General features: G+C 64.3%; 200 protein-coding genes, 1 tRNA gene and 1 pseudogene (1 of these 202 cut by a window edge). 132 read left to right on the top strand and 70 right to left on the bottom strand.

Features of this window, described 5'->3' with window-relative positions:
- On the top strand, positions 1-846 hold an 846-nt coding region (locus tag AABA86_RS13785), incomplete at its 5' end, for a biotin/lipoyl-containing protein (protein ID WP_338307181.1).
- Between the two features lie 62 nt (positions 847-908).
- Positions 909-3047 carry a methylmalonyl-CoA mutase gene (gene scpA / locus AABA86_RS13780; protein WP_338307180.1) on the top strand — a complete coding sequence of 713 codons (2139 nt, stop codon included), beginning with the start codon at positions 909-911 and terminating at the stop codon, positions 3045-3047.
- A gap of 128 nt (positions 3048-3175) precedes the next feature.
- Here the strand turns inward: scpA and AABA86_RS13775 are convergent, their stop codons facing one another.
- On the bottom strand, positions 3176-3565 hold the full coding sequence (locus AABA86_RS13775) for a hypothetical protein (protein ID WP_338307179.1): 390 nt from the start codon (positions 3563-3565) through the stop codon (positions 3176-3178).
- A gap of 148 nt (positions 3566-3713) precedes the next feature.
- Here AABA86_RS13775 and dusA point away from each other — a divergent pair, with 148 nt between their 5' ends.
- Positions 3714-4712, top strand: coding sequence for a tRNA dihydrouridine(20/20a) synthase DusA (dusA, locus tag AABA86_RS13770; protein WP_338307178.1), 999 nt, complete (start codon positions 3714-3716; stop codon positions 4710-4712).
- 314 nt (positions 4713-5026) lie between these two features.
- Here dusA and AABA86_RS13765 read toward each other — a convergent pair whose 3' ends face one another.
- From AABA86_RS13765 to AABA86_RS13745, 5 genes are all read right to left on the bottom strand, one after another.
- Positions 5027-5581, bottom strand: a complete 555-nt coding sequence (locus tag AABA86_RS13765; RefSeq protein ID WP_038946259.1) for a TIGR02281 family clan AA aspartic protease — start codon at positions 5579-5581, stop codon at positions 5027-5029.
- A gap of 28 nt (positions 5582-5609) precedes the next feature.
- Positions 5610-5813, bottom strand: coding sequence for a DUF1289 domain-containing protein (locus AABA86_RS13760; protein WP_026202286.1), 204 nt, complete (start codon positions 5811-5813; stop codon positions 5610-5612).
- A 44-nt stretch (positions 5814-5857) separates the two neighbouring features.
- A complete protein-coding gene (locus AABA86_RS13755) occupies positions 5858-7453 on the bottom strand; it encodes a sensor histidine kinase (protein ID WP_212246775.1) in 1596 nt (531 codons plus the stop codon).
- A gap of 137 nt (positions 7454-7590) precedes the next feature.
- The gene (gene nhaD / locus AABA86_RS13750; protein WP_212246773.1) at positions 7591-8871 is read right to left on the bottom strand and encodes a sodium:proton antiporter NhaD; all 1281 of its coding nucleotides are present in this window, start codon (positions 8869-8871) and stop codon (positions 7591-7593) included.
- Between the two features lie 115 nt (positions 8872-8986).
- Entirely contained in the window at positions 8987-9859 is an 873-nt protein-coding gene (locus AABA86_RS13745; RefSeq protein ID WP_212246771.1) for an NAD(P)-dependent oxidoreductase, read from the bottom strand.
- Between the two features lie 197 nt (positions 9860-10056).
- Here AABA86_RS13745 and AABA86_RS13740 point away from each other — a divergent pair, with 197 nt between their 5' ends.
- From AABA86_RS13740 to AABA86_RS13710, 7 genes are all read left to right on the top strand, one after another.
- A complete protein-coding gene (locus AABA86_RS13740) occupies positions 10057-10494 on the top strand; it encodes a VOC family protein (RefSeq protein WP_212246770.1) in 438 nt (145 codons plus the stop codon).
- Positions 10495-10623: 129 nt separating this feature from the next.
- Complete coding sequence (locus AABA86_RS13735) at positions 10624-11760, top strand: Mrp/NBP35 family ATP-binding protein (RefSeq protein ID WP_338307177.1); 1137 nt, start codon at positions 10624-10626, stop codon at positions 11758-11760.
- 220 nt (positions 11761-11980) lie between these two features.
- A complete protein-coding gene (locus tag AABA86_RS13730; protein ID WP_038971001.1) occupies positions 11981-13069 on the top strand; it encodes a TRAP transporter substrate-binding protein in 1089 nt (362 codons plus the stop codon).
- Between the two features lie 169 nt (positions 13070-13238).
- Positions 13239-14327, top strand: a complete 1089-nt coding sequence (locus tag AABA86_RS13725) for a TRAP transporter substrate-binding protein (RefSeq protein WP_028145308.1) — start codon at positions 13239-13241, stop codon at positions 14325-14327.
- A gap of 406 nt (positions 14328-14733) precedes the next feature.
- The gene (locus AABA86_RS13720; RefSeq protein ID WP_212246766.1) at positions 14734-15297 is read left to right on the top strand and encodes a MarR family winged helix-turn-helix transcriptional regulator; all 564 of its coding nucleotides are present in this window, start codon (positions 14734-14736) and stop codon (positions 15295-15297) included.
- A gap of 187 nt (positions 15298-15484) precedes the next feature.
- The gene (locus AABA86_RS13715; protein ID WP_097659014.1) at positions 15485-16159 is read left to right on the top strand and encodes a response regulator; all 675 of its coding nucleotides are present in this window, start codon (positions 15485-15487) and stop codon (positions 16157-16159) included.
- 1 nt (position 16160) lies between these two features.
- Complete coding sequence (locus AABA86_RS13710) at positions 16161-17561, top strand: sensor histidine kinase (protein ID WP_338307176.1); 1401 nt, start codon at positions 16161-16163, stop codon at positions 17559-17561.
- Positions 17562-17662: 101 nt separating this feature from the next.
- Here the strand turns inward: AABA86_RS13710 and AABA86_RS13705 are convergent, their stop codons facing one another.
- The 5 genes from AABA86_RS13705 to AABA86_RS13685 all read right to left on the bottom strand — a co-directional run bounded on the left by AABA86_RS13705 (position 17663) and on the right by AABA86_RS13685 (position 22543).
- Positions 17663-19318, bottom strand: coding sequence for a TRAP transporter large permease (locus tag AABA86_RS13705; RefSeq protein ID WP_338307175.1), 1656 nt, complete (start codon positions 19316-19318; stop codon positions 17663-17665).
- Between the two features lie 26 nt (positions 19319-19344).
- The gene (locus tag AABA86_RS13700) at positions 19345-19926 is read right to left on the bottom strand and encodes a TRAP transporter small permease subunit (RefSeq protein WP_338307174.1); all 582 of its coding nucleotides are present in this window, start codon (positions 19924-19926) and stop codon (positions 19345-19347) included.
- Positions 19927-20089: 163 nt separating this feature from the next.
- Positions 20090-21109, bottom strand: coding sequence for a GTP 3',8-cyclase MoaA (gene moaA / locus AABA86_RS13695; RefSeq protein ID WP_212246759.1), 1020 nt, complete (start codon positions 21107-21109; stop codon positions 20090-20092).
- Between the two features lie 108 nt (positions 21110-21217).
- Complete coding sequence (locus AABA86_RS13690; protein ID WP_212246756.1) at positions 21218-21712, bottom strand: hypothetical protein; 495 nt, start codon at positions 21710-21712, stop codon at positions 21218-21220.
- 156 nt (positions 21713-21868) lie between these two features.
- On the bottom strand, positions 21869-22543 hold the full coding sequence (locus AABA86_RS13685; protein ID WP_212246749.1) for an HAD family hydrolase: 675 nt from the start codon (positions 22541-22543) through the stop codon (positions 21869-21871).
- A 169-nt stretch (positions 22544-22712) separates the two neighbouring features.
- Between AABA86_RS13685 and rpiA the strand changes: the two genes are divergently transcribed.
- Genes rpiA through gor form a run of 3 tightly spaced genes read left to right on the top strand, consistent with a single transcriptional unit; the run spans position 22713 to position 25418 of the window.
- Positions 22713-23438 carry a ribose-5-phosphate isomerase RpiA gene (rpiA, locus tag AABA86_RS13680; RefSeq protein WP_338307173.1) on the top strand — a complete coding sequence of 242 codons (726 nt, stop codon included), beginning with the start codon at positions 22713-22715 and terminating at the stop codon, positions 23436-23438.
- A gap of 2 nt (positions 23439-23440) precedes the next feature.
- Complete coding sequence (locus AABA86_RS13675) at positions 23441-23983, top strand: DUF2059 domain-containing protein (RefSeq protein WP_338307172.1); 543 nt, start codon at positions 23441-23443, stop codon at positions 23981-23983.
- A gap of 46 nt (positions 23984-24029) precedes the next feature.
- Entirely contained in the window at positions 24030-25418 is a 1389-nt protein-coding gene (gor, locus tag AABA86_RS13670) for a glutathione-disulfide reductase (protein ID WP_338307171.1), read from the top strand.
- Positions 25419-25439: 21 nt separating this feature from the next.
- Here gor and AABA86_RS13665 read toward each other — a convergent pair whose 3' ends face one another.
- Together AABA86_RS13665 and AABA86_RS13660 are read right to left on the bottom strand one after the other, a co-directional pair.
- Positions 25440-25589, bottom strand: a complete 150-nt coding sequence (locus AABA86_RS13665; RefSeq protein WP_338307170.1) for a hypothetical protein — start codon at positions 25587-25589, stop codon at positions 25440-25442.
- Positions 25590-25625: 36 nt separating this feature from the next.
- Positions 25626-26633 carry an alpha/beta fold hydrolase gene (locus tag AABA86_RS13660; protein WP_212246738.1) on the bottom strand — a complete coding sequence of 336 codons (1008 nt, stop codon included), beginning with the start codon at positions 26631-26633 and terminating at the stop codon, positions 25626-25628.
- A gap of 366 nt (positions 26634-26999) precedes the next feature.
- Between AABA86_RS13660 and AABA86_RS13655 the strand changes: the two genes are divergently transcribed.
- Both AABA86_RS13655 and AABA86_RS13650 read left to right on the top strand, forming a co-directional pair.
- Positions 27000-27443: a hypothetical protein gene (locus tag AABA86_RS13655; protein ID WP_246550095.1), complete on the top strand. Its 444-nt coding sequence runs from the start codon at positions 27000-27002 to the stop codon at positions 27441-27443.
- Positions 27444-27483: 40 nt separating this feature from the next.
- Complete coding sequence (locus AABA86_RS13650; RefSeq protein WP_338307169.1) at positions 27484-27687, top strand: hypothetical protein; 204 nt, start codon at positions 27484-27486, stop codon at positions 27685-27687.
- Between the two features lie 19 nt (positions 27688-27706).
- Here AABA86_RS13650 and AABA86_RS13645 read toward each other — a convergent pair whose 3' ends face one another.
- Positions 27707-28846 carry a hypothetical protein gene (locus AABA86_RS13645; protein ID WP_338307168.1) on the bottom strand — a complete coding sequence of 380 codons (1140 nt, stop codon included), beginning with the start codon at positions 28844-28846 and terminating at the stop codon, positions 27707-27709.
- Between the two features lie 236 nt (positions 28847-29082).
- Here AABA86_RS13645 and AABA86_RS13640 point away from each other — a divergent pair, with 236 nt between their 5' ends.
- Positions 29083-29529, top strand: coding sequence for a hypothetical protein (locus AABA86_RS13640; protein WP_246550094.1), 447 nt, complete (start codon positions 29083-29085; stop codon positions 29527-29529).
- 13 nt (positions 29530-29542) lie between these two features.
- Here the strand turns inward: AABA86_RS13640 and AABA86_RS13635 are convergent, their stop codons facing one another.
- The 3 genes and pseudogenes from AABA86_RS13635 to AABA86_RS13625 all read right to left on the bottom strand — a co-directional run bounded on the left by AABA86_RS13635 (position 29543) and on the right by AABA86_RS13625 (position 31866).
- A complete protein-coding gene (locus AABA86_RS13635; protein WP_338307167.1) occupies positions 29543-29728 on the bottom strand; it encodes a hypothetical protein in 186 nt (61 codons plus the stop codon).
- Between the two features lie 63 nt (positions 29729-29791).
- Positions 29792-31021: pseudogene (locus AABA86_RS13630) on the bottom strand (carboxylate-amine ligase).
- Positions 31022-31038: 17 nt separating this feature from the next.
- Entirely contained in the window at positions 31039-31866 is an 828-nt protein-coding gene (locus tag AABA86_RS13625) for a class II glutamine amidotransferase (RefSeq protein ID WP_212246728.1), read from the bottom strand.
- A gap of 140 nt (positions 31867-32006) precedes the next feature.
- On the opposite strand from AABA86_RS13625, the gene AABA86_RS13620 reads away from it, so the two are divergent.
- From AABA86_RS13620 to AABA86_RS13590, 7 genes are all read left to right on the top strand, one after another.
- Positions 32007-32387 (top strand): nuclear transport factor 2 family protein, encoded by a 381-nt coding sequence (locus tag AABA86_RS13620; RefSeq protein ID WP_338307166.1) that lies wholly within the window; start codon positions 32007-32009, stop codon positions 32385-32387.
- Positions 32388-32744: 357 nt separating this feature from the next.
- The gene (locus AABA86_RS13615; RefSeq protein WP_212246724.1) at positions 32745-33218 is read left to right on the top strand and encodes a TerB family tellurite resistance protein; all 474 of its coding nucleotides are present in this window, start codon (positions 32745-32747) and stop codon (positions 33216-33218) included.
- Between the two features lie 2 nt (positions 33219-33220).
- Positions 33221-33580: a hypothetical protein gene (locus tag AABA86_RS13610; protein WP_338307165.1), complete on the top strand. Its 360-nt coding sequence runs from the start codon at positions 33221-33223 to the stop codon at positions 33578-33580.
- Positions 33577-34212: a TerC family protein gene (locus AABA86_RS13605; protein ID WP_212246716.1), complete on the top strand. Its 636-nt coding sequence runs from the start codon at positions 33577-33579 to the stop codon at positions 34210-34212. The genes AABA86_RS13610 and AABA86_RS13605 overlap by 4 nt, the downstream gene beginning before the upstream one ends.
- A 32-nt stretch (positions 34213-34244) precedes the next feature.
- Positions 34245-34826, top strand: coding sequence for a TIGR00645 family protein (locus tag AABA86_RS13600; protein WP_338307164.1), 582 nt, complete (start codon positions 34245-34247; stop codon positions 34824-34826).
- A 202-nt stretch (positions 34827-35028) separates the two neighbouring features.
- Positions 35029-35292, top strand: a complete 264-nt coding sequence (locus AABA86_RS13595) for a hypothetical protein (RefSeq protein ID WP_338307163.1) — start codon at positions 35029-35031, stop codon at positions 35290-35292.
- A gap of 333 nt (positions 35293-35625) precedes the next feature.
- Positions 35626-35862 carry a DUF6894 family protein gene (locus tag AABA86_RS13590; protein ID WP_060910328.1) on the top strand — a complete coding sequence of 79 codons (237 nt, stop codon included), beginning with the start codon at positions 35626-35628 and terminating at the stop codon, positions 35860-35862.
- A gap of 628 nt (positions 35863-36490) precedes the next feature.
- Here AABA86_RS13590 and AABA86_RS13585 read toward each other — a convergent pair.
- A complete protein-coding gene (locus tag AABA86_RS13585; protein WP_338307162.1) occupies positions 36491-36724 on the bottom strand; it encodes a hypothetical protein in 234 nt (77 codons plus the stop codon).
- A 210-nt stretch (positions 36725-36934) separates the two neighbouring features.
- On the opposite strand from AABA86_RS13585, the gene AABA86_RS13580 reads away from it, so the two are divergent.
- On the top strand, positions 36935-37627 hold the full coding sequence (locus tag AABA86_RS13580) for a Crp/Fnr family transcriptional regulator (RefSeq protein WP_038944727.1): 693 nt from the start codon (positions 36935-36937) through the stop codon (positions 37625-37627).
- Between the two features lie 185 nt (positions 37628-37812).
- Here the strand turns inward: AABA86_RS13580 and AABA86_RS13575 are convergent, their stop codons facing one another.
- The gene (locus tag AABA86_RS13575; protein WP_338307161.1) at positions 37813-38226 is read right to left on the bottom strand and encodes a hypothetical protein; all 414 of its coding nucleotides are present in this window, start codon (positions 38224-38226) and stop codon (positions 37813-37815) included.
- A 1207-nt stretch (positions 38227-39433) separates the two neighbouring features.
- The gene (locus AABA86_RS13570; protein WP_338307160.1) at positions 39434-40330 is read right to left on the bottom strand and encodes an alpha/beta hydrolase family protein; all 897 of its coding nucleotides are present in this window, start codon (positions 40328-40330) and stop codon (positions 39434-39436) included.
- 180 nt (positions 40331-40510) lie between these two features.
- On the opposite strand from AABA86_RS13570, the gene AABA86_RS13565 reads away from it, so the two are divergent.
- Genes AABA86_RS13565 through AABA86_RS13555 form a run of 3 tightly spaced genes read left to right on the top strand, consistent with a single transcriptional unit; the run spans position 40511 to position 44031 of the window.
- The gene (locus tag AABA86_RS13565; RefSeq protein WP_338307159.1) at positions 40511-41899 is read left to right on the top strand and encodes a class II 3-deoxy-7-phosphoheptulonate synthase; all 1389 of its coding nucleotides are present in this window, start codon (positions 40511-40513) and stop codon (positions 41897-41899) included.
- A gap of 4 nt (positions 41900-41903) precedes the next feature.
- On the top strand, positions 41904-42257 hold the full coding sequence (locus AABA86_RS13560; protein WP_212246704.1) for a diacylglycerol kinase: 354 nt from the start codon (positions 41904-41906) through the stop codon (positions 42255-42257).
- 16 nt (positions 42258-42273) lie between these two features.
- Positions 42274-44031 (top strand): NAD+ synthase, encoded by a 1758-nt coding sequence (locus tag AABA86_RS13555; RefSeq protein ID WP_338307158.1) that lies wholly within the window; start codon positions 42274-42276, stop codon positions 44029-44031.
- Positions 44032-44058: 27 nt separating this feature from the next.
- Here AABA86_RS13555 and AABA86_RS13550 read toward each other — a convergent pair whose 3' ends face one another.
- Both AABA86_RS13550 and AABA86_RS13545 read right to left on the bottom strand, forming a co-directional pair.
- Positions 44059-45240, bottom strand: a complete 1182-nt coding sequence (locus AABA86_RS13550; protein WP_338307157.1) for a DUF2865 domain-containing protein — start codon at positions 45238-45240, stop codon at positions 44059-44061.
- A gap of 143 nt (positions 45241-45383) precedes the next feature.
- Positions 45384-45689 carry a hypothetical protein gene (locus AABA86_RS13545; protein ID WP_212246699.1) on the bottom strand — a complete coding sequence of 102 codons (306 nt, stop codon included), beginning with the start codon at positions 45687-45689 and terminating at the stop codon, positions 45384-45386.
- A 294-nt stretch (positions 45690-45983) separates the two neighbouring features.
- Between AABA86_RS13545 and cysS the strand changes: the two genes are divergently transcribed.
- The 4 genes from cysS (at position 45984) to AABA86_RS13525 (ending at position 50030) form a co-directional block, all read left to right on the top strand.
- Complete coding sequence (gene cysS, locus AABA86_RS13540; protein WP_338307156.1) at positions 45984-47402, top strand: cysteine--tRNA ligase; 1419 nt, start codon at positions 45984-45986, stop codon at positions 47400-47402.
- Between the two features lie 115 nt (positions 47403-47517).
- Positions 47518-48009 carry a GNAT family N-acetyltransferase gene (locus AABA86_RS13535; RefSeq protein ID WP_338307155.1) on the top strand — a complete coding sequence of 164 codons (492 nt, stop codon included), beginning with the start codon at positions 47518-47520 and terminating at the stop codon, positions 48007-48009.
- Entirely contained in the window at positions 48006-49604 is a 1599-nt protein-coding gene (gene cimA / locus AABA86_RS13530) for a citramalate synthase (RefSeq protein WP_338307154.1), read from the top strand. Before AABA86_RS13535 ends, cimA begins: the two co-directional genes overlap by 4 nt.
- 54 nt (positions 49605-49658) lie before the next feature.
- On the top strand, positions 49659-50030 hold the full coding sequence (locus AABA86_RS13525; protein WP_338307153.1) for a VOC family protein: 372 nt from the start codon (positions 49659-49661) through the stop codon (positions 50028-50030).
- Positions 50031-50219: 189 nt separating this feature from the next.
- On the opposite strand, the gene AABA86_RS13520 is transcribed toward AABA86_RS13525, so the two are convergent.
- Positions 50220-50825, bottom strand: a complete 606-nt coding sequence (locus AABA86_RS13520; protein ID WP_212246692.1) for an LOG family protein — start codon at positions 50823-50825, stop codon at positions 50220-50222.
- 200 nt (positions 50826-51025) lie between these two features.
- Here AABA86_RS13520 and AABA86_RS13515 point away from each other — a divergent pair, with 200 nt between their 5' ends.
- The 4 genes from AABA86_RS13515 (at position 51026) to AABA86_RS13500 (ending at position 55578) form a co-directional block, all read left to right on the top strand.
- Positions 51026-52981, top strand: a complete 1956-nt coding sequence (locus tag AABA86_RS13515; RefSeq protein ID WP_338307152.1) for an ABCB family ABC transporter ATP-binding protein/permease — start codon at positions 51026-51028, stop codon at positions 52979-52981.
- A gap of 78 nt (positions 52982-53059) precedes the next feature.
- Positions 53060-53764 (top strand): phosphatidylserine decarboxylase, encoded by a 705-nt coding sequence (locus AABA86_RS13510; RefSeq protein ID WP_338307197.1) that lies wholly within the window; start codon positions 53060-53062, stop codon positions 53762-53764.
- Between the two features lie 87 nt (positions 53765-53851).
- Positions 53852-54736 carry a CDP-alcohol phosphatidyltransferase family protein gene (locus tag AABA86_RS13505; RefSeq protein ID WP_212246690.1) on the top strand — a complete coding sequence of 295 codons (885 nt, stop codon included), beginning with the start codon at positions 53852-53854 and terminating at the stop codon, positions 54734-54736.
- Positions 54737-54858: 122 nt separating this feature from the next.
- Positions 54859-55578: an RraA family protein gene (locus tag AABA86_RS13500; RefSeq protein WP_028145264.1), complete on the top strand. Its 720-nt coding sequence runs from the start codon at positions 54859-54861 to the stop codon at positions 55576-55578.
- Between the two features lie 14 nt (positions 55579-55592).
- On the opposite strand, the gene AABA86_RS13495 is transcribed toward AABA86_RS13500, so the two are convergent.
- Positions 55593-55886, bottom strand: a complete 294-nt coding sequence (locus tag AABA86_RS13495; protein WP_338307151.1) for a hypothetical protein — start codon at positions 55884-55886, stop codon at positions 55593-55595.
- 100 nt (positions 55887-55986) lie between these two features.
- Between AABA86_RS13495 and AABA86_RS13490 the strand changes: the two genes are divergently transcribed.
- The 8 genes from AABA86_RS13490 to AABA86_RS13455 all read left to right on the top strand — a co-directional run bounded on the left by AABA86_RS13490 (position 55987) and on the right by AABA86_RS13455 (position 65802).
- On the top strand, positions 55987-56811 hold the full coding sequence (locus AABA86_RS13490) for an SDR family NAD(P)-dependent oxidoreductase (protein ID WP_338307150.1): 825 nt from the start codon (positions 55987-55989) through the stop codon (positions 56809-56811).
- A gap of 213 nt (positions 56812-57024) precedes the next feature.
- Positions 57025-57798 (top strand): motility protein A, encoded by a 774-nt coding sequence (locus AABA86_RS13485; protein ID WP_063195489.1) that lies wholly within the window; start codon positions 57025-57027, stop codon positions 57796-57798.
- A gap of 24 nt (positions 57799-57822) precedes the next feature.
- The gene (locus tag AABA86_RS13480; RefSeq protein WP_028145261.1) at positions 57823-58653 is read left to right on the top strand and encodes an OmpA/MotB family protein; all 831 of its coding nucleotides are present in this window, start codon (positions 57823-57825) and stop codon (positions 58651-58653) included.
- Positions 58654-58883: 230 nt separating this feature from the next.
- Complete coding sequence (locus AABA86_RS13475; RefSeq protein WP_212246683.1) at positions 58884-60782, top strand: potassium transporter Kup; 1899 nt, start codon at positions 58884-58886, stop codon at positions 60780-60782.
- Positions 60783-60922: 140 nt separating this feature from the next.
- Positions 60923-62851: a potassium transporter Kup gene (locus AABA86_RS13470; RefSeq protein WP_212246682.1), complete on the top strand. Its 1929-nt coding sequence runs from the start codon at positions 60923-60925 to the stop codon at positions 62849-62851.
- Positions 62852-63155: 304 nt separating this feature from the next.
- Entirely contained in the window at positions 63156-63482 is a 327-nt protein-coding gene (locus tag AABA86_RS13465) for a rhodanese-like domain-containing protein (protein ID WP_026202463.1), read from the top strand.
- A 7-nt stretch (positions 63483-63489) separates the two neighbouring features.
- Positions 63490-64671, top strand: a complete 1182-nt coding sequence (locus AABA86_RS13460; protein ID WP_338307149.1) for an aminotransferase — start codon at positions 63490-63492, stop codon at positions 64669-64671.
- A 6-nt stretch (positions 64672-64677) separates the two neighbouring features.
- Positions 64678-65802, top strand: a complete 1125-nt coding sequence (locus AABA86_RS13455) for a polyamine ABC transporter substrate-binding protein (protein WP_338307148.1) — start codon at positions 64678-64680, stop codon at positions 65800-65802.
- A 102-nt stretch (positions 65803-65904) separates the two neighbouring features.
- Here AABA86_RS13455 and AABA86_RS13450 read toward each other — a convergent pair whose 3' ends face one another.
- The 6 genes from AABA86_RS13450 to AABA86_RS13425 all read right to left on the bottom strand — a co-directional run bounded on the left by AABA86_RS13450 (position 65905) and on the right by AABA86_RS13425 (position 70675).
- Positions 65905-66837: a lipid A biosynthesis lauroyl acyltransferase gene (locus AABA86_RS13450; protein WP_338307147.1), complete on the bottom strand. Its 933-nt coding sequence runs from the start codon at positions 66835-66837 to the stop codon at positions 65905-65907.
- Positions 66838-66845: 8 nt separating this feature from the next.
- Entirely contained in the window at positions 66846-68123 is a 1278-nt protein-coding gene (locus AABA86_RS13445) for a beta-ketoacyl-ACP synthase (RefSeq protein ID WP_028145255.1), read from the bottom strand.
- Between the two features lie 18 nt (positions 68124-68141).
- Positions 68142-69347: a beta-ketoacyl-ACP synthase gene (locus AABA86_RS13440; RefSeq protein ID WP_338307146.1), complete on the bottom strand. Its 1206-nt coding sequence runs from the start codon at positions 69345-69347 to the stop codon at positions 68142-68144.
- Positions 69344-69814 (bottom strand): 3-hydroxyacyl-ACP dehydratase FabZ family protein, encoded by a 471-nt coding sequence (locus AABA86_RS13435; protein WP_212246674.1) that lies wholly within the window; start codon positions 69812-69814, stop codon positions 69344-69346. Before AABA86_RS13435 ends, AABA86_RS13440 begins: the two co-directional genes overlap by 4 nt.
- Before the next feature lie 10 nt (positions 69815-69824).
- The gene (locus AABA86_RS13430) at positions 69825-70112 is read right to left on the bottom strand and encodes an acyl carrier protein (protein ID WP_007592476.1); all 288 of its coding nucleotides are present in this window, start codon (positions 70110-70112) and stop codon (positions 69825-69827) included.
- Between the two features lie 224 nt (positions 70113-70336).
- Positions 70337-70675 carry a hypothetical protein gene (locus tag AABA86_RS13425; protein WP_212246672.1) on the bottom strand — a complete coding sequence of 113 codons (339 nt, stop codon included), beginning with the start codon at positions 70673-70675 and terminating at the stop codon, positions 70337-70339.
- 337 nt (positions 70676-71012) lie between these two features.
- On the opposite strand from AABA86_RS13425, the gene AABA86_RS13420 reads away from it, so the two are divergent.
- On the top strand, positions 71013-71642 hold the full coding sequence (locus AABA86_RS13420) for a ParB-like protein (RefSeq protein WP_212246670.1): 630 nt from the start codon (positions 71013-71015) through the stop codon (positions 71640-71642).
- A 51-nt stretch (positions 71643-71693) separates the two neighbouring features.
- Here AABA86_RS13420 and AABA86_RS13415 read toward each other — a convergent pair whose 3' ends face one another.
- Positions 71694-71849: a hypothetical protein gene (locus tag AABA86_RS13415; RefSeq protein ID WP_162832237.1), complete on the bottom strand. Its 156-nt coding sequence runs from the start codon at positions 71847-71849 to the stop codon at positions 71694-71696.
- Between the two features lie 269 nt (positions 71850-72118).
- Here AABA86_RS13415 and AABA86_RS13410 point away from each other — a divergent pair, with 269 nt between their 5' ends.
- From AABA86_RS13410 to AABA86_RS13400, 3 genes are all read left to right on the top strand, one after another.
- Complete coding sequence (locus AABA86_RS13410; protein ID WP_167443344.1) at positions 72119-72262, top strand: hypothetical protein; 144 nt, start codon at positions 72119-72121, stop codon at positions 72260-72262.
- Between the two features lie 227 nt (positions 72263-72489).
- On the top strand, positions 72490-72657 hold the full coding sequence (locus tag AABA86_RS13405; protein WP_212246668.1) for a hypothetical protein: 168 nt from the start codon (positions 72490-72492) through the stop codon (positions 72655-72657).
- Positions 72654-75230, top strand: coding sequence for a cation-translocating P-type ATPase (locus AABA86_RS13400; RefSeq protein WP_338307145.1), 2577 nt, complete (start codon positions 72654-72656; stop codon positions 75228-75230). The genes AABA86_RS13405 and AABA86_RS13400 overlap by 4 nt, the downstream gene beginning before the upstream one ends.
- Here AABA86_RS13400 and AABA86_RS13395 read toward each other — a convergent pair.
- The 3 genes from AABA86_RS13395 to AABA86_RS13385 all read right to left on the bottom strand — a co-directional run bounded on the left by AABA86_RS13395 (position 75227) and on the right by AABA86_RS13385 (position 78279).
- A complete protein-coding gene (locus AABA86_RS13395; protein ID WP_338307144.1) occupies positions 75227-75730 on the bottom strand; it encodes an MgtC/SapB family protein in 504 nt (167 codons plus the stop codon). The two genes, AABA86_RS13400 and AABA86_RS13395, sit on opposite strands and share 4 nt — an antisense overlap.
- Positions 75731-75740: 10 nt before the next feature.
- Positions 75741-76319, bottom strand: a complete 579-nt coding sequence (locus AABA86_RS13390; protein ID WP_338307143.1) for a peroxidase-related enzyme — start codon at positions 76317-76319, stop codon at positions 75741-75743.
- Positions 76320-76539: 220 nt separating this feature from the next.
- The gene (locus AABA86_RS13385; protein ID WP_212246660.1) at positions 76540-78279 is read right to left on the bottom strand and encodes an ATP-binding protein; all 1740 of its coding nucleotides are present in this window, start codon (positions 78277-78279) and stop codon (positions 76540-76542) included.
- A 411-nt stretch (positions 78280-78690) separates the two neighbouring features.
- Between AABA86_RS13385 and AABA86_RS13380 the strand changes: the two genes are divergently transcribed.
- The gene (locus AABA86_RS13380) at positions 78691-79659 is read left to right on the top strand and encodes a catechol 2,3-dioxygenase (RefSeq protein ID WP_338307142.1); all 969 of its coding nucleotides are present in this window, start codon (positions 78691-78693) and stop codon (positions 79657-79659) included.
- Here the strand turns inward: AABA86_RS13380 and AABA86_RS13375 are convergent.
- Both AABA86_RS13375 and AABA86_RS13370 read right to left on the bottom strand, forming a co-directional pair.
- Positions 79656-83177: a molybdopterin cofactor-binding domain-containing protein gene (locus AABA86_RS13375; protein ID WP_338307141.1), complete on the bottom strand. Its 3522-nt coding sequence runs from the start codon at positions 83175-83177 to the stop codon at positions 79656-79658. The two genes, AABA86_RS13380 and AABA86_RS13375, sit on opposite strands and share 4 nt — an antisense overlap.
- A complete protein-coding gene (locus AABA86_RS13370) occupies positions 83177-83659 on the bottom strand; it encodes a (2Fe-2S)-binding protein (RefSeq protein WP_338307140.1) in 483 nt (160 codons plus the stop codon). The genes AABA86_RS13375 and AABA86_RS13370 overlap by 1 nt, the downstream gene beginning before the upstream one ends.
- Before the next feature lie 250 nt (positions 83660-83909).
- On the opposite strand from AABA86_RS13370, the gene AABA86_RS13365 reads away from it, so the two are divergent.
- From AABA86_RS13365 to AABA86_RS13325, 9 genes are all read left to right on the top strand, one after another.
- The gene (locus AABA86_RS13365) at positions 83910-85367 is read left to right on the top strand and encodes a 6-hydroxynicotinate reductase (RefSeq protein WP_212246642.1); all 1458 of its coding nucleotides are present in this window, start codon (positions 83910-83912) and stop codon (positions 85365-85367) included.
- Entirely contained in the window at positions 85364-86257 is an 894-nt protein-coding gene (locus tag AABA86_RS13360; RefSeq protein WP_338307139.1) for a UPF0280 family protein, read from the top strand. The genes AABA86_RS13365 and AABA86_RS13360 overlap by 4 nt, the downstream gene beginning before the upstream one ends.
- A gap of 15 nt (positions 86258-86272) precedes the next feature.
- Positions 86273-86857 carry an amino acid synthesis family protein gene (locus tag AABA86_RS13355; RefSeq protein WP_018320970.1) on the top strand — a complete coding sequence of 195 codons (585 nt, stop codon included), beginning with the start codon at positions 86273-86275 and terminating at the stop codon, positions 86855-86857.
- Between the two features lie 79 nt (positions 86858-86936).
- A complete protein-coding gene (locus tag AABA86_RS13350; protein WP_338307138.1) occupies positions 86937-88139 on the top strand; it encodes an ABC transporter substrate-binding protein in 1203 nt (400 codons plus the stop codon).
- Positions 88140-88286: 147 nt separating this feature from the next.
- Positions 88287-90176: an ABC transporter permease gene (locus AABA86_RS13345; protein WP_338307137.1), complete on the top strand. Its 1890-nt coding sequence runs from the start codon at positions 88287-88289 to the stop codon at positions 90174-90176.
- Entirely contained in the window at positions 90173-90964 is a 792-nt protein-coding gene (locus tag AABA86_RS13340) for an ABC transporter ATP-binding protein (protein ID WP_212246636.1), read from the top strand. The genes AABA86_RS13345 and AABA86_RS13340 overlap by 4 nt, the downstream gene beginning before the upstream one ends.
- Positions 90961-91665, top strand: coding sequence for an ABC transporter ATP-binding protein (locus tag AABA86_RS13335; RefSeq protein WP_212246634.1), 705 nt, complete (start codon positions 90961-90963; stop codon positions 91663-91665). The genes AABA86_RS13340 and AABA86_RS13335 overlap by 4 nt, the downstream gene beginning before the upstream one ends.
- A 24-nt stretch (positions 91666-91689) precedes the next feature.
- Positions 91690-92145, top strand: coding sequence for a MarR family winged helix-turn-helix transcriptional regulator (locus tag AABA86_RS13330; RefSeq protein ID WP_212246632.1), 456 nt, complete (start codon positions 91690-91692; stop codon positions 92143-92145).
- A 193-nt stretch (positions 92146-92338) separates the two neighbouring features.
- The gene (locus tag AABA86_RS13325; protein ID WP_338307136.1) at positions 92339-92725 is read left to right on the top strand and encodes a hypothetical protein; all 387 of its coding nucleotides are present in this window, start codon (positions 92339-92341) and stop codon (positions 92723-92725) included.
- 10 nt (positions 92726-92735) lie between these two features.
- On the opposite strand, the gene AABA86_RS13320 is transcribed toward AABA86_RS13325, so the two are convergent.
- Both AABA86_RS13320 and AABA86_RS13315 read right to left on the bottom strand, forming a co-directional pair.
- Entirely contained in the window at positions 92736-93425 is a 690-nt protein-coding gene (locus tag AABA86_RS13320) for a hypothetical protein (protein ID WP_338307135.1), read from the bottom strand.
- Between the two features lie 124 nt (positions 93426-93549).
- Complete coding sequence (locus AABA86_RS13315; protein WP_338307134.1) at positions 93550-94746, bottom strand: amidohydrolase family protein; 1197 nt, start codon at positions 94744-94746, stop codon at positions 93550-93552.
- A gap of 157 nt (positions 94747-94903) precedes the next feature.
- Here AABA86_RS13315 and AABA86_RS13310 point away from each other — a divergent pair, with 157 nt between their 5' ends.
- From AABA86_RS13310 to AABA86_RS13295, 4 genes are all read left to right on the top strand, one after another.
- On the top strand, positions 94904-95677 hold the full coding sequence (locus tag AABA86_RS13310) for a ferredoxin--NADP reductase (protein WP_338307133.1): 774 nt from the start codon (positions 94904-94906) through the stop codon (positions 95675-95677).
- A 105-nt stretch (positions 95678-95782) separates the two neighbouring features.
- Positions 95783-96109, top strand: coding sequence for a hypothetical protein (locus AABA86_RS13305; RefSeq protein WP_212246624.1), 327 nt, complete (start codon positions 95783-95785; stop codon positions 96107-96109).
- 98 nt (positions 96110-96207) lie between these two features.
- On the top strand, positions 96208-97464 hold the full coding sequence (locus AABA86_RS13300; protein ID WP_338307132.1) for a cytochrome P450: 1257 nt from the start codon (positions 96208-96210) through the stop codon (positions 97462-97464).
- A 93-nt stretch (positions 97465-97557) separates the two neighbouring features.
- Positions 97558-97791 carry a hypothetical protein gene (locus AABA86_RS13295; RefSeq protein WP_212246620.1) on the top strand — a complete coding sequence of 78 codons (234 nt, stop codon included), beginning with the start codon at positions 97558-97560 and terminating at the stop codon, positions 97789-97791.
- Positions 97792-97797: 6 nt separating this feature from the next.
- Here the strand turns inward: AABA86_RS13295 and AABA86_RS13290 are convergent, their stop codons facing one another.
- Positions 97798-99054 (bottom strand): DUF763 domain-containing protein, encoded by a 1257-nt coding sequence (locus AABA86_RS13290; RefSeq protein ID WP_338307131.1) that lies wholly within the window; start codon positions 99052-99054, stop codon positions 97798-97800.
- Between the two features lie 127 nt (positions 99055-99181).
- Here AABA86_RS13290 and AABA86_RS13285 point away from each other — a divergent pair, with 127 nt between their 5' ends.
- Positions 99182-100324 (top strand): mechanosensitive ion channel family protein, encoded by a 1143-nt coding sequence (locus AABA86_RS13285; RefSeq protein ID WP_338307130.1) that lies wholly within the window; start codon positions 99182-99184, stop codon positions 100322-100324.
- A gap of 12 nt (positions 100325-100336) precedes the next feature.
- On the opposite strand, the gene AABA86_RS13280 is transcribed toward AABA86_RS13285, so the two are convergent.
- Complete coding sequence (locus tag AABA86_RS13280) at positions 100337-101257, bottom strand: PepSY domain-containing protein (protein ID WP_338307129.1); 921 nt, start codon at positions 101255-101257, stop codon at positions 100337-100339.
- Between the two features lie 312 nt (positions 101258-101569).
- Positions 101570-102550 carry a tripartite tricarboxylate transporter substrate binding protein gene (locus AABA86_RS13275; protein ID WP_338307128.1) on the bottom strand — a complete coding sequence of 327 codons (981 nt, stop codon included), beginning with the start codon at positions 102548-102550 and terminating at the stop codon, positions 101570-101572.
- A 116-nt stretch (positions 102551-102666) separates the two neighbouring features.
- Here AABA86_RS13275 and AABA86_RS13270 point away from each other — a divergent pair, with 116 nt between their 5' ends.
- The 6 genes from AABA86_RS13270 to AABA86_RS13245 are packed head-to-tail and all read left to right on the top strand — an operon-like array spanning position 102667 to position 107540.
- Positions 102667-103377 (top strand): TetR/AcrR family transcriptional regulator, encoded by a 711-nt coding sequence (locus AABA86_RS13270; protein WP_338307127.1) that lies wholly within the window; start codon positions 102667-102669, stop codon positions 103375-103377.
- Positions 103378-103407: 30 nt separating this feature from the next.
- Positions 103408-104292, top strand: coding sequence for an amidohydrolase family protein (locus AABA86_RS13265; protein ID WP_338307126.1), 885 nt, complete (start codon positions 103408-103410; stop codon positions 104290-104292).
- A gap of 51 nt (positions 104293-104343) precedes the next feature.
- The gene (locus AABA86_RS13260) at positions 104344-105057 is read left to right on the top strand and encodes a PIG-L deacetylase family protein (RefSeq protein WP_338307125.1); all 714 of its coding nucleotides are present in this window, start codon (positions 104344-104346) and stop codon (positions 105055-105057) included.
- Entirely contained in the window at positions 105054-105737 is a 684-nt protein-coding gene (locus AABA86_RS13255; RefSeq protein ID WP_338307124.1) for a 4-carboxy-4-hydroxy-2-oxoadipate aldolase/oxaloacetate decarboxylase, read from the top strand. The genes AABA86_RS13260 and AABA86_RS13255 overlap by 4 nt, the downstream gene beginning before the upstream one ends.
- A 19-nt stretch (positions 105738-105756) precedes the next feature.
- On the top strand, positions 105757-106626 hold the full coding sequence (locus AABA86_RS13250; protein ID WP_338307123.1) for a hypothetical protein: 870 nt from the start codon (positions 105757-105759) through the stop codon (positions 106624-106626).
- Positions 106623-107540, top strand: a complete 918-nt coding sequence (locus tag AABA86_RS13245) for an NAD(P)-dependent oxidoreductase (protein ID WP_338307196.1) — start codon at positions 106623-106625, stop codon at positions 107538-107540. The genes AABA86_RS13250 and AABA86_RS13245 overlap by 4 nt, the downstream gene beginning before the upstream one ends.
- 16 nt (positions 107541-107556) lie before the next feature.
- On the opposite strand, the gene AABA86_RS13240 is transcribed toward AABA86_RS13245, so the two are convergent.
- Entirely contained in the window at positions 107557-107877 is a 321-nt protein-coding gene (locus tag AABA86_RS13240; protein ID WP_338307122.1) for a hypothetical protein, read from the bottom strand.
- Between the two features lie 210 nt (positions 107878-108087).
- The gene (locus tag AABA86_RS13235; protein ID WP_338307121.1) at positions 108088-109329 is read right to left on the bottom strand and encodes an amidohydrolase family protein; all 1242 of its coding nucleotides are present in this window, start codon (positions 109327-109329) and stop codon (positions 108088-108090) included.
- Positions 109330-109472: 143 nt separating this feature from the next.
- Between AABA86_RS13235 and AABA86_RS13230 the strand changes: the two genes are divergently transcribed.
- The gene (locus AABA86_RS13230; RefSeq protein WP_338307120.1) at positions 109473-109892 is read left to right on the top strand and encodes a nuclear transport factor 2 family protein; all 420 of its coding nucleotides are present in this window, start codon (positions 109473-109475) and stop codon (positions 109890-109892) included.
- Positions 109893-110051: 159 nt separating this feature from the next.
- Positions 110052-110960 carry an amino acid ABC transporter substrate-binding protein gene (locus tag AABA86_RS13225; protein WP_338307119.1) on the top strand — a complete coding sequence of 303 codons (909 nt, stop codon included), beginning with the start codon at positions 110052-110054 and terminating at the stop codon, positions 110958-110960.
- 57 nt (positions 110961-111017) lie between these two features.
- Here the strand turns inward: AABA86_RS13225 and AABA86_RS13220 are convergent, their stop codons facing one another.
- The gene (locus AABA86_RS13220; protein ID WP_212246596.1) at positions 111018-112229 is read right to left on the bottom strand and encodes an acyl-CoA dehydrogenase family protein; all 1212 of its coding nucleotides are present in this window, start codon (positions 112227-112229) and stop codon (positions 111018-111020) included.
- A 55-nt stretch (positions 112230-112284) separates the two neighbouring features.
- Positions 112285-113910 carry a long-chain fatty acid--CoA ligase gene (locus AABA86_RS13215; RefSeq protein ID WP_338307118.1) on the bottom strand — a complete coding sequence of 542 codons (1626 nt, stop codon included), beginning with the start codon at positions 113908-113910 and terminating at the stop codon, positions 112285-112287.
- Positions 113911-114086: 176 nt separating this feature from the next.
- Here AABA86_RS13215 and AABA86_RS13210 point away from each other — a divergent pair, with 176 nt between their 5' ends.
- From AABA86_RS13210 to AABA86_RS13140, 15 genes are all read left to right on the top strand, one after another.
- Positions 114087-115940, top strand: a complete 1854-nt coding sequence (locus tag AABA86_RS13210; protein ID WP_338307117.1) for a flavin-containing monooxygenase — start codon at positions 114087-114089, stop codon at positions 115938-115940.
- A 35-nt stretch (positions 115941-115975) separates the two neighbouring features.
- On the top strand, positions 115976-116794 hold the full coding sequence (locus AABA86_RS13205) for a lytic murein transglycosylase (protein WP_212246593.1): 819 nt from the start codon (positions 115976-115978) through the stop codon (positions 116792-116794).
- A gap of 143 nt (positions 116795-116937) precedes the next feature.
- On the top strand, positions 116938-117159 hold the full coding sequence (locus AABA86_RS13200; RefSeq protein ID WP_018319783.1) for a hypothetical protein: 222 nt from the start codon (positions 116938-116940) through the stop codon (positions 117157-117159).
- A gap of 12 nt (positions 117160-117171) precedes the next feature.
- The gene (locus AABA86_RS13195) at positions 117172-117594 is read left to right on the top strand and encodes a hypothetical protein (RefSeq protein ID WP_212246591.1); all 423 of its coding nucleotides are present in this window, start codon (positions 117172-117174) and stop codon (positions 117592-117594) included.
- Between the two features lie 434 nt (positions 117595-118028).
- The gene (locus AABA86_RS13190) at positions 118029-118475 is read left to right on the top strand and encodes a MaoC family dehydratase (RefSeq protein WP_212246589.1); all 447 of its coding nucleotides are present in this window, start codon (positions 118029-118031) and stop codon (positions 118473-118475) included.
- An 88-nt stretch (positions 118476-118563) separates the two neighbouring features.
- On the top strand, positions 118564-119061 hold the full coding sequence (locus AABA86_RS13185; protein WP_212246587.1) for a hypothetical protein: 498 nt from the start codon (positions 118564-118566) through the stop codon (positions 119059-119061).
- Positions 119062-119365: 304 nt separating this feature from the next.
- The gene (locus tag AABA86_RS13180; RefSeq protein WP_212246585.1) at positions 119366-120517 is read left to right on the top strand and encodes a helix-turn-helix transcriptional regulator; all 1152 of its coding nucleotides are present in this window, start codon (positions 119366-119368) and stop codon (positions 120515-120517) included.
- 238 nt (positions 120518-120755) lie between these two features.
- Positions 120756-121721 carry a helix-turn-helix transcriptional regulator gene (locus AABA86_RS13175; protein ID WP_212246583.1) on the top strand — a complete coding sequence of 322 codons (966 nt, stop codon included), beginning with the start codon at positions 120756-120758 and terminating at the stop codon, positions 121719-121721.
- 122 nt (positions 121722-121843) lie between these two features.
- A complete protein-coding gene (locus AABA86_RS13170; protein ID WP_212246576.1) occupies positions 121844-122092 on the top strand; it encodes a DUF6894 family protein in 249 nt (82 codons plus the stop codon).
- A gap of 221 nt (positions 122093-122313) precedes the next feature.
- Positions 122314-125502 carry an autotransporter family protein gene (locus tag AABA86_RS13165; protein ID WP_338307111.1) on the top strand — a complete coding sequence of 1063 codons (3189 nt, stop codon included), beginning with the start codon at positions 122314-122316 and terminating at the stop codon, positions 125500-125502.
- 146 nt (positions 125503-125648) lie between these two features.
- Positions 125649-126767 (top strand): helix-turn-helix transcriptional regulator, encoded by a 1119-nt coding sequence (locus AABA86_RS13160; protein ID WP_338307109.1) that lies wholly within the window; start codon positions 125649-125651, stop codon positions 126765-126767.
- Between the two features lie 107 nt (positions 126768-126874).
- A complete protein-coding gene (locus tag AABA86_RS13155; protein WP_338307107.1) occupies positions 126875-127993 on the top strand; it encodes a helix-turn-helix transcriptional regulator in 1119 nt (372 codons plus the stop codon).
- Between the two features lie 253 nt (positions 127994-128246).
- Positions 128247-128483, top strand: coding sequence for a hypothetical protein (locus tag AABA86_RS13150; protein WP_338307105.1), 237 nt, complete (start codon positions 128247-128249; stop codon positions 128481-128483).
- Positions 128422-128655: a hypothetical protein gene (locus tag AABA86_RS13145; protein ID WP_212246567.1), complete on the top strand. Its 234-nt coding sequence runs from the start codon at positions 128422-128424 to the stop codon at positions 128653-128655. Before AABA86_RS13150 ends, AABA86_RS13145 begins: the two co-directional genes overlap by 62 nt.
- Positions 128656-128669: 14 nt before the next feature.
- Positions 128670-129398: a sulfite exporter TauE/SafE family protein gene (locus tag AABA86_RS13140; RefSeq protein WP_338307102.1), complete on the top strand. Its 729-nt coding sequence runs from the start codon at positions 128670-128672 to the stop codon at positions 129396-129398.
- Here AABA86_RS13140 and AABA86_RS13135 read toward each other — a convergent pair.
- Together AABA86_RS13135 and AABA86_RS13130 are read right to left on the bottom strand one after the other, a co-directional pair.
- Positions 129395-132595: an efflux RND transporter permease subunit gene (locus tag AABA86_RS13135; protein ID WP_338307100.1), complete on the bottom strand. Its 3201-nt coding sequence runs from the start codon at positions 132593-132595 to the stop codon at positions 129395-129397. The genes AABA86_RS13140 and AABA86_RS13135 overlap by 4 nt on opposite strands.
- Before the next feature lie 164 nt (positions 132596-132759).
- Positions 132760-134001, bottom strand: a complete 1242-nt coding sequence (locus AABA86_RS13130) for an efflux RND transporter periplasmic adaptor subunit (RefSeq protein ID WP_212246551.1) — start codon at positions 133999-134001, stop codon at positions 132760-132762.
- Between the two features lie 199 nt (positions 134002-134200).
- On the opposite strand from AABA86_RS13130, the gene AABA86_RS13125 reads away from it, so the two are divergent.
- Positions 134201-134803, top strand: coding sequence for a TetR/AcrR family transcriptional regulator (locus AABA86_RS13125; RefSeq protein WP_212246550.1), 603 nt, complete (start codon positions 134201-134203; stop codon positions 134801-134803).
- Positions 134804-134864: 61 nt separating this feature from the next.
- Here the strand turns inward: AABA86_RS13125 and AABA86_RS13120 are convergent, their stop codons facing one another.
- Both AABA86_RS13120 and AABA86_RS13115 read right to left on the bottom strand, forming a co-directional pair.
- Positions 134865-136952 (bottom strand): phospholipase D-like domain-containing protein, encoded by a 2088-nt coding sequence (locus tag AABA86_RS13120; protein ID WP_338307097.1) that lies wholly within the window; start codon positions 136950-136952, stop codon positions 134865-134867.
- 164 nt (positions 136953-137116) lie between these two features.
- Positions 137117-138592: an amidase gene (locus AABA86_RS13115; RefSeq protein WP_338307095.1), complete on the bottom strand. Its 1476-nt coding sequence runs from the start codon at positions 138590-138592 to the stop codon at positions 137117-137119.
- A 523-nt stretch (positions 138593-139115) separates the two neighbouring features.
- Between AABA86_RS13115 and AABA86_RS13110 the strand changes: the two genes are divergently transcribed.
- From AABA86_RS13110 to AABA86_RS13100, 3 genes are read left to right on the top strand one after another with little or no spacing between them, the layout of a single operon-like run.
- Entirely contained in the window at positions 139116-140351 is a 1236-nt protein-coding gene (locus AABA86_RS13110) for a multidrug effflux MFS transporter (protein WP_338307093.1), read from the top strand.
- Positions 140348-141745 carry a guanine deaminase gene (guaD, locus tag AABA86_RS13105; RefSeq protein ID WP_338307092.1) on the top strand — a complete coding sequence of 466 codons (1398 nt, stop codon included), beginning with the start codon at positions 140348-140350 and terminating at the stop codon, positions 141743-141745. Before AABA86_RS13110 ends, guaD begins: the two co-directional genes overlap by 4 nt.
- Before the next feature lie 15 nt (positions 141746-141760).
- Positions 141761-142744 carry an antibiotic biosynthesis monooxygenase gene (locus AABA86_RS13100; protein WP_338307091.1) on the top strand — a complete coding sequence of 328 codons (984 nt, stop codon included), beginning with the start codon at positions 141761-141763 and terminating at the stop codon, positions 142742-142744.
- A 24-nt stretch (positions 142745-142768) separates the two neighbouring features.
- Here AABA86_RS13100 and AABA86_RS13095 read toward each other — a convergent pair whose 3' ends face one another.
- Positions 142769-143110 carry a MerR family transcriptional regulator gene (locus AABA86_RS13095; RefSeq protein WP_338307195.1) on the bottom strand — a complete coding sequence of 114 codons (342 nt, stop codon included), beginning with the start codon at positions 143108-143110 and terminating at the stop codon, positions 142769-142771.
- Positions 143111-143200: 90 nt separating this feature from the next.
- Between AABA86_RS13095 and AABA86_RS13090 the strand changes: the two genes are divergently transcribed.
- Together AABA86_RS13090 and rnz are read left to right on the top strand one after the other, a co-directional pair.
- Positions 143201-144211, top strand: coding sequence for a zinc-dependent alcohol dehydrogenase family protein (locus AABA86_RS13090; RefSeq protein ID WP_338307088.1), 1011 nt, complete (start codon positions 143201-143203; stop codon positions 144209-144211).
- 55 nt (positions 144212-144266) lie between these two features.
- Positions 144267-145169, top strand: a complete 903-nt coding sequence (gene rnz / locus AABA86_RS13085; protein WP_338307086.1) for a ribonuclease Z — start codon at positions 144267-144269, stop codon at positions 145167-145169.
- Between the two features lie 16 nt (positions 145170-145185).
- On the opposite strand, the gene AABA86_RS13080 is transcribed toward rnz, so the two are convergent.
- Positions 145186-146037, bottom strand: a complete 852-nt coding sequence (locus AABA86_RS13080; RefSeq protein ID WP_338307085.1) for an IclR family transcriptional regulator — start codon at positions 146035-146037, stop codon at positions 145186-145188.
- 104 nt (positions 146038-146141) lie between these two features.
- Between AABA86_RS13080 and AABA86_RS13075 the strand changes: the two genes are divergently transcribed.
- The 8 genes from AABA86_RS13075 to AABA86_RS13040 all read left to right on the top strand — a co-directional run bounded on the left by AABA86_RS13075 (position 146142) and on the right by AABA86_RS13040 (position 153673).
- A complete protein-coding gene (locus AABA86_RS13075) occupies positions 146142-147065 on the top strand; it encodes a dihydrodipicolinate synthase family protein (protein WP_338307084.1) in 924 nt (307 codons plus the stop codon).
- Positions 147066-147091: 26 nt separating this feature from the next.
- On the top strand, positions 147092-148531 hold the full coding sequence (locus AABA86_RS13070; RefSeq protein WP_338307082.1) for an FAD-binding oxidoreductase: 1440 nt from the start codon (positions 147092-147094) through the stop codon (positions 148529-148531).
- Positions 148532-148533: 2 nt separating this feature from the next.
- Positions 148534-149640, top strand: a complete 1107-nt coding sequence (locus tag AABA86_RS13065) for a four-carbon acid sugar kinase family protein (RefSeq protein ID WP_338307194.1) — start codon at positions 148534-148536, stop codon at positions 149638-149640.
- Positions 149637-150674 (top strand): 4-hydroxythreonine-4-phosphate dehydrogenase PdxA, encoded by a 1038-nt coding sequence (gene pdxA / locus AABA86_RS13060; RefSeq protein WP_212246518.1) that lies wholly within the window; start codon positions 149637-149639, stop codon positions 150672-150674. Before AABA86_RS13065 ends, pdxA begins: the two co-directional genes overlap by 4 nt.
- Positions 150631-151818 (top strand): iron-containing alcohol dehydrogenase, encoded by a 1188-nt coding sequence (locus tag AABA86_RS13055; protein ID WP_338307079.1) that lies wholly within the window; start codon positions 150631-150633, stop codon positions 151816-151818. Before pdxA ends, AABA86_RS13055 begins: the two co-directional genes overlap by 44 nt.
- Positions 151819-151878: 60 nt before the next feature.
- Positions 151879-152850: a Bug family tripartite tricarboxylate transporter substrate binding protein gene (locus AABA86_RS13050; RefSeq protein ID WP_338307078.1), complete on the top strand. Its 972-nt coding sequence runs from the start codon at positions 151879-151881 to the stop codon at positions 152848-152850.
- Between the two features lie 222 nt (positions 152851-153072).
- Positions 153073-153146, top strand: a tRNA-Gln gene (locus AABA86_RS13045).
- A 164-nt stretch (positions 153147-153310) separates the two neighbouring features.
- Positions 153311-153673, top strand: coding sequence for a DUF1428 domain-containing protein (locus AABA86_RS13040; protein ID WP_338307077.1), 363 nt, complete (start codon positions 153311-153313; stop codon positions 153671-153673).
- A 17-nt stretch (positions 153674-153690) separates the two neighbouring features.
- On the opposite strand, the gene AABA86_RS13035 is transcribed toward AABA86_RS13040, so the two are convergent.
- Complete coding sequence (locus tag AABA86_RS13035; protein WP_338307075.1) at positions 153691-154365, bottom strand: TetR/AcrR family transcriptional regulator; 675 nt, start codon at positions 154363-154365, stop codon at positions 153691-153693.
- A 122-nt stretch (positions 154366-154487) separates the two neighbouring features.
- On the opposite strand from AABA86_RS13035, the gene AABA86_RS13030 reads away from it, so the two are divergent.
- Positions 154488-156776 (top strand): arylsulfatase, encoded by a 2289-nt coding sequence (locus tag AABA86_RS13030; protein ID WP_338307073.1) that lies wholly within the window; start codon positions 154488-154490, stop codon positions 156774-156776.
- A gap of 12 nt (positions 156777-156788) precedes the next feature.
- Here AABA86_RS13030 and AABA86_RS13025 read toward each other — a convergent pair whose 3' ends face one another.
- From AABA86_RS13025 to AABA86_RS13015, 3 genes are all read right to left on the bottom strand, one after another.
- Entirely contained in the window at positions 156789-157352 is a 564-nt protein-coding gene (locus tag AABA86_RS13025; protein WP_212246506.1) for an invasion associated locus B family protein, read from the bottom strand.
- A 66-nt stretch (positions 157353-157418) separates the two neighbouring features.
- Positions 157419-160565: a multidrug efflux RND transporter permease subunit gene (locus tag AABA86_RS13020; RefSeq protein ID WP_338307071.1), complete on the bottom strand. Its 3147-nt coding sequence runs from the start codon at positions 160563-160565 to the stop codon at positions 157419-157421.
- The gene (locus tag AABA86_RS13015) at positions 160562-161734 is read right to left on the bottom strand and encodes an efflux RND transporter periplasmic adaptor subunit (RefSeq protein WP_338307069.1); all 1173 of its coding nucleotides are present in this window, start codon (positions 161732-161734) and stop codon (positions 160562-160564) included. Before AABA86_RS13015 ends, AABA86_RS13020 begins: the two co-directional genes overlap by 4 nt.
- 377 nt (positions 161735-162111) lie before the next feature.
- Here AABA86_RS13015 and AABA86_RS13010 point away from each other — a divergent pair, with 377 nt between their 5' ends.
- From AABA86_RS13010 to AABA86_RS12985, 6 genes are all read left to right on the top strand, one after another.
- Positions 162112-162351, top strand: coding sequence for a hypothetical protein (locus tag AABA86_RS13010; RefSeq protein ID WP_018319817.1), 240 nt, complete (start codon positions 162112-162114; stop codon positions 162349-162351).
- 224 nt (positions 162352-162575) lie between these two features.
- Positions 162576-164975, top strand: coding sequence for a TonB-dependent receptor (locus AABA86_RS13005; RefSeq protein WP_338307193.1), 2400 nt, complete (start codon positions 162576-162578; stop codon positions 164973-164975).
- Between the two features lie 2 nt (positions 164976-164977).
- Positions 164978-165667, top strand: a complete 690-nt coding sequence (locus AABA86_RS13000) for a Fe2+-dependent dioxygenase (RefSeq protein ID WP_338307067.1) — start codon at positions 164978-164980, stop codon at positions 165665-165667.
- Positions 165664-166638: a tonB-system energizer ExbB gene (gene exbB / locus AABA86_RS12995; protein ID WP_338307065.1), complete on the top strand. Its 975-nt coding sequence runs from the start codon at positions 165664-165666 to the stop codon at positions 166636-166638. Before AABA86_RS13000 ends, exbB begins: the two co-directional genes overlap by 4 nt.
- A 3-nt stretch (positions 166639-166641) precedes the next feature.
- Complete coding sequence (gene exbD / locus AABA86_RS12990) at positions 166642-167097, top strand: TonB system transport protein ExbD (protein WP_212246496.1); 456 nt, start codon at positions 166642-166644, stop codon at positions 167095-167097.
- Between the two features lie 9 nt (positions 167098-167106).
- Positions 167107-167919 (top strand): energy transducer TonB, encoded by an 813-nt coding sequence (locus AABA86_RS12985; protein ID WP_212246493.1) that lies wholly within the window; start codon positions 167107-167109, stop codon positions 167917-167919.
- Here AABA86_RS12985 and AABA86_RS12980 read toward each other — a convergent pair.
- The 7 genes from AABA86_RS12980 to AABA86_RS12950 all read right to left on the bottom strand — a co-directional run bounded on the left by AABA86_RS12980 (position 167907) and on the right by AABA86_RS12950 (position 174296).
- A complete protein-coding gene (locus AABA86_RS12980; protein ID WP_212246880.1) occupies positions 167907-168329 on the bottom strand; it encodes a hypothetical protein in 423 nt (140 codons plus the stop codon). The genes AABA86_RS12985 and AABA86_RS12980 overlap by 13 nt on opposite strands.
- 64 nt (positions 168330-168393) lie before the next feature.
- Positions 168394-169068: a site-2 protease family protein gene (locus AABA86_RS12975; protein WP_338307062.1), complete on the bottom strand. Its 675-nt coding sequence runs from the start codon at positions 169066-169068 to the stop codon at positions 168394-168396.
- 150 nt (positions 169069-169218) lie between these two features.
- The gene (locus AABA86_RS12970) at positions 169219-169611 is read right to left on the bottom strand and encodes a GFA family protein (protein WP_028145167.1); all 393 of its coding nucleotides are present in this window, start codon (positions 169609-169611) and stop codon (positions 169219-169221) included.
- A 7-nt stretch (positions 169612-169618) separates the two neighbouring features.
- Positions 169619-170365: an SDR family NAD(P)-dependent oxidoreductase gene (locus tag AABA86_RS12965; protein WP_338307060.1), complete on the bottom strand. Its 747-nt coding sequence runs from the start codon at positions 170363-170365 to the stop codon at positions 169619-169621.
- A 17-nt stretch (positions 170366-170382) separates the two neighbouring features.
- Positions 170383-171114 carry an SDR family oxidoreductase gene (locus AABA86_RS12960; RefSeq protein ID WP_212246490.1) on the bottom strand — a complete coding sequence of 244 codons (732 nt, stop codon included), beginning with the start codon at positions 171112-171114 and terminating at the stop codon, positions 170383-170385.
- 115 nt (positions 171115-171229) lie between these two features.
- Positions 171230-173059, bottom strand: a complete 1830-nt coding sequence (locus AABA86_RS12955) for an IlvD/Edd family dehydratase (RefSeq protein WP_338307058.1) — start codon at positions 173057-173059, stop codon at positions 171230-171232.
- 136 nt (positions 173060-173195) lie between these two features.
- Positions 173196-174296, bottom strand: coding sequence for a LacI family DNA-binding transcriptional regulator (locus AABA86_RS12950; protein WP_212246488.1), 1101 nt, complete (start codon positions 174294-174296; stop codon positions 173196-173198).
- Positions 174297-174498: 202 nt separating this feature from the next.
- Here AABA86_RS12950 and AABA86_RS12945 point away from each other — a divergent pair, with 202 nt between their 5' ends.
- The 14 genes from AABA86_RS12945 (at position 174499) to AABA86_RS12880 (ending at position 187454) form a co-directional block, all read left to right on the top strand.
- Positions 174499-175566: an ABC transporter ATP-binding protein gene (locus tag AABA86_RS12945; protein WP_212246487.1), complete on the top strand. Its 1068-nt coding sequence runs from the start codon at positions 174499-174501 to the stop codon at positions 175564-175566.
- Positions 175567-175613: 47 nt separating this feature from the next.
- Positions 175614-176933 carry an ABC transporter substrate-binding protein gene (locus AABA86_RS12940; protein ID WP_212246485.1) on the top strand — a complete coding sequence of 440 codons (1320 nt, stop codon included), beginning with the start codon at positions 175614-175616 and terminating at the stop codon, positions 176931-176933.
- 98 nt (positions 176934-177031) lie between these two features.
- The gene (locus tag AABA86_RS12935) at positions 177032-177949 is read left to right on the top strand and encodes a carbohydrate ABC transporter permease (protein ID WP_080670311.1); all 918 of its coding nucleotides are present in this window, start codon (positions 177032-177034) and stop codon (positions 177947-177949) included.
- Positions 177942-178865 carry a carbohydrate ABC transporter permease gene (locus AABA86_RS12930; protein WP_338307055.1) on the top strand — a complete coding sequence of 308 codons (924 nt, stop codon included), beginning with the start codon at positions 177942-177944 and terminating at the stop codon, positions 178863-178865. Before AABA86_RS12935 ends, AABA86_RS12930 begins: the two co-directional genes overlap by 8 nt.
- A gap of 66 nt (positions 178866-178931) precedes the next feature.
- A complete protein-coding gene (gene denD, locus AABA86_RS12925; protein ID WP_338307054.1) occupies positions 178932-179918 on the top strand; it encodes a D-erythronate dehydrogenase in 987 nt (328 codons plus the stop codon).
- 24 nt (positions 179919-179942) lie between these two features.
- Positions 179943-180911 (top strand): sugar kinase, encoded by a 969-nt coding sequence (locus AABA86_RS12920; RefSeq protein ID WP_338307052.1) that lies wholly within the window; start codon positions 179943-179945, stop codon positions 180909-180911.
- 26 nt (positions 180912-180937) lie between these two features.
- A complete protein-coding gene (gene eda, locus AABA86_RS12915) occupies positions 180938-181588 on the top strand; it encodes a bifunctional 4-hydroxy-2-oxoglutarate aldolase/2-dehydro-3-deoxy-phosphogluconate aldolase (protein WP_338307050.1) in 651 nt (216 codons plus the stop codon).
- A gap of 60 nt (positions 181589-181648) precedes the next feature.
- Positions 181649-182818 carry an acetyl-CoA acetyltransferase gene (locus AABA86_RS12910; RefSeq protein WP_212246475.1) on the top strand — a complete coding sequence of 390 codons (1170 nt, stop codon included), beginning with the start codon at positions 181649-181651 and terminating at the stop codon, positions 182816-182818.
- A 123-nt stretch (positions 182819-182941) separates the two neighbouring features.
- Complete coding sequence (locus AABA86_RS12905) at positions 182942-183148, top strand: hypothetical protein (protein ID WP_212246473.1); 207 nt, start codon at positions 182942-182944, stop codon at positions 183146-183148.
- Between the two features lie 130 nt (positions 183149-183278).
- Entirely contained in the window at positions 183279-184478 is a 1200-nt protein-coding gene (locus AABA86_RS12900) for a CaiB/BaiF CoA transferase family protein (RefSeq protein ID WP_338307192.1), read from the top strand.
- Positions 184479-184623: 145 nt separating this feature from the next.
- On the top strand, positions 184624-185760 hold the full coding sequence (locus AABA86_RS12895; RefSeq protein ID WP_338307046.1) for a thiolase family protein: 1137 nt from the start codon (positions 184624-184626) through the stop codon (positions 185758-185760).
- Positions 185757-186116 carry a Zn-ribbon domain-containing OB-fold protein gene (locus AABA86_RS12890; protein WP_212246468.1) on the top strand — a complete coding sequence of 120 codons (360 nt, stop codon included), beginning with the start codon at positions 185757-185759 and terminating at the stop codon, positions 186114-186116. Before AABA86_RS12895 ends, AABA86_RS12890 begins: the two co-directional genes overlap by 4 nt.
- A 482-nt stretch (positions 186117-186598) precedes the next feature.
- Entirely contained in the window at positions 186599-187126 is a 528-nt protein-coding gene (locus AABA86_RS12885) for a carboxymuconolactone decarboxylase family protein (RefSeq protein WP_028145150.1), read from the top strand.
- A gap of 25 nt (positions 187127-187151) precedes the next feature.
- Positions 187152-187454, top strand: a complete 303-nt coding sequence (locus AABA86_RS12880; RefSeq protein WP_212246457.1) for a nucleoside triphosphate pyrophosphohydrolase family protein — start codon at positions 187152-187154, stop codon at positions 187452-187454.
- A gap of 89 nt (positions 187455-187543) precedes the next feature.
- Here the strand turns inward: AABA86_RS12880 and glsA are convergent, their stop codons facing one another.
- From glsA to AABA86_RS12860, 4 genes are all read right to left on the bottom strand, one after another.
- Positions 187544-189391, bottom strand: a complete 1848-nt coding sequence (glsA, locus tag AABA86_RS12875) for a glutaminase A (RefSeq protein WP_212246456.1) — start codon at positions 189389-189391, stop codon at positions 187544-187546.
- 21 nt (positions 189392-189412) lie between these two features.
- The gene (locus AABA86_RS12870; protein WP_212246445.1) at positions 189413-191488 is read right to left on the bottom strand and encodes a TRAP transporter permease; all 2076 of its coding nucleotides are present in this window, start codon (positions 191486-191488) and stop codon (positions 189413-189415) included.
- Between the two features lie 144 nt (positions 191489-191632).
- Positions 191633-192799, bottom strand: coding sequence for a TAXI family TRAP transporter solute-binding subunit (locus tag AABA86_RS12865; protein ID WP_338307043.1), 1167 nt, complete (start codon positions 192797-192799; stop codon positions 191633-191635).
- Between the two features lie 317 nt (positions 192800-193116).
- Entirely contained in the window at positions 193117-193338 is a 222-nt protein-coding gene (locus AABA86_RS12860; RefSeq protein ID WP_212246878.1) for an acetyl-CoA carboxylase biotin carboxyl carrier protein subunit, read from the bottom strand.
- A gap of 94 nt (positions 193339-193432) precedes the next feature.
- Between AABA86_RS12860 and AABA86_RS12855 the strand changes: the two genes are divergently transcribed.
- The 3 genes from AABA86_RS12855 to AABA86_RS12845 all read left to right on the top strand — a co-directional run bounded on the left by AABA86_RS12855 (position 193433) and on the right by AABA86_RS12845 (position 197864).
- Positions 193433-194407 carry an IclR family transcriptional regulator gene (locus tag AABA86_RS12855; RefSeq protein WP_338307042.1) on the top strand — a complete coding sequence of 325 codons (975 nt, stop codon included), beginning with the start codon at positions 193433-193435 and terminating at the stop codon, positions 194405-194407.
- Positions 194337-195896, top strand: coding sequence for an acyl-CoA carboxylase subunit beta (locus tag AABA86_RS12850; RefSeq protein WP_212246440.1), 1560 nt, complete (start codon positions 194337-194339; stop codon positions 195894-195896). Before AABA86_RS12855 ends, AABA86_RS12850 begins: the two co-directional genes overlap by 71 nt.
- A gap of 270 nt (positions 195897-196166) precedes the next feature.
- Positions 196167-197864, top strand: a complete 1698-nt coding sequence (locus tag AABA86_RS12845) for a GMC family oxidoreductase (protein WP_338307040.1) — start codon at positions 196167-196169, stop codon at positions 197862-197864.
- A gap of 980 nt (positions 197865-198844) precedes the next feature.
- On the opposite strand, the gene AABA86_RS12840 is transcribed toward AABA86_RS12845, so the two are convergent.
- Positions 198845-200320, bottom strand: coding sequence for an FAD-binding oxidoreductase (locus AABA86_RS12840; protein WP_338307038.1), 1476 nt, complete (start codon positions 200318-200320; stop codon positions 198845-198847).
- 191 nt (positions 200321-200511) lie between these two features.
- On the opposite strand from AABA86_RS12840, the gene acuR reads away from it, so the two are divergent.
- The 5 genes from acuR to AABA86_RS12815 all read left to right on the top strand — a co-directional run bounded on the left by acuR (position 200512) and on the right by AABA86_RS12815 (position 204315).
- Complete coding sequence (gene acuR / locus AABA86_RS12835) at positions 200512-201186, top strand: acrylate utilization transcriptional regulator AcuR (protein WP_433960970.1); 675 nt, start codon at positions 200512-200514, stop codon at positions 201184-201186.
- A gap of 19 nt (positions 201187-201205) precedes the next feature.
- On the top strand, positions 201206-201781 hold the full coding sequence (locus AABA86_RS12830) for a peroxidase-related enzyme (RefSeq protein ID WP_212246429.1): 576 nt from the start codon (positions 201206-201208) through the stop codon (positions 201779-201781).
- An 85-nt stretch (positions 201782-201866) separates the two neighbouring features.
- Positions 201867-202673: a CoA transferase subunit A gene (locus tag AABA86_RS12825; RefSeq protein WP_212246427.1), complete on the top strand. Its 807-nt coding sequence runs from the start codon at positions 201867-201869 to the stop codon at positions 202671-202673.
- Positions 202670-203416 (top strand): CoA-transferase, encoded by a 747-nt coding sequence (locus AABA86_RS12820; protein WP_212246425.1) that lies wholly within the window; start codon positions 202670-202672, stop codon positions 203414-203416. The genes AABA86_RS12825 and AABA86_RS12820 overlap by 4 nt, the downstream gene beginning before the upstream one ends.
- Before the next feature lie 404 nt (positions 203417-203820).
- Positions 203821-204315, top strand: a complete 495-nt coding sequence (locus AABA86_RS12815; RefSeq protein ID WP_212246424.1) for a hypothetical protein — start codon at positions 203821-203823, stop codon at positions 204313-204315.
- Between the two features lie 186 nt (positions 204316-204501).
- Here the strand turns inward: AABA86_RS12815 and AABA86_RS12810 are convergent, their stop codons facing one another.
- On the bottom strand, positions 204502-204777 hold the full coding sequence (locus AABA86_RS12810) for a DUF3303 domain-containing protein (protein ID WP_018319867.1): 276 nt from the start codon (positions 204775-204777) through the stop codon (positions 204502-204504).
- A 157-nt stretch (positions 204778-204934) separates the two neighbouring features.
- Positions 204935-205360, bottom strand: coding sequence for a YybH family protein (locus AABA86_RS12805; RefSeq protein WP_246550088.1), 426 nt, complete (start codon positions 205358-205360; stop codon positions 204935-204937).
- Positions 205361-205794: 434 nt separating this feature from the next.
- Here AABA86_RS12805 and AABA86_RS12800 point away from each other — a divergent pair, with 434 nt between their 5' ends.
- Positions 205795-206337: a hypothetical protein gene (locus AABA86_RS12800; protein WP_212246422.1), complete on the top strand. Its 543-nt coding sequence runs from the start codon at positions 205795-205797 to the stop codon at positions 206335-206337.
- A 1413-nt stretch (positions 206338-207750) separates the two neighbouring features.
- Here the strand turns inward: AABA86_RS12800 and AABA86_RS12795 are convergent.
- Complete coding sequence (locus AABA86_RS12795; RefSeq protein WP_338307034.1) at positions 207751-208926, bottom strand: patatin-like phospholipase family protein; 1176 nt, start codon at positions 208924-208926, stop codon at positions 207751-207753.
- Between the two features lie 199 nt (positions 208927-209125).
- Here AABA86_RS12795 and AABA86_RS12790 point away from each other — a divergent pair, with 199 nt between their 5' ends.
- The 3 genes from AABA86_RS12790 to AABA86_RS12780 all read left to right on the top strand — a co-directional run.
- Entirely contained in the window at positions 209126-209905 is a 780-nt protein-coding gene (locus AABA86_RS12790; protein WP_212246420.1) for an acetoacetate decarboxylase, read from the top strand.
- Positions 209906-210015: 110 nt separating this feature from the next.
- Entirely contained in the window at positions 210016-211032 is a 1017-nt protein-coding gene (locus tag AABA86_RS12785; protein ID WP_212246419.1) for a transporter, read from the top strand.
- 23 nt (positions 211033-211055) lie between these two features.
- Positions 211056-211388: the 5' portion of a carbohydrate porin gene (locus tag AABA86_RS12780; protein WP_338307033.1), read on the top strand. The gene runs 1065 nt beyond the window's last position; only the first 333 of its 1398 coding nucleotides appear in the window; the start codon lies at positions 211056-211058; its stop codon lies off the right edge, out of view.

The raw sequence follows: 211388 nt of genomic DNA, 5'->3' as shown, positions 1-211388 counted from the left end.
ATCGCCAAGCTCGTCACCCACGCGCCGTCGCGCGCGGCCGCGATCGAGGCGCAGGCGACCGCGCTCGACTCGTTCTATGTCGACGGCATCAGGCACAACATCCCGTTCCTGTCGGCGCTGATGCATCATCCGCGCTGGCGCGAGGGCCGGCTGTCGACCGGCTTCATCGCCGAGGAATTCCCCAAGGGCTTTGCGGTGCGCGTGCCCGAAGGTGAGGTCGCCCGGCGGATCGCCGCGGTCGGCGCCGCCATCGATCACGTGCTGGGCGAGCGCAAGCGCCAGATCTCGGGGCAGATGGGCGGCCGCGTCGTGCAGCGCGAGCGCCGCCGCGCGGTCTGGCTCGACCGCCAGGAGATATTGCTCGAGGTCGCGCGCGAGGGCGAGGCGATCGCGATCCGTTTCGTCGATGCCGAAGGCAAGACTGGCAACGCACATCTGCTGGCCTCGCCGTGGAAGCCGGGCGATCCGGTCTGGCAAGGCAGCATCGACGGCCACTTCGTCGCGGTGCAGGCGCGGCCGATTCCCAACGGCATTCGTCTCGCGCACCAGGGCGTCGAGGTCCCGGTCTATGTCTGGACCGAAGCGGAAGCGACTTCGGCCCGGCTGATGCCGGTGACGACGGCCTCCGACACCGGCAAGAAGCTGCTGTGCCCGATGCCCGGCCTCGTGGTCTCGATCGCGGTGACCGAGGGGCAGGAGGTCAAGGCCGGCGAGACGCTCGCGGTGGTCGAAGCCATGAAGATGCAGAACGTGCTGCGCGCCGAGCAGGACGGCACCGTGAAGAAGGTTCACGCCAGCGCCGGTGCGACGCTGGCGGTGGACGCGCTGATCCTGGAGTTTGCGTAAGCGGGCATCTAGCCCGCGACGCGTAGTTGACAATTTGGCCGGCAACCCGTGCGAGATCAAGAATGTCGATGGCATTTCCAGATGAATGGAAGAGGATTGCCGAGAAGGAACTAAAAAGCGATCCCATCGCGCTCGTGCGGAAGGTTCCGGAGGGCATTGAAGTCAAGCCGATCTATACGGCGTCTGATTTGGATGGGATCGAGCATCTGGACACGTTACCTGGCATGTTGCCGTTCGTTCGTGGTCCTAAGGCGACGATGTATACTGGTAGACCTTGGACAATCCGCCAGTATGCGGGATTCTCGACTGCAGAGGCGTCAAACGCATTCTATCGTTCCGCCCTTTCCTCAGGACAGAAGGGCTTGTCGGTTGCATTCGATTTGGCGACCCACCGCGGCTATGATTCTGATCATCCTCGCGTCCTAGGTGATGTCGGGAAGGCGGGCGTTGCCATCGACTCAGTCGAAGACATGAAGATCCTCTTTGACGGCATTCCCCTCGGGGAAACGTCGGTGTCGATGACTATGAACGGAGCGATAATCCCCATTCTCGCAACCTTCATTGTCGCCGGTGAAGAGCAGGGAATTCCGCGCGAAGCTCTCTCGGGAACTGTCCAAAATGACATTCTGAAGGAGTTCATGGTCCGCAATACATACATTTATCCGCCGGAACCATCGATGCGCATTGTTGCTGACATTATAGCGTTCACCGCGCAGAACATGCCGCGCTTCAACTCCATCTCGATTTCAGGCTACCATATGCAAGAGGCGGGGGCGACGCTCGTCCAGGAGTTGGCCTTTACGCTCGCTGATGGACGTGAATACGTCCGGTCTGCTCTTGCCAAGGGCCTTAACATCGATGACTTCGCAGGGCGGCTTTCATTCTTCTTCGCTATCGGAATGAATTTCTTCATGGAAGCGGCGAAGTTGCGCGCTGCTCGACTTATCTGGTCGCGTGTTATGGCGGAATTCAACCCTGAAAAGCAGTCGTCCTTAGTGCTTCGTACGCACTGTCAGACGTCGGGAGTGTCGCTCCAGGAGCATGATCCTTATAACAATATCGTACGGACCGCTTATGAGGCCTTAGCCGCCGTTCTGGGCGGCACGCAATCGCTGCACACAAATTCGTTCGACGAAGCCATCGCATTGCCCACTGAGTTTTCGGCTCGGATTGCCCGGAACACCCAGCTAATCCTTCAGCATGAGACCGGCGTCGCCGACGTCGTCGATCCCCTCGCGGGATCCTACTATGTCGAGCGCCTGACGGACGATCTCGTCAAGGCTGCCTGGCAACTCATGGAGGAGGTCGAAGAGCGGGGAGGGATGGCGAACGCGATCGCGACAGGGTGGCCTAAGCGATTGATCGAAGAATCGGCGACACGGAAGCAGGCCGCGATTGATCGCGGTGATCAGGTCATCGTCGGAGTTAATCGGTTTCGGCTTGAACAAGAGGAGCCAATCGACATTCTGGAGATCGACAATTCGACTGTGCGCGCCTCGCAAATTCGTCGCCTGACCGATATCAAACGGTCGAGAGATTCTAAGAGCGCCTCCAGTGCGTTGGCTCGACTGACCCGGGTCGCGCAGTCAGGTGAGGGAAATCTGCTGGAAGCCGCGATTGAGGCCGCTAGGTCTCGAGCAACCGTCGGCGAAATGTCTGACGCAATGCGGCTGGCTTTTGGAGATCACCAGGCGATACCCGATGTTGTTTCGAGTGTGTACGGCCCTGCTTATGGAAACGATCCCGAGTTCACCAATCTTGTCTCGCGGCTCGACGAAGTGTCACAAGCGATCGGCGTGAGGCCAAAGATTATGATCGCCAAGCTAGGACAAGATGGTCATGATCGAGGTGCGAAGGTTATTGCGTCGGCATTCGGCGATATGGGGTTCGATGTTGTTGCCGGTCCTTTGTTTCAGACGCCAGCCGAAGCTGCCGCGATGGCCGTTCAGGCAAAAGTACATGTTCTGGGGGTCTCGTCGCTCGCGGCCGGTCACAGAACGCTCGTTCCTCAGGTTGTCAGGGAGTTGAAGCTGGTTGGCGCTGGCGGCATCATTGTTGTTTGCGGGGGCGTCGTCCCACGGCAGGACTACGAGGAATTGCTTCGGAACGGAGTGGCAGCCGTGTTTGGACCTGGTACCAACGTACTTGAGGCCGCTATGGCAGTTCTCGATCTTATCGAGGGACGGCGAAGAAATCGCTGATCGAGGCCCGGCCGCTTCGAAGTTGCACGGGCTTCGATCAGGATGCGTCCTATTCATCTAAGCACGAGCGGGCGCCGCGAGCTTACGAACCGCGGCCGGCTCGCGGCCGAGGGTGATGGCCACTTCGGTCAGGAATCGATCGCAAGGGTCGCCGGTCCAGCGCCTTGAGCAGCTCGCTTTCGCCCGAACTCAATCAATCTCTCCCTGGTCAGCTCTTTGAGGTTTGTTCGTCCAAGCGAGAGCTTGAGGGCCTTGAGCACCATCGACTTGGATCGTCGTACGGGCTTGCCGACCTGGGCAAGATCGTCGAGATGCAGGGTGATCAAATCGGAAAAAATTCGAGGCTGCTCAAAAGGCTGGGAACGTCGAATTGCGGTGCCGCGATCGATAGAGCGCTCCACATCAAGCGCCCATTCTTCAGCATCGCGCCGTCGCACGAACATGTTTGCGATGTACTCGTCTTTCCTCCTGACCTGAACGCGCCAGCTTCCCGATCTGAGTTTTGTAAACGTCGGCATTGCGTGTGCACTCCAGCCAGATTTCGTATGCGCTACGTGTGCACCGGGAGATCAAATGCGGTACAAACGTGTGCAATTTGGGCTAGTTTAAGTGCACACGTGTGCACCTGGTTCACGTTCCAGGCCATCGAAAGAATGGGACAACTTATTGAAATATCAAGATTATCGCTTTTCCGTGGCGCCCATGATGGATTGGACTGACCGGGGCTGCCGGGTGTTCCATCGTCACCTGACGCGACGGGCGCTGCTCTATACCGAGATGCTGACCACCGGCGCCGTCATTCATGGCGACCGGGAGCGGCTGCTTGGGTTCGATGCGATCGAGCATCCGGTGGCGCTTCAGCTTGGCGGCTCGGATCCGCACGAGCTGGCGCAGGCTGCGCGGATCGGCGAGGCGTTCGGCTATGACGAGATCAACCTCAATGTCGGCTGCCCGTCGGACCGCGTGAAGGATGGCCGCTTCGGCGCCTGCCTCATGGCGGAGCCGGAACTCGTGGCGAGGTGCGTCGATGCGATGAAGCGCGCTGTCGCGGTTCCCGTCACGGTGAAGTGCCGCATCGGCATCGACGACCAGGACCCGGAAGTGGCCCTTGATGCGCTTGCAAGCGCGGTGGTCGCCTCCGGCTGCGACGCACTGATCGTGCATGCCCGCAAGGCCTGGCTCAACGGGTTGTCTCCGAAGGAGAACCGCGACATCCCGCCGCTCGACTATGAGCGCGTCTATCGGCTCAAGCGCGCGATGCCTGACGTGCCTGTCATCATCAACGGCGGCATTCCGGGCCTCGACGAAGCGAGAGCGCATCTCGAGCATGTCGACGGCGTGATGCTCGGCCGCGCCGCCTATCAGGACCCGTGGCGGCTGCTCGGCGTCGATCGGGAGATCTTCGGCGAGGCGAGCCCGCACGCGACCATGCAGGACGCGCTGGAGGCGATGATGCCCTATATCGAGCAGCAGCTCGCCCGCGGCACGCGGCTGCACGCGATCACGCGGCATTTCGTCGGCGCATTCCATGCCGTGCCCGGGGCGCGGGCCTTCCGCCGCCATCTGGCCGAGCACGGGGTTAAGGCGGGCGCCGGCCTCGAGGTGTTGCGCGATGCGATCTCGCGCGTCGGTGCGCGCGCGCCGGCGGAAGAAGCGGCAGCCTAGCCCCGTTCCTGCGGGCCGATGCGATGTTTCAGAGGTCGATGAGTTGACGCGCCACCGCTCGAGAGACGCTGGCGGATTGTGCGATGTTGCCGTTGTGCCAGTGTTTTGTCCGACGTGTCAAATGACTCCGGGGAGGCGCAAATCGTTGTCCCGCGTAAGCCCTTGTTCTGACAAGCCTCGGCTACTGTGCATGGGGTTGTTTTCGCGTTTTCGGTTCGCCCCACCAACCGGCATGCACGCGTGGTGCAGGGATTGAGTCACGGCCCGTGTGAAGCGAAGCCGTCGGCACCTGCGCGACGGTTCTTGCGGATGATCTAGTCGAGCGCCGTGCGCGAGCGGCGATGGCTGCTCTGAAGCTCGGGATAGCCGGTCAGCATCAACTTGTCGGCGCGCACGCCCCAGCTCTCCAGGCGGTCGAGGAAGCTCATGCCGAGCAGGTTGGTCTTCATCTGCCCGCGCTGGACGACCAGGGCCGGCACCGATTTTTCGACGAGATGGCCGACGGAGAGACGGTCGAGCGTGAGGCGGGCTGCCTTGGTATGGCCGCCCGCGGTTTCGAGGTCGACATCGTATTCGAGCATCTCGAGCGGCAGCCCGATGGCTTTCGCGGTTTCCCAGGTCAGCACCACCGACGTCGCGCCGGTATCGATCACCATCGGCGCGGCGATGCCGTTGATCTTCGCGCGCAGCGCGAATTCGCCGCCCTGGCCGCGCGGGATCTGCACCGCAGGGGCGGGCGTTGCCGTCTGCGCGCGAAAGATGTGCGAGACCTTGTGGCTGGCGCGCGCGATCTGCTCGGGGTCGCCATAGGCGACGACCGCGCCTGCCGTGCCGGCAAGCATGACGAGAACGAGCAGGAAGCGGATCATCGCGCGCCTCCGCAGGCGCGCAGGCCGGTCAGGTACGTTTCGGCGATGCCGCGATCGGCGCCAGTCCAGCTTCCGTCATGCGTGCCGGCAACAGCGCCATGACCGCGAGCCGGTCGGCGCTTTCCATGGCGTGCCAGCGCGCGATCTCGGGCAAGGTCCGGCCGCAGCCGAAGCACAGCTTGGTCCTGGGATCGATCATGCAGACGGCGACGCACGGCGTTTCTTTGCTCATTCGGACATAGTGGGGGATTGTCGGGCATGTCTGCAAGCATCTGGTTAGGAGCCTGTGCCTGCGCTCATGATCGGCTTGTGGCGCGGCCGGCGCTTCTCCTCGGGCAGTACGGAACTCTCCGGCTGGAGCGGCGGCGAATCATCGGACAGCGGCGCCAGCGCGCTCATCACGCGCTCCGGCGGGAAGGTGACGATCACCTCGGTGCCGATGCGCAGCTTCGATTTCAGCGTGAACGTGCCGCCATGCAGGTCGATCAGATTCTTGGCGATCGGCAGGCCGAGGCCGGCGCCCTGTTCGGCGGACTTGATCGAGTTGGAGCCCTGGCCGAACGAGGCGAGCACGACCGGGATCTCGTCCTCGGGAATGCCGGAGCCGGAATCCCGCACCGAGAGATATTGCCCGCCCGAGGCGGTCCATCCGGCCTTGAGCCAGATCTCGCCGCCTTGCGGGGTGAACTTGATCGAGTTGGAGAGCAGGTTGAGCACGACCTGGCGGATCGCGCGCTCGTCGGCCCACAGCCGCGGCATGGCCTGCTCGAACACTTCGTGGATGGTGATGCCGCGGCTGGAGGCGCGCAGCTTCATCAGATGATGGCAGTCGGCGACAATGCCGACCAGCGACACCGCTTCCTCGTTGAGCTCGTAGCGGCCGGCCTCGATCCGCGACAGGTCGAGGATCTCGTTGATGAGGTTGAGCAGGTGCACGCCGGAATTATGGATGTCCGCCGAGTATTCCTTGTAGACCGGCACCGCATGCGCGCCAAAGATCTCGCTCTTCATCACCTCGGAGAAGCCGAGGATGGCGTTCAGCGGCGTGCGCAGTTCGTGGCTCATCTGCGCGAGGAAGCGCGACTTGGCGACGTTGGCGGATTCGGCGCGGTGGCGCGCCTCGTCCGAGATCGCCTTTGCCTGTTCGAGCTCGCCGATCAGCGCGTCCTTCTCTGCGCGCGCTTCCAGCGTGGCGAAGGTGGAGGAGTGCAGGCGGTGCGCCAGCAGCACGAAATAGCCTTCGGCGGCGAGCGCGAGCGCGGCCAGGATGTAATTGTCCAGCGAGCCGGTCATCACGAAGCTCAGCGCCATTGCGACCGCGACCGGCGCGGTGGCGGCGAGGGCTGCGATCGGCAGATTGGCGGCGAGCATGCTCGACACTGCGATCACCAGCAGCATCAGGAACATCATCAGCGTTTCCGTGACCATGTCGAGCACGGGATGGATCAGGATCGCCATCCAGCACAGGCCATAGAGCAGGTCGAGCACGACGAAGCGCGTGCGCCATGCGCGCGTCGCCGCGGGCGAGGCGGGCTCGATCAGGAAGCGCCGGCAACTGCGGGTCATGGCGCTGTGGAGGCAGAGCATGCCGGCGGTCCAGGCGGCGGCCGGGATCGGCTGCATCCACAGGCCGAACAGCACACCGGTCGCGACCACCAGCAGCATCACGACATAGGAAGCCGACAGCCGCGTCTGGGCGTATTGGCGCAGCATCTCGGCGTCGAAGGCCGGCCGGGTTCCACTGGTCGACGTTAACTTGTCCCGCGCCTCGCGCACCCGCTGCGCCGCAGCCCTTCGGCTGCTCGCCGATGGAGCGCTCACCGGCTCGGCCGGAAGCTGCACAACCTCAGGCTTTTCAGCGGGGTTACTCATCAAGCAACACGATTCCTGCCCACGCCGGACGCGGGCCTTCTGCATTGTCTATCTCTGGCAAGAAATCCTTAAGAGGTGACTTAAGGAGCTAAAGAATTACGTTAACCCGCCGTTAATTTTGAATCTCGCCTGCGCCGTCAATGCAGCGCCGCGTACTGCGCGATGTAGACCATCGCGCCCGCCAGATACCCCACCAGCGCGGGCCCTGCGATGCGGCGGGCGTACCAGAAGAACTCGATCTTCTCGAGTCCCATGGCGGCAACGCCCGCGGCCGAGCCGATGATCAGGATCGAGCCGCCGGTGCCGGCGCAATAGGCGATGAACTCCCAGATGAAGCTGTCGGGCGGATGTTGCACCAGATTGTACATGCCCATCGTGGCCGCGACGAGCGGCACGTTGTCGATGATGGCACTCAACAGGCCGAGCAGGATGACGATGACGTCGAGACGCCCGACCGTGGCGTCGAGCCATTTCGCCAACAGTTCCAGCACGCGAGCATGCTCCAGGCACGCGACGGCCATGAGGATGCCGACGAAGAACACGATGGAACTCATGTCGATGCGCGTCAGCGCATGGACGAGGGTGAGGGGACGGCGCGCATCCTCGTCCTTGTGGCGGTGAACGATCTCGCCGACCAGCCAGAGGATGCCCAGCCCGAAAAGAATACCCATGAAGGGCGCAAGGTGCGTCACGGCCTTGAAAACCGGAACGGCAATCAGGGTGCCGAGGCCGAGATAGAACATCAAGTTGCGCTCGAACACTTCGACCCTGAGGGCCTGTGCTTGGCCTTGCAGCGGAGGGACGATCTCCTTCCCCTTGAGCGAATAGCCGATGATGAGCAGCGGTATCAGCAGGTTGAGCAGTGAGGGCAGGAACACCGATTTCATGATGCTGAGGGGAGTGATCTGCCCACCGATCCAGAGCATCGTCGTCGTGACGTCGCCAATCACGGTCCAGGCACCGCCGGCATTGGCCGCGATGACGATGATCGAGGCGAACAGCAGGCGATCGCTTCTGTTGCCGATCAGCTTCTGGATCAGCGAGATCATCACGATGGTGGTGGTGAGATTGTCGAGGATCGCGCTCAGGAAGAACGTCACGAAGCCGATGATCCACATCAGCGTGGTTTGCTTCGTGGTGCGGATGATCGAGGTGATGACTTCGAAGCCGTTGTGGGCGTCGATCACCTCGACGATCGTCATGGCACCGATCAGGAAGAAGACGATCTGCGCGGTCGAGGCGACGGATTCGTCGAGCTGGTGGTTGACGAGCGAGGCGTCGCCGACGGACAGCGCGTAGATGGTCCAGAGCAGGCCCGCTCCCAGGAGAGCCGAAGCGCTCTTGTTGACGCCGAGCGGGTGTTCGAGCGCGATGGCCGCATATGCGACGATGAAGACGGCGGCTATCACGCTCAGCAAGTCGGTCCCCGCGGTGTTCGTTCTGCGGCTCGATGCGTTTGCCAGACCTCGACGCGACGCCGCGTCAAGGCCGGGGACGGTCGCAGCTGCCCGGCAGCGACCGTCGACACGCTCCTCAGCGCTGTAGGCGCGCCAGCAGGCTCGACGTATCCCAGCGCTTGCCGCCCATCTTCTCGACCTCGGAATAGAACTGATCGACCAGCGCGGTGACAGGCAGGTTGGCGCCGTTGCGGCGGGCTTCAGCCAGCGAGATCGAGAGGTCCTTGCGCATCCATTCGACCGCGAAGCCGAAATCGTACTTGTCCTCGTTCATGGTCTTGTAGCGATTTTCCATCTGCCAGGATTGCGCCGCGCCCTTGGAGATGGTCTCGATCACTGCGGCGACGTCGAGGCCGCTCTTCTTGGCGAAGTGGATACCTTCGGACAGACCCTGCACCAGGCCCGCGATGCAGATCTGGTTGACCATCTTCGTCAGCTGGCCGCTTCCGGCGGGCCCGAGCAGTTTGCACATCCGCGCATAGGCGCCTGTGATGATCGGCTCGGCGCCGGCATAGGCGTCCTGCGCGCCGCCGCACATCACCGTCAGAACGCCGTTCTCGGCGCCGGCCTGGCCGCCGGAGACCGGCGCGTCGATGAACTTGAAGCCGGCCTTGGTCGCGGCCGCGTCCAGCTCACGCGCGACTTCGGCGGAGGCGGTGGTATGGTCGACGAAGGTCGCACCCTTCTTCATGCCGGCAAACGCGCCGTCGGCGCCGATCGCGACCGCGCGCAGATCGTTGTCGTTGCCGACGCAGCACATCACGAAATCCTGACCTTCGGCGGCGGCCTTCGGGGTCGGTGCGGTCTTGCCGCCGAACTTGTCCGCCCATTCCTTCGCCTTGGCCGCGGTGCGGTTGTAGACGGTGACCTCATGGCCCCCTTTTTTCACGAGGTGTCCGGCCATGGGATAGCCCATGACGCCGAGACCGAGGAAAGCGACTTTAGCCATGTGTGGTACCTTGTCCGTAGCTTGAGTTTTACGGTTGCAGCCGGGCGAGGGCGCCAGGGCGGCGTCCTCCAAGTTCCGCCGCGAGGGCGGATCGGAGGCGCACCATAAACCGTTAAGGGCGGAGGGCAACGGCTTCGTTTGGCGGCCCCCTGTGCTAGGATGGCGGGACCAAGGACTTCAAAAAAGGGAGCAAAAGCATGGGCGGCGTGAGCGTTGGCGTCCTCGATCATTTCAACATCCGGACCCGGAATCTGGCCGAGACCGTCCGCTTCTACGAGGATGTGCTGGGCCTCGAAAAAGGCGCCCGGCCGAATTTCGCCTTCCCCGGCGCCTGGATGTACAGCGAGGGCAAGGCGGTGGTGCATCTCGTCGATATTTCTGCGACCGCCGAGCCACAAAAGCCGGATTCCGGCGTTGTCCATCATGTCGCTTTCGTCAGTCGCGGTTTTGACGGCATGAAGCGGCGGCTGGCGTCCAAGGAGATGAAGTTCGAGTCCCGCCAGGTGCCCGGCGGCGACCTCTGGCAGATCTTCGTCAACGATCCCAACGGGGTCATGATCGAGCTGAATTACGAGGCCGCCAGGGAGCAGGGGGCGGCGCCCGCCGAGAAGGCCGACGATATCGGCAGGCAGTAGCCTTTTGGGCGTTTCCGCTCTAATGGGGCATCCTAGAGTCTCGAGCATGACCTTGCCGGAAAGCCGCGCCACGCCTTGCGCTGGCGCCGTCCTCCGGCTCCGGATCATGCTCCGTTCAGGAGATGCGCTTTGAGCGTGACGCAGCAACAGGTTCTCGACAGCCTCGCCAGGATCAAATCTCCCCGCGGGGTCGCGCTCACCAATGCCAACGTGCTGAGCGCGATCAGCGCGTCCGACGGCAAGGTGTTCTTCTCGATCAATGTCGATGCCGCGGAGGCGAGGGCCTGGGAGTCCATCCGAGCCGAAGCGGAGGCCGCTGTGCGCACCATTCCCGGCGTCACCACCGTCATGGTGGCGCTGACCGCCGAGCGCAAGCCGGGCTCCGCGCCGCCGCCACCCCCGCAACCCAGCCGCGGCACGCCCGGCGTGCAGCCGGTCCATGCCCACAAGCCGCCGCAGGGCGGCGGGTCGCCGATGGCGCGGCAGTCGGAAATCCCGGGCGTTGCCGCCGTGATCGCGGTCGCCTCCGGCAAGGGCGGCGTCGGCAAGTCGACCACCGCGCTGAACCTGGCTCTGGGCCTGCGCGACCTCGGCCTCAAGGTCGGGCTGCTCGATGCCGACATCTACGGCCCCTCGGTGCCACGGCTGACCGGCCTGCACGACAAGCCGGAGCTGAACGACGAGCGAAAAATGATTCCGCTTCGGCGCTTCGGTCTCGCCATCATGTCGATCGGCTTCCTGGTCGAGGAAGAGACCGCGATGATCTGGCGCGGTCCCATGGTGATGTCGGCGGTGACGCAGATGCTGCGCGACGTCGAATGGGGCAAGCTCGACGTGCTGGTCGTCGACATGCCGCCGGGCACCGGCGATGCCCAGCTCACGCTGGCGCAGAACGTGCCGCTGAAGGGCGCGGTGATCGTCTCGACCCCGCAGGACCTGTCCTTGATCGATGCGCGGCGAGGGCTTGCCATGTTCAAGAAGGTCAACGTGCCCGTGCTCGGTATCGTCGAGAACATGAGCTACTTCCAGTGCCCCCATTGCGGCACGCGGTCGGACATTTTCGGTCATGGCGGCGCGCGGCACGAGGCCGAGAAGCTCGAGGTCCCCTTCCTCGGCGAGATCCCGCTGCACATGGCGATTCGCGCCACCTCGGATGCCGGCAATCCCGTCGTCGACAGCGAGCCGGACGGTCCCCATGCGGCGATCTACCGCGCCATTGCAGGGCAGGTCCGCGACCAGCTCAAGGGCGTCATCGCGGCGGCCTGAGCCGGCCGCCCGCGGCACGCCTCCCTCGTCCTTTTGGAGGACATGCGACTTTCGTAGAGCCCCGTCATGCCATTGTCGCGTTCCGCAAGCGGGGCTTCCGTGGTAAAGGCCCACGGCAGTCAAGCCCCTTCGGTTCGACGCGGCCCTAACGCGTCGCCGGAATGAGCGGCGGCAAGAAGAGAAGTTAAGGGGAAACGCCCCAGCAAGGAGAGACCTGAAGATGAAGCGTCGTGATTTTCTGAAAGTGTCGGCGGCAGGCGCGGCGGCAACCGCGGTGGCCTCGCCGGCGATCGCGCAGTCCTCGCCCGAGGTGAAGTGGCGCTTGACTTCGAGCTTCCCGAAGTCGCTCGATACCATCTATGGCGGTGCCGAGCAGTTGGCGAAGTACGTCGCCGAGATGACCGACAACAAATTCCAGATCCAGGTGTTCGCCGGCGGCGAGATCGTTCCGGCCCTCCAGGCGCTCGATGCGACCTCCAACGGCACCGTCGAGATGTGCCACACCGTCTCGTACTACTATGTCGGCAAGGATCCGACCTTCGCGATCTACGCCTCGGTGCCGTTCGGCCTCAACGCGCGCCAGCAGAACTCCTGGTGGTACCAGGGCGGCGGCATGGAGCTCGGCAACGAGTTCTTCAAGAAGTCGAACGTGATCGGCTTCCCCTGCGGCAACACCGGCACCCAGATGGGCGGCTGGTTCCGCAAGGAGATCAAGACCGTTGCCGACCTCTCCGGCCTCAAGATGCGCATCGGCGGCATCGCCGGCCAGGTGCTCCAGAAGGTCGGCGTGGTGCCGCAGCAGCTCGCCGGCGGCGACATCTATCCGGCGCTCGAAAAGGGCACCATCGACGCCGCCGAGTGGGTCGGCCCCTACGATGACGAGAAGCTCGGCTTCGCCAAGGTCGCCAAGTACTACTACTATCCGGGCTTCTGGGAAGGCGGTCCGACCGTCCACGCCTTCGCCAATCTGGATAAGTGGAATTCGCTGCCGAAGAACTACCAGGCGATCCTCACCAACGCGATGACCAATGCCAACACCTGGATGGCGGCGCGTTACGACATGCAGAACCCGGCGGCGCTGAAGCGACTGGTTGCCGGCGGCACCCAGCTTCGTCCCTTCACCAACGAGGTGCTGGAAGCCTGCCTCAAGGCGACCAACGAGCTCTGGGCGGAGATCTCGGCCAAGAACCCCGACTTCAAGAAGTCGATCGACGCCATGCAGGCCTACCGCTCCGACGAATATCTGTGGTGGCAGGTTGCCGAATATACCTACGACAGCTTCATGATCCGCTCGCGCACGCGCGGCTGATCGCCTAGACCTAAAGTCGCAAAGACCGGAAAGCCCGGCCTCCATTGGAGGCCGGGCTTTTTCTTTGCCGCAGTGCGATCGGGATGGAATTGGGCGGCGGCTTGCGTCATGGTGGCGCCAAGCCTCGGCAAGAAGGCCCACAATCACTGGTACATCAGGGCAGGAAATCATGAAGAGAAGAGACTTCATCAAGGTCACAGGACTTGGTGCGGCCGGCGCCGCCACGCTCGCGGCTCCCGCGATCGCGCAGTCGATGCCGGAAATCAAATGGCGCATGCCGACGAGCTGGCCGAAATCGCTCGACACGCTGTTTGGTGGCGCCGAGATGATGTGCAAGATGGTCGCCGAGGCGACCGACAACAAATTCCAGATCCAGATCTTCGCGGCCGGCGAGATCGTGCCGGGCCTCCAGGTGCTCGACGCCGTTCAGAACGGCACCTGCGAAATCGGCCACACCGCGTCCTACTATTATTTCGGCAAGGATCCGACCTTCACCTTCGGCTCGGCCGTGCCGTTCGGCCCCAACATGCGCATCAACCAGGCCTGGTACATGCAGGGCGGCGGGCGCGACGTGCTCAACGAATTCTACAAGAGCTACAACGTCGTCTCATTGCTCGCGGGCAACACCGGCTGCCAGATGGGCGGCTGGTTCAGGAAAGAGGTCAACGCACCCGACGATCTCAAGGGCATGAAATTCCGCATCGGCGGCTTTGCCGGCCGCGTGCTCCAGAAGCTCGGCGTGGTGCCGCAGCAGCTCGCCGGCGGCGACATCTATCCCGCGCTGGAGAAGGGCACCATCGATGCCGCCGAATGGGTCGGCCCCTATGACGACGAAAAGCTCGGCTTCTACAAGATCGCGCCGCACTACTACTATCCCGGCTGGTGGGAGGGTGGGCCGATGCTGCTGGCCTTCGTCAACCTCGACAAGTGGAACGCGCTGCCGAAATATTACCAGAGCGTGCTGGAGCAGGCCGGCCACTACGCCAACAACTACATGATGGCACGCTACGACACCGCCAATCCGCTGGCGCTGAAGAAGCTGCTCGCGGGCGGCGCCAAGCTGCACGCCTTCTCGCCGTCGATCATGGATGCCTGCCACAAGGCCGCCAAGGAGCTGCATGCCGAAGTCGGCGCGACCAACGCCAATTTCAAGAAGGTGCACGACTCCCTCGCCAAGTTCACGAGCGACGGCTACGCCTGGTTCCAGGTCGCCGAGGTCGGCTACGACATCTTCATGGCGCGGCGCTCGCAGAGCTGATCGCGTCACCAGTTGGATGCAGCGCCCCGGAGCGAAGGCCCCGGGGCGTTTTCTTGCGCGAGCGTCGAATAATCCGAAATTTGTTTCGTTGCCCGATTTGGAGAGGACGATGAGCCCGTCAGAGGCGGGCGAAGTTTGTTCTGCGCACCGCAGTTGGGCGCCCGTAACCTGGGCATGAACGCGATACGTAGTCTTGCGGTGTTCCTTTTGCGGAACGATCGGGCTATCGGGCTCTTGCAATCGGGCTGGAGTCGCGGCCTTAGGCGTCGTTCCGCGCCGTCCGGACTTCACGGTACGATATACCGGATCCAACCAGTCCCGACCCAAATTCAGCATTCACCAAATGCGGCGTCACCTCACTCTTTGATCGAGGTGCCGGACGGCCGTTTCCCGTGGGCATCTATCAATGAGCGTGGCAACTGAAATCGTACAACTCCTCGTGCAATCGGCGGGCAGTTGGCTCTTTGAAGGCAGTCGTTCGGGCCTGAGCGATCGCGAATGGATGGCCTTGCGCTTTCTCGCTCTTGCAAACAGACTTTCGAGGACGCCGACGGCTCTCGCCGGCTTTCTGGGGACGACCCGCGGCGGCGCATCTCAGATTACCGCCGCGCTCCTGGACAAAGGATTGCTGGTCCGTAAGCCGTCTGCGGACGACAAGCGCTCGATCACGCTCTGTCTCACAGCTGAGGGCGAGAAGTTCCTCAAGCAAGATCCGATCAATGCCCTGCGGGACCAGATCGTGGCACTCGAAGGCTCCGATCGATCTCGGCTGCGCGATACGCTTCGCCGCGTGCTGGTTGGGCTTGATGTTGCCGAGCGCCGTCATCACACCGACGTCTGCAATCAATGCGTGTTCCTGGTCGAGAGTGGAGAGAGCAAAGACCGCCATTCCAAGTGCCGGCTCTTTCGGAAATCGATAGCAGCAAAGGAGACGAGCCTGCTCTGCACCTATTTCGAGGGGCGGAGCTAGAAGCTCCGCTCTCTGCGCGGCACCGTCCAGCGGGAATGACGGGCGTGTCCGTCGGCTTACACCGAGCTGACAATGAGCCGCCCCGTTCTTCGCCTTACTTTTCGCTGGCCGAGCCGGCCGGAATGGTGGAAGAGAGCGAAGATGCCGCGCGAGCCGTGCGGTGACCTGAGTACCCGGCGGATATGCGATGCGCCTTCTGATCGTCGAGGACAATGCCGAGCTCTCGCGGCTGGTTGCCGCCGGCCTGGCGGCGGCCGGCTATCAAAGCGACATCGTCGGCAGCGCGGCCGAGGCGCGCGAGGCGGTGAGCAGCGTCAGCTACGCTGCGATGATCCTCGATCTCGGGCTGCCCGACGGCGACGGCCTGTCGGTGCTGCGCGAGCTGCGCCTCAAGATGGAGCCGCTCCCCGTGCTGGTGCTGACCGCACGCGGCGGCCTGCAGGACCGCGTCAGCGGCCTGCGCAGCGGCGCCGACGACTATCTCGCCAAGCCGTTCGCGATGGAGGAACTGGTGGCGCGGCTGGAGGCGATCCTGCGCCGGCCGGGCCAATTGCTCGGCCGCTCGCTCAGTCTCGCCAATCTCGTCTACGACACCGAGAGCCGCCAGATCTTCGTCGACGACCAGCCGCGGATCATCTCCGCGCGCGAGACCTCGGTGCTGGAGATTTTGCTGCGCCGGCAGGGGCGGGTGGTGCCGAAGAAGAACGTCGAGGATCACATCTTCGGGCTGGACGGCGAGGTCGCCTCCAACGCGGTCGAGGTCTATGTCTCGCGGCTGCGCAAGCAGCTCGCTGAACACGGCGCCAAGGTCGTGATCCATACCATCCGCGGGGTCGGCTATCTCATGGACGTGGAGAAATAGCGTGGCCCAGCTCGGATCCAGCGTCGGATCCTATGCCGGGTCCTATGGCAGGTCGCCGACGTTCAAATCGCTGATCTGGCGCATCGTGTTCCTGCACATCCTGGCGGTCGCGGTGGTCGCGATCTTCCTGCCGCTGGTGCTGTTCTGGCTGCTCAATTCCGAGATCGACCAGCTGCATCGCGATGCCATGCGCGCCCAGGCCGAGGTGCTGGCGGAGCGCATCGTCGCACGGCCGGACGGCCTGTTGACGTTCAATCTGCCCGACAGTCTCAAAGGCCTCTATTCGGAAGCGTATGGCCGCTATCAGTACGACATTCGCGACGCCGAGGGCCGGTTGCTGTTCTCCTCGCATCGGCGCTCCGCCGCCGCTGCTGCACCGCGCTCGTCCGAGACCATTTCCGGCGCCGCCGTCACCCGCGAGGTCGACGGCAAGACGGTGCGCATCCAGGTCGCCGAGGACCTTGCGCACCGCGACGTCATCATCGACGACATCGTCTCGAACTTCTTCCGGCGCGTGGGATGGATCACCATCCCTATCCTGCTGATCCTGCTCGCCACCGACATCATCATCTTCCGCCGCGCGATCGCGCCGCTGTGGAAGGCCTCCGAGGAGGCCAGCAATATCGGCCCGGCGCGCACCGACATCCGGCTGCCGACGGAGCAGATCCCGCGCGAGATCCTGCCGCTCGTCACCGCCGTCAACCAGGCGCTCGACCGCCTCGAAGGCGGCTTTCGGGTGCAGCGGCAGTTCACGGCGGATGCCGCGCATCAATTGCGCACGCCGCTCGCGATCCTGCGCACGCGGATCGAGACGCTCGACGATCGGGCGGCACGGCAGGCGCTGCATGCCGACATCGAAACCATGAGCCGCCTCGTCGCCCAGCTGCTGGAGATCGCCGAGCTCGACACCCTGGTGCTCGATCCCGGCGAGACCGCGGATTTGCGCGCCGTCTGCGCCGAAGTGGTTGCCTCGATCGCCCCGTTCGCGATCGCCCAGCACAAGGACATCGCGCTCCGGGGCACCGACGCGCCGGTTACGATCCACGGCAATGCGGAGATGCTCCAGCGCGCGATCCTCAACCTCGCCGAAAACGCCATCAAGTTCACGGCAAAGGATACCACCGTCGACGTCGAGGTGTGCGAGGACGGTTCGGTGCGCGTGCGCGATTGCGGTCCGGGGATCGCGGAGGCCGAGCGCGAGCTGATCTTCCAGCGCTTCTGGCGCGCCGACCGCCGGCGCAGCGACGGCGCGGGCCTCGGCCTGTCGATCGTGCGCGCCGTGGCGGACGATCACGCAGCTACAGTCGCGGTGGCGAACCTCACCGGCGGCGGCGCGGAGTTCACGCTGCGGTTTCGGCTGGCGGGGAGCGAGCTGACGCCTTCACCCTCCAAGGCCGAGTGATCGCATTCGAACGTTCACAAGAGCCCGGCCATGACGATGTGGACACGATCGTGCGCAAAAGCGCACTGCTCGGGGCAAGAGGCCGATCGCGCGCTCGTCCGCTACTTTTGCGGCGGCCCGAGATCCAGCGGCGGCAGCTCGATCTGCGGCACCTCGATCTTGATCGTGCTGGGGTCGATGGTCGACTGGACGCCCTTGTAGTGCATCACCATCGACGGGAACGCGATCACCAGAGCGACCATGATGATCTGGATGACGACGAATGGCACCGCGCCCCAATAGATCTGGCCGGTGGTGACGGGGTCCATCCGCTTGCCGGTGACGCGGTCGGTGTATCGGTCCTTCGGGGCGACCGACCGGAGATAGAACAGCGCGAAGCCGAACGGCGGATGCATGAACGAGGTCTGCATGTTGACGCCGAGAATGACGCCGAACCAGATCAGGTCGATGCCGAGATGCTCGGCGGCAGGTCCGAGCAGTGGGATCACGATGAAGGCCAGTTCGAAGAAGTCGAGGAAGAAGGCCAGCACGAACACGAACGCGTTGACGAAGATCAGGAAGCCGACCTGGCCGCCGGGCAGGGAGGTGAGCAGATGCTCGACCCAGACGTGCCCGTTGACGCCGTAAAAGGTCAGCGAGAACACGCGGGCGCCGACCAGGATGAACACGACGAAGGCCGACAGCTTGGCGGTCGATTCCGTGGCTTGCCGGATCAGGTCCCAGCTCAGCCGCCGCTTCGCGGCACCGAGGATGAGGGCGCCGGCGGCACCCATCGCGCCGCCTTCGGTCGGGGTCGCGATACCGATGAAGATCGTGCCGAGAACCAGGAAGATCAGGAACAGCGGCGGCACCATCACGAAGGTGGTCTGCTGGGCCATCTTCGAGAGGAAACGGAAGCCGGTGAGCTTGTCGACGATCCAGTTCAGCACGGCGACGGCGAACGCGAAGATGATGCCGTAGAACATGCTGAGCACGACGTAATCGGCGCCGTGCGTCTCCGAATGGCGCATCATGAACCAGCCGAACACGCAGCTCGCGATGAAGAGTACACCGAGCGAGCGGAGGCCGCGGTCGCCACTCTCCTCGCGGAAGCCGATGGCTTCCTTCGGCAGGCCGGGCGCGGCGTTCGGGAAGATCATGCTGACAAGGAAGGCGTAGACGGCGTAGAGGCCCGCGAGCACGAGGCCCGGGATGAAGGCGCCCTCGTACATGTCGCCGACGGACTTGCCGAGCTGGTCTGCCATCACGATCAGGACGAGCGAGGGCGGAATGATTTGCGCGAGCGTGCCCGAAGCGGCGATGATGCCCGTCGCCACGCGCCGGTCGTAGCCGTAGCGCAGCATGATGGGCAGCGAAATCAGTCCCATCGAGATCACGGACGCCGCGACCACGCCGGTCGTCGCGGCCAGAAGCGCGCCGACGAACACCACCGCGTAGGCGAGTCCGCCGCGGATGGTGCCGAACAATTGGCCGATGGTGTCGAGCAGGTCCTCGGCCATGCCCGACCGCTCCAGCACCAGTCCCATGAAGGTGAAGAACGGGATGGCGAGCAACGTGTCGTTGTTCATCACGCCGTAGACGCGCTCGGGAAGGGCCTGGAGGAAGTCGGGGTGGAATTGGCCGAGCTCGACGCCGATGATGGCGTAGAACAGGCCGACTGCGCCGAGCGAGAATGCCGCAGGATAGCCGAGCAGCAGCACGACGACCAGCGACGCGAACATGATTGGCGCCATATTGGCGATGATAAACGCGGTCATGAGTCCCCCTACACCGGCGCCAGCGGCTACTTTTTCTCGATCGCTTCGACGAGATGCTCGACTTCCGCCTCCAGCGCCGAGACCTGGGATTCATGCGGGTCCGGGATCAATCCGCGCATGACCGCGATCCGCTTGATCAGCTCGGAGATGCCTTGAACAAGCAGCAAAGCGAACCCGATCATGATCAGGGATTTGGCGGGCCATTGCGGCAGGCCGCCGGCATTGCCGGATTGCTCGTTGATCTGGACCGAACGCTGGAAGAACGGCACGCCGGTGACGATCATGACGATGCAGAGCGGAATGAGGAAGAACAGGTGACCGACCACGTCGATCACGTTGCGCACAGTCTTCGGCAACGCGTTGTTCACGATGTCGATGCGGATGTGCTCGTTGTCGAGCAGCGTCCAGGGCGAGCAGAACAGGAAAACGATGCTGAACAGCACCCATTGCAGCTCGAGCCATGAATTGGACGACGTGTCGAACGTCTTGCGGACGATCGCATTGACCGCCGAGATGATGACGGCGGCCACGATCAGCCACGCCAGGCGTTTGCCCGTCCAGCGTGTGAACGCGTCGATCCCTCGACTCAGCTTCAGGAGCGCTTGCATAGATCCTCCCCGATTGTGCCCCGGCCGGCTTGACTGCGCCGAATTGGCGCGTGGCTGGTCTTGCCGCGCAGGCATGAGGACGCCGCACCAGACCAGCGACCGTGGCGCCAGTCAATTGGAAGATTGTTGGTAGTTCAGGGGAACAAGGCCGCGGCCGATGGTGTCAGCCGCCGGTGACGCTCATGTGCCTGGAGACGCTGGGACGGTCGTGCCGACGGTCGATGATGAAATCGTGGCCCTTGGGCTTCAGCCCGATGGCGCGGTCGATCGCATCCGCAAGCAGCATGTCGTCGTCGGATGCACGCAGAGGTTTGCGCAAATCCGAGGCATCCTCGTGGCCGAGGCAGGTGTGCAGCGTTCCCGTGCAGGTAATGCGAACCCGGTTGCAGGATTCACAGAAATTATGCGTCATCGGCGTGATGAAGCCGAGCTTGCCGCCGGTCTCGGCGATGCTGACATAGCGCGCCGGGCCGCCGGTGCTCTCCGCCAGATCCGTCAGCGTGAATTGCTGGGCGAGGCGCGCGCGAACCAGCGACAGCGGCAGGTACTGGTCGATCCGTCCCGATCCGATCTCGCCCATCGGCATGACCTCGATCAGGGTCAGGTCCATGCCCTTGCTGTGAGCCCAGCGCATCAGCGAAGGCAGCTCGTCCTCGTTGAGGTTCTTCAGCGCCACCGCGTTGATCTTCACGGCAAGTCCCGCGGCGCGCGCGGCCTCGATGCCTTCCAGCACCTTGTCGATCTCACCCCAGCGGGTGATCTCGCGAAACTTCTTGGGATCGAGCGTATCGAGCGAGACGTTGATGCGGCGGACGCCGCAATCGGCGAGCTCGCTTGCGTGTTTCGCAAGCTGGGTGCCGTTGGTGGTCAGCGTCAGCTCGTTCAGGGCGCCGCTCGAAAGATGCCGCGACAGCGAGCGCACCAGCGTCATCACGTTGCGCCGGACCAGCGGCTCGCCGCCGGTGAGCCGCAGCTTCTTGACGCCCTTGGCGATGAAGGCCGAGCAGAGCCGGTCGAGTTCCTCCAGCGTCAACAGGTTCGCCTTGGGCAGGAACGTCATGTCTTCCGACATGCAGTAGAAGCAGCGCAGGTCGCAGCGATCGGTGACGGAGACGCGCAGGTACGAGATGGTCCGCCCGAACGGATCGGTCATCGGGGTCGACAGCGCAGTGGATCCGTTCATGGAAAAGGCCTTGTCACTTACGGCGACGGGCGCACCTTTGCTTCAGCGGTGCTCGGGACCCAATCTAAGCATCGGACGCGACGAGGACAATCGGGTGGTATACGTAGATCAGCGCCTGCCGGCGTTCGGATCGGGGAATGGCGAGCCCGCGGCCGGTGCGGCTTCAGCCGGTGCCGCAGCAGGCGCGGCTGCGGCGGGTTTGGGCTTCCTAGGCCGGTGCGGCTTGCGAACCGGTTTCGGCGGGGTGGCCGGCTGGAGTTCCGCAAACACCGGATTCGGGTCGGTGGTCACCGAGGCTGGGGTGGTGAAATCCCCGGGATTTCTGATCACGTTCACCGCGACGCTCGCCGGCTGGTACTTGGGCAGCGCGAAAGCGACCGTAAATGGGGCCTCCGGTGCGGGAACCGAGACGGAGCAGGGTGTCTTGCAGCCCGGCCCGAGCGAGGTGGTGGCGTCGGCACCGGGCGGGTTGGATTCGATTCGGACCTGGACGGCCGGTGGGGCCGATTTGAACCCGTCCCAGGACATCGAGGAGCAGCCACCAAGACTTGCCGCTCCCAATAGACTCGCTCCGGCTAACGCAGCCGCGATGACACGACGCATGACCCATCCACTTCAACTGCGACGAACCGCCACATAACCCCGCGCGGACCTTAGGAGTGTCGTCTGGGGCAGGCAACCGGCGCGCTGCGCATAGTCAATCAATGGTCAATGCGGGGTTTCTCGGAATACAGAAGCGATATCAGTGCCTTGGTGACGTCATACCGTCATCAGGCTGGTGACGGCAGCCGGCAGGTCGCGCATGTGATGGATCAGCCGGTCCGGCTTCAGCTCGGCGATCGGTACGTCCGTATAGCCGAAGCTGACCCCGATGACCGGCACCCCGGCCCGGCGAGCCACCCCGACATCGGTTCCGGCATCGCCGACCATGATGCTGGCTTTGACCGCTCCGCCGGCGCGCGCCACCGTTTCACGAAAGATGGTCGGGTCGGGCTTCTGGACGCCAAAGGTGTCCGCGCCGCAGATCGCCGCGAAGCGGCGACTGAGGTCGAGCTGGTCCAGAAGGCGCTTGGACAGCCATTCCAGCTTGTTGGTGCAGACGGCGAGGCGATGGCCTTGCGCCGAAAAATGGTCCAGCGCGGCCTCGAGCCCCTCGAAGGGGCGGGATTCGACCGCGATATGCTCGGCATAATAGGCGATGAAATCCGCAGTCATCCGGTCCATGTCGGCGGGGGTGACGCTGCGGCCCTCGGCCTCCAGCCCCCGCTCGAGCAGCTTGCGGGCGCCGGCGCCGATCATGTTGCGGGCCGAGGCCATCGGCACGGGCGGCAGCCCTTCGCGGTCGAGCACGTGGTTCAGCGCGGTGATCAGGTCGGGCGCCGTATCCACAAGCGTGCCGTCGAGATCGAAGACGATGGTGTGAGGGGAGGTCATGGGCCAAGCGCTACCGGCCCGGTCAGGTCAGTGCAAGGGGCGGCGCCATAAGATCAGCTTATAGCCTGGTTCCCCAGACCCTGTTCTCCGGCGGAAAACGAGGCTACATAGGCCGCCGAAAGCGGCCACGATCGGCGGCACGTTCGGGACTTCAAAGGCGGGCGCAAAGGTGAATATGGACCAGTTGAAGCGACAGGCCGCGGCGCGCGCGCTCGAGGAGGTGCGGGACGGCATGCAACTCGGGCTCGGCACCGGCTCGACGGCCAAGCATTTCGTCGAGCTGCTCGGCGAGCGCGTCGCCGCCGGGCTCAAGGTGATCGGCGTGCCGACCTCCGAGACGACTCGCCTCGATGCGACGCGGTGCGGCGTGCCGCTGACCACGCTCGACGAGATCGACCATCTCGACATCACCATCGACGGCGCCGACGAAATCGATCCCGCGCTCAACCTGATCAAGGGCGGCGGCGGCGCGCTGCTGCGCGAGAAGATCGTGGCAGCGGCCTCGGATCGCATGATCGTGATTGCCGATGACACCAAATGGGTGCCGACGCTCGGCAAATTTCCGCTGCCGATCGAGGTCATCCCGTTCGGACTTGGCGCGACGCGACGGGCGATCGAGAAGGCATTTGCCGAGTGCGGCGTTTCCGGGCAAATGGCGGTCCGCAAGGCCAAGGGCGGGGACAAGGACGGCCACGTTTTCGTCACCGACGGCGGCCACTGGATCGTCGATGCCCAGCTCGGACAGATCGGGGATCCTGCCGGCCTCGCCAGCGCGTTGAGCGCGATCCCCGGCGTGGTCGAGCACGGGTTGTTCATCGGCTTGGCCAGCTCGGCTGTTCTGGCGGGCGGCGAGGGAATTCGCGTGATTGAACGGCGTAAGCCGAAAGGAGACTAGGAATGAAGAGCGTTTTGAAGTTTTTGCCGGCTGCGACCCTCGCTGTGGGATTGGCCTTCTCGGTCGTCCCGGCCGCTGCGCAGCAGGCGGCGCCGAAGGCTGGCGCCGCACCCGCCCAGCCGAAGGCCACGCCGGCGGCGGTCGCGGCGGCCAAGGAGATTCTGCAGATCAAGAATGCCACCGCAATGTATCAAGGCGCGGTGCCGGGCCTGGTCGAGAAGACCAAGATCGCGCTGATCCAGCAGAATCTCAACTACCAGAAGGATCTCAACGAGGTTGCCGGCGTCGTCGCCCAGCAGCTCAACGGCCGTCAGAACGAGATTGGCGACGGCATGGCGCAGATCTACGCCAGCGAGTTCACCGAGCAGGAATTGAAGGATCTCGTCGCGTTCTACAAGTCGCCGCTGGGCAAGAAGCTGATCGATGCCGAGCCGCGCGCCATCGGCCTCAGCATGGCCTTCATGAACTCCTGGGCCCAGAACTTCTCCGAGACCGTGATGGGGGCCTTCCGCGCCGAGATGCGCAAGCGTGGCAAGGAGATCTGACAGACACTATCTGATCAGTAATTCCTGACAGGGGTCGGAGTGGACAATGGCTGAATTCGACGTCGACCTCTTCGTCATCGGTGGTGGTTCGGGCGGCGTGCGTGCCGCCCGCATCGCGGCCGGTTACGGCGCCCGGGTGACGATCGCGGAAGAGTACCGCATGGGCGGGACCTGCGTGATCCGCGGCTGCGTGCCGAAGAAGCTGTTCGTGATCGGCTCGCATTTTCGCCACGAGCTCGAGGACGCCGCAGGTTTCGGCTGGACCGTTCCGCCCGCCAGCTTCGACTGGCCGACGCTGATCGCCAATAAGGACAAGGAGATCGCGCGGCTGGAGGCGGCCTACACCGCCAATGTCGAGAAGTCAGGCGCGCAGATCGTCAAGAGCCGGGCGGTGATCGAGGACAAGCACACCGTCCGCCTGCTCGAAAACGACCGCAAGATCACCGCAAAATACATTCTGATCGCCACCGGCGGCGCGCCCAACCACGGTGCCTCGATTCCCGGCATCGAGCACGTGATCTCCTCCAACGAGGCGTTCCACCTGAAAAAGCTGCCGAAGCGGATCGTGATCCAGGGCGGTGGCTACATCGCGCTGGAATTCGCCGGAATCTTCGCCGGCTTCGGCTCCGACGTCACCGTGATCTATCGCGGCGACAACATCCTTCGCGGGTTTGACGAGGATGTTCGCACCCACGTTCGTGCCGAGATGGAGAAGCAGGGCATCACCATTCTCACCGGCTGCACGGTGAGCAAGGTCGACCGCCACGGCGAGGAGTTCACCACGCATCTGTCGAACGGATCGAGCATCGCCTCGGAGCAGGTGATGTTCGCGATCGGCCGCCATCCGGCGGTGGCCAATCTCGGCCTTGAGAATGCCGGCGTCGCCATCAACCCGAACAATGGCGGCATCGCGGTCGACCATTTCTCCAGGAGCTCGGTCGACAGCATCTATGCGATCGGCGACGTCACCCATCGCTTCAACCTGACGCCGGTCGCGATCCGCGAAGGCCACGCTTTCGCCGACACCGTGTTCGGCAAGCGCGAGGTGAAGGTCGACCACGCCAACATCCCGACCGCTGTGTTCTCGCAGCCGGAGGTCGGCACGGTTGGTCTGACGGAAACCGAGGCGCGCGCGCAGTTCAGTCACGTCGACATCTACAAGACCTCGTTCCGCCCGATCAAGGCGACGATGTCGGGCCGCGACACCCGCGTGCTGATGAAGCTCGTCGTCGATGGCTCGACCGACCGCGTGCTCGGCTGCCATATCGTCGGCGATGCCGCCGCCGAGATCACGCAAGCCGTCGCCATCGCGGTGAAGATGAAGGCGACCAAGGCCGATTTCGACGCGACCATCGCGCTGCATCCGACCGCGGCCGAAGAGCTCGTCACCATGCGCACCCCGACCGCGCGCCACGTGCGCCAGGCCGCGGAGTAGGCCTTACTCACGAAGGTCACTTCACTCGGTTTCGGTAATCTTTCCCTTGCCTTCGCAGACCTCGCATTTGACCGGGTAGACTTTGCGGCCCGGCGAAGCCGCCTTCATGGACAGAGGAAAGCCCGTTCCGCTGCACGCCGGGCAGGTCCGCTCGTTGATTTTCGGGGCCATGGTCGTTCCTTTCCGACAGCTTGATACACTCTCAAATCAATGCAGCGTTTCGGCCGCGGCTTCGTCGATTGCGGCCATCAAATCGGCCGTATCCGACTGTTGGATCATATGACCCGCTCTCGCGACGCGTCGCATCTTGCTGTGCCTGATTTCCTCATGGAGGCGACCGGACTGTTCGTCGATGTCGATGAGGCGATCCTGTTCGCCGGCGAGGATGGTGACCGGCATGGCCAGTTCGCCGTAGGTCTTCGCCGACAGCATCGCAGCAGGGACCATCAGCGCTGCCTCGGCGGCAGCGGCACGAAGCTGCGATGGACGCACGGCCAGTGATTTCGGAAAACCATCGAATTTTTGAGGGACGGATCGCGGCTCGAAGAGCTGACGGAGCATCGACGGCCACATCAGACGGCTGACGATCGGGGAAATCGTGTGGCTGAGGATATCGCCGAATCCAGGTATCGCCGGCCCGGCCATCGCCATCATCGCGTCGGTGCGGGCGGTCGGGAAATAGTACCCCGACGCCAGAATCAACGCCTCGACCATTGCGGGGTGCCTGCCTGCCAAGGCAATCGCGACCGACGCCCCCCAGGAATGCCCGAGCACGATCGCCTTTTCGACCCCAAGGTGCGCGAGCGCATCCCTGAAGAGGTCGGCCTGGGCCGCAGGGGTCCATACGACGTTTCTCGGCCTCAGGCTGTGGCCGAAGCCCGGACGATCGAACACGATGACGCGATAGTCCTTGGCGGCGAGATCGATCAGACCGCTCGATTCGAAATCCTGGATCATGCTGCCATTGCCGTGAAGCAAGACCAGCGGGCGGCCCGATCCGCGCTCCACATAGTGCAGGCGAACACCGTCGATGTCGATGAAGCGTCCCTGCGGCGGGTTCTCGCGTTGAGCCTTGTCGGCGAGCTTTCGATTGACGACCGCAGCCGTGGCCATCAAGGCGACAGTCGCGGCAATCGCGGACGCTACCGGATATTCTGCAAGAACGCGAAGGCTCATAGCCGCCAGAGATGGCGAACGTTTCCTCAGTATGCGCATCTGAAAACTTTCGATGAAGATATTGGAAGAGAAGAAAGGGAGCGTACGCCCATGGCCTGATCTCGGGGACGCATGCATCCATGGGTAGACGCAACAGGAGAGGCCGCGATATGTTCCAATTCCTACGGGATTGGTACGGCAGGAAGACTGTCGCTTAAACGGAAGCCCCGCACGAGCATCGTTCATCGGCGCGTGAAGTGTGGTCGGGGTATGGCCACGGGCCGGATGCCGGGAGCGTATTTTCGGCGCCGCGCTCTGGTGAATGGCGATCGAGACCCCACATTGAATGGATCGCTAGCACGATACACGACAGGCGCTAGTGGCCGAGAGACGTTACAGCGCTCCCGCCGAAACAGGAGGCGCGCATTGAACGTTTTGCAATATCCCCTGCATCTTTGCCGCAAGTTCGAACGCCGCTGGAGCGCGAAAGTGGTTCAGGACGACGGCGAAATGACCGCGGCGCAAGCGACGGTCGGCTGCGCCGTGTGCGGGCGGCTCGCTGCGGCCCCGGTGCACTCGACCTACTTGCCCACAGGCAAGTTCGTCTATCAATGGCGGTGTTCTGTGTGCCGAAACTCCTGGCAGACTTCTGCCGATCCCGCGAGCGGCACGGAGATCCGGGTGAGCCGGTCCGGGGATCTTCGGGAGAATGCCGGACGCTGTCTGACCCTGGAAGGCACCGCTCCCAGCGACGCGGCGCGCAAGCGGTACAGGCGAATGGGCGATGCTTGGCTCGCTCTCGCGGAAACTGAGGATTGGCTCGACGGCGCGGTCCCGCCGGTCCTGCGCCCTAAAAATGCACAGGCTTGATCGACCTCGACTCTCCCGACGCACCGCAAGGACATTTGTCATGACAGAGAATCGCAGCCGCATCCGTCAGGCGGGTTCACTTGCCGAGCGTCTTGCGGCCGATGCACTGAGATTGCGCGAACAGGCCGCGCGCCTTGAACCCGGTGCAGAGCGAGACGCGCTCTTGAACAAAGCGCACCGCAACACGATGGCTGTCGATATCAATGCCTGTCTAACCTTTCCCGGGCGCCGGGTCCCGGAATAGCCAACGCGACCTTCTACGCTCAGTCGTACAAATACCCGACCGACTTGCCTTCGGTCCGCAGGGGACGGATGTCCTTCCGCGTGATGATCTGGCCGGCCAGACCGTCGATCTCGTCGCGCTGCGTCGGTGTCCAGCTGCGAAGGTTGTCGATGCCCTTGAGTAGGCCGAGCCGGAGCACCTGCGTGTTCTCGCCGACCGCAATGAGGCTGATCGAGCTCTTGCCTGCGGTCACGACGTCGCCGGCGGCGAGTTCGAAGGCCTCACCTGCCTTGTTGCTGAATTCGGCCGTGCCGCGAACGACGCGATAGATCGCGACCTCGCCCTTGGCGAACGAGGCGGCGTCCGCGGATGCCGACGGACTCTTCGGCAGAAGCGACCGGCCGCGCGGATCGGTTGCGATGATGTGGCCGGTGACGAGCTGGCCGCTCGGTGCCTCGATGCCGAGATCGCGTACGTAAACCGGCCGCGCCGATTTGATCGAGCCGTCGCTGAGCGGCTTGAACAGTGCATCCAGCGCCAGCGGATCCTGAAGCCAGAAGCCGGCATGGGCCGGGCGATCGTGCAGCGGATGGCTCCAGGCCACGCGCGGCGTTTCGGCTTCGTTGATCTGATCGGGACCGACGATGGTGGGATTCGGAAAGCTGGTGGGATCGGTGATGAAGGCTTCGAGGAATTTGCCCGAATAGCCCATCGAGACCGGGTCCGGCACCACCGTCTGCGGCGTCTTCAAATTCTCTTCGGTTGGCAAGCCCGACCAGGTGTAGAACAGCTGGCGATGCACGATCGCGCTTTGCAGCATCACCGCGCCGGGGCCGACATGATAGAAGCGCCCGTCATAGTCGAAGGTGAAAGCACCCGAGGTGACCAGCACGAGCTGAAAGCCGCCGGGCGGAAGATGCAGATGGAAGTCGGTAGGACCGGTGTCGGGACGGTAGATCGGCAGATTGGTCGCGACTTCGTGCAGCAGGAACGTCTCGTTGTTGGCGTGAAAGCCTTCGTTGGCGCGATTGTAGAGCGCTTGGGGGCGATAGGTCGCCTCGAACTTCGCATTCCGGTCGCGATCGATTGCGACGAAGTCCTGGGTGTTGAGGCGGAGCGGCGCGCCATTCGGATGGGTGAGGCCGGTCGTCCTGAGATCGCCCGCAGCATGCACGTTCATGACGTTCTCCGCTCTGCGCCGTTGCTTCGCTTGCAATGTCATTGCGAATTTTGGGCCAGTTGGTTTGCGAAGCGGCAAGCGGGCCTCGCGCCGCGATACGCGTGCCCGTTCGGGAAAAAAATCCGATGGTTGCACGGGAGGTTAGATCGACGGCTTGTTCTGATGGGTCGGACGCCTACCAGGGACGCGCGCTTTCGGCGTAGCGAGGGCGCTGTCTAATTTGTCGGCAGGCGCGAGTGCGCGTGCAGCGGCGGCGGTGCCGGATCGGTCCGTTGGTGCCTTCGGGATTTAGCGAAAACGTCGCGACCGGGCAGGCGGTGATTGACAGATTGTTCATGTTTTGTTCTTATGCTGCCACCGAGATGGAGGCAGCCATGGACAACCGTATCAACGAAATTCGCAGAACCATCAGAGCGCTCCGCGTCAGCATGCGCGAAGCTGAAGCTATCATGCATGAGCAGATCAATCGCAATGAGGACTGCAGCTTTGTGGCGCAGGAAGTCATCAAGATGCGCTCGGTCATGAGCCTGCTCGTGAAGGAGAGGACCGCGCTCGGTGATCACGAGCCGATCCTCGTGAACAATTTCTTCATCCCGCGGCGCCGGCCGACGCGAAAGCCGGTCGCAGCTCTTTCCCCGACCGTCGATTCCGTGTTCCGGCCGCGCGTGGTGGCGCGGGCTTGACGCAGAGGGCGGCTCAATCAAGAGCGTGAGGCGCGGCCCGATCCGGCTTGCCGGCCGGGCTGTCTGCCCACTTTGCCATCTCCATGGTCCGCGCATCGACGCCCTCGCACCAGAGGCAGCTCGGCCGCGCGCGGCCGTTCTCGGACAGGATCGGGACCAGGCTGTGGCCGCAACCGGCGCACCAGGCGATGTCAGTCATGCATTCCCCTGCAGCGTATCAAATTCAGAGATGACGTTCTCGTCCGCGAAGCTTGCGCGGGCGCTATGACGGCGCTGGAGCACTGCGCCCGATGGGCGCGCTCGTCCCCGAGATCGTCGATGTCGCGATCCATCGTGACACGGCTGCGATGTCGTCGCCGTTTTCGCGATAGGCGCGAAGCTGGAATTCGGCCGAGCTGCCGCGGTCCACAATGGCGCGGCAATGCTCGATCTCGGCGGCGCAGCCCAGTGCGTCGGCGTCCTCGGCGGTGCCGTCGATGATCCGGGAGAGCATCTCCGAGATCGTGACCGGTCCGTCTCTGGAGGCGAAGATGCAATCGGTGCCGTAGCGCTGGGCACGCCATTTATTCTCCACCGCAATCGCGCGTTCGACCGCCGTGACCCCTTTGGACAGCTCCGGGCGCAGATAGAGGTGGCGCGTCAGGCAGCGATAGAGCGAGGCGATCGCGACGGCGTCGTCGACGAAGGTGCAGGTATCGGGCGCCCGAAGCTCGAGGGTCGGATGCCGCATCGAGGGCCGCATCGCCCACCAGATGTGGCTCTCGTCGGGAATGACGCCGGAGCGCTGCAACGCGCCGACATAATCGTCGTAATCCTGCCTGCTCTCGAACAGTTCGGGCAGGCCGGTGCGCGGCAGCTCGGAATAGGCGGCGAGCCGGTAGCCCTTCAGTCCGGTCTTGTGCGAATTCCAGAACGGGGAGGACGCGGACAGCGCGATGAACAGCGGCAGATGCGGCAGCATCGCCCGCATCACCGCCATGCGCTTCTCGGGATCGGGCAGCTGGACGTGCACATGCATGCCGCACATCATGTTGCGATGGCCAATGCTGCGCAGATCCTCGATCATCTCCTCATAGCGGGGTTTCGGGCTCGGCTGCGACATGCGCCAGACCGCGGTCGGGTGGGTGCCGCAGGCCATGATCACGAAACCATATTGCGCGGCGACGTTGGCGACTTCGCGCCGCAGGAAGCGAAGCTCTTCGCGGGCGTCGTTGACGTCCACGTGGACGTTGGTGGCGACCTCGAGCTGGGATTGCAGCATCTCGCGCATCGCCTGGCCGCCGGTCGACTAGTTCGCCGATTCGAACAGCTCGTTCGGAGTCTGGATCGCGACCTCGAAGCTGCGCCGATCGGCCAGGAAGTATTCCTCCTCGATGCCAAAGGAATATTCAGCCGCCTTGCCGCCGCCGCCAGCGGAGCGAATCACGAGATTCTGCTTGTCACCCGAGGAATCGAGGCGAAGCAGTTTCAAAACGTCTGAAGCAAATGTCATATCCCACCCGGCAAAGATCACCTGCGGGCACTAATCCTTCTGGTAGGGGCGGGTTCCCTGTCGGCGCTACTGCAAATTGTCGCGTCGAACGGAACAATCTTCACGTTTTCGGACCCGCGCGCGATCAGCGCGTGGTTTGGCGGCACTTCGGTCCAGTCCGATTCCTTGTCGAAAGGCTCGGACACGACGATGACCTGGCCGCCGTCCTCCCGGTAGTAGAGCGTGTTCGCGGCATCGTTGACCGCAACTCGAAACGCATAGAGATCCCGGCCGTTGGCGATCGCACTGGTGAAGCGCAGCCGTTCGCGCAGCTGGCCTTCATTGACGAGGCCGACGAGGGCTTGCAGCACGCGCCGCGTTGCTCCAAGCGGGTCGCTGTCGAGGCCGGCACCCATCATCGCCAGGAACACGGCTTCCGAGTCGGTCGTGCCCAGCCGCGACGGATAATGAGCATCGGGGATCAGCGCCTCGACCTTGCGCCGCAGCCGATTCCAGCTCCCGACGAATCCGTTGTGCATGAACATCCAGTGGCCGCAGGCAAAGGGATGGCAATTCTGCCGCGTCACCGCCGTGCCGGTGGCGGCGCGCACATGGGCGAAGAACAAATGCGAGCGCAGATGCCGGCAGAGGTAGCGCAGGTTTTCGTCCGACCAGGCCGGGCGCGTCTCGCGATAAAGGCCGGGCTCCGGATGCTCGCCGTACCAGCCGAGACCAAAGCCGTCACCGTTCGAGCCCGCCGTGGATTGCAGCGAGCGGATGCTTTGCGCGACCAGCGAATGTTCGGGCTCGGTGACATAGGGCTCGAAAGACGTCGTCTCGCCCCGGTAGGCGATCCAGCGGCACATGGGAGTTCCTGTGAGGCGGCGGATGGGTCGTGAGCTGCACTAACCGACGTGCCGGCCTCGTGGTTCCCGGCGCCAAGCAGCGATCACGACCAGAGCCGACTTCAGTGTTACGATGCGGCAAGTCGAAATTGGAGATCGCGATGAACGATCAGGCTGTATTGGCCGCGCTTCAGCGACATTGGGACGCCTCAGACGCCAATGATTTCGAGGTCGAGCACGATATCTATCGCGAGGACGCAGTGCTGGACTATCCGCAGTCAGGCGAGCGCATCCGCGGTCGCAGGAACATTCAGGAGAGCAGGTTCGTGCAGCCGAACCAGAAGCGCTTCACGGTTCGGCGGATCGTTGGCGGCGGCGATCTTTGGGTCAGTGAATTCGTGCTGAGCTATGACGGGGTGCCGTCTTATGTCGTGAGCATCATGGAATTCCACGACGGACTGGTGACGCACGAGACGCAATATTTCGGCGACCGGTTCGATCCCGCGCCATCCCGTGCGCATCTGGTCGAGCCGGTGGGCTGAGACGCGTTGATGCAGGTGCGCGACGAAATGGTGGCCTCTTGCCTCGGACGCAGCGCAGCGCCGACTTAGCGGTGTGCAGCGCGTCCGGAACACAATGCCAGACCACGGAACCGATGCGGCGGCTGGTCGCAGCCGTGCCGCCTTGATTCCGACAGGCCCACCTTTATCTCTGACACGAACAAGAATCCGGGCCCCTCTGGCGAGGACGCCGACGATGTCGGCAAACCTCGTGATGTCGGATGACCTGTCCCGCGCGAATGCGATGGATCGGCCGATTGTCGGGCCTCGTTCGTTCTCTCCGACCATTCGTCCCCATCGCAGCTCCGTGCGGTCATTTCGCAAGTTAAGGGAGCAACGATGTCTGACGCCAAATCCTCAAATACGATCGAGATCGAGATCACGGAACCGTCCAGCCTGAACGAGCAGGCCGCGGTCGCGCTGGTGATCGTGGGTGCGCTGGTTGCGGTTGCCGACCGGCGCGTTTCGCCGGTCGAGCGCGACGAGGTGGTCCGTTTCATCAGGGATCGCAAGCTGGCGCCGCACATTTCGGAGGAACGGCTCTATGCGATGTTCGACGAACTGGCCGAACGGCTCGAGGAGCCGGATTTTGCCAATGTCGTGATCGACACGCTGCGGCCGGTTTCGAACCTGCCGCTCTCGTCCCATCTGATGGAGCTGTCGGAGCGCGTGGCTGCGGCGGATGAGGACGTCCATCCCCATGAAGTGCAGGCGATCAAATTGTTGCGCTTGCTGACGCTGGTGCTGCCGCGCGCGAAACCGGTCGTGCCGAGTGCCGCGGGCGCCGAACGGCAGGCTGCCTTGAAGGAGTAAGCATGAGCACAGTTTCGGACGAGCGCACGGCGAAAACCGAGGGCGCCGGTCAGATGGCCGGCGGAGACCCGCGTCTCGACAAGCTCGTCCACCGTTTGCCGCCGCGCATGGGCGATACCTTCGCCTATCTGCTCAAACCGTCCAGCCGCTGGGTGCGAATCCCCTCGGGCACATTGCTGGTAGTCGGCGGTGTGCTCTCCATCCTGCCGGTGCTCGGCATCTGGATGCTGCCGCTCGGCCTCGCGCTGCTCGCCGAGGACGTGCCTGCGCTGCGTTCGTCGCGTTCGAAGGTCTTCGACTGGATCGAGCGCCGCAAGCCGCATTGGCTCGATCCGGCCGCCCCAAAAGATGATCACACATGACTGAATTCATCACACCCGAAGCGCTTACGGCCCTCCTTCAAGTCGTCCTGATCGACCTCGTTCTCGCCGGCGACAATGCCGTCGTCATCGGTCTCGCCGCAGCGGGACTGCCGGCCGAGCAGCGCCGCCGCGCCATCATCGTCGGTATCGCCGCCGCCACGGCATTGCGCATCGTCTTCGCCGGCGTCGCGACCCAGTTGCTGCAGGTCATCGGCCTGTTGCTTGCCGGCGGCGTGCTGCTGCTCTGGGTTTGCTGGAAGATGTGGCGCGAACTGCGCGAGCAGGCGCATGCGCGGCAGCTGGCGTTTGGCCATGGCGGCGGCGCGGATGGTGCGGCCGTGCAGCGAAAGACCTTCGGTCAGGCCGCAGTGCAGATCGTCGCCGCCGACGTCTCGATGTCGCTCGACAACGTGCTCGCGGTCGCGGGCGCCGCGCGCGAGCATCCCTATATCCTCGCCTTCGGCCTGTTGCTGTCGGTCGCGATGATGGGCGTCGCCGCGGATCTGCTCGGCCGCGTGCTTCAGAAGCAGCGCTGGATCGCCTATATCGGCCTCGCCATCATCATTTACGTCGCCTTCGAGATGATCTATCGGGGCTCGCTCGAGCTCGCGCCGGTCATCGCGAGTCTCTGAGGCGATAATCCTTCCGCAATCCGGAGTAATTCATGACGTCCGAACCCCAAGCACCTTCGGCGCAGGCCGTGCCGCCGCGCCTAGGCCCGTTCGCGCAGCTCATCTTCGGCTCGCGCTGGCTGCAAGTGCCGCTCTATGTCGGCCTGATCGTCGCGCAGGCCGTCTATGTGCTGCTGTTCCTGAAGGAGCTCTGGCATCTGGTCGTGCACTCGTTCGACGCCAGCGAGCAGCAGATCATGCTGGTCGTGCTCGGGCTGATCGACGTCGTCATGATCTCGAACCTTCTGATCATGGTGATCGTCGGCGGCTACGAGACCTTCGTGTCCCGGCTGAACCTGACCGGCCATCCCGACGAGCCGGAATGGCTCAGTCACGTCAATGCCAGCGTGCTCAAGATCAAGCTCGCGATGGCGATCATCGGCATCTCCTCGATCTCGTTGCTCAGGACCTTCATCGAGGCCGGCAATCTCGGTACCACGCGCAGCAATTTCACCGAGACCGGCGTGATGTGGCAGGTGCTGATCCATCTGACCTTCATCATCTCGGCGGTCGGCATCGCCTGGGTCGACCGCCTCAGCGAGAATGGCCATCGCAAGGGGACCGCCAACCACTGATGAACCCGGCCGTCTGGGACCTCCCGAGCGGCCAATCCTGGAGCCCGCCTGATCCGATCAGGCGGGCTCTCTTTTCGAGATCGATAAAATTGTCTGCAATCCGCTCAGCCGCGGCAAACCCTGCGGACAAGAACCGCGCGGTCTTAAACCAGGGCTTTGGAACCGGCGTGCATGCTCCCCGGCAAAAGGGTGGGGCATCAACATGTCAGTTCTCAAGGAGGTCGTCGCTGCGCTCGCGGGAGTCTACGCGCTCTTGTTCGCCTGCGACGCATTGTTCGGGGTCGGCGACGCCCGCTTCGACGACGCCTATTACCGCGCCAGCTTCTATGCGCCGCGGCCGAAGGAATTCCGCTTCGCAGACGGCACCACGCCGGCGGCCCGCGTCAGCGATGCGTTCGCGCAGTTCGCGCCGGGCGAGGCCAGGCCGAACAGGCGCTACTCGTCGCTGACGACGATTATCCGGTAGGGCCGCTGCTCATTGATCGGCTATCCGCCTGACGTCCGGTTTACCGCCGGCATCGGCCGAGGAGCGGATGGCTTCCGAGGTCGCTGATGGGCCAGAAGGCGACATGCGGTTCGCCGTCAAGTGAAAGAGGCTGCCAACTGAGGCGGCCTCAATGCAGCAGCCTCTGCCGGAGCTTCCTGATGATCTCCCTGAGGTCAGCAGCGTATTCTTCAATGGCCTGCCGCACCTCATCCAGGGCGGCCTCGCAGATTCCCATGGTCTGCTTGAGGCCCCTGGTCGGCAGCTATTCGGAACAATGGTGTCTGGAAGCACTTGGCGCACTAGAGGTTGCCAATGCCCCGGTACTTTTTTGATGTCGAGGACGGCCACAGGCTTTTTGATTCATCGGGGTTTGTTTGCGACGACGATATCGCTGCAATCATCAGGGCGACGGTGCTGGCCATTGGCGTTTCACTTGATAAGCCCGAAGATGATCCTGAGCGTCGCATCGCAATAATCAGCGATGACGGACGTGAGATTGGCACCGTGCCCGTGTATTCAAGGCCGTCATACGAAAACCCGGCCCCATAAGGTGCAGCCGCTACGTCGGCGCGTGCAGTTGACCGTGAAGCCAGCCGGTTGTCCGTGGGGATTTCATCGGATCAACCAGATCGGCCACAAGCTGGTGGACGTCCTTGCACGCGGGGCACTCAAACGTCCGGATATCGAAGCCAAAGGGGCCGGGCGTAATCCGAGCCAGCACCGCTTCTGCTCGACACATAGGACATAGCGTTCGGGGATGGCGGAACACGTTGCACGCCTTGATCAGGCGGGAGCGTTACAGGACTCTCAGTCACCGGTAGTTGCCGTGGTGGGCGGTGATGGAACCCACTGTGGAACTGCCACTGGGCTCGGCGCTGGTCAGTATTGCTCACATGCCAAAAGAAACTATTAACGTGTCGTTAGTGAGTTAGTCGCCGCCAGATTCAAATTAGGGCAATTGCTCGCAACCCCAGTGATCACGCGTCGAGGACGCTCGTCGCTATTGATCCTACGTGCTGCAGCACTCCCAGCTTGGTCGAATGTCCTCCTTGGGTCATTCGCGACGTTCGAGCGGCGCGCCTCGATCTACAGGCCGACTTCTTCAACACAAACGCCCAGAAGTGGACAGGCTTGAAATCATCATTAGGGGGCGTCCCTGAGACGACGCCAAACCCCATCAGCCATCGTCCGGGCCGGCGTTCATTCCCGCAAGCACCCGGTCGCGCAAGATAGTGGGGCGACGTTCGCCGCGCTGGGCTAGCTCGATGACTCTCGCGGCGATGGTCTCGCGAGCCCGCGCGTCGCCGTTGATATGAAGGTAATGGCAGACTTCCTCACAGGCCAGGGACATCGCCTCAATATCGTTGGGCTCGAATGCGCCGGCTGATACGAACGGAAGGATGACTCCCATAATTCAGCTCCTCTGTTACTGGGACGCCTTTTGGTTCGGCATCTCCATAACGAACGAGACTGCGCACATTTGGAGCCGAAGTCTGAGCTTTAGTGCTCACTTGGCCGCCGGCGAAACGTGCCACTACACTGCCACCGACATCCGGCCGGGTTTTCCTGACGTTCGGTTTACCCTAGAATGTAAGCCAGTTGATAATTAAAGGCGGGAAGCGTGGCCAAGGCAACGAAGAAGCAGCCCTTCGACGTCCAGGAGTTCCTCCACACCGTGGCCTCGGGGAGGACCGTTTCAAACTATCGGAAGAATCGGAAGGTCTTCTCTCAGGGAGACCCCGGTGATGCGGTCTTCTACATTCAGGAGGGCAAGGTCAAGGTCTGCGTCGTCTCCGAGCAGGGCAAGGAGGCGGTCGTCGCGCTCCACGGAAATGGGGACTTCTTCGGTGAGAGCTGCCTAAATGGGCATCCGCTGCGGGTGGCGACGGTCGTGACGGTGACGGAGTGCGTCATCATGCGGCTCGAAAAGGCAGCTATCGTGCGTGTGCTTCATGACGAGCCGAAGTTCTCTGAGATGTTCATGGCTCACCTGTTGTCTAGGAACGCCCGAGTCGAGGAGGACTTGGTCGACCAACTTTTTAATTCCAGTGAGAAGCGTCTGGCGAGGGTGCTCCTCTTGATGGCGAACTTCGGCAAGGAGAGTAAGCCAGAGCCGGTCATAGCGAAGATAAGCCAAGAGACACTCGCGGAGATGGTCGGGACCACCAGGTCGCGCGTCAGCATGTTCATGAACAAGTTCCGCAAGCTTGGGTTCATCAAATACAACGGATCACTGGAGGTCCATAATTCCCTGCTGAACGTGGTCTTGCACGACAGTCCTCACCTAAGAAAGCGTGCCGAAAAGGAAAAATGAATTGAACCTGCTCGGACGTTGCCCCTCTGGTCTAGCTGCCGCACCAGCGTGGGGTCATCTAGCCGGCTTGTGAACCTGACAGCCTCACGACCGCTACGGGTCACAAGCGGACAAATCGGCGGGTGTCGCGGAAGGTCGGCTCTGGGGCCAAAGACGGAAATCGGGCGAGGCGCCGCGTGCGAGAATCAGCGTACGGCAATTATCTTCACGAAGGAGCCTGCGCCGTGCAGCTCGTGGAATACCAAGCGACCGTCTTGAAGCCGATATGAACATCCCGCGTAGCTTTTGTGTTCGTGTCCGAACACGTCCTTATGCGTAGTTTGAGCGACCAAGGCAACGATGTTGTCTTTCGGAAGCAACTCCTCCAAATCGTTGAACCTTGCGGCGGCTTCGGGCGAGAGGGCGAACGAACTTACAACGGTTGCGGAAGGATATGCCTTGGCTACCTTATCTGCGCATCCCCTGATGAATTCAGGCGTGACCAAGTGCTGAGCGGCCTCAGCAGCTCCGACCTTCATTCGAACTCCCGGCAGATCGCGAGCACTCAGGCATCCTGACAGCAGCAAAGAGAAACCAACGAAAAGAAAATGGCTACGCATTTAGATGCCCCCCCATCGGTACTGCTTCCAGCACCTCTACAGTAACGGAAGGGCGAGTCAACTTAAGGTAGCTCGAAGGCAACACGACTCCTGACCTTCGCAATGGGCCACAAGCGGCAGATCATGCTCAAGGTGCCTGACTTCCGCTTTACGATAGCGACCCAACATTATGAGTCCACGCCCTGGTTCAAGGCGCACGCCGGCGGTCCCGAAGCCTTCAGCTTGGCGGCTTCCTCGTCGGTGAAGGCGCGGCTGTGCGTCGGGAATCGCACGGCTTCAGCGCTTCTACGGAATCGCCCGAGCCGCGGCCGGGCACGACATCTACAAGACCTTGTGTTGCCGGCGGGCGAAACACGCGAGCGCTGGGGCAATCCTGATCACCAAAAATATTCAGCTTTACCGAAATTCGGGAATGGCGTATTCATCGCGGCATCCCGGCCCAACGAAGAGGGGCGTATCGCGATCGTCACGAACGCGGGCCGGGTGGCGGTGGACGTGGGTCACATCGGCGCCAAGGATTTCGCAGGGCGGGCAACCGTGAGCGAAACACCTGGCGCACACGACCGGTGTGATCGGCGTACGGCGAAATCGTGTGGTCCTGGCGCCCGGGGTCTGTGCGCCAAGTCTTGCGGTGATGTGGCGGTCCAACCGGGCCCACGCATCAGCCATCCGCAAGGCGACGGGGGCAATAGTGCAACGCTCCCCGGGGAGATCACGACATAAGCCGTAAACCCACTGCGCAGGGAAGGCCGGGATGTCCTGGCTACACCTGTATGCCGCTGTGCAGCTTCTTGTTACGCAGAATTCGCACAGTGGACCGCGGGTGCCAGCCGGCGCCCGGTCTTCCCTGCGCCCTCTTTCAAGTGAGGGTGAAGCGATCAGGCAAAGCTCGGGCGAAATGCGCCGCGAGGATGATCAATCATGTGTGTCATTGAACAAAGGTCTCGTGCCCCGGACGCGGCGCAGCGTCCCTTCGACGATGCGCTGCAGAGCCGGGGCCCATGCATCAACGAGTGCCGTGGCTTCCTGGGTCCCGGCTCTGCGCAGCAGCGTAAGAACGCTGCAGCGCGTCCGGGACACGAGAGAGACGCAGATCGCCACACGCGCCCTCATTGCAAGAAGCCTTTGCACAAGCAATCCAGACTGTCTCCGCGAAGGCATTCCGGAAGCCCGGACGAGATGCGCCGCGAGGACGCGAAGGTGTGTCTCACTCCCCCTGAACCCATTCCGCGACGCCGCGCCACAGCGTGTCGCGATGCTCGGGGCGGAAGAAGCCGAAATGGCCTATTCCCTTGGCGCCGACGTCGGACGGCTTGACGTCGAGCACCTCCGGCTTGATCGCGGTGAACCCGCTCGCGAGCAGCTCGACCGCGGGCCGCGTCGCCCAGGGATCGTCGGCGAAGCACAGCGCCCGCAGCTCGCCCTTGAACTTCGCAAAATTCGCCAGCGCCGGCAGCTTGGAATCGAAGAGATAGCGCGGGCTCGAGACCCACTCGGCCCATTGCAGGAAGACGCCCTTGGGCAAATCCTCGCCGACGCCGGCCCAGCCGGGGGCATAGCCGAGCGTGTGGGCGAGCGGCACGCCGATGAGGTTCATGAAGGCGAAGACGCGGTATTTCTCCGGCGAGGTCATCAGCCGCCAGGTCGCGGCCTGCGAGGCCACGAAGGCGGCGCGCGAGATTTCGCTGTTGTTGGCGATCAGCCCGAGCGCCTGGCCGCCGAAGGAATGACCGACATAGGCAAGCGGCAGGGTGTTGTACCGCTCCCGCATCCAGCTGACCGCAGCGGTGACGTCGAGCGCGGCCCAATCCGACATCGAGGCCTTGAAGCCGACCAGCGATTTCGGCTGGTTGTAGCCGACCATCGCCGGCAGCCGGGAGTCGCCGATGCCGCGATAGTCATAAGTGAGCACCGCGCAGCCGCGATGGGCGAGGTAGGAAGCAAAGCCCCGGTAGATCTTGCGCGGAACGGCGGTCGCCGAGTTGATCAGGACGGCATGGCGTTTGGTGCCGCGCGGCAGGAACAGGGTGCCGGTCAGGGCATACCCGTCGGTCGCCGGGAAGTTGATCTCGTCGATGAAAACGTCGTCCAGTGCCGCGTCCATGGGCGCAAGGTATCCTGCCAGTTGCCTCGCCGTTCCCAGCAAATGCGAATTCGGCTTTCCCCGCAAGGGTTTGCAATGCCAAATGGATTTACAACTGGCGGGGCGGGGCCAGCCTGTGTATAAGGCGGCCCTCGCAACCCCTAGATCAGGTTGTGCTTTTTGCTTCACGGAGAGATTGCGATGTCCGAGCGGTGGACGCCCGAGTCCTGGCGCAGCAAGCCGGTGCTACAGGTGCCCGACTATCCCGACGCCAAGGCCCTGGCCGACGTCGAGGCGCAGCTTGCGACTTTTCCGCCGCTGGTGTTCGCGGGCGAGGCGCGCAACCTGAAGAAGGCGCTGGGGCGCGTTGCGGCCGGCGAGGCCTTCCTGCTCCAGGGCGGCGACTGCGCCGAGAGCTTTGCCGAGCACGGTGCCAACAACATCCGCGATTTCTTCCGCGTGCTGCTGCAGATGGCGGTGGTCCTGACCTACGCCGGCGCGGTGCCGGTGGTGAAGGTCGGGCGCGTTGCCGGCCAGTTTGCCAAGCCGCGGTCGTCGCCGACCGAGAAGATCAATGGCGTCGAGCTGCCGAGCTACCGCGGCGACATCGTCAACGACATCGCCTTCACCAGGGAAGCGCGCGTGCCGGATCCGCAGCGCCAGCTGATGGCCTATCGCCAGTCGGCCGCGACGCTGAACCTGCTGCGCGCCTTCGCCACCGGCGGCTACGCCAATCTCGGCAGCGTGCATCAGTGGATGCTCGGCTTCCTCAAGGATTCGCCGCAGTCCCGCCGCTACAAGGAGCTGGCCGACCGTATCTCGGACGCGCTCAACTTCATGCGCGCCTGCGGCCTCGATCTCGAGGCCCATCCCGAGCTGCGCGCCACCGATTTCTACACCAGCCACGAGGCGCTGTTGCTCGGCTATGAGCAGGCCTTGACCCGGGTCGATTCCACCACCGGGGACTGGTACGCGACCTCGGGTCACATGATCTGGATCGGCGACCGCACCCGCCAGCTCGATCACGGCCATATCGAATATTTCCGCGGCATCAAGAACCCGATCGGGCTGAAATGCGGCCCGTCGCTCAAGCCCGACGAGCTTTTGAAGCTGATCGACGTGCTCAACCCCGACAACGAGCCGGGCCGGTTGACGCTGATCGGCCGCTTCGGCTCGGACAAGGTCGGCGAGCATCTGCCGAACATGATCCGCGCCGTGAAGCGCGAGGGCAAGGTCGTGGTCTGGTCGTGCGACCCCATGCACGGCAACACCATCACCTCGACCTCGGGCTACAAGACGCGCCCGTTCGACCGGGTCCTGTCGGAGGTGAAGTCTTTCTTCACGATCCATGCCGCCGAAGGCACCCATGCCGGCGGCGTGCATCTGGAGATGACCGGGCAGGACGTCACCGAGTGTATCGGCGGCGCCCGCGCGATCACGGACGAGGATCTCAACGACCGCTATCACACGGTCTGCGATCCCCGCCTCAATGCCGAGCAATCCATCGACATGGCTTTCCTGATTGCGGAGCTCCTCAAGCAGGAACGCGCGGGCAAGTCCACGCCGATGCCGGCCGCAGCGGGGCTCTAGGATCTTGCTGCGGATCTGGAAGGCCACGATCAATTCCCGCAACGGTCTGGCCTTTGCGTTCCGATCGGAGCAGGCCGTCCGCGAGGAGATTTTTGCGCTTCTCGCGTCGCTGCCGCTGGCCTGGTTGGTCGGTGCGACCGCGATGCGCGCGGTCGAGCTGGTCTGTTCGGTTGCGTTCGTGCTGACGGTCGAGCTGCTCAACACCGCGATCGAAAAGCTCGCCGACCGGCTGACGATGGATCACGACAAGCAGATCGGGCGGGTCAAGGACATGGGCTCGGCCGCCGTCGGCGTCGCGCTGCTGATGGCCGGCGCGTTCTGGATCATCGCCATCATCGAGCGACTGGGATTCATCTGATCGGAGCGCGGCGGCCATGACCGAACGTCTCAAAGCATTCGCGGTCACGCTCGCCCAGCTCAATCCGACCCTGGGCGACATCGAGGGTAACGCCGCGAAGGCGCGCAATGCGCGCGCGCGGGCCGTCGCCGACGGCGCCGATCTCGTGCTGTTTCCGGAATTGTTCATCGCCGGCTATCCGCCGGAGGATCTCGTGCAGAAGCCGGCTTTCCAGGCGGCCTGTCGCGCCGCGATCGAGGCGCTGGCGCGCGAGACCGCCGATGGCGGGCCGGCCATGCTGATCGGCACGCCCTGGGTCGAGGACGGCAAGCTCTACAATGCCTGCGCGCTGCTCGACGGCGGGCGCATCGCCGCGTTGCGTTTCAAATGCAATCTGCCAAACTACGGCGTGTTCGACGAGAAGCGGCTGTTTGCGCGCGGCCCGGCGGCGGGCCCCGTGACCGTGCGCGGCGTGCGCATCGGCGTCCCCATCTGCGAGGACATCTGGCTGGAGGAGTCCGAGGACTACGAGAACGTGGTCGAGACGCTGGCCGAGACCGGCGCCGAGATCATCCTGGTGCCGAACGGCTCGCCTTACGCCCGCGACAAGAGCGACGTGCGCCTGTCCGTCGCCGTGGCGCGCGTCACCGAAAGCGCGCTGCCGCTGGTCTATCTCAACCAGGTGTGCGGCCAGGACGAACTGGTGTTCGACGGCGCGTCCTTCGCGCTCAACGGCGATCTTTCGCTCGGCGCGCAATTGCCGGCGTTCGAGGAGAGCATCGTCACGCTGCGTTTTGCGAGAAATGGCGACGACTGGCGCTGCGCGGGTCCGATCGCCGAGCAACCCGAGGGCGACAAGGCCGACTACGCCGCCTGCGTGCTGGGCCTGCGCGACTACGTCACCAAGAACGGTTTTCCCGGCGTGCTGCTCGGCATTTCCGGCGGCATCGACTCGGCTCTCTGCGCGGCGATCGCGGTCGATGCGCTCGGCGCCGATCAGGTGCATGGCGTGATGCTGCCGTATCGCTACACCGCGGCACACTCGATCGCCGATGCGGGCGAGCTCGCCGGCCATCTCGGCATCCGCTATGAGGTGCTGCCGATTGCTGAGGCCGTGACCGGCTTTGAGACCATCCTCTCGGGCCTCTTCAAGAATTTGCCACCTGACGTCACCGAGGAGAACCTCCAGGCCCGCAGCCGCGGCACGCTCCTGATGGCGATCTCCAACAAGACCGGGTTGATGGTGGTGACGACAGGCAACAAGTCGGAAATGTCGGTCGGCTACGCCACGCTCTATGGCGACATGAACGGCGGCTTCAACCCGATCAAGGACATCTACAAGACGCAGGTGTTTCGGCTGGCAAGCCTCCGCAACGGCTGGAAGCCCGATGGCGCGCTCGGGCCGGCGGGCGAGGTGATCCCGCCCGACATCATCACGCGGCCGCCGACTGCCGAGCTGCGCGAGAACCAGACCGATCAGGACTCGCTGCCGCCTTACGACGTGCTCGATGGCATCCTGAAGGGGCTGATCGAGCGGGAAGAGCCGCTCGATCAGATCATCGCGGCCGGTTTCGATCGCGAAACGGTCACCCGCATCGACCATCTGCTCAACGTCGCCGAATACAAGCGCCGCCAGGCCGCGCCCGGCGTGAAGGTGACGCCGAGGAATTTCGGCCGCGATCGCCGCTATCCCATCACCAACCGCTTTCGCGACAGGGGCGAAGGGCTGCCTGCCGGGGACGAGACGCTGGTGTCGCGCGGCAGCAAGGCGTCGATCGACGCGTTCGAGGGGTGAGGGTGAGGCGGCGGCCTGCCGCCGCAACTATTTCTGCTGCTGCGGCAGGAAGGTCGGGCCGACCGAGCGGATCGGCTTGTTCTCGGAGCTCGCAGCCGTGCCCGTATCCGCCGGCGGCGTCGCGGCCGGTGCGGTGGCGGTCGTCGGCGCGGGAGCTGCGCCCTTCTTGGCATTCGCAGGCGTGCCCTTGTTGAGCCGCTGCTGCTGCATCTTCTTGGCGCTCTCCTCGGTGACGATGATGTCGCCCTGCTGCTCGGCGGTCGCCTTGTCGTCGGCGGATTTCAGCGCGTCCGCCCAGGTCTGGCCTGCGGCCTTGCAGGAGCAGGAGGGGTTGAACTCGCTGCGGAATTTGAAAGCGGTCGGCAGCGCCGTGTAGGGCTGGCCGCTGATCGAGACCGCGGCGTTCATGTCTTCGCCGGGATTGCGATGGGTGTAGAGCACGGCTTCCGCGGCTGGGCACAGCGCCTTGCAGGTCTTCTCGTCGTCGGGGAAGCGCGCCGGCACCGTCGCAAACGAGACCGGGAAATAGGCGCCGTCGCAGGTGCGCACGCACACGGTGCGGTAGGTGCCGGATTGCGGTCCAAGATCGGACGGCGGCACGCCCTGCGGATTGCCCGCGTTGTTGCCGCCGAACAGATTGCTGAGGAAGTTGCCGCCGCCCTGCGACTGCGCGGCGTTGGCGTATTGCGGGCCGCAATTGTTCTGCGCCAGCGCAACCAGCACCGAGCGGCGCTGACTGTCGCGTTCCGGGCTGAAGCCGCCGCCGCCGCGCAGGCGCTCGAGATTGCCGGTGATCTGGTCCAGATTGGCGCGCATCTGTTGGATCTGGGTGTTGACCGGGCCGCATTGGGCCGACTGGCCGTTGAACAGCGAGAAGAAGCCGGAGGAATCGCAGCCCATGCGCTTGGCCTGCATGGTGACGCGGTCGAGCTCGGCCTGCTGCTTGGCCTGGGAATCCTGGTAACGGCGGATCTGGTCTTCGCGCGCGGGGTCACCACCGCCGCCGCGGTCCAGCGCCGCAAGCTGGCCTTCCAGCCGCACGCACATCGGATTGGGCCCGAGTCCGTTCTGACCGGGCTGAGGCGGCGGGCCGGGCGGGCCGGCCTGCGCGAAAGCGCCGGTGACGAGCACGGCCGTGCTCAAGAGCACGGTGCAGGCACGAAGAAAGAGAGCACGGGAGAGGGACAAAGATTCGGGCATATCCGCCATTCTAGCGAGGTCACGGCCCAATGTGACTTTCCACGTGACTTGGGAGGGCCGAAGCGCGCCCTCCAATAGCCGCTTCCTGCGGCATCGTCACGTCGTTTCCGGGGCCAAAGGACCGGCCTAAGCTGCGCCAGCTCCGAGCGAATTCAGCGCTGGCAAGTGATTGCGACATATTCGTCGCAATGGCCATGGGAGCAGTTTGCGCCGGATTTGGGGACAGAGCCGGTAATTTCGTCGGGGTCTACCCGGCGATAGCTTGATGCCTGGGCAAAATCTCGTGACTGGCAATAGGTGCGCGCGACGGAGGCGCCGCATTTGTCACCCCTGGCCAGGCACTGGTCGATGCCGTAGCCGTCAGCCTGGTTGGCGATGATGAAGACGCGGGTCTCGGCGCAGGCGCCGGATGCCGTGAGGATCGAGGCGCTGAAAATGAGCGCGAGCAAGGATCGCATGAAAATACCGGGAGGCAAAAAAGGGAACAATCTGGTTCCAGAATGGGCTTAAATAGTTAAGGATCACGAACCATCAGGACGAGCGCGCGCGCTTTGCGGACATAAAACGGCATTTTCGCGGCTCCCTTGACGCGGGGCCGCCTCATAGCCCATATGTGGCCGCATGAACGGTCTCCTCGTCATTTGCATCATTTGCCGCGAGATTACGAGCTAGCGATTCGCTGGCTGGAGCCGTCTTTTCTCAAAAACAATTGAGAGCCTCGGACGCCCGGCCAACAGCCGACGGGTATCCATATGGAATTGCGCCTCTACGACACGCTGACGAAGGAAAAACGCACCTTCGTGCCGCTCGATGCGGAGAACGTCCGCATGTATGTCTGCGGACCGACCGTCTACGACTTCGCCCATATCGGCAATGCGCGGCCGGTGATCGTGTTCGACGTGCTGTTCCGGTTGCTGCGCCATCTCTATGGCGAGGCGCACGTCAAATATGTCCGCAACATCACCGACGTCGACGACAAGATCAACGACCGCGCCGCACGCGACTTCCCGGGCCTGCCGCTGAACGAGGCCATTCGCAAGGTCACCGAGCAGACCGGCAAGCAGTTTCACGCCGATGTCGACGCGCTCGGCGCGCTTCGGCCGAGCGTCGAGCCGCGTGCGACCGAGCATATCGTCGAGATGCGCGAGATCATCGAACGGCTGGTCAAGGGCGGCTTTGCCTATGCCGCCGAGGACCATGTGCTGTTCTCGCCGCAGGCGATGAACGCGGCGAATTCCTCGCTGCCCCGCTACGGTGCGCTGTCCAATCGCTCGCTCGATGAGATGATCGCCGGCGCCCGCGTCGATGTTGCGCCCTACAAGAAGGACAATACCGACTTCGTGCTGTGGAAGCCGTCCAAGCCCGGCGAGCCATCCTGGCCGTCGCCGGCCGGCATCAAAGCCGAGGGACGCCCGGGCTGGCACATCGAGTGCTCGGCCATGGCCTGGAAGCATCTCGGCGAGCATTTCGACATCCATGGTGGTGGCATCGATCTCGTGTTTCCGCATCACGAGAACGAGGTCGCGCAGACCTGCTGCGCCTTCCACCGGGAGCGCATGGCGAACACCTGGATGCACAACGGCTTCCTGCAGGTCGAAGGCGAGAAGATGTCGAAGAGCCTCGGCAACTTCATCACCATTCACGAGCTGCTCAAGGATTGGCCGGGTGAGGTGCTGCGCCTGAACATGCTCAAGACGCACTACCGCTCGCCGATCGACTGGACCATGAAGGCACTTAAAGAAAGCGAAAAAACTCTCCTTGAATGGCATGAATTGCTACCAAGCGACGGTTCATGGAACTCCGAGCGCCGGCAAAAACATCCGGAACTCCTCGCAGCGCTCTGCGATGACTTGAACACACCCAAAGCCATTGCCGAGCTGCACGGGTTGCGAACTGCTGCAGTCCTTACCCCGGGGCGTGACGCGACGGCTTTGGGAGATGGCCTTCAGCTTCTTGGGCTGTTCAACGGCTCCAACGTTGCCACTCGAGTTTCGAAGGCGAATCTTGCGACCCACGACGCGGCCAAGATCACCCAGTTGATTGAAGAGCGAACAGCCGCACGTGCGCGCAAGGACTTCAAGGAATCCGACCGCATTCGTGATCTGCTCGCTGCAATGGGCGTCGCGATCAAGGACTCCAAGGACGGCACCACCTGGGAGTTTTCGCGATGAAGCGGCCCGACACGCCTTTTCCGCGGCACTGGCTCTATTACATCGCGCTGAAGATCCTGCTGCTCGCGGGTGCCGTGGCGCTGGTGCTCAAGCTCTATGGGATGTGGTGAGGACGATGGGACAGACTTTGCCAAAGCCCGCACTTCGGCCGTTCCTGCCTGATGACGTGCCGGTGCTCGCCGCGATCTTCGCCGCCAGCATCGAGGAGCTGACTGGCGAGGACTATAGCGAGGCGCAGCAGCAGGCCTGGATGGAGACGGCGGACAGCGAAGAGTTCGGCAAGCACCTCGCGTCCGACCTGACGCTGATCGCGACGCTCGAGGGCTCGCCGGTCGGTTTTGCTTCGCTGCGCGGCACCGACCATATTCGCATGCTCTACGTGCATCCGGCCGTCAGCGGGCAGGGCGTCGCAACCCTGCTGGTCGACGCTTTGGAAAAGCTTGCCGGCGGCCGCGGCGCGCAAAGCCTCTCGGTCGATGCCAGCGACACTGCGGAGGGCTTTTTCGCCAAGCGCGGCTACGTCGCCATGCAGCGTAACAGCATCACCATCAACGACGAGTGGCTTGCCAACACCACCATGAAGAAGACGCTCGGAGCACCGCAATGAGTAAGGAGCGCCTTTATCTGTTCGACACCACGCTGCGCGACGGCGCGCAGACCAACGGCGTCGATTTCACGCTGACCGACAAGCAGATCATCGCCGCGATGCTCGATGACCTCGGCATCGACTATGTCGAAGGCGGCTATCCCGGCGCCAATCCAACCGACACCGAGTTCTTTGGCAGCAAGCCCAAGCTCGCCCATGCCCGCTTCACGGCGTTCGGCATGACCCGGCGGGCCGGGCGCTCGGTCTCGAACGATCCCGGTGTGGCCGGGCTTTTGGAAGCAAAGGCCGACGCGATCTGCTTCGTGGCGAAGGCATCTGCCTATCAGGTGCGCGTCGCGCTGGAGACGACGAAGGAGGAAAACCTCGCCTCCATCCGCGACAGCGTCGCGGCCGCGAAGGCGGCCGGTCGCGAGGTCATGCTCGACTGCGAGCATTTCTTCGACGGCTACAAGGAAGATTCGAGTTTTGCGCTCGCTTGCGCGAAAGCCGCCTTCGAGGCCGGCGCGCGCTGGGTGGTGCTGTGCGACACCAATGGTGGCACCATGCCGCACGAGGTCGAGACCATCGTCACTGAAGTGACGAAACACATCCCGGGCGATCATGTCGGCATCCACGCCCATAACGACACCGAGCAGGCGGTGGCCAATTCGCTCGCAGCGGTGCGGGCCGGCGCGCGGCAGATCCAGGGCACGCTGAACGGCCTTGGCGAGCGCTGCGGCAACGCCAATCTCTGCTCGCTGATCCCGACGCTGAAGCTGAAGCAGGAGTTTTCGGACGCCTTCGAGATCGGCGTCACGGCCGAGAAGCTGGCGACCCTGGTCAAGGTCTCGCGCACGCTCGACGACATGCTCAACCGCGTGCCGAACCGGCATGCGGCCTATGTCGGCGAGAGCGCCTTCGTCACCAAGACCGGCATCCATGCTTCCGCGGTGCTGAAGGACCCGCAGACCTACGAGCACGTGCTGCCGGAGACGGTCGGCAATCACCGCAAGGTGCTGGTCTCGGACCAGGCCGGACGTTCCAACGTCATCGCCGAGCTCGACCGTGCCGGCATTCCTTACGAAAAAAGCGATCCGAAGCTGACGCGTCTCGTCGAGGAGTTGAAGGAGCGCGAGGCCGCCGGCTACGCCTACGAGTCCGCCAACGCATCGTTCGAGCTGCTGGCGCGCCGCACGCTCGGCAAGGTGCCGCATTATTTCGAGGTCGAGCAGTTCGACGTCAATGTCGAGCAGCGCTACAATTCACATGGCGAACGCGTCACCGTCGCTTTGGCCGTGGTGAAGGTCGACGTCGCCGGCGAACATCTGATCTCGGCCGCCGAAGGCAACGGTCCCGTCAACGCGCTCGACGTCGCCATGCGCAAGGACCTCGGCAAGTACCAGAGATACATCGAGGGGCTGAAGCTGATCGACTACCGCGTGCGTATCCTCAACGGCGGCACCGGCGCGGTCACGCGCGTCCTGATCGAGAGCGAAGACGAGAACGGCGACAGCTGGACCACGGTCGGCGTCTCCCCGAACATCATCGACGCCTCGTTCCAGGCGCTGATGGATTCGGTGATCTACAAGCTCGTGAAGTCGGGCGCACCGGCGTGAGGCACGTCGGCGCCGCAAACGCCGTCATTGCGAGGGGAGGGGGGAGCACGGCACATGATCGACCACATCTCCGTCGGCGTCAGCGACCTTGAGCGCTCCACCGCATTCTACGAAGCAACGCTCGCCGCCCTTGGCCTTTCGCGCCTCGTCACGCGGCCGCGCACGGTCGGTTTCGGTAAGGCCTATCCGGAATTCTGGATCAATCTACGCGAAGCCATGCCGCGCGTGCCGCCCGAAAGCGGCGTCCATATCTGCCTGCGGGCGAAGACGACAAGCGAGGTCGATGCGTTTCACGCCGCCGCGCTGTCCGCCGGCGGCGCCTCGGACGGTGCGCCCGGCATCCGTCCGCATGATCGCGTGCGCTACTACGCGGCCTTCGTCACCGACCCCGACGGTAACCGGATCGAGGCGGTGACGTTTCCGTAGGGATAGAGTGTCGCGCTATTGCCGCGAAGAAAGTGCGCTCCCTCTCCCGCTTGCGGGAAAGGGCTGGGGAGAGGGTGTCTCCGCAACGGGATAGTCCCCAGAGGAAAGAACCCTCACCCGCCGCTACGCGGCGACCTCGCCCGCAAGCGGGAGAGGCGACGGAGCCCGCGGCCAGGTCGATGCCAATGATCAGAGCTTGCGCGCGACTTCGGGAGCGAGCTGCTTTTCCTCATCGGCGATCTGGGCTGCGGCCGCCTTCAGCTTCGGCAAAATGTCCTCGACCCGATCGGCCTTGATGATGTCGACCGAAAGACCGGCGCGGATGAACTCGGTCTGGCGCATGTGCGACAGCAGCGAGAACAGCGGCTCCCAGAAATTGTCGATGTTGGCGAGCAGCACCGGCTTGGCGTGACGGCCGAGCTGCTTCCAGGTCAATTGCTCGACCAGCTCTTCCAGCGTGCCGACCCCGCCGGGCAGCGCCACGAAGGCGTCGGAGCGCTCGAACATCAGGCGCTTGCGCTCGTGCATGTCGGGGGTGACGATCATCTCCTGCACGCGCGTCAGCGCGTTCTCGCGCATCCGCAGGAATTCCGGGATGATGCCGGTGACGGTGCCGCCGTGATCGAGCACGGACGTTGCGACCGAGCCCATCAGGCCGAGCGAGCCGCCGCCATAAACGAGCCGAACGTTGTTCTCGGCGAGCGCCTTGCCGAACGCCTTGGCGCCTTCGGTGAAGCGAGGATTGGTTCCGGGGCCGGAGCCGCAATAGACACAGACGGTTTTGATCGTGCTCATTGGTGCCATGATGCATTGCAGCGAAGGGGCGTCAAGCCCAATCGGTGATTCGATACTCCCGGGAATCTACCGGTAAATGGCGGCAAACAATCAAAGATTCGCCATCTGGCGGGGTGCGCTCGCCTCCGGAAGCTTCTATATGGACGAGCGAAAACAGTCATTGCAGCGCGCCCGCGCCCGGCGGGCCTCCAGGTTTCTTGATGAGCCCACCTCATTCGCCCCACGTTCCCGACGTGCCCGATCCCTCAGGCGGGCCGCTCGAGCGGGCGACGCTGATGGGCACGCTGGCGCATCTGTGGCCCTATATCTGGCCGGGTGACCGCTTCGACCTGAAGATGCGCGTGGTGTGGTCGATGGTGCTGCTGCTCGCAGCCAAGCTGATCACGCTGACGGTGCCGTTCAGCTTCAAATGGGCAACCGATGCACTGACCGGCGCCAACACGGCGCCGTTGCAGGCCGACAATTGGCATCTCTGGGTGATCGCCTCCCCATTGCTGCTGACCGCGAGCTACGGCGCGATGCGCATCTTGATGGCGGTGCTGACGCAATGGCGCGACGGTATCTTTGCCCGCGTCGCCATGCATGCCGTGCGCAAGCTCGCCACCATCACCTTCATCCACATGCACGAGCTGTCGCTGCGCTTTCACCTCGAGCGCAAGACCGGCGGCTTGACGCGCGTGCTCGAGCGCGGCCGCGAGGGCATCGAGGTCATCGTGCGCATGGTGATCCTGCAGCTGATCCCGACCATCGTCGAGGTCTCACTGCTGATGGCCGTGCTGCTCTGGCAGTTCGACTGGCGCTACGTGGTCGCAACCCTGATCACGGTCACGGTCTACATGTACTACACCTACGTCGCGACCGAGTGGCGGATCGGCATTCGCCGCAGGATGAACGATTCCGACACCGAGGCGAACACCAAGGCGATCGACTCGCTGCTGAACTACGAGACCGTGAAGTATTTCAGTGCCGAGGCGCGCGAGGCGCAGCGCTACGACCGCTCGGTGGCACGCTACGAGGAGTCGAGCATCCAAGCCTACACCTCGCTTGCCGTGCTCAACACCGGCCAGGCCGTGATCTTCACGCTGGGCCTGACCGCGACCATGCTGATGTGCGCGATCGGGGTGCGCAACGGCACCAACACGGTCGGCGATTTCGTGCTGGTCAACGCCATGATGATCCAGCTCTACCAGCCGCTGAATTTCATGGGCATGGTCTATCGCGAGATCAAGCAGGCGATCATCGACATCGAGAAGATGTTCAACGTGCTGGGCCGCGAGGCCGAGATCAAGGATATCCCCGATGCCAAGCCGCTGGTCGTTTCCGCCGGCACGGTGCGTTTCGAGGACGTGCGCTTCGCCTACGAGCCGACGCGGCCGATCCTGAAAGGCATCAGCTTCGAGGTGCCGGCCGGCAAGACTGTCGCCATCGTCGGCCCGTCGGGCGCCGGCAAATCGACCATCTCGCGCCTCCTGTTTCGCCTCTACGACGTCTCCGGCGGCAAGATCCTGATCGACGGCCAGGACATCCGCGCGGTGACGCAGGATTCACTTCGTGCTTCGATCGGCATGGTGCCTCAGGACACCGTGCTGTTCAACGACACCATCCGCTACAACATCCGCTACGGTCGCTGGGACGCCGACGACGCTGAAGTCGAAGAGGCGGCGCAGCTGGCGCAGATCGACCATTTCATCCGTATGGCGCCGATGGGCTACGAGACCCAGGTCGGCGAGCGTGGGCTCAAACTGTCCGGTGGCGAGAAGCAGCGCGTCGCCATCGCGCGTACCGTCTTGAAGGCGCCGCCGATCCTGGTGCTGGACGAGGCGACCTCGGCGCTCGACACCCATACCGAGCACGAGATCCAGGGCGCGCTCGATCGGGTGGCGAAGAACCGCACCTCGCTGGTGATCGCACACCGGCTTTCGACCATCGTCGGGGCCGACGAGATCATCGTGCTGGATCAGGGCCGCATTGCCGAGCGGGGGACCCATGCCCAGCTGCTCGCGCATGGCGGCCTCTATGCCAGCATGTGGAACAGGCAGCGTGAGGCCGAGGCGGCACGCGAGAAACTGGCCAAGATGGCCGATACCAGCGAGGCCCCCAACCGGGAGCCGCCGCCGGTCGACGACGTCCTGGTGACGCCTGCGGCAGCGGTGTGACCTTGTCTCCGGTCCCAACTCTGGCCTAAACAACTCCACCACGCGGGGCGACCTGCGCCATCACCCCTTCAGCGGCAGATAACGATGTCCATTCTCGATTCGATCCAGCGTCAGATCCCGCCGATCCACAAGGAGGGCTATCCCTTCATCGGCGGCTTTGCGCTGGCAAGCCTCGTCCTGTTCTGGCTGTGGTCGCCTTTGGGGTGGATCGGCACGATCCTGACCGTGTGGTGCGGGCTGTTCTTCCGCGACCCCGTGCGCGTGACGCCGGTGCGGGAGGGGCTTGTGGTGTCGCCGGCCGACGGCCGGGTCTCGATGATCACCATGGCGCTGCCGCCGGCCGAGCTCGGGCTCGGCGACCGGCCGCTGCCGCGCATCTCGGTGTTCATGAGCGTGTTCAACTGCCACGTGAACCGCGCTCCCGTAGCGGGCAGGGTGGACCGCATCGCCTACCGTCCCGGCCTGTTCATCAATGCCGAGCTCGACAAGGCCAGCGAGGACAATGAGCGCAACTCGCTGGTCATCTCGACAGCGACGGCGCGGATCGGCGTGGTGCAGATCGCAGGGCTCGTCGCCAAGCGCATCGTCTGCTTCGTCAGGGAGGGCCAGGCGATCGGCGCCGGCGAGCGCTTCGGCCTGATCCGCTTCGGCTCCCGGCTCGATGTCTATCTGCCTGTGGGGACCAAGGCGCTGGTCTCCGAAGGGCAGACCGCGATCGCCGGTGAGACGATTTTGGCCGATCTTTCCGGAGATGACCCCAGCCGCGCCTTCCGCGCCAATTAACCAATAAGTCGGTCTGTGGGGGCCTTCCGCCGCAATGGCGGAGGGAGACGCGGCTTGCTATATCTCGCCTTGAGGTGAGGACCAGCGATGACGCCCTATGACTTCAAAGACCCTGACGTACGCCGCCGGCGGTTCCGCCCGATTCCAGTGCGGATGCTGGTGCCCAACGTCATCACGCTGCTGGCGATCTGCGCCGGCCTGACCTCGATCCGCCTGTCGATCGAGGGGCGGATGTCGCTCGCTGTCTACGCCATCGTGTTCGCGGCCGCCCTCGACGGCATCGACGGCCGCATCGCGCGCATGATCAAGGGGCAGTCCAAGTTCGGCGCCGAGCTCGACAGCCTCGCCGATTTCGTCAACTTCGGCGTCGCCCCCGGGCTGATGCTGTATTTCTGGCAGCTGCACGAGCTCGGCAATGCCGGCTGGATCGCCGCGATGGTGTTCGCGATTTCCGGCGGCCTGCGCCTGGCGCGCTTCAATGCCACCATGGACGACCCGAACAAGCCGGCCTTCGCCGCCAATTTCTTCACCGGCGTGCCGGCGCCGGCCGGCGCGATCACCGTGCTGCTGCCGATCTATGTGGCGTTCCTCGATCTCGGCCGCTGGCCCGCCGCGATGACGGCGGCCTATACGCTGCTGATCGCCTTCCTGATGGTGTCGCGCCTGCCGGTGTTCTCCGGCAAGACCAAGCGCATGCGCGTGCCGCCGGAGCTGGTGCTGCCGGCGTTCGTCGCGGTGATCGTCTTCATCGCGCTGCTGATCGCCTATCCCTGGCACGTGCTGTCGATCGGCACGGTGCTGTATCTTCTCGCTCTGCCGCTTGGCTACAAATCCTATCGCGACCAGGCCCGTGCGATGGAAACCACCGCGCCGTCGGGAGGCGAGGTTACCTCACCGCCGTCGGCACCGACGCTGGCGAATTTGTCGGAGCCGCCCAACGAGGACGACGACCGGCCCGGACGGCTGCACTGAGCGACCACGCGCGGATATCTGCCATGAGGCCCCCCGAGTTGGGTTGAGACCTGATCTCGGCTATATCGCCCTGTGCCGGCGGCATCGCGCCAACAGCGACCGCCAATCTGGGAGAGAACGCCGTGACTGATAAAGCGACCGGGCCGCTGCCCGCTTCCGTCCTCGAAGCACTGGGCCGCTACGACACGCCGACGATCTGCAATGCCATGGAGATCGTGGCGCCCGAGCGCCGGCTGATCGGCTACACCACCAAGCAACTGGTCTGCCCGTTCCCCGATCTGCCGCCGATCGTCGGCTATGCCCGCACGGTCGCGATCCGCTCGGTGCTGAAATCCTCGCTTCCGGCTGAAGAGCAGTCCAGGCGCCGCATCGAATATTACGAATATGTCGGCACCGGCCATGGTCCGCGCATCTCGGTGATCCAGGACATCGACGGTCCCGATGTCGGCTACGGCGCGTTCTGGGGCGAGGTGCAGAGCAACGTGCACAAGGCGCTCGGCTGCCTCGGCGTCATCACCGACGGCTCGATCCGCGACATCCCGCAATGGGCGCCGGGCTTCCAGGCGCTGGCCGGCTCGATCGGCCCGTCGCATGCCTGGGTGCATGCGGAAAGCTTTGGCGGCGAGGTTCGCGTCGCCGGCATGACCGTGAAGTCGGACGATCTGATCCACGCCGACCAGCACGGCGCCATCGTGATCCCGCTCGACATCGCGGCGAAGCTCCCAGAGGCCGCCGAACTCTGCGGCCGCCGCGAGACGCCGATCCTGGAGATCGCCCGCAGCCCCGATTTCTCGCTCGAGAAGCTGAAGGCCGCGCTGAAGCGCTCGGCGGAGATTCACTGAGGGGGATGGGCGGCCTAAGGCCGCGACACCGGCCGTGGGCCCCCCTGTTCCGTCAGGAACAGGGCGGCCTGATCCGGCTCGCCGAACATCGCGGCGGCGCACCCGATCAGGGTGAAGCCGCCGGCAAGGTCCCACAGCGTGATGTCCTCCGCATTGACCGGAAGGTGAATCAAGCGCGCTGCGATCACCGCGAAAGCGGCCTCGGCAAAGAGCACGAGGCTGAAGGCCGGCAGAACGAGCTCCGGCTCGAGCAGGTGGAGCGCCAACACCGCAGGCAGGGCGGTGAGAAGACTGAACAGCGTCAACATTGCAAAACGGCTCCCGCGATGGAGCATGCCGCACGACCATAGAATACTGCACGATCTCTGATCACCGATGTGACGCAGAGCCGCAGTCGGAGGGCGCACAATGACAATGAAAGACAAGACTGTTTTGATATCGGGGTCGACCGATGGCGTCGGCCGCTACGTCGCGCGACGGCTGGCCGAGGACGGTGCAAGGGTCCTGATCCATGGCCGCGACGCCACGCGTGCCCGGTCGCTCGTCGAGGAGATCGTGAAGGCTGGCGGTGCCGCGCCAACCTTCTACCAGGCCGATCTTTCATCGATGGCGGGCACGCGCGCGTTGGCCGAGGCCGTGAAACGCGATCACCAGCGTCTCGACGTCTTCGTCAGCAACGCCGGCATCGGCTCGCAGAACGACGGCCCGCAGCGGCAAGTCAGCGCCGATGGTCACGAGCTGCGTTTTGCCGTGAACTATCTCTCGGGTTTCCTGCTCGCCCATCTGTTGCTGCCGCTGCTGAAGTCCGCGGCGCCGTCGCGGATCGTCAACGTCGCCTCCCTCGGGCAGCATCCGATCGATTTCGACGACGTCATGATCACGCAGGGCTACAGCGGTTCACGCGCCTATGCACAGAGCAAGCTTGCCCAGATCATGTTCACCATCGATCTCGCAGACGAACTGAAGGGCGCGGGTGTCACTGTGAACGCGCTGCATCCGGCGACCTACATGAACACCACGATGGTGCGTGCCGGCGGGATTACGCCGATCTCGACGGTGGAGCAGGGCGGCGCGGCGATCCTGCGCCTCGTCGAGGGCGACGATGTGGCAGGCAAGAGCGGGCTGTTCTTCAACGGCATGAACGAGGCGCGTGCCAATCCCCAGGCCTACGACGTAGATGCCCGCCAGCGCCTGCGCGAGCTGAGCCTGAAGCTGACGGGGCTGGCACGCTAGCGCGCCGCAATCATGGTTAGCAAAGCGTTGAAATTCGTGTCGGCAGTCGGCAAAGCCGGCCTCATCCCGATGCGCTGCGGCGGTCTGGCGCGCCGGCTCAACTTAACCTTTACGCGGCTTTAAGGGCGGCGCTCTAGGGTTTCCGATGCGGTTCGGGGTTGGGCCGCGCCAGCGGCCAGGACGGCCGTTGTTGCGTACGCGTTGGAGTATCCTATGGATATCATGACGAGCGTCGGGCTGACGGCGGGCATCATCGTCATCACCGCAATGATCTTCATGGGCGGCGACCTTCACATGTTCATCTCCGAACATGCGATGATCATCATCTTCGGTGGCTCGATCTCCGCCACCATGATCCGATTTCCGCTCTCGGCACTCCTGCACGGCCTTCCGCTCGGCGCCAAGTTCGCTTTCACCATGAGCCGCCTGTCGGCGCACGACCTCGTCGACGAGCTCGCCCGCATCGCCGAGATCGCCCGCAAGCAGGGCCCGGTCGGCCTCGAAAAGGTCGAGACCGACGAGCCGTTCCTCGCCAAGGGCATCCGCTACGTCGCCGACGGCTACGACCTCGACTTCATCCGCGACAATCTCGAGCGCGACCGCGACAACTTCCTCATGCACCTCGACGAGGGCAGCAAGATCTATCGCGCCATCGGCGATTGCGCCCCGGCCTTCGGCATGATCGGCACCCTGATCGGCATGGTGCAGATGTTCGCCAACATGACCGACCCCTCCAAGCTCGGCCCGTTCATGGCGACCGCGCTGCTCGCCACGCTCTACGGCGCGCTGGTCGCGAACCTGTTCTGTCTGCCGATCGCCGACAAGCTGCACGGCAAGCTGCTGGACGAGGAGACCAACCGCACGCTGATCATCGACGGCATCCTGATGATCCGCGACTCCAAGAGCCCGACCCTGGTGCGCGAAATGTTGCTGGCCTACCTGCCGGAGAAGCATCGCCACGCCGAGGGCGAGCCGGTGCCGGCGTAAGACCGCCCGCCGGGATTTTCAGACATGGCCAAGAAGAAACGCGGCGATGCCCATGGAGGCGGTCACGGCTGGTTCGTGACCTTCGCCGACCTCATGGGCCTGATGATGAGCTTCTTCGTGATGCTGGTGGCGTTCTCGACGCAGGACGCCAACAAGCTGAAGATCGTCGCGGGATCGATGCGCGACGCCTTCGGCGTCCAGAGCGAAGCGCGCTATGCCGGCATCGTCGAATCCGACGGTTTGCCGACCCGCCCGCGGCTGAAGAACGTCGACCATATCCAGCCCGAGGATGCCTCCAACACGCCGACGCCGGACCAGGAGGATCGCGACAAGACGTCGGGCGCGAAGATCAAGGTCGACCGCAATTTTGCGCTCGCCGCAGCCTCGCTGCGCCAGGCATTGCAGGACATGCCGGAGCTGACCGAGATGTCCAAGCACATCATGTTCGAGGAGACCAAGCAGGGTCTCAACCTCGAGATCGTCGACCAGGACGGCCGTTCGATGTTCGCCGACGGCTCCAAGGTGCCCTATGACCGCACCCGTCGCCTGGTCGAGAAGCTCGCGATTCCGCTCAAGGCCACGCCGCTGCGCGTCTCCATCGCCGGCCACACCGCGGCCGGCTTCGTGCCGACCCGCAGCGACTACGGTGCCTTCGATCTGTCGGCCGACCGCGCCAATGCCGTGCGCCAGATCCTCGAACGCGAGGGCCTGCCGCCGTCGCACATCTTCGCCGTCTCCGGCAAGGCGGATACCCAGCCGCTGTTTCCGGACGATCCCTCGCTCGCGGCCAACCGGCGGGTGACCATCACCCTGATGCGCGAAGATCCGCCGCTGCCGCCGAATCTGAAGCCGTGAGCGTCACCCGGGCACGGTGAGCACCGTTTTCCGACGAGATCCTGCTCGGAAAATAGACCCCCTTGCGCTACCATTCTACCTGAGGCATGTCGTCGCGCTGGCAATGAGCGTGGCTGCAGCGTCACAGCATCCGGCTCTGCGCCTGCTATGGTGGTGCGCCGATTGACAGGCGCACCGGAAGCGTCAAAAGGCGCCGGATCAATTCCAGGGAAGAAGCGTTTTCCATCTTCATGACGGCGAGCATCACACAGGCCGAGACCCAGGACGGGCCGGTCACCTCGGGCTTTTGGTCCCTTACGCTCGGGAGCATCGGCGTCGTGTTCGGCGATATCGGCACCTCGCCGCTCTACGCATTCCACGAGGCGGTCAGGGGCGCCGCCCACGGCGAGCCGGTCTCGCGGGTCATGGTGCTCGGCGTGCTCTCGCTGATCCTGTGGGCGCTGCTGATCGTCGTCACCGCCAAATACGTGCTGCTGCTGCTGCGCGCCGACAACAACGGGGAGGGCGGCACGCTCTCGCTGATGGCGCTCGGCCAGCGCGCGCTCGGGCGGCGGAGCTGGTTCCTGCTCGCGCTGGGCGTGGTCGGCGCCTCCATGTTCATCGGCGATTCCATGATCACGCCGGCGATCTCGGTGCTATCGGCGGTGGAGGGCCTGAAGCTCGCAACCCCCGCGCTCGAGCATTACGTGGTGCCGCTCACCGTCCTCATCCTGGTGCTGCTGTTCGCCGTGCAGAGCAAGGGGACCGCGCTGGTCGCCTCGGCCTTCGGGCCGGTGATGGTGGTCTGGTTCACCGTCATCGCCGTGATGGGAGCCGTCCACATCGCCGACGATCCCTCCGTGCTGGCGGCGATCAATCCCTATTATGCCGTGCAGTTCGTGCTGTCGCACGGCACGATTGGCCTTGTCACCCTCGGCGCCGTATTCCTGGCCGTGACCGGGGGCGAGGCGCTCTATGCCGATCTCGGCCATTTCGGGCGCAAGCCGATCCAGTCGGCCTGGATGTTCTTCGTGCTGCCCGCGCTCTTGATCAACTATTTCGGGCAGGGCGCGCTGGTGCTGTCCGATCCGAGCGCGATCGAACACTCGTTCTATCGCATGGTGCCCGAGAGCCTGGTGCTGCCGCTGGTCGGGCTTGCGACCGCCGCGACCGTGATCGCGAGCCAGGCGGTGATCACCGGCGCCTATTCGCTGGTCTATCAGGCGGTGCAGCTCGGGCTCTTGCCGCGCTTCGAGGTCCGCTACACCTCCGAAACTCACGCCGGCCAAATCTACCTGCCGCGGGTGAACCGGCTGCTGCTGATCGGCGTGATGCTGCTGGTGCTGCTGTTCCATACCCCCAGCAATCTGGCCTCGGCCTACGGCATCGCGGTCTCTACCACCATGGTCGCCGACGGCATCATGGGCTTCGTCGTGATCTGGAAATTGTGGAACTGGCGCGCTGCCACGGCTGCGGCCGTGATCGTGCCCTTCGTGGTCGTCGATTTGAGCTTCTTCAGCGCCAATCTCCTCAAGCTGCTCGAGGGCGCCTGGGTGCCGCTGCTGTTCGGCGTCCTCATGGCCGGGACGATCTGGACCTGGCGGCGCGGCTCCGGAATCCTGATCCAGAAGACGCGCCGGATCGAGGTGCCGCTGGACGATCTGATCCGGAGCCTCGAGAAGCGGCCCCCGCACATCGTCAAGGGTACCGCGGTGTTCCTGACCAGCGATCCCTCGTTCGTGCCGACCGCGCTGCTGCACAATCTCAAGCACAACAAGGTGCTGCACGAGCACAACGTGATCCTGACCATCGAGACCGCGCATACGCCGCGGGTCGATCTGTCCGAGCGATTCCGGATGGAGAAGATCAGCGAGAAGTTCTCGAAGGTCCGGCTGCGCTTCGGCTATATGGAGCAGCCGAACGTGCCCAAGGCGCTCGCGATCGCCCGCAAGCAGGGCTGGCAGTTCGACATCATGTCGACGTCGTTCTTCGTGTCCCGGAGGTCGCTGAAGGCGTCCGCACAGTCGGGCATGCCGCTGTGGCAGGACCACATCTTCATTGCGCTCAGCCGGTCCGCCAACGATGCCACCGATTACTTCCAGATCCCCACCGGACGGGTGGTTGAAGTCGGAACCCAAGTCACCATTTAGAACGCATCTGCCTTAGTCATGCGAATCTGCATGGCTAAACCCCGGAATCGGGCTAGGCTATGCCGGTAGCGCAGGACTATAAGCCGCGCGCTCTTCCGCCGTTGTGCAGTGAAGCATTTTAGAGGCCACTGGGCTCTCCCATGACAAGCGATGTAGTGATTTCCGCCCCGGAAACGGCGGCGGCCAATGGGCATGGCGAGGCCCACACCACCGCCCGTTTCGGTGCGCTGACGCTCGGCAGCATCGGCGTCGTCTACGGCGACATCGGCACCAGCCCGCTCTACGCGTTCCGCGAGGCGGTGATGGCGGCGTCGGGCGCGGACGGGCTGCCGACGCCGGCGGCCGTGCTCGGCGTGGTCTCGCTGATCCTGTGGGCGCTGATCGTCGTGGTGACGCTCAAATACGTCGTGATCCTGCTCCGCGCCGACAACAATGGCGAGGGCGGCACGCTTGCCCTGATGGCGCTGGCCCAGCGCGCGGTCGGCACCGGCGGAGCGACCGTCGTCCTGCTCGGCATCATCTCCGGCGCGCTGTTCTATGGCGACGCCGTGATCACGCCGGCGCTCTCGGTGCTGTCCGCGATCGAGGGCATGAAGGACGTCACGCTGCGGTTCGAGCCCTACATCGTGCCGCTGACGGTGGTGATCCTGGTCTGCCTGTTTGCCGTGCAGTCGCGGGGAACCGCCCGCGTCGCCGCCTTCTTCGGCCCGATCATGTGCGTCTGGTTTGCGGTCCTTGCGGCGGCGGCGATCCATCCGATCGTCCAGCAGCCGCAAGTGCTGTATGCGCTGAACCCGCTCTACGCCGTGTCCTTCATGGTCCACCACGGCATCATCGGTTTCGTGACGCTGGGCGCCGTGTTCCTGGCGGTCACCGGGGCCGAGGCGCTCTATGCCGATCTCGGCCATTTCGGCAAGCGACCGATCCAGACCGCTTGGCTGTTCATCGTGCTGCCGTCGCTGGCGCTGAATTATCTGGGGCAGGGCGCGCTTGTGCTGGGCGATCCCGGCGCCATCGTCAGCCCGTTCTTCCAGCTCTTCCCGCAAGGCTTCTTCCGCGGCTGCATGGTCGTGCTCGCCACCATGGCGACCGTCATCGCCAGCCAGGCGGTCATCACAGGCGCCTATTCCTTGACGCGCCAGGCGATCCAGCTCGGCCTGTTGCCGCGCTTCGAAATTCGCCATACGTCGGAAGCCCATTCCGGCCAGATCTTCATCCCGCGCATCAACCAGCTGCTGCTGGTCGCGGTGGTGCTGCTGGTGCTCCTGTTCCGTTCGTCCAGCGCGCTGGCGTCCGCCTACGGCATCTCCGTCACCGGGACCATGGTGGTCACGGCGATGATGGGCTTCGTCGTGATCTGGAAGGTCTGGCGCTGGTCGCCGCTTGCCGCCGGAGCGCTGATTGCGCCGTTCCTGTTCCTCGACCTCACGTTCCTGGCCGCCAACCTGCTCAAGGTGTTCGAAGGCGGCTGGGTGCCGCTGGCGCTCGGCGCGCTCATGATCATCCTGATGTACACGTGGCGGCGCGGCAGTCGGCTGCTGTTCGAGAAGTCGCGCAAGCTCGAGTTCCCGCTCGCCGATCTCGTGGCGATGCTGGAGAAGCGGCCGCCGCAGCGGGTGCCAGGCACCGCCGTGTTCCTGACCTCGGACCCGCTCAGCGCGCCGACCGCGCTGATGCATAGTCTGAAGCACTACAAAGTGCTGCATGAGAAGAATGTCATTCTCACCATCGAGACGGCTCAGACCCCACGGATCGATCCGGCCGAGCGCGTGAAACTGGAGCAGATCTCACCGACCTTCTCCAAGGTGACGCTGAAGTTCGGCTTCATGGAATCGCCCAACGTGCCGAAGGCGCTGGCGATCGCCCGCAAGCTCGGCTGGCAGTTCGACATCATGTCGACCTCGTTCTTCCTGTCGCGCAGAGCGCTGAAGCCCGCCGTCCATTCCGGCATGCCGCGCTGGCAGGACCGGCTGTTCATCTCGCTCAGCCGCTCGGCCAACGACGCCACCGACTATTTCCAGATCCCCTCCGGCCGCGTGGTCGAGGTCGGCACGCAGGTGACGATTTAGTTCCACCGCTGTCATCGACCGGCTTGACCGGGCGATCCAGTATTCCAGCGGCGGCGCGGCTAGGGCCGAGGAGCCGCGGCGTACTGGATTCCCCGCCTTCGCGGGGAATGACGCCGAACGAGTGGTGAGAGGTGCAGCAGCAGATTCGGGCATCCTGAACGCCGCACTTCAAGTCGCTGCGATTTAGCTTTAACTTACGCCGCGCGGCTCAAGCCTTTGTCGCGCTTGATTTTCGTGAGCCGAGAGGCGAGGTTGCCGCCGGCCGGGATAGGTCCGGCTGGCACGCGCGACGTTGGAGGATGATGTGGCAAACCAGGTGCAGGATCTGACCCCGGACGAGGTCTCCAAGGGTGTCGCGGAGGGCCGCTATCTCCTCGTCGACGTGCGCGAGCCGAACGAGGTCGAAGCCGAGGCCTATCCCTACGGCGTCGTGGTGCCGCTCTCGACCTTCGATCCCAAGGCGATCCCCGATCCCCAGGGCAAGGACGTCGTGTTTGCCTGCCGCTCGGGCAAACGCTCGGTGACGGCCTCGCTCGCGGCTCAGGCGGCGGGCCTGCCTTACGACAAGCATCTGGCCGGCGGAATGCTGGGCTGGAAGGCGGCGGGGCTTCCCAGCAAGGTCGGTGGCTGACCCCGCGATGACGTCCAAGAGTTCCTCGCTGAACAAGGTCTTCGCCGACCTTCCCGTCACCATCTTCGAGGCGATGTCGCAGGCCGCGCGCGACAATGCCGCCATCAATCTCGGCCAGGGCTTTCCCGACGATCCGGGTCCGGAGGACATCCGCCGCGCCGCGGCCGAGGCCTCGCTGAACGGCTACAACCAATACCCCTCGATGATGGGCCTGCCGGAGCTGCGCCAGGCGATCGCGACCCATTACGGCCATTGGCATGGCCTCAAGCTCGATCCGATGAGCGAGGTGATGGTCACCTCCGGCGGCACCGAGGCGCTGACCTCGGCGATCCTCGCGGTGGTGCAGCCCGGTGACGAGGTGGTCTGCTTCCAGCCGGTGTACGATTCCTATTTGCCGATCATCCGCCAGGCCGGCGGCATTCCGCGCCTCGTGCGGCTGGAGCCGCCGCACTGGCGGCTGAATGAGGACATGCTGAAAAGCGTCTTCAATTCAAAGACCAAGGCGGTGCTGTTCAACAATCCCTTGAATCCCAGCGCGGTGGTTTTCCCGCGCGAGGATCTCGAGCTGCTGGCGCGCTACTGCCAGGAGTTCGACGTCATCGCGATCTGCGACGAGGTCTGGGAGCACGTCACTTTCGACGAGCACAAGCACATCCCGCTCATCACCATTCCCGGCATGCGCGAGCGCACCATCAAGGTCGGCTCGGCCGGCAAGATCTTCTCACTGACGGGCTGGAAGATCGGCTTCGTCTGCGCCGCGCCGCCGCTGTTGCGCGTCGCGGCCAAGGTGCATCAGTTCCTGACCTTCACCACGGCGCCGAACCTGCAGGCCGCCGTCGCCTACGGCCTCGGCAAGTCCGACGACTACTTCCTGTCGATGCGCAAGGACCTGAGCCGGAGCAGGGACCGCCTGACCAAGGGGCTGGAGAGCCTCGGCTTCCCCGTGCTGAAGTCGCAAGGCACCTACTTCCTCACCGTCGACCTGTCGCCGCTCGGGCTCAACGAGAGCGACACCGAGTTCTGCTGGCGGATCGTGAAGGACTACAAGGTCGCGGCGATCCCGGTGTCGGCGTTCTACGAGCAGGACCCGGTGACCTCGGTGGTGCGCTTCTGCTTTGCCAAGAAGGACCAGACGCTGGACACCGCCCTGGAGCGGCTGTCCGACGCGGTGCGTGGACGCAAGAGGTAGACAGAGATGACGAACGTCAGCCGCGCGGGGTTTCGCCTTGGTCTCGCAATCGCCGCAGCGCTGAATTTGCTCTCACCTCCCGCCGGGGCCGAGGAGCGCGTCGTCAACTTCTACAACTGGTCCAACTACGTGGCGCCGGACGTCCTTGAGGCCTTCACCAAGGAGACCGGCATCAGGGTGGTCTACGACACCTTTGACGCCAACGAGACGCTGGAGACGCGCCTGATGGCCGGCAAGTCCGGCTATGACGTCGTGGTGCCCACGGCCTATTTCCTGCAGCGCCAGATCAAGGCCAACATCTTCCAGAAGCTCGACAAGTCGAAGCTGCCGAACTTGGCCAATGCCTGGCCGATGGTGACCAAGCATCTGGCGACCTACGATCCCGGCAACGACTACGCCGCGAACTACATGTGGGGCACGACGGGCATCGGCTACAACGTCGCCAAGCTGAAGGCGATCCTCGGGCCTGATGCCAAGATCGACAGCTGGGACATCGTCTTCAAGCCGGAGAACCTCGCCAAATTCAAGGACTGCGGCGTCCACATGCTCGACTCCGCCGACGACATCTTTCCGGCGGCGCTGAACTATCTCGGGCTCGATCCGAACTCGACCAAGCAGGCCGACCTCGAGAAGGCCGCCGACATCGTGGCGAAGGTTCGCCCGTCGGTGCGAAAATTCCACTCGTCCGAATATCTGAGCGCGCTCGCCACCGGCGAGATCTGCTTCGTGGTCGGCTGGTCCGGCGACATCATGCAGGCGCGCGCCCGCGCGGCCGAGGCCAAGAAAGACAACAGCAGTGGCATCGAGATCGGCTACGCGATTCCGAAGGAGGGCGCGCAGATGTTCTTCGACAATCTGGCGATCCCCGCCGATGCCAAGAACGTCAGCGAAGCCTACGAGCTGATCAACTATCTCTACCGTCCGGACATTGCCGCCAGGAACTCGGACTTCCTGTCCTACGCGAGCGGCAACCTCGCCAGCCAGAAGCTGGTCGATCCGAAGATCCTGAACGACAAGAACATCTATCCGGACGAGGCGACGCTCGCAAAGCTGTTCGTCATCACCGCGCGCGAGCCGGCGACCCAGCGGATCATCAACCGGCTGTGGACGAAGGTGAAGACGGGAAGGTAGAGGGGCCGCACTCGTCATTGCGAGCGGAGCGAAGCAATCGAGAATCTCTCGGTGAGGGCACTCTGGATTGCTTCGTCGCTTGGCTCCTCGCAGTGACGGCGTCTACCGCCACCTGCGATGCAGCCACAGCCACTGCTCGGGATGCTCGCGCACCCAGCTCTCCACCACGCTGGTGATCGCCTGGGTCGTGCCCTGGATGTCGATCCTGCCGTCGGCATCGCGCACCGGTTGGACCTCCTCGGTGATCTCGGCGGCGAAGCGGCCGCCGGGCAGGCGGATGATGCGGACGCCGTGGATCGGACATTCGACCTGGCGGAGCAGGCGGGCCAGCATCGGGTTGGCGCGGGTCTTGCGGCCGAAGAAGGTGACCTCGACGCCGCCGGTGAGATACTGGTCGATCAGCATGGCGACGTGCTTGCCGTCCTTGAGCGCCTGAGCGAGGCGCAGCGGCGCGTCGCGTCCCGCCGGGATCAGCGTGCCCATGTTGACCTGGCGCATCTCCTGGATGATGCGGTCGGCAGACGCAATGTTGGGCCGGCGGTAGAGGATCGCGGCATCGAGGCCATGCGAGACGGCGGCGAGCGCCGGCAATTCCCAATTGGCGAGGTGAGCTGCAAAGATCAGCGCCGGCTTGCCGTCGTCGCGGATCTGGTCGAACAGCTCGATGCTGCGCGCCGGGAGTTCGATCCGGCTGTTTTCGGGATGGTCGCGGTCGTAGTCCCAGACGTGATCCATATGGGCGAATTCGGCGCCGACGCGTCCGAGATTCTCCCAGACGCCCATCAGGATGGCTTCGATCTCTTCGGGTGACTTCTCCGGAAACGCCGCGGTGAGGTTGGCGCGACCGATGCGGTGCTCGCGCAGGCGCGGGCCGATCAGCTTCACCACGCGCGCGAAAAAGTCCGAGGTCTTGACCGGATCGAAATAGCGCGTGGTGCGCAGCATGCCGACGGTGGCGGCGCCTATCAGGCTGCCGCCGATCGATTTCGCAGCCTCCCGCGCGCGGGCCTTCGTGCTCGCAGGAAGCAGCGCCATGCGTCCGGTCAGGCCGGTTCGCGGGTCAGGATCAACGAGGCGTTCTGACCGCCGAAGCCGAACGAGTTCGACATCACCGCGGTGACGCGGGCGTCGCGCGCCTTGTTGCCGACGACGTTGAACAGGATCGTGGGATCCGGCGTCTCGTAGTTGATCGTCGGCGGGATGCGCTGATGCTCGAGCGTGAGCAGCGAGAAGATCGCCTCGACCGCGCCTGCCGCCGAGATGGTGTGGCCGACCATCGACTTGTTGGAGGTCACCGGAATCTTCTGCGCGAGCTCGCCGAACACGGCCGATGTCGTGTTGAACTCCATCTTGTCGTTCTCGGGCGTCGCGGTGCCGTGCGCGTTGATGTGGTCGATCTGGTCAGGCGTCATGCCGGCATCGGCCAGCGTCTTGTTCATGCAGCCGATGATCGGCTTGCCGTCGGGCGACGAGCGGGTGCGATGGAAGGAATCGGTGAGCTCGCCGCAGCCGGCGATCACGCCGAGGATTTTTGCGCCACGCGCGGTGGCGGCCTCGTAGCTTTCCAGCACGAGCGCGCCGGCGCCTTCGGCCATGACGAAGCCGTCGCGGTTCTTGGAGAAGGGGCGGGAGGCCGCCTGCGGCGGATCGTTCTGGGTCGACAGCGCCGAGAGCAGCGAGAAGCGTACCAGCGCCTCGGGGTTCACGGTGCCGTCGGTCGCGACGCACAGCGCAGCATCGGTCTCGCCGCGGCGGATCGCCTCGACGCCGAGCTGGATCGAGGTGGCTCCGGACGCGCAGGCCGTCGACAGCGAGATCGGCGAGCCCTTGGTGCCGAAGGTCTCGGCGAGATGCGCGGCCACCGAGCCAAACATGAAGCGGTGATGATAGGCGCTGTACTTGCCGCCGCCGGAGATGCGCAAGAGATCGTCATAGTTGAAGTCGAGCGCACCGACGGCGCGGCCGAGCTCGCGGCGCTGCGGCCATTCGACTTCGACCGGCGCAACCGCGAGGAAGAGCGGGCCCGGGAAATCGGCCTTGGCGCCGATGCCGGCCTGCTCGAGCGCTTCCTCCGTCACGAGTTCAGCCATCCGCTCGGACAGGCCGGTGGAGGAGAACGGATCGACGCTGACGAAATCGACGGTGCCGGCCATCGTGGTCTTCAGGCCGTCGACCGGAAAGCGCGTGATGGTGCGGATGCCGGATTCGCCGGCGACGAGCTTGGCCCAATTGTCGGCCTTGCCGGCACCGAGCGAGGTCATGATGCCCATGCCGGTGACGACGACGACGGGGCGCCCGAGTTTGTCGCGTGGTGCAGTCATGTCGATCCCCCGATAGAGCTAGCTAACTGCCTCGACCAGCGCCATGCCTTCGCCGCGCCAGTGTCCGGCCCCCACCACCACAATCTGGGTGGGCGCTCCCTGCATTTCAATCTCGGTGCCCGTGGAATCGTTCGGCGGGAACAGCGCGCCGCGCGAGATCGACAGCGCGGCGAGCGCGATGCCGAGCGGGAATTGCGTCTCCATGGTGTGGCCGAACATCGTGCCGGTCGAACGCACCGGGTAGTCGGCATGGCCCTTCAGGAAGCCGCGCTCTTCGCTTGTCGCGGGCTCCGCACCGGTCGCGCCTGAGATGATCGCGCCTTTACCTTCGCGCCTGGGCAGCTTGGCCCACAGCTGCTCCAACGTGGCGGCCATGTCGCCGGGCTGCTTGCGCCGGGCGAGGTCGGCGACGACGCTCGACAGTCTTGCGAACGGCTTTGCGCCGCGCGCTTGCGCATGCGCTTTCGATTCCAGCACCAGGAAGGCGCCGGCAGATCCCAGCGCGAAGCCGGCGTGGTCCTTGCGCGCCCAGACGGGAGCGAACTTGTCCTTGAGGTTGAAATCGCCGAATTCGTAGAGGACGAGCAAGTCCTTGCGTTCGCCGTTGTGCGAGCCGCCGACCAGCGCGATGTCGCTCTCGCCCGAGGCGATGCGCGCAAGCGCAATGCGGGCAGCGTCGGCGCCCGCGACCTCTTCGCCCATGAAGGTGCGCGAGGTGCCGCCAAGTCCGTGCACGATGGCGATGTTGCCGGCGAGCAGGTTGGAGAGCTGCGCCAGGAACAGCGTCGGCCTGAGATCGCTCATCAAGCGCTCGTTGAGGAAGCCGGGCGCGTTCGCGCCCTTGGCCTCGGCCGTCAAGACGCCGGTGTCGACGTTGAGATCGCGCTCGCCGCCGCCGGCGGCCACCACCATGTCGATCTTCGACAGGACGTCCTTGTTGCCCTTGATCCCGGCGGAATCGAGCGCAAGGCCGGCGGCATAGGTGCCGATGCGCTGCCAGGCTTCCATCTGGCGCTGGTCGCCCTTCTTCGGGATCTGGCTGTCGAAGCTGACAGGCATCAAGGGATGCACGATGTAGGGCGCAAAGCCCTTCTCGTCGACGTTGATGCGCCTCTCCTGAAGCGCGGCCCAGTTGGCGTCCAGGCCCTCGCCGAGCGAGGTCGCGAGTCCAATGCCGGTAATCCAGACTTCGGTCTGGCCGGGCTTCGAAGCAGTGTCAGTCATGGCGATACGGCCTGTTGCGGAAAGCCGACGCGCTCGGCGACTTTCGTCATGTAGCCGCGCATATCCGCATTGGGGAAGGGGATCAGCGTGAAGGTCAGCGCCGAATTCGCGCGCAGTTTGCCGCCGACCCTGATCTTGGCTTCGGTCATGGCATAGCCGGAGCCTTCATGGATGAGGCTCGCCTCGATGCTCATGAGATCGCCGGGGAAGACCGAGCCGCGGACCTTGGCCTCCTTCACGGCGGCAAGGATCGGCATGCGTTCAAACTTGAACACGCCAAGCTGAAGCCAGCCCGAGGCCTGCGCCATCGATTCGATCAGGAGCACGCCGGGCATCAAGGGATAGCCCGGGAAGTGCCCCTCGAAGATGGTGCTCTCCTTCGGGACCTGGGCTTCGACGACGATCGTCTTCTCGTCGACCTTGAGGTCGACGATGCGATCGATCATATGGAAGTATTCGAGTTGCATGACGGCGCGCTTAGGCGCTCGCGCCCTTGGCCGCAACCAGTTCGTCGATGCGGGCGCACAAGTTCTTCAGCACGAAATACTGCTCGGTGGTCGCCTTGCCGTCGTTGACCTCCTGGGTCCACTTTTCCAGCGGCAGCTTGATGCCGAATTGCTTGTCGATCGCAAATGCGATGTCCAGGAAATCGAGGCTGTCGATGCCGAGATCGTCGATGGCATGACTATCCGGCGTGATCGTGTCGCGCGGGATGTCGCAGGTTTCAGCGATGATCGTGGCGACCTGATCGAATGTAGAAGACATCACTAAGCCTTTGATATATTGCGGATATTTGTCGGATTATCCAGAGTGGCACGGTGGGTGGGCATCGCGCCCCTGATGACGCCCTCAAACCCCCCTCTGGCCGGGTCGAAAGCCCGTATATCGGAGCGCCGCCCTGAGTTCAATGGAGCCGGGCCGGCGGCGAGACAGGGCTGGGGATGCCCCGCCGGAGCCCCTTGCCCGCCGGGGCCGGCGGCGAGGCGGGCCTAGATGTGCGGGGTCGTGATCTTGACGCAGTCGCGACGGCCCATCAGCACGCAATCCTGGGTCCGGCGGAGGTCGGCGATGCTGACCGCGAGCCAAATTCCGATGGCGGTCAGCGCGATGGTGAAGGCCAGCGCCGCGATGTTGGCGAGCATCCGATGGCGGAAATCGTCCGGCTCGGCACGGGGCTGCTCGTAGCGCGACAGGTCGAGCGGGGGGGCGACTCGCAACGGCTGCACCGTGCCATTGCCGCGGTGGACCGTCGGGGAAGGCGAGGTGCGCGGCCTGAACTGGAGCACCCGGTGCTCGTCATCAGAGCTTATGGGCCGCTGAGTAGTCATGGGGCGGGGATCACTCCGAAGCAGCGATTTTAGATAGCACACGTAATGAACGCGTTGCAGAAAATCTTCGCAATTACCGCGTGCATTTGTACGCTCGCACTATTTGTGCATGGACTGTGGAAAGCGATCCCGGAACCGGCCGTCATGTCGGCGGCAGGGGACGCAAGGGGGTGCGTTGCAGCAGCGGACATAGCAGGAGCCGAGGACTCCCATCTTCGTTCCCTCTACATCGGCTTGTGATCTCGCGTCCTTCCGAACACGTTTTGCCAGCGCATGGCCCATGTCATAGTCCGGGAACCTGAACCGTCAGCTGCATCCATGCGAGGGGCCTTCGACCATGACCACGACCAACGCGCGTGAGCCGAGAGTGCATCCGGTCCCGATCCTGTCGCTCCGGCCGACGCAGATGACGGTCGGCATGCGCGAGGTCAAGGAGAAGCGGAAGCGCTGGCGCGAGCATGACAAGAAGAAGCAGGCCGATCTGCTCGGCAAGCACATGATCCCCGTCGTCTACGGTCCGGACGCGCGCTACTACGTGATCGACCATCATCATCTCGGCCGCGCGCTGCACGACGAAGGCGTCAAGGAGGTGCTGGTGACCATCGTCGGCGATCTGCGCATGGTCGAGCGCGAGGCGTTCTGGGGCGTGATGGACAACAAGCGTTGGGTCTACCCTTACGACGCCAAGGGCGAACGGCGACAGTTCCGCGACCTGCCGAAATCGGTTGCCGATCTCAAGGACGATCCGTTCCGCAGCCTTGCCGGCGAATTGCGCCGCCTGGGCGGCTTCGCCAAGGACACCACGCCGTTCTCCGAATTCCTGTGGGCCGATTTCCTGCGCCGAAAGGTCACGCGCAAGGTGGTGGAGGCCGATTTCGACAAGGCGCTCGAGAAGGCGATGTCCGCAGCCAAGAGCAAGGACGCGATCTACCTGCCCGGCTGGTGCGGTCCGGAGGACGATGATTAGGGGCGTCGGGAATCGCTCTCGTGAGCTGGCCACCATGCGCAGCAGCTCGCGTCAGTCGCGCTGGAATATCCTGGCGCCGGGATAGGCGCGGCGGGCGTAAGTGACCACCAGCGCGCGGTCCTGGGTATCCAGGAAGGGCGTTCGGATCAGGCACGATCCGACGATGAGGTGCCACAGGCCATTGAGCTTCTGGATCACGATCTTCATTTGAATAGTCCTCGATGACTCCACATTCCGGCGGATGCTGCTCGTCGTCGCATTGCTCAGGATCGCAGAGGCGGGTGTAAAATTCCCAACGCGGCTCGCATTTCGCTGCAAAACACGCCGATGACTGTTAGTTGGTTATGGCTTGGGCCCCGATAAGCCGAATCCCATCACAGGCGCTTGAGTGAAATCAATTTTCGCGCCCATGAAACCGTCCTGAAACAGATCCGTCCCATCTCTATGGGGTAGTCGAGCTCACACAGGAGGCGGACATGCGCCGTCTGGTTTTCGTCATTGCCTTGCTCGCGGTCGCTTCGGCAGGAATCTCGGCATCCTTTGCCGCAGTTCACCACGCCAAATCGTTGACGTTCGCGGAGCGCTTTGCTCCGGCGCTCGAGTTGATGGCGAAGCGCTAGCGGCACGGCGCCTTGCAACCATGAGCGATGCCGCGGCTGATCGCTCGCGGCGGGACATCACGTCGCACCCGTCGGCCGGCCAGATGCGGCGATTGCCGGATCAGGCTTGACTTGTCGCAAATCTGCGCCGCTGTGACGGGCTAAAGTCTCTCTGCATGGTTGCAGAAGCATCGTTGCGCCCCGCCGAGGGTCCGGGCTCCAAGTCATGCAGATTTGGAGACACGACCATGAGCCTCATCTTTCGCATCGTTTTCATCGTCGCCGGCGCGCTCACCGCGCTGTTCGTCGCGCGTGATGCCCTGAACTTCACCATCATTCAGACCTTCGTCGCCGTCCTGCTCGTGACAGCCGTCGTGGGGGCTGGAAGTCTCTGGAGCATGCGGCGGAAGACGTGAGCAAGGAAGAAGGCGCAAGTTCGGTTGGGCTCAGCGAAACCGAGGCCCAACTTCGGCTGCAACAGGACGGTTACAACGAGCTGCCTCGGCCCGAACGGCGCACGCCGCTGCGCATCGTGCTCGAGGTGCTGCGCGAGCCGATGCTCGCCCTCCTTCTATGTGGCGGGCTGGTCTACCTGCTGCTCGGCGACCTCCGCGAGGCGATGCTTCTCCTGGCATTCGGCGCCATCTCCGTCGTGATCACGATCGTGCAGGAAACCCGCACCGAGCGCGTGCTGGAGGCGTTGCGAGAGCTGACCAGTCCGCGAGCGCTCGTGGTCAGGGACGGGGAGCGCCGGCGCATCGCGGGCCGGGACGTCGTCCGCGGCGATCTCCTCGTCCTGGCCGAAGGCGATCGGATTCCGGCGGATGCGGTGCTCGTCAGTGCGCACGATCTGGCGGTTGACGAGTCCCTGCTGACCGGAGAATCGGTTCCGGTCCGCAAGCAAGCCATCGAGACGCCGGTCGCCGAGGCTTCCTTGACTGAAAAGGCCGCCTTGGCCGACCATCGCCCGGGCGGCGATGACCTGCCGTTCGTGTATTCGGGCTCGCTGGTCGTGCGAGGCGAGGGCCTGGCCGAGGTCGATGCCACCGGCCCTCGCAGCGAGATCGGGAAGATCGGACTGTCGCTGCATGGCTTGCAACAGGAGCCGCCGCGGCTGCAGCAGCAGACCGCACGGCTCGTCCGGCTTTGCTTTCTCGGCGGCGCGGCGATCAGCCTGGCGGCTGTCCTGCTTTATGGAACGTTGCGCGGGGATTGGCTGCAGGCGATGCTCGGAGGCATCGCGATCGGCATGTCGATGCTGCCTGAGGAGTTCGCCGTCGTCCTCACGGTGTTCATGGCCATGGGTGCCTGGCGCATCTCGAAGGCGCGCGTGCTGACGCGGCGCGCGGCCGCGATCGAGGTGCTCGGCTCCGCCACGGTGCTGTGCACTGACAAGACCGGCACGCTGACGCAGAACCGGATGTCGGTTGCGGAACTGAGGCTGGGCGACGGAACGAGCATGCGCCTTGTGTCTTCGCAGGCGGTGCCCGTGGGAGCGGAGTTTTTCGAGCTGGCGCGTTGCAGTGCTCTGGCGAGCTCGCCGGAACCGTTCGATCCGATGGAGAAGGCCCTGCACGTGTTCGCGCAGGCGAGCCTGCCGGAGGATGATGAAATCCCGGGTGCTTGGACCTTGATCCGCACCTACGGCCTGCGCCCCGAGCTGCTGGCGATGACCCAGGTTTGGCAATCGTCCCAGGGAGTGTTCGCCTCGGCCAAGGGGGCTCCCGAAGCGATCGCGCGCCTCTGCAAGTTGGACGGTGCGGACCAGGACGCGATGCGGGATGCGGTCGCGGCGATGGCGAAGGACGGTCTTCGCGTGCTCGGCGTTGCCGCCGCGGCGTACGACGGCGAGGCCCTGCCGAGCTCGCAGGAGGGCTTCCCCTTTCGCTTCCTCGGTCTGGTCGGGTTGGCCGATCCGCTTCGTCCGCACGTCCCCGAGGCAGTGGCCGAATGTCGTTCGGCCGGCATCCGCGTCGTCATGATCACGGGCGACTATCCGGCGACCGCCATGGCGATCGCCGGGCAGGCCGGGCTCGACGTCAACGAGGTCGCGACCGGTGAGCAGATCAAGCTCGCGGACGAGAGCGGGCTGGAGGCACTCGTCAGGAACGTGAACGTGTTCGCGCGGGTCCTGCCGGAGCAGAAGCTGCGGATCGTTCAGGCGATGAAGCGCAACGGCGAGATCGTCGCGATGACCGGCGACGGCGTCAACGACGCGCCGTCGCTGAAGGCTGCGCATATCGGGATCGCGATGGGTGGCCGCGGCACCGATGTCGCCCGCGAGGCATCCTCGATCGTTCTGCTCGACGACGATTTTGGCTCGATCGTCGCATCCATTCGGCTGGGGCGCCGGATCTACGACAATCTCCGCAAGGCGATGGCCTTCATTTTCGCCGTGCACGTTCCGATCGCGGGGCTAGCCCTGCTTCCCCTGGTGTTCGGGCTTCCCGTGATTCTCGGTCCCGTTCACATCGCGTTTCTGGAGCTGATCATCGACCCCGTCTGCTCGCTTGTGTTCGAAGCCGAGCGGGAGGAGCGCGATGTCATGAGCCGCCCGCCGCGGCGTGCTGATGCAGTGCTGTTCTCGTGGGCCTTGGTCGGCTGGAGCGTCCTGCAGGGGGGCATTGCATTTGTTCTGATCGCCGCGATCTTCGTCGTTGCGCTTCGTTCTGGCATTCCGCCCGACGAGGCGCGCACGCTGGCCTTCATCGCGCTCGTCGTCTGCATCGTCGCGCTGGTGCTGGCCAACCGGTCCTTCAGCGCGTCGTTCGTGTCAGCCTTCTTCCGCCCGAACCCGGCCTTGCTCTGGATATTCCTGTCGATCGCGTCCATTCTCGCTGCGGCCCTGTTCTGGCCGCCGGCGTCCAGTCTGTTCCGGTTCGGTCCCCTGCACCTGGACGATCTGATGGTCACGCTCGGCGCGGGATTGCTGGTGCTCACGGCGCTCGAACTGCTGAAGCCGCTTTGGGGCCGGCGGTTGCGATTCTAGCCGCTGTCCTGGGGGCTCGTCTTCGGCGAAGCCTCCGCCCGGTGCGGATCTTCCTTGCCACCGAGGGCGCGATGCAGCCAGCGTTCGACACGGCGGCCAATCGTGAGCAGCACGAAAGTGAAGGCCAATGCGACCAGGACGATTTTCCATTGCCCGGCGCCGCACGCAATGCCGAGACAGGCGGCGAGGAAGGTGCAGGCCGCGCTGGTCAGGCCGCGCACGCGAAAACGATCGCTCTCGTGGACGATGACGCCGGCTCCGAGGAAGCCGATGCCGGTCAGGATGCCCTGGATCACGCGGCTCGTCGCATCGGTGATCTTGCCGGGCTCGGCGAACTGGACCGCGAGCAGCACGACGGTTGCGGTGGATAGCCCGACGATGCCGAGCGTCTTCAGCCCGATCGGCTTGCCGTGCAGGTCGCGGTTCAGGCCAATCGCGCTGCCGGCGAGCGTCGCGGTGCCGAGGCGCAGCAGGATTTCGGGCCAGTCCATCTCGGTCATGTCTTGTCCGTCACTTCTTCGGCACGCGTCCCATCAGGTAGAACTCGTCGTTCGGGCGCATGCCAGTGAAATTCGCCAGCCGGTTCGACAGCGCAAAGAAGGCGGAGATCGCGGCGATGTCCCAGGCGTCGTCGTCGCTGAAGCCGTGCGGCGCGAGCGCGGCGAAATCGTCCTCGCAGATCCGCTGCGCGTCGGCCGAGACCTTCATCGCAAAATCGAGCATCGCCTTTTGCCGCGGCGTGATGTCGGCCTTGCGGTAGTTCACCGCGACCTGGTCGGCAATGAGCGGGTTCTTGGCGCGGATGCGCAGGATCGCGCCGTGGGCGATCACGCAATACTGGCACTGGTTGGCGGCCGAGGTCGCGACCACGATCATCTCGCGCTCGGCCTTGGTGAGGCCGCCGTCCTTCTCCATCAGCGCGTCGTGATAGGCGAAGAACGCGCGGAATTCGTCGGGACGGTAGGCCAGCGTCAGGAACACGTTCGGCACGAAGCCGCTCTTCTCCTGCACCGCGAGAAGACGCGTGCGGATGTCATCGGGCAGCGTATCGAGAGCGGGAGCGGGAAAGCGTTGCGCGGGCTGTGTCATGGTCATGGATTCCGGCTTGCGGCCGGAGACCATAGTCGATGCGGGCGAGAGGCTCCAGAGGCGTCTCGCACCCCGGACGCAGCGCAGATGCGAAGCATCGTCCGACGCGGTGCGCTGCTGAGCCGGCGCCCATGCCTCCGAGAGTGCCGTGATTGTGGCGTGGGTCCCGGCTCTGCGCAGCAGCGTGTCACGCTGCAGCGCGTCCGGGACACGAGAGTCTTTACCGCAGCGGCTTCTTCAGGAGCGAGAAGCGGTCCGGATCGAGCCCCATCGAGGGCTGCAGCATCGGGGCTTCGACGTTGGAAAGCGTCTTGGCGGGTGGAGCCGAGAACACCGGGTCGTTCGGCACGTCACGCTGCGAGGTGGCGCCGCGCCAGCGTTCGAGCACGGCGCTGACGAAATGCATGTCGTGGCCGGAGGTGACCGAAGGCACGCTGCTGATGGTAGCCTCGCCGCGCGGCAATTGGTGCGGTGGCACCTCCTTGAAGCGCAACCGGGTCGGCAGTGCGACGCCTTCGCCGAAGGCCAGCACTTCACGCGTGCCGAGCGAGGGTACGAAGGAGAGCAGGTTCGCGGCGGCGTCCGACACCGCGGCGCGCAGCAGCGCCTGGTCGCGCTCGTTGGCAAGACGCATCGTGAACAGCGTATTGCACTGGGAGATGATGGTGGCGTCGAGCTCGGCCGGACGCTGGGTGATGAGACCGAGATAGACGCCGTATTTGCGGCCTTCCTTGGCGATGCGCGACACCGCCTTGCGGGTCGGCCCGAAGCCGACGTTGCGGTCGGCGGAGGCGTAGCGATGCGCTTCCTCGCAGACGAACAGCAGCGGTGAGACCCCGTCGCTCCACAGGCCGAAATCGAAGGCCATGCGGCACAGCACCGAGACGACGGAATCGATGACCTCGGCGGGGAAGCCGGCGAGCTGCATCACCGTCATCGGCTTGCCGTTCGCCGGCAGGCGGAACAGATGACTGATGACCTCGGCCATGGTGTCGCCGCCGACATTGGCGTTGTCGAACATGAAGGCGTAGCGCGGGTCGTTGCGCACGGCTTCGATGCGCGAGATCAGCTTGTGATAGATGATGCGCGAGGAGCGGTTCTCGAGCTTGCCCATGCGCTCGTCGATCAGCGACATCAGGTCGACCAGGCGGTACGGCACCGGGGTGTCGACGGTGTAGCCGATCTGCTTGGGATCGATGCGCTTGAGGCCGATGCGGTCGGCGTTCTGGTATTGGGTGTAGACCCCCTTGGCCAGCGGGATCACTTCGGCCAGGATGTCGAGCTCCTCGGGCACGCCGGCGCGGCCGCCGAACAGCACGTCGACGATTTCCTCGAAATTGAACAGCCAGAACGGCAGCTTCAGGTTCCGCGGGTTGAGCACCAGCGCGCGGTCGCCGAAGCAGCGGCCATATTCGTTGTGCACGTCCAGCAGGAAGATGCGCAGGTTCGGGCGCGCCTTCAGGATCTCGTTGAGCAGGAGCGACACGCCGGTGGATTTGCCGACGCCGGTCGATCCCAGCACCGCAAAGTGCTTGGACAGCATTTCCTCGACATCGACATAGGCGACGACCGAGCGGTCCTGCTGGAGGAAGCCGACATTGATCTGGTCCGAGCCGGTCGGCGCGTAGATCGTGCGCAGCTCCTGGCTGGTAATCAGATCGACGGCATCGCCGATCGTCGGATAGTTGGTGACACCGCGCTGGAATTTCGGCTTGTCGCTGGCGTTGAGAATCTCGCCGAGCAGGTCGACCGAGGCAATCGCAATATAATTGTCGCTGTTCGACAGGTTCTCGCAGGACACCTCGGTGATCATCGCGACGATGACCGAGCTGGCGCTGCGAATACTGACGAAGCGGCCGACGGTCGCCCGAACTTCCGAGATCGGCATCTGGCTTTCTGCCAGCAGCCCGACCCGGGCGAGCGATCCGCGAACCGAAATCACGCGTCCAAAGGATGTCACGATGAATGAACCTGGCAAGAGCAAGGGATTTGCTCGGACTATGCGCGGCCGTCGCTGGACAAACGGTTAAGCGGCAGGCGCGGGCACTTCGTTAAATCCGCGACAATTCGGCCGTGAGGTTTGTTCCGATTGCATATTTGCGGGCGGAAACGGCGGGAAATTGGCGCAATTTCAGCCCGTTGGAGAGAGAAGCAATTAAGGAACATTTTACCATCCGGCCAGTCAGTCCACCGTTCGGGGGACGTCTCCATTCGATCCGGGCAACGTTTGATTTGTTGACGAGACCTAATCATTTGTACATTGGTACAAATAGCGGTCCGCGTGACCGCCTCCGGGCATAAGCGCGTTGCAGCCTTGCGCCCGATGACGCGATCCGGTCTGCGGATCGCCAGCTGCGCCCTGGAGGAAAGCATGCAACCCGAACCGATCCTCGATCTTGCTCATCTCGGCCATATGGAGCTGCTGACGCCCAAGCCCGAGGAAAGTCTGAAATTCTTCGTCGACGTCATGGGCATGACCGTCAGCGGCCAGAAGGGCGAGTCGGTGTACTTACGCGGCTGGGACGATTACGAGCGCTACTCGCTCAAGCTGACGGCGTCGAAGACCTCAGGCATGGAGCACATGGCGCTGCGCGCGCGCAGCCAGCAGGCGCTTGAGCGCCGCGTGGCCGCGCTCAAGGGCTCCGGCTTCGACATCGGCTGGATCGACGGCGACATGGGGCAGGGGCCGACCTTCCGCTGCCGCGACCCCGACGGCCACATCGTCGAGCTCTATTACGAGACCGAATGGTATCAGGCGCCGCCGGAGCTGAAGCCGGCGCTGAAGAACCAGGCCCAGCGCTTTCCCGCGCGCGGCGTCAATGTCCGCCGTCTCGACCATCTCAACTGCCTCGCCGTCGACATCAAGGCCAACCGCGAGTTCTTCGAGAACTACCTCGGCTGCCGCCTCACCGAGCAGATCGTGCTCAATGACGGGCGGGAAGCGGCGATGTGGCTGACGATGTCGAACAAGAGCTACGATTTCGCCTATTCGCTCGACCATTCAGGCGTGCCGGGCCGCTTCCACCACGTCACCTATGCGCTCGACAGCCGCGAGGAAATTCTGCGCGCTGCCGACATCTTCCTGGAGAACGGCATCCACATCGAGACCGGCCCGCACAAGCACGCGATCCAGCAGACCTTCTTCCTCTACGTCTACGAGCCCGGTGGCAACCGCGTCGAGGTCGCCAATGCCGGCGCGCGCCTGATCCTCGCGCCGGACTGGAAGCCGATCGTGTGGACCGAGGAGGAGCGCAAAAAGGGCCAGGCGTGGGGGCTGAAGACGATCGATTCGTTCCACACCCACGGCACGCCGCCGGTGGAAGTGAAGAAGCACGCTTAGTGGATTGAATTGCGCACCCGCGCAATCGTCTCGCGCACGCCGGTCCACGCCGGCTTGTCCGGCGCGAACTGGCCGCGCAGGAACCTGACGAGCTCCTCGATTTGCACGTCGCTCATGCTGTTCCGGAACGCGGGCATGTAGCCGAGGTCGCTCGACACGGGCTCAGCGATGCCGTGCAGGATCACCTGCACCAGATTGTCCGACGTCGCGCTGTGCAGATTGCTGTTAAGCGCGAGCGAGGGCCGGCTGCCGAACAGCGGTAAGCCGCCGACCTCGTGGCAGACGGCGCAGGCGCCCTGATAGAGCCGCGCGCCGGTAGACGAGGCGACGGTGACTTGCGTTGCGCTCTCGAGTTTTACCGCGAGCGCAGGCGCGTCGGGCGCGGTGTCGTTGAACGAGTTGAGATAGACCGCCATCGCGCGGATGTCCTGGTCGGGCAGGGCCTTGAGATCCCTGACAACAGGCGCCATCGGGCCGGCGGCCACGCCGTGATAGCGCGAATATCCCGTTCGCAAGTAAGCGAATAGCTCGTCCTCGTTCCATGGGATCGGCGCATGCGAGAGCGAGGTCAGCGGCGGCGCCTCCCAACCCTCGGCAAAGCCGCCGGCAAGATATGCCCCGCGCTGCTCGGCGCCGAGAGCGTTGCGCGGCGAATGGCAGGCGCTGCAATGGCCGAGACTTTCGATCAGATAAGCGCCGCGATTCCATTGCTCGGATTTGGCGGGGTCGGGTCTGAACGGGTTCGCCGAGTGAAACAGCGCATTCCATCCCGCGAGCAACGGGCGCAGATTGAACGGGAAGGCGAGCGTGTTCGCGGGTGTTGTTGCGCGCACCGCAGGCTGCGCCATCAGGTACGCGTACAGCGCCTGCATGTCGGCATCGCTGGTTTTCGAAAAATGCGTGTAGGGAAAGGCGGGATAGAGCTGCCGCCCGTCGCGGTGTAGCCCGTCGCGCATCGCGCGCTCGAACGCCGGGTATGACCAGGCGCCGATGCCGGTCTCGACGTCGGGCGTGATGTTGGTCGTATAGATCGTGCCGAACGGCGTCTCCAGGGCGCGGCCGCCGGCATTGAGCACGCCATTGATCGCGGTGTGGCACTCCGCGCAATTGCCGAGCGCCGCGAGCTGCTCTCCGCGCGCGATCGTCGCCGCGGAATAGACCGATGCGTCGGGCCGGGCGATCGGGGCAATCGCGCGCCCCGGCAGAAGCGCCGCGCCAATGCCGATCGCGGCGGTGCAGACGGCGGCAATCGTCGCGACAATGCCGGCGCGTTTGGCGAAGGGATTTTGCCAGATGCGCGACGGCTGCGGCGCGGAGGGCGCGGGCAGGGCCTGCGGCACGGGCGATGTTTCACCGTGCAATCCCCTCAGAATGCGTTCGGGCGTAAACGGCGGCTCGCGAAAGCGCACACCGGTGGCATCGAAGATCGCGTTCGCAATTGCCGCCGCGCTCGGCACCGAGGCGGACTCGCCGACGCCGAGCGGCGGCTGGTCCTGACGCGGCAGCATCAGCACGTCGATCTTGGGCACGTCGGGGAAGGGGATGATCGGATAGGCGCCCCATTCCCGCGCGGCCACGACGCCGCGCTCGAACGAGACTTCTTCCATCAGCGCGCGGCTGGTGGACTGGATGACGTTGCCGTGGATCTGGTGGCGGACGCCGTTCGGATTGATCATCAATCCGGAATCCTGTCCCGCAACCACGCGGGTCACGCTGACATCGCCGGTCGATTTGTTCACCGCGACATCAGCGATCCATGCCGACCACGCCGCGCCGTAGCCGGGAAACTTGCTGTGGACGTAGAGCGCATAGGCAAAGCCGCGCCCGTGCACGATCTCCCCGTCCTGCTCCTCGCGCACCGGCCGGGGCGTCCAGCCCGCGCGCTCGGCGACCGCATTGACGAGATCGACGGCGCGCTGGTCCTTCAGATAGCGCAGGCGGTATTCGATCGGATCGACGCCGGCCTCGGTTGCGGCTTCGTCGATGTAGGATTCGTGCGCAAAGGTGTTCGGCAGCGCGGAGACGCCGCGGAACCAGGAGGCGCGCACGATCGGCGGCATGTCGTGCGCGACGACGCGCATGTGGTCGTAATCGTAGGGCGGGATCGCGGTGCGATCGCCCATCTGCAGCACGGCAGGTTCGGGCGAGATCCGACCCGTCAGCAGCAGCGCCAGAGTCGGTGCGGCATTCGAGGGATAACGCGTGGCGAGATCATATGCCGCGATACCGCCGTCCGCATCCAGACCGCCATTGACGTCGATGAGCTGCGCGGTGCCCTTGGGCTCCCAGGCGTGCTCCTGCTCGCGCGTCAACTGAACCCTCACGGGGCGGCCGACCGCGCGCGAGAGGAGCAGCGCGTCGGCGGTGACGTCGTCGGCGCAGTTGCGGCCGTAGCAGCCGGCCGCCTCCAGCCGGATCACCTCGATCTCGCTCTCGGGACGCTCGATCAGCAGCGCGAGGTCGCTGCGCAGCACGTGCGGATTTTGCGTGCCCGACCAGACCCTGATGTTGTCGTCCTGAAAATCCGCGACGGCGCAGGACGGGCCGATCGAGGCGTGCATCTGATACGGCCACACGTAAGTGCGCTGCATCGGCTTGGACGCGCCGGCAATGGCCGCATCGACGTCGCCCTTGTCGATCAGCGTGCGCGGTGTCGATGGATTGGCGCGTAGCGCAGTCTCGACGTCGGCGAGATCGGTCAGCTCAGGCGTCGGCTTCCAGCTCACCTTGAGCTGCTCCGCCGCACGGATCGCATTTTCCTCACGCTCGGCGACGATTCCGACGAAGTCGCCGATGCGCACCACGGCGACAAGCCCGGGAACGTCGCGTACTGACGCTTCATCGACCGCGATCAGGCTGGTGCCGACGAACGGACCGGCATCGACGCCGGCATAGGGCGGGCGCACCACGCGGCCGTGCAGCATGCCGGGGACGCGGATATCGTGAACGAAGGTCAACTCGCCCGTGGCCTTGGCGGGAAGATCGACGCGCGGCATCGACTGGCCGACGATGGCATAATCGCCGACCGCCTTGACGGTGACGTCGTCGGCAAGCTCGAGGCTGATCGTCTCGTCGCCGATCAATTCGCCATAGCTGATGCTGCGGTTGTCGCGGCCGCGCACGAGACCGTCCTCGATTCTGAGATCCGCCGCCGGCAGCTCCAGCCGCTCGGCCGCGCGCGCGATCAGGAAGTGGCGTGCTTGCGCCGCGGCCTTGCGCAGGGGCACGGCGGTGATCTGGATGGTTTCGCTCGCGATCGTCGCGCCCTGGTTCGGCACCACCGCAGTGTCGCCGAGCACCACGACGACGCGCGCAAAGGACACATCGAGCTCCTCGGCGACGATCTGGCCGAGCGCGGTGCGGATGCCGGTGCCGAGATCGACATGGCCGTTATAGGCGCTGACCGATCCATCCGCGGTGATGCGGATGAAAGTCTCGGATGTGAGTTCGTCCACGGTGCGCGCGACGACGAGCGAGCCGGATTGGCGCTCAGCTCCATCAGGGGCAGGGGAGGCCATCAATCAACGGCCTCGGTGAGCTGGCCGGAAGCGCGCATCACGGCGCGCAGGATTTCAACATGCGTGCCGCAGCGGCAGAGATTGTAGCGTAGCGCCGCCAGCGCCTCCTGCTCCGTCGGCCGCGGGTTGATCGCGAGCAGCGCCTTGGTGGTCATGATCATGCCGTTGAGGCAGTAGCCGCATTGTGCGGCCTGCTCGTCGACGAAGGCCTGCTGCACGAGGTCAGGCTTGTCGCGCGTGCCGAGCCCTTCGAGCGTCACGATGTCGCGGCCGGCGCAGCCACTGACGGGAATCACGCAGGAGCGGGCCGCGGCCCCGTCGATCAGGACAGTACAGGTGCCGCATTCGCCGAGGCCGCAACCATATTTCGGGCCGTTGAGCGCGAGATCGTTGCGCAGCACGTAGAGCAGCGGCGTCTCCGGCGCTGCAGCGACCTCGTGGATCCTGCCGTTCACGGTGAGGCGGATCGGTGTCTGCGTCATCCTCGTTTCCAAGCGCTCGGCCAAGTCATGGCGAAAATCTACGTCGCGACGATACCGTTTGTACACAAACGTGCAAGCCATGCATGCCGCACTGCAGCGCGACTGCCTTCTTTGTGGACAGAGCGGATAGGCAAATGAGGTTTTATGCAGCAGCCGCATCTTTTGCGCTGCACCGCCGCTTGACAGCCATCCGGGGCGCGCGCACCATCGTTCGTATACGAATGATAACCGCGGTCTCGCTGGCTCTGACATGGTGATGGAAACGACGAGCGCTGCTATCGACAAGATCCGCTGCGATGCGTGTCCGGTGATGTGCTACATCAAGCCGGGCGCGGCGGGGGCCTGCGATCGCTACGCCAACCACGACGGCAAGCTCGTCCGCGTCGATCCGCACGTGATCCTGGAGCGCACGGTCTCGCATGGCGGCAAGCTGGTCCCGTTCAGCCGCACCGAAGATTGGGACGGCAAGATCGTCCATGAACCTTCGACTTTCGTGACAGCGATCGGCGCAGGCACGACCTATCCCGACTACAAGCCGGCGCCCTTCATCGTCTCCGCGGAGGTCGACGGCGTCGACATGGTGACTGTCGTCACCGAAGGCATCTTCTCCTATTGCGGCATCAAGGTGAAGATCGACACCGATCGCTATCTTGGGCCGGAGACCGCCACGGTCCGTGCGCAGGGCGAGGCCGTCGGCCACGTCACCACCAGCGAATACGGCTCGCAGATGCTGTCGCTGGGCGGCGTGCATCATCTCACCGGCGGCTCCAAGAAGGAGGGGCGCGTCACCTGCGACACGCTGATGGATCTCGCCAATTGCAAGGCGGTCGAGCTGACCATCGACGGCGGCGCGAGCGTCATCGTCCAGGCCGGCCAACCGCCGATCGTCAACGGCATGAAGGAAGAGCGCATGCGGGTCGGCTGCGGCTCGGCGACGATCGGCATGTTCGCCAAGCAGTGGCACGGCAAGGTCGACGAGGTCGTCGTGGTCGATGATCACATCACCGGCGTGCTCTCGGAGCATCAGGCCGGCAAGCTGCTCGACATCGCCGACACCGGCATCAAGATGAAGGGCCGCCGCTCGACGCCCGGCCGTTATTTCCAGGTCGCCGATCCCGGCACGGGGTGGGGCGGCACTGACATCTCCGATCCGCTGGCGATCCTCGGGCCGTTCGATGCCAAGGAAGCAAAGCCGGGTCTCTCGATGCTGATGGTCTCCACGACCGGCGAGCATTCGTCTTATTACGTGCTCGACGAGGCCCTGAAGCCGGTCGAGACCGAGATGCCCGACGACCTGAAATTCTCGGTCGAGCGCATCCAGGAGAATTGCGAGCCGGCGCTGTGCACGGTGCTGTTCATGGCCGGAGCCGGTGGCTCACTGCGCGCCGGCGTCACCGACAACCCGGTGCGGCTGACGCGCTCGGTGAAGGATGCGCTGACGCGCGTCACCAGCGGCGGCGCGCCGGTCTATGTCTGGCCGGGCGGCGGCATCACCTACATGGTCGACGTGACGCAGATGCCGGCGGGCGCGTTCGGCTACGTGCCGACGCCGGCGCTGGTTGCGCCGATCGAGTTCACGATGAAGCTGTCCGACTATGCCGCGCTCGGCGGGCACATGGATTACGTGAAGCCGCTCTCAGAGGTGCAGAACGGCGACGATGTTCGCCAGCTGCCATGGCAGAACCCGATCCCGGGGCCTCGGGCATGACAAGGTTCCCGCAAATCGCATTGCTGTCTGATGGCCGGCGGCTGCATTTGCAGGATGGACCGATTGATCTGGTCGTTGAGGCGCGAGGGCGCACGGACGATGTGCGTGCAGCGTATGAGGCGGCTGCGCGCCGCTTAACCGGGCTGCTCGACGAACTCTGCGCCGAATTGCCGGAGCTGCGGACGGCCGCCGGGAAGCGGACTTCGTTGAAGGGCGTGGTGGCGCGCCGGATGTACGCCGCGGTCGCATCCTATGCCTCCGATTGCTTCATCACGCCGATGGCGGCTGTTGCCGGGAGCGTGGCGGAGGAGATCCTGGGCGCCATGCTCGACGTGACATTGCTGGATCAGGCTTATGTCAATAATGGCGGCGACATCGCGCTCCATCTCGGCAAGGGCGAGCATTTCTCGGTCGGCCTAATGGACCGACCCGATCGCAACGGCGTGATGCGGACGATGAGGGTGGATGCGGATGACCCCGTGCGGGGCATCGCGACCAGCGGGCGTCATGGCCGCAGCTTTTCGCTCGGCATTGCCGACGCCGTGACGGTGCTGGCGCCAACGGCGTCGCGGGCCGATGCGGCTGCGACGGTCATAGCCAACGCTGTCGATCTGCCCGGGCATCCCGCCATCATCCGGGCGCCCGCAAACGAGCTGCAGCCCGACAGCGATCTCGGCGAGCGCCTCGTGACTCGCGGCGTCGGTGAATTGTCGCAGAGCGAGATCGCGGCCGCGCTCGAATGTGGCGCGGAATGTGCACGGCAATTATTCGATCGCGGATTGATCGAGGGGGCCGTCTTGCAGCTTTGTGGTGATATGCTTGTCATCGGACCCAAGGATATAGAAGAGCGACGATCGCGCCCGCTTGTGCTGGAGAACGCGGTTGCCTGAACAGGGAAGCGAAACATGAGCGCGATCATCCGCAAGATCGTCACCGTCGTCGAAGAGACGCAGATGGAGATGGGCCGCCAGGTCTCGCCGCCGACCCGGCGCGCGGCTGCGATCGCCGTCATCGAAAATCCCTTTGCCGGACAATATGTCGAGGATCTCTCGCCGCTGATCGCGATCGGCGAGGAGCTCGGCGAACTGCTGTCGAAGCGCGCGGTGGCGGCGCTCGGCATCGATGGCGCGAAGGCGCAGAGCTATGGCAAGGCCGCCGCCGTCGGCGAGAACGGCGAGCTGGAGCATGCCGCCGCGATCCTCCATCCCAAGATGGGCGCGCCGGTGCGGAAAGTGCTGAGCAAGGGCGCGGCGCTGATCCCGTCGTCGAAGAAGCGCAGCGGCCCGGGCACGACGCTCGACATCCCGCTTGGGCACAAGGATGCCGCGTTCGTGCGCAGCCATTTCGACGGCATGGAGGTGCAGATCAACGATGCGCCACGCGCCAACGAGATCATGGTCGCGGTCGCCGTCACCGACAGCGGCCGTCCGCTGCCGCGCGTCGGCGGGCTCACGGTCGCAGAAGTCAAGGGCGAGGACGGTCTGAGATAGGGCATGATCCGGAGATGCGGGCACAGCTTCTCCGGCAAGATTGTGATCGAGACATAGAACTCAAAAACTGGAGGTTGGGATGCGAGCAAGAAATTACATCGTCGGCGCGGCCTTCGCGCTTCTGGCAGGCGGCATGGCGCATTCGGCCCTGGCGCAGGACATCAAGATCGGCGAGATCAACAGCTATTCGCTGCTGCCGGCGTTCACCGAACCCTATCGCAAGGGCTGGCAGCTCGCGGTCGAAGAGATCAACGCGGCCGGCGGCATCAACGGCAAGAAGCTGGTTGTGATCTCCAAGGACGACGGCGGCAAGCCGGCGGACGCGCAGACCGCGGCGAATGAGCTGGTGTCCAGCGAAGGTGTCGCGATGCTGACGGGTACGTTCCTGTCGAACATCGGCCTTGCCGTCAGCGACTTCGCCAACCAGAAGAAGGTGTTTTTCCTCGCGGCCGAGCCGCTGACGGATGCCGTGACCTGGTCGAAGGGTAACAAGTACACCTTCCGCCTGCGTCCCTCCAACTACATGCAGGCGGCGATGCTGGTGGAAGCAGCCGCAAAGCTGCCGGCCAAGCGCTGGGCGACGATCGCGCCGAACTATGAGTACGGCCAGTCGGCGGTCGCGGTGTTCAAGAAGCTGATGTCGGAGAAGCGCCCTGACATCCAGTGGGTCGACGAGCAGTGGCCGCCGCAGGGCAAGATCGACGCAGGTCCCGTGGTGCAGGCTGTTGCCGCCGCCAATCCCGAAGCGATCCTCAACGTCACCTTCGGTGCCGACCTCGTCAAGCTCGTGCGCGAGGGCAACACCCGCGGCCTGTTCAAGGGGCGCGAGGTTGTTTCGTTCCTGACCGGCGAGCCGGAATATCTCGATCCGCTGAAGGACGAGACGCCCGAGGGTTGGATCGTCACCGGTTACCCCTGGTACTCGATCAAGACGCCCGAGCATGACGCGTTCCTGAAGGCGTACCAGGCCAAGTACAACGACTATCCCCGCCTCGGCTCGATCGTTGGCTACCAGACCATCAAGGCGGCCGCCGCGATCCTGGCGAAGGCGGGCTCGAGCGATCCGGAGAAGCTGATCGCCGCGGCGGAGGGGATCTCCATGCCGTCGCCATTCGGCGAGATCACTTTCCGCAAGATCGACCATCAGTCGACGCTTGGTGCCTTCGTCGGCAAGACCGCGCTGAAGGACGGCAAGGGCGTGATGGTCGACTCCGTCTACAAGAAGGGCTCGGACTATCTGCCCAGCGATGCCGAGGTCGAGAAGCTGCGTCCGAAGGATTGACCGCCGCTGCCGTAGCGTGGGTTAGCCCTGCAGATGCGCAAAGCGCATCTGCTCAGCGTAACCCACCACTTTCGGTGCCACACGAGAAAAGGTGGTGGGTTACGCTGCGCTAACCCACCCTACGACTTCCCCGAACCCGGACCGCCGATGGCCTTTTACGTCGTACAGTTTCTGACCGGTCTCGCCAGCGCGGCGTCGCTGTTCCTGGTGGCCTCGGGCCTGTCGATCATCTTCGGCGTGACGCGGATCGTGAATTTCGCGCATGGCGCCTTCTATATGATCGGCGCCTACATTGCCTTTACGCTGACGGAGCGCCTGTCGGGCGCATTCGGCTTCTGGGGCAGCATGGTGCTGGCCGCGATTGCCGTGGCACTGATCGGCGTGCTGGTCGAGATGGTGCTGCTTCGCCGCATCTATCACGCGCCAGAGCTGTTCCAGCTGCTCGCGACCTTCGGCCTGACCCTGATGGTCGAGGATCTCGTGGTGCTGATCTGGGGGCCTGACGATCTCGTCGGCCGCCGTGCGCCCGGCTTCAGGGGCGCAATCGATTTCTTCGGCCAGAACATCCCGAGCTACGATCTGTTCCTGATCGTGCTCGGGCCCGTCGTGCTCGGCATTCTCTGGCTGCTGTTCCAGCGCACGCGCTGGGGCGTCCTGGTGCGCGCGGCGACGCAGGACCGCGACATGGTCGCAGCGCTCGGCGTCAATCAGAAATGGCTGTTCACGTCGGTGTTCGCGGTCGGCGTCTTCCTCGCCGCGCTGGGCGGCGCGCTTCAGATCCCGCGGGATGCCGTCCATCACGCGATGGATCTGCGCATCATCGTCGAGGTGTTCGTCGTGGTCGTGATCGGTGGCCTCGGCAGCATCGTCGGCGCGTTCGTCGCGGCGGTGCTCGTCTCCGAGCTCAATGCCTTCGGCATCCTGATCTTCCCGAAGATTTCCATCATCCTGGTCTTCCTGGTGATGGCGGTGGTGCTGATCGTTCGGCCCTGGGGCCTGTTCGGCAAGCCGGAGGCGCCGGCGCGCAAGACGCCGGGGCTCACCGTCAATCCGTGGCGGCCGTTGACGTCGAACGAGCGGCTGGCCGCGCTTGCAGCGCTCGTGATCGCAGCGACGCTGCCGCTGTTCGCCGGCAACTATGCGCTGACGGTCGGCTCGGAGATCGCGATCTTCGTCATCTTCGCCGTCAGCCTGCACTTCCTGATGTCGGTCGGCGGGCTCGCGTCCTTCGGCCATGCCGCTTATTTTGGACTCGGCGCCTACGGCGTCGCTTTCCTCGCCAAGATGGCGGGGCTGCCGATGATCGTGTGCCTGCTGCTCGGGCCGCTGCTCGGCTGCATGGGCGCCGCGGTGTTCGGCTTCTTCGCCGTGCAGCTATCCGGCGTCTACTTTGCGATGCTGACGCTCGCCTTCGCACAGATCGTCTGGTCGATCGCGTTCCAGTGGGTGAGCGTAACCGGCGGCGACAACGGCATATTGGGCGTCTGGCCGGAAAAGTGGGCGGCGAGCCCGTCGCACTTCTATTGGCTGGCGCTCGGCGTTGCGGCGCTGGTGACCGTCGCGCTGCGGGCCATGGTATTCTCGCCATTCGGCTACGCGCTCCGTGCCACGCGCGACTCGCTCCTGCGCACCGAAGCGATCGGCATCAATGCCAAGCGCATCCAGTGGACCGCCTTCGTGATCGCAGGCACGACTGCCGGCATCGGCGGCGCGCTGTTCGCCTACCTCAAGGGCAGCGTCTTCCCCGACAATCTCGGCATTTCGCTCTCGGTCGATGCGCTGGTGATGGTGCTGCTCGGCGGTGTCGAGACGGTGTCCGGCGCGGTGATCGGCGCGATCGTCTACAAGGCCTTGAACATCTGGCTGGTCAGCCAGACCGATTTGTCGAAACTCGTGCTCGGCGGCTTCATCGTGTTGATCGTCGTCGTCTTCCCCAAGGGCATTGTCGGCATGCTGGAGATGCTGGCGCAGCGTCGCAGGAAGGCATCGCCGCCGGGATCACCTTTGCTCGCCAAGCCGATCGAGTCTGCCGAATGAGTGTCGCACCCCCACTTCTTGCGGTCGAAGGTCTGACCAAATCCTATGGCGGCATCCATGCCGTGCGCGGCGTCTCGTTCTCGCTGCGCGCCGGCGAGATTTTGGCGCTGATCGGGCCGAACGGCGCCGGAAAAAGCACCTGCTTCGACATGCTCAACGGCCAGAACAAGCCTGATACCGGGCAAGTCCGCCTGCTCGGCGAAGAGACCACCGGCAAGAAGCCGCGCGAGATCTGGCGTCTTGGGGTCGGGCGCACCTTCCAGATCACCGCGACCTTCGCCACCATGACCGTGCGCGAGAACGTGCAGGTCGCGCTGATCTCGCACGGGAAGCAGCTGTTCAATCTGTTCGGCTCGGCGCCGAAGTTCGACCGCGGCGAGGCCGGCCGTCTGCTCGAGCTGGTCGGCATGGGCGGCTATGCCGATCGGCCCTGCGGCGAGCTTGCCTATGGCGACCTCAAGCGGCTCGAGCTTGCGGTGGCGCTCGCCAACCAGCCCAAGCTGCTGTTGATGGACGAGCCGACTGCCGGCATGGCGCCGCGCGAACGGGTCGACCTGATGCGGCTGACTGCGAGCATTGCGCGGGAGAAGTCGATCGGCGTGCTCTTCACCGAGCACGACATGGACGTGGTGTTCGAGCACGCCGACCGCATCATCGTGCTGAATCGAGGGACGCTGATCGCGGAGGGCACGCCAGCCGAGGTGCGCGGCAATCCGCAGGTGCAGGCGGTCTATCTCGGCGAGGGCCTGGTCTACGATGCCCGCCATCGCGAGGGAGCCTCAATATGAAGCTCACCGTCGAGGGCCTCAACAGCCATTATGGCCCGGCGCATATCCTGTTCGACATCGGCTTCGAGGTCGGCGAGGGCGAGGTGGTTGCGCTGCTCGGGCGCAACGGCGCCGGCAAGTCGACGACGTTCCGCTCGATCGTCGGCCTGGTCGCGCAACGAACCGGCCGCATCATGTTCGAGGGCAAGGACGTCTCGTCCAAGCCGACCCACGAGATCGTGCGCGAGGGGCTCGGCTATGTGCCGGAGGAGCGGCGTATCTTCACCGACCTGACCGTCGAGGAAAATCTCGAGGTGGGCAAGCAGCCGAAGCGCCCGAACGCGCCCTACTGGACGCGTGAAAAGCTGTTTGCGCTGTTTCCAAATCTCGGCGAGATGAAGAACCGCCCAGGCGGCCGCATGAGCGGCGGCGAGCAACAGATGCTGACGATCGCACGCACGCTGATGGGAAATCCGTCGCTGGTGCTGCTGGACGAGCCCTCGGAGGGCCTGTCGCCGAAGATCGTGGAGCAGATGGTCGACGCCATCCTGACCATGAAGAAGGAGGGCGTCAGCATCGTCGTTTCCGAGCAGAATCTGCATTTCGCGCGGTTGATTTCCGACCGCGCCTATATCATCGAGCGCGGCCGCATCTGCTTCGGCGGCACCATGGCCGAGCTCGACGCGCGTCCGGATATCCGCGACGCGCATCTGTCGTTGTGAGGCAAAGGGAGGGGCAGCGAGCGGATGGCGAGAAGCGTCACGGCCAAGAAGAGCGTCAAACCGGGAAAACCGCCTTACGTGCTCGACGAGCAGGTCGGCTTCATCCTGCGCCAGGTCTGGCAGCGCCACAGCTCGATCTTCTCCCGCGATATCGGCACCAATTTGACGCCGACGCAGTGGGCGGCGTTGTCGAAACTCGCCGAGACCGGGCCGTGCTCGCAGAACCAGCTCGGCCGGCTGACGGCGATGGACGTCGCGACCATCAAGGGCGTGATCGATCGGCTCACGGCGCGCGGGTTGACCGAGACCAGCCAGGATCCCGAGGACGGTCGGCGGCTGCTGGTCAGCCTGACGCGCGCCGGTCAGCAGCTTTCGGAAAAGGTCGCGCCGAATGCGCTTGCCATCACCCGTGAGACGCTGGCGCCGCTCGAGCCCAAGGAGCGCGACATGCTGATGGCGTTGTTGAACAAGCTGCGGTGAGGGTGCCGTAGACGGTCTCGTAGGGTGGGCAAAGGCGCGAAGCGCCGTGCCCTCCACTTCTCAATGGTAGGCACGCTTCCGCCGTCGCTCTTCGAGCTATGGCGGACAAGTCGCTTTGCCCACCCTACGGCAGTTGAACAAGGTGCGGAGACGGGCGACTAACCTCGATGAAGGATCTGTCGAGGTTTTAGTCATGAGAGTCGCGGCGAAGCTTACGATGGTTCTCACTCTCGGCGCGGCGCTGGCGGGCAGCGCGCCTGCCTTTGCCGCGCAGCCCTACGAAGGCTTCTGGGCGTCCACCAAAAAGGACTGCCGCGACGACGACAGCCCTAACCGCATGAGCATAGAAGGCGGCAATCGGCTGTATTGGTACGAGACGCGGTGCCGCGCCAGCGAGATCACCGCCGACGGAAAGCTCGGCTGGAAAATGAAGCTCGCCTGCGAGGGCGAGGGCGAGAAGTTTCGCTCCAATCCCCGGGTCTCCATCGCAACGGACGGCAAGCTGGTGATGGACAACGGACCGGTCGGGCAGGCCAAGCGCCAGACCTATGTGCGTTGTGAGATCGCGAAGAAGCGCTGATCTCGAACGCTTACGTCTTGCCTGGCCATTTGGCGCGGTAGCGGATTTCGCTGCCGTCGGCGAGCCGCCGCCAGGTCCCGAACTCCGGCGTATGCGGCGCCCGGGCCGTCAAGTCGATCGGATAGATTCGGTTCGGCTGGCCTTCGACATTGACGGCGAGCTGCCGGTGCGAGGTTCGAAACGCGAGCTCGACTTCGCCCGCGATGACGGGCTGGTCGCCGTCACGATGGAAGGCGGCCGGGGTCACTTCGCCCGGCATCGTGTTGAGGTCGGTCTGCAATTCGATGGTGATGCCCTTGTCTGATGTCGGCACCGTGACCCCGGCCGGAAAACGGACCTCGAATACGAGCAGGGGATTGGCGCCGTTCCGGTTGAGCCAGGGTGTCGCAGTCGCATAGGCGTAGGCAATGTAGATGCCGATCCCGGCGACGCAGAGCAGGACGACGACGCCGAGAGACTTCAGGCTGTTGCCCGCGACGCTGCCATTGCCTGCGTCCTCGCCTGAACGCGTCACCAGCCAGTTGGCAAACACCGCGCCGGCGATCGCGCCGATGGGGGGGTAGACAAACAGTCCGAGCAGACCCGATGTGATCGGGTCCGCGCGGTTGCCGAAATCGAACAGGGACAACAGCACAAAGGTCGCGAGATAGCCCGCCACCGCGCCGGCAACGCCGACGGCTATTCGCGATGAGTTCTTCATGTTGCCCTCGATGGTCCAGCAATGAACTGCCGCCACCGAGGGCTGCCTGCGTTAGACGCAGCAGGCCGCAGACTTGTTCAACGCCATCGAGGGGCGTGCGGAGCGGCGTGCCGCTCCGGCTGCGTCACTTCGCCACCACCTCCGGCACCTTGCCGGCGGGCGGGGTGTTGCGGCTGCGCTGGGTGCGCACGATGCCGTCGATGATGGTCATGCCGATGCCGGGGAGGTCGCCGAGCTGGACGCTCTCCAGGATGTTCTTGCCGGGCGAGTGCTGGGCCTTGTCCATGATGACGAAGTCGGCGGATCGCCCCACTTCAATGAGGCCGCAATCGAGTTCGCGCATCCGGGCAGTGTTGCCGGTGGCGAGACAAAACGCGATCTCGGCCGGCAGCTCGCCGAGCGAGGACAGCATCGAGACCATGCGCAAAATGCCGAGCGGCTGCACGCCGGAGCCGGCGGGCGCGTCGGTGCCTAGAATGACCCGGTGCAGATCGCCCATCTCGCGCGCGGTGCGCAGCGTGAACAGAGCGGAGCGCTCATTGCCGTTGTGCACGAGCTCGAGACCGCGCTTGCAGCCCTCGCAAATGCAGCGGATCTGGTCGTCGGGCAGGGCGGTGTGGCCGCCATTGATGTGGCCGACCACGTCGGTGTCGGCCTCCAGCACGACATCCTTGTCGATCAGGCCGGAGCCGGGGATCGAGGGGCCGCCGGTGTGGATGGTGCTCTGGATGCCGTATTTGCGCGCCCAGCCGACCATCTTGCGCGCGGTCGGGCCGTCCTTGACGCCGCCGAGGCCGACCTCGCCGAGCAGCTTGACGCCGGCGGCGGCCAGCTCCTTGAAGTCCTCCTCGACCATCTCGCATTCGATCACGGGCGCGCCGGCGTGAACCTTCACGCCGCCCGGACGCAAGGTCCAGAATGCGCGCTGGGCGAAGATGGCCATCGCTTTCAGGCCGACGACGTCGCGGGGCCGGCCGGGCATGTGAACCTCGCCGGCCGAGATCATGGTGGTGACGCCACCATGCAAATAGCTGTCGATCCAGTTGATCTGGTTCTGGCGCGGCGTCCAGTCGCCCGCGACGGGGTGGACGTGGCTGTCGATCAGGCCCGGCGCCACCGTGGTGCCCTGGGCGTCGACGATGGTGGTCGCGCCTTCGATGTCGACGTCCTTGAAGCGGCCGATCGCGGTGATCTTGCCGTTCTCGGCGACGATGGTGTCGCCATCCAGGATCGGCTTTTCCAGGGCGCCGGACAGGATCAGGCCGATATTCCGGATCACGAGCTTCGAGGGTCCGGCGGCCTGGGATGCGTCATGCGCCATTGAAGGGGCTCCTTATTCCTAACTGCAACGCTTTCGATCTTGGGCAGCCTTGACCGCGGGATCAAGCAGGATTATTCATTAGTATACGAATGATCGTGTACAAACGACGCATAGCTGCCCGCCTCGGAACCGCATGGGAAGCGACAGGGAAGGTGAGATGAGCAATTTCAATCAGGAAAGCGTTTTGAGTGTCCACCACTGGACCGACACGCTGTTCTCCTTCAAGACCACGCGCAGCCCGACCTTCCGCTTCCGCAACGGCGAATTCACCATGATCGGGCTCAAGGTCGGCGAGAAGCCGCTGCTGCGGGCCTACAGCGTCGCCAGCGCCAATTACGAGGACACGCTGGAGTTCTTCTCGATCAAGGTGCCGGACGGTCCGCTGACCTCGCGGCTCCAGCATTTGAAGGAAGGCGACGAGATCATCGTCAGCCGCAAGGCCACCGGCACGCTGGTGATCGACAATCTGGAGGACGGGCGCAACCTCTACCTCATCGGCACCGGCACGGGCCTTGCGCCGTTCCTGAGCGTGATCAAGGACCCCGAGACCTACGAGCGGTTCGAGAAGGTCGTGCTGCTGCACGGCTGCCGTCACGTCAAGGAGCTCGCCTATGGCGAGATGATCACCGAGACGCTGCCGAAGGACGAGCTGATCGGCGAGTACATTCAGAACCAGCTGATCTACTATCCGACCGTGACGCGCGATCCCTTCCGCAACCGCGGCCGCATCACCGACCTCATCACCTCGGGCAAGCTGTTCGCCGATATCGGCCTGCCGGCGCTGGAGGCCGCCCACGACCGCGTCATGATCTGCGGCAGCCCGGCGCTGGTCGCGGATACCCGCGTGCTCCTGGGAGAGCGCGGCTTTGTCGAGGGCAATCACGGCGAGCCGGCCCAATTCGTGGTCGAAAAGGCCTTTGCCGAGCGCTAACGCGCAATTCTTGCTTGAGAAGACCGCATTTTCGCCGCGTGGGGCCCGTTGCGGCGCCGATTCGGCGCTTGATACACTGTGGGAACGAATCAGCGGAGTTCCCACATGGTTGCGGACAGCGACAGCAACATCGCCTGGCACCGGGTCCAGTTGAAGAAGAACCGCGCCGAGTTGAAGGCGCTGGAGACCGCGCGCTTCACGATGGGCGAGATCGCCTCCTCGAAGCGGAACGGCCAGACCCAGAAGGCGATCGCGGAACTCAAGCGCAAGATCACGTTGTCAGAGCGCGTGATCGCCGATCATGACAAGCGCACGCGCCGTCCGCTCGGCACCGACATGCAGAGCCTCAGCAACGGCAGCTGGAGCCATTGGGACGCCTATACCAACCAGCAGCAGCGCAAGACCGGCCCGCGCCCACCGGGACGCGGGTAGGCTCGTTTTCCGCGTCAGAGAGGCGCACGTTCCACCCCTTGCGCCGGCGGCGTCATGCACCAAGTGGGCGAGACGCCACCAACCGCTCCGGTGATCCCATGACAGCGCGCCTCGATTTCGCCAGCGAGGCCTTCTTTCGCGATCCGCCCAAGGCGATCGCGGCGTTGCGCATGTCCGGTCCTCTCGTCGCGACGCGGTTTCCCCTGGTCGGCGATGTCTGGATCACCACGACCCATGACGCGACGGCACAGGTGCTGAAAGACGGCGCCACCTTCACGCTGCGCAAGGAGGATGGCGACGTCGCGGGTCTGCGCTGGTGGATGCCGAGCTACGTCAGGACCATCGCCAACAACATGCTGACGATGGACGAGCCGGACCACACGAGGCTGCGCAGCATCGTGGACGAGGCCTTTCGCCGCCGTGCCATCGTCGCGATGGAGCCACGCATCCGCGCCATTGCCGACGGTTTGGCTGACGGGTTGTTCGCGGAGGGACGTCCAGCCGACCTGGTCCAGCGCTACGCGCGCATCCTGCCGCTCGCAGTGATCTCCGAGCTCCTCGGACTGCCTCTGGCCGACCGGCCCAAATTCATTGCCTGGGGCAACGCGATGTCCTCGCTGACGAATGTCGTCAGCTTCTTTCGATTGCTGTGGGCCTTTCGCAAGATGCGGGCCTACCTCGCGCAGCAATTGCAGGCCGCGCGCGAGCAGGGCGGCGAGGGCCTGATCGCCGAACTGGTCCAGGTCGAGCGCGAGGGTGGCCAGATCACGCCGGATGAAATGGTCTCGATGGTGTTTCTGCTGCTCGCAGCCGGCTCCGAGACCACCACGCATCTGATCAGCGGCTCGGCCTATGAGCTGCTCAGGAATCCCGGCCTTCGCGATTGGCTGGAACAGGACTGGAGCCGCGCCGGGCTTGCGGTGGAAGAGTTCTTGCGTTTCGTCTCTCCGGTGCAATTTTCAAAACCGCGCTATGTGCGGCGGGACGTCGAGGTCGAAGGCGTGCGTCTGAAGAAGGGTGATCGCGTCATGGTGATGCTCGCCGCCGCCAACATGGACCCGGCGATGCATGATCGTCCCGAGAGCCTCGATCTCGAACGCAAGCCGAACCGTCACCTCTCGTTCGGAACAGGAATCCATTTCTGCCTCGGACATCAGCTCGCACGCATCGAGGCGACTTGCGCGCTCCAGGCCCTGTTTACACGCTGGCCGCGGCTTGGGCTGGCCGTCGACCTCTCGCAGATTCATTGGCGCAAGCGGCCGGGCATTCGCATGATTGCGAAACTACCCGTGATTGCCGATGCCGGCGAACGGCGACAGGGGAGTTCCGATGCCGAGCGGCGGCTCGCAAGTTAAAGGGAACCGCGATCGCCGTTCTCTCATGCAACTGCGAAACAAACCCGGCGGTGCAGGCGTTGGCCATTGCTGACAACAATGATGGAGCAATCCATGCCCCACGGAGGCAAGATGCATATCGGTTCGGGCGCGCGCGGCAAGGGCGCAGGCAACGGAGCGCTGACGGATATTCCCAAGGACAAGATCGGCGACAACATGATCCTGTCGAACCGCGACAAGGCGCAACATTCCGACATTCGCGGAATGGACAGCAAGTTCATCCAGACCGAGCAATATCAGGACCATTCGGCAAACCGGCTCACGGACGACGAGGAGCCCGAAGATTAAGCGCCGTCAAGAGCCCGTCGACTTCTTCGCCGCGACGAGGTCGCGCTCCCAGCCGAACACGGAGCGGCCGTCGAGATCTGGCGAGGCCGCGCGCTCGCCGGCGATGTAGGCCTCGACCGATGGGCCGTGCGCGGTGCGCTCCAGCCGGCGCGCCTGGTCGTCGAGGCGCTTGATCGCCTGCATCTCTTCGTCACGTCCGAGCCTGGCGCTCTGGATCGCGCCCTTCAGCACGCGGATGGTCTCGTCGTAGACCTTGATCGGGACAGGGTAAGGATGCCGATCCTTGCCGCCATGGGCGAGCGAGAAGCGCGCGGGATCCTTGAAGCGATAGGGCGCGCCGTGCACGACCTCGGCGACCATCGCCAGCGAGCGCACGGTGCGCGCGCCGACACCGGGCGTCAGCAGCAGCTCCGGGAAATCGACCGGGCCGCGTTCGGCGGCTGCGGCGAGGGTGCCGTGCAGGCGCCGTGCGAACACATCCTTCGGCCGGACATCGTGATGCGCGGGCATGATCAAATGCGGCAGCATGGCCTGCGCCGGCTGCTCCGGCGGGGTCCCGGTGAGTCGTTCGAATTCGGTGAGAATCCGATCGGGGCCGAGATCGCTGAGGAGCTCGAGCTGCGCGTTGCGCGAGACATCGGCGCGGTGGTCGGTGAGATTGACGATCTCGCCTTGCTGCGGGCCGTCGATCGCGCTGTGCGGCGTATCGACAAAGCTCTTCAGCGCCTCGGAATGCCAGTGATAACGGCGGGCCTGCCGCTTGTCGCCGTTCATGCCCTGCTGCACCACCGTCCATTTGCCGTCGGCGGTGACGAAGAAGCCGTGGAGATAGAGGTCGAAGCCGTCCTGCACGGCCGCGCTGTCGACCTTCGCCACGAGGCGGCTGGCGCGGGTCAGCTTTGCGCCGTCGAATCCAACGCGGTCGCCGAGCTGCATCAACTCGTCCGGCGTCTTGCGCGAATGCTGGCCGCGGCCGCCGCAGACATAAATGCCGAGCTCATCCTGAAGCGGCCCGAGCCCGCGCTTCAGCGCGCCGATCACGGATGTCGTGATGCCGGAGGAGTGCCAGTCCATTCCCATCACGGCGCCGAAGGACTGGAACCAGAATGGATGCGACAGCCGCTGGAGGAACGCGTCCCGGCCGTAATGATGCACGATCGCCTGCGTGACGATCGACCCGAGCGAAGCCATGCGGCTCGCAAGCCACGGCGGAACCCGTCCGGTGTGCAAGGGAAGATCGGCGCTGCCGGTACGTCTGGTCATCGTGCCCCAAATTAGCGCAGTTCGGCGACGGTTGCATCTGCGGAATGCTGCATTGCACGAGAGAGGGGAGCGAAGCCGGCCGGGAGGCGTTGAGCGGGCTATGCGAATGCAATGATGGGGACAATCGATGAATTTGCAGGCCCTGATGGCGGACATCGACAGGATGTTCGGCTGGATACCGTCGTGGTTTGTCGGCCTCGGCCTGGTTGTCGGCGCGATCTTGCTGGCGCTGTTCGTCTACCGGCTCGCCGTATGGCTGCTCGCGCGCGCCTTCGGAACCCGCCTTCCGCTCCTGAGCGTATTCATCGACCGCACCGCCGGCCCGGCCCAGCTGGCGCTTTGCCTGGCGGCCGTCGCATTGGTCCTGCCGCTTGCGCCGCTCGACGACATGATCCGCACGCCGCTGATGCGCCTGTTCGTCGTGGCCGTCATTGCCCTGATCGGCTGGATCTCGATCCGGATCGTGGACATGAGCGCGGCGCGCTATCTGCAGAATTTCCGCGATGTCAGCGAGAATTTCGTCGCGCGCAAGCACGTCACGCAAGTTCGCGTGTTCAAGCGCGTCACCGACACCATCATCGTCGTCATCACGGTGTCCACCGCGCTGATGACGTTCGATTCGGTGAGGCAATACGGCGTCAGCCTGTTCGCCTCCGCCGGCGCAGCCGGCATCATCGTCGGCCTTGCCGCACGGCCGCTGCTCAGCAACCTGATCGCGGGCCTTCAGATCGCGATCACGCAGCCGATCCGCATCGAGGATGCCGTGATCATCGAGAACGAATGGGGCTGGGTCGAGGATATCGCCTCGACCTATGTCGTGATCCGGCTGTGGGACTGGCGCCGCATGGTGGTGCCGCTGTCCTATTTCATCGAGAAGCCGTTCCAGAACTGGACCCGCGACACCGCATCCCTGATCGGCGTCATCGCGCTCCACGTCGACTATCGCGCCGACGTGCCGCGCATCCGGCGTTGGCTGGAGGACGCCGTGAAGCAGTCCAAGCTCTGGGATGGCGCCGTGGTCAATCTCCAGGTCATCGACGCGGACTCGCGCACCATCGAGCTCCGCGCGCTGGTTAGCGCGCGCAACGCACCGCAATCCTGGGACCTGCGCTGCGAGATCAGGGAAAAGCTCGTGGCCTTCATCCGCGACGAGATGCCGGAGGCGCTGCCGCGCGAGCGCGCGATCCTGATCCCGTCGGCCGACGATGATGCCGATTTCCTGCAGCCCGTCACGCGGCCGGAGAAGATGCGGGCGAGCGCGCGCAATTGACGCTCCGAGCGATCAGCGGGCGCCGACAACGGCCGCGCCGGCCTGGCGGTCCGAGCGCGGTCGCCGCTTGCGCAGTTTACGTCGGGCCCAGATCAGGAGGCCGGTGGACAGGAGCGCCAACAGTGCGATCGACGTCACGACGTTGAGCGGCGAGGCGATCAGGGCCGACCAGTTTCCTTCATGGATCAGGCGCGGCCAGTTGCGCGGCAGCGGCGTGACCTCCGACGAATTGACGGCGTAGGCGCGTAGTTCTCCGCCGTCATAGAGTCGCGCCATCATGCGGCCACCGCGTATACCGATCGAGATCACGTGCGTGAGGTCATGGGAGGCCGCGACCATGCGTATCGCGTCTGGCAGGGCGAGGGGACGGCCGCTGGCCGGAGCGGCTCCGCTCTGGAACGTCAGGCCGAACGCCATGCACAGGCCCGTCAGCGGGCTCAACAGGACCAGCGGCAGCGCGAACCAGGCCGTGCCCTTGTGCCATCCGGAGAGCGTGTTGCGCAGCCGCGGCAATCCCATGAGGATGCCGAGCAGCATCAGGGTGACCATGGCGATGGTCGAGCTCGTCACCAGCCACGCCTGGCCGAGCAGCCGTTCATGCGTGACGCGCGCCCACCGGAAGAGATCGGTCAGGCCGGAGCTGGCCGCGGCGGGTGCGCCGGTCGCGAGATCGATCGTCGGTGCGCCGGGGCCTTGCAGCGTCATCCGCTGGCTAGCCGCATTGATCGAAAGCCCGCGCGCCTTGTTGTCCGGATCGTACGTCTTCACCAGTTCGACGACGCGCGCGGGATCGATCGCCGGACCGCCGATGCCACTGACTTGCACCGGCGGCTCGAACGACAGGATCAGGCCGGTCGCGATGATCGCGAACAGGGGAAGCGCAAAGACCAGCGTGATCCAGCGATGGAGTGTCAACAAGAGGGGTCTGTTCATTCTTCGGTCTCCGGCGATCTTAGACACTGGTCGCCTAGCGCAGCCCCGATGGCAAATGACGCTTTGTCCACGTTGCCGCGTTGATTTGCAGCAAATGGAATCGAGACTATCGACGATGCTGCGATCGCCAATCGTTCGCAGGTTTTCGAGAACCTGCCGCAGCCGCGTCGTGCGTTCTCGCCCGGCGAGACCTACTCGCGCGTCGCCTTCGTCGCGCCGCGCTGGCGGGCGCACCAGCAAGGCTGGATGATTGCGGCCGCCCGCAGGGCGGTGCGGGCGAGGCGTCCAGAGAAGCCCCTCATGCAAGGAGCCTCACTGCGCGCGGATGTTGGCAGCCTTCAGCACCGGCTCCCATTTGGTCGCCTCTGCGTGCATGTAGGCGTCAAACTCCTTGGCGGAGGAGCCGACCGGAGCGGCGCCGATCTTGCCGAGCGTCGACAGCACGTTCGGATCCTGCAGCGCCGCCTTGAGATCGGTTTCGAGCTTCGCCACGATCTCCGGCGGCATTTTTGCCGGACCAAGCACGCCCCACCAGACCGAGACGTCATAGCCGGAGACCCCGGACTCGGCGACGGTCGGGACATTCGGCAGCGCCTTGGAGCGTTCGGCCGAGGTCACGGCGAGGGCGCGCACCGGACCGCCTTCGAGCTGGCCGATCGCTTCCGCAAGCGGATTGATGCTGAGCGGGATTTCGCCTGATATCACGGCCGTCAGCGCCGGTGCGCCGCCCTTGTAGGGGATCGCGACAATCCTGGTGCCGGACATGTGTTTCAACAGCTCGCCGGCCAGATGCGCCGAGGTGCCGTTGCCGGACATGCCGTAAGAGAGCTTGTCGGGCTCCTTCTTCGCAGCGGCCAGGAGATCGCCGAGCGTCTTGTAGGGGCTGTCTTTGGCCACGACGATCGCGAGCGGCGAGGAAGCGACCTCGCTGATCGCGGTAAAGTCCTTGAACGTGTCGTAGGGCACGCTGGGATAGATGAACTGGTTGAGCGGATGGCCGCTCGCGACCAGGATCAGCGTGTAGCCGTCGGGTGCGGCCTGCGTCAGCGCCTGCGAGGCAACGATGCCGCCGGCGCCGGGACGGTTGTCGACCACCGGCTGCTGCCCCCAGGTTTTTGCCAGTGCCTGTCCAAGCGTGCGGGCGAGCACGTCGACCGCACCGCCGGCCGCGTAGGGCACGAGGATGTGAACCGGCTTGCTCGGATAATTGTCGGCGGCCTGCGCGGCGCTGCCCGCGAGCAGCAAACCGGCGCCAAGCATCAATCCGCCGATTGTCTTGTTCAAACCCAGCATTTCCCAGCACTCCTTGCGGGCGTTTGCGTGCTTGCGGCCGGTCTTCCGACCCGCCCGGACGCCGCCCATGGTTTTTGTTGACGAGACCTGATCTTTTGTACGATAGTACAAATCACATGGTACGCAAGCCCACCAGCAAGGAATCGGCCCGCAAGCCGAACATGCGCGAGGCGATCCTCGCCGCGGCCGAGGAGCTGTTCGCCACCAACGGCTTCAACGCCGTCTCGGTGCGCGACATCGCGCAAGCCGCCGGGGCCAATCCCGGCAGCGTGACCTATCATTTCAAGACCAAGGACGGCCTGCTGCTGGAGATCTACCGGCGTCATTGCGGGCCGATGAATTTGCGCCGTTCGGAGCTGCTCGCGGCGGCGAAACGCGTGCGCGATCTGCAGGACCGGCTGGAGGCGATCGTGCGCGCCTATGTGGTGCCGGCCTTCACCTCGGGCAGCGATCTCGCCGGTGGCGGGGCGCGCTTCACGCGCCTGCGCGCGGTGATGTCGGCCGAGGGCAACGAGGTCGCGCGAAAAATCATCGCGCAGACCTTTGACGACACCAGCCACGCCTTCATCGACGCGATCCACGAGAGCCTGCCGCACATTCCGCGCACCGACATCGTCTGGCGCAGCCACTTCCTGCTCGGCGCACTCTATTATTCGCTGGTGACGCCGGATCGCGTCTCGCGCCTGTCGCGCGGCGCGGCCGACGGCAGCGACCCCGCCAATGCCATCGAGCAATTGGTGCAGGCCACCGTTGCCGCATTCCAGGCGCCTCCGCTCGATCATGCCGCGCCGGCGCGGCGGCGGCCGGTCGTCGGCAGCAAGACTTGAAAGAAGCGGTCTCGCTCGGCGGTTGAAGTGATGACGATGACGTACACGCCCACCATTCCGCCGCCCGATCCGAACACGCGCACGCCCAAGTTCAGGCTGCCGAAGCTGTCATGCGACGCGCATTGCCACATCTTCGGGCCCGGCGCGAAATACCCTTACGCGCCTGACCGGTCCTACACGCCGCCGGACGCGCCGCTGGAGGATTTCAGGGCGTTGCATGCCAGGCTCGGCGTGGAGCGTGCGGTCATCGTCAATGCCAGCGTCCACGGCACCGACAACAGTGTGGCGCTCGATGCGATCGCGCAGAGCAACGGTGCCTATCGCGCGGTCGCCAATATCGACGACAGCATCACCGAGCGCGAGCTCCGTGTGCTGCACGAGGGCGGCTTCCGTGGCTGCCGCTTCAATTTCGTCCGCCATCTCGGCGGCGTGCCCGACAAGGGCGTGTTCGATCGCGTCATCGCCATGGTCGCGCCGCTCGGCTGGCACATCGACCTGCATTTCGATGCGATCGACCTGCCTGAATATGCCGACATGCTGACCAGGCTGCCGCTGAACTACACCATCGACCATATAGGACGGGTGAAGGCCTCCGAAGGGCTCGACCAGCTCCCGTTCAGGATCCTGATCGAGCTGATGCAGCGCGACGAGAAGTGCTGGGTGAAGATCTGCGGCTCGGAGCGGGTATCCTCCAGCGGCCCTCCGTTTACCGACGCGGTACCGTTCGCGCGAAAGATCGTCGAGACCGCGCCGGATCGCGTCATCTGGGGCACCGACTGGCCGCATCCCAACGTCAAGGTCATGCCGAATGACGGCGACCTCGTCGACCTGATTCCGCTGTTCGCGCCGGAGCCGGAGTTCCAGCAGAAGATCCTGGTCGACAATCCGGCGCGCCTGTTCGAGTTCGACGCATGACAGGCCCATGATCGATTTAACGTCTACAAACGAAAGAGGGGAGTTTCTCCCATGAAGACAGGTCTTGTCGTCACCGCTCATCCCGGCGATTTTGTCTGGCGCGCCGGCGGCGCGATCGCGCTGCATGCGAAGAAGGGTTATCGCATGAAAATCGTCTGCATGTCCTTTGGCGAGCGCGGCGAGAGCCAGTTCGCCTGGAAGGAGAAGGGCGCGACGCTGGAATCGGTCAAGGCCGGCCGCAAGAACGAGGCGGAGCGGGCGGCAAAGCTGCTCGGGGCCGAGATCGAGTTCTTCGATTGCGGCGACTATCCGTTGAAGCTGACCGAAGCGCATTTCGACCGCATGGTCGACATCTACCGCGAGCTCAATCCGAGCTTCGTGCTGACTCACGCGCTGGAAGACCCCTATAATTTCGACCACCCGAACGCGGCGCATTTCGCGCAGGAGACCCGCGTCGTCGCGCAGGCCATGGGTCACAAGCCCGGTGCGCAGTACAAATATTCGGCCCCGCCGGTGTTCCTGTTCGAGCCGCACCAGCCCGAGCAGTGCAATTACAAGCCGGATCTGCTCCTCAAGATCGACGAGGTCTGGAAGGAGAAGTACGAGGCGTTCCAGATCCTCGCCGCGCAAAAGCATCTCTGGGGCTATTACGAGCGGGTCGCGCTCAACCGCGGCATTCAGGGCAGCCGCAACACCGGCGTGCCCATGACTTATGGCGAGGCCTATCAGCGCCTGTTCCCGACGGTTGCGGAGGAACTGGCATGAAGCCGGTCGTCGTTCGTAACATCGAGCGCGCCGATCCCGCCGGCATGGCGGAATACGGCGTCTCGACCGTGCATGAAGCCTATGGGCGCTTCGGCCTGATGAAGCCTTATTTGCGGCCGGTCTGGCCGGGTGCGTCGATTGCGGGGCCCGCCGTCACCGTGCTGGCGCAGCCGGGCGACAACTGGATGATCCACGTCGCGGTCGAGCAGTGCAGGAAAGGCGACATCCTCGTCGTCGGCTGCACGACTGACAATACCGACGGCATGTTCGGCGAATTGCTGGCGACCTCGCTCCAAGCGCGCGGCGTGCAAGGGTTGATCATCGATGCCGGCTGCCGCGACGTCAAAGCGCTGCACGAGATGAGGTTTCCGGTGTGGTCGCGCGCGGTCTCGGCCAAGGGCACGGTCAAGGCGACGCTCGGCTCGGTCAACGTCCCGGTGGTCTGCGCCGGCGTCAATGTCGATCCCGGCGACATCGTCGTCGCCGATGACGACGGCGTCGTCGTGGTGCCGAAGCGCTATGCGGCTGAAGTGGCCGAGAAGGCGAAGAAGCGCAACGCGGATGAAGGCGGCAAGCGCCAGCGCCTTGCCTCGGGCGAGCTGGGCCTCGACATGTACGGCATGCGCGGGGCGCTGGCGAAGGCCGGGCTCGTCTATGTCGACAATCCCGAGGACGTCTGAAACGAACCGGAGCGGGTGGATGGATCGTCTCAAGCTGAAGGCCGTGCTTGGCAATCACCCCCATGTCCAGGCGGTGAAGAGGGGTGAGCTCCGTTCCGACCTCTTCCACCTCGACTTCATCGAATACACGCCGACCAACACCGCGTTCAAGCCGATGGTGCGCGAACAGGCCTTCGACGTCTGCGAGATGGCGATCGTCACCTATCTGATGGCGAAAGCGCACGGCAAGCCGCTGGCGCTGCTGCCGGCGACCATGCTTGGCCGCTTCCAGCATTCCTATGCGCTCTATGATCCGGCGCGGGGAACGCTCGGGCCGTCGGATCTCGAAGGCAAGCGTGTTGGCATCCGCTCGTTTACGACGACGACCGGCGCCTGGATCAGGGGCATCCTCGCCAACGATTACGGCGTCAATCTCGACAAGATCCGCTGGATCACCTTCGAGGATCCGCACGTGGCCGAATATGTCGACACCACCGAGCGCGCCCCGAGGGACAAGAAGATCCTGCAGATGCTGCTCGACGGTGAGCTCGACGCCGTCCTGGGCGAGACCTCTGACAATCCCAAGCTGAAGCCTCTATTCCCTGATCCCGCTGCCGAAGCTGCCAGATGGTACGTCCGGCGGGGCGTTGTGCCGGTCAATCATCTGGTGGTCGTGACCGAGCAGCTCGCGAAATCGCGCCCGGACGTGGTCACAGGCATCTATGATCTGCTCAAGCGGAACAAGGAACAGATGGGCCCTGCGACAGTGCCCGACCTTGTCCCGTTCGGGATCGAGGCCAACCGGAAGCCGCTGGAGCTGATCGTCGACTACGCATTCCAACAGGCGCTGATCCCGCGCCGCTATGCTGTCGAGGAGCTGTTCGACGAGACGACACGAGGATTGAACTGATGGTGGATCCGAAACGATGGCAGATCGGGCTGGTCGGCTACGGCGAAGTCGGCAAGATCTTGGCCGAGGATTTGCGCCAGCAGGACATCAAGATCTCGGCCTATGACATCAAGCTCGGGGGCGAGCACAGCGCGCCGCTGAAGGAGCATGCGGCGAAACACGGTGTGACGCTGGCAGCATCTCATGCTGAGCTGACGGCGAAGTCGGACTTCGTCATCTCCGCCGTCACCGCGAGCCAGGCGGTGCCTGTCGCAGAGGCCTGCGCCGCTGCGATCAACCAGGGCACCTGGTTCCTCGATTTCAATTCGGCCTCACCCGGCGCCAAGCAGCGCGCCGCTGCGCTGATCGACGGCGCTGTGGGTCGCTATGTCGAGGGCGCGGTGATGACCTCGGTGCCGCCGTACCGCATCAAGGTGCCGCTGCTGCTCGGCGGCCCCGGCGCGAGAGAGTTGGAGCCGCTGCTGAATATTATCGGCTTTGCCGCGAAGGTCGCGAGCGACAAGCTCGGCGTGTCCTCCGCGGTGAAGATGTGCCGCAGCATCATGATCAAGGGCCTGGAGGCCATGGTCATCGAGAGTTTTACGACCGCGCGCGCCTACGGCGTCGAGGATGCGGTGCTGGCCTCGCTCGCGGAGACGTTCCCCGGGATCAACTGGGAAAAGCAGGGCGCCTATTTCTTCCAGCGCGTGATCGAGCACGGCCGCCGGCGTGCCGAGGAAGTGCGTGAGGTCGCGGAGACCGTGCGTGAGGCGGGGCTGACGCCGTGGTCCGCGCAGGGCACAGCCGAGCGGCAGGCCTGGGTGGCCGATCTCGCCGATGAAGGGCTGTTCGGAACGAAGGGCACGAAGGAGTTCGCCCGCAGTGCCGATTGGCGTACCGAGGCAGATCGAATCCTGGCGAAAGTCAAGCGCTGACGCCGAACAGGCGCGTTCAGCTCAAGACCCTGTGGCCGTCGTGACAGTTCGAGATTTCGTCGCGGGCGAGCTCGATCAGGTCGACCAGGCGCTTGGCCTCGCGGACGACCTGCTCCTTGGCGGGCGCGGTGCGGAACTCGGAGAGAATCATGCGGATGCACTTGTCGGCGGTATCGAGCGTCCAGAGCGCGCGGGTCATGTCGTCCTGCGTGTGGATCGCCGAGATATCGAGGCTCGATAGGACTTCGCCGATTCCATTCAGTCGCTTGACGGCCGTTTCCGCCGGCGTGCTGGCCCGAATGGAGCGATAATCCATGCTACTGAATGCGCTGAACATATACATACTTCCCCACTGAACACAGATCGTCCAGTGCGCCCCCTTAGTATGATCCGGACGGCCTGTTGTGCAATGCGAACAGCTACGGTCCGGGATTCTACCGGACTTGGATCTGGGGACGGATCGGCCGTGAAATCGGAACGGAATGGTCCGATAAATCATTGGCTTTTCCCCGACGATTTTACCGTTGGAACCCCGACTGGCAACGCGTCAGCTCCCGGGCCGGAACAGTGCAGGCCGCTGCCGCACAAACGTCTGACGGCCATCCTTGAAGCCCATCATGACGTCGGGCAGCTCGGCGATGGCGAAGCGGTTGTCCTGCGTGTCGAGCACGATGAGATCGGCGGGATTGCCGACCTTGATGCCGTAATCGTCCAAGTTCATCAGCCGCGCCGGCAGCTCGGTCACGAGATCGAGGCAGGTGTCGAAATCCCCGACCGAGGCGTGTGCGACATTGGCGTAGAAGTTCGCCATCCGCAGCAATGAGGCGTCGCCAAACGGCGTGAAGGGATTGAGGACGTTGTTTGTCGCGACCGAGCAAACCACGCCGTCGCCCGCGAGCTTGTGGGCGAGGGTCAGGCCGCGCGGGGCGTTGTGGGTGGCTTCGCGCCCCATGAGATAGAGATCGGTCGCTGGCAGCACGGTGACGGCGACGCCGGCTCTTGCCAGTTGTGCGGTGGCAGCCTTCATCCGTTCGGGTGGCAACGCCGAGAGCTTTGTCGCATGGCCGATCGCGACGCGTCCGTGATAGTTGCGCCGCTCGGTCTGGCGGCAGACCTCGTCGAGATGCCACCAGGAGGGATCGAGATCGAAGTCGAGATGGAGGTCGACGTCGACGTCGAACTCCTGGGCGAGATCGAAGATGCGCTCGAGATGCGCGGTCGGATCGGTGTCGGTATAGGGACAGCCGCCGATCGTCTCGCCGCCGTCGCGCAGCGCCTGGATCAGCAGCTCTTCGCTGCCGGGATCGTTGGTCAGGCCCTCCTGCGGGAAGACGCAGAGCGACAGGTCGAGCGCCCAGGCGTAGTCGCGCTTCAGCGTCTTCACCGCCTCGAAGCTGCGCAGGCCGATCCGCCGATCGATTTCCACATGCGTACGCATGCGCGTCGTGCCGTGCACGATCGCGCGTTCGAGCACCTTGGCGCCGCGGGCGTAGACGTCATCGACGGTGAAGTCGCGTTTCATCGCCGATACGGCTCGGATGGCGTCACTGAGACTGCCGTGATCGTGGCCGCAGCGGTCGAGCAGGCAGGCCTTGTCGAGGTGGATGTGGGTGTCGACGAAGCCGGGCAGGGCGAGGTGCCCGCCGATATCGACCTCGACCGCTTCGCAGGCGAGCTTTGGCTCGATCGCGGCGATCCGGCCGCCTTTCACGCCGACGTCGACGGGCGCGGCAGATGATCGCAATAATGCGTTACGGAAGACCAGGTCGAAGGCGGGCTGGGTGATCATGGCTCTTGCGGACGGAATTTAGAGCAATCAACCGGGATCGGCGGCTCCAGATTGTCGGCAGTGTAGCGAGGCAAATGTTCAAAATATATGCATGGATTCCGTGACCGTGGCGGTAGTATTCCGCGAACCGGGGAGAGCCTGCCATGTCCGTTGCCGCCAGAGCCGAAACTGCTCATTTGTCCGACGCCGCGATCGTGGAGGCCTATCTCACGGCATCGATGATTCCCGATCCCGACGCTGCGGCCGCCTATATGGCGCCGGGCACCGTGATCACCTTCACCGGCGGGCGCGAGTTCGATCATCCGCGCGGCCCGACCGGCTTCAACGCCAAGCGCTACCGCTGGGTCAAGAAGAAGATGGACCGGTTCGACGTCTGCCCCGGCGACGGCGAGACCGTGGTTTACAGCGTCGGCACGCTCTACGGCGAATGGAAGGATGGGACCCCGTTCGAGGGCAACCGTTACGTCGACCGCTTCGTGGTGCGCAATGGCAAGATCACCAAGATGGACGTCTGGAACGACAGCGCCGAGCGCATCCTGGTCCAGCACGGCATCGACTCGTAAGGGCCGTCTCGCCACGCGTGGAGGCGAACGGCCGCTCGTCATATCGAAAGCTGCGATAGCTGATAGGCGCTAGCCTGTCTGGCGGCTGGCGCGCCCCTGCGCTATCAAGTTCCGCGATTGCGCCCGGCATGGAGGCGCGAGCCCCTCTAGGAGCAGCCGATGCGTCTACCCACCGTTATCCTGGCCCTGACCTGTCTTGCAGGCGCAGCTTCAGCCGAAGACCTGTCGGGCACGCTCCAGAAGGTCAAGGAGACCAAGAAGATCACCCTAGGCTATCAGGAGGCCTCGGTCCCGTTCAGCTATCTGGACGGCGACCAGAAGCCGGTCGGTTTTGCCATGGAGATCTGCCTGAGGATCGTCGATGCCGTGAAGAAACAGCTGGGCATGCCCGACATCGCCGTCGACACGCTCGCGGTGACCTCGTCGAACCGGATCCCGCTGATGGTCAACGGCACGCTCGACCTGCACTGCTCGGCGACCACCAACAACGCCGATCGCCAGAAGCAGGTCGCCTTCACCAACACGCATTTCCTCAGTGCGACCCGATTTGCAGCCAAGAAGGCCACGAAGATCAACACCATCGACGATCTCAAGGGCAAGGCGGTCACGGCCGTGGCCGGCTCGGTCAACCTGACGCAGCTCGCCAAGGTCAATACGGAACGCAATCTCGGCATCAGCCTGATGCCGGCGAAGGACCAGGCCGAGGCCTTCCTGCTCTTGGAAACCGACCGCGCCCAGGCCTACGCACTCGACGACGTGCAACTCGCTGTCGCGATCGCGCGCTCGAAGGAGCCGCAAGCCTTCATGATCAGCGAGGAGGCGTTCTCCAAGCCGGAGCCCTACGGCATCATGCTGCGGCGGGAGGATGCGCCGTTCAAGGCGCTCGCCGACCGTGCGACTGCGGAGCTCTATGCAAGCCCGGAGATCGAGGTGCTCTACAAGAAATGGCTGCAGTCCCCGACGCCGCCGAACGGCCTCAACTACAACGTCCCGATGTCGCCCGCCCTGCGCAACGCCTTCAAGAAGCCGAGCTGGAGCGCAGATCCTGATGTGTATGTGGTGAACTGAGGCGGGGGACCCAGGCGCGCGGGGAAACGCCGCGCGCGCTCTCGGCGAACACGTCGTCTACGCGTTCGAATATTTCTTCAGCTCGAACCGCGCGATCTGGTTCCGGTGCACCTCGTCCGGGCCATCGGCAAGCCGCAGCAAGCGCGCGGTGGCGTAGGCCTGGGTCAGCCCGAAATCGTTCGAGGTGCCGCCGCCGCCATGGGCCTGGATCGCCCAGTCGATGACCTGGCAGGCCATGTTGGGCACGGCGACCTTGATCATCGCGATCTCGGCTTTCGCCACCTTGTTGCCGACCGTGTCCATCGCATAGGCCGCGTTCAGCGTCAGCAGCCGGGCCTGCTCGATCATGATGCGGGATTCCGCGATGCGCTCCTGCGTCACGGTCTGCTCCGAGACCGGCTTGCCGAAGGCGACGCGGCTGCGCACCCGGCGGCACATCTTCTCCAGCGTACGTTCGGCAAGGCCAATCAGCCGCATGCAATGGTGGATGCGGCCCGGGCCGAGGCGGCCCTGCGCGATCTCGAAGCCGCGGCCTTCGCCGAGCAGCATGTTCTCCTTGGGGACCCGCACATTGGTGAAGACGACCTCGGAGGCCCGGTCAGGCACGCCGTAGAAGCCGAACACGGGCAGGGGGCGCTTCACCTCGATGCCCGGCGTGTCCATCGGCACCAGGATCATCGATTGCTGCTTGTGGCGGTCGAGATTGTCAGGGTCGGTCTTGCCCATGAAGATGCAGATCTTGCAGCGCGGGTCGGTCGCGTTGGTCGTGTACCATTTGCGGCCGTTGATGACGTAGTGGTCGCCGTCGCGCAGGATCGAGCTTTCGATGTTGGTCGCATCGGATGAGGCGACCGCAGGCTCGGTCATGGCGAAGCAGGAACGGATCTCGCCTGCGAGCAGCGGCTTCAGCCAGCGCTCCTTGTCCTTCTCCGAACCGTAACGCTCCAGCACCTCCATGTTGCCGGTGTCGGGCGCCGAGCAGTTGAACACTTCCGGCGCCAGATGCGAGCGGCCCATCACCTCGCAGAGCGGGGCGTATTCGAGGTTGGTCAGGCCTGCGCCATGGCCGGACTCCGGCAGGAACAGATTCCAGAGGCCTTCCGCACGCGCCAGCGGCTTCAGCTCCTCGACGACGGGATAGACCTTCCAGGGTCCCAGCTCTTCCGCCTCGCGATAGAAGCGTTCCTCGTTGGGATAGATGTGCCGGTCCATGAAGCTCTCGAGCTTGCGCTTGAGCTCGACGACTTTTGGCGACATCGGGTAAAGCATCTTTGGTCTCCTTGATCGATCGGCGGCGCCGGCTTCGGCGCGATCGAGCGTCGCTTCAAGCGACGCGGTAGTCCCTGAACTTCTCGCGCAGCGTGGATTTGAGCACCTTGCCCGTGCCGGTCATCGGGAATTCGTCGAGGAATTCGACGGCGTCCGGCATCCACCAGCTCGCGATCTTCGGGCGCATGTGGTCGAGCAGCGTCTTGCCGTCGACGGTCGCGCCTTTCTTGCGGACGACGAGGAGGAGGGGACGCTCCTGCCATTTCTCATGGTTGATCGCGACGACCGCGGCCTGAAGCACATCGGGATGCGACAAGGCAACGTCCTCGAGCTGGATCGAGGAGATCCACTCGCCGCCGGACTTGATTACGTCCTTGGAGCGGTCGGTGAGCGTGACGTGGCCCTGTGGGTCGATCACGGCCATGTCGCCGGTGATCAGCCAGCCGTCGCGGTCGAGACCTTCCTCCAACTTCATGTAGCCGGAGGCGACCCAGGGGCCACGGGCGCGCAAATGGCCGACAGACTTGCCGTCGCGTGGCAGCTCGACGCCGGCATCGTCGACGATGCGCAAGCTCGTGCCGAAGCAGGCACGGCCCGACACTTGCCGCCGGTCGAGCTTCTCCTTGTCGCTGAGATGCTCCGAGCCGGGCCTTAAGCCCGGCATCGAGCAGCCCAGTGCCTCGGTCATGCCCCAAGCCTGGATGTAGTCGATATTGTAGTCGCGCTTGAGCTTCTCGACCATCGCGCGCGGCGGCGCCGAGCCCGACGACAACGTTGCCCGCAGCGTGGAGAACTTGTTGCCGGTGCGCCCCAGCCAGTCGAGCAGGATCAGCCAGAAGCTCGGCACGCCCGCCGACAGCGTCACCTTCTCGCCTTCGAGCAATTCATAGAGCTTGTCGGGCTCGTAATTGCGGCCGGGCAGCACCAGCTTGGAGCCGGTATAGGGCGCGGTGAACGGCATGTTCCAGCCATTGCCGTGGAAGAGCGGCGCCATCGGCATCATCACCTCGCGCACACCTTCGACATGTCCCGGCAGGAAGTCGAAATTGCAGCATGTCATGGTCTGCAGGATCGCGGCGCGGTGCGAATAGATCACGCCCTTGGGATTGCCGGTCGTGCCCGAGGTGTAGCAGATGGTGGAGGCGGATTTTTCGTCGAACTCCGGCCAGGTGAAGCCGGCGTCGTTCTCCTTGTCGAGAAGCTCCTCGTAGCAATGCACGTTGGCGAGCTTGGTCTCGGGCATTCGCTCGCGCGACGACATCACGACATAGGCTTCGATCGTCTTGAGCTGCGGCGCGATCGCCTCGACGATCGGCAGCGTGGCGCGGTCGATGAACAGCAGGCGATCTTCGGCGTGGTTGATGATGTAGACGAGCTGTTCGGGAAACAGCCGCGGATTGATGGTGTGCAGCACGTAGCCCATGCCGGGCGCGGCATAGAACATCTCGAAATGACGATGCGTATTCCAGGCCAGCGTGCCGACGCGATCGCCTTGTTTCATGCCGAGCCGCTTCAGCGCCAGCGCCATGCGCTTGATGCGCGGATGGGCGTCCGCATAGGTGTAACGATGAATGTCGCCCTCGATCTCGCGCGCGACGATCTCGGCTTCACCGTGATAGTCCGCGGCATACTGGATCAGGCCGCTGATCAGAAGCGGCATGTCCATCATCAATCCCTGCATGGTCTCCTCCACGGCCACGTCGTTGCGTGGCGTTGCCCTTGTGATTTGCGCTTGAGGTTAGCGGAACGTCACGCGGCGTTCACGCAAAAAACATTGGACGCGATTGCATGCGTCACTTTTTCGGGGCTAACTGATCCGAGCTGCCGGCGAAGCAGCGTTCTCCGTGGAGGAAATGCATGTCAGCGGAAAGACACAAGACCGGTGCAACCGGCGAACCTACGGTCGATATTGCAGCCCTCCGCGCGCGCTATCGCGATGAGCGCGACCGCCGTTTGCGTGCCGAGGGCAAGGCCCAGTATGTCGAGGTAACAGGGGAATTCGGCCGCTACCTCGATGACCCCTGGGCCGATCCCGGATTTGCGCGCACACCTGTCAGTGAAGAGACTGAAGTGCTCGTCGTCGGTGGCGGCTTTGGCGGGCTTCTCTGTGCCGCGCGTCTGCGCGAGGCCGGCATCGATGATTTCCGTATCGTGGAAAAGGCTGCGGACTTCGGCGGCACCTGGTACTGGAATCGCTATCCCGGCGCGGCCTGCGATACCGAGAGCTACATCTACCTGCCGCTGCTGGAAGAGACCGGCTACATGCCGGTGCGCAAATACGCGCGGGCGCCGGAGATCTACGAGCACTCCCGCCGGATCGGCCGCCATTTCGGCATCTACGATCGCGCGCTGTTTCAGACCGTCATCTCGCGGATGGCATGGCAGGAGCAGGAGGCGCGTTGGCTGGTAGAGACCGATCGGGGCGATCGCATCCGTGCACGCTTCGTCATTCTCGCCGGAGGTCCGCTCAGCCGACCGAAGCTGCCGGGCATTCCCGGCATCGAGACCTTCAAGGGCCACAGCTTCCATACCAGTCGATGGGACTATGGCTACACCGGTGGCAATGCGGATGGCGGTCTGACCGGACTTGCCGACAAGCGCGTCGGAATCATCGGCACCGGCGCCACCGCCGTGCAATGCGTGCCGCATCTCGGCCGCTCGGCGAAGGAGCTCTATGTCTTCCAGCGCACGCCGTCCGCGATCGGCGTGCGCGACGACCGGCCGACGGATCGTGACTGGGCGCAGAGCCTCGCGCCCGGCTGGCAGCGCGAGCGCATGGACAATTTCACCGCCGTGATATCAGGCGAGCCGGTCGAACGGGACCTGGTGCAGGACGGCTGGACCGGCCTGCTCGGCGAGATCCTGCTGGCGCCGCGTCGTCAACCGCAGCCGGTGACCTCGATGGAAGAGGCGCTGAAGGTCATCGAGCAGGCCGACTATCGCAAGATGGAGGAGATCCGCGCCCGCGTCGACGCGGTCGTCGGGGACAAGGCGACCGCGGACGCGCTCAAGCCCTGGTACAAGGCGTTCTGCAAACGGCCCTGCTTCCACGACGAATATCTCGATATCTTCAATCGTCCCAACGTGCATCTCGTCGACACCAAAGGGCAGGGTGTCGATCGCATCACCGCGAACGCCGTCGTGGCTGGCGGCAAGGCTTACGAGCTCGACTGCCTGATCTACGCCAGCGGCTTCGAGGTCGGTACCGACTACGCCCGCCGCATGGGCTTTGAGGTCCATGGCCGCGACGGCATGAGCCTGACCGAGCGCTGGCAGGGCGGCGTCAAGACATTGCATGGCTTCTACAGCCGCGGCTTCCCGAACTGCTTCCTGATCGTCACGGTGCAGGCCGGCCAAAGCGCCAACTTCCCGCACATCATCGACGAGCAGTCGCAGCACATCGCCTATGTGATTGCAGAAGTGCGCAAGCGCAAAGCCCGGACGCTGGAGCCGACGCTCGCCGCCGAGAACGCCTGGGTCGACGAGGTCGTCAAGGCCGCGCTCGGCCGCCAGACCTATCTCGCCGAATGCACGCCCGGTTATTACAACAACGAGGGCGTGTTCGATCCGATCGCGGCGAGAAACAGCCAATATTGGCGCGGGCCGGTGGCGTTCCTGCGGCTGCTCGACAAATGGCGGAAGGAAGGCAATCTGGAAGGCCTCGAACTGTCCTATGATCAGGCCATGGAGTCGGCGCCTTCCACCGGGTAAGGTTGCGCCGATCGGTACAGGACGGGAGATTGGGTATGATCAGGGGCAGGGCTGTTGCGGGAGCGGTTGTTGGCGCAATGGCGCTGCTCGGGTGCCTGGCGCCCGCCGCCGAGGCCGCGCAATGCGGCAGCTCGCCGGCGGGGTTCGAGGCCTGGAAGCGTGAGTTCAGTGCGGAGGCACAGGGCAAGGGCATCGGCCAGACTGCGCTCTCGGCGCTGATGCAGACCAACTACGCCAGCGCCACCATCGCGGCCGACCGCGGCCAGCGCAGCTTTTCACTGACGCTCGACCAGTTCCTCGCCAAGCGCGGCGCCACCACCATCGTCGCCAAGGGGCGCCAGCTCAAGCAGTCGCAGGCCGCCTTGTTCGCCTCGATCCAGCAGCGCTATGGCGTCCCGCCCGGCCCGCTGCTCGCGATCTGGGGCATGGAGACCGGTTTCGGCAGCCAGCGCGGCAACCAGAACATGCTGTCGTCGATCGCAACCCTTGCCTATGACTGCCGCCGCCCCGAATTCTTCACCGACCAGCTCTACGCCGCCCTGAAGCTGGTCGACCGCGGCACGCTGTCGGGAGCGACCCGCGGCTCCATGCATGGCGAGGTCGGCCAGACCCAGTTCATGCCGAAGAACATCCTGGCCTATGGCACCGGCAATCTCGAAGTTGCCGCCAATGCACTGAACTCGACGGCGAATTTCCTCAAAGCCCATGGCTGGCGTGCGGGAGCCGGATACCAGCCGGGCGAGCCGAATTTCGTCGCCATCGAAGCCTGGAACGCCGCGGGCGTCTATCAGAAGGCGATCGCGCTGATGGGCCGGCAGATCGACGAGGGCGGCGGGGCGGCAGCCTCGCGCTGACGAAAACCCGTCCACTTCGCTCGAAAAAGGGCTCCTGCTCAGCAAGGCGTGATGCGCCGGCACGAGAAAGTTGTTGCCATCAGGAACCGACGGCACGAGGTTTGCTTTGATCAAATTCAGGGCTGGGCATGAGGAGACTCAACATGGCAACCCAGATCGTGATGGACCAGACTGGCGATACGCGCCACGAGTTTGATCCTGGCAATGCCGAAGCGCTGGCGCGAGCCGAACGGCGCTTTCGGGAGCTGACCGGGGCCGGCTTCACCGCCGCCCTTCGCAACGGACCCGGCGAAGTCACGCGTATCAGATCGTTCGACCCGACCGCGCAGGAAACCCTGTTCTATCCCCGCCTGGTCGGCGGTTGATCTGAGCTGCTCATGATTGCGGCGGTTTGGCTCCGCGGGCCGGCGCGTGCGCGTCTGCATGCGCTGCGTGAACTCTATCGGCGCTTCTTCGGCGAGAACACGCCGGATGCCCGTGGCCGCCGGCTGCTCTTCGAATGGCTCTCGTCCGCACAACGCGCGCAATTCGAAGAGCACCGGTATTTCGACGTCATCGGCTGCGATACCGGCAAGACCTATCGCATTCACTACGGCACTGCCGCCAATGTTCACGAAATCGACGGTGAAGGCCGGGCGATGATGGGGTGGTGTTTCGTCCCGTCAGGCTTCCTGGTGCCGGGCGATGTCATGCTGGCGCAGAAGATCGCGCTCGAGACGGACGAAAAAGGCGCGCTCGCGCTCGCCAACCGGTTTCCGCCGGCAACGCATTCGGAGCACTTCTACCGGCGGCCTTTTTAGCGGCCGAAACGGCGAAGCGGTCAGTGGTCAATAATGTGTGGTGCGGTAGGCATCCAACGCGTGCGCCGCGAAGACACCGGCGCTGCAAAGGGCGAGCAGGCCCGAGATCAGCTCGATCATAGCTCGTCCTCCCGTAGCGAATTGGCGACGAGGTTGCGGCAGCAGGAATAGTCGTAGATCAGGTCGAGGAGGAATTGCATGGTGGCCGTCCCTGTATTTATTTTGACAACGACTTAAACGGCCATCTGTTTCAGCGGTGTTTCGTCGCCTTGGGAAAGGGGTTTCGCGGGGAACCCTCGGGGCTGGTTTGTGCGCTGCGGTCCCGCCGTTGCTGAGCCCTTTGGCCGCCTCTTCGGGGGCGGCGCACGACATTGCCAGGCAAACTCATGGCCAGGCCAAATCATGGCCCGGCAAAATCATGGTGAGGCAAAATCATGGCGCCCGTCGAATGGTTCGACGATCTCGCGATCGGAATGCGGTTTAGATCCCCCGAGGTCGAGGTCACCGAGGCCGACATCAAGCGCTTCGCGGCCGAGTTCGATCCGCAGCCGATGCATCTCGACCACGAGGCGGCCAAGGCGACCCTGTTCAAGGGCCTTGCGGCATCGGGATGGCACACCGCGGCGATTGCCATGAACCTCGCGATCCAGACCCGCCCGTTCGGCCCGCATCCGCTGATCGGCGCCGGCGTCGACGGCCTGCGCTGGACGATGCCGGTGCGACCCAATGACCGCCTGCATCTGGTCGGGGAGGTCATGAGCCTGACGCCCTCGAAGTCGAAGCCGCAGGGCATCGCGCTGGTGAAATGGACCATGTTCAACCAGAGCGGCGAGGAGGTTTACACCTTCACCCCCATCGCGATCGTGCCGCGCCGGGGATAGGCACAGGCGCCGTTCCGCCCCGGGTAAGCCCTTGCGGCCCTCCCGCGGAGGTGGTCATCTCGGCCCGGGGAACGCGCTGGAGGCTGACATGAAACGATTCCTTCTTGCCGCTTTGCTGACCGCGGGCGCCTTAAGCGCCGGGCCGGCGTTTGCGCAACAATCCAAGGTCGGCGACTGGACCATCGAAAAGCGCACGAAGGACACGCATTGCAATGCGAGCCGTGGCTACAAGGACAAGGATGACGAGAACCGCGACTACGTCATCGTGATCACCTATTCCGAGAAGGCGATCGTGATCGTGATGATCTACGATGGCTGGGAATGGGAGAAGGTCGGCGAGATCCTTCGGGCCGATGTCGGCACGGATGATGCGGACATCATGAAGAAGGCGAAGTGGGAGGTCATGGACAAGACCACCGTGCGCGGCATCTTCGAGTACGACCAGTCGATGATGGACCGCCTGTCGAAGGCCAGGCGCCTGACGCTCGATTTCGAGGACGATGACGACGACAGCATCGAGATGCAGATACCGCGTGCGGGCGAAGCGCTGGCGGCGTTGAAGTTCTGCGAGGAGAATCGGAAATAGGTTGCCGCTGCCGGCTGCGAAGCCGGCGGGATGTCGGCGATGAAGTGGGTGGCAGCGAACCGGCGCGTGACTCATCGCACACAGTCCGCGCGCTGTTCGCATTTATCCTAGTCTTTGGCGAAACAGTCCAAGCCGCACCCTGCGGTTGACGTTACGCAAGCACGATGTTCGATATTCCAGCATCTGGCTGCAACGTTTTTTCCTTGTCGAAGGCGGCGATTGACCGGCCCGTCTTCTCCGTCAGTTCCCGGATCGCGAGCTCTCCGTCTCGGACGAGCCGCACGCAGATGGCCTCGTCCGTCCGATGACGACCCATCAGGCAAATCGGTTCTCGTCCCTCATCGGCGAGATCTACGACGCGGCGGTTGATCCCGCGTTGCGCAGCGGCGCGTTGGAACAGGTTTCGCAGTTCGTCGGTGGTTGCGCCGCGATGATCCTGTCCAGGGATTCAGCGCGGCTTTCGATCGAGATTCACCAGCATTTTGGAACCGACGCCCGCTTTCGTCAGCTCTATCGCGACCGGTATGTGGAGCTCGACCCTCTGCTCGACCGTCATCTCACCCTCGCGCCCGAACAGACGATCGGCGTGACCGACATCATGTCCCATGCGGATTTTCTCGAGACGAGCTTCCATCGCGAGTGGGTGGAACCTCAGGGCGCGATAGATCTTGCGACGGTCGCGCTCGAGAAGACGGCCGCGCGCACCACGATCCTGCAGGTGTTGCGCCATCGCTCCCGCGGAACCGTCGACGAGGCGATGCGCGAACGAATGCGGCTGCTCGCTCCGCACATCCATCGGTCGCAGATCATGGGCCGGCAGATCAGGGCACGCTCCCACACGGTGGACGACCTCGCCGACGTCCTCGACGGATTGAACACGGCGATCTGCCTGCTCGACGCGGACGGCCGGGTCGTCCATGCCAATGCGGCATGCCGCCAGTTGTTCGCCGATGCCAATCTGCTTGCGATGGTCGGCGACCGGATCGTGGCCCGCAACACCCAGACCGACAAAATATTCCGCGGCCTTTGCGAATTCGATGAAAGCACACATTCCGCCGCTCGTCGTCAGATCGAACTTGCGACGTCGGCCGATGGGCAGCATTATCTGCTCCATGCCGTTCCGCTGAAGCGGGATCGCAGCCTGCCGCGGGACATTGCAGCCACGATGCTCTTCGTTCAAAGAGCTTCCATGCTGCCGTTGCTCGCGGCCGATGCGATCGCAGCAGCCTTCAGACTGACGCCGTCCGAACTGCGCGTGCTCATGGCAATTATCGAGATCGGCGGTGTTCCCGACATCGCCGCAAAGCTCGGCATCGCCGAGACGACGGTGAAGACGCATCTCGGCCGCCTGTTCGAGAAGACGGGTGCCGGCAGGCAGGCCGATCTGGTGAAGATCGCCGCCGGCTTTGCCGTGCCGTTCGCGCGGCGAACGAACGGCGATGACGGCGCCGCGTGATTCATTTCACATGCCTTGATGTGACGTGCTGCGCTTTCAATCCATTGTGATGATTTGAGTTCGCGGGTCATCCGAATGCAGGACGCGAGTCATTCGAGACTTTCGTATATCGCGCTTCTCATAATTGAAGAGCAGCGAGCGCCGCGAAGCTTGCCACAACGGCATCGAACGCGCGTGTGAGGAAACGACAGCGTGTGGCCGGGTCTGCTCGTCGGCTGGAGAAATTGCAGTGGGCAGCATGATTGATTTTTCCGTTATCAACGTTTCAACGAACGAAATTCCCGAAAACGAGCGCATCCCGCTGCTTCGCGATTTCTATTGCCGCGGGGTGTTGAAGGCGGAGGTCGAGGCAAGGGAAGGAAAGCCGGCCGCGGCGAGCTTCACGTCTCACGTGTTGCCGGAAGCCCAGTTGCTGATCGGGGGCCTGTGCGGAGCGCGGGTCATTCGCACCAAGCAGCTGGTAGCCGATGGCGACGACAGCCTCGCCCTGATCGTGAACAGGTCCGGTGTTCTCGGCATATCCGAGCGGGGACACGATCTGAGGCTTCATGCAGGAGAGGCGGTGCTGACGAGCGCGGAGGACGTCACGACGTTCGAGCGAATGTCGCTGGGAAGCTGCTTCTCGCTGCGCGTGCCGAGGCGCGTGCTGGCGCCGATGATCGTGGACGTCGACGATGCCGTGATGCGCGTCATGCCGGAAAGCTCCGCCGGACTGAGGCTGCTGGTCGACTACGCGGTAACGCTGGTGCGGGAGAAGGCGTTCGTGGCGCCCGCGCTGCGGCAGCTCGGGGTCGGGCATCTGCACGATCTGCTGGCGCTCGTCCTCGGTGCCACCGGTGAAGCGCGGGAGCTGGCCGGACGGCGCGGCGTCAAGGCGGCGCGGCTCCAGAAGGCGAAAGTCTCCATCGCCAACAATTGCTGGCGGCAGGATCTGTCGGTGGCCTCGGTTGCCCAGGAGCTCGGCGTGACGCCGCGCTATCTCCAGCGCCTGTTCGAGGCCGACGGCAAGACGTTCTCATCATTCCTGATCGAGCAACGCGTCAAGCGCGCGCATCGCATGCTGCGGGAACCCGGATATGCCGAGCGAACGGTGAGCTCGATCGCCTACGATGTCGGCTTCGGCGATCTCTCTTATTTCAACCGCTGCTTCCGGCGCACCTACAACGCGACGCCGAGTGACATCAGAAGCGGCGAGATGTCGTGACCGCACGCGACTGAATTCCAGCCATCTGCCGATTTCAATCAGCAGACAGGGATCTGACGTGATCCTTGATTGCGAAACCATGACCCATGCGTTGCGTGCGGCATCCGCAGCCGGAGTATTGAATGCGCCGTTTCTTTTTCGACCTCCTGGTCGGCAACATCGTGAAGATCGACCCGGGCGGTATGGTGTTCGAATGTGCGGAAGCGACATTCGTGGTGGCCAACGAGATGGCAAACCATCTGTTCGTCTGGCGTGACGATCTGCGCGACCGCGACGCCTGGATCCGCGTCAGGGACAACAGCGGGCGCGAAATCTATCGCGCGCCGGTCTGGGCGGAGAATGCGGAGAAGGTCGGTTGGGACCAGGCGTGAGCTCCGCTCGGTGTAGCAACTCTGCACCAGTTCGGCGTGAACCGCATTCGGTTCGTTCTGGGCTGAAACGCGGTCGTTTCCGTCCAAGTCGGACGGGTCGGCTAAATCTACCTTGGCGCTAAGTAATTCAAATGTTCGCGTCCGTCCCCTTCGATCGGAGGAGGCGGGCGGGCCATGCCTGCACGGATTTCACGCGTGAGCGTCGATGGGGAATGACGACAATGAACGAGACGGTTCTGGGTGACATGGCGCGGCGTTCTGTGCGGCGATCGATACGCTTTCTCGCGCCGGCAGTGCTGGTCATGCCGATCCTCGCGGGAGGCCGGGCCGAGGCAGCGTGCACGCCCTCCTCCCCAGTCAACAACACGACTGTGAACTGCACCGGCACGACGACGAATGCGAACGGACTGGATGGCTACGGCACTGTGACTGACGTTGGCGACACCTACAACATCGGCTCGGGAGCGACCCTGACCGGCACGCGCGAAGGACTTATATTCGAGACCGGAACGGTCAATAATTCGGGCATGATCAAGGGCGTCTCCTTTGGCGTTCTTTCGAGTCGCAGCGCCTTCATCAGCAACGTCGGATCTGCATCGATCATTACTGCTGATGGAAATGGCTCTGCCGCAATAGGAGGGTTTGAGCTTCACATTCGCAACGAGGGCTTCATCACCGAGACGGCAGTCGGCGGAATCGGGATCGACGGAGGAAACAACGACAGAAACGAGGTTATCAACTTCGGAATCGTGGCTGCCGACAGTGTGGCTATTCGTAGTACGGGGGCACTGGCGGTCACGAATCAAGGCTTTATTCAATCTCTTTCTGCGAACGGAACTGCCATCGATGGGAACACCCAGGTTACAGTCAAAAGCAATAGCGGGGCGATTACGGGAGCCCTTGGAGCGATCAGATCGGGATTTCGATCGGTCGACGTGACAAATGAGAGCGGCGGCTCAATTGAGGGCACCACTGCGAATTCCACGGCTATTCTCGCTGCAATAGACGCAAAGGTCGCCAACAGCGGGCGGATCAAGGCGGGCAGCACCGCAATCCGGGCCGGGGACGTCGTCTTGATCAACACCGTCACTGGTACGATTTCCTCCAACGGCGACGGCGTCCTCGCCGCTGTCGACAAGGCGATGGAGAAGGGTAACGCAACGGTCACCAACGCGGGCTCGATCCTTGCCACGTCCTTGGCCATCGTCGCCGACAAGACTGCAACCGTAGTCAACTCTGGAACCATTGCCGGCGGCTCGGGCGGGATCGAGGCAGGGAGCGTGATCCTCACCAACCTTGCCGACGGTAACGTGAGGGGCGGCAAAGCAGTCTTCGCCCTCAACTCTGCCGTCGTCGATAATGCCGGCGCCATCACCGGAACGGCAAGCGACGGCATCGGGATCTTTGCCGGCGACAGCGCAACGGTTCGCAACAGCGGCGTGATCACCGGCGTCGTGGCGGGCATCCGCTCTAATGGGACCGTGGATGTGACCAATACGGGACGGGTCAGTGCGACCGATCCCAGTGGAATAGGAATCCAGGCAGACCACGGAACGATCGTAAACGCGGGCGAGATCCTGGGGTCGCAGGCTGTCAACGTCACGCACGACATTTCGGTTTCGAATTCAGGCACGATCTCAGGCGACGTTCTCGGAATATTGGCAAGCGGTGCCACGATCAGGAATTCGGGGGTGATTGCGGGAGCAAATTCTGCGTTCGCGATAGCGACGGTGCGGGCGCTCGATCTGGACAATTCCGGAACAATCCGGGGGACCGGCGGGTCATACGGGATTCAGGTTGGGACAGCAGGATCGATCCTCAATTCCGGGAGCATCATTGCAGACGGGCTGGCGATATCTCATCTCGCCGCGTCGGACGCAGCGCTCACCGTAGCAAACGCGACCTCTGGCATGATCTCCGGCGGCGGCGGGATAGCATCAGCGGGGACGGTGAACCTCGTCAATTTGGGCACGGTCCGGGCCACAGATCCAACGGGCGGCCTTGCGGTAAACGGCAATTTCGTCAACGCCACCAATAGCGGGTTGATCACGGGCGCAATCGGCATCCTTTCGCACGACGTCGCCAACATCACAAATTCTGGCACGATCACGGGTACCGGTGGGACGGCGATCAAGCTGTCGGGCGCGGCCGACACGCTGACGCTGCTGTCGGGCTCGAAGATCAACGGCGTGGTCGATTTCGGCTTCGGTGCGGACGTCGTCAACGTCAACCTGTCGCCGATGAGCAGCAAGGTGTCTTCGCTGACGACGATCAATCTGCCGACCTTCGTCAACTTCGAGGGAACTATCAATACGAACATCTCCGGCGGCAGCTTCAACGGCCCATCGGTCGTCTCCGGCACCACGCTCGCCACCCTCGACCCCACCGCGCTGGCGCAGACCGACCGCTCGCTGATGGATTTCACCGGCGGCGTCTCCTCGCTGGTGCAGAGCCGCCTGAGCGGCGGCGCCGGGCCGGCCGGCAGCAACATGATGGCGATGGCCTACGCACCGGAGACGGCGCAGGCCGGTCCCTTCACCAAGGCACCGCGCAGCCTGTGGACCGATCCAGCGCCGATCACAGTCTGGGCCAACAGCTTTGGCGGCCAGCGCATCCAGGACGAGACCACGTCCACGCTGCGCGCGACCTCGACGGCCTGGGGCGGGGCGATCGGCATCGACCGCAAGCTGCAGCCGGACTGGCTGGTCGGCGCCTTCCTCGGCGGCGGGCAGGGCGGTCTCTCGGTCGATCTCAACTCGCAATCGGTCGACACCAATTACGTATTCGCGGGCGCTTACAGCCGGTTCGAATGGGCTTCGCAGTTCTTCGACTTCACGATCCAGGGCGGTAACGCCGATAACAAATCGCGTCGGCTGGTGCTGAACAACGCCGCTGTCGGCGGCATGGAGACGGCGACGGCGAATTACAGCGGGTGGTACGTCAGCCCGGAAGTCGCCTACGGCTACAGGCTCAACGTCGGCGACGGCTATGTGCTGACGCCGACGGCGCGGCTGCGCTATGTCGCGGGCCGGTTCGACGGCTACAGCGAGACCGGTTCGGCGCAAGGGCTGTCGGTCGGCGGCCGCACGCTGCAGGACTTCGAGGAGCGCGGCGAGGTCGATCTCTCGCGGGTGACTAGCTTTGGCGGCGGCGAACTCAAGGCCAATATCCATGGCGGCGTCATCGCGCTCCAGCGGGTCGGCGACACCAGCATCAACACGGTGCTGCTTGGGCAAAACCTGTCCTTCGTGACGCCCGGCAGCCGCAGCACCGTCGGCGCGGTGGCCGGTCTCGGCTTCGACTACCGCACCGGGGCCAACGTGTCGGTGTTCGGCGCGGTCGAAGGCATGATGATGTCCGACCAGAGCCGCACCGGCACGGCGAAGGGCGGCGTTCGCGTCGCGTTCTGAGCCGGCATCAGCCCTGGCGGCTTGAATGCGATGCCGCCGGCCGGGCACCATCCGCCCGGCCGGCGCCTCCTCCTCCGATCGGAGGATGCGGCATGCTGCGGTTATGTTAGGCTCCCGGCATTGATCATTCAGTGCCATTTTGAGCCATGCACGGATCGCGAAAGCTGCCAGATCTCGTCGAGTCCATCTACGATGCCGGGCTCGATCCCTCGCTGTGGAACAACGTGGTGGCCGGCATCCGGGATTTTGTCGGCGGCCAGGCCTGCGGGCTGTTCTCGAAGGATTCGATCAGCAAATCCGGTGTCACGCATTATTATTGCGGAGCGGACCCGCACTACATCCAGCTCTATGCCGAGACCCATTCGAAGTTCGATCCGCTGACGGTCCTGCCGCCACACGGCCGGATTGTGAGCATTCCGGATCTCGTCCATTTCGATGAGTACCGGCGCGGGCGCTTCTACCAGGAATGGATGGAGCCGCAGGGGTGCAGCGATGCGGCCAATGTCGTGCTCGAGATGTCGAATGCGAACTGCCCGGTGATGATGACCGTGCTGTCGGGCCGCCGCATGGTCGATCGGCGCATGAAGCAGCGCCTCTCGCTGCTCGTGCCGCACGCCAGCCGCGCGCTGCTGATCAACCGCGCCATGACCGCGCAACTGACGCTGGCGACGGCGCTGGCTGATGTCCTCGACAGTTTGACGGTCGGGATCTTTCTGGTCGACGGCTTCTGCCGCCTGGTGCATGCGAATTCGGCCGGTCAGGACCTGCTCGCGGCCGATGATTTGGTGCGGTCCGTTGCCGGGCAACTCGTGACCAGCAGCACTGAGGCCAATCAGACGCTACGCAGGGCGTTTGCGGGCCACCGTGACGGTACAGTGCTTGCCGCAGGCGGCCATGCGATTCCGCTATTGTCCGCCACCGGTGAGCGCTACGTCGCTCACGTGCTGCCGTTGTCGTCCTTGCTGCGCAACGGCAGCGAGCGCGTGGTCGATGCGGCCGGTGCGCTGCTTGTGCGCAAGGTGTCGCTCGGTGGACAATCCTGCGGCGAATTGATCGCGCGGGCTTTCGAGCTGACGCCGGCGGAGCTCCGCGTGTTCCTGTCGATCGTCGAAGTCGGCGGCGTCCCGGAGACGGCGGCTACGCTCGGTATCGCGGAGACGACCGTGAAAACGCATCTGCATCGTGTCTTCGCCAAGACCGACGTGTCCCGGCAGGCCGATCTGGTCAAGCTCGCGGCGGGATTTGCCAACCCGCTCGTCCACTGACAAATCGCCGCCGACGTTGAACCTTTTTCTCCCGCGACAGACTCACAGGAGCCGCCGGGCACGAAGATCGTTCCGCAAATCTCCGAATTTGACCATTGGCTCTTTCGATGCTCCGACCTCCACGACATTCCGAGCTGATCGAGAGCATCTATGATGCGGGACTCCACCCTGAGTTGTGGAGCGACGTCGTCGTCATGCTCAATGCGTTCATCGGCAGCCAGGCCTGCGGCCTGATTTCGAAGGATACGGTCAGCAAATCGGGGGCTACCCATTATTACTGCGGAGTCGATCCGCGCTACATCCAGCTCTATTCCGAGACCTACTCCCGGTACGATCCGCTCGCCCGGCTTCCTGGGTATGGCGAGGTGCGCAACATTCCGGATCTCGTGAATTTCGACGAGTACCGCCGCGGGCGCTTCTATCAGGAATGGCTGCGCCCGCAGGGCTGCATCGACGTCGCCAACGTGGTGCTGGAGCAGTCGAAGTCGCCGTGCCCGATGTTGCTGACGGTCATCCCGGGCAGGGAGATGCTCGACGCCGAGCAGCGCGCGCGCATGAAGTTCCTGGTCCCGCATGCGAGCCGCGCGCTCATGATCAACCGCGCGATCGAGCGGAAGCAGCAGCGCGCGAGCGCGCTGGCCGACGTCGTCGACCGCCTGAATGCCGGCGTCATCCTGCTCGATGCAGCCTGCCAGATCGTCCACAGCAATCCGGCGGCCGAAACGATCTTGGCCGCCGACGACGTCCTGCGCTCGATCTCGGGCCGGCTGGTGACGAGATCCTCCGAAGCCAATCTGGCCCTGCGCAATATCTTCCGCGATCCGGGCGAGGTGGCGGTCGCTGCGGCCGACGGTCGAAAGATCCCTCTGACGTCGCATGACGGCTCGCACTACGTCGCGCATGTGATTGCGTTGCCCTCGCTGCTGCGCGATGGCGCGACCGAGCGCACATCAGCCGTCGGGGCCTTGCTTGTCTGGAAGGCGGAACTCGACAGCCGCTCATGTGCCGACCTGATCGACCGCACGTTCGAGCTGACGCCGGCGGAACTCAGGGTTCTGCAATCGATCGTCGAGGTCGGCGGTGTGCCGGAGACCGCGGTCGCATTGGGGATCGCCGAGACGACGGTGAAGACGCATCTTCATCGCGTCTTCGCCAAGACCGGCGTGTCCCGTCAGGCCGATCTCGTCAAGCTTGCAGCGGGATTCTCCAATCCGCTTCTGCACTGACGCGCACGCGCGTCGCGTGACTCTTCGCTGCAGCACGCGGACAGGTTCAAACAGAGACATCATTTGAAAGTTATCGCGCGTCATTCGATCGAATGACGCGATTTTTTGCGTTCTCTTCTACAGACACGTCACACGATTTCTTGTTCGACGTATCAGACTTCTTTGTGAAGCAACTCACAGCAGGCTGGGGTGAATCTCACCATTCTCTCGCGCAGGTTGAGAGGAGATCGTCATGCGAAGGACGTCACTTGCCATGGTCGACAAGTTCCGCGACATCGTCGCTCGCGTCGGCGCCGTGTTCCGTGAGCAACGCAAGATCGAGGCCCGGCGCGCATTGCAGCGTTATCACCACTTGCTGGCCCAGCCCGGCGACACATTGCCCTTGAACGAGATCATTCCGGTCAGCAAGCAAGAGGATATTTCAGGAAATGCCCACGGATCTGATGCGCGCGAGCGCGCCGCCGACCAACCCGCCTACGAGCGCGCGTAATTTCAACGTGGTCGCGATCGCGCTGACCGCGGCGCTCGTCGCTCTTCAGCTGGTCGGGCTGGCGCTTCTTGAACGATCCCACGCTCACGCGATGCACGTGTCGTTTCCGCGCGAGGCGGCCGCCTGCACCGAGAGCCCGGATGCTGCCGTTCCGCAGATTCCCTACGATTGACCGGAGGACGGTCCGTGCCTGATGTCACGACTCTGATTCTGCTTAGCGTTGCCGTCTTCGCCGGTGCCTTCGTTTCTGGGCTCTCGGGTTTCGCGTTTTCGGCCGTCGCGGGCGCGATCCTGCTGCGGGTGTTTCAGCCGCTCGAAGCCGTGCCGCTGATGATGGCGTGCAGCATCGGCGTGCAGGCGACCAATCTGTGGGCGCTCCGGCGCAGCATTCGCTGGGAGGGCAGTCTGCTGCTGATCGTCGGTGGATTGATCGGTGTGCCCATCGCGGTGTCGCTGTTGCAGAGCGCGGACACGCATCTGCTCAGGCGCGGCTTCGGTATCATCGTCGCGCTCTATGCGGCCTATATGCTGCTGCGCCCGACGCTGGTGACCGCCGGCGAGGCGGTCGGCCGGCACTGGGTCGCGCTGATCGGATTCGGAGGAGGGCTCGTCGGCGGGCTGACGGCGATGCCGGGCGCAATCCCGACGATCTGGTGCGACATGCGCGGCATGCCCAAGAGCGAGCAGCGCGGGCTGGTGCAGCCTTTCATCGCCGCGATGCAGATCTTCGCGATCGTTCTGCTGGTCGGACACCAGGACCTGTCTTCGAAAGTCTTCGTCGATCTCGCGGTCAGCCTGCCGGCGCTGTTCGCCGGTTCCGCGCTCGGCGTGATCGCCTTTCACCGCGTCAACGAGACGGTCTTTCGCAAGACCGTGCTCGTCCTGTTGCTGATCTCGGGGATCTCCCTGGTCTAGTGTCCAGGATTCGTGATTGAACCCTGGATCGGCGCAGCGCTGATGTCGCTGCCGTGATGCACCAGCGGCTTGTTGCCCGTGACGGTCCGCAGCAGCACATAGAAGACCGGTGTCAGGAACAGGCCGAAAACGGTGACGCCGATCATGCCTGAGAACACGGCGACGCCCATGGCGCGCCGCATCTCCGAGCCGGCTCCGGTCGAGAGCACCAGCGGCAGCACGCCCATGATGAACGCCATCGAGGTCATCAGGATCGGGCGCAGCCGCAGCCGGCTCGCCTCGATCGCGGCCCGGATCGGCGTGCGTCCGGCGAATTCGAGCTCGCGCGCGAATTCGACGATCAGGATCGCGTTCTTGGCCGAGAGTCCGACGAGCACGATCAGGCCGATCTGGGTGAAGACGTTGTTGTCGCCCTTGGAGATCCAGACTCCGAACATCGCAGCGAGCAGGCCCATCGGCACGATCATGATGATCGAGAGCGGCAGTGTCAGGCTCTCATAAAGCGCGGCCAGCACCAGGAACACCAGGAGGATCGCGAGCGGGAATACCCAGATGCCGGAATTGCCGGCGATGAACTCCTGATAGGTCAGATCGGTCCATTCGAAGGCAAAGCCGGGCGGCAACGTCTCCGCAGCAATCCGTGTCGCAGCCTCCTGCGCCTGACCGGACGAGAAGCCGGGCGCCGCTGCCGCGTTGATGTCGGACGACAAGAATCCGTTGTAGCGGATCGCGCGCTCCGGTCCCGCGCTCTGGCGGATCGTGAGCAGCGCCGACAACGGCACCATGTCACCGGAGAACGAGCGCACCTTCAATTGTCTGATGTCGTCGGCACGGGCGCGGAACGGCGCATCGGCCTGAACCCGGACCGAATAGGTGCGGCCAAACTTGTTGAAGTCGTTGACGTAGTAGGAGCCCAGGTAGATCTGGAGCGTGTTGAAGACTTCAGTCACGGGCACGCCAAGCTGCAGTGCCTTGGTGCGGTCGATGTCGGCGAACAGCTGGGGTACGTTGACCTGGAAGCTGGAGAACGCCCCGGCGATCTCCGGCGCCTTCTGCATCGCCGCCATGAACGCGTTCGTCGCCTCGTTCAGCGCCTCGTAGCCGAGACCGGCGCGATCCTCGATCTGCAGCTTGAAGCCGCCGATGGTGCCAAGGCCTTCGACCGGCGGCGGCGGGAACATGGCGATGAAGGCTTCCTGGATGCCGGCATATTTCTTGTTCAGCTCGGCCGCAATGGCGTTCCCGCTCATGTCCGCGCCCTTGCGTTCATCGAACGGTTTCAGCGTCGAGAACACGATGCCGGCATTGGACGAGTTGGTGAAACCGGAGATCGACAGGCCGGGGAATGCCACCGAACTCTCGACACCGGGCTGGGTCAGCGCGATGTCGCTCATCTTGCGGATCACCTCTTCGCTACGGTCGAGCGTCGCGCCGTCGGGCAGGCGCGCGAAGCCGACGAGGTATTGCTTGTCCTGGCCCGGTACGAAGCCGCTCGGCACCTGCTGGAACAAGAATGCCGTGAGGCCGACCAGTACGATATAGAGACCCATGACGGCGGCCTTGCCCGAAATCACCTTAGTCACGGTGCCGCTGTAGTTCTCCGAGGAACGTGCGAACGCCCTGTTGAAGCCGCGGAAGAACCAGCCGAGGCCCTTTTCCATGATGATCGTCAGCCGGTCTTTCGGCTCGTTGTGGCCCTTGAGCAGCAAGGCGGACAGCGCAGGCGACAGGGTCAGCGAGTTGACGGCCGAGATCACGGTCGAGATCGCGATCGTCAGCGCGAACTGCTTGTAGAACTGTCCGGTGAGGCCGGAGATGAAGGCGAGCGGCACGAACACCGCGATCAGCACCATGGCGATCGCGATGATCGGGCCCGAGACCTCGCGCATCGCCTGATAGGTGGCGTCGCGCGGCGACAGCCCGCCCTCGATGTTGCGCTCGACGTTCTCGACCACGACGATGGCGTCGTCGACGACGATGCCGATGGCGAGCACGAGCCCGAATAGGCTGAGCGCGTTGATGGAGAAGCCGAACACGTGCATCACGGCAAACGTCCCGACGATCGAGACCGGCACCGCCAGCAGCGGGATGATCGATGCCCGCCAGGTCTGCAGGAACAGGATCACAACCAGCACCACCAGCGCGATCGCCTCCAGCAGCGTGTGGACCACCGCCTCGATCGAGGAACGCACGAACTGCGTGGGATCGTAGACAATCTGGTAGGACACGCCCTCCGGCATGTTCTTCTTGATCTCGGCCATGGTGGCGCGGACGCTGTCGGAAATCTGCAGCGCGTTGGAGCCGGGGGCTTGGGAGATCGGGAGAGCGACCGCCTGCTTGTTGTCGAGCAGCGAACGCAGACCGTAGTCGGACGCGCCGAGCTCGATCCGTGCGACGTCGCGCAAGCGTACGACTTCGCCGCGCGTCCCGGTCTTGACCACGATGTCGCCGAACTGCTCTTCGTTGCCGAGGCGTCCTTCGGCATTCACCGAGAGCTGCAGGTCGATGCCCTTCACGTTCGGGGAAGACCCCACCACGCCCGCGGCGGCTTCGACGTTTTGGGCCTGGATCGCCTTGACGATATCGCTTGCGGTCAGGCCATGCTCGGCGGCCTTCTGTGGATCGACCCACACCCGCATCGAATAGTCGCCGGCGCCGAAGAGCTGGACGTCGCCGACGCCATCGATCCGCGCGAGCCGGTCCTTGACGTTGAGCACCGCATAGTTGCGCAGATACGTCATGTCGTAGCGGCCGTTCGGCGAGAGCAGATGGACGACCATGGTCAGGTTCGGCGAGGACTTCTTGGTGATGATGCCGAGCTGGCGCACCACGGCCGGCAGGCGCGGCTCGGCCTGCTGCACGCGGTTCTGCACCAGTTGCGTCGCCTTATCAGGGTCGGTGCCGAGCCGGAACGTCACCGTCAGCGTCATCGCGCCGTCGGTGGTCGCCTGGCTCGACATGTAGAGCATGTTCTCGACGCCGTTGATCTGCTCCTCGATCGGGGTCGCCACCGTCTCCGCGATCACCTTGGGATTGGCGCCGGGATAGGTGGCGCGCACCACGACGGAGGGCGGTACCACGTCCGGGTATTCCGAGATCGGCATCGCGAACAGCGAGATCAGGCCGGCGAGGAAAATCAGGACCGACAGCACGCCGGCAAAAATCGGACGATCGATGAAGAATTTCGAGAGATTCATGGCTTTGCCCCTGGGCAATATCAACCCGATCTCCGATCGCCTCACCGTCATTCCGGGGCGTGCGCGTAGCGCGCGAACCCGGAATCCAGAGGTGGAGTGATCGGAGTTTCGTAAGCTCGAGATCCCGGGTTCGCGCTACGCGCGCCTCGGGATGACGGACAGCACTAGCGTTGCACCACGTCCTGGTTGCTGTGGTTGGACGCCTGCTGCCCTCGCGCGCCCATCGCCGCGACCTCCGTCTTGAGGAGGGCGCCGGGACGCACGCGTTGCAGACCGTTCACGACGATGCGGTCGCCGGGCTTCAGACCCGCAGTGACGATGCGCAACCCGTCCACGGCGCCGCCGAGCGTGACCGGACGGTAGACCGCGCGGCTGTCGTCGCCGACCGCCATCACGAACTTCTTGTCCTGGTCGGTGCCGATCGCGCGCTCATCGATCATCACCAGTGTCTGTTGCTTCGGCTGGCCCATGCGCACGCGGGCGAACTGGCCGGGGATCAGGCGCCCGTCCTCGTTCTGGAACACCGCGCGCACCCGGATGGTGCCGCTCTGGCCGTTGACCTGGTTGTCGATGAGCTGGATGTGGCCTTTTGCGGAGAGGCCGCCGGAGGTCGCCATCTCCACGGGGATCTGGTCGAGTTTTCCGCGCGCGCCCTTGGCGTCGGCGATCGAGTTCAGCGCGCGCAGCACGACCTCTTCGTCCGCATCGAAGGACGCATAGATCGGATTGACCGAGACCAGCGAGGTCAGCACCGGGGAGGCCGTGCCGGCGGCGACGAGATTGCCGACGGTGATCTCGATCTTGCCGACGCGACCGTCCACGGGCGCGCGCACCTCGGTGTAGTCGAGATTGAGCTTTGCCGTCTGGAGCGTCGCCTCGGCCGCCTTCACGCTGGCGATCGCCTCGCGGTTGGCGTTCTCGCGCTGGTCGAAATCGCGGCGTGTCACGACGGCGTTGCCGACCAGCTGCGCGCCGCGTTCGACCTCGCTGTTGGTGAATACCACGCGCGCCTTTGCGGCCTCGAGCTGGGCGTTGGCCTTGTCGACCTCGGCGGCGTAAGGCGCCGGATCGATCTTGAACAGCACGTCGCCCGCCTTCACCAGCGCGCCTTCGGTGAAGTTGGTGGAGAGGATCGCACCGGCAACGCGGGGGCGGAGCTCGACGCGATTGATGGCTTCCAACCGGCCGGAGAAGTCGTCCCACAGCGCGGTCTGCCGCGGCTCGATCATGGCGACGGTGACGGGCACTGCCTGTTCAGCCGCGGCGGCCGTTGCGGTTGCCTGGGCGGCGCGAAGATAGTGGCCGGTCGCGATTGCGCCAGCCACGGCAAGGGCGCCGACGATGGCAACGCCGCCGAGAAGGCGGCGGAAACGGCCGGTGCGGGAGGTATATTGGGTGGGGGGCATTTGCGCGCTCCAGATATGTAGTGTTCACTACAGATGTGGAGCTGGATGTCGCACTGCAAGATACTTATGTACCATTCACTAAGAAAATTGTAGCTGCTTACCGCGACGATTGGAAGACACAAGAAAAATAAAGCGAGAACAATTAGATAGGAAGCGGGGTTAGGCTGATACGGGCCGCCGATTCCGAGGAGACAGGCACATGCGCATGGGACGTCCCCGCGAATTCGACGCCGAAACGGCGTTGGACCAGGCGATGGAAGTGTTTTGGCGCCATGGTTATGAGGGTGCCACCATCGCCCAGCTGACCGAGGCCATGGGCATCAATCCGCCCAGCCTCTATGCCTGTTTCGGCAATAAGGAAGGCCTGCTGAAGGCTGCGCTCGACCGCTACACCAAGCTGCGCGGCGTCTGGATGGACGAGGTGGTGGCCGCATCCACCGCCCGCGACGTCGCCGAGCGGATGCTGATGGGCATCGCCGAGAAGCAGACCGATCCGGCCAATCCGCCCGGCTGCCTGCTCGTGCAGGGCGGCATCGCCTGCGGCACCGGCTCCGAGAACGTTCCCTTCGAGCTCGCCGCCCGCCGTGCCCAGAACGAGGACCAGCTCCGCGACCGTTTTATCCGCGCCAAGGCGGAGGGCGATCTCAAGGAAAGCGCCGACCCCGCCGCACTCGCGCGCTACGTCTCGGCGGTCGCGGTCGGCATGGGCGTGATGGCATCCTCGGGCGCGGATCGCGACGCGCTGCAGCAGGTGGCGAGCGTCGCCGTGCAGGCGGTCGAGGCGCAGTCGACGCGAGAGTAGGGCTCAGGCCAGAGAACGCCTCTTGCCTGTCCGGCCCGCAAACTCTCCGAGGCGAGGGGCGTTACGCTTTCTTGGCTGATTTCTTCTTCTTGGCCGTTTTCTTAGCAGCTTTCTTGCCAGTCTTCTTGGCGGTCTTCTTTTTGGTCGCCTTCTTTGAGGTTGCTTTCTTCTTTGCGACCTTCTTCTTCGCGGCTTTCTTCTTTGCCGTCTTGTTCGCGGTCTTTTTCGCTGTCGTCTTCTTGGCAGTCGTCTTCTTCGCGGTTGGTTTGTGTCCAGCCGGTGCGGGCTCCGCCACTCCGTTGTTGGCCGACGACAGCCAGAACCGGAGCTCCGGTGATTTTTCAGAGGCGTTGTCGATGTAATTGTCCTGCCAGTGGTCGTCCTCGTGAAGAGGCTTGCCGAACCGATCCGGGTATTTGTGCAGCCAGTAGCGCCACGCATAGTGATCGTAGACGTCGAGGACATGACAGGCATAGGCCTGCGCGAGGCCGCGATGGCCGCGGACAATCACCATGTTCTCGTCGTTGTTGCTCGACGCCCGATAGCCGAGATTGTGAGACCCTGTGATCACGGTGCAATTGTCGCTGAAGGGATCGATGACCACGATCTTGTTGTGGATGATGGCGTGGCCGTATTTGTAGAGCTCGCCCTCCCAGGCTCCGAAGGCATCGTTCTTGGTCAGCGAACCCGCCGGAATCGCGCGGTAGTCGGGTTCGCTGCTCTTCTTCGCCTTTCCCTTGGCCTTCGCAGCTCCCTTGGCCGCCTTCTTCTTCGGCTTGCCGGCTTCGCCGATAACCGCGACGTGCATGTCCTCGCCGTCGCCGTGTTCCGACTCGTTGCCGCGATGCAGCGCGTCGTTGAAATTTCCGGCGCGTTGCGTGCTGGTGAGGGCACCGCGCACAAACAGGTTCGGGTTGTTCGCGAGTGCCTGGCCCGCGGCGTCGAGAATCGAGTTGTTGCCGGGATCGAAGGCAAGAAACAGCACCGCTTGCTTGGCACCATTGACCAGTTCGAACATCCGCGTGACGTCGTTCGGTTTCTCCTTGGGCGGGCTCGTCAGCGGCTTCTCGGTGTTGGGCGAGAACATGAGCTCGATCTTGGTCTTGCCGTCCTCCAGCGTGATCGGCTGTTTGGCGTTGTTGTCGTGAGCCCAGGTTCGCAGCGTCTCGCCTTGAAGCGCTTTCTGATTGCCTGAAGCCTGATCGACGTCCTTCTTCAACTCGTTCCAATACTCGAAGTAGCGTTGCGCCACGCGTTCAGACTCGATGACCAGGGCGTTGTTGGTCTGCGTACAGAGGCCGCTGCTGGTCCAGTTGGTCGATCCGGTCAAGACGGCGGTCGGCGTGTCTGCCTGTGTGAGCACCATGAACTTGTTGTGGGGGATGCGGCCCTTCTGGACGATGCGGTCTATGACGGGAACGCCGGCCTTCTTCAGGGCCGCGCGGTTGTCAGCATCCGCATCCTCGATGTCCTCGTTGGTCTTATCGTCGTGGATCCATTCGTTGCCGAGGATCACGGTCCGGCTTGTCGGCTTGCCCTTGTCGGCGGCCTGCAGGCGGACCTCGAGTCCCTTGGGATCGTCGAGCTCATACAAGGCGGCATTGATCTTGCCATTCGACGCGTCGGCGCGGTCGAGCAGCGAGGTGACGCCCTCGAAGATCTGCCCCATCAGGCGCGCGCGCAAGGTATCCGCAGGGTTGGTAATATGCCCCTTGAGGATATTGATGTCGGCCTTGTCGCCCAAGGCATGAATGACCGACTGGGAGGCCACGATGCCGCGATTGAAATAGGCCTTGAACGGCGGCCTGTCCGGAGTGAGCGTGATGTCGTTGCTGGTGAGTTCTTCGACATCCGCGAGCGGCGTGAGTTCTCCTGGCGTCCCCCCCATGGCGACGATGCGGTAGCGATAGCTGTGGCCCCGATGTGCATAGAGGTCCTTCCACCAGAATTTCTGAATTGGGGCCTGTGCCGTGGTCAGGTGGGCCCCAACGTCCTGGGATGCAAAGCGCGCGAGCGCCGGCAGCGCGATTTCAATATTCGTCCCGAGGTCGCGCTGATAGACGGCAAAGCCGAGACAGTCCTTCAATCGCTTGTCAAAGGTCCATGCTACGAGTGCGATGTCGTTGTTGGCAAAGGCGAGTGCGGGCATGAAATTGCTCCCAAATATCTCTTTGCAAAATAATGGGCAGTTTTGCACGGGAACTACCTAAAGGCTAGATTAAATCTATCGACTACCTCAGGTTTTCACGGTCCGGGTGCGCCTTGGCTTGTTTCCGGGCCATCCGCTGAGTCGACTTGGAATCAAGATGCATGTCAGAGCGTTGGCGGTGGCACGAAGCCACCGAACTCGCGCTCGATCAGTCCGGCGAGCGCAATCGTCGTGCGGTCCTCAAGATAAGGCCCGATGATCTGGACGCCGACCGGCAGGCCCGTCGCCGTGCGCTCGATCGGAACGGCGGTCGCCGGCAAACCGCAGGTCGAGGCCGGGTCCGCCCAGATGAAGCACGCATCGGAGTAGTTGTAGAGCTTTCCATCGATGTCGAGTTGCCGGGCGTCGAACGGCTCGGAATGGTCATGCGGAAAGGCCGGCACGGCAGCGGCCGGGTAGACCACCGCGTCGAAGTCACGGAACAGCTCCCGCCACCGTTGCTGCAGTTGCAGGCGCGCTGCATCGGTCGCGAGCCATTCACGGTGCATCATGGCCCAGCCGCGGGCGCGCTCGGCCTCAAGGCTGCGGTCGTCGGACGCGAGTGCCGCGGCAAGTCCTCGCGCGTCTTCGAGGGCGGCCGGTGTCAGGCGCGGGCTTCGCGCGGCGTTCAGCAGTTTCATGTAGAGCCGGGCCGACTCGGCGAGATCGGGCAGCGACGTGCTCGCGCGCGCGACCCGCGCGCCCGATCTGCCGAGCCGCTCGGCCAATCGCCCGATGGCTGAGCGCACCGCGTCGCTCGTCGGCATCAGTGGATGGGTGTCGACCACGAGGATCCTGAAATCCCCGAGATGGTCATGGCGCGGGGCGGGCAGTGCAAGCCGATAGCCGATCCCGTCGCGCGTCTCGTCGGGGCCGGCAATCACGTCGAGCGACAAGGCGAGGTCCGAGGCCGTGCGCGCCATCGGCCCAACGACCGCGAGATCGCCCTGGCCGGGGACGGGCGGTGCCGGCGGCAGGCTGTATCCGCGCAGCGGGACCAGGCCGAGGCTCGGCTTGTGGCCGAACACGCCGCAGAAATGCGAGGGGACGCGGATCGAGCCGCCGATATCCGAGCCGATCGAGAGCGGACCGAACCCCGCGGCCAGTGCCGCGCCCGATCCACCCGAGGAGCCGCCGGGCGACCGGCCGAGGTCCCAGGGGTTGTTGGTCGTCCCGTAGATCTCGTTGTAGCTCTGGAAATCCCGCAGCCCGATCGGGATGTTGGTCTTGCCGATGACGACGGCGCCGGCCGCCTTCAATCGCGACACGACGAGGGCGTCCTCCGCCGGCTGGAAATCCCTGAAATGCGGAAAGCCCCAATTCGTCGGCAGGCCGGCGACGTTGAACGGCTCTTTCAAGGTCACGGGGATGCCGAGCAACGGCAGCCGCTCGCCGCGGCCAAGCGCGGCATCGGCGGCGCGCGCGGCCGCTCTTGCGCGATCGAAATCGCGAACGATGATCGCGTTGATCCGTCCGTCCAGCGCCGCGATGCGCGCGATGGTGTGCTCGAGCAGTTCCGACGCGGATATCTTGCGGGTGTGCAGGGCGCTCGCCAGTGCTCTGATCGAGCCGTAGTTCAAGTCAGCAGCATCTGCGGTCATCACGAACTCCAATGTAGCTCATCGCGCGGTCGACGCTACCCTCGCTGCCGATCGCTCGGGGCACCGAATGTGCGATCTTTGAAATGGGATGAGGAGGCGGCGCAATGGACGCCCGATCTGCTTGCCGGTGGCACCGATGCGAAAGGCCGGGTTTCAAAGCAGCTATGCCTTCCGACCCGTTAACGGATCGGCGCGACGGCGGAATTCACAATCGGCCATCCTGCGAGTCTGCGCCTGCTTTGCCCGACGTGTCAAACGTTCGCGCTGGCGGGCCTTCGCGCCGTGCGGCGCGAAATTCTTCAATGATTTGTACTTTGCATGGGGTTGTTTTCGCGTTTTTTGCTTCGACCTGTCCCGGGGCCAGAGCATCAGCCGTCAGCGACCGTATCGATACGGGCACCCTAAGAATTCCTACACACAGTTCTGGCACGCTCCCGCGCGTCAAGTTCCGCAACCTGCATCGTCGCGTCTCATTGCTTGCACGAAAAGACGGGGCCCGCGGAGATCGAAGGGGGCGTTGCTCATGACCGCACTTGCTTCGGACGCCGGTTGCGCGAAGCGAGGGATCGTGCCGATCCTGCTGTGCGTCGTGCCGTTCAGCCAGATTCCGCTCGATGCCTACACGCCCGGCCTGCCGCAGATGGTGGTGGATCTCGCCGCCGATCCCGCCTCGATGCAGAACACCGTCACCGCCTACATGCTCGGCATGAGTCTGGCGCTGGTGCCGGTCGGCATCGCCTCCGACACGCTCGGGCGCCGCAACGTTTTGCTCGCAGGCCTGTCGGTGCTCATCGCGATGAGCATCGCCTGCGCGCTCGCCACCAGCGCCTCGCTGCTGCTTGCGCTGCGCTTCCTGCAAGGGATCGGCGGCTGCACCTGCCTCGTCGTCGCCTATGCGGTCGCGGCCGACTGCTTTCGGGGGCGAGAGCTCACGGCGATCTCCGGCCTGCTTGGCGCTGCCTGGGGGCTCGCGCCCGTGCTTGCGCCAGCGGCCGGCGGCTTCATCGTCGAGCTGACGTCCTGGCGCGGCGTCTTCGTCATCATTGCGATTGCCGCGGCCATCGTCGCTGCGATCGTCGTGCTGCTTCTGCCCGAGACGTTGTCGGCAGAGCGGCGCGCGCCGTTCGATCCGCGCCGTACCGCTGGTATCCTGCGCGACGCGATTGTCCGTCCGCGTTTCCTGGCTTTCGTGCTGGTGTTTGCCGCGGCGGCGAGCGCGCAGCTGGCGTTCGGCGTCGTCGCGCCGTTCTTCTACCAGACCGGCCTCGGTTATTCCGCGGCGATCTACGGCCTCGTCGCGCTCGGCCTCGGCGCGGTCAATCTCGCCGGCGAGCTCGGCTGCGCGCATTTCGCGCGCGTCATGCCGGCGCGCCTGCTGGGCTTCGGCGCCTTCGCGCTGTTTCTTGCCGGCTCGGCGGTGCTGACCGTCACAGGCATGGCCGTCGGTCTCGATTTCGCATCGATCACGATCGGCGGTGCGCTGGTGCTCGGCGGCTGCGGCGTGCTGTGCCCGATGATGTACGGCATGGCGCTCGGCCTGTTCGAGCGCGATCACGGCCTGATCGGCGGTCTCATCAGCGCGCTTTGCTATCTCGCCGTGAGCGGGGCCATGGCGATCGCAGCGGTGCTGCCTGAAGCAACCCAAGCGCCAATCGGATGGCTCTATCTCGGCCTCTGCGCCGTTGCGGGAACGCTGCTCGCGATCTCGCTGCCGTCGGCGCACCACGCCACACAGTCTCAGGAGGGAACACAATCATGACCACGGTCGGTATTCGCGGCACGTTCTTCGACTTCGTCGACGATCCCTGGAAGCACGTCGGCAACGAGCAGGCCGCCGCGCGCTTTCATCAGGACGGCCTCATGATCGTCACCGATGGCGTCATCAAGGCGTTCGGTCCGTATGACAAGATTTCTGCCGCGCATCCGGGCGTTGAGATCAGCCACATCAAGGACCGCATCATCGTCCCCGGCTTCATCGACGGCCACATTCATCTGCCGCAGACCCGCGTGCTCGGGGCCTATGGCGAGCAGCTGTTGCCGTGGCTGCAGAAGTGGGTCTATCCGGAAGAGCTGAAGTACCGGGATCGCGACTACGCGCGCGAGGGCGTCAAGCGTTTCCTCGACGCGCTGCTGGCCTCCGGCACCACCACCTGCCAGGCCTTCACGAGCTCCTCGCCTGTTTCAACCGAGGAACTGTTCGAGGAAGCGGCCCGCCGCAACATGCGCGTCATCGCAGGCCTCACCGGCATCGATCGCAACGCGCCGGCCGATTTCATCGATACGCCTGAGAATTTCTATCGCGACAGCAAGCGGCTGATCGCAGAGTATCACAACAAGGGCCGCAACCTCTACGCCATCACGCCGCGCTTCGCCTTCGGCGCCTCGCCGGAGCTGCTCAAGGCCTGTCAGCGCCTCAAGCACGAGCATCCGGATTGCTGGGTCAACACGCACATCTCCGAGAACCCGGCCGAATGCAGCGGCGTCCTCGTCGAGCATCCGGACTGCCAGGACTACCTCGGCGTCTACGAGAAGTTCGACCTCGTCGGTCCAAAGTTTTCCGGCGGCCATGGCGTCTATCTCTCGAACAACGAATTCCGCCGCATGTCGAAGAAGGGCGCGGCGGTGGTGTTCTGCCCGTGCTCGAACCTGTTCCTCGGCAGCGGCCTGTTCCGCCTCGGCCGCGCCACCGATCCCGAGCACCGGGTGAAGATGTCGTTCGGCACCGACGTCGGCGGCGGCAACCGGTTCTCGATGATCTCCGTGCTCGACGACGCCTACAAGGTCGGCATGTGCAACAACACGCTGCTCGACGGCAGCATCGATCCCACGCGGAAGGATCTTGCGGAGGCCGAGCGCAACAAGCTCTCGCCCTATCGCGGCTTCTGGTCGATCACGCTCGGCGGCGCCGAAGGCCTCTACATCGACGACAAGCTCGGCAATTTCGAGCCGGGCAAGGAGGCCGATTTCGTTGCACTCGATCCGAACGGCGGACAGATCGCGCAAGCGTGGCACCAGTCGCTGATCGCTGACGGCGCTGGCCCGCGCACGATGGACGAGGCCGCGAGCATGCTATTCGCCGTCATGATGGTCGGCGACGATCGCTGCGTCGACGAGACCTGGGTGATGGGCAAGCGTCTCTACAAGAAGGGCTGAAGCGGACCAACGCTCATGAGCGCATCTCCTGACACAGCCGGCCAGCCTGTGGCCCTCGTCATCCAGCGCCGCATCACTGATGACGGTTTTGCCGCGTTCGCGCGGTGGAACGGGGAGGTGGGCGAGGCGCTCAAGGCCTGGCCCGGTTTCCTGGGGCAGGAGGTGGTGCCGCCGCAGCCGCCGGCGCATGTCGACTGGGTGACGATTTTGCGTTTCGCCAGTCCGGCCGCGGCGCGCGCCTGGCTCCAGAGCGAGGTGCGGGCGCGGCTCATCACCGAGGTGCAGCGCTTCTTTGTCGGTTCGGAGGACGTCCATATCCTGCCCGACACCGGCGTTCAGCGCGACAGCGCGGTGTCGGCCGTCATCTCCTTCAAGGTCCCGGATGGACTCGAGGACGCGTTCCTCAAATGGCAACAGCGCATCCAGGCCGCCGAGGCTGAGTTCAAGGGATTTCTGCGCCACAAGATCGAGCGGCCGATTCCGGGCCTGCGCGACGAATGGATCGTCATCCTGTCGTTCGACACCGATGCCAACCTCAATGCCTGGCTGGGCTCGCCGTTGCGGCAGAGGTTGCTGAAGGAGGGCGAGCGCTTCAACGCCGGCATGAACGTGAAGCGCGCGAGCTACGGTTTCAATTTCTGGTTTCCCGCCGGCAAGGCCCAGGCGCCGGAGCAAGGCGCAGGCCTGATCTGGAAGAGCAACCTCATCGTCCTCCTGGTGCTCTATCCCGTGGTCTATCTCTGGGGAACTTTCATCAGCGCGCCGCTGATCGACAGAAACGGCGTGCCGGTCTGGCTGTCGCTGTTCGTCGGCAATCTCGTCAGCACCCAGTTGCTCGGGTGGTGGCTGGTGCCCGCAGCTTTCAAGGCGCTCGACTGGTGGGTCGCGCCGAAGGCGGCGATCAGTCGCCAGATCGCGGGCTATGCACTTCTTGCCGCGCTCTACGCCGCCTCGATGGGGCTGTACGCGCTGCTGCTTGCGTGGCATTGGGGCCGGTGAGGCCCTTGGCTTACGATCCGGCGATCAGTTCACGCTCGACAGGTAGCCTGCCAGAATTGTCCGGCTCTGGCTGAGCGTCTCGATCCGTTCATCGATGAGGCTGACCTGCTGCGCAAGTATCCTGCGCAGATTGTTGCACGGCGTAAATTCCGGATCGTTGTTCCTCACGCAGGGAAGCAATTGCTGGATCGTTTCGAGCGTCATCCCGGCCGCGCCAAGCATCTTGATCCGTCGAACGGTTTCCTCTTCCGGCAGGCCATAATCGCGATAGCCGGAGTCTGTCCGCTGCGGTGCAAGCAGTCCCTCGGTTTCGTAATAGCGCAGCATTCGGACGCTGACTCCCGTCCTGCGGGAGAGCTCGCCAATCTTTCATCGGAAAAACCTCTTGACCCTGACAGTGCTGTCAGACCCTACAGACTCTGCTCGTCCCTGGGAACACCCCCGCGAGGAGCAAAGATGAAAGCCTACCATTTGAACGGCCAAGCAGGCGTTGGCGGCCTTGTGCTGGCCGATGTCAGTAAACCCGAACCGGCCAGCGGTGAGGTTCGCATCCGGGTCGAAGCGGCAAGTCTCAATTATCGTGATCTGATGATCCTCGACCGCGTCGGCCAAGGCGGGCTGAACGGCCGCGTGCCACTCTCTGATGGCGCGGGCGTCGTTGACGCGATCGGCTCCGACGTCGTGCAATGGAAAGTCGGCGACCGCGTGGCTGCATCGTTCTTCCGCGATTGGGTCTCGGGGCCGTTCAGGACCAGCTATGTTGCGTCAGCTCTCGGTGGCAACACGATGGACGGAATGCTGGCAGAGTATGTCGTGCTGCCGGCAACAGCGCTGGTCTCGGTGCCGGCGCACCTCACCTCGGTCGAAGCCGCGACCTTGCCCTGTGCGGGCGTCACGGCCTGGCACGGCCTCATCGCACGCGGCGGGATGGGGAAGGGCGACACGCTGCTGGTGCAGGGAACAGGTGGTGTCGCGTTGTTTGGCCTTCAGTTCGCCGCCGCGCTGGGCGCGCGTGCGATCGTGATATCCTCCTCGGATGAGAAACTCGCCCGTGCCAGGGCGTTGGGCGGCTCGATCCTCATCAACTACCGCGACACGCCCGATTGGGATGCAGCCCTGATGAAGGCGACGGATGGCGAAGGCGCCAGCCATATCCTCGAACTCGGCGGTCCCGGCACCTATGACCGATCGCTGCGATCGGTCGCGTCGGGCGGCAAGATCGTCCAGATCGGTGTTTTGACGGGGTTCGGCCCGAAACCCGACCCAGCGCGCCTCCAGTGGGAGAATGCCGATATCATCGGCGTCACCGTCGGATCGGTCCAGCATTTCACCTTGATGAATCGTTTCTTGACCGACGAGGCAATCCACCCGATCGTCGATCGGGTCTATGGTTTCGACGAGGCACTCGAAGCGTTCGCCTATCTCCGGTCCGGCGCACACTTCGGCAAGATCGTTGTGAAACTGTAGGGTCTCAGGCAAGTCAGGGCGACTAGGCTCTCCAACCTCTCGACAAGTGACGATCATGTTCGCCCTGACATTTCTCGGGACCTCGGCCAGCGTTCCCTCGGCGGAGCGCAACCATCCGGCCCTCCTCGTGGAGGCCGCGGGCAAGCGCATCCTGGTCGACTGCGGCGAGGGCACGCAGCGCCAGCTGTTGAGGAGCGGTTCGGGCTTTCGGCGGCTCGACCGCGTGCTGCTGACGCACGCTCATCTCGATCACGTGCTCGGCATCCCCGGTCTGTTTTCGACACTGGGATTGCGGCAGAGCGCCGAAATGATGACCATTCATGGCGGGCCGGGCACGCTCGATATCGTCATCCGAATGCTCACAGGCCTGTGGGGTGCCGGCAGGGCCCCGATCCCTGTCGAGTTCGCAGCCCTGAGCGAAGGACAGGTCATCGACGCCGGTGATTTCACCATCGATTGCTTTCCGGTTCGCCATCGCGATACCGACAGTTTTGGTTTCGTCTTCCAAAGCCCCCCGCGCCGTCATCTCTTGTCGGAACGCCTTTCGGCCCTCGACGTGCCGGACGGCCCCATGCGTGGAGAATTGGCTGCGGGACGAGCGGTCGTGATCGCCGATCGCACGATCGATCCGGAAGATGTCCTGGGTCCGCCGAGTGGCGGCAAGAGGCTCATTGTGATCGGCGACACCGAAACGACCGATGGGCTCTCTCAATATGTCGCTGACGCCGATCTGCTGGTGATCGAGGCGACCTTCCTCGATCGCGACGCACCGACCGCACGAAATTACGGCCATCTCACCGCGGCGGAAGCGGCCGCCTTTGCCGCCGCGAACAATGTCGGACAACTCGTGCTGACCCATATGTCGGGACGATACGAGGACGATGAGATCCTGGCCGAGGCGGCGAGGATCTTCCCGAACACCCGCATCGCCGCCGACTTCGATCACATCGTGATCTAGCCGGAGCGACCCGCAATCAGCTCGTCAGACCCGACTTGATCGCGAGGTCCTGTACCTGCCTGGTCAGCTGCATCAGCCGCGGCAGCGCCTGGTCGCGGAAAGTCGCCATGTCCATTCGCATGGCATCGACCGTGATGCTCAATCCCGCGATCACGAGGCCCTGAGCGTCGAAGATCGGCGTTGCCAGCGTGCGCAGGCCGTAGGCGTTCTCGCCGTCGGAGATGGCATGGCCCTTCTTCTTCACCTGATCGAGCCGGGCGAGCAAGGCATCGAGATCGGTCAGCGTCCGCTCCGACAATTTGACGCGAGGGCGCGATTCCAGGCGCGCGATCTGCTCGTCCCGCGCCAGATGGGCGAGCATGACATGACCGAGCGCGGCGCTGTAGGCGGGAATGCGCGTGCCCGGCCGGCGATCCATCTTGTGGCGATCGAGGCCGGCGCCGACGCGCGCGAGATAGACCACGTCACCGCCGTCGAGGATGCCGAGCGAAGCCGCGTCGCCGACATCGGGCACGAGATCGCGCAGCAACGGCTCGGCCATCGGCCTTAGCGATCCGTGCGACAGCACGGTGTAGCCGAGGTCGAGGCAGGCGACGCCGAGGCGGAACCGGCGGCTCTGCGGCACGGCCTGGAGATAGCCGAGCTCGGTCAGGGTCTGAATCAGCCGGAACGCGGTTCCGCGATCGAGATCGGCCCGTGCGGCAATCTCACTCAGGGTGAGCTCGAAGGCCTCGCTGCTGAAGCTCTTGAGCACGGCAAAGGCCTTGCCGACGGACGCGACGTGATTTTTGGGATTTTTCGGGGACGATTCCGATTTGCGCTTCGTGGCCTTCTTCTCGACCCTGGCCATGCTCGAATGCCTTGCCATGACAGCCACCGCCCTTGACGTGGCGGCAAGCTGATTTTACGACTGGTCCAAGCTAATAACAAATGTTCGCATTCCGAACAACTGATTTGACGATCGGAGGAAGTTTGTCGACACCATCGCTGCACCCTCATGGCGTGTTCTCCGCCGCGCTGACCCCGCTCGACGCCGAACTCGCCCCCGATCATGCGGGCTTCATCGCGCATTGCCGCTATCTCCTGGACGAAGGCTGTGACGGCATCGCGCTGCTCGGCACGACAGGCGAGGCGAACTCCTTTTCCGCGGCCGAGCGCATGGCGCTGCTCGATGCGGTGGTGGCCGCCGGCATCGCGCCGCAGCGTCTTCTGCCGGGCACCGGCGTTGCCGCGCTCAGCGAGACCATCGCGCTGACGCGCCACGCACTCTCGGTCGGCGTCGACACTGTGGTGATGCTGCCGCCGTTTTATTACAAGGGTGTCACGGACGACGGCGTTTATGCGTCCTATAGCGAGATCGTCCAGCGCATCGGCGATGCCAGGCTCAAGGTCGTGCTCTATCACATCCCGCAGATGTCGGCGCAGCCGATCTCGCATGCGCTGATCGAGCGCTTGCGCAAGGCTTATCCGGCCACCTTCACCGGCATCAAGGATTCCTCCGGCGACTTTGCGAACATGACCGCGATGGTCGATCGCTTCCCCGGCTTTTCGGTTCTGGTCGGGGCCGATCCGCTGCTGCTGCCGCTGCTGCGCAAGCGCGGCGCCGGCTGCATCACCGCGACCTCTAATCTGGTGGCGCGCGACCTTGCCTATGTCTACAAGCATTTTCGCGACAGCGACGATGACGCGGCGCTCAAGGCGGCGCAGGCGCGCATCGTAAAGGCGCGCGAATTGGTTTCGCGCTTCCCGCAGATGCCCTCGCTGAAGGCGATCGTCGCCGAGCGCACCGGCCATGCCGGATGGCAGCGGCTGCGGCCGCCGCTGGAGTCCCTGCCGCCGGCCCACGTGAAAGAGCTGCTCGCGGATGCCGCGGCATTCGCTGCAGTCGCCGTCTAGACCTGGACCGGAGACGGGGCGAACCGATGTCCGACTCTTTCCAGGATGCGCTGGCCGGACTCGCCGCAATCGTCGGCGACAAGCAAATCATCGCGTCCGGAGCTGACCAGGAACCTTACGTGGTGGACTGGCGCGGGCGTTATCGAGGCCGCGCGGTCGCTGTCGTGAAGCCGGGCTCGACGGCCGAGGTCGCTGCCGTCGTGAAGTTCTGCGCCGCAAGGCGGCTCGCGATCGTGCCGCAGGGTGGCAACACCGGCATGTGCGGGGCGGCGACGCCGGACGATCACGCGGGCAATGTGGTGATCCGGCTCGACCGGATGCGGGCCGTGCGCGACGTCAGCCCGCTCGCCAACACGATCACGGTGGAAGCCGGCTGCATTCTCGCCGAGGTGCAGAGCGCGGCCCGGGACGTCGATCGCTATTTTCCCTTGAGTCTGGGCGCCGAAGGCTCCTGCCAGATCGGCGGCAATATCTCGACCAATGCGGGCGGCACCGCGGTGCTGCGCTACGGGCCGACGCGCGATCTCGTGCTCGGGCTTGAGGTCGTGCTGCCCGACGGGCGGATCTTCAACGGCCTGCGCGCGCTGCGCAAGGACAACACGGGCTATGCGCTCAAGCAGCTCTTCATCGGCGCCGAGGGCACGCTCGGCATCGTCACCGCGGCCGTGCTGAAACTGTTCGCGCCCCCGCGCAGCTCGGCGCTGGCGCTGTTGAAACTGCAGGGCGTGGAGCAGGCGCTCGAGATCATGCAGCGCCTGCGCGGCACGGTCGGCGACCGGCTCGGCAGCCTCGAGATCATGTCGCGTTCGCAGATCGAGGCGATCGCCGCGACCGTGCCGCACGTCACCATCCCCTTCGAGCTGACGACGCCGTGGTATCTGATCGTCGAGCTGACCGACACGCTCGCCGGCGTCGACCTCGACGAGCCGCTGGGCACGGTGCTGGCCGACGCGATGGAAGCGGGGCTCGCCGAAGACGTGATCCTGGCCTCCAACCTGGCGCAGGCGAAGGCGATCTGGTCCGTCCGGCACAGCGTGTCCGAAGGCAACAAGCGCAGCGGCTATGTTGTGTCGCATGACAGCGTGGTGCCGCTGGAGCGGCAGGCGGCTTTCGTCAACAATGTCGAGGCCCGTATCAAGGCTGCCGTCCCCCATGCGAACGTCGTGATGCACGGCCATATCGGCGACGGCAACATCCACGTCGTGGCCCTGATCGACAGCGCGCGTTGCCAGGACCCGGCGGCGACGGCTGCGCTGGTGGCTGAAATTAACGAGATCGTCGACGACGAGACCGCAGCGCAGGGCGGTGCGATCAGTGCCGAGCACGGCATCGGCGTCACCAATCGCGGCCGGCTCGCCCGTGTCGCCGATCCCCTCGACATCGAGCTGATGCGCGATATCAAGAAATTGCTCGATCCGAAGGGTCTGATGAATCCCGGCAAGATTTTTGGTGCGGGAGCGGCATGACCATGACGAGCGTCCGCCTGCTTGCCGACGATCTCACCGGTGCGCTCGACACCGCGGCAGAGTTCGTCGGCCTGTGCGGACCGTTCGGTGTCCTCTGGTCGGAAGCGTTTACGCCGCCGGATTCCGGGAGCCTGGCGATCGATAGCGGCACCCGCGAGCGCTCGAAGGCCGAGAGCGTCGAAATCGTTGGGCGACTGGCGCCCCACCTTCAGGGCGGGACGATCGCCTACAAGAAGGTCGATAGCCTCCTTCGGGGCGCGTGGGCGGCTGAGCTTGGCGCCTGTCTGCGCAGCGGCCATTGGACCTCCTGCGTGGTCGCGCCCGCGTTCGATTATCAGGGACGCCGCACCGTCGGTGGTCAGCAATTCGCCCGCACCGTGCATGGCGATTGGCACAGGGTCGGCGACAATTTGCTGGATCAATTGCGGCAAGACGGAATCGAGGCACGACAGGGCACGGCCGACACGCTCTCGCAAGGCGGCGTGCAGGTGTTCGATGCCGAGAGCGACCTCGACCTCGATCGCGTCGTCGAAATAGCGCGGCGCATGCCGGGGCCCGTGTTGTGGTGTGGCAGCGGCGGCCTGGCCGGCGCGCTTGCCCGCGGTCAAGGCGCCGCTGCGCCGTCGCAACTGAGGCGGCCGGTGCTGGGGCTGTTCGGCTCCGACCAGGCTGCCACCGCATCCCAGCTCGCGGCATGTGGTAACGCCACCATCGCGTTGGCCGAGGGGGAGGGCGGCGCGGGCGTTCGGCGCAAGCTGGCCGACGAGAGCGTGGCGCTGGTGAAATTCGCCCTCGCCGACGGCTTGACGCGGGCTGAGGCGGCGCGGCGGATCGCGCACGAGATGACGGGGCTGATCGCGGCACTCGCACCGCCAGGCACGCTGGTTGTTGCCGGTGGGGAAACCCTGAAGGCCGCATGCGTTGCCCTTGGCGCGCATGCGCTCGAGGTGACAGGACGTATCGTGCCGGGATTGCCGCGCTCGATCTTGCAAGGCGGCCGCTGGGCCGGCGTCGATGTCATCTCGAAGTCCGGCGCATTCGGCCCCAGCGAGCTGTGGCGCGACCTGCTTCGGGATAATCATTTGCTCAGCAAGGGGAGTCCGACATGACCTCTCGTCATCTTGCCATCACCATGGGCGATCCTGCCGGGATCGGGCCGGAGATCATCGTCAAGGCCTGCGTTGAGCTAAGGGACCGGATCGCGAAAGGCGATCTGCGGATCCTGATCATCGGCAGCGGCGCGGCCCTCGATGGCGCGAAAGCCGCGCTCGGTGCCGGCATTGCGATTCCCGAGGTGCGCGCCGAGGATCGCGACTGGCCAAACCTCTGCTTCCTCCAGGCCGACACCGAGGGCGATCCGATCAAGCCGGGCGTGCTCAGCGCCGATGGCGGCCGCTTTGCCTACAAGGCGATCGAGCAGGGCGTGCGGCTGACGCAAGCGGGCCGGACCGCGGCGATCGTCACGGCGCCGCTCAACAAGGAAGCGCTCAACAAGGCCGGCTATCACTTCCCTGGTCATACCGAGATGCTGGCGCATCTCACCGGCGTGCGCGGCTCGGTGATGTTGCTCGCCCATGGCAACATGCGCGTCAGCCATGTCTCGACCCATGTGGCGTTGGAGGACGTGCCGAAGCGTCTGACGCCGGAGCGTCTGCGCATGGTGATCGACCTCACCAACGATGCCCTGCTGCGGCTCGGAATCGCCAAGCCGAAGATCGCGATCGCCGCGCTCAATCCGCATGCCGGCGAGGGCGGCCTGTTCGGCCGGCAGGACATCGACGTCTCCGCGCCGACGATTGCGAAAGCGGTCGCCGATGGTCTCGACGTCGTCGGTCCCGTGCCCGGCGATACCATCTTCGTCAAGCTGCGCGCCGGTCAGTACGATGCCGCGGTCGCGATGTATCACGATCAGGGCCACATCCCCGTCAAGCTGCTCGGCTTCCAGGTCGATCCCGCGACCGGCCGCTGGCAGGAGCTCTCCGGCGTCAACATCACGCTGGGCCTGCCGATCATCCGCACCTCCGTCGATCACGGCACCGCCTTCGACATTGCCGGCAAGGGCATCGCCAACGAGCACAGCCTGATCGAGGCGATCGACTATGCCGAGCGGCTCGCCGCTGGCGTTTCCGCATCCAAATCATGAGTTCGAACGAACGATGACCAACGCCTTCACGCCCATCGAAATCCAGCGTCCCACCATCCTCGAGTTCGGCAACGGCACGATCGGCGCGGCAGCGCGCTTCGCCGAGCGGATCGGTGCCAGGCGGCCGCTGGTGATCTCGGATCCGTTCAACGCTCGCCGCGTCGACATGCTGGCGCTGCCGGGCGCGGTGAAGGTGTTCGGTGAGGTCAAGCCCGAGCCCGACCTGCCCAATCTCGAGAAGGCGGTGGCGATGGCGAAGGACGTCAACCCCGATCTCGTGGTCGGCTTTGGCGGCGGCAGCGCGATGGATCTCGCCAAGCTGGTCGCGGTGATGTGCACGAGCGACGTGCCCTTTGCCGACATCGTCGGGCCGGAGAAGGTGGCCGGCCGCAGCGTCGCGCTGATGCAGATTCCGACGACGTCGGGCACCGGCAGCGAGGCCGGCACCCGCGCGCTCGTGACCGATCCCGTCAGCCAGAACAAGCAGGCGGTGCAGAGCCGTTTCATGCTGGCCGACATCGCCATCGTCGATCCGGATCTGACGATGACCGTGCCGAAAGAGGTCACCGCGGCGACCGGGGTCGATGCGCTCGCGCATTGCGTCGAGGCCTATACCAGCCGCAAGGCGCATCCGACGATCGACCTCTATGCGCTCGAGGGCGCGCGGCTGGTCGGCCGCTATCTCAGGCGCGCGGTGGCCGATGGCGGCGATCGCGAGGCGCGCGCGGGCCTCGCGCTGGCCTCGCTCTACGGCGGCTATTGCCTGGGACCCGTGAACACGACCGCCGGCCACGCGGTGGCGTATCCGCTCGGCACCCGTCACCACGTGGCGCATGGCCTCGCTTGCGCGGTGATCTTCCCGCATACGCTGGCTTTCAACATGCCGGCGGTTGAGGCGAAGACGATCGCGGTGCTCCAGGCGCTCGGACTGCCGGAGCAGGGCGATCCAAAGCGCGCATTCGAGGCAAGCTACGAGTTCTGCAGCGATCTCGGCATCGAGATGCGGCTGTCCGCGCTCGGCGTGCCCCGGGATGATTTCGGCGTGATGGCCGACGAGGCGCACGCCATTCGGCGTCTGCTGGACAACAATCCGCGCGACCTCGGCCGGGATGCGATCCTGAACATTTACGAGATCGCGTTCTAGCCGTCTCCGCCGCACGCGCGCGGCAGCCAATCAACAACACGGAAAACAGAGGAAACGTCTATGAGATCGATCTGGCTTGTTCTTGCCTCAGCCCTGGTGCTGTCGGCGTCACCGGCGAAGGCGCAGGACGGCTATCCGTCCAAGCAGGTGACGGTGGTCGTTCCCTTCGCCGCCGGCGGCACCGCGGACATCTTCGCGCGGATGGTCTCCAACCATTTGCAGGCGAAGTTCGGCAAGCCCTTCGTGGTCGAGAATGTCGGCGGCGCCGGCTCGATCCTCGGCGTGACGCGGGTGGCGAAATCGGCGCCTGACGGCATCACGCTCGGCCTTGCCAGCACGTCCGCGCTTGCGATCAACCCGTCACTCTATGGGCCGAAGCTGAGCTACCAGCCGGACAAGGACCTGATACCGGTCGCCCAGATCAGCGTCGTGCCCAACGTTCTCGTCGTCAATCCCAACAAGATCAAGGCGCGTACCGTGCCGGAGCTGATTGCCTATCTGAAGGCGAATCCGGACAAGGTCTCGTTCGGCTCGGCCGGTGTCGGCACCTCGCAGCATCTTGCCAGCGAGCTGTTCCAGCAGATGACCGGCACCAAGATGGTGCACGTGCCCTACAAGGGCTCCAGCCAGATGCTGACGGACCTGCTCAGCGGCCAGATCGATCTCGCCTTCGACAACGTTCCGCTGCTGTTGCCGCAGGTGAAGACCGGCCAGCTCGCGCTGCTCGCGACTGCAACGCCGAAGCGCGCCGCCTTCGATCCCGAAGCGCCGGCCGTTGCCGAATTCCTGCCCGGCTTCGAGGCGGTGGCATGGCACGGTTTCATCGTGCCTGCGGGCACGCCCAAGCCGATCGTCGAAAAGCTCTCGGCCGAGATCCGCGCCTTCATGGCGCAGCCGGAGACGGTGCAGAAGATGGCCGAACTCGGCGCCACCGCGGTGGCCGTGGATTCCGAGCCGTTCGCCGCCTACATCAATGCCGAGACGGCGCGCTGGAAGAAGGTGATCGAGGCCGCCAGCATCAAGCTGGAGTAGGGCGGCCAAATTACAGGCCGGCGGCCGGGTTGGCGAAGCGTTGAAATGGTCGGGGTCCTGCGATCGTGTTGAGGAGCGACGGACCATCCACCGCAGCGCTTGCCAGCCCGGGGACGAGCGGGTAGAACCCTGCCACGCCTGAGCCGTGATTTGCGCGCCAAACGCGCTTCCGGCGACAGTCGAGCAAATCAGCAAGTTATTGAATTTGTTCGACTATTCCGTTGGGGAATGGTGTAACGGTAGCACAACAGACTCTGACTCTGTTTGTCTTGGTTCGAATCCAGGTTCCCCAGCCAGCTTCAGGCGCTCTCCATGATCTGGTTGTCCCGCGTAGCCGCTCGGCGGCAATGAGATCCGTGGCCGCCGCTCGCGACGGTTTGCCTCATCCTGAAATCGCATCTCGCCGTCGGATCACCGCGCGCTCCATCGTCCTTGGGTCACACAACTCGAGGAGATCCCGATGCCCTATGTCGATGGTTTCGTTCTGGCCGTGCCGAAGGACAAGATCGAGGCCTACAAGACGCTGGCGACGACCGCCTGTGCGCTCTGGATGGAGCACGGCGCGCTCGATTATGTCGAATGCATCGCTGACGATGTCCCCTATGGCGAACTCACCTCGTTTCCGCGCGCAGTGATGGCGAAGGAGGACGAGGTCGTGGTGTTCGCCTGGATCGTCTACCGCGACCGGGAGACCCGCGATGCCGTCAACAGGAAGGTAATGGCGGACCCGCGGCTGAAGATGGAGGGCATGCCGTTCGACGGCAAGCGCATGATCTATGGCGGCTTCACGACGCTGCTCCGGGCGAGTGATGTCACCGGCTGACAACAGGTGTGGAAGGCCTATTTCGGCGTTGCGCGACCGATCTCGGCCTGAAGCAGCAGCAACAGGCAGCCGGCGAGCCGTGTCTCCATCTCTTTCGACGAAAGCTGTAGCGGCCCGGGGTCGTTGAGGATCGCGTTCACCAGCGTGCCCAGCACGATTTGGAAGCCGAACGCGATGGCGCGGCTCTTGGCGGCCTTGCGGCCCTTGCCCATGGCCGGCAGCAGGAGAGGGGTGGCGCGCGCGGAGGTGGCCTGCGCGAGCGCCTTGAACGGCGTCCATTTGTCGGGGCGGGTGTCGTCGTGCTGAAGCGCGGCGCGCAGCACGCCCTCGTGGTTGCGCATCCAGGCGATGATGCCGCTGACGATGATTTGGCAGAGCCTGTCGAGGCCTGGATCGGGTGACGGCGGCTTGATCCCCGCAAGGCGCTCCTCGCCGTCGCGCGTGGCCAGCGCCATCAGCGCGTTGAAATAGGTCTCCTTGCTTTCGAAGCGGCTATAGAAGGCGCCGACGGTGGCGCCGACTTCAGTGCAGAGCGCCTCGATCGAGAGTTCCGCAAGGCTGCGCGTCCTCAGCATCTCGGCGCCGGCGCGCAGCAGCGCCAGCGTGGTTTCCCGGCTGCGCTTCTGCCGCGACGGGGCGACGCCCGGCAGGTCGAAATCGCTAAGCTCCGGCTGTTCTGACCGTGGGCGCATCCGTGCTTGCATCCGTCAAAAATCGTAATCATAATTCGGATTATAATTTAAGACGAAGCGCGCCGCGGGTCAATCGCGGGTGCGAAGACAATGAAACACCGGATCCGGCAGGGGAGGATCAGATGAGCGCAGGCAGCGGCATGCCGTTCGGCGGCACCGTGGGCAAGACGGTTGCGGAGTCAAAACCCTGGTGGCCGGATGCGCCAAGGCCGCCCGAGGGGGCGCCGAACATCCTTGTCGTGCTGTTCGACGACGTCGGCTTCTCCGATTTCGGCTGTTATGGCTCGGCGATCAGGACGCCGACCATCGACAGGCTCGCCGCAGAGGGCCTGCGCTACAGCGGTTTCCACACCACCGCGATGTGCTCGACGACGCGCGCCGCGCTGCTCACCGGGCGCAACCACCACTCGGTCGGGGTCGGGTGCCTCGCCAATTTCGATTCCGGCTATCCCGGCTATCGCGGCAAGATCGCGCGCGAGGCGGGCACGCTGGCCGAGATGCTGCGTGGGCACGGCTATCGCAACTACATGGTCGGCAAATGGCACGTCACGCCGCTGACCGAGAGCGGCGCCACCGGCCCGTTCGACGGCTGGCCGCTCGGGCGCGGCTTCGATCGCTTCTACGGCTTCCTCGACGCCGAGACCGACCAGTACGCGCCGGAGCTCGTCTCCGACAACACGCATATCGATCCGCCGGGCACCTATGCCGACGGCTATCATCTGACCGAGGATTTGATCGATCAGTCGATCCGCTTCATCGGCGATCACGTCGCCGATCGTCCGGACGTGCCCTGGCTGACCTGGGTCGCGCTCGGGGCCTGCCACGCGCCGCATCAGGCGCCGGCCGAGATCATCAGGAGCTATGACGCCGCCTTCGCGCATGGCTGGGACGTCGAGCGGGAGCTAAGGCTGTCACGCCAGAAGGCGATGGGCCTCGTGCCCGGGGATACGCGGATGCCCGCGCGCAATGACGGTGTGAAGGCCTGGGAGGAGCATTCGGCCGACGAACGCCGTGTCTTCACGCGTCTGCAGGCGGCCTTTGCCGGCATGCTCGACCATTCCGACCGCCATCTTGCGCGCCTGGTCGCATTCCTCGACACGGCCGGCATCCGCGACAACACCGTGATCATCGTGATGTCCGACAATGGCGCGAGCCAGGAGGGCGGGCCGCTCGGATTCGTCAACGCGATGGGACCCTTCAACTTCAAGCCGGAGCCGATCGCCGAAAAACTCGGCCGCATCGACGACATCGGCGGGCCCGACACCCACAGCAATTTTCCGCATGGCTGGGCGATGGCCTCCAACACGCCGCTGCGCCGCTACAAGCAGAACACCCATGGCGGCGGCATCCGCGATCCCTTCGTCATCAACTGGCCGCAGAGGATCGCGGCCAAAGGCGAGCTGCGGCACCAGTTCGTGCACGCCTGCGACCTTGCGCCGACGCTGCTGGAGCTGGTCGGCATCGAGGCGCCCACTGATATCGCGGGCTGCCGGCAGATGCCGCTCGAAGGCGAGAGCTTTGCGCGTTCGATCACCGATGCGTCGGCCTCCTCGAAAAGCTCGCCGCAGTATTTCGAGATGTTCGGCCATCGCGGTCTCTGGCACGCCGGGTGGAAGGCGGTCGCCTTCCATCCGTCGGGCACGCCGTTCGAGAACGACAAATGGGAGCTGTTCCATCTCGATGAGGATTTCTCGGAGACCAACGACCTCGCGACGAAGGAGCCGGAGCGTCTGGCGCGGATGATCGCGACATGGTGGGACGAGGCCGAGAAGCACAAGGTGCTGCCCCTCGACGACCGCTTCGGGCCGCGCTTTGCCGAGAATGCCGCGCGCTTCCACGGCGCGCGCCACCGTTTCGTCTTCCACGCCGGCATGGGGCACGTGCCGACCGACGTCGCGCCCGACGTGCGCAGCCGCAGCTACACGATCGAGGCGCATGTCGAGATCGACGAGGCGGGTGCGGACGGCGTGCTGATCTCGCACGGCGATGCGACCTCGGGCTACAGCCTCTATGTCAGTGACGGCCATCTCGTGCACGATCTCAACATCGGCGGCAGCCACCAGATCGTGCGCTCTGAGCGGAAGGTGCTGCCAGGCGCGCGGCGGCTCGGCGTGCATGTCGAGCGTCTCGTGCGCAAGGAGCCGCCCGCCAAGGGCTCGCGCACCGGCGTCACCGAATACACGCTGCTGATCGACGGCGAGCCGGTGGGTTCGCTGAAGACCCAGCTCGGCTTCCACACGCTGATCTCGTGGTCCGGCCTAGACATCGGCCGCGACCGCGGCAGCCCCGTGTCGCATTACGAGGCGCCGTTCGAATTCGCCGGACGGCTGCTGCGCGTCACCGTCACCATGCACAATGACCAGAAGCTCGATGGCGATGCCGTCGGCAACGCGCAGATGGCGCGGCAGTAACGGGGAAGAGCGTTACTTGATCTTGTCGTAGGCCGCCGCGAAATCGCCCAGCGGCATCGGGATCGCGATCGTCTCCTTGGCCATGTTCTGGAAGGAGACCTTGAGCTGCTTGCCCGACCGCAAGGCGGCAAGCAGGTCGGGCGCGATCGGCGCCGAGGCGTAGCAGCCGCGGTTCTCGCAGGTCTGGATCTGCAAATCGACCGTCTTGCCCTCGTCGACCTGGAGCTTGGCGCCGATGGGAAGATTGAGGCCGAGCGGCAATTGCAGCAGCGCCACCGGGGTGCGGGTGTCGGGCGCGATGCGGATGTTGATCAGGACGATGGTCTGGCCGGTCTTGGTCAGCACCGCGTTCTGCTCCATCGCGCATTCGAGCGGCGCATCGCGGCTGGCGCTGGTGCAGCGCACGATCCAGCCGGGCTGTTGTGCCGGCGCGCCGTCAGCCTGTGGCTGCGTCGGAGCCGGCGCGGGCTGTGCCGCCGGAGCGGGGGCGCTCTTCTTGGCCTGTTGGGCATACGCGGCGCCCAAGGGCAACAGGACAGCTGCGGCGAGGGCGACAAGTCTGGATTGCATGAGCATGGCGAAACCGCGTTGGCGTGAACCGGGGGCCTCGCTGTAGCGTCGCCGGAAGCGCCGTGCAAGCCGCTACTCGGCAGCTTCCTTAACGGTGCCGTGCTCGACCGTCTCGCCGCCTTCGCCGTCACCCGAACGGCCCCAGCCCGAGAACCAGTTGTTGAGCTCGTCGAGATAGAGATAGACCACCGGGGTGGTGAACAGCGTCAGCGCCTGGCTGACGATCAGGCCGCCGACCATGGCGTAGCCGAGCGGCTGGCGGATCTCGGCGCCGGTGCCGTGACCGAGCATCAGCGGCACGCCGCCGAGCAGCGCGGCCATCGTCGTCATCATGATCGGGCGGAAGCGGAGCAGGGCGGCCTGGCGGATCGATTCCGCCGGGGTCTTGTGCTCGTCGCGCTCGGCGGCGATGGCGAAGTCGACCATCATGATGCCGTTCTTCTTCACGATGCCGATCAGGAGAATGATTCCGATCAAGGCAATGAGGCTGAAGTCGAAGCCGGCCGCCATCAGGATCAGAAGCGCGCCGACGCCGGCCGAGGGCAGGGTCGATAGAATCGTGATCGGATGGATGTAGCTCTCGTAGAGGATGCCGAGGATCAGATAGACCACGACGAGCGCGGCAAGGATCAGCAGCGGCACGGTGCCGAGCGATTGCTGGAACGCCTGCGCGGTGCCCTGGAAGCTCGAGTTCAGCGTCGGCGGCGCGCCGAGATCTGCCATCGCCTTCTGCACGGCTTCCGTCGCCTGGCCGAGCGCGACGCCCTGTCCGAGGTTGAAGCTGATGGTGATCGCCGGGAATTGGCCCTGGTGGCTGATCGAGAGCGGGCGGACCGGATCGGTGCTCCAGGTCGCGAACGTCGATAGCGGCACCTGGTCGCCCGTCAGCGGCGACTTCAGATAGAGCTTGTTCAGGCTGTCGAGATTGCCCTGCATCTCCGGCAGGATCTCCAGGATCACCTTGTAGGTGTTGAGCTGGGTGAAATACTGCGTGACCTGCCGCTGTCCGAAGGCGTCGTACAGCGTGTCGTCGATCAGCTGCGGCTGGATGCCGTAGCGCGCGGCGGTGTCGCGGTTGATCTTGAGCTGGACCGTGGTGCCCTGGGTCTGCTGGTCGGTCGCGACGTCGCGCAGCTCCGGCAGCGTCTGCATCTTGGCGAGGATTTTCGGCGCCCACTCGTTGAGCTCGGCGAGATCGGCATCCTGCAAGGTGAACTCGAACTGCGTGCGCGTCGGCCGGCCGCCGAGCCGCACGTCCTGGGCTGCCTGCATGTAGAGGCGGGCGCCGGACACCTTCTCGAGCTTGGGACGCAGCCGCGCGATGATCTGCTGCGCCGAGGCCTCGCGCTCGTTGCGCGGCTTCAGCGTGATGAACATGTTGCCGTTGTTGCCGGCGCGGCCGCTGCCGCCGATGTTCATCGCGATCGTGGCGACGTCGGGATCGTCCATCACGATCTTGCCGAGCTCGACCTGCCGCCGCTGCATCTCGGCGAAGGAGATGTCCTGGGAGGCTTCGGAGGTCGCGGTGATCAGGCCGACGTCCTGCTGCGGGAAGAAGCCTTTCGGGATCAGCACGAACAAATAGATCGACAGGCCTAGGGTGGCGAAGAAGATCGTGAGCGTGGTCCGCCGCCAGGCCAGGGCGTGATCGAGAATGTATTCGTAGCCGCGCAGCATCGCGTCGAAGGCGCGCTCGCTCCATTGATAGAACTTGCCGTGGGTCACCTCGCCATGGGCGCGCAGGAAGCGGGAGGCCATCATCGGTGTCAGCGTCAGCGACACGAACATCGAGACGAAGATGGTCATTGCCAGCACGACGGCGAACTCGCGGAACAGGCGCCCGATGATGCCGCCCATCAGCAGCAGCGGGATCAGCACCGCGACCAGCGAGATGCTGATCGAGACGATCGTGAAGCCGATCTCCTTGGAGCCTCTGAAGGCGGCCGCCATCGGCGATTCGCCTTCCTCGATGTACCGCGTGATGTTCTCGAGCATCACGATGGCGTCGTCGACGACGAATCCGACCGCGATCGTGAGCGCCATCAGGGACAGATTGTCCAGTGAATAGCCGACGACCCACATCAGGGCGCAGGCGCCCAGCAGCGCCAGCGGAACCGTGATGGTGGGAATGACGGTGGCCCAGAAGCTGCGCAGGAAGATGAAAATGACCATGACCACGAGGGCGATGGTCAGCAGCAGCGTGAACTGGACGTCCTCGACCGCGGCGCGGATGGTCGTGGTACGGTCGCTGATGAGCTCGATCTTGATGGCGGGCGGGATCGCCGCCACGAGGCGGGGCAGGGTCGCCTTGATCCGGTCGACGGTCTCGATGACGTTGGCGCCCGGCTGCTTGAAGATCACCAGGAACACGCCGCGCTTGCCGTTGGCCCAGGCCGCCTGCTTGGCGTCTTCGGCGCCGCTGACCGCCTGGCCGATGTCGCGGATCCGCAGGGGACCCCCATTGCGATAGGCGACGACGACGTCGTTCCAGTCCTTGGAATGGGTGAGCTGGTCGTTGGCGTAAATGGTGTAGGCGCGCTTCGGCCCGTCGATATTGCCCTTGGGGCTGTCGACGGTGGTAATCGCGATCTGGCTGCGCACGTCCTCCAGCGACAGGCCCTTGGCGACGAGTTTCGCCGGGTCGATCTGAATGCGGATGGACGGCTTCTGCTGACCGCCGATGAAGACCTGCGCGACGCCCGAGAGCTGGCTGATCTGCTGGGCGAGCTGGGCATCGACCGCGTCGCTGACGGTTGTCAGAGGCAACGTCTCCGATGTCGCCGACAGCAACAGGATCGGCGCGTCGGCCGGGTTGACCTTGCGGTACGTCGGCGGCGACGGCAGGTTCTTCGGCAACTGGCCGCTGGCGGCGTTGATGGCGCCCTGCACGTCATTGGCAGCGCCGTCGATGCTGCGGTTGAGATCGAACTGGATGGTGATCGACGCGGTGCCCAGATAGCTCGTCGAGGTCATCTGCGCGATGCCGGGAATCTGCGCGAACTGCCGCTCCAGCGGCTGTGCCACCGACGAAGCCATCGTCTCGGGGCTGCCGCCCGGCAAATTGGCGGTGATCTGGATGGTTGGGAAGTCGACCTGCGGCAGCGGTGCGACCGGAAGCAGGGGATAGGCGACGAGACCGACGAAGAGAATGCCGGCCATCAGCAGCGAGGTGCCGATGGGATACCGGATGAAAGGTGCCGAAATCCCGCCGCCGATCATTCCCGTCGTACCTTGTTCTGGGCCGGATCCGAGCTTGCCACCGCGGTCGACACGAGGCTGCCGGGCTGGACCTTGAACTGACCGCCGACAATCACCTGTTGCTCGGGGCTCAGCCCTTCTTCGATGACCGAATGTCCATCGATGGCGTAGCTGACCTTGATCTTGTGCACCTCGGCCTTGTTGTCCTGGTTGACGGTGTAGGCGTAGAGGCCGTTGGTGGAATGCTGGACCGCGTCATCCGGAACCACGGTCGCATCCTTCAGCGTCCGCACCAGAAGCCGCGTCGAGACCGACTGGCCCGGCCACAGCGCGTGGTCCTTGTTGTCGAACACCGCCTTGAGCCGGATCGTGCCGCTGGTGGTGTCGACCTGGTTGTTGATGACCGCAAGCTTGCCCTCGGCCAGCGTCTTCTTGCCGTCGGTGGTGAAGGCGATCACCTTGAGCGCGCCGCTCTTCTGGCCCTCGCTGATATAGGGAAGCTGGTCTTCCGGCGCTGTGAAGATCACGGAGATCGGCTCGACCTGCGAAATCGTGACGATGCCCGTCTGCGTCGAGGCGTTGACGATGTTGCCGATGTCGACCTGGCGCAGGCCGGCGACGCCGGTGATCGGCGCCTTGACCTGGGTGTAGTCGAGCTGGGTCTGGGCGTTGGCGATCGCGGCTTCGTCGGCGGCGATCTGGGCGGTGAGCTGGGCGACGGTCGAGCGCTGGGTGTCGACCCGCTGCGCGGTGGCGAATTCGCCGAGCTTCATGGCGCGCTGAAGTTCGAGATTGGCGTTGGCCAGACTGGCCTCGTCCTGCGCCTTCTTGGCCTTGGCCTGGTCGAGCGTGGCTTGATAGGGACGGGGATCGATCGAGACCAGAAGCTCGCCCTGCTGGACGATCTGGCCTTCGCGGAAGGCGAGCTTGTCGATCTGGCCATCCACGCGTGTGCGGACTTGTACGGTGTTGAACCCCTGAACCGTGCCGAGACCGGTCAGATAGACCGGGAAGTCGACCTTCTGGACCGGCGCAACGCTGACGGGGACGGCGGGCGGGCGGGGTGGACCCTTCTGGGCGGTCTGGGTTTTTCCGGCCTGGGAGGCGCCTAATTTCTGCCAACCATAGTAACCCGCGGAGGCCACGGCCGCGATGATCAGAATCCAGAGGATCGGCCGGGACTTTTTCATATCGTCTCGTGTCGGCTCTTGTGCCCTCAGCTACGAATTTTTGGGCAATCGTAGGGTTCCACAGCGTTTGTATAATACACGCCAAGTTCCAGTGTAAACAGCACTATCGGTTGAGAATCCTAAACAATTGGAAAGCTTTGCACTGTCCAGGCAGAGGTCTGGCGCGGGTGTGTGCAGTGCTGCATTTTCCCGGCAGATGCGTTGCGCGGGCAAACCTCGTGCAGCACTCCCAGACGGTGTGCTCGGGCCGAACGACGCCGGTGCCGAGCGCAGGTCGGTACCGGTGACAAGAACGGTTCTAAGTCGCGCGGGGGCCGTTTCGGTTGTCAGGAATTTCAGCATCGTCCATATCGGCGCCGCCACAATGGGAGCGCACGATGGACGAACTGAACGGCAAGCTGATCGCGTGTCAGATTCTGATCACGGGATTGATCGCGCGCGTCGCCAATGAGCAGCGCGATCCCTTGCGCTTCCTCACCGACTTCCGGGACGAGATCAAAGCCGTCGTGAACGGCGTCAACATCGCCGGCATGGACTCAACCGATCGCGTGCGCGCCGTCGCGCTGAAAACCGTCGACGAATTGTTTTCGCTGATGAAGCCGCCGAGCAGCGATTGATGCTGTGAGCGACACTGCCGATTGCACGGCATGCGGCGCTGTTTCTTAGAACGAGTCCAATCTCAGTTTAGAACGATTTCAAACTCTAGTTTAGAATCGTTTTGATCTGGATTGATTCAAGGGTTCTTGCGAGCCGCTCGCATTGACCCGCTATTTTGCGGCCGATACCAACACTCATCGTTCGTCGAAGTGAATGAGCGAACAGGAAGATGGGGCGTTTGGTAATGGGGCAGGTGGTCGCACCGAAATCGTTGCGTTCGGTCGCAGCATTCGATCTGGTGGATGAAAAGTTCGCGGGCGTTTCTGGCAAGAAGGCGTCGGCAGTTGCGAGCTTGATCGCGGTGGCGTCGGTGTCGAGCGGCGCGCAGGCGCAGCAGTCGAACCTGCCGCCGGTGACGGTCGATGCTCCCGTCGAACGTCCGCGTCCAACCGCATCGAAGCCCTCGCCGGAGCAGGTCCGCGCCCGCAATGCGATTCGCCGCGCCGCGCAGCGCGAGCAGGCGGCTCAGCAGACGGCGCCGACCACACCGTCAGGCGCTCCCGACGGCAATCCCTATGCCGATCCGGCCGCGCCCTACAAGGTCGACCGCGTCCAGGCCAGCGGCAAGTTTCCCGAGAAGATGCTGAACACGCCGAAGTCGATCACGGTGCTCAGCAAGGAAGTGCTCGAGGACAAGAACGCGACGACGCTGAAGGAGATCGGGCGCTCGACCGCGGGCGTGACGCTGGGCTCGGGCGAGGGCGGCAACGCGTTCGGCGACCGCTTCTTCATCCGCGGCTTCGACGCGCGCAACGACGTGTTCATCGACGGCATCCGCGATCCCGCCGTTTCCATCCGCGAGAACTTCTTCACCGAGCAGATCGAGATTCTGCGCGGGCCGGCATCCTCCTATGCGGGCCGCGGCACTGCCGGCGGTGCCATCAACATCGTCACCAAACAGGCTGGCGACGTCAACTTCAAGCGCATGGACTCCGAGTTCGGCACCGACATGACCAAGCGCGTCACGCTCGACGTCAACCAGGTCATCGATCCGACTTTCTCGGTGCGTACCGGCGGCCTGTTCCAGGATGCCAACGTCGCCGGCCGCGACTATGTGACCGACAATCGTTGGGGCACCTTCATCTCGACCAAGTACACCCCGACGAGCGATATCAAGATCACCACGAACTACGTCCACACCGACCTCAGCGGTCTGCCGGATTTCGGCGTGCCCTATTACAGGCAGGGCAATGTGCCGGTGACCTCGGCCGGCATTCCGCGCGGCAACTGGTACGGCTTCCTCAATCGCGACTTCCAGACGGCGCGGCAGGATTTCGGCACCGGCACGATCGAGTACAAGGTCAACGAGGCCATCACGCTGACCAGCAAGGTGCGCGGCGAGCATTCGGTGCTCAACTATATCGGCACGCTGCCGCAGAACCCGATTACGACCAGCCCCAATCCGATGCTCTGGACCACGACGGCGAGCGCGCAGAGCCGCTACCAGAACGTGGACGTGTGGACCAATCAGAACGAGGCTACGTTCAAGCTCGACACCGGCGGGGTCAAGCACACCGCGGTGTTCGGCGTCGAATATTCGAACGAGAACATCTCGATCGACCGCTACGCCGGCCTCGCGTCGGAACTGGCCGGAAGCCCCTTCACGAGCACCGGTGCCGTCACGGGGGTCAATCTCTACTCCCCGCAATACACCAACATTCCCTTCGGCATTCCGGGGCTGGTCGGAAATCCGACGCGCTACGGCGTCAACACCAGCAGCGTGTATGTCATGGACACCGCGAACTGGCAGGACACGATCATCGTCAACGGCGGTATCCGCTACGACGGCTACAGCCAGAGCGCGTCGACGAACTCGGCCTACCTCAAGCAGAACAACGATCTCGTCAATTACAACGTTGGCGCGGTCTACAAGCCGATGTCGATCGGCAGCGTCTATGCAGCCTACGCGACCTCCGCCAATCCGTTCGGCTCGGAGCTAGACGCGACCGGCACCGACTACGGCGGCGTTCCCGCCAACTCGACCATCCTGCTCGGACCCGAGCGCAACAAGGCAATCGAGGTCGGTACCAAATGGGAGCTTGCTGATCGCCATCTGCTGGTGACCGGCGCGCTGTTCCAGACCACCAAGGACAACGCGCGCGAGACGGTCAACGGCCTGCTTACCTCGGGCGCTGCCTACAGGATCCAGGGCATCGACATCGAAGCCGAGGGCAAGATCACCGATCGCTGGAGCATCTTCGGCGGCCTGGTGTTGATGCAGTCCAAGGTCACGCAGAGCGGCGTTGCCTCGAACATCGGCCTGCAGCTTGCCAATATCGCCCATCAGTCGTTCAGCATGCTGACCAAATACAAGTTCGACGACGGCTGGGAGCTCGGCGGGCAGGCGGTGTACCGCTCGAAGGTCTATGGCGGCACGTTCGCGGCCAACACCAACGAGCTGCCGAGCTATTGGCGCTTCGACGCGTTCGTCGAGAAGAAGATCGACAAGAACTGGACCATGAAGTTCTACGCCCAGAACCTCACCAACAAGCTCTATTATGACTCGTTCTATCGCAGCGCCGTGCCGTTCGTGGCGGTCGCGCCGGGCCGGGCCTTCTATATCGTCACGACGGCGAAGTTCTGATCATGTTGACGCGCCTGCCTGGCGTTCTCAGCAAGGATGATGTGGCGGATTTCCGCCGCATCATGGACGTCAGCGCATGGGAGGACGGCCGGTCGACCGCGGGTGCGCAGTCGGCCATGGTCAAGCGCAACGAGCAATTGCCGCCGGACAGCGAGGTCGCGCGCAAGCTCGGCAACCGCATCATCTCGGCGCTGACGTCGAACCCGCGCTTCATCGCGGCGGCGATTCCACTCCAGATCTTCCCGCCGCTGTTCAACCGTTATGCGGCGGATAGCGGCCACCATTTCGGCCTGCATGTCGACAATGCGATCCGTGGCGACCGTCTGACCGGCCTTCGCATCCGCACCGACCTCTCGGTCACGCTGTTCCTCGCCGAGCCGGAAGAGTATGACGGTGGCGAACTTGTGATCGAGGACACTTACGGCTCGCACGAAGTCAAGTTGCCAGCCGGCGACTGCGTGCTCTATCCCTCGACCAGCCTCCACCTCGTCACGCCGGTGACCAGGGGAACGCGGGTTGCGTCTTTCTTCTGGCTGCAGAGCATGATACGGGACGATCAAGCCCGGAGCATGATCTTCGACCTCGACACCGCGATTCAGGCGTTGGTGGACCGGCTCGGGCGTGACGATCCCGAAACGGTCAAATTGACGGGTATCTATCACAACCTCATTCGCTACTGGGCCGAAGTATGAAGACCATGACCTCTAGAGCAAGCCTTGCCGCCGCCGCGATGCTGGCGGCCGCCTGGCTCGCATCCCCCGTTTTGGCCCAGACACAACCCCCCTCGGCACCGGCGCAATCGGTGGCTCAGCCGGCCCCGGCCGGTCCGGCTCCGGCGGCGCCCGCGGCCACCACGCCTGCTGTCCCGGCGCCTTCGGCTTCGACAGCCACCCCGGTTGCTCCGACGGCGTCCCAGGCGGCCACCGTTTCGACCACCGCCAGGCCCGATGCGGCAGCCGGCATCGCGCCGGCGATGAAGGAATTGTCGCCCTGGGTGATGTTCATGTCGGCGGACGTCATCGTGAAGGCGGTGATGATCGGGCTCGCCTTCGCATCGCTGATGACCTGGACCGTCTTCATCGCCAAGTCGATCGAGCTGTCGGTCGCATCCTCCAAGCTTCGTTCGGCGCTGAAGAAGATCGCGGAGACGCGCTCGCTTGCCGAAGCGCAGATGGCGCTCGGAGCCAAGGAGGGCATCCTGCCGTCGTTCCTGGCGGCGGCGCTGCGCGAGGCGCGGATGTCGGCCGGCCTGTCCAGCGATTCCGGCATCAAGGAGCGCGCAGCCTCCAGCTTTTCCGAGATCGTGCGCGCCGAGGCGCGGCGGATCCGCATCGGCATGGGCGTGCTCGCGACCATCGGCTCGACCTCGCCCTTCGTCGGCCTGTTCGGCACGGTCTGGGGCATCATGAACAGCTTCATCGGCATCTCGAAGTCGCAGACCACGAACCTCGCCGTCGTCGCGCCCGGCATCGCCGAGGCGCTGCTCGCCACCGCGATCGGCCTCGTCGCCGCGATCCCGGCGGTCATCATCTACAACCACTTCTCGCGCGTGACGAAGGGCTATCTCGAGCTCGTCAGCCGCGCCTCCGGTGCCGCGGGGCGGCTGCTCTCGCGCGATCTCGACCGCAGCCACGGCAGCGTGCATTCGCGCGCAGCGGAGTGAGCCATGGGCGTTTCGCTCGCAGACAACGATGACGACGACGATTTCTCGGAAACGCATGACATCAACGTCACGCCGTTCATCGACGTCATCCTGGTGCTGCTCATCATCTTCATGGTCGCAGCTCCGCTCTCCACGGTCGACCTGCCGATCGATCTGCCGACTTCGAGCGCGACGCCGCAGAAGAAGCCGGATAAGCCGACCTATCTCAGCATCAAGCCCGATCTGACGCTTGCGATCGGAGAAAATCCGGTCCACCGGGCCGAGCTGATCGGAACGCTCGACGGACTGTCCGACATGAGCAAGGACAAGTACGTCTTCCTGCGCGCCGATCGTTCGGTGCCGTATGGGGAGTTGATGGGCGTCATGGAGCTCTTGCGCTCAGGCGGCTATACGCGGGTGAAACTGGTGGCGCTGGAAGGCGCGCCGGGGGCGCCTGCGGCAGGCGCCGCTCAGCCTTAGAGGCCCGCTATGTCGGACGAACTCAGACCATCCCGGAAGCTCTGGATCTTGGCGGCGGTGGCCGCGCTCGTGCTCCATCTGGGTGGTGCTGCGCTCGCGCTGGCTCATTTGCGTGCCGACGACGACGGCGACGGGCTCGGTGCAAACGGTGCGGAATTCGCCGTGGAGATGGCATCGCCCAAGGCGCCCGAAACCGATCTGCCGCCCGGGCCTGACAGCGAAGCGATGCAGGAGCAGCAGGCGCTTCCCGAGCAGAAGGCCGAGACCAAGGAGACGGAGCTCCCCAAGGACCAGTCGCAGCAGGTCGAGGATCCCGACCGCGTCGTGACCGAGAACAACGCGAAGAAGCCGACGGAAGACGATCCGAAGATTCAGGCGGTCGAAACGCCGGCCGCCGAAGCGTCGCCGAAATCGGTTGCGACGGCGCGGCAGACGCTCGAGGAGGACGCGCGCGAGGCCGAGAAGGCGCTGGCGCCCGTGATCGGCATCGGCAAGGACATCCTGAAGCTGACCGCCGACTGGAACCGCAAGATCAGCGCGCATTTGTCGCTGCATAAGATCAATCCGGAAGGCAAGCAGCCCAATAACCAGAAGGTCAAGGTCAGCTTCGCGATCAACCGGAAGGGCAACGTGCTGTCGGTGGATGTCGTGGAGTCGTCCGGGGATGCAGCCTACGACGCGGCCGCGGTCTCGATCGTCCGCAAGTCAGATCCGATCCCGCTGCCGCCTGCCGCGTTGACCGAGGACCGGTTCGAGCGGACCGTCGATATCATCTTCACGCCGGCCGACGCGAAAAAGAAGAAGACGGCTCAGCGCCAGTAGAGCCGGATCCCGACATAGACGACGACGAGGCAGGCGAAGATCAGCGCCACCGGGAGCGGCCGTTTCTGGGTTCCAGCTGCCGCGCCAGCCCCGAAAAAGCTGGTCGTCTTCGGCTTCGGCGCCGGGCGGCGGAAAGCGGTAACATTGTCCGCCGCTGCTTCAGTCGGGCGAGGGCGGACGTCGGGCGGGTTTCCCGCGCCGCCCATCTCGGCATAATAGGCCTTGTAGATCGCGCCGATGGTCGCCTCGGTGGCCTCGCCCTCGCTCATCTGCGCCAGCAGGTTCTGGTAGCTCGCCAGAAATTCCTGGGCTCCCGAAGGCAATGCGGACGCCCCGTTGAGCTTGGCCATCATCTTCCAGGTGGCGAAATCGGCGCGGGCGCGGGTGTCCGCGCGTCGCGCGATCAGCATATCGGCAGCTTTGACCAAGTCGGCCTCTGGCCCTTCGGCTTAAAGTTCGGGTGTGGCTGTTCAACTACGCATTGCCGGTCAGGAAGAGAACAGCCTGAATCACATAACCGGTCAACGTTCGCAGTATTGCTGAAATAACATCAAGATTTAGACCGAACTGGGAACCTGCAAGAGGTAGCAGGATCAAGAGGCCGATCAGGATCAGCATCCCGAACGGCTCAAGCCGGGCCAAGGGCATGGCGAGGGCGCGGGGCAACAGCCCGACCGCGACGCGCCCGCCATCGAGCGGCGGGATCGGCATCATGTTGAACACCGCCAGAATGGCGTTGATGAGGAGGGCATTCTTGAGGTTATCGGCGACCCACTTTGCCGAGCTGGCTGGCACCAGGGGGAGGGCATGAAAGGCGAAGGCCGCAGCCAGCGCCAGCACGATGTTGGTGGCGGGCCCGGCCAGCGCCACCCAGACCATGTCGAGCTTGGGGTTGTTCAGCTTGCGGAAGTTGACCGGCACCGGCTTGGCATAGCCAAACAGGAACGGCGAATGCGTAAACAGCAGCATCGCCGGCAGGATCACGGTGCCGAACGGGTCGATGTGGCGGAGCGGGTTGAAGCTGACGCGACCGAGCCGCGAAGCGGTGTCGTCCCCGAGCCGGTCCGCGACGAAAGCGTGCGCAGCCTCGTGGAAGGTGATGGCGAGTACGAGGGGAAGCACCCAGATGGAAAGATCATAAATGTTCACGGCTCGTTGATCCCGGTTCGCTCGCGGCCTTGCAGCCGTTCCAGCCAAACCGGCGGTGCAGCAACGCTTCGGCTCAACATAGGGTGGCCGGTTCCGGAATGCCACGCTGCAAATGACCGCCCCGGTGCGTCGCCCCGTGCCATCGCACAATTACGCCGGAATCGTCCCCGGATATTGCACCAGGCCGTCGTCGAGCTTCAGCCAGGCGGGCTTCTCCGAGACCCAGATGTGCTCGGTCGGCGCGAAGGCGTTGCGATCATCAAAGACGGAGAGGGACACGCCCGCGAGCGTGCCGTTACGGCGCCACGCGAACAGGCGCGTGCCGCAGCGCTTGCAGAACACGCGGTCGATCGCCTCGGACGACGCATAGCGCTCCGTCTCGCCTTCGACGCTCAGCGCGCGCTGGTCGAACTGCGCGCGGGCGAAGAAGGGCGAGCCCATCGCCTTCTGACACAGGCGGCAATGGCAGACGCGAACGTTGAGCGGCTCGCCTTCCGCCTTGAACCGCACCGCGCCGCACAGGCATCCGCCTTCCCGGATCATGCTGTCCTCAATAGGTTGCGCGTCCGCCCGAGATGTCGAACACCGCTCCGGTGGAGAAGGCACAGTCTTCGGACGCGAGCCAGGCCACCATCGCGGCGAGCTCTTCGACCAGCACGAAGCGCCCCTTCGGGATCTTCGACAGCATGAAGTCGATATGCTGCTGCGTCATCTGGTCGAAGATCGCGGTCTTGGCCGCGGCCGGCGTCACCGCATTGACGAGGATGTCGTGCGCGGCGAGCTCCTTGCCGAGCGATTTCGTCAACGCGATCAGGCCGGCCTTGGAGGCCGAATAGTGCGCGGCGTTCGGGTTGCCTTCCTTGCCGGCGATCGAGGCGATGTTCACGATGCGCCCGTATTTCTGCTTGAGCATCGCGGGGACGATGGCCTTGCAGACGATGAAGGGACCGTCGAGGTTGATGCGCAGCACTTTCCGCCATTCCTCGAGGTCGGTCTCCCAGACCGGCTTGTTGACGCCGGCGATGCCGGCATTGTTGACGAGGATGTCGATCTTGCCGAACGCGGCGAGCGTCGCATCGCGCGCCTGCTCGACGGCCGCGGTGTCGGTGACGTCGACCTTGAAGACCTTGGTCTCGCCGCCAATCTCCTTGGCGGTCTTCTCGGCCAAGCCTGAGTCAAAATCCCAGATCGCGACCTTGGCGCCGGAGGCGGTGAGGCGCTCGGTGATGGCGCGGCCAAAGCCCTGCGCGCCACCGGTGACGATGGCGACGCGGCCGTTGAGATCGATCTTGTTCATGCCGGGTGCCCCTGGGGTCAGAGCATGTAGCCGCCGTCGACGACGAGGTCGACACCGGTGGTGAAGGCGCTCTCGTCGCTGCCGAGATAGACCGCCATGTTGGCAATCTCCTCGGCGGTGCCGAGCCGGCCCATCTTCTGGCGGGAGATGAACATCTCCTTGCCCTGCGGTCCCTGTGCGGCGGCGCGGTCGAGCATCGAGGGGGTCTCGACGGTGCCGGGGCAGATCGAGTTGCAGCGGATGCCCTTGGTGATGAAGTCGAGCGCGACCGCGCGCGACAGCAGCGACACCGCCGCCTTCGACGAGCTGTAGACATAGCGGTTCGCCGGCGGCCGCAGCGCTGCGCAGGAGGAGATGTTGACGATGCTGCCGCCGCCGCCCGCGATCATGTCGGGCAGGAAGGCCCTGATGGTCCGGTGCATCGACTTGACGTTGAGGTCGAACGAGAAATCAAAATCCTCTTCCGAGCATTCCAGGATGGTGCCGTGGTGCACGAAGCCCGCCGCGTTGAGCAGGATGTCGACCTTGCCGATGCGTTTGGCGAAAGCGTTGACGTCGGCGGTGTTGCGGACGTCGAGCTTGGCGACCTCGGCGATGCCTTCCTTGGTCAGGCCCGCGATGCCGGCCTCGTTGATGTCGGTGGCGATGACGGTTGCGCCTTCACGCGCGAATGCGAGCGCGCAGGCGCGCCCGATGCCGGCGGCTGCCGCCGTGACGACGGCGCGTTTACCCTTGAGGCGGTTGGCCATTTTCTTGTTCTCCTCGATTTATTCAGTGCCGTAGCCGGATGAGCGCGCGAGCGCGATATCCGGGAAGCGTATGTCCCGGGGGTCGCTTCGCTCACCCGGGCTACGTGTGCCTAACTCAGTGATTATCCCGCGCGACGCCAAACGTGCCGGCGACGTTCTGGTAGCGCGTGGCGAGCTCCATGCAGGCGCCGGTCGATTGCTGGCCGACGGTGTTGCGATAGATCTCCTGCCACGGCGTCTGGTTTTCGGGATGCTTGAAGCCGCCATTGGCCTTCAGCTCGGCGTGACGCTTCTTCAGCTCCTCGTCCGAGATCAGGATGTTGGCGCTGCCCTTGTTGAGGTCGACGCGAACCTTGTCGCCGGTCTTCAGGATCGCGAGCCCGCCATTGGCGGCAGCTTCCGGCGAGGCGTTCAGGATCGAGGGCGAGCCCGAGGTGCCGGACTGGCGGCCGTCGCCGATGCAGGGCAGGGACAGGATGCCGCGTTTGATCAGTGCTGCCGGCGGCTGCATGTTCACGACCTCGGCGCCACCCGGGTAGCCAATCGGCCCGGTGCCGCGGATGAACAGCACGCAGCGCTCGTCGATGTCGAGCGAGGCGTCGTCGATCCGCGCGTGATAGTCCTCCGGACCCTCGAACACGATGGCGCGGCCCTCAAATGCGTTGAGGTCTTTCGGATTGCTGAGATAGCGGTCGCGGAATTCCTTGGAGATCACCGAGGTCTTCATGATCGCGGAATCGAACAGATTGCCCTTCAGCACCAGGAAGCCGGCGTCCTTCACCAGCGGCTTGTCGTAGGCCCAGATCACGTCGTTGTCGGGCTTCGGCGCGTCCTTGCAGTTCTCGCCGATGCCGCGGCCGTTGACGGTGACGGCGTCCTCATGGATGCGCTTGTGCTTCATCAACTCGCGCACCACGGCAGGCACGCCGCCGGCGCGGTGGAATTCCTCGCCGAGATAGAAGCCGGCCGGCTGCATGTTGACCAGGAGCGGCACGTCGTGGCCGACCTTCTGCCAGTCCTCGATGGTGAGCTCGACGCCGATGTGGCGGGCCAGCGCGTTGATGTGGATCGGCGCGTTGGTCGAGCCGCCGATCGCCGAATTGATCACGATGCAGTTCTCGAACGCCTTGCGGGTCAGGATGTCCGAGGGCTTGAGGTCTTCCCAGACCATCTCGACGGCGCGCTTGCCGGTCTCGTAGGCGATCTGGCCGCGCTCGCGATAGGGCGCGGGGATCGCCGCGCAGCCCGGCAGCGAGAAGCCGAGCGCTTCGGCAAGACCGTTCATGGTCGAGGCGGTGCCCATGGTGTTGCAATGGCCGACCGAGGGCGCCGACGAGGCCACGATCTCCATGAACTCTTCATAGTCGATCTCGCCCGCGGCGAGGCGTTCGCGCGACTTCCAGACGATGGTGCCGGAGCCGGTGCGCTCGCCGGCGTGCCAGCCGTTGAGCATCGGGCCGCCCGACAGCACGATCGCGGGCAGGTTCACGGTCGCCGCCGCCATCATGCAGGCCGGCGTCGTCTTGTCGCAGCCGGTGGTGAGCACGACGCCGTCGAGCGGATAGCCGTACAGGATCTCGACCAGGCCGAGATAGGCGAGGTTGCGGTCGAGCGCGGCGGTCGGGCGCTTGCCGGTCTCCTGGATCGGATGGGTCGGGAATTCCATGGCAATGCCGCCGGCCTCGCGGATGCCCTCGCGGACGCGATGGGCAAGCTCGATGTGGTGGCGGTTGCAGGGAGAGAGGTCGTTGCCGGTCTGGGCGATGCCGATGATCGGCTTGCCGGACTGCAGCTCGGCGCGGGTGAGGCCGTAATTGAGGTATCGCTCCATGTAGAGCGCCGTCATGCCCGGATTATGCGGGTTGTTGAACCATTCCTGCGAGCGAAGGTGGCGGCGGGAGTCGTTGCCGGCGGGCGCGTGCCCATTGGTGGGTTTTTTTGTCATTGGTTTCTCCTGCAATGCAAACGCACTGGCGTCCGTCCAATTACATCAGTCCTGGGGTGTCGGCTTGTGCGATGCCCAACGGCGCGAATGACGGATCGCCGGCCCGCTGGCGGGTCGTTTCCTCACAAAGCCGATACTAGTCATGGCTACTTGGTAACGCTACCATTTTGTTCACCGCGCCCGCGCCTGGAACGGCTGGCCTGCTGTCGGAATGGCGCGGCGACGAGCTTTGCCGCTCGATCACCCTGAAGCCGAGATCGAGCACCGGCCGCTCCGGGCGCCGTCCGTCGATCGCCTCGATCAGCATGGTGGCGGCAGTTTTGCCCATCTCGTAGCGGTTGGTGCGCACGCTGGTGAGGGTGGGGACGGCGGAGGCCATGAATTCGAGGTCGTTGAAGCCGACGATCGCGATCTGCTCGGGGACGCTGATCTCCCGGCGCCGGCATTCGAACAGCACGCCGAGCGCGAGGTCGTCATTGGCGCAGAACACCGCATCGAGATTGGGCTCGCGCGCCAGGAGATCGGTGAACAGGGCGCCGCCCAGCGTCACCGAGGTCGGTGTCGCCGTGGTGACGACGAGGCGCTGCTCGAACAGTGCGGCATCCTTCATCGCCGAGACATATCCGTCGAGCCGCCGCTGTACCCGCGGATCCATGCGCGCCCCGACGAAGCCGATCCTGCGGCGCCCCTGTTCGAACAGGTGCGCAACCGCTGCGCGGGCTGCGTCATAGTGCGAAAAGCCGATCATCATGTCGACCGGATCGGGGCCGATCTCCATGATCTGCACGATCGGGCAGTCGGCGGCCTCCAGCATGGCGCGCGATTCCGGGGTCTGGTCGATGCCGGTCACGATCAGCCCGGCCGGCTTCTGCGCGAGAAACAGCCGCAGCAGCTTCTCTTCCTGGAGAATGCTGTAGCGGGTGTTGGACAACTGGATCGAGTAACGGCTGCCTTCGGACGCGTCGTAGATGCCGCGCAGCACGTCCGAGAACACGTTGTTGGTGAGAGAAGGAATCAAGACACCGATGACCTCGGTGCGTTGCGAGGCGAGCGCGCGGGCCGCAAGGTTCGGCACATAGCCGAGCTCCTTGGCGGCGCTCTCGACCCGCGTCCGCTTGCCGATCGACAGGGCCTCCGGATTTCGGAAGAAGCGGGACGCCGTAATCGGGCTGACGCCGGCAAGCTCGGCGACTTCCGCCAGCCGGATCTTGCCTGACTTGGTGCGTTTTCGACCCATTTGCTGCTCTTAACACAGTCGGTCCCGCAAACAAAGGAACGTTGACAGCGCTACCAGCAACGACTAACCAAAGACAAATTGCCAAAACCGCACAAACTGCCGACAATGTTGCCTGCTAAGATCGGGCCGTGTTCGGTGAAGTCTGAAAAAACAAGACGGTCGCGGCGCTAGAGGCGCCGTGGACTTTCGAGGAGGGAGCTAGATGTCGTCTGTGCAAATCCGCGACGTGCGGAAATCGTTCGGCAATTTTGAAGTCCTGCACGGCGTGACTGTACCGATCGAGGACGGCCAATTCGTCGTTCTGGTCGGCCCCTCCGGCTGCGGCAAGTCGACGCTTCTGCGCATGCTCGCCGGTCTCGAGAACATCACCTCCGGCACGATCTCGATCGGCGACCGCGTCGTCAACAATGTCCAGCCCAAGGAGCGGGACATTGCGATGGTATTCCAGAACTACGCGCTCTATCCGCACATGACGGTCGCCGACAACATGGGCTTCTCGCTGAAGCTGCGGAATGCGGGCGCCGACGAGATCAACAAGCGCGTCAAGCGCGCCGCCGAGATCCTCGCGCTGGCGCCGCTGCTCGATCGCTATCCGCGCCAGCTCTCCGGCGGTCAGCGCCAGCGCGTCGCGATGGGCCGCGCCATCGTGCGCGATCCGCAGGTCTTCCTGTTCGACGAGCCCTTGTCCAACCTCGACGCCAAGCTGCGCGTCGCCATGCGCACCGAGATCAAGGAGCTGCACCAGCGGCTGAAGACGACGACCGTCTACGTCACCCACGACCAGATCGAAGCCATGACCATGGCCGACAAGATCGTCGTCATGCATGACGGCATCGTCGAGCAGATGGGCACGCCGCTCGAGCTCTATGACAAGCCCGACAACCAGTTCGTCGCCGGCTTCATCGGCTCGCCCGCGATGAACTTCCTGAAGGGGCATGTGCGCGTCAACGGCGTTGCGAGCTTCGAGGGCCCGAACGGCGTCAAGCTGCCGCTCAAGACCGCGCCCGCGGCGTCCGACGGCCGTCCCGCGGTCTACGGCGTGCGGCCCGAGCATTTCACCATTGCCGACGACGGCGCCGAAGCCGAGATCATCGTGGTCGAGCCGACCGGCTCGGAGACGCAAGTGTTCGCCAAGATCGGCGGCGAGCAGGTCGTCGCGGTCTTCCGCGAACGCCACCAGTTCAACCCGGGCGACAAGATCCGGCTGAAGCCCGATCCGTCGCTGGTGCATCTGTTCGACGAGGCGACGGGAAAGCGCCTGAACGCGTAGCGTGAGTTTGAGTTAAGACAACAAAAAAGCATCACAGGGAGGACGACATGCAAGACTTTACCCGCCGGACTCTGCTTCAGGGCGGAACGGCACTGGCTGCGACCGGCATGCTCACCGGGCCGGCACTGTTCGATTTCGCCAAGGCCTGGGCGCAGAGCGCGCCCTGGAAGGCGGAGCCCGGTGCCAAGCTGACCGTGATGCGATGGAAGCGCTTCGTGCCGGCTGAGGACGACGCGTTCAACGCAATGGTCGCGGCGTTCAAGGCTGCCACCGGCACCGAGATGAACGTGTTCAGCGAATCCTTCGAGGACGTGCAGCCGAAGGCCTCGGTTGCGGCCAATACCGGCTCCGGACTCGATCTCGCCTGGGGCCTGCACACGCTGCCGCAGCTGTTCCCCACCAAAGTGCTGAAGATGAACGACGTCGCCGATTATCTCGGCAAGAAATACGGCGGCTGGACCGATGCGGCCGCCAAGACCTGCAAGCAAGGTGACGACTGGCTCGGCATTCCCGTCGCGACCAACGGCGGTTACATGACGTACCGCAAGTCGGCGCTCGACAAGGCGGGGTTCAAGGAATTCCCGAAGGACTTCCCCGGCTTCCTCGAGATGTGCAAGGCCCTGAAGGCGAACAACACGCCGGCCGGCTTCGCGCTCGGGCACGCCTCGGGCGACGGCAATTCGTGGCTGCACTGGGTGCTGTGGGGCCACGGCGCCTACACGGTCGACCAGAGCGACAAGATCATCATCAATTCGCCGGAGACGGCGAAGGCGCTGGAATATTGCAAGGCGCTGTACGAGAGCTTCATTCCGGGCACGGCGTCCTGGAACGATTCCTCCAACAACAAGGCGTTCCTCGCCGGCGAGCTCTATTGCACGGCGAACGGCATCTCGATCTACGTCGCCGCCAAGACCGATGCGAGCAAGAAGGAGCTCGCTGAGGACACCTATCACGCGCTCTGGCCGGTCGGTCCGGTCGGCAAGCCGACCGAGCTGCAGCTTGCGCTGCCGATCCTCGCCTTCAACTTCACCAAATATCCGAACGCGGCGAAGGCCTTCGTCGCCTTCATGCTGGAGAAGGAGAACTACGAGAAGTGGCTGGACGGCGCGCAGGGCTATCTGACGCAGACCTTGAACGGCTATGAATCGGCGCCGATCTGGAAGGCGGATCCCAAGAATGCCGTGTTCTCGCAAGCGTCCAAGCGCACTCTGCCGGCGGCCGGTATCGGCACGGTCGGCGAGAAGGCGGCAACCGCGATCGCCGACTTCATCGTCGTCGACATGTTCGCCAACTACTGCACCGGCACCAAGGATGCGAAGGGCGCGATGGCGGAAGCCGAGCGCCAGCTGAAGCGCATCTATCGCTGAGGGTCACGGAGCGGGCGGCAGTCGCCGCCCGCTCGTCAACATTTCGATCAGGGATATCGGGCATGGCTGATGTCGCAATTCCCCGGGCCAAGCCTCAGATGAGAGAGGATGGCGCCTGGACCCAGCTCAAACACAATCGCAACTGGCTCGGCTTCTGGTTCATGGTGCCGGCCATGGCGTTCCTGATCTTCTTCCTGGCCTATCCGCTGGGGCTCGGCATCTGGCTGTCCTTCACGGACACCCGCATCGGCAGGGTCGGGCACTTTGTCGCTACCGAGAACTATGAGTGGCTGTGGGACGACTCCATCTTCTGGCTGTCGGTGTTCAACACGCTGCTCTACACCTTCGTCGCCAGCGCCCTCAAATTCGCGATCGGGCTTTATCTCGCGCTGCTCCTGAACGAGAATATGCCGTTCAAGGCGATGTTGCGCGCGATGGTCCTGATCCCCTTCATCGTGCCGACGGTGCTCTCGGCACTGGCGTTCTGGTGGATCTTCGATTCGCAATTCTCCATCATCTCCTGGTCGCTGAGGCATCTCGGTCTGATCGACCAAAACATCAACTTCCTCGGCGACACGACCTGGGCGCGCATTTGCGTGATCTTTGCCAATATCTGGCGCGGCGTGCCGTTCGTGGCGATCACGCTGCTCGCGGGCCTGCAGACGGTGTCGCCCTCGCTCTATGAAGCCGCAACGCTCGACGGCGCCACGCGCTGGCAGAATTTCCGCTTCATCACCTATCCGCTGCTGACGCCGATCATCGCCGTCGTGATGACCTTCTCGGTGCTGTTCACCTTCACCGACTTCCAGCTGATCTGGGCGATGACCCGCGGCGGCCCCGTCAACGCCACCCATTTGATGGCGACGCTGTCCTATCAGCGCGCGATCATCGCCGGACAGCTCGGGGAGGGCGCGGCGATATCCAGTGCCATGATTCCGTTCCTGCTCGCTGCGATCATGGTGTCCTGGTTCGGCCTGCAGCGCCGGAAATGGCAACAGGGAGAGAACAATGACTGATCTTCCTGCCGCGAAAGTCGACCTCAAGGCCGTGATATCGTCGCCCGCGCGCGTCGATAACAGCGAGGGCATGAGCTATCTGCAGTCGGTGCCGCGCCGGCTCGTGACCCTGTACCTGCCGCTCACGATCATCGTCGTGGTCCTGCTGTTTCCGTTCTACTGGATGGCGCTGACCTCGGTGAAGCCGGACGACCAGCTGCTCGATCTCGACAGGTTCAACCCGTTCTGGACCTGGAATCCGACCTTCAAGCATTTCCACAAGCTGCTGTTCGAGAGCTACTATCCGCACTGGCTCTGGAACACGATGTATGTGGCGATCTGCGCCACGATACTCTCGATCATCGCTTCGGTGTTAGCTGCCTACGCCATCGTGCGCTTGCGCTACAAGGGCGCCAATCTCGTCGGCGGGCTGATCTTCCTCGCTTATCTGGTGCCGCCGTCGATCCTGTTCATCCCGCTCGCCACCGTCGTGTTCCAGTACGGCCTGTTCGACTCGCCGCTGGCGTTGATCCTGACCTATCCGACCATCCTGATCCCGTTCTCGACCTGGCTCTTGATGGGCTATTTCAAGACCATCCCGTTCGAGCTCGAGGAATGCGCGCTGATCGACGGGGCGAGCCGCTGGCAGATCCTGATCAAGATCGTCCTGCCCCTCGCAATCCCCGGACTGATCTCGGCCTTCATCTTCTGCTTCACGCTGTGCTGGAACGAGTTCATCTACGCGTTGACCTTTCTGCAATCGACCAGCAACAAGACGGTGCCGGTCGCGATCGTCAACGAGTTCGTGGACGGTGACATCTACCGCTGGGGTTCGCTGATGGCCGGAGCCCTGGCCGGCTCGCTGCCGCTCGTCATCCTTTACGCCTTCTTCGTGGAGCATTATGTGTCCGCGATGACCGGCGCCGTGAAGGAATAATCGCGGGGTCTGCCACGGGAGCGCGCCGGAAGCTGCGCGTTCCGGCCAATAAGAAGGAGTAAGCTCTTGCACATTCTGGTTCTGGGCGCCGCCGGCATGGTCGGCCGCAAATTGTGTGAACGGCTGTTGCGTGACGGCCGGCTCGGCAAGAGCGACATCACCAAGCTGACCATGCATGACATGGTCGAACCGAAGAAGCCGGAGAAGGCCGGTTTCCCGGTCGAGACCGTGTCGGGCGATTTCGCAGTCCCAGGCGCGGCCGAAAAGCTGATCGCCGGCCGCCCGGACGTGATCTTCCATCTCGCCGCGATCGTCTCGGGCGAAGCCGAACTCGATTTCGACAAGGGCTACCGCATCAATCTCGACGGCACGCGGATGCTGCTCGACGCTGTCAGGCTGGTCGGCGGCGGCTACAAGCCCCGCGTGGTGTTTACGTCCTCGATCGCGGTGTTCGGCGCGCCGTTCCCCGATGCGATCGGCGACGAGTTCTTCCACACCCCGCTGCTCAGCTACGGCACCCAGAAGGCGATCGGCGAGCTGTTGCTGGCCGACTATTCGCGCCGCGGTTTCCTCGACGGCATCGGCATCCGTCTGCCGACCATCTGCATCCGGCCGGGCCTGCCCAACAAGGCGGCATCGGGCTTCTTCTCCAACATCCTGCGCGAGCCGCTGGCCGGCAAGGAAGCGGTGCTGCCGGTGTCCGAGGACGTTCGCCACTGGCACGCGACGCCGCGCTCCGCGGTCGGCTTCCTGCTCCATGCCGGCACCATGGATCTCGCCACCGTCGGCCCGCGCCGCAATCTGACCATGCCGGGACTTTCGGCAACGGTCGGCGAGCAGATCGCAGCGTTGAAGCGGGTGGCGGGTGACAAGGTCGCCGCCCGCATCAAGCGCGAGCCCGATCCCTTCATCGTCGGCATCGTCGGCGGCTGGCCGCGCAATTTCAACCCGAAGCGGTCGCTCGAGCTCGGTTTCACCACCGCCGAGAAGACCTTCGACGACATCATCCGCATTCACATCGAAGACGAGCTCGGCGGCAATTTCGTCGCGTGATCTCCGGCAGAGCGGGCCCTGGTGATGGCGAGCGTTGCTTGCATCGGTGAATGCATGGTCGAGCTCAGGCAGGCGCAAGGCGGCGCGTCTGCCGGGCAGGGCGGCGGGCTGTACTCGCGCGGCTTTGGCGGCGACACCCTCAACACGGCGGTGTATCTGGCGCGGCTCGAGGTCAAGGTCGATTATCTCACCGCGCTCGGCGACGATGCCCTGAGCGATGAGATGATCGCCGCCTGGAACGCGGAGAACGTCGGCACAAGGCGCGTCGTGCGGCTGGCCGGCAAGCTGCCCGGCCTCTACATGATCCAGCTGGATGCCAAGGGCGAGCGCCAGTTCTTCCACTGGCGCGACAGCGCGGCGGCACGGCAGCTGATGAACCTGCCGGAGACCGACGAGCTGCTCAACTCGCTGATGAGCTACGACATCGTCTATCTCTCCGCGATCACGCTCTCGATCTACGATGCGCCCGGGCGCGAGCGCCTGTTCGCGGCGATCAAGCGCGCACGCCTGCTCGGCACCCGCTTCGTGTTCGACACCAATTTTCGCGCACGCGGCTGGCCCGATCGCGAGGTCGCGCGCGAGGTGTTTGCGGCGGCCTTCGCGGCCGCCGATATCGTGCTGACCTCGACCGAGGACCTGCTCGCGCTCTATCCCGGCGAGAGCAACGATCAGCTGATGGCGCGCATCCCGACGCCCGAGCTGGTGTTCCGCCTCGCCGAGCCGGTGAGCCTGCTGCGCTTCCCCGGGGCTACCCACGAGGTCCGCGCCGAACCGATGACCAACCCCGTCGTCGACACCACGGCGGCCGGCGACAGCTTTGCTGCGGCCTACATTGCGGCCCGGCTCGCCGGTTCCGAACCGGTCGAGGCCGCCCAGGCCGGGCATCGCCTCGCCAGCGTAGTGATCTGCTATGCCGGCGCCATCATTCCGGGCTATGCCATGCCGCCGAAGAAACGACACCGGCCCGCGACCTCCCGCCAGGCGACCAAGTAAAAGCGACCCAGTAAAGATCGAGACCTATGACCACCGCTGCCCAACAGAACCACCTTGCCGCACTGTTCAAGGCGGCGACCGTCATTCCCGTGCTCACCATCGAGCGTATACAGGACGCCGTGCCGCTGGCGCGTGCGCTGGTCGCCGGCGGTGTCCGCACGCTGGAGGTGACCATGCGCACCCCCGTTGCGATCGAGGCGGCGAGGGCGATGATGGCCGAAGTGCCCGAGGCGGTCGTCGGGATCGGCACGATCCTCAATCCGGCCGATTTCACCCGTGTCGAGAAGCTCGGCGTCGCCTTCGGCATCAGCCCGGGCCTGACCCCCGATCTCCTGAAGGCCGCCGCCCACAGCTCCCTGCCGTTCGCGCCGGGCATCGCCACGGCGTCCGAACTGATGATGGCGCTGTCGTACGGCCTCGACGTCGCAAAATTCTTCCCGGCCGAGCAGGCCGGCGGCATCAAGGGCCTGCGCGCCCTCGGTGGGCCGTTCCCGAACGTACGGTTCTGCCCGACCGGCGGCATCGGTGAGGCCAATGCGGCGAGCTGGCTCGCCGAGCCCAATGTGGTCGCGGTCGGTGGTTCCTGGCTGTGCCCGACGGCGGAGATCAGGGCCGGGAACTGGGCCGGCATAACTGCCATCTGCCAGCGCACCCTCAAGGCCCTGAAACCCGCGTGAAGTCTTGCCATCCCTGCGCTAAGACTTAGCTCAGGAAGAGACCCGCAGGGAGACATGACCATGACCGCCAGCATCGTCGGATGGGCGCATACGCCGTTCGGCAAGTTCGACACCGAAACCGTCGAAAGCCTCGTCACCCGCGTCGCCAATGAGGCGATGGCCGATGCCGGCATTTCGGCGTCCGATGTCGACGAGATCGTGCTCGGCCACTTCAACGCCGGCTTCTCGGCGCAGGATTTTACCGCCTCACTGGTGCTCCAGGCCGACCCGAAGCTGCGCTTCAAGCCGGCGACCCGGGTCGAGAACGCCTGCGCCACCGGTTCTGCTGCCGTGCACCAAGGGCTGCGCGCGATCGCCGCAGGCGCTGCCAAGATCGTCCTGGTCGTCGGCGTCGAGCAGATGACCCGCACCCCTGGCGCCGAGATCGGCAAGAACCTGCTCAAGGCGTCCTACCTGCCCGAGGACGGCGACACTGTCGGCGGCTTCGCTGGCGTGTTCGGCAAGATCGCCAGCTCCTATTTCCAGAAATACGGCGACCAGTCCGACGCCCTGGCGCTGATCGCGGCCAAGAACCACAAGAACGGCGTCGCCAATCCCTTTGCCCAGATGCGCAAGGATTTCGGCTTCGACTTCTGCCGCGCCGAGAGCGAGAAGAACCCCTATGTGGCCGGTCCCCTGAAGCGCACCGACTGCTCGCTGGTCTCCGACGGTGCCGCCGCGCTGGTGCTGGCCGACGCCGAGACCGCCAAGGGCATGACCAAGTCGATCGGCTTCCGCGCCACCGCGCACGCCCAGGACTTCCTGCCGATGTCCAAGCGCGACATCCTCCAGTTCGAGGGCTGCACGGTTGCCTGGCAGCGCGCGCTGGAAAAGGCCGGGGTGACGCTGTCCGATCTCTCCTTCGTCGAGACCCACGACTGCTTCACGGTCGCCGAGCTGATCGAGTACGAAGCGATGGGCCTGACGCCGAGGGGGCAGGGCGCCCGCGCCATCAAGGAAGGCTGGACGCTGAAGGACGGCAAGCTGCCGGTCAATCCGTCCGGCGGCCTGAAGGCCAAGGGCCATCCGATCGGCGCCACCGGCGTCTCCATGCATGTGATGACCGCGATGCAGCTCGCCGGCCAGGCGCCCGAGGGCATGCAGCTCAAGAACGCCAAGCTCGGCGGCATCTTCAACATGGGCGGGGCCGCGGTCGCCAACTACGTCTCCGTGCTGGAGCCGCTGAAATAAGCTCGCGTAGGGTGGGCAAAGGCGCGAAGGCGCCGTGCCCACCATCTTCCTTGCGTTAGATCATGGTGGGCCTGCATCGCTTGGCGCACCTTAACGCTCCCGAGGGATTTGCGGAAAAGCATCATGAGCACTGACTACGAAGACTCGCTGTCGATGGACGCACTCAACGATCGCATCGCGATCCTCGAGGACAATATAAGGCAGCTCATCGAGCAGGCTGCGGCCGCCTCGGGCGATCAGAACGAGTCGCGCATCGCCGACCGGATCAGCCAGCAGAACGAAGAGCTCGACCGGCTCCTCAAGATCCGCGAATCCCGCCAGAAGAAGTAGCGGCCGGTATCGCCGCGCGGCGCATGCGGCCATACGCCGGCCGCCCTTGTGCGCGCGGCCCCGCTGCCCTTAGCTGGACCGACATCGCGGGGCGGCGCCTTGAGCCCCCGCGCAATCGGGAGCGGAAATGATGGGGCCGCTGAAGGGCATCAAGGTCATCGACATGACCACCGTGCTGATGGGGCCTTATGCGACCCAGATGCTCGGCGATTACGGCGCTGACGTCATCAAGGTGGAATCGCTCGACGGCGACGTCACCCGCCTGATCGGCCCGATGCGTCACGCCGGCATGGGCCCGGTGTTTCTCAACACCAATCGCAGCAAGCGCTCGATCTGCCTCGATCTGAAGAAGCCCGCGGGCCGCGAGGCCGTGTTGCGGCTGCTGAAGGACGCCGACGTCCTCGTCTACAACGTCCGCCCGCAGGCGATGGCGCGGCTTCAGCTCGGCTACGACGTCGTCTCGAAAATCAACCCGCGCCTGGTCTATGCCGGCGTGTTCGGCTTCGGCCAGGACGGGCCCTATGCCGCAAAGCCCGCCTATGACGATCTGATCCAGGGCGCCACCGCGCTGCCGGCGCTGATGGCACAGACCGGCGACGGCGTGCCGCGCTACGTGCCGAACGCGCTGGTCGATCGCATCGTCGGCCTCACCGCCGTCGGCGCGATCTGTGCCAGTCTCGTCCATCGCGACCGCACCGGCCGCGGCCAGCGTCTGGACATCCCGATGTTCGAGACCATGGCCGGCTTCGTCATGGGCGATCACATGGGCGGGCTCACCTATGAGCCGCCGCTCGACAAGGGCGGCTATGCCCGCCACCTCTCGCGCGACCGCAGACCCTACAAGACCTCGGACGGCTATCTCAGCGTCATCGTCTACAACGACAAGCAGTGGGAGAACTTCTTCAAGGCGACGGCGCGCGATGATCTGCGGGCCGATCCCAGATTCGCGACCTTCGCGGGTCGTGCCGCCAATATCGACGTGGTCTATGCCGAGCTCGCGCGCATCTTCGAGACGCGCCCCACAGCGGAGTGGATCGATCTGCTGACGAAGGCCGACGTGCCCGTGATGCCGATGCACGACCTCGGCTCCATCCTGCACGACGAGCATCTGGAGGCGACGAATTTCTTCCCGGTCGTGACCCATCCGACCGAGGGCGCGATCCGCAGCATGAAGGTGACGGCGACCTGGTCCGAGACGGAGGCAGAGCCGGTGCGGCTGGCCCCGCGTCTCAACGAGCACGGCGCGGAAATTCTTCGCGGGATCGGATACTCCGCCGACGAGATCGCCGCCATGGTGCGCGACGGCGTCACGCGCTCGCCGCCGGAGTAGGGGAGGAAGCGATGGCGACAACTCTCTCATCCGTCATTCCGGGGCGCGACGAAGTCGCGAGCCCGGAATCCATAACCACGATCGGGAGTATGGATTCCGGGCTCGCGCCAAGGGGCGCGCCCCGGAATGACGAGGAGGAGAGACGATGAGCTTCATCACCGGCGTCGGCCTCACGTCTTTCGGCAAGCATGACGGCTCGTCCTCGCTCGACCTGATGAGCCAGGCCGCGCAAGCCGCGCTCGACGATGCCGGGCTGAAGCGCACTGAGATCGACGGCATCCTTTGCGGCTATTCCACCGTCTCGCCCCACATCATGCTGGCGACCGTGTTCGCCGAGCACTTTGGTATCCGCCCGAGTTACGCTCACGCGGTGCAGGTCGGCGGCGCCACGGGGCTTGCGATGACGATGCTGGCGCATCACCTCGTCACATCGGGCGTCGCGCGCAATGTGCTCGTCGTCGCCGGCGAGAACCGCCTCACCGGGCAGAGCCGCGATGCCTCGATCCAGGCGCTGGCGCAGGTCGGCCATCCCGACTACGAGGTGCCGCTGGGGCCAACGATCCCCGCCTATTACGGCCTCGTCGCCAACAGGTACATGCACGAATACGGCGTGACCGAAGAAGACCTCGCCGAGTTCGCCGTGCTGATGCGCAGCCACGCCTGCACCCATCCCGGTGCGCAATTCCACGACCCGATCACCGTTGCTGACGTCATGGCCTCGAAGCCGGTGGCGATGCCGCTCAAGCTGCTCGACTGCTGCCCGGTGTCCGACGGCGGCGCGGCGTTCGTGATCAGCCGCGAGCGAACCGGGGACGCGGGGGTGCGCATCCGCGGCTGCGCCCAGGCGCACACGCATCAGCATGTCACGGCCGCGCCGGCGCTGAGCGAGCTCGGCGCCGAGATCTCCATCGCGCGCGCCAAAGAGGCCACGGGCCTTGCGATCTCCGATGTGCGCTACGCCGCGATCTACGACAGTTTCACCATCACGCTCGCGATGCTGCTGGAAGACCTCGGTCTTGCCGGCCGCGGTGAGGCCGCAGCCCGCGTGCGATCAGGCCATTTCAGCCGCGACGGCGCGATGCCGCTCAACACCCATGGCGGCCTGCTCAGCTACGGCCATTGCGGCGTCAGCGGCGCGATGGCGCATCTGGTCGAGGCGCATTTGCAGATGACGGGGCGGGCGGCTACCCGCCAGGTGCGCGACGCCTCGATCGCGCTGCTGCATGGCGACGGCGGCGTGCTGTCGTCGCATGTCAGCATGTTCCTGGAGCGGGTGCGATGAGCGAGCGAATCGTGGACTGGACCAAGGGCGAAGCGGCGATCACCTACCAGACCTGCAGCGCATGCGGGCATGTGCAGTATTTCCGCCGCGCCTTCTGCGCGGCTTGTGGCGAATCGGATCCGCGCGAGCAGCGTGCCAGCGGCAAGGGCCGGGTCTATGCGGCCTCGCTGGTCTGCCGCGCCGCCACGCCGGAGACGCGCGCACACGTGCCCTACAACATTTTGCTGGTCGATTGCGCCGAGGGTTTTCGCATGATGGCCCACGGCGAGAACGATCTGGCCATCGGCGATTCGGTCACTGCGAGCTTCAAGCCGTTTGCGGGAAAGCTTGTGCCGTTCTTCACGAGGGAGCTGTAAGAGGGATTCGTCATTCGGGGGCGGTCATGGGACCGAGCCTGGAACGGGTATTCTGGGCCTGGCCTGTGCGAGGGGCCACCCCGGAATGACGAAAACTCTAGAACTCCAACTAACGCCCGTAGAACAAGATGCTGGCGATGACGAGCATCGCTGTCACCGCCAGCATATGCGCGAGCGCTCCCGAGGCCGCCCCCTTGGTGGCTTCCTTCATGCCTTTTTCTCCCTAGACTTGGGCGTGACTCATCGTTGTGCGGCTAGCGCACCCGACGGCCAATTGTTTTACTCGGAACACCCCACTTACGAGTACTCACCGCGATTTGTCCCCACGCGGCGAATATCGACTGTGTCAGGGTCGATCAGCAATGCGGCGGCAATTTGACTCGATAATGTTGCTCCTGCGTCCTCGCGCGAATAGAGTCTTTGGGGACTTGCGCGGACGACGACAAAAAGCATCAAAAACTAGGGAAAACTTCAGGAAAATCATGGCCCGCATCAACTACAGCGACCCGTCCAAGGCATCCGACCGCACCCGCGAAATTCTCGACAAGAACCGCAACGCCAACATCTTCCGCATGATGGCGCACTCGCCAAGCTATTTCGAGCAGTACTGCCGCCTGGGGGGCGCTATCCGCCACAAGGGCGAGCTCGATCCGGTCGTACGCGAGCTCGCGATCACCCGCACCGGCATCTTGTGCGAGGCGCCGTACGAGATCGTCGCGCACAAGCGGATCGGCAAGAATGTCGGCGTCACCGACGCGCAGAACGAGGCGCTCGAGAACTGGCAGGCGGCGACGTGCTTCAACGAGGTGCAGCGCGCCGCGCTCGCCTTCACCGACGAGATCGTGAAGCTCAAGAAGCCGACCGATGCGACCTTCAAGGCGATCGCTGCGAAGCTGACGCCGGCCGCGCTGGTCGAACTCCAGCTCTCGGTCGGGTTCTACATCATGACCTCGAAATTCCTGGAGACTTTCGAGATCGATCTCCAGCCCGTCACCGAAGTGGTGGGCTGATCTCAAGACGCGACGAGGGATGCCGATGACGATCGACGACTACGCGGCCTGGGCCGCAACCATTGCCAAAGTCGATGAGCATCCGTCCAACGAGCGGCTGTCCTATCTCGGTCTCGGCCTCGCGGGCGAGGCCGGCGAGGTGGCCGAGCACATCAAGAAGCTGCTGCGCGATGACTGGCTCGACAAGGCTGGCCTCGTCGATGAGCTCGGCGATGTCGTCTACTACTGGGCCTGCCTGTGCGCGGCGACCGGCCAGAAGCCGTCCGAGCTGCTCGAAAGGAGCGCGGCGAAGATCAAGCGGCGACTGAGCGAAGCCGCGAGCCGTTGAGCAAGAGATGTAGGCTGGACACCGACAGCCTCCACAGCGTCATGGCCGGGACAAGCCTGGGCATGATGACCTGTCGTGAATGAGCTGCTCTACATCGACGTCAAGATATCCACCTTCGCGTTGGCGACGATCAGGCGGTCGGCGAGGAGCTGGGCGAGGTTGCGCATGATGCGCTCGCTGGCGTGCGGGTGCTGCTGGCGGAATCGTTCGAATTCCTGCAGCGGAGCCTCGTAGGCCGTCGCTGCCATGTCGGCGAAGACGTCGGCCGAGCGCGTGGACTCCAGCAGCGCCATCTCGCCGAACGCCATGCCCGCGGTCAGCGTCGCGAGCCGCACGCCGTCGGGCAGCGTGACGTGCACGGCGCCACTGCGCAGGAAGAACAGGGAATCGGCGGGATCGCCTGTGGTGAGAATCTTCGCGCCGGACTGGTAGGTCCGGATGGTGCAGATCGAGATGAGATCGGTCAGCTCGTCCTCGCCGAGGCCTTCGAGCAGCGGCTGCTCGGCAAGCTCGGTGGTCTCGTGAAAGTCGATCGAGCCGCCGTAGCGGTAGACGATCTGGTCCTCCGCCCATTCGATCGCGGTGTCGAGCAAATAGAAGTCGCGGACGTTCTTCAGCTCGGCCGTCCATTCGCGCAACGTATCCCACTCCTTGGATGCGCGCCTGACGCCCGACAGCACCACCGTGACATTCAGTGCGGCGAGCTCCTCGAACGCCTCGGCGACGAGCCGCGCGCCGGCGCGCGTGGTGGAGGTGACGCGGTGCAGATCGAAGATCACGAATTGCGGCCGCGGCCGCCCCGCGAGCCGCCGGGAGACGTAGTCGACCGCGGATAGCGACAGCGTACCGACCAGCTCGATGATCCGCACCTCCTGCTCATGCGCCGCCAGAATCTCGCGCTCCTGCGGCCGGCGGACGCGCCGCGACGGGCTTCTGCCGATGTCGTAGTCGGCGATCACGGCGTTGCGGGCGTCGTCGCTGCGGTTGAGCATGTGCAGATCGTAATGCGAGGACAGCGCCTCGCAGACCTTGATGCCGCGCACGCTGTTGCCGTGCTTGTCGAGCTTCGGCGAATAGCTGCCGAGCCCGAGGCGGGCGGGCAGGGCCGCGAGGATGCCGCCGCCGACGCCGCTCTTGGCGGGAATGCCGATCCGGTAGATCCATTCGCCGGCATAGTCGTACATGCCCGACGAGGTCATCACCGAGAGCGTGCGCGAGATCGCGTAAGGCGTCAGCACCTGCTCGCCCGTGACCGGATTGACGCCGCGGTTGGCGAGGGTCGCCGCCATCACCGCGATGTCGCGCGCGGTGACCAGCACGGCGCATTGCCGGAAATAGACGTCGAGCACGCCCGCAACATTGTCCGAGATCACCGCGTTGGTCTTCAAGAGATACCCGATGGCGCGGTTGCGGTCGCCGGTCTGGCTTTCGGAGGCGTAGACGGCTTCGTCCACGGCGAGATCACGACCGGCGAAGCGGCTCAGCGCGAGGCGAATCTGCTCGAAGGCGTCTGCGCCCTTGCTGTCGTAGATCAGCCCGGTGCAGGCGATCGCGCCGGCATTGACCATCGGGTTGAACGGGTGGTTCTCGGAATTGAGCCGGATCGAATTGAAGGGATCTCCCGACGGTTCGACGCCGATCGCGCTCTCGACCCGGCCTGCGCCCAGAAGGTCCAGCGCCAGCGCGAACACGAACGGTTTTGACATCGACTGGATGGTGAAGGGCACCCTGGAGTCGCCGACCTCGTAGACATGGCCGTCGAGCGTGGCGAGGCTGATGCCAAAATGGGCAGGATCAGCCTTGCTCAGCTCGGGAATGTAGTCGGCGACGCTGCCTGAGGTTTCGGCGGAGAATTCGTTGAGGCAATTGCCCAGAAACCGCAGTAAGGGCGGCTTCGAGCGGGTCCAGGCGGCGGCGAGAGGCGAGAGCGGGGTCATCGCCTCTCTTGTGCAACGCAATCAGGGCACGCGCAACCCGTCCGGAACCACCGCCTGCCGCCGGACCAGCAGAAGGGCGAGCAAAACCGTGGGTACAAGGATGGCAAGGCCCAGCAGCGTCACCTGCATCTGCGACAGCGGCATGATCCCGCCACCCGGTGTCGCCACCACGAAGCCGCCGATCACCAGCAGCACGCGGATCGGCCATTCCAGGCTGCCTGTGCCGCGCAGATCCCCGACGAAGGGCTGGTAGCCCTGGATGCCGCCGCAGATGAACAGCGTGCCGAACGCGGCAAGTCCCATCAGCCCGAGGCCGGTCAGATACGGGCTCGGCCCCTGCAGCACCAGCGCCGGATTGAGCACGAAGAAGAACGGGATGAAATAGATGATGCTGCCGACCCACATTGATTCCCAGCCCGTCTTCATCGCCGGCGAGCCGGCGATGCCTGCGGCCGCGAAGGACGCGATCGCGACCGGCGGGGTGATCGACGACAGCATGCCCCAATAGAAGATGAACATGTGCACGGCCATCTTGTTCAGCCCGAGCTTCTCCAGCGCGGGCGCGACCAGGATGGCGAGGAAGATGTAGCAGGCCGTCGTCGTCAGCCCGAGGCCGAGGATCAGGCTGGTGAGGGCGCACATGCCGAGCAGCAGGAACGGATTGTCGCCGGCAATATGCAGGAGGTCATTGGCAAGGCTCGACACCACGCCGGTCATCGAGAACGCGCCGATCAGAAGACCGCAACCGGCGAGGATGCCGACGAGCTCGACGAAGGTGCGGCCGTTGACTTCGAGGAATTTGCCGATCGTCGCAAAGGTCCAGCGCGTGTCCTTGGAGAAGAGCTGGTTCAGCACGAGCAGCAGCGCGGTCGCGTAGAACGGTGCATGGCTCTCGCGCTTGAAGTAGAGCAGCATCACGATCAGCAGGGCGATGACGAAGACGTAGTACCAGCCGTCCTTGATCGTATCCATGACCCGCGGCAGCTCCGCGCGCGGAATTCCCTTCAGCCCGTGGCGCGCGGCGTAGGAATCGACCTGCATGAACAGGCCGACATAATAGAGCGCTGCCGGGATGATCGCGGCGACCGCGACCTCGGCGTAGCTGATATTGAGGAACTGCGCGATCACGAAGGCGGTCGCGCCCATCACCGGCGGTGCCAGCACCGCGCCGGTCGAGGCGCAGGCCTCGATCGCGCCGGCATAGGAGGCGCGGAAGCCGCTCTTCTTCATCACGGGGATGGTCATGGTGCCGGCGGTCAGCACGTTGGAGATGATCGATCCCGACATCATGCCGAGCAGGCCGCTGGCAAAGATGCAGACCTTGGCCGCGCCGCCGCGGAACGTGCCGCACAACGCGAAGGCAAGGTTGATGAAGAATTTTCCGGCGCCGGTCATCATCAGCGCCGTGCCGAACACGAGGAAGCCGATCACGGTGTCGGCGAAGGCCTGGATCGGAATGCCGAGCAGGCTTTCGCCCGACAGCACGTGATAGGCGGTCGCCTGCTCCAGCGTCGATTGCGTGCCGCGGAACGGACCGAGCCAGCCGGATTCGGCGAACAGCGGGTAGACCGTAAAGGGGAGCACGCTGAGCAGCAGGCTCCAGCCGCCGGTGCGGCGCAGCGCCTCCATCAGCATCACCCACATCACGAGGCCCGCGGCGATCACGTTGTTCGGCGCGCCGCCGAACTCCCAGCCGGCTTCCGCCGCCTTGCGCACGTTCGACATCAGCAGCAGCGCTGCGGCGAACGTCGCGACGAAAAGCAACAGATCGTACCAGGGAATCCGGTCGAGTGGGGCGCGCTCCGTGCCCGGAAAGATCAGGAAGGTGAAGGGCAGCATCAACGCGATCAGGAGATAGAAATACTCCGTGTTGAGCTGGGTGTAGCCGATGAAGAAGCGCAGCGAGAATTGCTGGTTGATGCAGAGCAGGATCGTCGCCGCGGTCGCCGCGACCAGCGTCCAGCGCCAGGCGCCGCGCAAGGTGCGCACGCGCGTGACCTCGGCCTCCTGCATGTTGCCGGCCGCGCCATGGGGATCGTCGAACACGACCCGCTTGGTCTCGTCTTGCGGGGCGGTGGAGGTGGAAACAGAAGACATCATCGCCCCCGGGTGTAGGCTGTAAAATGCTGACTAGGCAAATGGCAGTTGGTTGAAGCGATCGTGCCGCGGGCTCCTCAACCTCTCCCGCTTGCGGGAGAGGGGCGCACTGCCGCCGTGGCAACCGTCAATCCCATCGCAAGACTAATCCTCGAACCCGTTCGGCATGTCGGCTTTCGCAAGCGCCGTCGCGCGCGCCTTCATCCAGCCCTCGAGGAACGCCTTGTCGTCCGACGGTGGGTTGGACTTGCCGTAATCGGCCCACGCGGCTGCCAGCACCTCTTGCCGCTTGATCAGCTTGTTGTTGTGCGCCTCCTGCGCATCGCTCCATTGCCCGGCTTCCTTCAGCGCCTTCACCGAGCCGGGATGCACCGGCACCACCCAGTTCTTGGTCTGGCGGTCGGCGGCGAGGCCGCCGGCGCCGGGCGCGGAGTCCTTGTAGGCATCGTAGTTGACGATCATCGCCTTGGTGATCGCATAGACCTGGTCGGCCGGCTGCGAGGCATAGGCGACGAAGATCGGGTAGGGGTAGTTGCCGAGCTCGACCGGTTTGTCCGGCGAGATGCCGGCGCCGCAGGTCGCGACTTGCGGGAAGAAGAACGAGCCGACCTTCTGCATCCGCGCCCAGCCTTCCTTGTCCTTGGCGGGCAGCGGCGGCCAGATCAAGCCGCGCGGCGAGGTCTCGGCTTCCTTGGCGGGGCCGGTGATGGTGGTGCCGAAGGCGGCGTCGACGTCGTTGTTGATCAGCCCTTTCCACATCGCGCCGTAGCTCGCGAACTCGACGGCCTTGACGTCCTTCTGCGTCAGCCCGGCGAAGGCGAGCACTGCGAGCGAGTTCTGGTTCAGCGCGGGCGAGCCGACCACGAAGCCGACACGCTTGCCCTTGAGGTCCTTCAGCTCCTTCACGCCGGTGTCGGCGGCAACGCCAAGCGAGCCGCAATTGCAGTCGACGGTCGAGAGCAGGATCTGAAGCGGCTGCGGGCCCCATTCCTTCGCGCCGAACTCGAACATGCCCTCCTGCGCGAAGTAGGTGCCGGATCCCATTGCCGAGGATGCCGCGCGCTTGGCGCGCAGCGGCGCGAGGCGAGCGACGTCGTTGCCTGCGGGTAGCACGCGCACGTCGGTGCCGTATTTGTCCTTCATCATCTTGCCGACGCCGACGGCGATATTGAAGCCGGCTGTTCCGGTGTCGTAGGCGGTGAACGTCAACGTCGCCGGCAGCTTGATGTCTTCGGCGAACGAATAGCGTGTAGACGCAAAAGAAATGCCCGCCACCAAGGCAGGCGCGAGCATGAGCAGCCCACGAAGCATGTTTCCCTCCAATGAACTTCGCGTTCGCCGCGAAGATTTTCATTCTTTGTTTGAAACAGAGTTTTGTTTGAGACGGATCATGTCACCCGTATCAGGCGATGGCAACGCCCTACCGGGAATGCGACGCATCGGACTGACACATTGTCGCGGAGGATGCGGCCTCGCGGCGAATACGGAGTGCTCGGCCCATGGTTCGAGACGCGTCGTAAGCGGCGCTCCTCTCCATGAGGTCTACGAATCTGCTGCGAAAACAGACCTCATCCTGAGGAGCCCGTCGTAGCGGGCGTCTCGAAGGATGGCCACGAAGAGAACGCACTTCAGCTCGCGACAATCGCGATTGCCTGCCCCTCCGCAACGACGTCGTCGAGTTTCACCAGAAGCGATGTGATCGTGCCGCTCGCGGGCGAGAGCACCGGTATTTCCATCTTCATGGCTTCGACGATTACAACGTCATCGCCATCCGCAACGGTTCCTCCAACTTGCACGGGAGTTGCGCAGACGCGTCCGGCGATCTCCGTGACGATCTTAATTTCTGGCATGCCATCGCCTTTTTGTTGTCGTCGCAAAATGCCTGAGGTAGCGTCGTCTGCAAGTGGAATTTAATTCCGCACAGCGGAACAAACGGTAGGGAACATGGGACGACGATCCGAGCGGTTAAGTAGGCAAGGCGTGCTCGCTGGCGATGCCGGTGAGGGTGATGTCATCCAGGTGGTCTCGCGCGCGTTCGACGTGTTGCGATGCTTCGAGGGCCACGAGGCAAGGCTCGGCAATCTCGAAATTTCAAATCGCTGCGGCCTGCCGCGCTCGACGGTGTCGCGGCTCACGCACACGCTGACGCGGATGGGCCAGCTGGTCTACCTGCCGCGTGATCAGAAATATCGCATCGGCCCGAGCGCGGTGGCGATGAGCGCCTCGATGATGAAGGGCGCGCAGTTGCGGAGCATGATCCGGCAACGTCTGCAGGAAGTCGCCGAGCAGCTGCCGGGCACTGTCGGCTTCGTCGTGCCCGATCGCTTCCATCTGGTCTATCTGCAGTTCGCGCGCTCGGCGACCGCCCTCGGCCTGCACGAGGGCACCGGCAGCCGCATCTCGATGGCCTCGACCGCTGCGGGCGCGGCCTACACCGCGGCGCTGGCGCCGGAGATCGGCGATGCCTTCATCGCGGACGTGGAACGGGAAGCGCCCGAGGCTGCGAAGATCCTGAAGCCCCGCATCGAGGCCAACCGGCAGATGTTGCGAGAGCGCGGCTATGTCGTGGCCTGCGGCTTGTGGAGCCCGCACATCAACGGGCTCGCGGTGCCGATCTGGTCGCCGCAGTACCAGACCTACGTCGTCATCACGATCGGCCTTCTGTCCACGATGTATGACGAGCAGCGGCTGCATGCCGAAGTCGCACCCCTGATGCTCGAGCTCGGCCGTTCACTCGGCAGCCTGATGGAGGGCGCGGAAGGCGACGCCTTCAACAACCGCATTTCGCGCAAGCCGGTCGCAATGGCCGTGCACAACAATAACAAGCCGATCAATTCGGAGGGAGTGAATGAACTGGAAGCCGGAACTCGACGAGCTCGCCCGGCGCGAAGCCTTCGCGCGGGAGATGGGCGGCGTTGACAAGGTCAAGCGACAGCATGACCAGGGCCGGCTGACTGTTCGGGAGCGTATCGACAAGCTGATCGATCGCGGCAGCTTCCACGAGATCGGTGCCGTCTCCGGCATCGGTGAGTACGATAGCAGCGGCGAGCTGCAGAAATTGACGCCGGCGAACTGCGTGTTCGGCCGCGCGCGCGTCGATGGCCGCACCGTGGTCGTGGTCGGCGACGATTTTACGGTCCGCGGCGGCTCGGCGGATGCGTCCATTTCCGCAAAGCCGCTGATGGCGGAGGAGATGGCGCACGATTTCCGCCTGCCGATCGTCCGCATCATCGAAGGCTCCGGCGGCGGCGGCTCGGTCAAGACCATCGAGACCAAGGGTGCGGCGAACCTGCCTGGCGGCATCGGCGGCACGCGCTGGTATCGCTTCACGACGGAGAACCTGTCGCGCGTTCCGGTGGTCGCACTCGGCCTCGGCTCGGTCGCAGGGCTCGGTGCCGCGCGCCTTGCCGCCAGCCACTATTCGATCATGACCCGGAAGTCCGCGATGTTCGTCGCGGGGCCGCCGGTGGTGAAGGCGCTGGGGCAGGACCTCTCCAAGGAGGAGCTCGGCGGCGCCGATATCCAGACCCGCGCCGGCGCGGTCGATCATGCCGTCGATACGGAGGAAGAGGCGTTCGCCTGCGCGCGGCGCTTCCTGTCCTATCTGCCGTCATCGGTCTACGAGCTGCCGCCGACCTTGCCCTGCGCCGACAGTCCCGAGCGCAGCGACGAAGCGCTGATGAATGCGGTGCCGCGCAACCGCAAGCAGGTCTACAAGATGCGCCCCATTATCGAGTCGGTCGTCGACCGGGGCTCGTTCTTCGAGGTCGGCAAGAATTTCGGCAAGCCCATCATCGTCGGCCTCGCGCGGCTCGAGGGCAGGGCGGTGCTGGTGCTCGCCAGCGACAGTTTTCACTATGGCGGCTCCTGGACGGCGGATGCCTGCCAGAAGGTGGTGCGCTGGGTCGACTTCGCCGAGACCTTCCACCTGCCGGTCGTCTATCTCATGGACTGCCCGGGCTTCATGATCGGGCTCGATGCCGAGAAGGCGGCGACCATCCGTCACGGCGTTCGCGTCATGGCTGCGGTGAACCAGACCACCGTGCCCTGGTGCACGGTGATCCTGCGCAACGCCTTCGGTGTTGCCGGTGTCGTGCACCAGCCCGCCGACCGCTTCTCGATCCGCTACGCCTGGCCGTCGGCCTATTGGGGCTCGCTGCCGCTCGAAGGCGGCATCGAGGCCGCCTACCGCGCCGACATTGATGCTGCCGAGGACAAGGCGGAGAAGCTCAAGGAGATCGAAGGGCGCCTCAACAAGCTGCGCTCGCCATTCCGCTCGGCCGAGAAATTCTGGGTCGAGGAGATCATCGATCCCCGCAAGACGCGCTCGCTGCTGTGCGAGTTCGCGCGCCTCGCCGAGCCGCTGCGCAAGCCGGGGCCGCCGGAGAATTTTTCGATCAGGCCGTAGGCACCGTGTGCCAAGCCGTGACGCTCGTGCCCCGGACGCAGCGCAGCGCCGCCGAAGATGCGAAGCATCGTCCGGCGGTGGTGCGCTGCAGAGCCGGGGCCCATGTCACAGCGAGTCCGGAGCCTCCTGGATCCCGGCTCTGCGCAGCAACGCTACGCGTTGCGGCGCGTCCGGGACACGAGAAGCTGCGCCGGTGCGATCCAAAGCCCTTCCACGGCAAAACAATAACGCGTTAAGCTCCGCCAACAAGAACAACAGGAAACGCCAATCGTGTATGACTTCATTATCGTGGGCGGCGGCTCGGCGGGGTCCGTGCTGGCCCACCGGCTCTCCGCGAAAAGTGCCAACAAGATCCTGCTGTGCGAAGCCGGCCAGGATACCCCGCCCGGCAACGAGCCGGCCGAGATCAGGGACAGCTATCCGGGCACGGCCTATTTCGATCCGCGCTTCCACTGGACCGAGCTCAAGGTCACGACGCAAGTCGTCAGCCACAACAACCCGCATGTGGGCCGGCCTCCCTTGCGCAAATACGAGCAGGCGCGCGTGCTCGGCGGCGGCTCGTCGATCAACGGCCAGATGGCCAACCGCGGCGCCCCGACCGATTACGACGAATGGGATGCGCGCGGCGCCGAAGGGTGGACGTGGAACGACGTGCTGCCCTTCTTCAAGAAGGTCGAGCGCGATCTCGATTTCGACGGTCCCTATCACGGCAAAGACGGCCGCATCCCGGTGCGCCGGATTCCGCGGGAGCACTGGACGCGGCACTCGCAGGCCTTCGCAGACGCCTTCCAGCAGGCCGGCCATCAATTCCTGCCGGACCAGAACGGTGAGTTCGTCGACGGCTATTTCCCGGTGACGCATTCCAACCAGGCCGAGCAGCGCGTCTCCGCCGCGATGGGCTATCTCGATCGCGACACCCGCCAGCGCGCCAACCTCACCATCTCCACCAACACGCAAGTGCGCGAGCTGCTGTTCGAGGGCACGCGATGCGTCGGTGTGAAGGCCGTCGTGGACGGACGCGAGCAGGAATTCCGTGGGCGCGAGATCATCCTCTCCAGCGGCGCCATCCATTCGCCGGCGCATCTGCTCCGCGCCGGCATCGGACCGGTCGGCCATCTCAAGGATCTCGGCATTCCCGTGTTGATGGGATTGCCTGGCGTCGGCCAGCGCCTGATGGATCATCCCTCGATCTCGCTGTCGTCCTTTGTCCGCCGCGGCGCGCGCATGAACGAGCACACCAGGCGCCACATGCAGCTCGGACTGCGCTACTCGTCGGGTCTCGAAGGCGTGCCGAAGGGCGACATGTTCGTCGTCCTGCTCTCCAAATCGGCCTGGCATGCAGTCGGCGAGCAGATCGGCTCGCTGCTGACCTTCGTCAACAAGACCTATTCCGAGACCGGACAGGTCAAGCTCGCCTCGCGCGATCCGTCGGCAGAGCCGATCGTCGAGTTCAACCTGTTGTCCGACCGGCGCGATCTGGATCGGCTGATGAGCGGCTTCCGCAAGATGGCGGCGGTGCAGATGAGCGACGTGGTCAAGGCGGTGACGGACAAGCCGTTCCCGGCTGCTTACACCGACAAGGTCCGCAAGATCGGCGTGGTCAACACCAGGAACAGGATCTTGACCAAGATCGCCGCGACCTTGATGGACGGGCCGGCGGCGCTGCGTCACTACATGATCGACAATTTCGTGGTCGAAGGTTTCACCTTCGACCAGGTGATGAACGACGACGAGGCGCTGGAAGCCTTCGTGCGCAAGGCGACCATCGGCGTCTGGCACGCCTCCTGCTCATGCCGCATGGGCCGGGCCGACGATCCCATGGCGGTGGTCGACAATCAGGGCCGCGTCAAGGGCATCCAGGGCCTGCGCGTCGTCGACGCCTCGATCTTTCCGGTGGTGCCATGCGCCAACACCAATTTTCCCGTGTTGATGTCGGCGGAGAAGATCGCGGCCGCGATGATGCGGTGAGGAGCGCCGTCGTGCCGATCGGGGCAGCGCAGTGACGAGGAGCGCTCGTTGCAGAATCCACGACCCATGCGAACCGGACTTGATTGCATGCGGTGCGTTGGACGCGCGGAGCGCTCATTCGTTTTCTGCGAGTTAATCATTTCGGTCGCTATTTGTAGGCTATGATGATTGCAGACAGCGTCGCGTAAACGCAGCCATTTTCAGCCGCTCTTTAGGCCCATTTCAGCCAAACTGTTATTGGTTTCTCGTTGCCTGGGGCAGGACCACTCTATTTTGGAGTCCTGCAATGTACAGGCTAGTAATTTTTGCGTACCTCTTCGTTGTCTTGAGCTCTGTCGCTTCGGAAGCGCGGCCTTACCGCATTCATCATGCTTCCGAATGCAATGTCAGCATGCCCTGCGACTTCTCGTATTCGCAGATGCAGCGCGAGCGGACTTTCAAGTCTTCACTGACTTCCAGATCCTCACTGAATTCCAGGCCGTCACTGCAAGCGTACCGCTCGACGCAGCTGACAGTGACCGATGCTGGGGGTGCCGCCACGCCGACGACCGTCTCCGGTGTCTCCGGGGCCCGCGTTGTCGGTGGTCGTCCGGCAGGTTGCCCTTCGTCCTTCTGCGGCTGCGGCGCGGCTCTGCGCGTGTTCGGTCGTATCGTCCCGGAATTGAATCTTGCGGCCAATTGGCTGCGCTTCCCGCGGACATCACCCGCACCGGGAATGGTTGCTGCGCGACGGGGACACGTTTTCGTTCTCGAGCAGCACCTCGGAGGCGATGTCTGGATGGCCTATGACGCCAACTCGGGCGGACACGCCACGCGAATCCACGCACGTTCATTGCGAGGGTATGCGATCGTCAATCCGCGCGGCGGTTCGACGGCTTGAGGGCCTCCGGACACCACTCTCGACAAGATCGCGGACGGGTCGCAACATCGTTGCGACCTGCCCACGCTCGACCAATCGTCGGCGCGGGGCGCAGCGTCGGTCACAGCCGCAGCACCTTGCCGGGATTCATGATGTTCTGCGGATCGAGCGCGCGCTTGATGGTGCGCATGATGTTGAGCTCGGTCTTCGAGCGGTAATGGCTGAGCTCGTCGAGCTTGTCGATGCCGATGCCGTGTTCCGCCGAGATCGAGCCGCCCATCGAGGTGACGAGATCGTTCACGGCCCGCGTGATGGCCCCCTTGTATTGGGTCAGCGTCTGCTGATCCATGCCTGATGGCCCCATGAACGAAAAATGCAGATTGCCATCGCCGATGTGCCCCAAAGGATAGGGCCTGATCGTCGGGAGAATATCGAGCACCGCCTTGGTGCCCTTGTCGATGAACTCCGGAATCCCCGAGACGGCCACCGACACATCGAAGCTGAGCCCCGGACCTTCGGCCCGGGAGGCCTCGGCGACACTCTCGCGGATGCGCCACATGTTGCGCGCTTGACCGACCGTGTGGGCGATCACCGCATCGAGCACGCGGCCGGCCTCGAGTTGATGGCCAAGAAATTGCTCCATCTTCTCGGACATGCCCTCGGCGCCGTCCTGGCGCGCCCGCGAGGACGACCATTCCAGCAGCAGGTACCATGGCGTGTTCGCTTTAAGAGGATCCTGGGTGCCGGGAATATGGCGCAGCACCATGTCGATGGCGGCGCGGCTCATCAGCTCGCAGGAGCCGACATTGTCTCCGGATGCCGCGTGCGCTTCCGACAGGATCTCCAGGGCCGCGCGTGGATCGCGGATCGCCAGCCACGACGTCGAGACGTCCTTCGGCGCCGGCCACAGCTTGAGCACGGCCTTGGTGATGATGCCCAGTGTGCCCTCGGCGCCCATGAAGAGGTGCTTGAGGTCATAGCCGGTGTTGTCCTTCTTGAGCGCGCGCAATCCGTCCCAGACCTCGCCGCTCGCCAGCACGACCTCGAGCCCCAGCACGAGATTGCGGGCATTGCCATAGCGCAGCACCTGCACGCCGCCGGCGTTGGTCGACAGATTGCCGCCGATCATGCACGAGCCCTGGGCGCCGAGGCTGAGCGGCAGGAACCTGTCGTGCCGGCTTGCCGTCTCCTGAAGCGTCTGCAGCACGCAGCCGGCCTCGACCGTCATCGCGTAGCCGACGGGATCGACGTCCAGCACGCGGTTCATGCGGCCGAGCGACAACACGATGCCGGTATGCGCAGGCCAGGGCGTTGCCCCACCCATCAGGCCGGTGTTGCCACCCTGCGGCACGATGGCGACGCCGTGCTCATGGCAAAGCCGGACCACTTTCGAGACGTCCTCGGTGCTGCCAGGACGTACGACGGCGCCGGCACCGCCGACCAGCAATCCCCGCCAATCCGTCACGAACGGCTGCTTGCCGTGCTCGTCCTCGATGAGGCCCTTCCCACCCACGATCGCGCGCAACGCATCGCGCATCTCGGCAGTCAAGGGAGCGGTCGGAATGGTGGGTTCGGACGACGGGAAGGCAGCCGGCATTTTCGTTTCCCCTGGCGCATCTTGGTGTGCACTGCGCACGTAACGTGCCCGGGTATTGTCCACGTTTGGCGCGGGGAGTCTAACGGCAAGATGTCTCGAACTGCAGCCGGTGACGAGTGCGGTCCGCGGGGGACTCGAGCCTTGGGAGGCGAGGAGTTGATTTTGCAAGACGATCAGTCTAATAAATTCTGATGAGCAGAGCAGCCTCGGTTTCAGAGCCGCGCCGACGGGGGCGTCCTCCCAAGGACCAGTCGCAGCCGAATGCGCCGCGCGCGCGTCTGTTGCGGACGGGAGTTGCTATACTGACCGAGAAGGGATTCAGCGCCGTCGGCGTCGAGGAGATCCTTGATTCCGCGGACGTGCCGAAAGGGTCATTCTATCATTACTTCGGCAGCAAGGAGGCTTTTGGCCTCGAGCTGATCGATGCCTACGCCGCCTATTTCGCCCGCAAGCTGGATCGATGGTTCGACGATGCAGAGCGGGCTCCGCTGGACCGCCTGCGCGATTTCATCGCAGACGCGCGCTCGGGCATGGCGCGCTACGGCTATCGACGTGGCTGTCTCGTCGGCAATCTCGGGCAAGAGATGGGGGCGCTGCCGGAGCCGTTCCGAAAGCGCCTCGCCGCCGTCTTCAGGGATTGGGAAGCGCGGACCTCGCGCTGCCTCCGCGCGGCGCAGCAGGCGGGCGACATCCCCAAAGGCGTCGATTGCGATAGCCTCGCGCATTTCTTCTGGATCGGCTGGGAGGGCGCGGTGCTGCGGGCGAAGCTGGAAAGGCGCCCCGACGCGCTCGACGTCTTCGCGCGCGGCTTTCTCACAATGATCCAGGCGAAGGAACGCGTGATCGTACCGATCTCCATCGATTAGTAGCGAGGATAACCAGGCCATGACCCAGGCACTTGCAATCAGCCGCTTCCCTGTCCCTGATCTGGCCGACATGCCAGAGGACATCCGGGCCCGCATCGTCGCCGTCCAGGAGAAGTCCGGCTTCATTCCGAACGTGTTTCTCGTGCTGGCGCACCGGCCGGACGAGTTTCGCGCGTTCTTTGCCTATCACGATGCGCTGATGGATAAGCCCGGCAATCTCACCAAGGCAGAGCGGGAAATGATCGTGGTTGCGACCAGCAACCTCAATCAATGCCAGTATTGCGTCATCGCCCATGGCGCGATCCTGCGCATCCGCGCCAAGGATCCGCTGATCGCCGATCAGGTTGCGGTCAACTACCGCAAGGCTGATATCACCGACCGGCAGAAGGCGATGCTCGACTTCGCCGTACGGGTCTCGACCGAGGCTTACAAGGTTTCCGAATCCGATTTCGCCACGCTGAAATCGCACGGGTTCACGGAAGAGGACATCTGGGACATTGCCGCGATCTCGGCCTTCTTCGGCCTCTCCAACCGGCTTGCCAACGTCACCAGCATGCGTCCGAACCCGGAGTTCTACAACATGGGACGCGGCTGAGAAGATTGAGAGAGACGTCGGTCGAATCCGGAAACTGATCGTTGTTCGATCGGCATCTGATGCGAAGCGAGGGAGAAGTGAAGAGATGACAGACTTCGTAACGCCGCGAGAGATGGCGGAGATGATACCCTCGGGGTGTAAGCTCGGCCTGGCGCCGGACGATTACGCCGCGGCTCCGGGACTGGTTCGGATGCTGATCGATCGCGGCATTCGCGATCTCCACGTGGTCTGTGCGCCGATCGGCGGCATGCAGGTCGACATGCTCATCGGCGCCGGCGCCGTGGCAACGCTGGAGACGAGCGCCGTCAGTCTCGGCGAAGCCGGCGGCGCGCCCTGCTTCAGCCGGGCTGTCCGCGACGGATCCATTCGCCTCCGTGATGCCACTTGTCCCGCGGTGTTCGCAGGGTTGACGGCCGCGGAGAAGGGCGTTCCGTTCATGCCGATCCGCGGCATCATCGGCAGCGACGTCCTCAAGAAGCGCGACGACTGGAAGGTGACGTCCAATCCGTTCGACGACGGCGAGAAGATCGTCGTGGTCTCGGCGATCCAGCCCGATATCGCCTTGTTTCATGCGCCCGAAGCGGACCGGTTCGGCAATGTGCGGCTGGGCCGCCGGCGCGAAACGATGCTGCTGGCCCATGCGTCGAAGCAGGCTTTCGTGACCGTGGAGCGCATCTCCGAGACGTCGCTGCTCGAGGACGAGAAGATGGCGGCGGGCGTTCTGCCTGCGATCTATGTGAGCGCGGTGGCGCAGCTCGAGAAGGGTGGATGGCCCACGGGGCTTTACGCCGAATATCCCAGGGACGGGCAGGAGGTTGAAAAGTACGCGCGCGCGGCGCGCTCGCCGGAAGGGTTCCAGGCCTACATCCGGGGCGCGAGGAGCGCGGCATGAGCGAGGCGTGCACCAGCCGCGAGCTGATGATCTACACGATCTCGCGGCTGCTGAAGGGCGTGCGGCATGTTGCAGTCGGTCAATCGTCGCCGATGCCGGCGGCTGGAGCGATGCTGTTGCGTGCGCTCAACCAACGCGACGGGTTGGAGCACGTGCAGGTCTCGATCCTCGGGTCGGTCAAGCACAATTCCTTCACTGGCGGTGCCGAGGAGCTGTTCGATTGTGCCGCGCAGGGACGCCTCGACGCCTTCTTTCTCGGCGGCGGCCAGATCGACGGCCAGGGCAACGTCAACCTCGTCGGCACCGGCGACTATCCGAACAATCCGGTCAGATGGCCCGGCTCGTTCGGCTCCGCCTATCTGTATTTCCTGGTGCCGCGGGTCATTCTGTTCCGTGAGGAGCACAGCCTGCGATCCCTGGTGGAACGCGTGGACTTCGTGTCTGCGCCCGGGGTCACCGACGAGACGGTCTATCGGCGAGGCGGCCCTCATGCGCTGCTGACCAATGCCGCGTTGTTCTCCTTCGAGCGAGAGGCGGGACGCTTTCGTCTCGAGAGCACCCACCCGGGATATGATTGGCGCGACATTCGCGGCACGACGGGCTTCTCGTACGACAACGAGACATGCGAGGTCACGACGCCGTTGCCGGACGAGGCGACGTTGTCCTTGATCCGGGGCCGAATCCGCGAGGAGCTGCGCGAGTGCTATCCGCAGTTCGCGGGCAATATGCCGGGGCCGGGCTGAGGCTGGATTCCGCTCCGGCGACGTTCTCTGTGGCCATCCTTCGAGACGCCCGCCGTTGGCGGGCCCTCAGGATGAGGACGGAGTGTGCGGCAGCACTCTTAACGGGCACCGATGCCGCTTAGCCTCATCCTGAGGAGACCGCAAAGCGGTCGTCTCGAAGGACGAGGCGCGCGCTCGGCTGGCGGAAAATGCCGTATGCGATTGCCCTGCGCTCCCGCGGGGTGTTTGCGGCCGAGCGGGACCGACGAGAACTTGCCGCGGCGATATCGGCTTCGTTACCGGTTGATGCGCCGATCCCGGCAACGTTCAGGCAATCTCTGCAACATTTCTAAACATCTTCGTCAACATCCCGCGGCGATCAGGGCGTAGGACGCGCTCAGACTTTACGAATCAGGATTGGCAGAATGCGATTGAAGGTTTCGGCGGCGCGCATGAGCATTGGCGCGGCCTGGCTCGTGCTCGTCGGCACCGGCCCGCTGCGCGCAGAGCCGGTGTTCGACAGTTTGGCCGGTGCATGGTCGGGCATCGGCACGATGAAGCCGTCGGACGGTCCGCGCGAGAAGGTTCGCTGCAAGGTGGCGTACAACGTCACCAGGCCGGGGCGGTCGTTGACACTCGACCTGCGCTGCGCAAGCGATGCGTACAAGATGGTCCTGTCCGCGAACATCGAGCAGAGCGGGACGGAGCTTTCCGGCAACTGGTTCGAGAGCGAATACCGGCAGGGCGGCAAGGTCTACGGCACCAACAAGGACGGACTGATCGAGGCGCGAATAGAGGGAAACACAGTGGCCGCGCTGGTGACGATCCAGACCAGGAGCAACCGTCAATCTTTCCTGATGGAGGCGCCGGGCTCCTGGATGGCGGAGGTCGCGATCGAATTGAACAAGGACGCGAAGTAGCCGCTCTCCGTCAGGAGACGGCCGGACCCTGGAGCATGATCCGGAAAGGGGCGCAGCGGTTTTCCGAGAAGTTCATGCTCAGGCAATAAACTAAAGCGCGATGACGATTCATCCTAATCCCATCGCGCTTCAGTGGATGATCTGGTTCAGAAACCCTTCGCTCGCTTGATGATCAACGCTTGATGATCAACGCTTGGGAAGCGACGCCATCACCTCGCCCGCGTCTCCGTCCTCAAGGCAGGGCGTGACGGTTAACGGGAGCAGGTCAGACCATTGCGCGAGCCAACGATACATGGCTTTTGGATCGCTCGATTCAGAGATCGCAAATCCCTGTCCATTCATGCCGTGCCAGCGGCCCAGCATCTTGACGCCCTCGGGTGGTGCGCCACCGGTCTCGAGAAAGCGGGCGACGGCTGCATTGAAGGTGCCTTGAGGTACGCTCCAGGTGGTTATGAATTTCATGCGATTCTCCCATGACTAGAATTATCGGATGAATGTCGCGGCTGCGCCGCATGCGCACGATAGCGCCTGGGTATCGAATGACAACGGCGAATGAACATGCGCGTCGGTTTGATTCCCTCCTGCTTTCTGCGCAAGCGCTGGTTTGGACGTAAGACGGCTACTTGCCGTCGTTCCAGATGTCGGTGGCGAGCTTCCAGTCGTCTCCGACCTTCTCCCAGACGACGACATACTTTCCGGTCACTTCCTGCGGTGTCGATCCCTTGGTCTTCAGGACGAACGTGCCGATCTCACGGGCCGCGGAAGAACCGAGTGGCTTGACATCCACCGTTGTGAGCTTCGGATCGGTCACTTGTTCGGCCATGCTTTTCCACATGGCCTCGATGGCTGGTCGGCCCTGCACCATCGCGGAGCCGGGCGGGAGCGCGGTCGCATCGGCGCTGTAGAGGGACGCAATCCCCGAAAAATCTCCCTTGTTGAACATCTCTATCCATTTCGCATTGTTCGCTTCGATCTCGGCCTTCTGAGCCAAAGCCGGCGCGCTCAACGCGATCACGATTGCAATCGCCGATGCAATGTTGCGCATGATCATCTCCAGACTCAATGTACGATGCGGACAAAGGGGCAGTCGTCTTGTCTCGAAGTGGATGCATTGAATGGCCCATCCCAGACCGGGGCAGACGCAACGGCAATTCCGGAGAATTACCGTCAGCACCATTGACGAAGCTGCGCAGTGGAAATTGACGGGCAATTGACCTGACGAGTACTCCATGTCGCGGCTCGAACGCTTGACCAGGCGCGCTCTCGTCCCTGGCGGGCGCGGCCCGAAGGGGTTGGCCTTGCCGGCGCAGCGTCCGGCCCGCTGCCTTTCGCAGCAAGCGCCGATTGGACGGGAAGCTATGCAGTCGTCCTGATCGGCTGCTGCATGCTTTGCATTGTCTGCGGCGCCGTAGCGTTCGCCGTCAAACGACCCTCTTCGCCGGCTTAGTCGATGTTGAATTGCAAGATGGGAGTAACGCCATGACAGGCGAAGAAACGACCATCGTGGCGGGCATCGAAATTCCATCAACCGACCACTTCTTTCTGGCGTTGATCTTCGGGGTGCATATCCCCCTGGGCCTTGCGAGCGTTGCGATCGGCGCAATCGCAATGTTGAGTCAAAAGCGTCGCGGGCGTCATTCTAGGCTTGGAACGATCTATTTCTGGTGTCTGCTGGCGCTCTTCGCGTCCGCGACGTTACTGTCGCTTATGCGCTGGGCCGAAAACTATCACTTGTTCGTTCTCGGTACGTTGTCGTTCGCCTGCGCCTGGATCGGTCGCACTGCGCTCCGGCACCGCTGGCGGTATTGGGTCAGGGTCCATATCGCGGGGATGGGCCTGTCGTATATCCTGATGCTGGTTGCCTTTTACGTGGACAACGGAAAGCAGCTTCCACTTTGGAAGGACCTGCCTCATTTCATGTACTGGCTGATACCTTTGGCCGTTGGTATTCCGCTCATCGTTCGGGCGCTTCTGTGGCCGCCGTTAGCGCCAGCCCGCCCTGATGTCCACCTGATGTGGTAGCTAACGACATTCCTTCAATCGACGTCCTACCGCGGCGACTCCTGCGGTTTGTTTTGGGGCCTTGCACGGCCGATTTGGGTCCGGAGGTGGCTGACTTCTACCCCAAGCCGAGAGATTGGGACTCGGAAAAAGGCTTGACCTTCCAGTTCGGGTTACAAAAGGGATCAATGACTTAGCGGGTCCGCAAATCGTCTGCCTCGGCTCGGCCCGCCTCAGCAACCGACTGTTGCAAATCGGGGCGCGGCCGAGACAGGAGAAAGGACCGCCGCCAGCTGCTCGGGGACTGTCAACGTCCAGGGGCCGAGGCGGCGGTCCTCAGGCGCGAGAACTTGGGGAGTCCCAGGGCCTGAAGGCAACGATAGCGGCTGCGATGCCGCTCCACCAAGCGGAGAACAATTGCTGCGTATGGAGTTGTTGCGCATGCGCGAAGATCGGCGTCACTTCGCTTCCTTGTTCAATTCGATCGCGACCTCCGCCATCCAGGAGCCCGGCGCCTCCATCAGGAAGCGACTTGCTCGAAACGATCTGCTGTTGTTCCACCCCGGTGATTGCGAGAGGGACCCGAAGGCCCATTACACCATTGCATCGAATATTCAGTTGCGGTGGCACCCCGCCCGTCGGGCAAAACACCCTGTCAATCCCTCGACGCAAAAATATTCCTATTTACCGAATTTCGGATATGTCGTATCAATGGCCGTCCCGCCCGCCACAAGGGGCGTTTCGCGATCGTCACGAGACGCGGGCCGGGAGGCGGTGGCCGCGACGGCGTCGGCGCGCTGGGCAGGCTGCAGGGCGGGAATCCCCGTGAGCAGCTGCACGCGCGATACGACACGGCGCTGACAGCGTCCTTGGTTCGGCCCCAATAGTGAGCGCACGCAAGCCATCGGGGACAGGAACGGGGATGTGCGCGGACGGCAAAATCGTGTGGTCCTGACGCCCGGGGTCTGTGCGTCAAGTGTTGCGGTGATGTTGCGGCCCAACCGGGTCAGCACATCAGTCATCCGCAAGGCGACGGGGGCAATAGTGCATCGCTCCCCGGGGAGAGCGCGACATAAGCCGTAAAGCCATCCGCGCAGGGAAGGCCGGTCGCCCGGCTACACCTGTTGTCCAACCCGTGCGCGTCTTGTTCGCACACGGGACCGCGGGTGCCAGCCGGCGCCCGGCCTTCCCTGCGCCCTTTCTGAACAAGAAGGGCAACGACGAGAGCAAAGCTCGGGCGAAATGAGCCGCGAGAATGCGAGCGTGTGTCTTCTGAAGGGATCATGTCTTGCAGGCACGCTCGCGCCCCGGACGCAGCGCAGCGTCCCTTCGACGGTGCGCTGCAGAGCCGGGGCCCATGATTGCGGCGAACCGTGTGGCGTCTGGGCCCCGGCTCTGCGCAGCAAGGCTGCGCGTCCGGGAGACAAGCGGCCCTTACGCGCTCTCCGTCTCCCGGTGCACGTCGTGCACGACGAGGCCCATGCCTTCCTCCGGCATCTTGATCCAGTCGCGGCGCTTCAGCGTGCGCTTGGTGTCTTCATAGCCGCTGGTCCAGTGCTCGCGCATCGAGGTGCCCGAGAACTCGTGGTCCTTGGCGTCGCCCTCATAGGCCTTCTGCTGATAGATCAGATGCAGGATCGCGATCTCCGGCATGTGGCACAAGCTCCCCTTCAGCTTGCGCTCCTCGTCGGACAGTTGCTCGTCCGGCAGCTTCGCCAGCGCCTTGTAGAGCAGGACCTTGAGATTGTGGGTGCGGCGATAGACGTCGGTGTTGTGGCGGGTGCGCGAGGAATACATGATGTCCTTGTGGCGGGCCATCACGTCCTGGATCGAGCGCGGCAGCACGCCGCGCGCGCTGAACAGGTCGACCTGGAACACCAGCGAGTTGAGCGCATCCTCCTGGTCGAGCAGATGCTGCAGCGGGGTGTTGGAGACGATGCCGCCGTCCCAGAAATGATCGGTGCCGATCCGCACCATCGGCAGCGCCGGGGGCAGGGCGCCGGAGGCCATGATGTGCTCCGGCTCGATCTCGTCATGGGAATTATCGAAATAGATGAAATTGCCCGAGAGCACGTTGACCGCGCCGACCGCGAAGCGGACCTTCTTCTCGTTGATGAGATCGAAGTCGACGAGCTCGAGCAGGCTCTCCTTCAGCGGCATCGTGTCGTAATAGCTGGTCGCGGTGCGCGCGCCGACCGGGCTGAGCCAGGGATTGACCTGGTGCGGGGTGAAGAAGCCGGGCTGGCCCATCGCCGACGTCATCCACGCGCTGGTGAAATTGCGCCACTGCCGGAAGATGTCGCCGTCGGGCGTGTAGTGCCAGATCTTGCGGTTGGTGATGCGCTCCCAGAAGATGCGCAGCGCCTCGAGCCGCTTCTCCGGCTTGTTGCCGGCGATGATGGCGGAGTTGATCGCGCCGATCGAGACGCCGCAGACCCAGTCGGGCTCGATGCCGGCCTCGTGCAGCGCCTGATAGACGCCGGCCTGGTAGGCCCCGAGCGCGCCGCCGCCCTGCAGCACGAGCGCGACGCGATCGCAGCGTTCGGGCCGCCAGCCCCGCGAGGGCGCCTGATGGCTCTGATATGTCGGTTGCGACGTGCGGGCGTCCATGGCGATGCCTCCTGCTTGCGCCAGACGATTGCGTCACGTGGTGACGGCGTGATGACAAGGCGGCACCGATACATCGCCGGTAGCGCAGACCGACCACGCTGCAACGGCAGGGGTCGTGCGCCTGACGGAAAAGCTTCACATCGCAGTCAATGAGGATCGTTAGCAATTGCCGCCGATCGGGATTCACAGGAGACCAGCGATGCGAAGCGAAGACGTGCTGAGACTTCCGTCCATGCCCGCGGCGGGGCCGAGCTATCCGGCCGGTCCGTACCGGTTCGTCAACCGCGAATTCCTCGTCATCACCTACGAGACCGACCCGGAGCTGATCCGCGCCGGCCTGCCTGAGCCGTTGCAGCCGATCGACCAGCCGATCGTGCATTACGAGTGGATCAAGATGCCGGATTCCTCCGGCTTCGGCAGCTACACCGAATCCGGCCTCGTCATCCCCGCGCGCCTCAACGGCGAGGACGTCAATTTCGTCTCGCAGATGTATCTCGACGACGATCCGCCGATCGCCGCCGGCCGCGAGATCTGGGGCTTTCCCAAGAAGTACGCCCATCCCAAGCTCGAGATCGTCAAGGACACGCTGACGGGCACGCTGGAATATGCCGGCCAGCTCGTCGCCATGGGCACCATGGGCTACAAGCACGAGAGCATGGCCGGCAACGGCGATCTCACCCGCGCCACGCTGTCGAAGACGCAAGTGAATCTGAAGATGATCCCGGGCGTCGACGGTCGTCTCGAAGTCTGCCAGCTGGTCGCGATCAACCTGATCGATATCGTGCCGAAGGGCTCCTGGATGGGGCCGGGCCGGCTGCATCTGGTGCCGCATGTCAATGCGCCGGTCGCCGATTTCCCGGTCCGCCGCTGCCTCGGGGCGCATCATTACATCGCCGATCTGACGCTGCCGTTCGGCCGCGTCGTGCACGACTACATCAGGCAAGCCGAGGCAGCCGCGACCGGGCTGGCGGCGGAATAGGGCGGCATCATCAAACTGTAACACTGGCGTAATTGAGTACCCGCCTGGGTCCGGAAGATGCCGTCAGCCATCTTCCGGAATGGGGCAGTTGTTGACGGTTGGGGCTATCCATGGCTGAGCCGGCAAAGCTTGCCAGCGCATTATCGAACGCCGGACCCGCCATTCCCGGCCTGGTCTGGGCCTTCCGCCTGCACAGCGACGGCGGCGCCGAGGCGCTGCAGGTCGACCGGCCGATCGAGTTCAGCCATGACGGACGGCTGTGGCTGCATTTCAACCTCACGGACGCACGCGCGCGGCCCTGGATCGCGGCGTCGCAGCTGCCGCCGCTGGCGCGCGAGCTGCTGCTGTCGCACGACACCTTCCAGCAGCTTCACGTCATCGACCATTGCGTCTACGGCGTGTTCTCCGATCTCGTGCGCGAGATCGACAGCGCGACGGAGGAGACCGCGTTCCTGCGCTTCGCCATGACCGAGCACCTGCTGGTCTCTGGCCGCCATCAGGCGCTGTGCTCGGCGGACGCCACGCGGCGGGTGCTCGAAGGCGGCTACCGCGTCGACAATGTCGCTCATCTGCTCGAAAAGATCGTCGACGAGGTCGCCGACACGCTGGACCGGATGGCCGACAAGCTCGGCCAGGAGATCGACGATATCGAGGAGCGCATCCTGGCCGATGACGCGAGGCCGGAGATGCGCCGCAATCTCGGCCGGCTCCGCCGCACCTGCGTGCGGCTGCATCGGCAGCTCACCGGATTGCGCACGCTGTTTCACCGTCTCGATCAAAAGAACACCGATCATCTGTCGCCGGCGCTGCGGATCCAGGCCGGCAAGCTGGCGCAGCGGCTCGACGGGCTCGATCACGACATCGTCGAGCTGCGCGAGCGCAGCCGCCTGCTCGAGGAAGAGCTGCGCTTCAAGAACGAGGAGGAGAGCAACCGCCATCTCCACACCCTCTCGATCGTGACCTCGCTGTTGCTGCCGCCGACGCTGGTCACCGGCATTTTCGGCATGAACACCAAGGGCCTGCCGCTGACCGAGGTCGAGACCGGATTCCTCTGGGCGTCGGTGCTGATGGCCTCCTCGGTTGGCGCTGCCTATCTCTTCATGCGGCGCACGGGTATCTTCAAATAGCGTTGCGCCAGCCGGAATCAGCCGTGATCGGGACCGTCCATAGCTCTCTGTTGCGAGGCGCGGCCGCGCTTGCGCTGGCCTGCACGGCGACGAGCGCGCTCGCCGGCGCCAAGGACGAGAGCGCGGCCGCATGGCTGTTTCCCAAATGGTTCAACGCGTGGCACGACGGCCTTGCCAGCAAGGGCCTGAATTTCGGCGCCACCTATATCGCAGACAATATCGCCAACGCCGCCGGCGGCGTGAAGCGCGGTGCGGTCCATTTCGGCCGCCTCGATCTGTCGGTCGATGCCGATCTCGACAAGCTGGTCGGCTGGACCGGCGGTCGGTTTTACGCCAATGCTCTCGTCATCTACGGC

This window comes from Bradyrhizobium sp. TM233, assembly GCF_036247965.1.
Lineage (GTDB): Bacteria > Pseudomonadota > Alphaproteobacteria > Rhizobiales > Xanthobacteraceae > Bradyrhizobium > Bradyrhizobium ottawaense.
The sequence above is the reverse complement of the archived record's forward strand: the minus strand, read 5'-3'. Positions and strand labels throughout refer to the sequence as shown.

Excerpts from the sequence above, each read along its gene's own strand:
- AABA86_RS13745 (WP_212246771.1), bottom strand. The coding sequence starts at position 9,859 with ATGGCTAAAGTCGCTTTCCTCGGTCTCGGCGTCATGGGCTATCCCATG.
- moaA (WP_212246759.1), bottom strand. The coding sequence starts at position 21,109 with ATGAACGGATCCACTGCGCTGTCGACCCCGATGACCGATCCGTTCGGG.
- AABA86_RS12890 (WP_212246468.1), top strand. The coding sequence starts at position 185,757 with ATGAGCGAGCGAATCGTGGACTGGACCAAGGGCGAAGCGGCGATCACC.
- AABA86_RS13460 (WP_338307149.1), top strand. The coding sequence starts at position 63,490 with ATGACGTCCAAGAGTTCCTCGCTGAACAAGGTCTTCGCCGACCTTCCC.
- AABA86_RS13355 (WP_018320970.1), top strand. The coding sequence starts at position 86,273 with ATGAGCGCGATCATCCGCAAGATCGTCACCGTCGTCGAAGAGACGCAG.
- AABA86_RS13555 (WP_338307158.1), top strand. The coding sequence starts at position 42,274 with ATGACCGAACGTCTCAAAGCATTCGCGGTCACGCTCGCCCAGCTCAAT.
- AABA86_RS13050 (WP_338307078.1), top strand. The coding sequence starts at position 151,879 with ATGAGATCGATCTGGCTTGTTCTTGCCTCAGCCCTGGTGCTGTCGGCG.
- AABA86_RS13700 (WP_338307174.1), bottom strand. The coding sequence starts at position 19,926 with ATGCAAGCGCTCCTGAAGCTGAGTCGAGGGATCGACGCGTTCACACGC.
- AABA86_RS13375 (WP_338307141.1), bottom strand. The coding sequence starts at position 83,177 with ATGGCCTCCCCTGCCCCTGATGGAGCTGAGCGCCAATCCGGCTCGCTC.
- AABA86_RS13665 (WP_338307170.1), bottom strand. The coding sequence starts at position 25,589 with ATGGCCCCGAAAATCAACGAGCGGACCTGCCCGGCGTGCAGCGGAACG.
- AABA86_RS13490 (WP_338307150.1), top strand. The coding sequence starts at position 55,987 with ATGACAATGAAAGACAAGACTGTTTTGATATCGGGGTCGACCGATGGC.
- AABA86_RS13120 (WP_338307097.1), bottom strand. The coding sequence starts at position 136,952 with ATGCCCGCACTCGCCTTTGCCAACAACGACATCGCACTCGTAGCATGG.
- AABA86_RS13005 (WP_338307193.1), top strand. The coding sequence starts at position 162,576 with ATGGGGCAGGTGGTCGCACCGAAATCGTTGCGTTCGGTCGCAGCATTC.
- AABA86_RS12940 (WP_212246485.1), top strand. The coding sequence starts at position 175,614 with ATGCAAGACTTTACCCGCCGGACTCTGCTTCAGGGCGGAACGGCACTG.
- AABA86_RS13240 (WP_338307122.1), bottom strand. The coding sequence starts at position 107,877 with ATGTTCAGCGCATTCAGTAGCATGGATTATCGCTCCATTCGGGCCAGC.
- AABA86_RS13445 (WP_028145255.1), bottom strand. The coding sequence starts at position 68,123 with ATGACTGCACCACGCGACAAACTCGGGCGCCCCGTCGTCGTCGTCACC.
- AABA86_RS13675 (WP_338307172.1), top strand. The coding sequence starts at position 23,441 with ATGAAGAGCGTTTTGAAGTTTTTGCCGGCTGCGACCCTCGCTGTGGGA.
- AABA86_RS13090 (WP_338307088.1), top strand. The coding sequence starts at position 143,201 with ATGAAAGCCTACCATTTGAACGGCCAAGCAGGCGTTGGCGGCCTTGTG.
- AABA86_RS13575 (WP_338307161.1), bottom strand. The coding sequence starts at position 38,226 with ATGCGTAGCCATTTTCTTTTCGTTGGTTTCTCTTTGCTGCTGTCAGGA.
- AABA86_RS13055 (WP_338307079.1), top strand. The coding sequence starts at position 150,631 with ATGCCGAGCGGCTCGCCGCTGGCGTTTCCGCATCCAAATCATGAGTTC.
- AABA86_RS13025 (WP_212246506.1), bottom strand. The coding sequence starts at position 157,352 with ATGCTCATGCAATCCAGACTTGTCGCCCTCGCCGCAGCTGTCCTGTTG.
- AABA86_RS12805 (WP_246550088.1), bottom strand. The coding sequence starts at position 205,360 with ATGCGCAACATTGCATCGGCGATTGCAATCGTGATCGCGTTGAGCGCG.
- AABA86_RS13305 (WP_212246624.1), top strand. The coding sequence starts at position 95,783 with ATGGTTGCGGACAGCGACAGCAACATCGCCTGGCACCGGGTCCAGTTG.
- AABA86_RS13270 (WP_338307127.1), top strand. The coding sequence starts at position 102,667 with ATGGTACGCAAGCCCACCAGCAAGGAATCGGCCCGCAAGCCGAACATG.
- AABA86_RS12865 (WP_338307043.1), bottom strand. The coding sequence starts at position 192,799 with ATGCTTCGTGGGCTGCTCATGCTCGCGCCTGCCTTGGTGGCGGGCATT.
- guaD (WP_338307092.1), top strand. The coding sequence starts at position 140,348 with ATGACCACGGTCGGTATTCGCGGCACGTTCTTCGACTTCGTCGACGAT.
- AABA86_RS13475 (WP_212246683.1), top strand. The coding sequence starts at position 58,884 with ATGACGGCGAGCATCACACAGGCCGAGACCCAGGACGGGCCGGTCACC.
- AABA86_RS13230 (WP_338307120.1), top strand. The coding sequence starts at position 109,473 with ATGTCCGTTGCCGCCAGAGCCGAAACTGCTCATTTGTCCGACGCCGCG.
- AABA86_RS13505 (WP_212246690.1), top strand. The coding sequence starts at position 53,852 with ATGACGCCCTATGACTTCAAAGACCCTGACGTACGCCGCCGGCGGTTC.
- AABA86_RS12965 (WP_338307060.1), bottom strand. The coding sequence starts at position 170,365 with ATGAACAAGATCGATCTCAACGGCCGCGTCGCCATCGTCACCGGTGGC.
- AABA86_RS13535 (WP_338307155.1), top strand. The coding sequence starts at position 47,518 with ATGGGACAGACTTTGCCAAAGCCCGCACTTCGGCCGTTCCTGCCTGAT.
- AABA86_RS12815 (WP_212246424.1), top strand. The coding sequence starts at position 203,821 with ATGCGATTGAAGGTTTCGGCGGCGCGCATGAGCATTGGCGCGGCCTGG.
- AABA86_RS13545 (WP_212246699.1), bottom strand. The coding sequence starts at position 45,689 with ATGCGATCCTTGCTCGCGCTCATTTTCAGCGCCTCGATCCTCACGGCA.
- AABA86_RS13210 (WP_338307117.1), top strand. The coding sequence starts at position 114,087 with ATGTCAGCGGAAAGACACAAGACCGGTGCAACCGGCGAACCTACGGTC.
- AABA86_RS13595 (WP_338307163.1), top strand. The coding sequence starts at position 35,029 with ATGTCAGTTCTCAAGGAGGTCGTCGCTGCGCTCGCGGGAGTCTACGCG.
- AABA86_RS12945 (WP_212246487.1), top strand. The coding sequence starts at position 174,499 with ATGTCGTCTGTGCAAATCCGCGACGTGCGGAAATCGTTCGGCAATTTT.
- AABA86_RS13520 (WP_212246692.1), bottom strand. The coding sequence starts at position 50,825 with ATGAGCACGATCAAAACCGTCTGTGTCTATTGCGGCTCCGGCCCCGGA.
- gor (WP_338307171.1), top strand. The coding sequence starts at position 24,030 with ATGGCTGAATTCGACGTCGACCTCTTCGTCATCGGTGGTGGTTCGGGC.
- AABA86_RS12950 (WP_212246488.1), bottom strand. The coding sequence starts at position 174,296 with ATGGGTCGAAAACGCACCAAGTCAGGCAAGATCCGGCTGGCGGAAGTC.
- AABA86_RS13725 (WP_028145308.1), top strand. The coding sequence starts at position 13,239 with ATGAAGAGAAGAGACTTCATCAAGGTCACAGGACTTGGTGCGGCCGGC.
- AABA86_RS13600 (WP_338307164.1), top strand. The coding sequence starts at position 34,245 with ATGACGTCCGAACCCCAAGCACCTTCGGCGCAGGCCGTGCCGCCGCGC.
- AABA86_RS13345 (WP_338307137.1), top strand. The coding sequence starts at position 88,287 with ATGGCCTTTTACGTCGTACAGTTTCTGACCGGTCTCGCCAGCGCGGCG.
- AABA86_RS13615 (WP_212246724.1), top strand. The coding sequence starts at position 32,745 with ATGTCTGACGCCAAATCCTCAAATACGATCGAGATCGAGATCACGGAA.
- AABA86_RS13195 (WP_212246591.1), top strand. The coding sequence starts at position 117,172 with ATGATTGCGGCGGTTTGGCTCCGCGGGCCGGCGCGTGCGCGTCTGCAT.
- AABA86_RS13350 (WP_338307138.1), top strand. The coding sequence starts at position 86,937 with ATGCGAGCAAGAAATTACATCGTCGGCGCGGCCTTCGCGCTTCTGGCA.
- AABA86_RS13480 (WP_028145261.1), top strand. The coding sequence starts at position 57,823 with ATGGCCAAGAAGAAACGCGGCGATGCCCATGGAGGCGGTCACGGCTGG.
- AABA86_RS13585 (WP_338307162.1), bottom strand. The coding sequence starts at position 36,724 with ATGGGAGTCATCCTTCCGTTCGTATCAGCCGGCGCATTCGAGCCCAAC.
- AABA86_RS12905 (WP_212246473.1), top strand. The coding sequence starts at position 182,942 with ATGAGCACTGACTACGAAGACTCGCTGTCGATGGACGCACTCAACGAT.
- AABA86_RS13065 (WP_338307194.1), top strand. The coding sequence starts at position 148,534 with ATGACGAGCGTCCGCCTGCTTGCCGACGATCTCACCGGTGCGCTCGAC.
- AABA86_RS13515 (WP_338307152.1), top strand. The coding sequence starts at position 51,026 with ATGAGCCCACCTCATTCGCCCCACGTTCCCGACGTGCCCGATCCCTCA.
- AABA86_RS12895 (WP_338307046.1), top strand. The coding sequence starts at position 184,624 with ATGAGCTTCATCACCGGCGTCGGCCTCACGTCTTTCGGCAAGCATGAC.
- AABA86_RS13730 (WP_038971001.1), top strand. The coding sequence starts at position 11,981 with ATGAAGCGTCGTGATTTTCTGAAAGTGTCGGCGGCAGGCGCGGCGGCA.
- AABA86_RS13340 (WP_212246636.1), top strand. The coding sequence starts at position 90,173 with ATGAGTGTCGCACCCCCACTTCTTGCGGTCGAAGGTCTGACCAAATCC.
- AABA86_RS13300 (WP_338307132.1), top strand. The coding sequence starts at position 96,208 with ATGACAGCGCGCCTCGATTTCGCCAGCGAGGCCTTCTTTCGCGATCCG.
- AABA86_RS13250 (WP_338307123.1), top strand. The coding sequence starts at position 105,757 with ATGGATCGTCTCAAGCTGAAGGCCGTGCTTGGCAATCACCCCCATGTC.
- AABA86_RS13280 (WP_338307129.1), bottom strand. The coding sequence starts at position 101,257 with ATGAACAGACCCCTCTTGTTGACACTCCATCGCTGGATCACGCTGGTC.
- AABA86_RS13040 (WP_338307077.1), top strand. The coding sequence starts at position 153,311 with ATGCCCTATGTCGATGGTTTCGTTCTGGCCGTGCCGAAGGACAAGATC.
- AABA86_RS13010 (WP_018319817.1), top strand. The coding sequence starts at position 162,112 with ATGGACGAACTGAACGGCAAGCTGATCGCGTGTCAGATTCTGATCACG.
- AABA86_RS13235 (WP_338307121.1), bottom strand. The coding sequence starts at position 109,329 with ATGATCACCCAGCCCGCCTTCGACCTGGTCTTCCGTAACGCATTATTG.
- AABA86_RS13420 (WP_212246670.1), top strand. The coding sequence starts at position 71,013 with ATGACCACGACCAACGCGCGTGAGCCGAGAGTGCATCCGGTCCCGATC.
- AABA86_RS13610 (WP_338307165.1), top strand. The coding sequence starts at position 33,221 with ATGAGCACAGTTTCGGACGAGCGCACGGCGAAAACCGAGGGCGCCGGT.
- AABA86_RS13390 (WP_338307143.1), bottom strand. The coding sequence starts at position 76,319 with ATGACACAGCCCGCGCAACGCTTTCCCGCTCCCGCTCTCGATACGCTG.
- AABA86_RS13295 (WP_212246620.1), top strand. The coding sequence starts at position 97,558 with ATGCCCCACGGAGGCAAGATGCATATCGGTTCGGGCGCGCGCGGCAAG.
- scpA (WP_338307180.1), top strand. The coding sequence starts at position 909 with ATGTCGATGGCATTTCCAGATGAATGGAAGAGGATTGCCGAGAAGGAA.
- AABA86_RS13645 (WP_338307168.1), bottom strand. The coding sequence starts at position 28,846 with ATGAACGTGCATGCTGCGGGCGATCTCAGGACGACCGGCCTCACCCAT.
- AABA86_RS13130 (WP_212246551.1), bottom strand. The coding sequence starts at position 134,001 with ATGCCCCCCACCCAATATACCTCCCGCACCGGCCGTTTCCGCCGCCTT.
- AABA86_RS13720 (WP_212246766.1), top strand. The coding sequence starts at position 14,734 with ATGAGCGTGGCAACTGAAATCGTACAACTCCTCGTGCAATCGGCGGGC.
- AABA86_RS12855 (WP_338307042.1), top strand. The coding sequence starts at position 193,433 with ATGGGACGACGATCCGAGCGGTTAAGTAGGCAAGGCGTGCTCGCTGGC.
- AABA86_RS13430 (WP_007592476.1), bottom strand. The coding sequence starts at position 70,112 with ATGTCTTCTACATTCGATCAGGTCGCCACGATCATCGCTGAAACCTGC.
- AABA86_RS13135 (WP_338307100.1), bottom strand. The coding sequence starts at position 132,595 with ATGAATCTCTCGAAATTCTTCATCGATCGTCCGATTTTTGCCGGCGTG.
- AABA86_RS13290 (WP_338307131.1), bottom strand. The coding sequence starts at position 99,054 with ATGACCAGACGTACCGGCAGCGCCGATCTTCCCTTGCACACCGGACGG.
- AABA86_RS12790 (WP_212246420.1), top strand. The coding sequence starts at position 209,126 with ATGCGAAGCGAAGACGTGCTGAGACTTCCGTCCATGCCCGCGGCGGGG.
- AABA86_RS13115 (WP_338307095.1), bottom strand. The coding sequence starts at position 138,592 with ATGACCGCAGATGCTGCTGACTTGAACTACGGCTCGATCAGAGCACTG.
- AABA86_RS12880 (WP_212246457.1), top strand. The coding sequence starts at position 187,152 with ATGACGATCGACGACTACGCGGCCTGGGCCGCAACCATTGCCAAAGTC.
- AABA86_RS13330 (WP_212246632.1), top strand. The coding sequence starts at position 91,690 with ATGGCGAGAAGCGTCACGGCCAAGAAGAGCGTCAAACCGGGAAAACCG.
- AABA86_RS13705 (WP_338307175.1), bottom strand. The coding sequence starts at position 19,318 with ATGACCGCGTTTATCATCGCCAATATGGCGCCAATCATGTTCGCGTCG.
- rnz (WP_338307086.1), top strand. The coding sequence starts at position 144,267 with ATGTTCGCCCTGACATTTCTCGGGACCTCGGCCAGCGTTCCCTCGGCG.
- AABA86_RS13325 (WP_338307136.1), top strand. The coding sequence starts at position 92,339 with ATGAGAGTCGCGGCGAAGCTTACGATGGTTCTCACTCTCGGCGCGGCG.
- AABA86_RS12970 (WP_028145167.1), bottom strand. The coding sequence starts at position 169,611 with ATGATCCGGGAAGGCGGATGCCTGTGCGGCGCGGTGCGGTTCAAGGCG.
- AABA86_RS13635 (WP_338307167.1), bottom strand. The coding sequence starts at position 29,728 with ATGACTGACATCGCCTGGTGCGCCGGTTGCGGCCACAGCCTGGTCCCG.
- AABA86_RS12930 (WP_338307055.1), top strand. The coding sequence starts at position 177,942 with ATGACTGATCTTCCTGCCGCGAAAGTCGACCTCAAGGCCGTGATATCG.
- AABA86_RS13440 (WP_338307146.1), bottom strand. The coding sequence starts at position 69,347 with ATGACTGACACTGCTTCGAAGCCCGGCCAGACCGAAGTCTGGATTACC.
- AABA86_RS13255 (WP_338307124.1), top strand. The coding sequence starts at position 105,054 with ATGAAGCCGGTCGTCGTTCGTAACATCGAGCGCGCCGATCCCGCCGGC.
- AABA86_RS12840 (WP_338307038.1), bottom strand. The coding sequence starts at position 200,320 with ATGCCGGCTGCCTTCCCGTCGTCCGAACCCACCATTCCGACCGCTCCC.
- AABA86_RS13570 (WP_338307160.1), bottom strand. The coding sequence starts at position 40,330 with ATGGACGCGGCACTGGACGACGTTTTCATCGACGAGATCAACTTCCCG.
- AABA86_RS12785 (WP_212246419.1), top strand. The coding sequence starts at position 210,016 with ATGGCTGAGCCGGCAAAGCTTGCCAGCGCATTATCGAACGCCGGACCC.
- AABA86_RS13265 (WP_338307126.1), top strand. The coding sequence starts at position 103,408 with ATGACGATGACGTACACGCCCACCATTCCGCCGCCCGATCCGAACACG.
- AABA86_RS12795 (WP_338307034.1), bottom strand. The coding sequence starts at position 208,926 with ATGGACGCCCGCACGTCGCAACCGACATATCAGAGCCATCAGGCGCCC.
- AABA86_RS13455 (WP_338307148.1), top strand. The coding sequence starts at position 64,678 with ATGACGAACGTCAGCCGCGCGGGGTTTCGCCTTGGTCTCGCAATCGCC.
- AABA86_RS13180 (WP_212246585.1), top strand. The coding sequence starts at position 119,366 with ATGACGACCCATCAGGCAAATCGGTTCTCGTCCCTCATCGGCGAGATC.
- AABA86_RS12910 (WP_212246475.1), top strand. The coding sequence starts at position 181,649 with ATGACCGCCAGCATCGTCGGATGGGCGCATACGCCGTTCGGCAAGTTC.
- AABA86_RS12885 (WP_028145150.1), top strand. The coding sequence starts at position 186,599 with ATGGCCCGCATCAACTACAGCGACCCGTCCAAGGCATCCGACCGCACC.
- AABA86_RS13425 (WP_212246672.1), bottom strand. The coding sequence starts at position 70,675 with ATGACTACTCAGCGGCCCATAAGCTCTGATGACGAGCACCGGGTGCTC.
- AABA86_RS13215 (WP_338307118.1), bottom strand. The coding sequence starts at position 113,910 with ATGCAGGGATTGATGATGGACATGCCGCTTCTGATCAGCGGCCTGATC.
- AABA86_RS13175 (WP_212246583.1), top strand. The coding sequence starts at position 120,756 with ATGATTGATTTTTCCGTTATCAACGTTTCAACGAACGAAATTCCCGAA.
- AABA86_RS12960 (WP_212246490.1), bottom strand. The coding sequence starts at position 171,114 with ATGGCCAACCGCCTCAAGGGTAAACGCGCCGTCGTCACGGCGGCAGCC.
- AABA86_RS13220 (WP_212246596.1), bottom strand. The coding sequence starts at position 112,229 with ATGCTTTACCCGATGTCGCCAAAAGTCGTCGAGCTCAAGCGCAAGCTC.
- AABA86_RS13000 (WP_338307067.1), top strand. The coding sequence starts at position 164,978 with ATGTTGACGCGCCTGCCTGGCGTTCTCAGCAAGGATGATGTGGCGGAT.
- AABA86_RS13690 (WP_212246756.1), bottom strand. The coding sequence starts at position 21,712 with ATGCGTCGTGTCATCGCGGCTGCGTTAGCCGGAGCGAGTCTATTGGGA.
- AABA86_RS13360 (WP_338307139.1), top strand. The coding sequence starts at position 85,364 with ATGACAAGGTTCCCGCAAATCGCATTGCTGTCTGATGGCCGGCGGCTG.
- AABA86_RS13625 (WP_212246728.1), bottom strand. The coding sequence starts at position 31,866 with ATGTGCCGCTGGATCGCCTACCGGGGCGAGACGACGTCTTTCGAGCCC.
- AABA86_RS13315 (WP_338307134.1), bottom strand. The coding sequence starts at position 94,746 with ATGGCGCATGACGCATCCCAGGCCGCCGGACCCTCGAAGCTCGTGATC.
- exbD (WP_212246496.1), top strand. The coding sequence starts at position 166,642 with ATGGGCGTTTCGCTCGCAGACAACGATGACGACGACGATTTCTCGGAA.
- AABA86_RS13125 (WP_212246550.1), top strand. The coding sequence starts at position 134,201 with ATGCGCATGGGACGTCCCCGCGAATTCGACGCCGAAACGGCGTTGGAC.
- AABA86_RS13370 (WP_338307140.1), bottom strand. The coding sequence starts at position 83,659 with ATGACGCAGACACCGATCCGCCTCACCGTGAACGGCAGGATCCACGAG.
- AABA86_RS13740 (WP_212246770.1), top strand. The coding sequence starts at position 10,057 with ATGGGCGGCGTGAGCGTTGGCGTCCTCGATCATTTCAACATCCGGACC.
- AABA86_RS13650 (WP_338307169.1), top strand. The coding sequence starts at position 27,484 with ATGACAGAGAATCGCAGCCGCATCCGTCAGGCGGGTTCACTTGCCGAG.
- AABA86_RS13405 (WP_212246668.1), top strand. The coding sequence starts at position 72,490 with ATGAGCCTCATCTTTCGCATCGTTTTCATCGTCGCCGGCGCGCTCACC.
- AABA86_RS13550 (WP_338307157.1), bottom strand. The coding sequence starts at position 45,240 with ATGGCGGATATGCCCGAATCTTTGTCCCTCTCCCGTGCTCTCTTTCTT.
- AABA86_RS13775 (WP_338307179.1), bottom strand. The coding sequence starts at position 3,565 with ATGCCGACGTTTACAAAACTCAGATCGGGAAGCTGGCGCGTTCAGGTC.
- AABA86_RS13035 (WP_338307075.1), bottom strand. The coding sequence starts at position 154,365 with ATGCGCCCACGGTCAGAACAGCCGGAGCTTAGCGATTTCGACCTGCCG.
- AABA86_RS13020 (WP_338307071.1), bottom strand. The coding sequence starts at position 160,565 with ATGATCGGCGGCGGGATTTCGGCACCTTTCATCCGGTATCCCATCGGC.
- AABA86_RS13320 (WP_338307135.1), bottom strand. The coding sequence starts at position 93,425 with ATGAAGAACTCATCGCGAATAGCCGTCGGCGTTGCCGGCGCGGTGGCG.
- AABA86_RS13160 (WP_338307109.1), top strand. The coding sequence starts at position 125,649 with ATGCACGGATCGCGAAAGCTGCCAGATCTCGTCGAGTCCATCTACGAT.
- glsA (WP_212246456.1), bottom strand. The coding sequence starts at position 189,391 with ATGACCCCGCTCTCGCCTCTCGCCGCCGCCTGGACCCGCTCGAAGCCG.
- exbB (WP_338307065.1), top strand. The coding sequence starts at position 165,664 with ATGAAGACCATGACCTCTAGAGCAAGCCTTGCCGCCGCCGCGATGCTG.
- AABA86_RS13760 (WP_026202286.1), bottom strand. The coding sequence starts at position 5,813 with ATGAGCAAAGAAACGCCGTGCGTCGCCGTCTGCATGATCGATCCCAGG.
- AABA86_RS13415 (WP_162832237.1), bottom strand. The coding sequence starts at position 71,849 with ATGAAGATCGTGATCCAGAAGCTCAATGGCCTGTGGCACCTCATCGTC.
- AABA86_RS13590 (WP_060910328.1), top strand. The coding sequence starts at position 35,626 with ATGCCCCGGTACTTTTTTGATGTCGAGGACGGCCACAGGCTTTTTGAT.
- AABA86_RS13185 (WP_212246587.1), top strand. The coding sequence starts at position 118,564 with ATGAAACGATTCCTTCTTGCCGCTTTGCTGACCGCGGGCGCCTTAAGC.
- AABA86_RS13565 (WP_338307159.1), top strand. The coding sequence starts at position 40,511 with ATGTCCGAGCGGTGGACGCCCGAGTCCTGGCGCAGCAAGCCGGTGCTA.
- AABA86_RS13685 (WP_212246749.1), bottom strand. The coding sequence starts at position 22,543 with ATGACCTCCCCTCACACCATCGTCTTCGATCTCGACGGCACGCTTGTG.
- AABA86_RS13395 (WP_338307144.1), bottom strand. The coding sequence starts at position 75,730 with ATGACCGAGATGGACTGGCCCGAAATCCTGCTGCGCCTCGGCACCGCG.
- AABA86_RS12800 (WP_212246422.1), top strand. The coding sequence starts at position 205,795 with ATGACAGGCGAAGAAACGACCATCGTGGCGGGCATCGAAATTCCATCA.
- AABA86_RS13525 (WP_338307153.1), top strand. The coding sequence starts at position 49,659 with ATGATCGACCACATCTCCGTCGGCGTCAGCGACCTTGAGCGCTCCACC.
- AABA86_RS13015 (WP_338307069.1), bottom strand. The coding sequence starts at position 161,734 with ATGAAAAAGTCCCGGCCGATCCTCTGGATTCTGATCATCGCGGCCGTG.
- pdxA (WP_212246518.1), top strand. The coding sequence starts at position 149,637 with ATGACCTCTCGTCATCTTGCCATCACCATGGGCGATCCTGCCGGGATC.
- AABA86_RS13145 (WP_212246567.1), top strand. The coding sequence starts at position 128,422 with ATGCCCACGGATCTGATGCGCGCGAGCGCGCCGCCGACCAACCCGCCT.
- AABA86_RS13030 (WP_338307073.1), top strand. The coding sequence starts at position 154,488 with ATGAGCGCAGGCAGCGGCATGCCGTTCGGCGGCACCGTGGGCAAGACG.
- AABA86_RS13200 (WP_018319783.1), top strand. The coding sequence starts at position 116,938 with ATGGCAACCCAGATCGTGATGGACCAGACTGGCGATACGCGCCACGAG.
- eda (WP_338307050.1), top strand. The coding sequence starts at position 180,938 with ATGACCACCGCTGCCCAACAGAACCACCTTGCCGCACTGTTCAAGGCG.
- AABA86_RS13285 (WP_338307130.1), top strand. The coding sequence starts at position 99,182 with ATGAATTTGCAGGCCCTGATGGCGGACATCGACAGGATGTTCGGCTGG.
- AABA86_RS13605 (WP_212246716.1), top strand. The coding sequence starts at position 33,577 with ATGACTGAATTCATCACACCCGAAGCGCTTACGGCCCTCCTTCAAGTC.
- AABA86_RS13365 (WP_212246642.1), top strand. The coding sequence starts at position 83,910 with ATGGTGATGGAAACGACGAGCGCTGCTATCGACAAGATCCGCTGCGAT.
- AABA86_RS13275 (WP_338307128.1), bottom strand. The coding sequence starts at position 102,550 with ATGCTGGGTTTGAACAAGACAATCGGCGGATTGATGCTTGGCGCCGGT.
- cysS (WP_338307156.1), top strand. The coding sequence starts at position 45,984 with ATGGAATTGCGCCTCTACGACACGCTGACGAAGGAAAAACGCACCTTC.
- AABA86_RS13190 (WP_212246589.1), top strand. The coding sequence starts at position 118,029 with ATGGCGCCCGTCGAATGGTTCGACGATCTCGCGATCGGAATGCGGTTT.
- AABA86_RS12850 (WP_212246440.1), top strand. The coding sequence starts at position 194,337 with ATGAACTGGAAGCCGGAACTCGACGAGCTCGCCCGGCGCGAAGCCTTC.
- AABA86_RS13155 (WP_338307107.1), top strand. The coding sequence starts at position 126,875 with ATGCTCCGACCTCCACGACATTCCGAGCTGATCGAGAGCATCTATGAT.
- acuR (WP_433960970.1), top strand. The coding sequence starts at position 200,512 with ATGAGCAGAGCAGCCTCGGTTTCAGAGCCGCGCCGACGGGGGCGTCCT.
- AABA86_RS13205 (WP_212246593.1), top strand. The coding sequence starts at position 115,976 with ATGATCAGGGGCAGGGCTGTTGCGGGAGCGGTTGTTGGCGCAATGGCG.
- AABA86_RS13080 (WP_338307085.1), bottom strand. The coding sequence starts at position 146,037 with ATGGCAAGGCATTCGAGCATGGCCAGGGTCGAGAAGAAGGCCACGAAG.
- AABA86_RS13755 (WP_212246775.1), bottom strand. The coding sequence starts at position 7,453 with ATGAGTAACCCCGCTGAAAAGCCTGAGGTTGTGCAGCTTCCGGCCGAG.
- AABA86_RS12985 (WP_212246493.1), top strand. The coding sequence starts at position 167,107 with ATGTCGGACGAACTCAGACCATCCCGGAAGCTCTGGATCTTGGCGGCG.
- AABA86_RS12900 (WP_338307192.1), top strand. The coding sequence starts at position 183,279 with ATGGGGCCGCTGAAGGGCATCAAGGTCATCGACATGACCACCGTGCTG.
- AABA86_RS12935 (WP_080670311.1), top strand. The coding sequence starts at position 177,032 with ATGAGAGAGGATGGCGCCTGGACCCAGCTCAAACACAATCGCAACTGG.
- AABA86_RS12955 (WP_338307058.1), bottom strand. The coding sequence starts at position 173,059 with ATGACAAAAAAACCCACCAATGGGCACGCGCCCGCCGGCAACGACTCC.
- AABA86_RS13485 (WP_063195489.1), top strand. The coding sequence starts at position 57,025 with ATGGATATCATGACGAGCGTCGGGCTGACGGCGGGCATCATCGTCATC.
- AABA86_RS13170 (WP_212246576.1), top strand. The coding sequence starts at position 121,844 with ATGCGCCGTTTCTTTTTCGACCTCCTGGTCGGCAACATCGTGAAGATC.
- AABA86_RS13225 (WP_338307119.1), top strand. The coding sequence starts at position 110,052 with ATGCGTCTACCCACCGTTATCCTGGCCCTGACCTGTCTTGCAGGCGCA.
- AABA86_RS13715 (WP_097659014.1), top strand. The coding sequence starts at position 15,485 with ATGCGCCTTCTGATCGTCGAGGACAATGCCGAGCTCTCGCGGCTGGTT.
- AABA86_RS13310 (WP_338307133.1), top strand. The coding sequence starts at position 94,904 with ATGAGCAATTTCAATCAGGAAAGCGTTTTGAGTGTCCACCACTGGACC.
- AABA86_RS13470 (WP_212246682.1), top strand. The coding sequence starts at position 60,923 with ATGACAAGCGATGTAGTGATTTCCGCCCCGGAAACGGCGGCGGCCAAT.
- AABA86_RS12870 (WP_212246445.1), bottom strand. The coding sequence starts at position 191,488 with ATGTCTTCTGTTTCCACCTCCACCGCCCCGCAAGACGAGACCAAGCGG.
- AABA86_RS13620 (WP_338307166.1), top strand. The coding sequence starts at position 32,007 with ATGAACGATCAGGCTGTATTGGCCGCGCTTCAGCGACATTGGGACGCC.
- AABA86_RS13765 (WP_038946259.1), bottom strand. The coding sequence starts at position 5,581 with ATGATCCGCTTCCTGCTCGTTCTCGTCATGCTTGCCGGCACGGCAGGC.
- AABA86_RS12860 (WP_212246878.1), bottom strand. The coding sequence starts at position 193,338 with ATGCCAGAAATTAAGATCGTCACGGAGATCGCCGGACGCGTCTGCGCA.
- AABA86_RS13150 (WP_338307105.1), top strand. The coding sequence starts at position 128,247 with ATGGTCGACAAGTTCCGCGACATCGTCGCTCGCGTCGGCGCCGTGTTC.
- AABA86_RS13380 (WP_338307142.1), top strand. The coding sequence starts at position 78,691 with ATGCAACCCGAACCGATCCTCGATCTTGCTCATCTCGGCCATATGGAG.
- AABA86_RS13335 (WP_212246634.1), top strand. The coding sequence starts at position 90,961 with ATGAAGCTCACCGTCGAGGGCCTCAACAGCCATTATGGCCCGGCGCAT.
- AABA86_RS13100 (WP_338307091.1), top strand. The coding sequence starts at position 141,761 with ATGAGCGCATCTCCTGACACAGCCGGCCAGCCTGTGGCCCTCGTCATC.
- AABA86_RS13450 (WP_338307147.1), bottom strand. The coding sequence starts at position 66,837 with ATGGCGCTGCTTCCTGCGAGCACGAAGGCCCGCGCGCGGGAGGCTGCG.
- AABA86_RS13435 (WP_212246674.1), bottom strand. The coding sequence starts at position 69,814 with ATGCAACTCGAATACTTCCATATGATCGATCGCATCGTCGACCTCAAG.
- AABA86_RS13070 (WP_338307082.1), top strand. The coding sequence starts at position 147,092 with ATGTCCGACTCTTTCCAGGATGCGCTGGCCGGACTCGCCGCAATCGTC.
- AABA86_RS13660 (WP_212246738.1), bottom strand. The coding sequence starts at position 26,633 with ATGCGCATACTGAGGAAACGTTCGCCATCTCTGGCGGCTATGAGCCTT.
- AABA86_RS12980 (WP_212246880.1), bottom strand. The coding sequence starts at position 168,329 with ATGCTGATCGCGCGACGCGCGGACACCCGCGCCCGCGCCGATTTCGCC.
- AABA86_RS13165 (WP_338307111.1), top strand. The coding sequence starts at position 122,314 with ATGAACGAGACGGTTCTGGGTGACATGGCGCGGCGTTCTGTGCGGCGA.
- AABA86_RS12810 (WP_018319867.1), bottom strand. The coding sequence starts at position 204,777 with ATGAAATTCATAACCACCTGGAGCGTACCTCAAGGCACCTTCAATGCA.
- AABA86_RS12820 (WP_212246425.1), top strand. The coding sequence starts at position 202,670 with ATGAGCGAGGCGTGCACCAGCCGCGAGCTGATGATCTACACGATCTCG.
- AABA86_RS13495 (WP_338307151.1), bottom strand. The coding sequence starts at position 55,886 with ATGTTGACGCTGTTCAGTCTTCTCACCGCCCTGCCTGCGGTGTTGGCG.
- AABA86_RS12830 (WP_212246429.1), top strand. The coding sequence starts at position 201,206 with ATGACCCAGGCACTTGCAATCAGCCGCTTCCCTGTCCCTGATCTGGCC.
- AABA86_RS13260 (WP_338307125.1), top strand. The coding sequence starts at position 104,344 with ATGAAGACAGGTCTTGTCGTCACCGCTCATCCCGGCGATTTTGTCTGG.
- AABA86_RS13110 (WP_338307093.1), top strand. The coding sequence starts at position 139,116 with ATGACCGCACTTGCTTCGGACGCCGGTTGCGCGAAGCGAGGGATCGTG.
- AABA86_RS12825 (WP_212246427.1), top strand. The coding sequence starts at position 201,867 with ATGACAGACTTCGTAACGCCGCGAGAGATGGCGGAGATGATACCCTCG.
- AABA86_RS13410 (WP_167443344.1), top strand. The coding sequence starts at position 72,119 with ATGCGCCGTCTGGTTTTCGTCATTGCCTTGCTCGCGGTCGCTTCGGCA.
- AABA86_RS12920 (WP_338307052.1), top strand. The coding sequence starts at position 179,943 with ATGGCGAGCGTTGCTTGCATCGGTGAATGCATGGTCGAGCTCAGGCAG.
- cimA (WP_338307154.1), top strand. The coding sequence starts at position 48,006 with ATGAGTAAGGAGCGCCTTTATCTGTTCGACACCACGCTGCGCGACGGC.